This is a genomic window from Alteromonas sp. RKMC-009 (assembly GCF_003584565.2).
In the GTDB taxonomy this organism is placed as follows: domain Bacteria; phylum Pseudomonadota; class Gammaproteobacteria; order Enterobacterales; family Alteromonadaceae; genus Alteromonas.
Genome location: NZ_CP031010.1, coordinates 3,574,491 through 3,805,176 on the forward strand (window position 1 = coordinate 3,574,491; position 230,686 = coordinate 3,805,176).

The following is a 230,686-nucleotide window of genomic DNA, read 5'->3' on the forward strand; positions in this document are numbered from 1 at the left end:
TGCCGGGTAGCAAACCGACGAGCGCCATCACACCGGTCAGAACAACGAACATGATGCCGGGAATGATCCAGCGGTTCATTTTTGACAGTTCCGCGCTGCGTTCTTTACATCCGATTAAGCCCAGATTGTCCAGTAACATGGTAAGTGACCAGCCGAATGCAGGGTTCACCAGTGATGAGGCAAATACCACGATAGCTGCCGACTGGGTGGTTTTGCCTTCTCTGGTCATTTCCATACCCGCTTCGAGTAACGGCACAAATACGCCCACAATCAGTGCAACACACAGCACCGGCTCCCAGATAGCAAGATCCATGGGATAACCCAGCAGCCCTGCAGCAACACAGAACAGCGCCGTTAAGATAGCGCCGGCGGGAATAGGACGCTTGGCAATAGCAGCAGGAACAATATACGTCCCCCAGGAAGAAGTGAAGTTAGCGCCTCCCATGAGTGATCCGGCTACCTGACGGGTGGCAGCACTCACCATGGTGTCATCAATGTTCATCTGTACTTTTTCAGTCTTTGCCGGATAGCTGATTTTCTGAAACACCTGATGTCCCAGAAAGTCCGGTGACCACATTGCCACAGCCAGTACTGCGAAAGGCAGCACCACGATGAACTGCTCAATACCCGGCAAGCCCAGCATCCAGCCGGTGTTTTCTCCCCACCAGTATGCCGGATTCATATTAGGCAGCCCCGGAGAGGTATGAAACTCAAACGGTGCGCCCAGCATAAAGGCCAGCCCGCCGCCAAGCAGACAACTGAGCGGCACTGCCAGCCAGCGCTTCTTCCAGTGTTCAAGTAAAGCATAGAGTACAATTGTGCTGAGTATTACCACAAAGGCAATATGCGCCATATCTATGCCCTGCGCCCATGCAAATAACTTTTTCACCTGCGAGGTAGTGCCGATGAACCCCAGGTACAGCAGGAGTCCCCCGCACACCCCTTTGCTGGTCAGGTTAGCCAGCAAACTGCCGCCTTTACTGATAGCCAGCAGCATGCCGAAGATCCCGATGAGCAGTCCGAATGCCATAGGATGTCCGCCGGCTGCAACCACTATAGGGATGAGCGGGATAAGCGGACCATGAGTACCGGCAAGGTTTGCGGTGGGCAGTAAAAAGCCGGAAAACAGTAAAATGAAGAACGCCACAATCACCAGCTCGTAACGCACGTTCTCCAGGATAAATGCATCGCCAAGCCCCAACTGACCGGCAAACGTGGCAGCAATGGCACCGACCATCACCACCTTACCAATGGTGCCGGCGAGTGCCGGAATCGTGTCTTCCCACTCAAAGCGGTAATCTCTGAACGGCAAATTCGGCCGCCACCTTTTAGGAGACATGATTTGTAACTCACGCTCAAGGTACTCATCCCTGCTTGAAAATTCTGAAGAAGGCTTGTGTTGTTCTGCGTAATCGGAAGTTGAAGGCTGTTGATGATTTGAAGATGGGTTTGTAAACCCGCTACCTGATCCCATACTTTCTCCGCATGTCTGGCTTAAGAAAAAAGCCATCCTAGAGCAAACACCACCCGTCAATTGTTAACATAACTTGAAAAAATAAACACAAAGTAAACATTCAGGAACATAAATGGTCGTCGCCGGACAATAAGCAACGGGGAAACCTGCGTTAACAAAGCACAGAAAAGAAGTAACAACGAGAACCTTTAGTTAACATTTGGATAACACTACGATATAAGCTATTAGTCGTATAGATGCTGTTAAGCGTAATAACTGTACTGATCATCTATCTCTGACCTGCCCGCTGAACCAAAACACCACCGTGCCGTAACGAAAATTGTAACGGGCAACCGCAACATCTGAGTGCATGCCCGCTTCCCGTCGCGTCGTTCTGTGCGCGCACTGTTTCAGACCTCTGCATCAGAGGCCTTTTCTTACAATTTTTAAGAAGGATTTTACTGTGACGACTTCCAGTCAGACTTCTGCCAGCAAGTACACATTATTTGTGTCTGCCCTGCTGGTTTTATGCGGTCTGCCATTGCTTGTTGGCGGTGGCTGGCTCGCTGCCGCAGGTGGCAGCTGGTACTATCTTCTTGCGGGTATTGGCATGCTGATATCTGCATTTCTTCTGGCCAGACAATCACGTGCCGGTGTGTGGATGTATGGCCTGGTTGTGCTGGGCACTGGTTTATGGTCCGCATGGGAATCGGGGCTGGACTACTGGCGCTGGGTACCCAGGCTTGATGTGGTGATGGTGCTGGCGCTCCTGGTCGCCTTAACCATGCCCCGGTTAAAACAACCATTCAGTAAGACGTTGTCTTACACGTATGCCGGCGCATCTGTGGCAATTTTTGTTGTAGCCTTTGCCCTCGCTTTTGTTCCCTACGGCTTTAATCAATATGATGCCGTTCCCGCTACAGCAAAAACCTCATTTTCAACTTACACCGGTCAGCTTGATAAAGCGGATCAACCTGCCAGCGGAGACTGGCCGGCCTACGGACGCGATAATGCTGCTACCCGGTACTCTCCCCTCACACAAATTAATACAGGTAACGTGTCCGGACTCACCCGTGCCTGGGAGTTCAGAACCGGCGAGATGGACGTAAAAAGCTGGGGAGCGGAAACCACGCCTATCAAAGTGAACGACCGGCTTTATCTGTGCTCAGGCCTGAACAATATGTTTGCACTGGATAGTAAAACCGGTAAGCAAATCTGGAAGTACGATGCCGGACTGGATCAAAAAGATATTCCTTACACTGCCGCCTGCCGCGGAGTGGCTTACTACGACACACCGGCCAGTGCGATGACAGAAGGACAGACAACCTGTAAAGCCCGCATTGTCGAAGGCACCCTGGACGGCCGTATTATCGAAGTGGATGCAGATACCGGCAAACCTTGCGAAGATTTTGGCGACCACGGCCAGGTAAGCATCAAGGAGCATATGGGGGAAACTCCCGACGGTTATGTAGCCATTACCGGCGTACCTAACATTGTTCAGGGAGTGATTATTACCGGCCATCAGGTTATCGACGGACAAGCCCGCTACGAACCGTCCGGCGTCATTAAGGCCTATGATGCAGTGACCGGCGAACTGAAATGGGCATGGGATATGGTTCGCCCGGACATAGACACCATTCCTCCTGAGGGTGAAACCTATACCCGAGGTACACCGAACATGTGGACTACAGGTACGGGCGACAACGAACTTGGTCTGGTTTATTTGCCTATGGGTAACTCAACTGCTGATTACTACAGCTCCATGCGCCGCAAAGAAGAGCATGAATATTCAAGCTCACTGGTCGCTATTGATGTAAACACCGGTAAGCCCGTCTGGCATTTTCAGACCGTGCATGCCGATGTGTGGGATTATGATTTAGGTTCTCAGGTCACTCTGCTCGACTTCCCTGTTGAAAACGGTACGGTGCCTGCGTTGATGCTGCCATCCAAACAGGGCGATTTGTATGTGCTTGACCGCAGAACAGGCAAGCCTCTCACCGGGGTGACTGAAAAACCAGTGGCTCAGGGTGGTGTTGAGCCGGAAGAGCGCTCAGCCACGCAGCCGGTAAGTGAATATCACGCTCTGCGCAAACCACCGCTGACAGCGCAGGATATGTGGGGGATCACGCCATTTGATCAACTGGCATGCCGCATCCAGTTTCAGGAAGCCGCTTATGACGGTATGTATACGCCTCCCACTGTCAATCAACGCTGGATCCAGTATCCCAGCTACAACGGCGGCTCTGACTGGGGAAGCATAGCTATCGACCCTGAGCGCGGCGTTATGATTGCCAATTACAATGATATGCCCATGTATAACAAACTCGTTCCCCGCGACATAGTTGATAAAGAAGGCTGGCTGACCCGTGCAGAAGAGAATGAAAAGTTCGGTGGTCCGGCAGGCGGCGCTGAAGGTGCAGGCGATCCTCAGGTAGGCACGCCCTACGGTATTGATGTGAATGCTGGCTGGCGTCTGCCATTTACCGGCCTACTGTGTAAAGAACCGCCCTACGGCGGGATCCGTGCCATTGATATCGCCACCGGCAAAACCCTGTGGGACAGACCTCTTGGTACCGCCCGTAATAATGGTCCGTTCGGCATTGCCTCTCACCTGCCAATCAATATCGGCACACCAAACAACGGTGGCGCGGTGGTGACAGCCGGTGATTTGATTTTCATTGCAGCAGCCACTGACGGGCTTATCCGTGCTATCGACATAAATACCGGAAGCACGGTATGGCAGGATGAACTTCCCACCAGCGCTCAGGCCAATCCGATGGTGTATGAACAGGACGGCAAAGAGTATCTGGTGATCATGGCCGGCGGCCACCATTTTATGGAAACGCCGGTGGGTGACTATGTCATAGCTTATGCCTTGCCCGATAACATCGCCCGCAATGCTTCCGGTGCAGGTAGTACACCGGGGCAGCTGTGATAGCTGTTTAGTAAGGGGGTATTGCCCTAATCTCAAAAGCTTCCCTTCTCCGCCTGCCGGTGAGGGAAAGCTTTTGCCAGTTTATGTACCGGTCTCTGTTTTTACGGGATAAACCCGGCACACGGAGGAACTTAAACAGCCATCAGGCACAAGCCTTTAGTTTTGAAGAAATTCAGCTAACTTTTGCTTTTGTCGCCCTGCTGCATCGAAGTTATCAGACGCAAGCCAGGCTGCATATCCGGCCCGCATTTTTGCATACTCGTAATCCAGGATTGCATACCATGCGGTATCGCGGTTTCGCCCCTGTGTGACCAGCATCTGTCGGAAAATGCCTTCAAAGGTAAAGCCGAAACGCTCCGCTGCTGCTCTGGACGGGGCATTTAATGCATCGCATTTCCATTCCAGCCGGCGGTATCCGAGTGTAATAAACACATATTCAAGCAGCAACGACATCACTTCTGTAGAAATCGCCGTGCGCTGCATCAAAGGTGAATAAATCAGATGGCCGGTTTCGATTACGCCATTTGTCACATCGATTCTCATCAGAGAAACGGTACCGGCTGCATGACCTGATACTTTGTCGATAACGGCAAAGTGATAAGGATCTTTTTTAGCCTCTATGCCGAGCAGGAAGTCGCGGTATTCCCGCAATGACTCAAACGGCCCGTAAGGTAAATAGGTCCAGCTTCGTCCATCTTCATTTTGCTGAAAAGCATGATACAGGCTTTCAGCATGACGTTGTGCGTCGAGGCGTTCCAGACAGCAAAACTTGCCATCAATGCGCAATGCTGCAGGCGGCTCCACAGGTTGCCAGTCTGGCAAAGCATCGCCAACAGGCTGTCCGTATTCATTCAGTTTCATTTTGTACTTTTGCGGGGGTTAATTTGAACTGATAGAACGCTACCACCGGAACTGTAGTAAGTGCCACTATTCTTTCACATTAAAGCGCAGTCAGGTGGCGACTGAAATTTCAGTCGCCACTTACCGGTATAGAACAGGTAAAGAACAGCATGCAGAAATTTGCAGTTATAAAGCTCTATTGTTTCTGCATAAAAATAGTCACTTCCGCCATGGTGATGCCAAATTTCTTTATATAAGAACGATTCATCATGGTGTCTTCAGACATGCCAAAAAACCAGTCATCAAAGGCAACTTCGTAGGTGGTGTCGTCAACAGGCAAATCCATGCTGTAGGTAAAGTTGAAGGCATTGCCGTAACTGGTGCCCTTTGCGGTTCCCAGAATATCGCCCGCTTCACCGGCGTACCGGCCATTTCCCTGCGGAGTAATGCGCCAGGTGCGCTTTTTCACGCCGTCACCGAGCTGATAAGTGAAGGCCTCTTCAAGAATAAGTGTATCGCCTTCCTGACGGGCGTTTATGTCGACAATGAAGCGCTGCACCACTTCACCTGAACGGTCCTGCACAATGCCCCAGGCTTTAACGTCACCACTGAAAAACTGATACAAATCGAATGCGGGCGTTTGCTGACGGTAGGTATCGCCTTCAGGCGCGCCGGCGCAACCTGCCAGTCCTGTAGCAAAAGTAACAGCAAGTAAAATACGTAAGACTGATTTCATTTTCTCTCTCCGGTCAGAGCTTTGCGAACTGCAGGCTCTGAGGTGTTTTCCGCCAGCCAGATAGCAAAAAATGCGTCAGTAAACGCCTCTTCCTCAACTTTGCCCAGCGGTTCGTCGTTATAATAAAACTGTGTATTTCCCTGACTGTCAGCCACACCCGTCAGGCGGTCACCCTCTTCAACATCGGGAAGCAGCGCTTTCATTTCCTTTTCCCAACGTTCAAGAACGGCTTTATCAGAGATCCCCTGCCCCTTCATCTCTTTCACCGACCGCTCTGCAATGTCTTTGCCGTTAAAATCGCGCAGGTAGGTGAGTTCAAGGGCGAACGGGCGCTTGTCTTGCCAACTACCGTCAGCGGTAAACAACCTGATGTCGTATACATCCCAGAACAGATAGCTGAGCCGTGATTCTCCGGCCAGTTTTGCTTTGTCCGGCCAGAAGTCTCCCTCTGGCTCAGAAACTGGTTCTGCGGCGGCAGAATACACAAATACAGATAAAGCCAGCGCACCGGCCGTTTTCGTAAACATGGGAAACCTCCGTTATCCGGAACAGGTAACTAATAGTGATTACAAGCTTTGCACCCGGCCTGATCATTCATTAACATCTGTTAATGTAGCTGTTCAGAACAATTTGTATTAATGACCTCACCAATTTCTCTGCACGATACCGGAGAGCTATTGCTGCCTTCACCGTTGCAACCATTCCACCCTGACTGGCCGGGTGCGGATAAACTGAATCTGTTTATAAAACGGGATGACCTCATCCACCCGGTCATATCCGGTAATAAATGGCGGAAGCTGAAATATACCTTCAATGCTCTGCCCGCCGGTTGTGAACGCATCATCAGTTTTGGTGGCGGCTTTTCTAATCATCTTCATGCCTGCGGCTTTTTATGTGCATTGTCTGGTTTGCCATTCACGGCGATTGTGCGGGGAGATTACTCAACGAGCCTTACTCCCATGCTGGAAGATTTGTATCGCTGGCAGGCGGACATCCGCTTCGTTGATAAAAAAACCTACAAACTGCGGGATGATCCTGACTGGCTCTCGGCTTTATCTCAACGTTATCCCGGTTCAGTAATCATTCCGGAAGGTGGCAGTCAGCATCTCGCGCTGAAAGGGGTGGCAGAAATTGTTGAAGAATGTGATGTGGAATTTGACCATGTCATCGTCCCCGTGGGCAGCGGCGCAACCCTGGCAGGGTTAATTACCGCACTAAAAAAACCACAGAGCGCAACAGGCATTGCAGTGCTGAAAGGTGAAGCGTACCTTGAATCTCTGGTAGAAAACCTGCTTCCGCCGGACACCGTAATGCCAGCATGGCAGATTCATCATCAGTATCATTGCGGTGGTTACGGCAAAGCGCCGGAAGAACTGAAAGCGTTTTGTAATGATATGCAGCGCAGCTACAACATACCTGTTGAGCCGGTCTATTCAGGGAAAATGTTTGCTGCCGTTAAAGATATGATTGCCAACGGTCAATTTTCCTCTGGTTCTGCTGTGTTATTAGTGCATACTGGAGGTCTTCAGGGCGCACGGTGATGTGATCTGAACGGGCATTTTCCCCGTTTCAATGCACATATTCTGTCATTTAAAAGACTTTGTGCAGGGTTATCTTTTTCGTTGAATTTTTATACTTAAAAATCAACATGTTTTATCAGGAGAACCAGATTGATTAATAATCCGCAACAATTGCCCGAACCACTGCAATTGCTGGTTAACCGCTCACTTCATCTCTGTGAACTTATGCTTCCTCACTGCAGCGCGTTGTATCCTTTTGCTGCAATTTATGAAGATGGCCGCGTCGGCTGCCTGTTTGCAGACGACCGTTGCCACGGCGAAAATGAAAGTTACCTTATCGAACAGCTTCAATGGCGAATCATCGATACCACCACTGACACCGACAGCTACAGTGTGCTGGTATATGCCGCTACCGTTACCACAGACAGACACAAACAACTCAACGCCATTGCCATCAATGCCGGTCATCCAAACGGCGATGAAACTATGCTACTGTATCCCTACTTCCGGGTCGGGAAAAAGATTGTAGTATCCCCGCCAATTCCGGGCTGAAAAATTGCTGGTTACCGGCTAACTTTGCTTGCCAAAAAGTTGATGTCTGCTAGCATTCAGCGCAAATTTACCTAACGTCACGGGAAATAAAAATATGTCTCGCGTTTTAATTATTGGTGCTGGCGGTGTTGCCGCTGTAACAGTGAAAAAATGTGCCCGCCTGCCAGAATATTTTGATGAAATTTATCTGGCCAGCCGTACTGTATCCAAGTGCGAAGCCCTGCAAAAAGAAGTCGGAGCTGATCGCGTAAAAGCGGTTTATGCCGTTGATGCAGACAATGCTGCTGAAGTTGAAAAACTGATTAACGAAGTAAAGCCTGACTTGCTGATCAATCTGGCACTGCCGTATCAGGACCTGCCAATCATGGACGCGTGTCTGGCAACCAAGACAGATTACCTGGATACTGCGAACTACGAACCCAAAGACGAAGCTAAATTCGAATACAGCTGGCAATGGGCCTATCAGGATAAGTTCAAAGATGCCGGCATTATGGCGTTGTTAGGCTCAGGATTTGATCCGGGCGTAACGAACGTATACACCGCTTACGCTGCAAAACACTACTTTGACGAAATCCATTATCTGGATATTGTTGACTGTAACGGCGGCGACCACGGTCAGGCATTCGCGACTAACTTTAACCCTGAAATTAATATCCGTGAAATCACTCAGCGCGGCCGTTTCTGGGAAAATGGCGAATGGAAAGAAACCGATCCGTTGAGCGTACGTGAAGATCTGGATTACCAGAACATTGGTGTCCGTGCATCTTACCTCATGTTCCACGAAGAGCTGGAGTCAATTGTTAAGCACTTCCCTACCCTGAAACGTGCCCGTTTCTGGATGACGTTCGGTGATGCTTACCTGAACCACCTGCGCGTACTTGAAGGTATCGGCATGACCAGCATTGAGCCTGTTGATTTCCAGGGTCAGAAAATTGTCCCTCTGGAGTTCCTGAAAGCCGTATTACCTAACCCGGGTTCACTGGCTGAAGGCTATACAGGTCAAACGTGTATCGGTACCTACATTACCGGTGTGAAAGACGGCAAAGAGAAAACTATCTTCATCTACAACAACTGTGACCATGCAGTCTGTAACGAAGAAGTGGGCGCTCAGGCCGTGTCTTACACCACTGGTGTACCGGCAATGATTGGCGCAATGATGATGCTGCAAAACAAGTGGAAAGCACCAGGCGTATGGAACATGGAGCAATTTGATCCGGATCCGTTCATGGAGCAGCTGAACATTCACGGTTTACCGTGGCATGTTATTGAGTGTGACGAAAGTCCGTTCAAACGTTAATTGGAGACAACAGGTTGACTGATTTAACACAGCGAAATGATATTCCTTCTCCCTGTTATGTGCTGGAAGAGGAAAAGTTAATTCGTAATGTGACGTTGATGAAGCGTGTTCAGGATGAATCCGGCGTGCGTATTATTCTTGCGCTCAAAGGGTTCTCCATGTGGTCCAGCTTTGACATCATCAAACCTTACCTGCACGGTGCAACAGCAAGCTCAGTATGGGAAGCTAAACTGGCCGCGGAGATGGGCAAAGAAGTCCATGCATACTCTCCGGCTTACAAGCAGGCTGATATTGCTGAGCTGAAAAATCTGGTCAACCATATCTCGTTTAACAGCATCAATCAGTGGCATACCCACCGTGAAGCGCTGGGCGGCATATCCATGGGATTACGTATCAATCCTGAACATCAGGAAGCTGATACCCCGTTATATGACCCGGCTGCCCCCGGCTCCCGCCTGGGGATCCGTGCTTCTGAGCTTGAAGGTGTGGATTTAACAGGTATTGAAGGTTTTCATTGTCACAACCTGTGTGAGTGTGATTCCTTCGCCACTGAGCGCACATTGAAGGCCATTGAAGCACGGTTCGCTAAATGGCTGCCATCACTGAAATGGCTCAATCTGGGCGGTGGTCACCTGATGACCCGTGCCGGTTATGATGTTGAGCATTTAATTGCAACGCTGAAAGACTTCAAAGCACGTTATCCTCACCTCGATGTGATTATGGAACCGGGTTCTGCCGTTGCCTGGCAGACCGGACCATTGATCGCCGAAGTAGTCGATATTGTTGAGAATGAAGGCAAAATTGCCATTCTTGATATTTCCGCCACTGCACACATGCCGGACGTTCTTGAAATGCCTTACCGTCCTGCCATTTTGGGTGCCGGTGAGCCGGGCGAAAAAGCTCACGACTACCGTTTAGGCGGCAACTCCTGTCTGGCCGGTGATGTGATTGACACCTATTCCTTTGATAAACCGCTGGAAATTGGTGACCGTTTGCAGTTTGAAGACATGATCCACTATACCATGGTGAAAACCACTTTCTTCAACGGCGTTGAGCATCCGGGGATTGGTATTCTGCGGTCAGACGGAACCTTTGATCTGATCCGTCAGTTCAGCTACGAAGATTTTAAAGGCCGTTTGTCTTAAAACGCGCCGGTAATAAACGAAAAGACTGCCTTGAGAAATCAGCAGTCTTTTTTTATGCCTGCAAGCTGAACTCCGCCGGCGGGCTCACAGCAGGAAATCCGTGACGCCCTGGTGAAAAAGAACGAAGGTTAGATAACACAGCTACCGCGGCAGATACCGGTGTGGCTGACGCGGTCGTCCAACAGCAATTCTCCGTCCAGCAGAATCTTAAACTCCGTCCCTTCCGGAGCACTGATACTGTACTCCAGCCCGTACATGTGCTCTTCGTGCACATGGATCTTCGCTTCTTTATGCGGGTAAATCAGATCATAAACACCGTCATCATTACGCTCGGACACTACGTCGAGCATCCATGTTCCCTTGTTGATTTCGATAGACAACGTCTTTTCAATCATGGTCGCTCCTGTTTTCCTTTTTTACTGTGCAGATTTGTATTCGCAAGCATGAACTGAGGATCAATAATCATCATCCGTGATGACTGTATCTCCGGTTTCCGGTTATTCCCCATCCATCTCCAGACCAGCCTGATACAGCGCATTCTTTTTAAGGTTATAGTGTTCCGCAACAATGGCTGCCGCTTTTTTCAAAGGCAACAACGGCTTAAGTGACGCCAGTAGTGATAATGCTTCCGGCGGCAACGCTTTTTGTTGAGCAGCAGCCGGGCTGATCATCAGTACAAATTCCCCTTTCTGACGCACCGGGTCTTCCTGCAGCCACTCAGCCACGTCCTTTGCTGCACCATCAACGTAAGTCTCAAAGGTTTTGGTCAACTCCTTTGCCAGCACAACATGACGGTGTTCGCCAAGGGTCTCACAAACATCCTGTACAGTATCCAGTACCCGTCTTGGCGCCTCGTAATACACCGTTGTGAATGTCCGTTCGCTCAACCCTTCCAGTACTTGTTTACGCGGTCCGGTTTTGGGTGGCAAGAAGCCTTCGAACATGAATTTATCGGTGGGCAAACCGGATGCACTCAGCGCGGTGATCGCGGCACACGGGCCGGGTAATGCCACAACAGGGATCCCCTCTTCACGGCAACGGCGAACCAGTATAAACCCGGGGTCACTGATAAGAGGCGTACCGGCATCACTGACCAGAGCAACAGCTTCCCCGTCTTTTAAACGCTGGCATAACATGGCAGTGCGTTTATCTTCATTATGCTCATGCAAAGACAGTGTGCGTGTATTGACGGAAAAGTGCTGTAACAGTTTATGAGTATGCCGGGTATCTTCTGCTGCAATCCAGTCCACTTCCGACAAAACGGTTAATGCCCGGGGTGAAATATCATCCAGGTTGCCAATCGGAGTTGGAACAATATAGAGCGTTGCAGATTCAGACATAGTGTTATCTCATACAAAATAAAAAGCGCAGGTAACTGACATTAGCGGCGGCGCTGAAACCGGCGCAGCGGATGCGTAGCCCGCCGGACACCCTGGCAGGAGCTGTTGTATCCGGATTGTAGCATGACGAAGGGACAGTTTATCGCTGCAAACATAGATTTTCTGTGTGTTTTCGTTACACTGACGTGGTTTCTCATCAGAAGGAATTTTCGGTGAATTTGTCTGCAGGTTGCCTCCGCTTCTCACAACTCACTCTCATTGCCAGCGCGTTAGTACTCGCCGGTTGTGGCAGTACACCTAAAACCGTGCAATCCCGCGCGCCGGTTGAATCAAACACTCAGGTACCTGTAGTGAACATAGACGACTCTCCGGAGTCGCTGATTAAGAAAGCCCGGTCTGCATGGGAGGACAACCATGATGCCGTTCAGCGTAACCGCTATCTGCTTGATGCCGCAGACCTGTACCTGCAAGAAAATGAAAGCACTAAAGCACAGGCAATACTGCTGTCATTAAAAGAAGATGGCGTAGCAGAAGAAAACCGCCTTCGTTTGAATTTCCTGATTGCAACTTTGTATAACGGCGATGACGCTGCCAGCGACGACGAATTACTGTCACTGCTGTCTCCTCTTGCTACGATTGGTGATCTGAAGCGCCGCCAGCAGGCGCTGCGTGCAACGATACTTGAGCGCAAGCATGACTGGACAGGAGCGGCAGAAGCGTATGCAGAATCACTGGAACCTTCTGCAGAAAGTGTGGAAAAAATCTGGGCACTGGTTAACCGTGCCACACGGTCTCAGCGACAACAGGCTCAGGCATCCTCAGCCACACTCCGGCCTTACCTTGCTCTGTATGACCTGGCAGCAACGGAAGGTTTGTCTCCGGCAGGCTTAAGCCGCGCACTGGTTCAGTTCAATCAGGTTTATCGCGGACATCCGGTCAGTGAGTATATGCCCGCCAGTGTCGTTGCCGGTGCGGAATTACGTACAGAGCCCCCCCGTGAAGTAGCCGTATTATTGCCTTTAAGCGGTAAACTTGGCGCAACGGGCACAACAATTAAAGAAGGTTTGCTTTCTGCTTATTACGACCAGGCCAGTGCTCTGCGCGCAGGTGAACAGCCGGTATCTCTGAACTTTATTGATACACAGAACAAAACAGCGGATGAATTGCTTAGCGCAATACATGGCTACAAATGGGTGATTGGGCCGCTATTGAAGGAAAATGTCGAAGGTATTATGCACCGTATCCCTGCCGGCACCCACCGGCTTGCCCTTAACCGCGCCGACGCGGTAGCTGCCGGAGATAACCTGCAAGGTTTAACAGGCAATACGTTGACGTCAGATGTCCCTTCGCTGGCAGACATCACTGAACAGGCCGGGAATGCCCTTAATCTTCAGCCCGCAGCCACCTCTCAGCAAGCTTTCTTCGCCCTTGCGCCGGAAGATGAAGCAACCCAGCTGGCTGATTATATTTACCAGAACGGATTTAAAACGCCTATCGTCGTTTCTGCTCAGAACAGCATCAATCAACGTATGGAGACTGCGTTCACTACCCGCTGGCAGGAATTAAATGGCAATAAAGCACAGGGAAAACAGGTTAAATTAACCACCGTGCAATTTACCGACAGCAATAGCCTGCGTGAAGGCATTACTCAGTCGCTGGACGTGGCTCAAAGTCACGACAGAATTAAGCAGATTGAGTACATGGTTAACGAAAAACTGTACAACGTGCCCCGCAACCGCCGGGACGTAGATGCCATCATTGTTTTTGCATCGCCTGAGCAGACTGAATTGCTGAACCCCATGGTAGAAGCCAGCCTGAGCCCTTTCAACGGGCAGACAGTGCCGGTTTTCGCCACCTCCCGTTCTATTGAGTATGATGACACCAAAAACCAGTGGCGTGATTTGCAGAATGTACGCTTCCTGGACATGCCCTGGATGTTGCCACAGCATCAGTGGCAAACCTTGCAAAGCCGCTCAGAAACCCTCTGGCCACAGCGTTCAACGCAAATGTCCAGACTGTTCGCCTTTGGTGTAGACGCTTATAATCTGCTTCCTCACATGCCATCCATGATGGCCTTACCGCAAACAAAATTGTCCGGATTAACCGGTACACTCAGCATTAACAGTCAGGGCGATGTTGTACGTAGACTGCCCCAGGCAGTGATCAGCAACGAAGCGGTGCAAATGCTCTCCTCCGGAAAGGCTGCCGCACCGGGACGCTGATATTATGGCCACCGCCAGAGATACCGGTTTACGGGCTGAGCAAACAGCCCGCAGCTACCTCGAAGGACAGGGCCTGCTTTTTTTGTGCTCAAATTACACTGCGAAAACCGGCGAACTGGATCTGGTGATGCGGGAAAATGACACCCTGGTCTGTATTGAAGTAAAGTATCGTGATGACGACGGCTACGGCAGCGCTGCAGAGTTTGTTACGCCTTCAAAGCTCAGAAAAGTCAAACGCACCTTTGAACATTATTTACTGTCATGTGGTCTTAACCCGATACACACACTCGCGAGAGTGGATGTGGTAGCATTAGATGGTGATAAGTTACAATGGCTTAAGAATGTGTGAAAACCGTGAGTTGCTCGCAGAACGTGAACGCCCGCGGACGATCAGTGAAATACTATGATAGAAAAAATAAAAGAAAATTTTACCGAGAGTATTCAAACCAAGATTTCTGCTATCGAGGTATTACCGGAAGCTATTGGTAAAGCCGCGTATATGATGGTTGATGCGCTGATCAGAGGAAATAAAATTCTGAGTTGTGGCAACGGCGGCTCGGCCAGCGAAGCACAACGCTTTTCATCGGAAATGCTTAACCGGTTTGAAAGGGATCGTCCCAGCCTGCCGGCCATCGCACTGAATACCGATACCTCAACCATGACCTCCATCGCTAATGACGCCAGTTATGATGAAGTGTTTGCCCGTCAGGTACGTGCACTCGGTCAACCGGGTGATATCCTGCTGGCCATCAGCAGCAGTGGCAATTCAAGAAACATCATTGCAGCCGTGGAAGCCGCACTTTCCCGTGATATGACTATCGTCGCACTGACCGGAAAAGATGGCGGTGAAATGGCCGGATTCCTCAGTGAACATGATGTTGAAATCAGGGTGCCGTCTAACAGAACGGCGCGAATTCAGGAAGTTCATCTACTTGTGATTCACAATTTATGTGAATGTATAGATGATATATTATTCCCTGCAGATCACGGAGACGAACATTAATGTGGTGTAGTACAAGGAAGGCAGCATCCGCTCTGGTTATATTTTCTCTGCTCAGCAGCGTTCAGGGCTGCGCAGTGGTGGCCGTCGGCGCAGCCGGCGCGTTGACAGCTAAAGTCGCCAATGATCGGCGAACAGTCGGTACCCAGTTGGACGACCAGACCGCAGAAGGTCAGGTGTCCTATCAGTGGTCCAAAAGTGAAGCGCTGAAGAAAGGGGCAAATCTTCAGGTCGATATTTACAACGGTGTCGCCCTCATCACAGGACAGGCTCCCAGTCAGATCCTCATCGATGAAGCTATAGCCGGTGTGGAGAAAGTAGAGTACGTCAAAAAAGTACACAACCAAATCCGCCAGGCAATGCCCATTGACGCCTCGACACAGGCCAACGATATCTGGCTGGCATCAAAAGTAAAAACTAAGCTGGTGGCCGACGAGCGGGTTCCTTCTTTGCAGGTCAGAGTGATTGTTCAGAACAGCGAAGTGTTTTTAATGGGCAGAGTCACTAATCAGGAAGGCACCTATGCGGTCGACATTGCCCGTAACGTGAATGGTGTTACACGGGTCATCCGCGCCTTCGAGATCATGTAAGCGTCAGCTTATCCGGGTCGGATACAGACAAATAAAAAATGCTGGCACTGCCAGCATTTTTTATGAGTAGTCGTTTATTAAGTTACTTATTATCCGGTTTATTGATTTCCGGCTTTAGCTTCCGGGCCAGATAATTTTTAACTTATTTTGTCCGCTGCGCGGATTAACTGTTTACCACTTCCTTAACAAAGGCACTCAGCGCTTCGTCCTGACTGTTACTGAAGAAACATTCCTGGAACTGCGCACCGCCGGTTGCCGTTTTCAGTAAATCTTCAGGTAAGGCTGCCAGAGCTTCAAGGATTGGCTTGTTTGTCGCCGCCTTCACATCATTCAGAATAATGGCATTGGCATTCTGTGATTCACGACGCTCCGGTGGATAACCCAGCCCCGTTTCACCGGTAAACGCTTTTTCAAACATATAGCGCACATTCAGTTCTGCACCCCAGCCAAAACCTTTAGCAAAAGGCAATGCCAGCGCGTTACCGTTATTAATCTGGGCAAACAGATAGGCATCCGCAGGATCAATACAATAGCCACAAACAACACCCGGCCAGGCGTTCAGTGACATCAGCGCGCCCTGCCCTGTACCGCAGCCTGAAATAACAAAATCAACCGCTTTGCTGTTCAGCAATAAAGCGGAAATAATACCCAGATGGATATAAGTCAGACGGTGGTCGTTATCATCTTTCATTCCCACATTGAACACTTCGTGACCCTGCTCAGCAGCCACAGACTCAAGTTGTTCAAGTACAACGGCGTTTTTTGACGCCTGACTAAATTCATTCATTAATGCAATACGCATGGAAAATCTCCAAACAAAGTTATGGCGGAAATGGTGGCGATAATTCCCGCCAAAGTAAACGCCTGGCGGTGTGTTTCGCCGTTTCGTTTCATATATGGAAAAATCCTCTCAAAGGTCATCCTGTCAGCAATGTCGGCGTCTTATGAAATAACATGTACAATAGCGTTTCTGCGGATTCAGAGCGCCTCCCGGGCCATTCTTTTGAATGTCATTGCACCAGAGCGAAATTGACATGGCCGCAGACGCACAAAAGGTGAATAATGGATAAATACCTGATCCCCAGCGTAACTCACGCCTGCCAGATCTTTCGCATACTTGCAGCTTCTTCACAGGGCATGACCATGCACGACATTGAACAGCAGCTCGATTTACCGCGCACGACGCTGTTCCGGTTGCTGCGTACCCTTTGCCATGAGCAGATGCTGGAGAAAAAAGGAAAAATTTACCGCTGCGGAAATGAACTGACACGCCTTGGTTTACATATGATCAATGCAGACCATATGCATCAGCTTGCAATCCCGCACATTCAGCGTCTTGCACTGAAAAGTGGTCATACTGCACACCTTGCAGTACCCAATAACGGTAAAGTGCTTATCGTGGAAGTCGTCGACAGCCCGAACCCGCTGATGGTATCGAAACGTCCCGGCGGACAGGCTCAGATGCACTGTTCGTCCACCGGCAAGGTGTTTCTGGCCTTTTTGTACAGAGAAAACCTGGATTTATACATTGCAGAGCATCCGCTGGAACGACATACCGCTTACACGATAACAGACAAAGCCAGCCTGGAAGCGGAACTTCAGCGCATTACGGCTCTCGGCTACGCCGTCGACGAACGGGAGCTGAATGAAAATGTGCGTTGTCTGGCGGTGCCGGTGCGGGACAACCGCGGTATTGTCGTGGCAGCAGTGGGGATCACGGCTCCGGCAGTGACTTTCAGTCAGGCATCAGTCCCTGAAGTCGCAGAGTTTGCGAAAGAAGCTGCCCGTGGTATCTACAGAGATGCTTATCAATTGCGTCGTCAGAACGACGGCTGACCGAAAATTTAAACGGAAATAATGAGTAAATTTGACCGCAAAACAGCAACCGCATTACTGGTTGCCGCCACACTGTTTATGGAAATTCTTGACGCAACGGTGATCAGTACAGCACTGCCCATCATTGCTGCCGACTTCAATGTTGCTGCCGCCCATTTGTCCGTGGGCATATCAGCCTATCTGGTTGCCGTGACTGTTTTCATTCCCATCAGCGGCTGGGCAGCTGACCGGCTGGGTCCCAAAACGGTTTTTTGTGCTGCAATCTGTGTATTCGTGATTGCTTCGGTACTCTGTGCCATCAGTACAAACCTGTATACTTTCACCGGAGCACGAATTCTACAGGGACTCGGCGGAGCCATGATGGTGCCCGTAGGCCGGCTTGTTGTATTACGGGCGTTACCGAAAAATCAGATTGTAAGAGGCATGGCAATCCTTACCTGGCCTGCCCTCGCTGCTCCGCTCATCGGCCCGGTGCTCGGCGGATGGATAGCGCAGACATTCAGCTGGCACTGGATATTTTTAATGAATGTCCCCCTTGGCATCATCGCCCTGACCATAGGCATGGTATTGATTGAAAATCATAAATGTGAGCCGCAGCGCTTCGACGTCACGGGATTTCTTTTAAGCGGGATTGGTTTCGGCCTGTTTATGGCGGGACTGGAATCTTTCAGCGGCCGGCCTGAGTCTCTGCTGGTGCCCGGCCTTCTCACCTCATGCGGACTCGTTTTATTAATTCTCACCTTCAGACACATGGCTGTTTCACCCGGCCCGCTTTTTTCACTGAAGGCGATGTCTGTAGCCACCTTCAGAATAACCGTTATCGGCGGTTCAGCAATCCGGATAGGCTTATCCAGCGCACCGTTTCTTATTCCCCTGATGCTCCAACTGGCGCTGGGTTTCACACCGGTGGAAGCCGGTACGCTGCTGCTCTGGTTGTTTGCAGGTAACCTGGCCATCAAGCCGGCGACAACCTGGATCATGAACACATTCGGATTCCGCACTGTACTGTTGGCCAATACTGTATTTATTGCCGCCGGATTCGCCGCTATCGCCCAGTTTGATGCTTCCACTCCGTCATGGTTAATGGCGCTGGTACTGTTTATCAGCGGCATGAACCGCTCAATGCACCTCACCGTCCTGAATACCATCAGCTTCGCGGATATTCCGCAGAATGAAATGCGGGATGCCAATACCTTAGGTGCTGTACTCATGCAGATGACACGTGGTCTGGGTATCACCACCGGCGCCCTCGCCCTTGCGCTGGCCACCATGATCACCGGCTCCTCAACGGAAAATCCGTCAGTATTTGATTTCAGCCTGACCTTTTACATGATGGCCGCAGTCTCTTTACTTGCGCTCATAGACAGCGCAAAACTACCTGCTAACGCTGGTGATGCTATTTTAAATAAGCGGGCCGCAAAGGTGTCATAACATTTGAATGAACAATGAAGCGGTAATGCGGCTACTCAACATCAGAGGAAATACATGCTGCTCAATACAGAAAGCGATGAACTGACAGAAGATAATTGCGGTCTGCTAATTGTAGACATACAGGGTAAGCTTGCCCGACAGGTCCACGACAGTGAGCAGTGCATAACGACGACTGAAAAGTTGATCCGCTGCTGTACAGCGTTATCGCTACCCGCTATCGTGCTGGAACAGAACCCGCAGGGTCTCGGCGAAACAATCCCTCAGTTAAAGCAGTATCTTCATGCCTTTCCATTGATTGAGAAATACCACTTCAGCGGCTTTGCAGAACCGGCTCTGAAGTCTGAACTGGCAAAAAGCAAAGTGAAAAACTGGCTGGTTGCCGGTATCGAAGCCCATGTTTGTGTGTATCAAACGGTAATCGATATGACCGCTGCAGGCTATCAGGTTCACCTTGTTACCGATTGTGTGTCATCACGCAGGCAGGCAGATCGTGATTTGGCCATCAATAATATGCACAACGCCGGCGTCCGGCTCACCAGTTTTGAAATGATCGTGTTCAGGTTAATGAAAACCTGTCATCACCCCGCCTTCAAAACTGTGCTGAACATACTGAAATAGCTCCCCTTCTACTTCAGAAATATCGTTGACCGCATGATCTGCAGAGTTACGTCTGCTCAATAAGATTGTCGACAATCTACCGCCTTTTGGTTGACTATCTCTCCAAAACCGCCTACATTGTCGACACTTTAGACATATTTATTGTGACTGACAGGTTTATGGAACTCGCTTTTGAAAGCCCCGTTACACAGGCGGATCGCACGTTTATCAAGCTTCGCAACGACATTGTTGAAGGAGTCATTCCGTCGGGTTCCAAGTTAAGTGAAACGGAATTGTCGACAAAATATGATGTCAGCCGGGCCATTATCCGTGAAGCAATAAACCGTCTTACCGCCAGCCATCTGGTAGAACGCAAGGCCAATGTCGGCGCACGGGTCGTTACTCTCACTCCGCAAGGTTTAATAGAGCTGTATCAGGTGCGCGAAGCACTTGAAGGCATGGCGGCGCGGCTGGCAGCACAGAATATGTCAGATCAGGACATTAACGCGCTGCAAGGCCTGCTCAATGATCATTTTGACGAGGTAAAAGGCGGCGAGTCTTATTATCAGGAAGCCGGCGATGTGGACTTTCATTACCGCATTGTTCTGGGCAGCAAAAACACCCATCTTATTACCGTTTTAATTGACGGTATTTATCATCTGGTGCGCATGTACCGCGTGCAGTTTGGTATGGCCGGTCCCCGCGTTACCACCGCTTACGACGAACATCGTCACGTTGTTCAGGCCATTGCCAACCGTGACGGCGAGCTGGCTGAAATGCTCATGCGCAGACACATTTTGTATTCGAAAAATAATATCGAACGCAAGTTACTTATCACATCACAGAGTTAACCGGAGAACAGTTCATGCACAGTGCAGGCAAGAAATTCCGTCAGGCGTTAGCTGACAACAAGCCGTTGCAAATTGTCGGTACCATCAACGCGTACACCGCCATGATGGCAAAACAAATTGGTCATCAGGCAATTTATCTGTCCGGTGGCGGCGTAGCCAATGCTTCTTACGGCCTGCCGGATCTCGGTATGACGTCGTTAAACGATGTGCTCGTTGATGTGCAGCGCATTACCTCAGCCTGCGATTTACCCCTGATGGTCGATATCGACACCGGTTGGGGCGGCGCTTTTAATATTGCTAAAACCATTCGCGATATGGAAAAGGCCGGTGCAGCGGCGGTGCATATGGAAGACCAGGTGGCGCAGAAACGTTGTGGTCACCGCCCTAACAAAGAAATCGTGTCCACAGAGGAAATGGTCGACCGGATCAAATCGGCGGTTGATGCCCGCACCGATCCTGACTTTTTCATTATGGCCCGTACAGATGCCTTCGCACAGGAAGGACTGGAAAAAGCCATTGAACGGGCAAAAGCGTATGTTGCTGCAGGTGCTGACGGTATTTTCGCAGAAGCCATTCAAACCGAAGCCCACTACCGCGCGTTTGCTGAGGCGCTGGATGTGCCCATTCTTGCCAATATCACCGAATTTGGCAAAACCGAATTATGGAATAAAGCGCAGCTCGGAGAATGGGGTGCTGACATGGTGCTGTATCCTTTAAGTGCTTTTCGCGCAATGAATAAAGCCGCTGAACGGGTTTATCAAAGCATACTCACCGACGGCGACCAGAAGGCAGTTGTCGATACTATGCAAACCCGCATGGAGCTGTACGATTACCTGGGATATCACGATTACGAACAAAAACTCGACGCGCTGTTTTCAAAGTCAAAGGCGTAATACGGCGAAATTAATAACACACCACATTTGACCCTACACACGATGAAAATCGGGAGACAAGATCATGGCTAAAGAATTAAGCGGCGCCGGACTTCGCGGACAAGTTGCAGGCAAAACGGCACTTTCCACCGTTGGTCAGTCAGGCTCAGGACTGACGTATCGCGGATATGATGTGAAAGACCTGGCAAATCATTGTCAGTTTGAAGAAGTCGCCCATCTTATTCTGAAAGGAAAATTACCGGATTCAGGCGAACTGGCGGCCTACAAAGCAAAATTGAAAAGCCAGCGCGGGTTGCCACAAGCGCTGAAAGAAGTCCTTGAACGCATCCCCAAAGATGCCCATCCGATGGATGTGTTGCGCACCGGCTGCTCGGTACTGGGCAACCTTGAAATGGAACAGGATTTTTCTGAGCAGGCTGCAGTCACCGACCGCATGCTGGCTTGTTTCCCAAGTATCATTTGTTACTGGTACCGCTTCAGTCACGATGGCGTACGCATTGATACCGAACTTGATGATGACTCCATCGGCGCTCACTTCTTACACATGCTGCATGGTGAAAAGCCCCGTGAACTTCACGAACAGGTTATGCATGTTTCCCTGATCCTTTACGCCGAACATGAATTCAACGCTTCCACCTTTACCGCCAGAGTGTGTGCATCCACGTTATCAGACATGCATTCCTGCATTACCGGTGCAATCGGTTCATTGCGCGGCCCGTTGCACGGCGGTGCAAATGAAGCAGCCATGGAGATGATCGAAGGCTTCACCTCGGCGGACGATGCTGAAGAACAGATGATGGGTAAGCTTGCCCGCAAAGAGAAGATCATGGGCTTCGGTCATGCTATTTACCGTGAATCCGATCCGCGCAACGAAATCATCAAAGGCTGGTCAGAAAAACTGGCTGCAGACGTTGGTGATAAAGTGCTTTATCCGGTGTCTGTGCGCTGTGAAGAAGTGATGTGGCGTGAAAAGAAACTGTTCTGTAATGCCGATTTCTTCCATGCCTCTGCCTATAACTTTATGGGGATCCCGACGAAGTTATTCACACCAATCTTTGTTATGTCCAGACTCACCGGCTGGGCTGCCCACGTGATGGAGCAACGGGCGGATAACCGCATCATCCGTCCGTCTGCCGAATATACCGGCGAAGAATTACGTCCCGTTACCCCCATCGAACAACGCTGATGCGCTGCGGGCGGGCCGCCACAGCCCGCCATTGCCTGCCGGAGAAGACCGATTATGAATATGGACTATCGCAAACCCTTTTTAAACACCGGGTTAGATTTTTACGATACCCGTGAAGCTGTAAACAGCATAAAAGCGGGGGCTTATGACAAGCTGCCGTACACGTCCAGAGTGCTGGCGGAAAACCTGGTAAGAAAATGCCAACCCGAACACCTCACTGCTTCACTGGAGCAGTTAATTTATCGCAAGCGCGACCTCGACTTTCCCTGGTTCCCCTCCCGCGTGGTTTGCCACGACATTCTGGGCCAGACCGCATTGGTCGATTTAGCCGGACTGCGGGATGCTATCGCTGAGAAAGGCGGCGATCCGTCTAAAGTGAACCCCGTCGTACCGACTCAACTGATTGTCGACCATTCACTGGCTGTAGAACATGCAGGCTTTGAAGCGGATGCCTTTGAAAAAAATCGTGAAGTAGAAGACCGCCGTAACGACGATCGCTTTCACTTTATTAACTGGACCAAAACGGCGTTTAAAAACGTGGATGTGATTGGCCCGGGTAACGGCATCATGCACCAGATCAATCTGGAAAAAATGTCTCCTGTGATCCACGCCAGAGACGGCGTTGCCTTTCCTGATACCCTGGTCGGTACAGACAGTCACACCCCGCATGTTGACGCACTTGGGGTGATAGCCGTGGGTGTAGGCGGTCTGGAAGCAGAAAGTGTCATGCTGGGCCGCGCTTCCTATATGCGCCTGCCTGACATTGTCGGCGTAGAATTAACCGGCAAACCACAGCCCGGTATTACCGCCACCGATATCGTTCTGGCGCTTACTGAATTCCTGCGTAAAGAGCGTGTTGTATCTGCTTATCTTGAATTCTACGGCGAAGGCGCGTCGGCGCTGACCGTGGGCGACCGCGCAACGATTTCAAACATGACGCCGGAATACGGCGCCACAGCTGCCATGTTTTATATTGATGAGCAAACCATCGACTACCTGAAACTGACCGGTCGTGAAGACAAACAGGTTGAACTGGTTGAGTCTTACGCGAAAGCCACCGGCCTTTGGGCTGATGACCTGATGACAGCGGAATATGAGCGGGTACTGACCTTTGACTTGTCCGGAGTCGGCAGAAATATGGCCGGCCCGTCTAATCCTCATGCAAGACTAGCGACGGCAGACCTGGCAAGCAAAGGCATTGCCGCTCATGTTGAACAGGAAAATGGCAAAATGCCGGATGGCGCAGTCATTATCGCGGCTATCACTTCGTGTACTAATACCAGCAACCCCCGCAATGTTATTGCCGCCGGATTGCTGGCCCGCAATGCCAATGCCAGAGGACTGATCAGAAAGCCCTGGGTAAAAAGCTCGCTGGCGCCGGGCTCTAAAACAGTAAAGCTTTATCTGGAAGAAGCCGGCCTTTTATCTGAACTGGAACAGTTGGGCTTTGGTGTTGTCGCATTCGCCTGTACCACCTGTAACGGCATGAGCGGTGCCCTCGATCCGAAGATTCAGGAAGAAATTATTAAGCGTGATTTATATTCCACTGCTGTCTTGTCAGGAAACCGGAACTTTGACGGCCGCATTCACCCCTATGCCAAACAGGCCTTTTTAGCCTCTCCGCCGCTGGTTGTGGCCTATGCCATCGCCGGTACAGTGCGGTTCGATATCGAAAAAGATGTGCTGGGTACGGACAGTGACGGTAACCCTGTCACGCTGAAAGATATCTGGCCTTCAGATGAAGAAATTGATGCCATTGTCGCCAGTGCGGTTAAGCCAGAGCAGTTCAGACAAGTGTACGAGCCCATGTTCGATCTGAAAGTCGACTATGGCAAGGATTTGGATCCGCTTTACAAATGGCGTCCGAAGAGCACCTATATTCGCCGCCCCCCCTACTGGGAAGGTGCGCTGGCAGCAGAGCGTACAATGAAAGGCATGCGTCCCCTTGCCGTGCTGGGCGATAACATTACCACTGACCATTTATCACCTTCAAACGCCATACTGGCGTCAAGTGCCGCCGGTGAATATTTGTCGAAAATGGGCGTACCGGAAGAGGATTACAATTCCTACGCCACCCACCGGGGTGACCATTTAACCGCCCAGCGGGCTACGTTGGCGAACCCGAAGTTGTTTAATGAAATGGTAACGGAAAACGGTGACGTGGTTCAGGGCTCACTGGCGCGCATCGAACCGGAAGGTAAAGTGGTACGCATGTGGGAAGCCATTGAGACCTACATGAACCGCAAGCAGCCTTTGATCATTGTAGCGGGTGCTGATTACGGTCAGGGATCATCCCGTGACTGGGCAGCAAAAGGCGTCAGGCTTGCTGGTGTGGAAGTGATTGTGGCAGAAGGCTTTGAGCGCATACACCGCACCAATCTGATTGGTATGGGTGTATTACCGCTGGAATTCCAGCCGGGCACAACACGCAAAACCCTGCATATCGACGGTACTGAAACCTTCGATGTAGAGGGGGATATTTCACCCGGCGCCACTTTGACGCTAATCATCCATCGCGCCGGCGGCGAAACGGACAAAGCAGAAGTGAAATGCCGTTTAGACACCGCTGAGGAAGTGTCCATTTATTCCGCTGGCGGTGTGTTGCAGCGCTTTGCTCAGGATTTCCTAGAATCTGAAAACACCTGACCAGAGTGGTTCAGACTGGCCTGCGTGCCAGCCAGTCTGACAAACACCCCGCATCATCTAACAAGAGAAAAGAGCCATGACTTTCGCCCCACAAATTAAAATTCCGGCAACCTACATTCGCGGCGGTACCAGCAAAGGCGTGTTTTTCAAACTCACCGATTTGCCCGAAGCCGCACAGCAACCCGGCCCGGTAAGAGACGCGTTATTGCTGCGGGTCATTGGCAGCCCGGACCCGTACGGTAAACAAACGGACGGCATGGGCGGTGCAACGTCAAGTACCAGCAAGACCGTTATTCTGTCGAAAAGTGAACGGGAAGGATTTGATGTGGACTACCTGTTCGGACAAGTGGCTATTGATAAGCCTTTTGTAGACTGGTCAGGAAATTGCGGCAACCTCACCGCCGCGGTGGGCGCATTTGCCATCAGCAACGGGTTGGTTGATAAGGACTCAATACCACAAAATGGTATCGTCACCGTGAAAATCTGGCAGGTGAATATTGGTAAAGCCATCATTGCCAAAGTGCCCGTGACCAACGGTGAGGTACAGGAAACCGGTGACTTTGAACTGGATGGCGTTACCTTTCCGGCGGCAGAAGTAGAAATCGCTTTTGTGGACCCTGCGGATGATGATGGCGCGATGTTTCCCACCGGTAATGTGGTTGATGATCTCCACGTCCCGGGTGTTGGCACGCTCAGAGCAACGATGATCAATGCCGGTATTCCCACCATTTTCATTGATGCAGAAAGTTGCGGCTACAGCGGCACAGAGTTACAGGATGCCATTAACAGTGATGAAAAAGCGCTGGCAATGTTCGAAACTATCCGGGCTCACGGCGCAATGAAAATGGGCCTCATCGGTCATATTGATGAAGCGGCCACGCGCCAGCACACGCCGAAAGTCGCGTTTGTCAGCCCGCCTGCAGATTACACGGCATCCAGCGGGAAGCACATAGCGAAGCAGGATATTGACCTGAATGTCCGGGCCTTATCCATGGGTAAGTTACATCATGCCATGATGGGTACTGCTGCTGTGTCCATTGCTACTGCCGCCTGTATCCCCGGCACACTGGTGAATGAAGCTGCCGGTGGCGGGGAACGTAGTCAGGTGGTATTCGGCCATCCCTCCGGCACACTGAAAGTCGGCGCACAGGCTGAATATCATCACGCCCAGTGGCAGGTAAAAAAGGTAATAATGAGCCGCAGCGCAAGGGTACTGATGGAAGGATGGGTGCGGGTTCCCGCTGACGTTCTGACACCCTGAAGGCAGTTTAAAAACCTGAGTGCCAAAAAACCGGCGAAAAAACAGGCACACTATTTGTAATAGGGACTTCAAAGGACGCCGTTCAGAGCGTCCGTTGTCAATAACACATTGAAGGTAAGAGGTCCTTATGCAGGCATTACTCGTTGAAGATGATTACGTATCATCAGCTGCACTGTTTACCGCACGCAAGTATGCATTAGCCGGTCATTTACGCCGCCACAATGGCGCAACCTTTATCCACCACCCGCGGGAACTGGCGGTGCTGTTAAGTAAGCTGCCCCATAACCGGGAAATGCTGGCTGCGGCCTGGCTGACACGCTCCATGCAGGACGACTACGCAGACAGTGATGAAGTTGAGATGTGTTTTGGTCAGAAGGTTGCGGACATGGTATCTGCCATGCGCAGTTTCAATTTGCCGGACAGCGGCGCGCCCGAAACCCTGGCACAAACGAATTTCCCGGCGATTCAGGCCGCTCCTGCCCTTTTACAAACTATGGCACTCGCTGACATGTTTGTGCTGGCACAAACGGTTACCGAGTTTGAATCCGGCATGTTGCCCGGGTTTAGCCAGTGGCTTGCCCGGCATTTACCACTATTTCCGCAAGCCAGTAGCGCATTAATACAAATGGTAGAACGATGGCTGGTTAACCAGCCTGCCTCTCCGGTTGCATTGCATCAGGTGAGTTAGCCAGTCTGAACAGCACATCACCTGGCAACCTATTGATTTCCTGTATATAACTTGTATTACAGGACATTTGTCCTGTTCTGTTTGTACCTTTCGGGATATCTGTGAAGAATGGAAACCACACAGATATCCGGACAAGAACAATGAAAAAACATGCCCTTGCTATAGCAATGACAGCCGCTCTGCTGAGTGGTTGTGCTGCAACTTCCTCTTCTCAAAACAATACTGAATCAACACCTTACACGTTAAAAAGCGGCGGTGAGATCGCCCCGTATCAAAAGGGATTGTCGGTTAGCCACGCCAGACTCAATTTTTCCTTCGACTTTACGAACGAAGTGTTATTTGGTGATACCACACTCACGCTTAACTCAGACAACCCGCAAACACATCTTTCTGTGGATTTAGATACCCGCTTCACCATCACTTCGGTGTGGTTAAATGGAAAACCACTTACCACAGACGCATACCGTAACGAACAAGGTGAGCTGATCGTTGAAAATAGTACGGTTATCACCTATCCCGCGACGCTGCGGATTGTGTATCAGGGACATCCCCGTACACCGGTACGGGCCCCCTGGGACGGCGGCGTCATGTGGGAACAAACACCTGATGGCGAACCATGGTTAGCGACAGCGGTACAGGGTGAAGGCTGTGATCTGTTCTGGCCTTGTATTGATCAGCCATTTGGTGAACCGGCTACAGCAGATATTTTCATTACCGTGCCCGACAATCTCGTTGCTGCAGCCAATGGCGTGCTGACAGACACAACAGAGAACGGTGACAGTAAAACCTGGCACTGGCATACCAGGTCGATGCATAACACCTACGGTATCGCACTGAATATCGCTCCCTACGAAATACTCGAAGACAATTTCACCAGTATCTATGGCAATACTATTCCGCTGGTGTATTACCACTTAAAAGGCAACGACGATAAAGCGCGGGCATTATTTAATGAGCTTCCCGGCATGATCACGTTCTTCGAACGGATGATTGGTCCCTATCCGTTTGCAGATGAAAAGGCCGGCATTGTGCAAACCCCTCATCTTGGCATGGAGCACCAGACCATTAACGCTTATGGTAATGACTACAAAAAAGATGAAACCGGCTACGATTGGTTAATGCAGCACGAGTTTTCTCACGAATGGTTCGGCAACCAGCTCACCAATGACAACTGGGATCACATGTGGCTGCACGAAGGGTTAGGTTCATACATGCAACCTCTGTATGCCCAATACCTCAATGGTGACCTGTCTTATTTTGCGCTGCTGAACAACCAGCGTAAAGGCCTCATTAATGAGTACCCCATCGTAAACAACAAACTGATGTCGGAAGAAGACGTTTATGAAAGCGGGCCCGCCGGCGACATTTACGCGAAAGGCTCACTGATTATGCATACACTGCGTTATCTGATTGGTGACGAGGCTTTTTTCAGGGCAGTTACCACCACAGTATATGGCCGTCCTGATCCTGCTCCGGGGAACTTCAAGCCGGTATTTGCAGATACACAGACCTTCATCGACAATATCAATGCGGCAACTGACACCAATATGGACTGGTTCTTTGATGTTTATTTATATCACGCCCCGCTTCCTGAGCTGATCACTACCCGCGACGACAACGGCGTCACCTTTACGTGGAAGACTGAAAATGACTTACCGTTTCCTATGCCTCTCGACGTCAGCATCGACGGAAAAGTGATAACTATCGATATGGTAAAGACCCGTCGTGTACCGGCGCATCCGAAAGATACCGTTATTGCCGATCCACACAGTAAAGTGCTGCGTTACGAACAACGCTATGAAGATTTTAAAGCGTGGAAAGCAGAGCAGGCAGAAAAAGAGGAAACGAAATAGAGCTGGTGCTACATCCAGGAGCGGCGGCCTGATTCGGCATGCCACAGCGCTTTGTCAGCCAGCGCTGTGGCAACCGCATAAGGAATGTATGGTATGGTGATACTGCCGCTTGCCAGAATAAAGTGCACATTGGCCAGCCCTCTGCGCTGCATCAGCACACTCTGAGTCAGTGCCACCTGCTGAACCTTAAAAAGTGCAAAACTGTAGCGGTCAATCCCTGCCATACCTTTTCTGATATAACAGTAAGTATCATCGCAGGCGAATCCCCATCGCCGCCAGCGCAAATAAATACCTGCACAGGCGAGCATAAAAGCCGGAATGGTGATAAGGAAAATGTGCCAGCCTTCACGGGCATAGCCCATTGCCGACACCAGCGCACAGGCAGGCAGAGCCAGCGTCAGGATCCAGCGACTGATAAAGCGGGTGCTGATCCTGCTATAGCCTGTTTGATACACCTTGTTATCCGGCATTGCATCTGTAGCCAGAGCCTGTGCCTCAGCAAGGGTGACGGACGGCACCAGCATCTTATGAGTCGCATGTAATTCCTGCTCCTGTTTGTCACCGGTCTTATTCTGCTCAAAAAAGAAATTGGCACGCTTGAGCAGATAATCCAGCCAGTCCTGCCTGACAGAAATCATTTGTATACGGGACTCACGCATACTGACTTCCTGCAAACTGAACAGTCCTGAACGACGGATATACCGGTCCGATGTGCGGGTGAGCGTGTAGTTATAATACGTGATCACCGACCCCGCTACCGACACCATGGCCATCACACTGAGGATCAGCAGCATGGTGGAAATGACATATAAACCTACCTGCCACCAGAGTACTTGCTGATCAGCGAAGAGTGCATCCATGGATAACCCGAGATCATCCACAAAGTCGTAAACAAAACCGGATATCTCGTCATAAAAAGGCGTCAGTGCACCAAGCAGGATCCACACCCTGTTATTGGTCAGTCCGTGAATGATGAGATCGGAAAGGCTGCGGCGGTTGATCACCTTCTCATCATCCGCTAGTGATGACGTCGCGGTGTCAACTGCCTCTGGCGTCTTATCCTCTGTGGTCCCGGCCTGATGCTGTCTGCCGGAGATCAACACCGCCTGACGGAGCTGCTGCGCATAATCCCGTTCTACGGCAACAATTTTAGCTTCCTCTCCGGATGAACCTGCTGTATCCAGCACCACCACGGTGTAATGGGTAAGCCTGTAGTAAAAAGGTTGTTCAATTTTTACATTCTGAATGCGCCAGAACGGCAGATTAATATTGCGACGCCTGAATAGTCCGCTACGTATTTCAATGTGTTCGTTGCGGATGCGGTACTGATAAAACCAGTAACTCACAACGCCACTGACAATCGTTGCCAGAAAGATGGCCACCATGACGGGTATAAACCAGAACGACTGCTGATAGTCAAAGCTGCTGGCAGACCAGGCAAGTACAGAAAGCACCACAATAAACTGGCGGATAAAACTGAGAACATTGGAGACAATGAAATAGATCACCGCTACCGGTGCCAGTCTGCGCCAGTTAACGCCGGTGGAGACAGCGGCTTCCTGTTGTGACAGCATCAGCGCGCTCCCACATCCTTGTGATCAAGAATGAACTGGCGAATTTTCTGTGCCTGAGCCACGGGCAGGCCCGGGATTTCAAAGGTATGCCCTGCTCCACCGGCAGAAAAGACCTGCAAAGTTGCCAGTCCGGCCAGCCTTTCCAGCGGCCCGCGCTTGAGCTCTATGTGCTGTATACGAAGTACCGGCTGGCAGGTGATGCTGCGGAATATCAGTCCCTTGTGAACAGATAAATCCTGCTCTCTGAGTGAGAACTGCAACAACGGATCAGCAAGCCAGTGATAAACACTCAGCAGCCCCCACAAGGCTAAAAGACCTGTCGTTACGAAAGGCCAGGCAAACAGCAGACCTTCCGGTAATGTGACAAAAGGCTGAAAGCGGATGAAGTTTACGACCACCAGAAGGGTGATGAAGATAGCCGCCGCGATAGCAAGATTCAGTGTTCTGTAGCGCGGCGACAAAGGCTCATAAACCAGCGTGTCCAGAGACGGCAGCTGGTCTGCAGAGACAACCGTATTTGAAAAGGCTTCACCTTCCGTGGTCATGCTTTGTATCAGTCCTCAATCATTTGTGAGTTAAGCCACTCTTGCAGTGCTTTCATGTCGTGAGCAACAGCCATCTGAAGCTCTTCAACCCAGTCATGCACGTTTTGCCACCATGCAGGGTGATCTCCCTGCTGGATCTGATTGGCAATGCGCTGCACACGGGAAAGCCCTACAGAGCCGGCGGCACCTTTTATTTTATGGGCCTGGGAGCACACTTCAGACTTTTCGTCAGCACTCAGGCTCAACTGAAGAATTTCCATGTACTCCGGCATTTTATCCTGGAACACTTTTACGCTGGCACGGACCATATCTTCACCAATGGTATCCACCAGCATTTGCAACAATTCGATATCCAGAATATTAGACAGCGCTTTGCTGTTGTCAGTTTTCTTAGGCTTGTTTTCCACTTCAGTATGCAGCGGTGCGGCCGGTTCAGCAAATAAACTGTTGAACACCTCAATCACACGGCTCTTCTTGATGGGTTTGGCGATAACGTCATCCATACCGTTTTGCAGGTACTCTTCACGCTTTTTAATCACGTTAGCCGTTAATGCCACCATCGGCGTACCCATAACCAAATCTTCATCGCGCAGCGTGTTGGCCACGTCAAACCCTGTCATATCCGGCAACTGGATATCCAGCAGGATAAGGTCGTAGTGATTTTCACGGGCTTTATCAATTGCTTCCTGACCGGTCATGGCCACGTCGACTGTCTGACCTAATTTCTCAAGCAGCGCTTTTGCTACCATCACATTCAGCTCAATGTCTTCCACCAGCAGAATGTTGAGATCGGTCACCAGCAGTTTGGAAACCTGCATAGGACGGTTAGAAATCTGTAACGGCAGCTCAATTTCAAAGCGTGTGCCCTTGCCGACTTCTGACGTAACGCGGATATCGCCGTTCATCAAGTCGACCATTTGCTTACAGATAGCCAGACCAATACCGGTACCTGTTGCAGACTGATGATCCGGATGGTCTACCTGATAATACATGGCGAAAATTTTCTCAATTTCGCTGTCAGGGATCCCCACACCGGTATCTTCTACCACGTAGGTCACCACCGTCATATCATCTTTTGCCGGCGTTGCCGACACACTCAGTTTCACATTCCCTTTCTGCGTAAACTTCACGGCATTAAACAGAATGTTCCACAGGATCTGACGCAGACGGGTACCGTCAACCTCCACCAGTTGCGGTAAGGGTTCCTGAATATCGGTTATCAGTTCCAGCGATTTGTCTGCCGCTAACAGACGGATAATGCTGGACAACTCCTGGGTGAAATCACGCAGCGATACCGTTTTCAGGCTGAGCTCAAGTTTATCCCGGTCCAGCTTATCCAGATCGATGATGTCGTTGAATATATTGCCCAGCGTAATCGCGCTGGCATAAATAGTACTGACCCAGTTGAACTGCTCTTCGCTCAAATCCGTGTCGCGCAGCATGCGGCTTAAACCCACAATGCCGTTCAGTGGCGTTCGCAATTCGTGAGAAATCGTGGCAATGAAACGGGTCTTATCGGTACTGGCTTTCGCAGCAGCATTCTCGGCCTGTTTGCGCTCTGTCATATCCCGGCCAAAAGCCAGCAAACCTAAACGTGTGCCTTCGTTATCAAAAAACGGTACCCGCTTCATTTCGAAGTAACGGCGTTTTCCGTCAGCAAAGCGCAACCACAACTCTTCAGTCATGCTGGCATTGGTTTCCAGCACTTCATGATCAGAAGCAACAATCTGGCGGGCCAGTTCTTCTTCAAACACATCATGTAAGGTCAGACCTACCAGCTCTGCTTCGGACTTACCGGTGAGCATTTCCGCAATGCGGTTACAGCCGGCAAAACGCCCTTCTTCATTACGGTAGTAAATCAGATCCGGTGAAGCATCGATGATGGAACGCAGCAGTGTAGATAAGTGTCGTGCCTGCTGTTCTGAAAAAGATTTCTCTTCAATCTCTTTTTCAAGATCTTTAAACACCGCTTCACGGTCGTCCTGCGCTTTACGGCGCTGTTCCATCTCATGATTAAGCTGGCGGATATTGCTTTGCAGTTCGCGGTTAAGGAATACATCTTCCTCACGCAAACGTTCCAGCTGGCTGACCACTTCTTTTAAATTCGTGCGGGAAGTTTCCAGTTGTTTAACCAGTTCACTTAAGAAGTAAAGTACCCAGGGGGCTGACATCATGGTGAGCACAACAGCGATAATAAAATCGTCAGGTTGAACCTCATTGCCCATGGTCACCCGAATGACGTATGAACCGCCAAGGGTGAAAACCAGCGTAACAACAACAAACAGCAAACTTAGTTTCAGTGTGCCAAAGCGCTTTATAAACTGCGCAAACTTTATCGCCCACGAATCATTTGGAGAATCTTGATGCATAACGAACGTACTGCAATTTCTAAATAACTAAACTTACAGCACTTATAACACGGTCGCGTTGGAAAACCCACAAATCTGCCTGCACGTTATACTAATTTGTGACACTCCGGTGACTATCCTGACCTATTCACTGACGGGCAAAATTCGTCATAGCGATAATTCCCTTCATTTATATGGATACGCCCGGTGACTTTGCTAATGCACCGGCACAGAGGTATATTAGATTTTGTCTGGTCGGGCTTGGCGGGTTCTGACAGGTTGCCGTAAAAGTGATATTCATTCAGCCACACCCTGCATTTCCATATAAATAAACAATTTTTATGAATGATTATTCACAATTAACCTCTTATTCTTTTTTGAACTTTAGTATAAACATACTAATTTGATAAAAAAATGAGCGTTCAGCTCAAAATCCAATCAGCGGCGATTTCAAATTAAGATATTGATTTAAAATGATTTTATGTAACTTATTCAAAATACATAAGGTCTTCACATTTTTATCATTTGATTTTATATGCCAATGTATGTATTTTGTACGGCCCGCTAAGCAATAGTGCATAAAAATGCGGTTAACGACTGGCGTCCTACTAATAATAATTAACGACATAAAAAGGCGCTTAGAGTATGGTGAAAACTGGCTCGTAAATAGACGTCTACACTAATGTTGCGATGCGTGTCCTGCGCGGAACACGATCCAACACATGCCTTGTCCAGTCGAAGGTTGAAGGAGTTTTTAAGATGAGTTTATATAATCCCAATGATTCCCGGGATAACTGTGGCTTTGGTCTTATTGCCCACACTCACGGGGAAGCCAGCCATAAACTGGTAACGACTGCAATCCAGGGCCTGGACAGAATGCAGCACCGTGGCGGTATTGCTGCCGACGGTAAAACCGGTGACGGCTGCGGATTGCTACTGCAAAAACCGGATGCCTTTTTTCAGGCTATCGCCGAAGAGAACGGCTGGAAGCTGAGTAAGAAATATGCCGTAGGCATGATCTTTTTGAGTCAGGACGACGCGCTGGCACAAGCTGCCAGAGACATTCTTAACGAAGAGCTGGAAAAAGAAACACTGAATGTTGTGGGCTGGCGCAAAGTGCCGGTAAACCACGATGTATTAGGTGAACTGGCTCTGACCGGTGTACCGCAGATCGAGCAGGTTTTTGTGAATGCTCCTGCGGGCTGGCGTAAACGCGACGTAGAACGTCGTTTGTTTATGGTTCGCCGCCGTGCCGAGAAACGTCTGGAAAAAGACAAAGACTTCTATGTAGCCTGTTTATCCGGCTTAGTCACCATCTATAAAGGTCTGGTGATGCCGAAAGATCTGCCTGCCTTCTACGCAGATTTGGCTGACGAACGTCTGAAAAGTGCTATTTGTGTATTCCACCAGCGCTTCTCCACCAACACATTGCCTAAATGGCCTCTTGCGCAGCCTTTCCGTTTTCTTGCGCACAATGGTGAAATTAACACGATCAAAGGTAACCGTGACTGGGCAATGGCCCGTACCGGTAAGTTCTCAACGCCTTTGATTCCGGATCTGAAAGATGCTGCACCTTATGTAAATACAACAGGTTCTGACTCATCTTCTCTGGATAACATGCTGGAATTATTCCTGGCGGGCGGCATGGACTTATTCCGTGCAATGCGTCTGCTTGTGCCACCAGCGTATCAAAATAACAAAACCATGGACGAAAGCCTGCGTGCATTCTACGAGTTTAACTCAATGCACATGGAACCATGGGACGGTCCTGCCGGTATCGTACTGACAAACGGTCGCCACGTTGCCTGTAACCTTGACCGTAATGGTCTGCGCCCTGCCCGCTACGTGATCACCAAAAATGGTTTCATCACACTGGCTTCAGAAGTAGGTATCTGGGATTACAGCGAAGCTGACGTGGTAGAAAAAGGCCGCGTTGGTCCGGGCGAAATGCTCGCCGTTGATACCTACAACGGAAAGATCTGGCGTTCCAACGAAATCGACGCAGAGCTGAAAGACCGTCACCCGTACAAAGAGTGGCTGGAAAAACACATCCGTCACCTGACGCCAATTGAGCAGATGGATTCTTCTGAATTAGGTAAGCGTGTCCTCGATGACGACACTATTGAGGTTTACCATAAGCTGTTTAACTACAGCTACGAAGAAATTCAGCAAGTCGTGAAGGTTCTGGCCAAAGATGGTCAGGAAGCTGTAGGTTCAATGGGTGATGATACACCTATGGCCGTATTGTCTTCCAAAACCCGCACTGTTTACGATTACTTCCGTCAGCAGTTTGCCCAGGTTACAAACCCTCCAATCGACCCGTTACGTGAAAATCACGTAATGTCACTGGCTACCTGTATCGGCCGCGAGCAGAACGTATTCAGCGAAACGTCAGGTTATGCTGACCGCGTACTGTTTTCATCTCCGGTACTGGTTTACACCGACTTAAAACAGCTGCGTGAATTTAACCCTGATAACTACTATTCAGAGAAAGTTGACCTGCAATATAAGCAGGAAGAAGGCTTACGTAAGGCCATCGAACGTATCTGTAACGAAGTGGAATATCTGGTTAAACAGAAGCGTGCTGCATTCGTTATTCTGTCAGACCGCAACATTAAGAAAGACAGACTGACCATTCCTGCCGCTATGGCGACCGGTGCGGTGCATCGTCGTCTGGTTGAAAAAGCACTGCGTTGCGACGCAAACGTTGTGGTTGAAACGGCTTCAGCCCGTGACCCGCATCACTTTGCTGTACTCATTGGCCTGGGTGCAACGGCTGTTTATCCATTCCTGGCTTATGAAACCATCGAGCAACTGTGCGAAAAAGGCGAGCTGACCTGCTCTGTTACAGACGCAGTATTGAATTACCGTAAAGGTATCAATAAAGGCCTTTATAAAATCATGTCTAAGATGGGTATCAGCACCGTGGCCAGCTACCGCTGCTCCAAGCTGTTTGAAGCCATCGGTATCAACAAAGATGTGGTTAACCTTTGCTTTAACGGCGTACCTTCCCGTATTCAGGGTGCCGGCTTTGAAGATTTCGAACAGGATGCGATTAACCTTAACCGCATTGCCTGGCTGAAGCGTAAGCCTCTGTCTCACGGTGGTCTGCTGAAATATGTTCACGGCGGCGAGTATCACGCCTACAACCCGGATGTGGTGAAATCACTGCAAACTGCAGTGGTTTCCGGTGAATACAGCGATTACCAGGTTTATGCGAAACACGTCAATGAGCGCGCACCAGCGCACTTCCGTGACTTGCTGAAACTGAATTCGCCCAATGAAGCCATTGATATCAGCGAAGTCGAAGGGGCGGAAAAACTGTTCCCCCGTTTCGATACCGCGGCAATGTCTATCGGTGCATTGAGCCCTGAAGCCCACGAAGCGCTGGCCATTGCAATGAACCGTTTAGGTGGCCAGTCGAACTCAGGTGAAGGCGGCGAACACCCTTCCCGCTTCGGCACAGAAAAGAACTCAAAAATTAAGCAGGTGGCTTCCGGCCGCTTCGGTGTAACCCCGCACTATCTGGTTAACGCAAATGTTATCCAGATCAAAGTGGCGCAGGGCGCAAAACCGGGCGAAGGTGGTCAGTTGCCGGGTGACAAGGTTAACAAGTACATTGCGCAACTGCGTTTCTCTGTACCAGGTGTAACCCTGATTTCACCACCGCCTCATCACGATATTTACTCTATCGAAGATTTGGCTCAGCTTATTTTTGACCTTAAGCAGGTTAACCCTACCGCCCTGATTTCAGTGAAACTGGTATCAGAGCCGGGCGTAGGCACTATCGCTACCGGTGTAGCAAAAGCGTATGCTGACCTCATTACCATTTCCGGTTATGACGGTGGTACAGGTGCAAGCCCGCTGACGTCTGTTAAGTACGCCGGCAGCCCGTTTGAGCTGGGTCTGGCGGAAACACAACAGGCACTGATTGAAAACGGTTTGCGTCACAAAGTACGTGTACAAACCGACGGTGGTCTGAAAACCGGTCTGGACGTTATCAAGGCAGCCTGTATGGGTGCTGAAAGCTTCGGTTTCGGTACTGGCCCGATGGTGGCGTTAGGTTGTAAATACCTGCGAATTTGTCACCTGAACAACTGTGCGACAGGTGTTGCAACTCAGGATCAAAAGCTGCGTGAAGAACACTTCATCGGCTTGCCTGAGATGGTAATGAACTACTTTAAGTTCATTGCTCAGGAAGTGCGGGAAATTATGGCCGCGATGGGCGTACGTAAGTTCGATGAACTGGTAGGCCGCACTGATCTGTTGAAAGTTATCGACGGCATTTCAGCGAAACAAAACAAACTGGATCTGTCACCACTGCTGGCAACCCCGGTTGAAGGCGAGCATACCCGTCTGTTCTGTTCAGAAACCACCAACCAGCCGTTGGATAAAGGTGAGCTGAATGCGCAGATTCTGGACGATGCCCGTAACGCTGTGCGTGACGGCAAAGGTATCCGTCTAAGCTACCCAATCCGCAACACTGACCGTTCAGTGGGTGCCATGTTGTCTGGTGAAATCGCCAAACATCACGGAAACCATGATATGGAAGATGTGCCGGTTGAAATACAGTTTACCGGTACTGCGGGCCAGAGCTTCGGCGTATGGAACGCAGGTGGTCTGCACATGCGTATTGAAGGTGATGCCAACGATTACGTGGGTAAAGGTATGACTGGCGGTAAGCTGGTTATCTATCCGCCTAAGAACATCAGTTTCGATGCACATAACAGTGCCATCATGGGTAACACCTGTCTGTACGGTGCTACCGGCGGTAAACTGTTCGCTGCCGGCCGTGCCGGAGAACGTTTCGGTGTGCGTAACTCAGGCGTAACCGCCGTGGTTGAAGGTATCGGTGACAACGGTTGTGAATATATGACCGGTGGTATTGTTGCTGTACTGGGCCCGGTTGGCGTTAACTTTGGTGCCGGTATGACAGGTGGCTTCGCTTACCTGTACGACGAAAACGGTGACCTTGATAACCGCGTTAACCCTGAACTGGTTGAAATCATGGATATTGGCGACAAGGCCATTCTGTCAGAGCACTTACGTGGTCTGATTAACCAGCACTATGAAGAAACAGGTAGTGAACACTCATTGTCATTGCTGACGAACTTTGCTGAGTCGGTAAAACGCTTTAAGTTAATTAAGCCGAAAACCAGTGACGTTAAAAACCTGTTGGGCCACATCAGCCGTTCGAGTGACGAACTGCGGATCCAGGCGCAATAAGAGAGGTAGGTGAAGTAATGGCTAAAAATGTATACCAATTTGTTGACGTTGAACGGATTGACCCGCCGAAAAAACCTATCATGGTGCGCAAGGGTGAGTTCGCTGAAATTTATCAACCGTTAACGCAATCACAAACCGAAGGCCAGGCAGACCGCTGCCTGGACTGCGGTAACCCTTATTGCGAGTGGAAGTGTCCGGTTCACAACTACATTCCGCAGTGGCTGAGCCTTGCGAATGAAGGTCGTATTATTGAAGCGGCAGAACTTTCTCATAAAACGAACAGTTTGCCGGAAGTTTGCGGCCGCGTGTGTCCGCAGGACCGTTTATGTGAAGGTGCCTGTACGCTGAATGATGAATTCGGTGCCGTAACTATCGGTAGTATTGAAAAATACATCACCGACACCGCTTTCGAAATGGGCTGGCGTCCGGATATGTCTGACGTAGTCTGGACAGATAAAAAAGTCGCTATCGTGGGTGCCGGTCCTGCAGGTCTTGCCTGTGCAGACATTCTGGTACGTAACGGTGTGAAACCGGTTGTTTTCGACAAGTACGAAGAAATCGGCGGCCTGTTAACCTTCGGTATTCCTTCGTTCAAGCTGGAAAAAGACGTGATTAAACGTCGTCGTGAAATTTTCACCGAAATGGGTGTGGAGTTCAGACTCAATACTGAAATCGGTAAAGATATCGACTTCCAGGCGCTGCTTGATGAATACGATTCAGTGTTCCTCGGTATGGGTACGTACAAGTCCATGCAGGGTGGTTTTGACAATGAGCACGTTGAAGGCGTTTTTGATGCCTTGCCGTTCCTGATTGCGAATACTAATCGTGTAATGGGGCTGGAAAAAGATCCTGCTGACTTTGTCGACATGAAAGACAAAACCGTTGTTGTGCTGGGTGGTGGTGATACCACTATGGACTGCGTACGTACGTCTATCCGTCAGGGCGCAAAACGCGTAATTTGTGCTTATCGCCGTGATGAAGAAAGCATGCCCGGTTCACGCAAGGAAGTACAGAACGCGAAAGAAGAAGGTGTGGAATTCGTCTTCAATGTACAACCGCTGGATATCGCGCTGACCGGTGAAGGCACTGCAGCCGGTGTTAAACTGGTTAAAACTGAAATGGGTCCGCCGGACATCAACGGTCGTCGTCGTCCTGTTGAGGTGGAAGGTTCAGAGCACGTGCTTGAAGCGGATGCGGTTATCATCGCCTTCGGTTTCCAGCCAAGTCCTGCCAGCTGGTTTGCTGACTACGGTATTATCCTGGATGAAAAGGGTCGTGTTATCGCCCCTGCCGGTGGTAAGTACGCTTATCAGACTGCTAACCCGAAAATCTTCGCCGGTGGCGATATGGTTCGGGGCAGCGATCTGGTGGTAACCGCCATTGACGAAGGCCGTAAAGCGGCTGACGGCATCATGGATTACCTCGGCGTCTAATACGGCTCAAAGCAAAAAACAAAAGCCACGGGATGAGAATTCCGTGGCTTTTTTTTCACCAAATAAAGTAAATCAAATGTAAAAAACTTGTATTCACTGGAAATGTCTTAGTCAGTAACAATGCAATTCCTGAACATTCTTTGTACAGGTCTTAGCTGACACTACTGTAATAAATTTAAATACAACAAGGACAACACCAATGAAACGAACACCAATTTTCTGCCTGTTTATCATGCTGCTTTCACCTGGCGAGCTATTTGCCTCAGTCATATCTAACGGTGACTTTGCTACCTGTGACTACACCAACTGGTCAAAAGATACAGATGGCTTTGGCGATATATCTGTACTCGACGATTTCACGATGACAGGTTCACCGGATTGCGCAGCCGTTATAAATGTCGATTCCGGCACCACCGAAGCGTTTTTCGGGAACACGCTTTTTCAGAATATTAGTCTCCAAAGTAATATGGTTTACGAACTGAGTTTTGATATGAATATCGGCTCTGAACTGTCTTCTTTGAACCAGAATTTCGTTGCTGATTCAGTGATCGTCGGTTTTGGGAATGGCTCGGGAAGTTTGTTTGATGAAACAGGTCAGGAGGGCTTCTTATTCGAAACAGATATAGACGGTAGCAGCACCTACTCAATAACTCTGGTCTTATCAGACGCACTTACACTGTTAAACCCGCAGACATTGGAATTTCAGTTATTAATAGGTTTTGATGCGTTTGGCAGTGACTCCGGCGCATCTTTTATGCAGTTGGACAATATATCTCTTACGGGAACCAGTACAACGGTTGACGAACCACTCACCAGTGCTTTGTTTGGTGTTTCGTTAGCCTGCTTGCTGTTTTCTGCCCGCACCCGTGCTCAAAGGGGTGTATTGTGAATAAGACAGCCATTACTTTTGCACTTTTAAGTGCAAGTCTTTCGACTCTGGTGAGCGCTGGTTGGTACACCGGCGGACAAACTCCCGATGCAAACCAAAGCCGGCCGTTTCTGGATCGAGTGAACCGTACTTATGGAGCAGTCATTACTCTGACTAATAACAGCTCAGACAATATGGACGGACCGTTCAGAATTATCCTCAGGAATGCCACAATGCCGGTAGTAAATGCTGATGGATACACGTCTGACGGGGCACCATATTTAATGGTATACAGCCCGGGAATTGCGCCAGGTGAATCAATAACAAAAAGAGCCTCTTTCGAACTTCGCCGCAATCAATTAAATTTTACAACTGAAGTGCAAGCTGTAAACGAGCTAACAGGTATTTATGCTGAGGCCGAAGGAGGGGGTGAAGCAACGTTGGATTTCATCGGGGCCGATCTGCGCATAGAAACGGGTTCCCCAACTTTTGTCACTACAAATGTCGATGCCACGATTGAGCCATCAGATGACAGCCGTGTAGGTGAATTGTCCGTAAACTTTCCTTCCTCAGGAGAGTTCTCTCTGTATGCCCGCGTAAGAATTGGTGAAAACGGCTCTGATGATGACAGCTTTTACGCCCCTTCTTCACTGGGTTCACAAAATGATTGGGTAATGATTAACTCCATTTCAGGCCAGATAGTTCCCGGCGAACCGGGTTACAGCCCCGGCAGTATTGTTGGCAACTCGGACGTCAGTACCACCAGTGTTTTTATGTGGGTAAAAGTGCCGGAAATTGTTTACCGCGTTGAAACAGACGGCGTCTTTACTTTCCGCTACGCGTCGCGGGAAGATGGACTCGATATAGATAAATTTGCTTTCGCCCCTTCTGATCTTTCGTTTACGGTGGAACAACTCGAAAATATGCAACCCGGTACGTCCCCATCCAATGAAGAAGTTTATATACCTCAGGGGCCTCCTCTCGCTGCAGGAAAAGGTAAGTTTTTGGGTGGTGTATGTTGTGGTTCACAGGCCCCGAACTTTACTGCTTACTGGAATCAGGTCACACCCGAAAATGCGGGAAAATGGGGCTCAGTTGAAGCCGTACGTGGGGAGTTTAACTGGGCGCCGCTCGACGAAGCCTACAATTTGGCTAAAGATAATGGTTTTATTTACAAACACCACGTACTTGTTTGGGGCAGCCAACAGCCTTCATGGCTGAGCGAATTGCCACCTGCAGAACAACTTGTCGAAATTAATGAATGGTTCGAAGCTGTTAATTCGCGCTATCCGGCCACGGACTTTATTGAAGTCGTAAATGAGTTCGACAATGCTCCACCTGACGGAGAAAATGGCCGTCCTGATTACGTAGATGCACTGCGTTTGTTCGATCCCAGCACTACCAGCGAAATAGCTGACTTTTTTATCGCGCAAGGTAGTGATGAAATAACTGCTGCGGAGAAGGCAGATAGCTACGATTGGATAGTCAATGCGTTCCAGATGGCCAGAAATATCTTCCCTGCAACATCAAAATTAATGTTTAACGAATACAGCGTGGTGAATTCGGCCGCAAGAACCGACAAAGTAATAGAGCTCGCTAATCTGTTGCAATCACGTGGTTTAATTGATGCCGTAGGTTTTCAGGGCCATGCTTTTTCAACGACCGGCCCTGCAACCACACTTGAAAATAATATCAACCGGATTGAATCACAAACTGGTCTGGATATTTACCTTACTGAGTTGGACATAGATGGCACCGATGAATTATCACAACTTCTTGAATACCAAAGACTTTTCCCTATGTTTTGGGAACACCCCGGGATTAAAGGTATTACCATGTGGGGTTACTTGCCTGGTCATTGGCGTGAGGAACAAGGAGCGATCCTCGCTTATAACAACGGAGTGGAAAAAGCGGCTTTAGTATGGTTAAAAGGATACATGAGGGGACTGGCTCCTCATTTCGAACAGCCTCCGGTAATACAAACAGATGAAGATGTGACAACAGGCACATCCCTGGCAAACTTTAGTTCAACTGATTATGCCGGAAATCCACATTTGCCCGGGGACAATGTAGTTTGGACAGTGCTTGGGGGCAACGACAATAATTTGTTTAACCTGAACCCGCAAACCGGCAACTTGACCGTTGCAGCTCCATTAACAGCCGGCCTGCATACACTTTATATTCAGGTCCGGGAAGATGAGTACACCAGTTACGTGCGAGGAGTTCAGATAGCGGTAGATGGTGAGAACTTGCCTCCTATTGTTACTGAGTACGATTTCAGTTCGGACGCCGAAGGATGGAGGGGCGATTACGGCACTTCGGCTTCGGTAATTTACGACAGTAGCATTCCTGCTGCAATGTTGGTACCTGACTGGAGTTCGTCAAATTCGCAGGAATATATTCAAAGTATTCCCCTTACAGATCTGAATGGTGCGACGATCACATACAAGCTCAACGTAACACAGGAACAAGTGGACGGAGGGATGACACTGCAACCTTATGTGCAACTGGGTGATCCTCCCTACACACGGCTGTACGGCAGTTCGATTCAGCCTCAGGTAGGAGAAAACACTGTTATATTTGAGCCTGAAGACAATGCAGCCGGCGACCTCGCTAATATTTCCCGCCTTGCATTTCAGCTCAACGGCCCGTTAAGTCAGGGGACAAGTGACAATGTTGCGCTCACTTACGTTAGTGTTTCTATCCCTTCTACTCTACCTGTCACCGCATCCGTAGTTTATGATTTTAGCGAAGATGCCGGGGGTATGCGTGGTGATTATGGAAGTGAAGCATCAGTAGTCTATCGCAGCGACAAAGAGGCGATTAGTCTGCAACCAAACGGCACAAACAATACACATAATTATATCATGAGTATACCTTCCCGTGACTTCAGCGATACAGCGTTGACTTTCTCATTATATGCAGAGGGAGATGCAGCTGACGGCAGTCTTTCTGTTCAGGCGTATGTGCAGACGGGGGCTCCCGCTTATTCCAGGATTTATGGTGCTATTGAGCCTCTTTCTCCTGGCAGCAACCACTTCACCTTTTATCCACAGGAAGATGATAGTGGTTCCATTTCCAACATTGAAAGGATTGCAATTCAGGTAAACGGAACTTTTACCGGTGAAGATGGAAATGAGATATTGCTGGAGCGCATAGAAGTAGATTTTCCTTAGATAACCTTAAATCATTGGTATAAAGTACATCGCCCCGTCTTCCGGGGCGATTTTTATTTACTTTCTGAATAACCTGAAAACCGCTAACAATACGCCTGTGCATTTCCGTATACCTATGCTTTATTGCCGGTTCAGGGGTTCTTGCCTATAGTTTTACTCATCTGTTAAGCATCCATTCCGCTTAATAAAGGGAGAGTAAAAATGAACAAAAAGACGTGCAGTATGATTGCAGCGACTCTGCTGTGTACGGCTTCTTTATCTGTGGCAGCAGCCCCTGACACATCAGCCTGTCCGGCAGACTTTCACACGCTGACCATGCCGGATGACGCAAAGCAATGTCAGGTTTTCGACAGCGGACTGCCTGCCACACTGGTGTTTTATTCCGCGACACCACAGCAAACACTCATCGACTACTACACTGCGCAGTATCCCGGTATGCAGGTCGCAGCAACAGTACAGGGCAGAACGTTACTCACTGCCGCGAACGACAGTGTGCGGGTCATCATTTCCCCTGATCACGAAGGCTCTCAGGTAGACATGATGATTGTTAAGGCCAACTGAGACCTGTCAGCCTCCTCCCAGCTATCCGGTGCCGGACGCTCTCCCGACCTTGCAAATTTTTAGCGGTCTGGCACTCCCTTTGCAAAATCCAGCTCGTTGACTAATTCACGACACAAAACGTCACTTTTTTGACGTATGTGATTTTGCTTTCGCGGGGATCAATATGGAACTGGCTATAATTTTAATGATGTTACTGATTGTGGTGGCTCTGGGCGCCATGAAATTGTCGGACAGCGGTGTAAGCTTTCCTTTTCGCAGTAAACCTCAGCTGTTCACACCGGTAGAACATAATTTTCTGAAACTGATTGAGCAAGCGGTGGGCCGTGAATTCCGCATCGTCTGCAGGGTACGCCTGAGCGATGTACTGGCAGTAAGAGCTAAAGCCAGTAAAAAACAAGGCTCCAGCGCCATGTCACGGGCGTCGTCAAAGCAACTGGATTACGTATTATGTGACCGCGACGACATGACGCCTGTTATGGCTATCGACCTTGTTTATAACGATGGCAAGAACAAATACAAATCCCAGCGCGACTTTTTTGTCAGTGGCGCGCTGGATGCAGCAGGGTTGCCTCATGTGCGCATTAAGGTGAAAACCGGCTATACCACTGAAGAGATCCGTGAATGTATCGAAAGCAAGCTGGTGCCTTACCGCCGCAAACAGCAACGCATTGCACAGGCGCCGACGCTTAACCCGGCACCGAATAAACGCCCGACCCGTCCGGTCCGTTCAAGCCGGGCAGCGGCTGCTTAACTTACCTTTTACTCTCCGGGTCGGTATTCTCCCCAAGGTACCGACCCATTTTCCCCTAATTTCTGTCAGTTTCTTCACTTTCATATTACCATTAACAATCATGACTTAACGGGCCCGCGCACACCCAGTTCGCCGGGCAGCACAGCGACGGAACATATTTATGAAAATCGGTATTCTTGGCGCAATGGATCAGGAAATTGCACTGTTACAGGCATCTCTGACAGATTGTGAAACCCGTCAGTGGAAACATCTGACCTTTTACACCGGTACCCTGCATGGCGCAGAAGTCGTGCTGGTAAAATGCGGTATTGGTAAAGTTGCTTCAGCTCTGGCCACAACAGCACTTATCGAGCAGTACACGCCTGATTATGTTGTTAATACCGGTTCAGCCGGCGGGTTCGATCCGGCGCTGAATATCGGTGATGTGGTCGTCGGCAGTGCAGTGAAATATCACGATGTAGACATTACTCATTTTGGTTATGAACTCGGGCAATGTGCCGGTATGCCGCCACAATACGACTGCGATCCCCGGCTTGTTGAAGCTGCTACCGCCGCGGCACAGGACATCACCCATATCCAGAACACCACTGGCATGATTTGTACCGGCGATTCCTTTGTCGGTTCAGATGAAGCGGCACAGAAAATTAAAGACACCTTTCCGGCCATGAAGGCCTGTGAAATGGAAGGCGCAGCCATCGGACAAACCTGTTTTATGCTGGAAACACCGTTTCTGGTGATCCGTTCTTTATCTGATATCGCCGGCAAGACATCATCAGTGTCCTTCGAGGCATATCTGGAAACCGCAGCGAAGCACTCTGCTGAACTAGTTATGGGAATGATTGCCCGTTTAGCCTGAGCATAGTGTTAAGCATGGACGCCCTGCTCCACAGCCCTTTATTACAAAATCTCGCCCTGCTGTTGGTGGTTATCGCCATCGACAGCCTGTGGCGCTGGCCTCCCAAATACCACCCGTTAACCGTATTCCGCCTGCTGGCGGCCGGGATGGCGACAAAAGTAAAACCCAAATCCACTGACAGCCCTTCCCAACACCGGATATCCGGCGCACTGGGTGCGATTGTGCTTATCGTGCCTTTCACTGTGCTTACCGGTTTGCTGGTTACCATGGCTGAATATCCGCTGTTTTTCGAAGCAGTCATTTTACTTTGCGTCATGGACTTCGCTCAGGTGAGATGGCACTACAATGCTGTGGTCACCGCCCTTGGCAGAGAAAAGAAAGTCCTTGCCAGAGAAATGGTGTCCCACTTCGTCGCCCGCGACTGTGATCGTCTGTCGGATATCGGTATTGCTAAAGCAGCCATGGAAAGTTTACTGCTCAGGTTCTGCTACCAGTTTTGCGGTGTAGTTTTGTGGTTTCTGATTGCCGGTCCGGTGGCGGCACTGCTTTATCGTCTGCTGCTCTTATTCAGCTGGCAGTGGCACTGGCGAAAACCCGGCTTCTACTGGTTTGCCCTGCCCGTCCGCAGAGTCACCCGCCTGCTCTCGCTGGTCCCTGCATTTACCGGAGCAATTTTACTGGCACTGTCAACACATCCTGTTGCCGGCTTTAAAGCGCTCTCACAGGCAAAATCCAGAGACAGCACCTCGCTGCTACTAGCGTTATGTGGCGGGAGCTTAGGGATCCGGCTGGGTGGCCCGGCCATTTACTCAGGGAATATGATCCGGTACAGCCGGGTCGGCGGCCACCGCGAGGTACGCTTTTCAGACATGACACATTGTCGTCAGGCTGTTACCAGAGCGGTGTTACTGCTGCTGGGGATCACTGTTGTGATCTTTTCTGCCCTGCACGCACTATATGCTTTTTAATACTGTGCAAACTGCCCGGGGTGTAAAAGGGTTCTGCACGCCTTGTTCAGATAGTGTACACTGCACCGGAAACACAGGTTAAAACAGATATACGGAACATAGTGACGGATAACCTCATGCGCAAAATCATTGTTGTTTCTGCTCTTATTATCGTTGCCGTTGTTGCAACAACCTTTTACTGGCCAAAAGAAGCCGAAGCCGACGGATTCCGCTCAGTTCAGGCAACGCCTTTCATGCTGGAAAAAGTGAAAGCCGACGAGTGGTTACTCATCGACGTGCGTACTCCGCAGGAATACGCTGACGGCCATATTCCCGGCGCCATCAACATGCCTCACGAAGCCATCGGCGACTATGTGGAACAGCTGAATGATGCCAAAGACAAACCTATCATTATTTACTGCCGCTCCGGGCGTCGGGCGCAAATAGCAATGCAGATGCTGGAACAGAAGCAGTTCACCGGTATCAGTCACCTTGAAGGCGATATGCTGGGCTGGACAGAAGCCGGTTTGCCCGTAGAGAGAATGTGATTGCTTGCCTGTATGGCAGAAACCGGATTAAGCTGGTAGTATTCCGCGCTTTCATTTTAAGCAGATACGTTAATGCAGATAGATATTGCTACGCCGGCCATGTTGTTTCCGGCGATTTCACTGTTGCTCCTGGCTTACACGAACCGCTTTCTGACACTGGCAACGATAATCCGTAACTTTGCCCGTGAAAACCGCGACGAAAACACACAGGCGCAAATCCGTAACCTGCGCCAGCGCATTTTATTCATAAAACGCATGCAGATAGCCGGCGTTGTCAGCTTTTTCCTGTGTGTCTTATCCATGCTTGCCATTTACCTGACATATCAGCTGGCCGGAAACTGGATTTTCGCCTCCAGTCTGGTGTGTCTGATGTATTCATTGTGGATGTCTGTGCGGGAAATCCTGATCTCTGTTGAAGCACTGGATTTCCATCTGGATGGCATAAAAGATAATAAAAAATGAAAAACAATAAGCCATCAGCCAGCGATATTACTTACGTTCCCCTTGCGCCGGAGCACTTTGAAGGCGTGTTGTTATTAGGCAACCGTATTCAGGGTGACGGTTATCTGTCTCATTTCTCTCTGGAAGAAATGTATCATAAGGGCTGGCACGACAATATTAATGCCAGCTACGTTGCTCTGTATAACGGTGAGATCGCCGGATTCAGACTGACCTTTGCTCACTCCCAATGGCAGCCTGACGAATGGTGTTCTGTGGCAGAGTGGCCGGTGGATCCGTCACGTGTGTGTTATTTCAAATGTAATACAGTAGACGATCGCCTGCAGGGATGTGGCATTGGCAGCCGCTTGCTGGAAATCGCCACACAAAAAGCGAAGGAACAGGGTGCCCTGGCGGGCCTGGCGCATATCTGGCTGGGTAGTCCGGGTAACAGTGCCTTTCGTTACTTCAGTAAAAACGGTGGTAAACTGATTGCCAGACACTCCGGTAAATGGCGTTATGCTTCCATTCATGAAGGCTATGATTGCCCTGTTTGTCCCGGTTATTGTGAGTGCGAAGGGGCAGAAATGATGATTGTATTTCCGTAAAGAGCCATTGCCCGCTACGTTAAATACACATTAACAGCCAATAAAAAACCCGCAATCATGCGGGTTTTCTTATTTCTGCGGCGGATACCGGAAAATTATGCTGTCAGTGTAACTCTGGCAAACTTACGTTTACCCACCTGATACACGGCCTCACCGGCTTCTGTGATCACCAGACGGGTATCTTCGACTTTTTCACCGTCAATCTTCACAGCGCCCTGCTTAATCATACGCATGGCATCAGAGGTAGAACCCACCAGCCCCGCTTCTTTCAGCAGGTTACCGATGGCAATACCGTCAGCTTCCATGGCAACAGACACTTCCGGCATGTCATCAGGGATGGCGTTTTTCTGGAAACGCTGAATAAAGTCCTGATGCGCGCCTTCTGCTGCAGCTTCGTCGTGGAAACGGGCGATGATCTCTTTTGCCAGTTCGATTTTGATATCACGGGGGTTCGCACCGGCTTCAACCTTCGCTTTCAGTTCTGCCACTTCTTCAAGAGGACGGAAGCTCAGCAGGTCGTAGTAACGCCACATCAGATCATCAGAAATCGACATAACTTTACCAAACATATCGTTCGGCGCATCAGTAATACCGATGTAGTTATTCAGCGATTTAGACATTTTCTGCACGCCGTCTAAACCTTCCAGCAGTGGTACCATCACTACCGCCTGCTGGCTCAGACCGTTCTCTTTTTGCAGCTCACGGCCCATTAACAGATTAAAGCGCTGATCAGTACCGCCCAGCTCAACATCTGATTTCAGTGCAACAGAATCATAACCCTGAACCAGCGGGTACAGGAATTCGTGAATAGCGATTGGCTGACCACCGTTGTAACGCTTTTTGAAGTCATCACGCTCAAGCATACGGGCTACCGTCTGGCTGGCCGCCAGTTTGATCATACCAGCCGCACCCAGTGCATCCATCCACTCAGAGTTAAAACGAATCTGCGTTTTCTCTTTATCGAGGATTTTGAATACCTGTTCCTGATACGTTTTAGCGTTTTCCAATACCTGTTCTTTGCTTAAAGGCTTGCGTGTCACATTTTTACCGGTAGGATCACCGATAAGACCGGTGAAATCACCGATCAGGAACACAACGTTATGGCCTAACTGCTGAAAGGTGCGAAGTTTATTAATCAGGACGGTGTGACCCAAATGTAAGTCTGGTGCCGTAGGATCGAAACCAGCCTTGATGGTCAGCGTCTTGCCTGACTTGAGTTTTTCAATTAACTCTTCTTCAGGCAGGATCTCATCCGTACCCCGTTTAATTTCAGCTAAAGCGGTTTGCCAATCGGTCATGCTCGTTCCACACTTATTACATTTACTGGGAAAATTTAATCGGGGCATTTTACGCATCCCAGTGAACCTTTGAAAGACTTGACCGTCAAAAATCGGCTTCCTGTGCGATCTAATCATGAAATTACAGGTGCTTTGGTGGAAAGTCGTGCTGTAACACGATATTCTCAGGCTGGGCAGTAATATGAGATTGAAATTTACCGTGGTTCTGAAAACATTCAAAAATCTTCCCAAACCACACCGGACCGGATTGGTGATCGCCAGTTTTTTACTGGGTGGTCTTATTCTTCTTCCTTCTGAACCGGTCGAAGCAAGTCGTCATCAGGAATCCCTGATTTTAGACGCAGGTGTGCGTTACCCTGTTGCGCTTTCAGTCATTGAAACGCCGGAAATCTATGTCGAAGAAGACGAGGGTAGCTGGGAAACATTCAAAGTGGGTCGTGGCGACACACTGGCTAAAATATTCAAGCGTGCAGGTTTTTCTGCCCGCGATACTTATGACGTGACTCAGGCAGGCGAACTGGCAAAAACCCTGGTCACCCTGATTCCGGGTGACGAATTGCAGTTGCGCGCCGGTGAAGATGGCAGTTTTGACGGACTGCGTTACGCCATTTCTTATAAAGAAGCGTTGCTTATCAAGCGCAATGCTGAAGACGATGGCCTCACCGCCCAGCTGGAAGCGAAAGAAATCGAAACCCGCTACAGCTTTGCACAGGGTGAAATCGACTCCAGCTTCTGGAATGCCGGTGTTGATGCCGGTCTCACCGACAATCAGATCATGCACCTTGCGGGTATTTTCGGCTGGGATATCGACTTCGCTATGGGTATCCGTCAGGGCGATTTGTTCAATATCGTGTATGAAGAAAACTATATCGACGGTGAATTCGTGGGTTATGGCGATATTGTTGCCGCTGAATTTGTGAATCAGGGTGAGCGCTTTGTTGCTATCCAGCACGATGACGGCAATTACTACACGCCGGAAGGCCGCAGCATGCGTAAGAGCTTTTTACGTGCGCCGATTAACTTCAAATACGTGAGTTCCAATTTTACTAAAGCCCGTTTCCACCCGGTGCAGAAACGCTGGAAGTCTCACAACGGTACAGACTATGTGGCAGCCGTCGGTACGCCAATCATGGCCGCCGGTGACGGCAAGGTTATTGAAGCGTCGTATAACCGCTTTAACGGTAACTACGTGTTCATTCAGCATGGTGAGAAATACGTCACCAAGTACCTGCACCTTAAAAAGCGTGGTGTGAAGCGTGGTGACACGGTGAAACAGGGCCAGACAGTAGGCTATCTTGGTTCAACAGGTATGGTAACCGGCGCTCACCTTCACTATGAATTCCTGGTAGACGGTGTACACCGTAACCCCAGAACCGTAGAGTTGCCGAAAGCGCGCCCTATCGACTCATCAGAAAAAGACGCCTTTATGAAAATTGCTGAGGTACGCTTAGGTCAGTTGGACAACACCAAGCGTCTGATGCTGGCGATGAAATAAGCCTGTCGCGCAGACAATGAACATACTGAAAATGCCCGCTATGCGGGCATTTTTGTTCCCGCACAATGACATATAAACAACAACCGGTATGCCCTATGAACACCCATAAGCTGGCAGTGCTCAGCAATGAAGCGCAGGAATATGCGCCGTTGATCCCCGCATTACTTCCTGACAACGTGGTACTTGATTGCATTACAACGGAGCCCGGGGATGTGGACAAAGACAGTGTCACCATTCTGCTGGCGGATCCGGACCTCGCTGCCATGGTGATCCCTCAAATGCCGGCACTGAAATGGTGTCAGTCGGTTTGGGCCGGCAACAGGCCCTTACTGGCGCTGGACAGACAAGACTATCTGCTGACAGCAGCAAAGGGGATTTTCGGGGTACAGATGAGGGAATATGTGTTTACCTGGCTGTTGCACTATTCCCGCTCTGTTGATGATTATGCACAAGCACAACGCAATGCTGTCTGGTCACCTCCCCGCTATGCCCGTTTGCAGGGTAAAACGCTCGGGATCACCGGCGCGGGTTCCATTGCGGATGCATTATTGCCGGTGGCAGAAGTATTCGGGTTGAATGTCATCGGGTTAAGCCGCAGTGGTAAACCAAAAGCAGGTTACACGGCGATGTACACGCAGGCGTCAGTGCATGAGTTTGCCGGCCGGTGCGATTTTGTACTGAATCTGATGCCGGATACGCCGGACACAAGAGGTTTACTGAATGCTGATTTCGTTTCTGCATTGCCCGGTGAATGTGTACTGATTAATGCCGGGCGGGGCTCTGCCATCGTAGAAGAGGATGTGCTCTCTGCACTGGATAACGGGCAACTGAAAGCCGCAGTACTGGATGTCTTTAATGAAGAACCATTGCCAGCCTCACACCCATTCTGGCAACACCCTAAAATCAAAATAACGCAGCACACCGCGGCGGAATCCCGCCCTGCCGATGTAGCTGCGCTATTTGCAGATAACTTACAGCGTTATTTATCCCGTCAGCCCCTGATGCATCAGTTCGATTTTACACGGGGCTATTAGTGCTTAACCGCGGGGGTCAGTAGCGGTGACCTCTATCCGGTCAATGTGCTGTTCGCGGAAGGCTTTCAGCGCATCAAAACCGGTAAGGGGATGCAGTTCACGGAACTCAACCCAGTCAATAAGTGTAAACAGCGCCACCGACGGATAACCCCAGCCATCAAACTCGCCGGCACTGACCATTTCATTCAGCAAGCCAAGCGTAGAAGCAATACGTTCTTTCTGCAGGCGGACAAACAACTGATCGTTGGTAGCCTCAATGCCTGAACGCTTAAGCATGAAAAGCTGAACAAACGAGTCGTTAGCACCGTCAATCATCGTCAACTGGTTTTCCTGGTCCCAGCTCAGAGGTGGCAGATCCAGCTTTGCCAGCAAATAACTGTGGATCACACGGGAGTCGAAGACTAACTGTCCATCATCTTCAAGACACGGCACTTTCAGGATAGGGTTTTTAGATGCAAGTATGTCCCGGCCCTCACCCTCAAAGATGTTCAGATTAATAAATTCGTGCTCTGTAGCAGACAGCACGATGCGGATGCGGCGAACATAAGGCGATGTAACGGAGCCGTACAGTTTCATCATAAAATTCCTCAGCAACATTGAGAACAAAGTAATGACGACACAGTAACGGGTATAACCGGAAAATGGTACAGGGTGCACAGATTAAATCAGACCGGTGCACCTGAGAGAATGATGAGTTACAGGATGCTCAGATACTGAAGCTTGAACCACACCCGCAGGTGGTTGTGGCGTTGGGGTTATCCACCAGGAAGCGGGAACCTTCCAGACCGTCTACATAATCAACGGTACCGCCCACCAGATATTGCAGGCTCATAGGATCGACCACCAGCGTAACGCTGTCTTTTTCGATGGTCATGTCACCTTCATTTACCTTCTCGTCGAAAGTGAAGCCATACTGAAAGCCCGAGCAGCCACCGCCAGTGACATACACACGCAACTTCAGATTCGGATTTTCTTCCTCTGTGACCAGCTCTTTCACTTTCTTCGCAGCAGAATCAGAAAAATCGATTGGCAGCGCCATTTCTACAGACATAGTTACCTCGCAAAATACCACGGGCTTTCGCCCTGAAAACATCCCTGAACGTCTCACAAACCTGAACAGGCGGAACCACACATCAGCTCAATAGCAGAGCCGGTGAACGGGATGTGGCTAATTATCTAATACCTGACCAAATCAATCAAGTAATCCGCACAATCCTGTGCTCCGGGACTCTGACCGGAAACTGATAAAAACAACATTCGTTTGCACCACACGAAGACGAGCGCACCAAAACAATGCAACCAGCACGGGCAACGTGTCCGGCTGAATCTCTAACTCATTGAAATTATGTATTAAAAAAACAGGCATAGTTTTCGCTAAGTCTATGTCGGGTTAACATCCCATGCTTTCCAGCATAATGAGTTTTTACCACAGAGCCGGCCGAAGACCGGATGTGACACAATCTGTTATCAGGCAATGATGCCCGGCGTTGAACTATCAGCGCCGGGCTTTTTTATTTAAGGGCACAATCAATGAGTGTTGAAAAATTTAATCTTTTCTCCTTCACCGGAAAAATGAAAATTCTCCACCTGTCATGGATGGTCTTCTTCGTGACCTTCGTGGTGTGGTTCAACATGGCACCGCTTAAACAGGTGATCATGAATGATATGGGGCTGAGCATTGAAGAATGGAAGACCTTACTGATCCTCAACGTGGCGCTGACCATTCCGGCCCGTGTGATCATTGGTGCACTCACTGATAAATACGGCCCCCGCATCGTTTACTCCGCATTGCTTGCCGTCTGTTCTGTGCCCTGTTTTGTATTTGCCTTCGCCGACAATTTCACTCAGTTAGCCATCGCCCGTTTTGCTCTGGGCTTTATCGGCGCAGGTTTTGTAATTGGTATCCGTATGGTCAGTGAGTGGTTCCCTCCTAAAGAACTGGGCACTGCCGAAGGTGTGTATGGTGGCTGGGGCAACTTTGGTTCTGCGGCGGCAGCATTTACGTTACCGGCGCTGGCGCTGCTGTTTGGTGGCGATGATGGCTGGCGCTATGCCGTTGCCCTTACCGGTGTACTTTGCCTTATTTTCAGTGTGATTTACTTCACCAACGTAACGGATACACCCAAAGGTTCGACATACTTCCGTCCGAAAAATCTGGGTGGGATGGAAGTCACCAGTAAAGGCGATTTCTTCTTCCTTCTGGTGATGAAAACACCTATGTATGCCGCGCTGGCATTGCTGAACTGGAAATTATCCCCGCAAGGCGTAGCCATGCTCAGCGAAAGTGTAGCGGTAACCCTCTATGTGGTACTGGCTGCGCTGTATCTTTTTGATGCCTGGTCTACCTTCAAAGTGAACCGCGAAATATTTAAAACGCCGGTTGCTCCTGAACACCGTTATGAGTTTAAACAGGTTGCGGTTCTGAACATCCTGTATTTTGCGACCTTTGGTTCAGAGCTGGCCGTCGTTTCAATGTTACCGGCTTTTTTTGCTGAAACCTTTGAACTGTCAATGGCAACAGCCGGCCTGCTTGCGGGTATGTATGCATTTATGAATCTGATGTCCCGTCCCGGCGGTGGCCTAATTTCTGACAAGTTCGGCCGTAAGAAAACCCTGCTTATCCTCACCGCCGGTCTGGCACTGGGCTACTTCACGTTAAGCCATATTACCGGTCAATGGCCCGTCTGGCTGGCAGTCCTTGCCGTTATGGCCTGTTCTTTCTTCGTACAATCCGGTGAAGGTGCTGTATTTGCCGTAGTTCCCCTCATCAAGCGTCGCCTGACCGGCCAGATAGCAGGTATGACAGGTGCTTACGGTAACGTGGGTGCGGTGACTTACTTAACGGTTTACTCTTTTGTCGATGCCTCCGTCTTCTTCCTGGTGATCAGTGCCACTGCTGCCCTGGGTTTTGTAGCATTGCTATTCATGCGTGAACCGGGAGGCACTATTACCGAAGTCAATGAAGATGGTACAGTTGAACTTATTCAGGTAGGTTCACACTAGGACCCTTCCGTTTGTCACAATTAGATCTCAGTTTTGGCGGTTACAGCACGCAGGGCATCAAAGATGAAAATCAGGATGCCTTTGCGGCCTGGCAGGCCAGAGACTACGCAGTAAAAGACAAAGGTATCGCCGTCGCCATTGCCGACGGCGTGTCTGCCTGTACACGGGCGAAGGAAGCGGCTAACACAGCCGTCACCAACTTTATTCACGACTACATGCAAACCCCGGCAAGCTGGACCGTTCAGCGCGCCGCCGGTCAGGTACTTAACAGCCTCAACCGCTGGTGTCACGGGCAATATGACTATTCTCACGGTGGCTACAGCCAGATGCTGACCACGCTCAGCAGCGTGATATTCAAATCCCGCTGCGGATTTATGCTCCACGTGGGAGACAGCCGGATCTACCGCTATTCGCAGGGCAACCTGGAACAACTCAGTCGTGATCACTCAGCCAGACAAGGCAGCAATATTGTTCTTACACGGGCCATCGGGCTGGAGGCAAAGCTGGATGTGGATTTTTCCCGCTTTGCGCTTAACAAAGATGAAATTTACGTACTGACAACCGACGGCGTTACTAACTTTTTGTCTACAAGACAAATCCGTCAGCATCTCGACAGCCACACCAATGATCTCGAACAAACGGCATTTAATATCGTCAGTGCAGCCCTGAAAGCCGGCAGTGACGACAACACAACCTGCCTGCTGGTAAAAGTGAATGAATTACCCGCCGGTGATGCCGCGGATGCGGATGCAATGCTGGATTCCTTGCGCCTGTTACCGCCGCTGGAACCCGGCCACAAAGTTGACGGTTACCGGGTGATTGAACAGTTTTTTAATGGTACCCGCTCCAGTTTGTATAAGGTCGCCGATGAAAAAACCGGTAAAGTGTACGGCTTAAAAACGCCTACGGAGTATTTTGAAGACGATCAGACCCATCTGAAGGGTTTTCTGCGGGAAGAGTGGATAGGCAAACACCTGGATAACCCCGCCGTGATGAAGGTCTTTCCCCGGCCTGACAATGCCAGATTTATTTATCACATCTGCGAATACGTTGAAGGGATCACCCTGCGACAGTGGATGATTGATAATCCGAAGCCCGCCCCGGAAAAGGTACGCCGCATCGTAAAACAAATTATTGCCGGACTCAGAGTATTTCAGCGTAATGATATGGTGTACCGCGACATCAAACCGGAAAACATCATGCTTACCGATACCGGTGAAGTCAAAATCATTGATTTCGGTACTGTACAAGTAAAGGCTCTGCTGGAAACCGGTGAACAGGAACAGGAAGACTACCCGGTGGGATCGGTAAACTATATTGCGCCGGAATTTTTGATCGATAACCAGAGCGATTTTCAATCCGACCTGTTTTCTCTCGGGGTTGTGGTGTACGAAATGTTCACCGGCGAACTCCCCTACCAGCCCTTTAAATTTAAGGATTACATTCCGGCCAACGTTTTTGAATACAAGTACCGCAGCCTGAAATCATTTCGTCCCGATCTGCCGGCGTGGCTGGATATCTGCCTGAAAAAAGCCACGCAACCGGAACGGGAGAAGCGGTTTAATGCTTATTCTGAGTTCGAAACCGCGTTAAGTAATCCGAAAGAACTCATTGTCAGTGAACAAACATTCTCTCCTTTGCTGGAACGCAATCCCGTCCTGTTCTGGCAAATGATTTGCGCCGTACTTTGCGGGGTCATTGTGTGGCTGACCTGGCTGCTCAACCACTAAACGACTAACTATCCTGGCTCCCCTCCTCTGGCGGGGAGTCGTATACATCAATCCAGTTTACGCTGTTGACATACTCTCCCCGTTTGCTTTTCCATTGAAATACCTCTGTGGAAAACACGATTTGTTCAGGAATAAATCCCGCCGGTAGTGTGAACTCCTCATCGACGGTCTGAAAAAACTTAAATCCCCATTTGATATTCCCATTGGGTAGAAATCCCCCCTCACCGGCTTTAATTTCGTGAGGTTTTCCACCCAGACTTCCTTTAATGAGTACCGCAAGCTCACCTTTCAGCATGGCTTTATTTTCATTTTGCTGGAGTAACACCGCCTTGATCCGGTAACGGTTATCGCTGGCCAGGGGAGATACCTGGATACCGTCGATGAAAAAGCCGTCCTGAGTCACTTCAGGAGCAACCACCCGCTGATAAAAGCTGAGCTGTTCTTCCAAAGAACGCCCCTGCTGTTCTCTGGCTTCGAGCATCTTCTTGTACGATGATACCGAGCTGGCTGCCATCACGCTTTCCACCTGCAATGCAGCAACCTGCTTTCGTAACGCTGCGTTCTCATCTTCCAGATATTGCCGGGTCTGCTTTTCACTCAGCGCGACTTTTTCTTCATTTTTCTGCTGAAGCTGCGCCAGCTGATAACCCGTGACCAGCATAAACAACAATCCGGCCACACAGGCCAGGGTAAACCTGTACAGCCCCCATTTTTGGATTAATTCAGCGCGTTGTAACGGTAACTTCATTGTTCTTCTTTATTCATTTTTAAACCAACAAACAGGCACACTACTTGATAGGAAAAGCAGTGACTTATGATAGAATAACGCCACAGCAAAAGGATAAGCCACTTTAATGCGACTTTCAGCACTTCGCCAGGAACTAGCCCATCCCAGAACCTCCGTTCAGGTGTGTATGCTGGGCATTGTGGGAGGCCTCATTGCTGCCGGCCTGATAATCCTGTTCCGGTTATGTGTGGAATGGGTGCAAGGTAGTGCGCTTACGTTGTTAAAGCAAGTGGTTTCCGATGAATGGATGGTGTGGTTTCTGATGCCGCTGTGCGCAGTCGCCTGCATCCTGATCATTGCCTGGATCACGGGGTTCAAACATTACCGCCTCGGCATTCCTTTCGTTATCCACCGTGTTAAACATCATTACGGACTGATCCCGTTCCGAACCACAATTAATCAATTCTTTGGCGGTATGCTGGCGCTGGCCGGCGGGTTTGTTGTTGGCCGTGAAGGGCCTTCGGTACACCTTGGTGCATTTGGCAGCAGCTTCCTTGGCCAGTGGTTGCGTCTTCCTTATAACAGTATTCGAATACTGGCGGGTTGCGGCATTGCTGCCGGCATATCGGCTTCATTCAACACACCTTTTGCCGCAGTCATCTTTGTAATGGAAGTGGTGCTCAGAGAATATAAAATTCACATCTTTGTACCGGTGATGCTGGCGGCAGCCATAGGTTCGGTGCTCACCCGCATGGTGTTCGGGGAAGTGAACGAGTTATCCTTTCTCGCCATCGCCGCCTTTGATGAATGGATGTATTTCTATTTCATTTTCCTTGGTATTGCTCTTGGTGCGCTGGCAACCTTATTTAACTCTCAACTGATGCGGGTAATGCAATTTTTCCGGCCGATTAATATGATCTGGCGACTCATTCTTGCTGCGCTCATCACCGGTACCATCGGCATTTTCCTGCCGGAAAGTTTAGGCGCCAGCTTTGATGATGTGGACCATCTTTTCCACACCCATCCGGGCACCTTACTACTCCTGTCGATTCTTTCGGCCAAACTGATCCTGGCGATTTTTGCCATCGGACTGGGCATCCCGGGTGGTATCATCGGGCCTGTCATGGTGATTGGTATGCTGGCGGGCTCTGTACTGCTAATGCCCCTGCAATCGCTGGTAGACGTTGATGATTACACCAGCAGCTTTGCCCTGCTCGGCGTTGCCGGCATGCTTACAGCAGTACTGCATGCTCCCCTCGCTGCCTTGTCGGCAGTGATGGAGTTGTCGTACAGTCCGGAAATCATTCTGCCGGCCATGCTGGTGATTGTGCCGGCATACGTTACGGCCACCCAGTTTCTGGGCAACCGGTCTATCTTTATCCGTCAGCTCGATTATCAGAATCTGCCGTATGCCGTGACCTCTATCCGCGAAGCACTGGAAAAAACCGGTGTTCTGGCAGCCATGACCACGGAATACAAACTGTTCCTGGATGCGCCGGAACAGGCTATCGAAAATTATCTGTCTGAGAATCCCACTTACGTGGTGGTACAGAAATCCCGCACAGAGCTGGATGTGCATTACAAACTGGTTCAATACGATGTCAGTCTGGACCATAATGCGCACCCATTGAGTTATTTCAGTATGGAAGGTGTCAGCAGTCAGGCCACGTTGCACGAAGTGTACGAAAAGCTGAAGAACGGCCGGAGCGGAGCGGTGTATGTTTACGACCAGTCTGTGCAGGAAGTCAAAGGGGTAATTACCTGGAACATTCTGCAAACCTTCCTGCAAAGAGCACAGTATTAACGGAAACCGGTTATGATTTTGTGGTTAAAAGCGTTACACATCTTTTTTATGGTCGCCTGGCTGGCGGGAATTTTTTATCTTCCGCGGCTGTTTGTTTATCATGCAGAAGCAAAAGAACAAAATATTCGCGATCAATTTAAAATAATGGAAAGAAGGCTATGGTTTTTTGTCACGCCTTTTGCCATATTAACACTTATATTCGGTGTGTCCCTGATTTACGTTTACGGCATGGCCTGGTTCCGGGCTTCAGCGTGGCTACATGTTAAACTAACGCTTTTACTTGCCATTTATGCATATCACTTCTATTTATTTAAACTGGTTAATCAATTTGCCCGCGACGAAAATACCCGGTCGCCTAAGTTTTACCGTTTTTTAAATGAAGCACCCGTATTACTTTTACTGGCAATTGTGATCTTAGCTGTCGTTAAACCGTTCTAAAAACCATTAGCAGGCCAGTTTAACCCGCTTTATCCTAAGCGATATCGTTGTCATAAAATTAAAGGAAGCAATTTTGTGGCGAATTTTCTCCGGAAACGTGACAAGGCAAACCAAGACATGGATGTGAGTAACGAACATTTGAAGTCCTTACTGGAAAAGACCGATGAGGCTTTTCAGGCACTTCTGAAAGAACCGGATTCAGACGAACTCAACGACGCCTATGAAGCGGCGCGGGTGGAACTGAACAGTTACATCAGCTCAATGCGTCACAATCTCGCCCAGCGACTTAAGTAAAGCTTTTCAAGCCGGCGGACGCCCTACTCTTTCATCTGCACAAAAGTTTCAAACTGATCAGGCAAAACGCCGGCCAGTTCACCGGCCAGGTCAACATACTCTTTCAGCATCGCCGGTAACTGTGCAGCCAGTTGCGGAAGATGCTGCTGCAAAGCCGCTGCCTGTTCATCTGTACGCCTTTCCATTGCGAGACCGGGATTCGCCAGTGTTGAAAACAACTTAAGACAGCGGGACAGCCGCTTTGCAGGATCTTCGCTTCCCTTCACGCCTTTATCTTTCTCAGGGTTTGCCACTGCCAGTTGCCATGCTCTTTGCCATACCGGTTCAAGCCTGCCATGGGCGCTGAGCAAGCCGGAAAGCCATGCCGTTAACTCCTTGCGCTCTGCGGCATTGTCATGCCACTGACAAACTCCGGGCAGCAACGACGTATTATTTCTCATCGCCTGCAAGTTCTGCCTTAAACCGTCCATCAGGCCCTCTGCCATGTGTTCAAACGACACATCAGAAGCCGCCACCGGCGCATTCGCCACCAGCCAGGGCATCCATTGTTCAGGCATAGGAATTTCAGGACTGGTTGCCACAGCGAAGATGAATCCACGACAATGGCATTGCGACGGGAGCAAAGCCGCCAGAGCCGGCTCTGCAAATAATGATGAAAACGGCGTGCTGTTATTTTCCATTTATTCTGAACACTTTGATTAACCACGAAGAATCGTTATGCTGCATGCACTATAACAATAACACTTAAATGGAGTACGCAGTATGGCGAGTGACAAATCAGGCTATATTGTTGCGGCGGCTTTTATTGGTCCGGGAACAGTGACAACGGCCAGTATGGCCGGCGCAGGTTTTGGTTTTCACCTTGTTTGGGCACTCCTGTTTTCTGTAATAGCTACTATGGTACTGCAGGATATGGCTGCGCGGCTGGGCACAGGAACCGGAAAAGGTTTGTCGGATGCCTTAATGACACTGACAGAAAATAAAGTCTTACGCATTACCATTGCAGCTTTGATTGTGTCCGCTATCGGTATTGGCAATGCAGCCTATGAATCCGGCAACCTTACCGGAGCAGCCATAGGCCTGGATGCCATTACTCCGTTAGGAACGTCTCAATGGGCTGTTATCCTGGGCGCACTTGCAGCGCTGTTGTTGTATACCGGAAAGTACAAATTAATTGAGTCTGTGCTGGTGTCACTGGTTGCTATCATGGCGCTGGTGTTTGTCATCACCCTGTTTTTTGCCGGTCCGGACTGGTCTGCCATGCTCAGTCAACTTCTTCATCCGCAACTTGATGCCGGCACGATTACCATGGTGCTGGCTCTTGTAGGCACCACTATCGTCCCGTACAACCTGTTCTTACATGCCAGCCTTGTGGCACAGCAGTACGGGAAAACAAACGACGATGCCGCTCTGAAGACCTGCAGGAAGCAATCTGTGACTGCTATCGGGTTCGGGGGCATTATTACGATGATTATCGTTGCCACCGCGATGACCGCGTTTTACGGACAGAGTGAATCTCTTGATGCAGGTAATATGAGCCGCCAGCTTGCGCCGGTACTCGGGGAATACGCACAGTGGTTTTTTGCCGCCGGTTTGTTCGCAGCCGGTCTCACCAGCGCTATAACCGCCCCTCTGGCGGCATCCTACGCGGTGTGCGGCGCTTTAGGTAAACCAGCTGATATGACAGGCCGGTTATTTAAAGGGGTGTGGCTGGTGGTTATTCTGAGCGGTGTGATTATCGCCAGCATCGGCATTAAACCATTACTCGCCATCTTGTTCGCTCAGGCCACTAACGGACTGCTTCTGCCCTTTATTGCGGTATTTTTATTAGCCGTTATGAACAGGAAATCACTGCCTGCCACATACAGAAACAGCACGTTCAGCAACCTTACCGGTGCTGCAATCGTGCTGTTTGTGGTATGTCTCGGGCTGTATAAAGTCGCCTCACTGTTTTTGTGAGGCGCAATACCGGCCGGCTGACTGATCAGGCTTTACCTGCCAGTCTGCCAAGCACATTGTTCAGCATGTTACGGCTGCAACCAAAGTTAATGCGGAAATGATCCGGCGCAAGGAAGTCAGCACCGGGTGATGGCCCCACGCCCCGGCTTTCTGCCCATTTCTGCACATTCGCCACATCCAGCCCGCTGGCATCTATCCATGCCAGAAATGTTGCCTGCGACTGATGCACTTTCAGACCGTCAATGGCATTCACCTGCTCAATCAGTGTTGCCTGGTTACCTCTCAGGTAAGTCAGTAATTCAGAATGCCACTGATCACATTGGGTAAAGGCCGCTTCTGTGGCCACCAGCCCTAAGAGGTTTACCCACGGCATGTGACCGGCTGCGGACTGCACGAACTGCTGACGCAACTGACGGTCAGGGATAATCGCAAATGAAGCACCCAGACCTGCCACGTTGAAGGTCTTGCTGGCAGCCATGAGGGTAACGCTGACATCTTTCAGCGCTTCCACTCTGCCTGCCGGAATGTGCTTTACTGTTTCATCAAGGATCAAATCGCAGTGAATTTCATCACTGCACAATTTCACGTCGTTTTGCAGGCAAATCTCAGCGACACGATCAATCTCCTGCTGGCTCAGCACACTCCCGACAGGATTCATCGGGTTGCACAGAATCAGTAACTTACACTTCGGATCCGCGGCCTGAGTTTCCAGCTCAGCAAAATCCAGTGTGGGCCGGCCGTCTACGTCAACGGTACCGATATCGACACGCTCCATACCGTTAATTTTCGGCGCTGCCAGCAACGGCGGATAATTGGGCGTTTGCACCATCACTTTATCACCGGGCTTACAATACGCTTTAATGGCAATGTTAAATGCCGGCACGACGCCCGGCGTCCATACCAGCCAGTCAGGATCAATTACCCAGTCGTGTTTGTCTTCAAGCCAGCGCTGAACAGCCTCAATTGCCGGCTTGTATTGCGCCGGCAATACATAACCCATAATGCCGTGATCAACACTGGAAGAGAGTGCATCCAGAATGGCGGGGGCGCAACGGAATTCCATATCGGCAACCCATGCCGGAATGATGTCCTGACCGGCGTATTTCTGCCATTTAAAAGAATAGGTATCCTGACGGGAAGGCGTATCGTCGAAATTGAAAGGCACGTGAGATTTTCCTGTGTTGCAGTGCTAAAAGAGAGTGAGAGAAGGCCCCTGCGGGCCATATCTTTGTGCCTGTAACACTACAACGATTAACGGTCAGCTTCAATCCACCAGTTGCTTAACTTTCTGCACCAGGTTTTCTGTTGTAAACGGTTTGGCAAGAAACTGGGTGGCTCCGCCTTTTTTCGCTGCGATTACCGTGTCACGTGTGGCATCAGCCGTCAGTAAGATGAAGGGGGTTTTCAGCCCTGCTTCACGGCACGCTTTCAGCAACGTCAAACCGTCGTATTGGGGCATGTTCTGATCACTAATAATCAACGACAAATTATCCTGCGGCTGGTTGACTAAAAAGTCATGCGCCATTTCACTCCGGCTGAAAGCAAACACATTGGCACCCAGCTCTTCTTCCAGTGCATAGGTCACAATGTCTAACGTTATCGTATCATCATCTATCACCGCGATGGTGTATTCAGCCACACTTTACTCCTTAACAGCATTGCTACAGCAGCTCTGAACTATTTCTCTTTCCGGACATTCCGGCGTTCAATGTACACATATACATTGCCGGCTCCGGCGTAACATGAAGAATAAGTCTTATTCACCGGGATTGAAACAATACTTCAGGCGAAAAAAAAGCGTCCATCAGGACGCTTTTTCAAAATACTCAGTACTTATTTCGCACGACCGGCACGTTTACGGTCGTTTTCAGTCAGCAGCTTCTTACGAATACGGATGCTTACCGGCGTAACCTCTACCAGTTCATCGTCATCGATAAATTCCAGCGCCTGTTCAAGAGACATCTTCACAGGTGGAACCAGAGTTTGCGCTTCATCAGTACCTGATGCACGCACGTTTGTCAGTTGCTTACCTTTCAGGGCGTTTACTGTCAGGTCATTGTCACGGCTGTGAATACCGATGATCATACCTTCGTAAACTTCAACACCGTGTCCGATGAACAGACGACCACGTTCCTGCAGGTTAAACAGGGCGTTAGTCAGTGCTTTACCCATTGCATTGGCAATCAGTACACCATTCTTACGCTTACCGATAGTACCGCCTTTGTGCGGACCGTAATGGTCGAACGTGTGGTACAACAAACCTGAACCGGAAGTCAGCGTCATGAACTCAGTCTGGAAACCAATCAGACCACGGCTTGGAATGATGAAGTCCATACGGATACGGCCTTTGCCATCCGGGTTCATGTCACGCATTTCTGCTTTACGCAGACCAAGCTGTTCCATGATTGAACCCTGGTGCTCGTCTTCACAGTCGATAGTCAGTGTTTCAAACGGTTCCTGCAGCTCGCCGTCAACTTCTTTCAGGATTACTTCCGGACGTGATACCGCCAGCTCGTAACCTTCACGACGCATGTTTTCAATCAGGATACCTAAGTGCAGTTCACCACGGCCTGATACGCGGAATTTATCCGGGTCAGCGGTTTCTTCAACGCGCAGTGCCACGTTATGTACCAGCTCGTCCTGCAGACGCTCAAGGATGTTACGTGAAGTCACGTACTTACCTTCTTTACCGGCAAACGGAGATGTGTTTACCTGGAACGTCATGGTTACTGTTGGTTCGTCAACCGTCAGCGGAGGCAAGGCTTCTACTGTATTAACGTCACACACAGTGTCAGAAATTTTCAGTTCGCCCAGACCGGTAATCGCGATGATGTCACCTGCGCTTGCAGAGTCGACTTCATGACGCTCAAGACCTAAGTAACCCAGTACCTGACCCACTTTACCGTTGCGCTTCTTACCATCAGCACCAACAACAGTAACCTGCTGGTTCATCTTCACGCTACCGCGCTTAACACGACCAACACCGATTACGCCAACATACGAGTTGTAGTCCAGTTGAGAGATCTGCATCTGGAATGCACCGGCAGGGTCTGCATTTGGCGCTTCAACCTGATCCACGATTAACTGGAACAGTGGCGTCATGTCTTCGCCTTTAGTGTCTGCATCCATTGATGCCCAGCCATTCAGTGCTGATGCATAGATAACCTGGAAGTCTAACTGCTCATCAGTCGCACCTAAGTTATCGAACAGGTCAAAAACCTGATCCATTACCCAGTCAGGACGTGCGCCCGGCTTGTCAATTTTATTGATTACTACGATTGGCTTCAGACCCTGAGCAAACGCTTTTTGCGTTACGAAACGGGTTTGCGGCATAGGACCTTCCTGCGCATCAACCAGCAGCAGTACACAGTCAGCCATCGACATTACACGCTCTACCTCACCACCGAAGTCGGCGTGTCCCGGGGTATCTACGATGTTGATGCGGTAGTCATTCCAGTTAATGGCGGTGTTTTTCGCCAGAATGGTAATACCACGCTCTTTCTCGATGTCGTTAGAGTCCATTACCCGTTCCTGGGCTTCGCCACGGCTTTCCAGCGTACCGGATTGCTGTAACAGTTTGTCAACCAGAGTCGTTTTACCATGGTCAACGTGCGCGATAATCGCGATATTGCGTAATTTATTAATATCAGTGGTCATTGGGTCAAAGCCTTGGAAATCAGCGTTGCAGATGTAAGAAAAACATCAGGCAGATTTGATTGCTAAAACGGAATAGTAAAATGTGCGCGGATTGTACAGAAATTCCTTTCGCTTTGCGCATCTTTTTTTATTTTTCTTTGTGACACTTTTCTGGATTGTGTGCGGATCTAATTTATTCCAATGTTTTATCAATGATCCTACTAGTATCCGGGTTTGCTTTGTTCTAGTCTAAGCATCAGTTCTTATCTTCATATACTGCATTTCTGCATTGTCACAGCCTTCATTCTTCTGCGCCGGTCTGAATCACATCGGTACGGATAAAACACGGCTTAATAATGTTCAGCAGTCCGATAGAACCCGATGAATCATAAAACATCCTTACGCACCAAAACAGAGCTTGACTGCACCACTTTAGTGCATTTGCGTTTAGGGATTTTTGTGCTACTGCCTGCTAAGCCGCGTTTTACCGTCTTCATGTAAGTGGCATGAAAATAGCTTTAATGATTCTCAATTATTTTGGAGTGAAATTGTTCATTCCACGTTTATTCTAATAAATCCGGAGGACACGATGTCAATAGAAAAGGCATTAGAGCTGATCAAAGAAAGCGAAGCTAAATTTGTAGACTTACGCTTTACCGACACAAAAGGTAAGGAGCAACACGTATCGATCCCTGCAGGTCTGGTCGATGACGAGTTCTTCGAAGAAGGTAAGATGTTTGATGGTTCTTCAATTTCTGGTTGGAAACACATCAACGAATCAGACATGATCCTGATGCCAGACTCAGAGTCTGTTGTTGTTGACCCGTTTGCAGAAGAAACTCAGGTGAACATCCGTTGTGACATCGTTGAGCCGTCTACCCTGGAAGGCTACGACCGTGACCCTCGCTCTGTTGCACGTCGTGCGGAAGAGTTCCTGAAGTCTACTGGTATAGGTGACACTGCTTTCTTCGGCCCTGAGCCAGAATTCTTCCTGTTTGACGATGTGAAATTCCACACTGACATGGCAGGTTCTTTCTTCAAGATCGATTCTTCTGAAGCAAAATGGAACTCCGGTGCAGAATTCGAAGGCGGTAACCTTGCTCACCGTCCTGGTGTAAAAGGCGGTTACTTCCCGGTTCCTCCAGTAGACTCAGCACACGACATCCGTGGCGCAATGTGTCTGGTTATGGAAGAAATGGGTCTGGTAGTTGAAGCTCACCACCACGAAGTAGCAACTGCTGGTCAGAACGAAATCGCTTGTGCTTTCAACACGCTGGTTAAGAAAGCTGACGAAGTTCAAATCTATAAGTATGTTGTACACAACGTTGCAAACGCATACGGTCAGTCTGCGACATTCATGCCTAAGCCTCTGGTTGGTGACAACGGTTCTGGTATGCACGTTCACCAGTCTATCGCTAAAGATGGCAAAAACATCTTCGCAGGCGACAAGTACGCAGGTATGTCTGAAGAAGCGCTGTACTACATCGGCGGTATCATCAAGCACGCCCGTGCAATCAACGCATTCACTAACGCTTCTACTAACTCGTACAAGCGTCTGGTACCAGGCTTTGAAGCACCGGTTATGCTGGCTTACTCTGCACGTAACCGTTCTGCGTCAATCCGTATTCCTTACGTAACAAGCGATAAAGCGCGTCGTATCGAAGTACGTTTCCCTGACCCGACTGGTAACCCTTACCTGGGCTTCACTGCTATGTTAATGGCAGGTATCGACGGTATCATCAACAAGATTCACCCTGGTGACTCTATGGATAAAGATCTGTACGACTTACCTCCAGAAGAAGCAGCAGAAATCCCAACTGTTGCCAGCTCACTGGAAATGGCTCTGGAAGCGCTGGACAACGACCGTGACTTCCTGAAAGCTGGTGGCGTTATGACTGACGACATGATCGATGCATACATCGGTCTGAAGTCTGAAGAAGTGACTAAGCTGAACATGTCTACTCACCCTGTTGAGTTCGACATGTACTACAGCGTATAAGCCATTCGCTGATTTGATTTGAAAAAGCCCGCATCTGCGGGCTTTTTTTCGTCCCGGCTTTTGCTAGACTGAGAATTCTTTCTTTGTGAAAATGGTGTCCGATGATACTTCGCATTTTGCTTGTCACCGCTTTATTTGTGCCTTCAGTACATTCTCAAACAATTTATAAAGTCGTGAAAGAAGACGGTACCGTTCTGTATACAGACGTGCCACAGGACGGCGCAGAGACCCTTGAGTTCGAAGCCAATACCAGTAACGTTGCAGACAGCCCAGACATCAAAGCGACGCAACAAACACAATCCCGCGATACTCAACCCGACTATAAAGTATCCATTACCTCTCCGGAACCGGAAGCCACAATCCGTAATAACAACGGTCAGTTTTCTATAACGGCCGCTACCACCCCGGCCTTCCGTGGCCGCTACCGTCTTACTTTCGACGGCCAGCCAACCCGCATCAACAGTAGCGGTAAGTTCAACCTCACCGGCATTAACCGCGGCGCCCATACTTATCATATAGACATAATTGATAATAAGGGCAAGACTCTTGCATCATCTCCTCAGCAAACACTTTATTTGCATCAGGCATCAGTGTTTATCAATAACAATTAGCGTTCTATGGTGGCGCAGCCAGCGCACCATGCGGGTTCATCAGAAAATTTTATTTTGGTGCAATCAACACCGTTTGAACGCGTTAAACTATAATGCACCATAAAAGTGCAAATGAGGAATGCTCGGCATGCAAGCCACCGAGTTTGAAACAAACCATTTATTGAACAACCTGAACACAGCGTTGGTAATGGTCAACGAGCGGTTGCAAATCGTTTATGCCAATCACGCAGGGGAAGCGTTGTTCGAGACTGGGGTGAAGCAGCTCTCCGGACACAAGCTATCGGACTTTTTTGCGCCGAACGCCATCAATGATGCCCGTTTGCGGGCGGCCATTCGTCGTGGCGAAGACTTTACTGAAAACGATTTACGTCTGTGCTTCAAAGACGGGCGTTGTGTATTGTCTGATCTCACGGTCACTAACCTGAATACCGATGACGGCCCTAAACTGATGTTTGAGGTGCGCCGTATCGATCAGCAACGCCGCATCTCCAGAGAAAATCAACAAAATGCTCAGCACGATGCCGCCAGAGAACTGATCCGCGGCCTCGCCCATGAAATTAAAAATCCCTTAGGGGGAATTCGCGGTGCCGCCCAGTTGCTGGAAAAAGAGCTGACAAATCCCGACCATAATGAATTCACGCAGATGATCATCGAGCAATCAGACCGGCTGCGAAACCTGGTTGACCGTTTGCTCGGGCCCAACGCGCTGCCAAGGCTTGAGTGGAGTAATCTCCATCAGGCGCTTGAGAAAGTGCGCAGCCTGATGAGGGTCGACTCAGATAACCCAATCACTATCATCCGCGATTACGACCCGAGTATTCCGGATCTGAAAGTAGACCAGGACATGATTCAGCAATCGGTGCTGAACATTTTAAGAAACAGTGTTCAAGCGCTCACAGAAGCGAAAACACCGTCACCGCAAATACGGCTTGTTACCCGTATAGACAGACAAATGACCATTTTGGGTAAGCGGCACTCTCTGGTGGCCAAAATCCAGATCATTGATAACGGACCGGGTATTCCCGCCGCAATCAGAGACACCCTTTTCTATCCCATGGTCAGCAGCAAGCAAAACGGAAGCGGGCTGGGCCTGTCTATTGCACAAACATTAATAAATCACCACGGCGGAAAAATTGAGGTAGACAGCCATCCGGGCCACACCGAATTTACGCTATATCTCCCTGTCCCCAGAAAGGAGTCGGATAATGAATAATGAATCCGTATGGATTGTAGATGACGACAGCTCAATCCGCTGGGTTCTGCAAAAGGCATTACAGGCAGCCAATATCGGATGTTTGAGTTTTGAGAATCCTGAAGATCTTTTACTGCAATTACAAAGTGGCCAGCGCCCTGAGGTTATCGTGTCAGATATCCGTATGCCTCAGATGGACGGCATGACACTGCTGGGGGAAGTACATAATACTGACCCGCTCATTCCGGTCATCATCATGACCGCGCATTCTGATTTAGACAGCGCAGTAAATGCCTACCAGAGTGGTGCGTTTGAATACCTGCCAAAACCCTTTGATATCGACGAAGCCGTTACGCTGGTGCAGCGGGCGCTGGCCCATGCACGGGAACAGAGCCGGCAAAATCAGGTGCCTCAGGATGAAGCGGTTACTGAAATTATCGGTGAAGCGCCGGCTATGCAGGAAGTTTTCCGCGCCATCGGCCGGTTGTCCCGCTCCTCCATCAGCGTGCTGATTAATGGTCAGTCCGGTACAGGTAAAGAGCTGGTTGCTCATGCCCTGCACCGTCACAGCCCACGGGCGGCCAATCCGTTCATTGCACTGAATATGGCAGCCATTCCGGCAGACCTGGTGGAATCGGAACTCTTCGGTCACGAAAAAGGGGCGTTTACCGGCGCACAAACTGCCCGTCAGGGCCGTTTTGAGCAGGCAAACGGCGGTACCCTTTTCCTTGATGAAATTGGTGATATGCCGCTGGACGTTCAGACCCGTTTGTTACGGGTACTGGCTGACGGACAATTTTATCGCGTCGGCGGACATCAGTCGGTGACTGTTGATGTACGGATCATCGCTGCAACCCACCAGAATCTGGAAAAACGGGTGGCAGAAGGTAAGTTCCGTGAGGATTTATTTCACCGCCTGAACGTTATCCGTATCCACATTCCGTCGCTGGCAGAGCGCCGTGAAGATATTCCTCTGCTGGCAAGACACTTCCTGCGCCGTGCTGCGAAGGAACTGGATGTGGAAACCAAGTCGCTGAGTAAAGATGCAGAGAAGCTGATGACCCGCCTGCCCTGGCCTGGTAACGTACGTCAGCTGGAGAACGTGTGCCGCTGGCTTACCGTTATGGCGAGCGGACAGGAAGTTTTACCCGGCGATCTGCCGCCGGAAATCCACTCAGAGGGCACTATCGAGAAAAGCGGCGGTACCGCTACCGGCGACTGGCCTGAATTACTGGCAAGATGGACCGACAGTCAGCTTCGTGAAGGACACTACAATATCCTGAATGACGCCATGCTCACGTTTGAGAAAATCATGCTGGAACGTGCACTCAGTTACACTCATGGCCACAAACAGGATGCCGCCAAGCGTCTTGGCTGGGGTCGGAACACGCTGACCCGCAAGCTTAAAGAGCTGGATGTGAACGGCTGAATAACGCCAGACGCAAGTCTCCGCGGTTTTCTCAAATAAAAAAGCCCGGTGCAGAAGTTCTGCACCGGGCTTTTTACATGAATAAATTCACTGTTCAGGCGACTACGCCGTGAAGGAAATTACGGATTCTTCGTCAGCAGGCTCGTCATGGCCTGATTAAAATGCCGCACCCATTTCATGCTGAACTGCCCTTTGGCAGCCCGGTTCAGTTCAATGACCGCCTGCTTTTTAGACATCCGCGAGTCCTGATTATGTGCCCGTGAGTGGGTCATGGCATCGTAGGTATCGAGAATGGCCAGCAGTTTAGCACCGTCACAAATATCATCTTCTTTCAGGCCCAGCGGATAGCCACTGCCATCTACCCTTTCATGGTGCTGCATCACAATTTTTCGGGCGTGATCCCACTGATCGAGATGCTCCAGTAATCGGGAGCTTTTGTACACGTGAGAACGCATGAGATTAAACTCGGCGTCAGTGTACGGGTCTGTTTTGTTAAGCAGGTGCAACGGCATGAACGCCATACCAAAATCGTGCACGTAACAGGCAACAGACAACTGATCGTCATCGATGGGACTGCCTGCTTCATGATTGATGTATAACGCCAGCTTTGCAATCCGGTCGCCACGCCCGGCCCAGTAATTAGAACGGTGTTCGATGGTTTGCATAAGGTCACGGAAAAACAGCATATCGGCCCGTTTTTCGGCACTCAAACCTTTCAGTATTCCGGTATTCGCTACCGTCTGCGGGGGTTTTGCAGGTGGCTTTTCGCCTTCCGCTACAGCCTTATCCTCTGTACCGGCATATTCACCGGTATCAATGTCCAGATCCGGATTTAGCAGCAATACCGCATCAGCCAGCAGTTTGTCATGATCAGCATGGTTGTCCGGCGTGATCCGCGTGATCGCCAGCACCAGCTGTTCATGAAGATTGCCGTCGTATTCAGCACAACCGGCATTCATCACATCCTGAACAAAGCTTTTCACCCTGTCCATGGTCAGCAACACCAGGTCACTCATGGTACTGGTGTAGTTAATCTGCCCTTTACGCAGAAAATCCAGCAAATCTTCAACGTGCTGAAGCAAAGGGATCATCGGACTGAAATTAACCAGCCCCAGGTCACCTTTGATGGTGTGGATAGAACGGAACAGGCTGCGTTGCAGTTCATTATCTTCCGGACGCAATTCCAGCTCTATGAGGGTTTGTTCGCTGGATTCATAAAGTTCGTTGATTTCCTCCATCAGGTCACTGAGGATATCTTCTTCAAGTTCTTCCGGTGTAAACGTCTGCATTTTATCTGGTTACCGCATTAAGCATGTATTTAAGTTATATCATCTGATCGGCAGTTTCGCTAATCGGCAATAGTGTTCTTTTGGCTAAATTTTCAGACTGATCGGATAACTGAACTGCTCTCAATCCCGTATACTTCGCGGCAAAACATAAAACAGGAACAGTAGTGTTAGCAATTCTTCGCGTAATCGCGCTCTTTTTCGCATTCATTCTGATAAACATCGTTGTTTTAGTGGTTTGCGTGCTTCGCCCTTTTCACAAGAATAATGTTCATTTCGCCGGCAACGCTTATGCGCAGATGTCCCGGATTATGGGGCTTAAAATCATTGTCCGGAAAAGTGATGCGGTGAAGGAAGACACCCCGTACGTGTTAATCGCCAATCACCAGAGCAGTTACGACATCATCACCATTTGTAAGGCGGCTCTGCCCGGCGTGGTGACTATCGGTAAGAAGAGCCTGAAGTGGATCCCCGTATTCGGACAGATTTACTGGTTATCGGGCAACATTATGATTGACCGGAAGAACAGCGGTAAAGCGCGGGATACGTTAAAAATCGCTGGTAAGAAAATCCGCGAAAAAGGGACATCCGTGTGGGTATTTCCGGAAGGCACACGAAGCTACGGCAGAGGTTTACTGCCCTTTAAATCCGGCGCATTCTGGCTGGCTCAGGCTGTTAAAGTACCGGTTGTCATGGTTACTGCCAGCGATTTACACGAAAAAGTAAAGTGGAACCGCTGGAACAACGGTGTGGTGCTTATCGATATTGATGCGCCGGTAGAGCTTACCCGCGAGCATTCCCCGAAAGGCTGGACGGAACATTTCCATAAAGCCATGGAAGAGAAGTTCGCCCGTCTTAACGAAGAAGTGGCACAAATTGAATCTGCAAAGAGATAGCATCCTGCCGTTCAGTTAATTACACTAGGGCAAGTTGACGTTTTTGAGAGATAACATGAATCAGTTTGATGAACGGGAAGAATGGTACGCGTTTAACCAGGAAACCATAGAGGCACTGCTGGAAGACGGCAGTCAGGCGGATGCGGTGTACACCATTGAGCATCACCTTGCTTCCAATGATTTCGATAAACTGGAAAAAGCAGCCGTAGATGCGTTCAAAGCCGGTTTCGAAGTGTCTGATGCAGAGGAGTTGGTATTAGACGACGGCGGTACTATTTTCTGTTTTGACGCGATTGTTGAGCGTGAGCTGGAACAGGAAGCGCTGGACAAAGACACAGATGCGCTGCTGAAAATTGCTGATAAGTGCGATGTGCACTACGACGGCTGGGGCACTTATTTTATGCCCCGCGACGAAGAAGCAGACGAAGACGATGAGGATTACGACGACTGATACGTTGTCTGACTCATCAACAGAAGCCGGTGTATACTGCATGAAGTATCACCGGCTTTTTTGTTCAGCAACGATGTCGCGCTGATCAGTTACCACCTTCTGTCAATGAGATAGTATGGTGCAGCAACGCCCGGGTTCCCGGCAGTCCGTGGCCCGGCAACACGATTTTCGCCTCAGGGTATCTGGCTAATACCTTCTGCACTGACGGCCCCCACTCTTCCGGACTGGCATCACCGGTATAACCTAAACTATCCGTTTCTGCGCTGCGGATAAGACATCCGCCCACCAGAATGTTTGCTCCGGCCAGCCAGACCACACTGTTATCCGGCGCATGTCCAGGGCCCGGGTAGAACACTTCAACACCTTCTGCCAGAGCATAGGTTGTACCGGTAATTTCCTGTTTTGCCAGTGGCTTGCCCTGCTCCTCAAGAATAGCATTAGTCATTTTCGACGCATGTGTATCTATGCCTTTGCTGTTCAGCAAACCAATGCCCGCGGTACGGTCTTCATGGGAGTGACTGGAAAACGACGTTGTTACAGGCATACCACGTGCTGCGGCCCAGTTCAGTAGCTCCGCGGTATCCTGCTCCGTCCACGGCGTATCGATAATAATGCTGCCCTGTTCAGACAGAATAATCACGCCGTTGGACTCCACCAGCCCGAATCCGTCTACCTCCTTGTATGACAGATGCAGCCACACATCATCCGACAAAGGTAACAACTGCATTGCCTTTTGCTCCGGTATTTCTTCCCCGTGCAGGGCGAAAGCAGACAATCCCCACACCAGCAACGCCGTCAGTTTAACGAACCGCACCATGAATAATTCCGTAATCAATGAGTCTGATCATGTTTATATCCCGGCCAGTACATCCCGTCTACGGATAACCCGTTGCGATGCACAGATAAAGGGGCAAACTGTCAGCGGTTAAGACTGCTTTCAGCAACCGTTCAGTTTACGCAGGCGACACTAAGCCCGTAGTCAGCCAAAGACAAGAGGAATGATGATGCTGAAACAAACATTGAAACCGTTATTTGTTCTGATGGGCATTACCGCTCTGCAAGCGCCGGCACTGGCAGAAACAACGGAACGGACCACTGAAGCCAGAGAGTTTCAGTTCGGTGAAGCGTACACCCCGAAAGACGGCGACTTTATCAGAAACGACACACTGGCCAGCGTTACCAAAGCCACAAAAAGCAGTAAAAAGCGGGCAGCTGTGAATGCCGTTGTGAATACCGACTTCTGGATTTACGATGCATGGACTGAGCGCTTCAACGACGCCGATTATGACGGTTATGCCACGACGGTGTCTGTAAGCTTTGATGCTGATACTGTCTATGCCGAAGTACCGGTTTATGCCGTCCTTTACCTGGGTGATGCTGACAATTTCTACCCGGCACACGAATCATCCGTGTTTTACATTTACGGAGAAAGTACCAGCGATGAATTTGTGATAGAAACTGACCTTATCACCGGCTACCGTCCATTCGACTATGACATCATGATTGAGCTGTACGACGCGCAGACAAACGAACTGTTGGCTGTTGCCGATCATACCAGCGATGCAGACTTGTCTTATGTGCCCCTTGAAAGTCAGGATTACGACCGGGTCATTGTTGAACAGGAAACCGTGGTGGAAGTAAGAGAACACGGCGGAGCCCTGCACTGGCCTTTCCTTGCCGGCCTTCTGGGCATGGGGATATGGAGAACAGTATCACGCCGCCCACGCAGATAGCATTCTACTATCGGGGCTGTTTAAAGAGAACAGCCTTTGTTTTAACGCTTTTTTTGGCATACCTGTCCATTCAGTGCCACAATAAAGTATGACTCAGGACAAAGCGCCACCGGAATGGACAAACAAAAAAAACTGCTGACAAGAAGACGAGTGCTGAAAGGCTCTCTGGCAGGCTGGCTGACCGCCGGCATGGTCCCCTTTGCCATTGGCAAAGAGAAACCTCTGGTAAGAGTGCTTGGCACCCATGTAACCTTGCAGGAAGCCTTGAGACAGCAGGCGATGGAAGACTTAGGGATCCGGCTGCAGTTCGCTCCCGGCGGCAGTGCAACGGTACTTCAGAAAGCCACCATGAATCCGCAGGGCTTTGATTTATATGAGCAATGGTCAAACAGCATCAATGTGCTCTGGCGGGCCAATGCCATTCAACCCATCGATAAACGCCGTATTGGTAACTGGGACGAAATTAACGATCTGACAAAGACCGGCAAGGTCTCTCCCGAAGCGAAAATCGGTGCCGGTGATGCTCCCCACAAAATAATAAACGTTCAGGCCGACGGCTCGCTGGGAGAAAAGCACACGGATGAAATCAGCTTCCTCCCGTACGTGCACAATGTTGATTCCTTTGGCTATCTGGAAAACGCGTTACCGGCCGATATGAACAGTGCAGATGAGAGTTGGGGCTGGCTGCTGGATTCCAGACTCAGCGGAAAAGTGGGTATCGTGAATGACCCGACTATCGGGTTATTTGATTTAGCCCTGGCGGCAAAAGCGAAAGGCTTCATGGAATTTGAAGACATCGGCGCCATGACGCGGGCAGAATTAGACAGCCTGTTCCTGTTACTGATTGAGCTTAAACAGCTGCAGCATTTCAATGGCTTCTGGACCTCCGTACCGGAATCGGTGCAATACATGCGTACGAAGCGGGTCACCATTGAAAGTATGTTCTCCCCTGCTGTGTCTGATTTGAATGGTCAGGATATTCCCGTTCGCTTTGCGGCTCCCCGTGAAGGTTACCGCGGCTGGCACGGCGTGATGTGTCTTTCTGCTGCCACGCAGGGCCGGGTGAAAGATGCTGCCTATGAATACATGAACTGGTGGTTGTCCGGCTGGCCCGGTGCTTTCATTGCCCGTCAGGGGTATTACATTTCAAACCCGCAACGTTCAAAGCCTTATTTAAGTGAAGCTGAATGGAACTACTGGTACAGAGGTTTACCAGCTTCAGAACCGCTCAGAGGGCCGGATGGAAAAATGTCTGTCAATCGCGGACAGCAACGCTCCGGCGGCAGTTACGAAGATCGTTTCGGCCATGTTGCCGTTTGGAATACCGTTATGCCGACTTATGAATATAGTCTGCAGAAATGGTATGAATTCATTACTTCTTAGTGGTACGCATTCTTTATGTTTCATTCTATCCGTATTCAACTGCTCACTGTTCTGATCATCATGATCGGACTGATCCTTGTGCAGGGTTTTCTCGGCCGTGCCAACGAGCAGGTTTTAACCGAAGGCATGAATAATACCCGCCAGGCGGTGATTGATGTGGGCATCGTAGGTGAACTGGAAAGAGATGTGGTGGATCTTCAGCGCAACGTACTGATTTTCCGTGAAACCGCCAGCCCGTCTGCGGTAACCCGTTTTGAGCGCCTGATGATTTCCATCACTGACAAGCTGGAAGCCCTTGAGACCTCTTCCATCTCTTCAACCTATGAATATACAGAAGATGACATTCTGGAACGCATGCGTACTCATCTGGTGTCTTATAAAGAGAACTTTCATGCGGTAGTGGATGACCGCCACCGCCGGGACCAGCTCATTGACTCAGGTTCACTGGTCGTCGTCAGACAAATTGAGAGCTTGTTGCAGGAAGTCGCGGAAAAACGTGAGATGCCGGCGGCAAAAATTGACCAGCTAAAAATGCATGTAACAGAAGCCGAGAATGCCGCATTGCGTTATCTGGTATCACCGGCACAGCAAAATATCTCCGAGTTTAATGCGTCACTGGCACCAGTTTATTCCCTGCTGGAAAGTGAGTCATCCGCTAACGAAGTAGCAATCCGCGAGCATATTCAACGTCTGGAAGAACGCTTTTTACGGCTGACCCAGATAACCCAAAGCAATATGTTTCTGGTTAATGTGGTCATGGCCGGCTCGGCTAACGAGTTTCTGTATCTCAGCCGCGAGCTTGCCGACCGGGTAAATGCCCGCACCAATCTGATTAACCGCAATGCGCAGAATGCCGCTATCGGGGCGCGGCTTAACGGTGAAATATACTCTGTTATCGCCATCATTCTCGCCTTCGCCTTCGCTATTTTTACTGTGCGCCGGGTCCTCAGCCCTATCCGCTCCATTACTTCTGTGTTTAATCAGCTGGCAGACGGTAAGCAGGTAGATGTATTGCCCGATCTCGACCGTAAAGACGAAATCGGCAAACTGGCCAAAGCAGCCAGCGTATTTAAAGACAAAAATGAGCAGACCCGCTCTCTGCTGAAAAATGCCCAGCAACTGAACGTCCAGCAGGAAGCATTAAACAAAGAACTCGCCGAATCCAAGAAGAAAGCAGAACAGGCCACCGCCTCTAAGAGTATTTTCCTGGCTAACATGAGCCATGAGATCCGCACGCCGCTTAACGGCATCATCGGCCTGCTGGAACTGGCTCATCAACAACCCATGTCAGCCATGCTGAAGGACTATCTGGACAAAGCCTCTTACTCCAGCCAAATCCTTGTCAGTGTGATTAACGACATTCTTGATTTCTCGAAAATTGAAGCCGGCAAGCTGGAACTGGAAAACGTCAGCTTCTCACTGCACTCCATTCTGGATAATCTGCTGGCGGTGGTGAGTTTGCGGGCGCAGGAGAAGAATCTCAGCGTTCATCTGGAGGTCGATCCCAAACTGCCACCACGTATAGTGGGCGACCCTCTGCGGTTATCTCAAATTCTCATGAACATCTGTACCAACGCCGTGAAGTTCACCCAGCAGGGAGCGATTAATGTCACCATTAAAGGCATGGTGAACCAGCAGGGTGATAAAGTGGTTCTGCGCATAGAAGTCGAAGATACCGGTATTGGCATGACCCAGTCGCAGGTTGACCGCATCTTCCAGCCGTTTACGCAGGCTGACGGTTCGACCAACCGTAAATTCGGCGGCTCCGGACTGGGACTGACGATTGTGAAACAGCTTACCGAACTGATGGCCGGTAAACTGAAAGTCACATCAATGCCCAATCACGGTTCTACTTTCGTGATCACCTTACCCATGAAAATACAGTCCGGTCAGAAAGGTATTCTTGCTGATTTGCCCCAGTTGCCGCTGGGCAGCTGTTATTATTCCGACAAGCCGTTGCTGCCGGCAGCCTATATTGAATTGTTGAATCTTCGCTCTGCCCGTCAGCCCCTTGCCATGGTGAAAAATGACGTGGGCGTGCCGCCTGCCGTGCTGGTTGAAATTGCTACCTATGCAGAATTCAAATCCCTGCTACCGCAGTTATCGCTGATAGAGCGGCAAAGTATTCCTGTGGGCATTGTCATGGAAACCCAGACCGGGCAATTGCAGGAGAAAATTCTTAGTCAATGGAAAGGTCCGGTTCTGCTTCATCCGTTTACACCGGCACAGTACCGCCGGTTTGTGTTCCGCCTTGCCGGCATAGAAGATTTTGAACAGTCAACTGAGGTGCCGGATGAATCCACCATGCTGGAAGGTCACATTCTGCTGGTAGAAGACAACAATATAAACCAGGTGGTCACCGGAGAGATGTTGTCTTCACTTGGTCTCACCTTCGATATTGCCGAAGACGGTTTGCAGGCTGTAACTAAAATCAATAATGCGCCGGTATACGACCTGGTGCTTATGGACGTTCAGATGCCGGTAATGGACGGTTACGAAGCCACCCGCAAAATTCGCCAGAAAGGCTTAAGTGAACTGCCCATCATTGGCTTGTCGGCCAACGCCATGAAAGAAGATGCCCAGCAGGCGATGCGTCACGGCATGACGGATTATCTCACCAAGCCGCTAAAACGTGCAGCGCTGGCCTCCATGCTGAAACGTTTTTTACAGGCCGAGTCCGGCGGACAATCTGCACGCAATAACAGTCAGCATAAATAGCAATCAGCATTTTAGCAGGATCAAAAAAGGAGCGTTTCCGCTCCTTTTTTACTACTTTGGAAATGCGCTTATAACGCGCTGATTGTGGCGTGCTGTTCTTTCAGTTTTGCCAACGCCGTTTCAGCTTCTTCCAGCTTACTACGTTCTTTGGCAATTACCGCTTCCGGTGCACTGTTTACAAACTTCTCGTTTGCCAGCTTACCCTGAGCACGGGCAACGTCCTGCTCTGCTTTACCCATCGCCTTGGCGATACGGGCAAGCTCAGCGTCTTTGTCAATCAGACCTGCCATTGGGATAAGAATTTCCATCTCTCCCACCAGCGCGGTGGCACTGGCCGGCGCCTGTTCACCCGCTTTTAACGTGGTAACAGATTCCAGCTTCGCCAGCTTATCGATGAACGGAGCGGCCAAATCAAGACGGGCCTGATCCTGCTCACTCACATTACGCAGAATAGCGTTTAGCGGCTTGTTAGGAGAAATGTCCATTTCACCACGGATATTACGGATACCGATGATGAAACGCTTCAGCCACTCGATATCGGCCAGTACCTTGTCGTTCTCACGTTCCGCTTTCACTTCAGGGAAAGACTGGATCATGATGCTGGTCTCGCCTTCTTTCACACCGGCGTCACTTAGCGGCGCGACACGCTGCCAGATGGTGTCGGTGATGAACGGCATGAGTGGGTGAAGCAGACGCAATAACTGCTCAAGTACGTTAATCAGCGTATGTCGGGTACCACGCTTCTCAGCATCGGTAGACGCCTCACTGTTCAGTACCGGCTTGGTCAGCTCCAGATACCAGTCACAGAACTGGTTCCAGGTAAACTCGTACACGGTTTGAGCAGCGATATCGAAGCGGTAATCAGCCAGCGCCGATTCAAACTCTTTCAGGGTTTTCTGGAATTGTGCCCAGATCCACTGATCCGCCAGACTCAGTACCAGTTCACCACCGTCACGACCGGTATCTTCGGTCTCGGTGTTCATCAGTACAAAGCGTGACGCGTTCCAGATCTTGTTACAGAAGTTACGGTAACCCTCAACGCGGCCCATATCGAAGTTGATATCACGGCTGGTTGACGCCATTGCGGCGAAGGTGAAGCGCAGCGCATCCGTACCGTAGGCATTGATGCCGTCAGGGAACTGTTTGCGGGTGTTCTTCTCAATCTTCTTCGCCAATTGCGGCTGCATCATGCCTGATGTGCGCTTGGTCACCAGTGATTCCAGATCGATACCGTCAATCAAATCGATAGGGTCCAGCACGTTACCTTTCGACTTCGACATTTTGTCGCCGTTCTCATCACGGATAAGACCGGTAATGTAGATATCTTTGAACGGGATCTTGCCAGTGAATTTCTTCGTCATCATGATCATTCTGGCCACCCAGAAGAAAATGATGTCAAAACCGGTGACCAGCACTGACGATGGTACAAACGTATCCAGTTCCGGCGTTTCTTCCGGCCAGCCCATGGTCGCAAACGGCCACAGCGCAGAAGAGAACCAGGTATCCAGTACATCATTGTCCTGTTTCAGTTCAACGGCGTCTTCCAGCTTGTAGCGACTCCGCACTTCCGCTTCGTCACGGCCAACGAATACATTACCTTCATTGTCGTACCATGCCGGGATGCGGTGTCCCCACCACAGCTGACGGGAAATACACCAGTCCTGAATGTTGTTCATCCACTGGTAGTAAGTTTTATTCCAGTTCTCAGGGATAAAGCGGATTTCACCGCTTTCCACCGCTTCAACCGCAGGCTTTGCCAGCGATTCAACGGCAACGTACCACTGGTCAGTCAGATAGGGTTCAATAACTGCACCGGTACGGTCGCCGCGGGGCACTTTAAGTTTGTGATCAACCACTTTCACCAGCAGACCTTCGGCGTCCAGATCAGCAACAATTTGCTTACGGGCGTCAAAACGGTCAAGACCGCGATAAGCTTCAGGGGCCTCATCGTTAATCTTTGCGTCGTCGGTGAACAGGTTGATCATCGGCAGGCTATGACGCTTACCCATGTCGTAATCGTTGAAATCGTGTGCCGGGGTGATTTTCACGCAGCCGGTGCCGAATTCCGGATCCACATAATCATCGGCGATAATAGGGATCAAGCGACCGGTAATTGGCAGGCGTATTTCCTTGCCTATCATGGACTGATAACGCTCGTCATCAGGATGAACCGCAACAGCCGTATCGCCCAGCATGGTTTCAGGACGGGTAGTTGCCACGACCAGTTCACCGGAACCGTCAGCTAGCGGATAGCGCATGTGCCACATGTGGCCGGCTTCTTCTTCGTTCAGTACTTCAAGGTCAGAAACCGCTGTGTGCAGTACCGGATCCCAGTTAACCAGACGCTTACCGCGGTAAATCAAACCTTCTTCATGCAAGCGAACAAAAACTTCTGTTACCGCTTTGGACAAATTGTCGTCCATGGTGAACACTTCACGGTCCCAGTCGGTAGACGTGCCCAGACGGCGCATCTGCCTGGTGATAGTGCCACCGGACTCTTCTTTCCATTCCCAGATCTTGTCGATAAAGGCTTCACGGCCTAAATCGTGACGGGTCTTGCCTTCAGCATTCAGACGGCGCTCTACCACCATCTGGGTAGCGATACCCGCGTGGTCCGTACCCACCTGCCATAAAGTGTTGTCGCCCTTCATGCGGTGATAACGGGTTAACGCGTCCATGATAGTTTGCTGGAAGCCGTGGCCCATGTGCAAACTGCCTGTTACGTTTGGTGGCGGCAGTAAAATACAATACGGGTCACCGTGTCCGGATGGCTTGAAATAGCCTGCTGCTTCCCATTTTTCGTAGCATTGCTGCTCAATGGATTGCGGTTCGAAGGTTTTATCCATTACTTACTCTCAACTGTCAGCAGATTTAAACTGCAACTGGCAGCCAGCCTGCTGATATTGTTTATAGCGAACCCGTGCCGCCTGTTTGGCGTCATCCGCCACCGGCACGAAGTCATAAATCGTTTGATAAGAATGCGGGGAGCTTAACATTTCCCCGCTTAAATTGACGATGAGATTGCGGCGGGAAAGTTGATTTTCCTGCCAGCAGATTTCCACCGGCGTACCGGCGCCCGGCCCTTCCCCGCACAAATTGTGCGGCACAAAGCGGCCAGCCGGCAATTGCCAGAGCAGCTCATCCACTGCTTCAGCGGAAGATTTGTCTGCACACAATACAACGCACTTCTGTCGCTGAGAATATGCAGTGGCAATCAGATCGCAGGCGCGGGATTCACCCGCGTCCTTACCATCACTGAGTTGCCAGAAGGTTACCTGAGGCATTGCGCTCAGTCCTCTTGTTTAATGCCTGAGCGGTTCATCAGGAACTGCGACAACATCGGTACCGGACGACCGGTGGCACCTTTGTTCTTGCCGCTTCGCCACGCTGTACCGGCGATGTCCATGTGCGCCCAGTTGTATTTCTTGGTGAAGCGGGACAGGAAACACGCTGCAGTAATAGAACCGGCTGCGCGGCCACCTAAGTTGGTGAAATCGGCAAACGGGCTTTCCAGCTGATCCTGATACTCATCCCACACAGGTAAACGCCATGCACGGTCAGAACTCTGATCGCCGGCATTCATCAGTTCATGGGCCAGCGGATTATGTGTGCTCATCAGTCCGGTTGCATGGTTACCCAGTGCAACAATCACCGCGCCGGTTAAAGTTGCCACGTCGATAACCAGTTCAGGCTCAAAACGCTCAACGTAAGTTAATGCATCACATAACACCAGACGGCCTTCTGCATCGGTATTTAACACTTCAACAGTCTGGCCGGACATGGTGGTGAGAATATCACCCGGGCGATAGGATTTGCCGTCCGGCATGTTTTCACAGCCAGCCAGCACGCCGATAACATTAACCGGCAGGTTCAGTTCAGCAACGGTTTGCATGGTCCCCAGCACACCGGCGGCTCCGCCCATGTCGTACTTCATCTCATCCATGCCTTCGCCTGGCTTGATGGAAATGCCGCCTGAGTCGAAGGTAAGGCCTTTACCCACCAGCACGATAGGCGCCTGATCATCCGGACCGCCTTTGTGAGTAATGATACTCATCATGGATTCATTTTCAGAACCGCGACCTACAGCCAGGTAAGAATTCATGCCCAGCTCAGCCATCATGGCTTCATTTACCACTTCTGCACTGATGCTGTCGTAGTTTTCAGCCAGCGACTGTGCCTGTTCCCACAGGTAGGCAGGGTTACAAATGTTTGGCGGCATGTTCGCCACGTCTTTGGTAAGGCTGGCACCTTTAGAAATCGCCAGTCCATGCTCAATAGCACGCTCGCCCACGGTAAGTTCACGGCGTGTAGGTACGTTCAGAACAATTTTACGTAACGGACGACGGGGTTCGCCCTTTTTGGTTTTCAGTTGCAGGAAGGTGTACAGGGAATCCTGCGTCGCTTCTACCGCCTGGCGCACTTTCCAGTAGGTATCACGGCCTTTCACGTGCAGTTCAGTAAGGAAGCACACCGCCTCCATCGAGCCGGTTTCATTCAGGGTTTTAATGGTTTTCGCGATGATTTGCTTATACTGACGCTCGTCCAGTTCACGCTCTTTACCGCAACCGACCAGTAACACCCGCTCGCTTAATACATTGGGTACATGATGCAGAAGTAACATCTGACCGGCTTTCCCTTCCAGGTCGCCGCGACGTAGCAGATTACTGATGTAACCTTCACTGATTTCATCCAGCTGTTCAGCCACCGCAGTTAAGCGACGAGGCTCGAAGACACCAACCACGATACAGGCGCTGCGTTGTTTCTCCGGACTGCCACTTTTTACACTAAATTCCACGATAACACCTCGCTCTTTTTATCTTGTGAATTGCATGACGATAATTTCGCATAACGTTTTGCGCTGCTTTATGTTTTAATACGCAGCCATATAAGCGATAAGACTGTGTTTGACGCTTTCTGTCGTGTTTGCCGTACTGCTACAATAGTCTGTGACTTGTGTAACGAAAACGGAAAAATTTGCGTCGTTTTCATGCAATCGGGTTATTGATATACAGGCAAAACTTGTAAAAACAGTTAGTTTACTCAACATCGTGCGCTTTTTCACTATAAATCCAAATTTTCCAGAGGTGCCGGAATGCTGATATTCCGTTATCTGATAAAGGAAACGCTTAAGTCACAGATGGCCATCTTTTTTATCCTGATGGCCATTTTTGTCACTTTGCGTTTCGTGCGTGTACTCGGCGACGCATCAGACGGCGATATTCCCGCCGGGCTTGTGCTGGGTTTCCTTGGCCTGTACGCGCCCATACTCTCTTCTCTCGTTCTGCCCATCAGTGCTTATCTTGGCATTATGCTCGCTCATGGCCGGCTTTACGTCGACTCTGAAATGACCGTTATGCGGGCCTGCGGGATAAGCGAGTGGTACATCACCAGAGTGATGCTGTTGCTGTCTGTGTTCATAATGATTATTTGTGGTGTGATTACTCTTTATCTAGCCCCCAGTGCGGCAGAAAGTGAGTACCAGCTTCGCGAAAAAGCCAGAAGTGAAGCGGGCTTTTCAGCTATTATGCCAGGCCGGTTCCAGCAAACCGGTAACGAGAAAGCGGTTATTTTCGTGCACGACATCGACAGTCAGGACGATACCTTGAAACGGGTTTTCCTGTCTCAAACCCAGCAGGACGGTAACACCGACCGCGTGCGGGTGGTACAGGCGAAAACCGGACAAATTCAAAATAACCCGGACGGCACCCGTAACCTGGTATTGCGGGAAGGCGTGCAGTACGAAGGTACGCAAACGGAGAAGAAATACCGTAAGGTTGCCTTCGATGAATATCAAATTCAGATTGCCGATGAAAAGCAGGACGAGCCCCGCCGTAAAGTGAGTGTATTACCGACCATGGAACTGCTGAGCGACGACTCGATTGAAGCGCGGGCAGAGTTGCAATGGCGTATCGCCATTCCCCTTTCCATTCCTTTTTTGGTGTTGATTGCTGTGCCGTTAAGTTCGGTGGATCCCCGTCAGGGCCGGTTTGGCAAAATGTTTCCTGCGATCCTGCTGTATCTCGGTTACTTCCTGTTGCTGCTGGCCAGCCGCCGGGTGCTGGAAGATGGCAAAATCCCTATCCAGTTAGGTTTGTGGTGGGTGCACGGCATCATGCTGATAATCGGTATCACACTGATAGTCAGGGACCGGCGGACCGGCACTGAACTGCGCGCACGTATACTGGGGAGAAAATAGATGTTTCGTATTCTCGACCTGTATATTGCCCGCACCCTGCTTGGCACCATTACCGTAACCTTATCCGTGCTGATTGGTTTGTCTGCCCTCATTAAGTTTGTTGAGCAGTTAAGAAAACTGGGTGAAGGCAATTACGATATCGTGGTTGCCGGGCTGTATGTATTGCTCAGCCTGCCCCGGGATCTCGAACAGTTCTTTCCCATGGCGACCCTCCTTGGCGGTCTCATCGGCATGGGATTACTGGCCAGTAACAGTGAACTGGTGGTTATGCAGGCCTCCGGCCTGAGCCGCTGGAACATCATTAATTCAGCTATGAAATCGGCGCTGGTCATGATCCTGTTGGTCATGGCGGTCGGTGAATGGGTAACGCCATACAGCGAATCGAAAGCGAAGGAAATCCGCACCGAGGCCATTTCCGGGGGCAGCCTGTTCTCCTCAGATGCCCTGACATGGGCTAAAGACGGTGAGCATTTTGTCAGTATCGGCCAGGTGGTTACCCGCGAGTCGTTGCGGGATATCAGCATTTTCGATTTCAACAGCGACCTGACGCTGAACACCCTGACCTGGGCCAAAGAAGGCAATTACGATGGTGAAGTATGGTGGCTCGATGATGTGTCGGTTACCCGCTTTACCGACAAGCACATTGATATTACTGACCATGCCCGTCAGCAATGGAACTCTACACTGACGCCGGATAAGTTAGGCATCGTAGCAATTAAGCCCGAAGCACTGTCTATTCAGGGGCTGTATGATTATGTGCAGTACAGAAAAGGCAACGGACAGGACAGCACCCGCTACGAGCTGGCATTCTGGCGTAAAGTCTTCCAGCCTGTGTCCATTGCAGTCATGCTGTTAATGGCCCTGTCGTTTATTTTTGGTCCGCTTCGCAGCGTCACCATGGGTGCCAGAGTGATCATGGGTGTGCTTACCGGTTTTGGCTTCTTCATCACCAATGAAGTGTTCGGCCCGTTAAGTCTGGTGTATTCATTACCCCCCGTTGTCGCCGCCCTGCTGCCCAGCCTGCTGTTTGCCGGCGTGGCCACCTTATTGCTGCGACGCTGATAAAAAAGCTTTCAGACTGCCGTCACGACCACATTACTACCAGCTTTTGTGGTCGTTGGCTTCTTTAGACAAGTGAACCACTTCAGTTTTAGCGACCCGGTCCTGTAGTGACTGCTTGTTTTTAAAATCCACCAGCACCAGCAAGGTACCCAGTCCGCCCAGTGACGTGATCAGGCGTAAAATCAACCTGCCCCAGGTAACCGGCTCATCAACCGTACTGAAAATACGTAAGCGCCATGCCCGCATACCAATAGTCTGACCGCCCTTCTTCCAGAACCACAGAAAGAAGCCCGTGATCCAAAGCCCTACCCATACCTGGATGAGTGTTTTATAAAGCAGAGATTGCTGAATCAAATCAGCGGGCTCTGCAAAGCCCTGCAAACTCAGCACATCGTTTTTCAGTAGCACAACCAGCGTGACTATCATCACCATGGCTGCACACATGCCTACCGCAACAGCTACCAGTGTGTCGTACACCATCGCCAGCAAACGGCGGAAGAATCCGGCACGGTTGGGTACCGTGCTTTCTTGCAATGTACCAGCCGGCTCAGTAACCGGCGCTTTCTTTTTTTGTTTTCCCACAAGCTCTTCACTTCGTTACGCAACGCACAGCTTTAATAGTAAAGCTCCGGCACAGCACTACAGGTTAAATTTGTTTAAAACAGCCACGCCAGAATAACCCGGAGTAAACAGGAGACAAACACTTCGGGTATGGAAATCGACAGATGTACGACCTGAATCAAGTACCTCGACAACGATTGCACATTCTTTAGCCAGACTGCCACACAAACCCTGATTTTCAGGAAAAAGTGCTTGTCTCTGCAACGCGTATCGCTATAATGCATCCCTCATCGACACCATGTCGAATGCCAGTGTGATGGAATTGGTAGACATAGGGGATTCAAAATCCCCCGCCTTCGGGTGTGGCGGTTCGAGTCCGCCCACTGGTACCATTCTCTTCCTTAGCGGAAGAAACAATAAACCGACTTTTTAGTCGGTTTTTTTATGCTTACTCACCATACACAGGGGACAGCACTCACCTAGTCATACTTTCGGGACAGAGTATTTTTCCATTGCATCTTTGAAAAGTATGTTACTTTCATCTTCAAACCTAGTCCTGTTACTATTTAGCTCCTGAAACTTCCCATATAGGTTTCGATAAATTATTTCATGAGCTTTATTTTTTACTTCCTTCTCATCTATATCGTCCATATCAAATCCTTCTTTCAACCCAGTATTAAGAAGTTGCAATAGCTCTTCTTTCGTAATCTTATCAATTTCTTTCCAGGCATTGCCGTCTATGGAGTAATGTCCACGACCGTTTTCAATTTTTAAGCATTTCATATCCTTCCCCCCTATCCTTATAAGGAATTTCGCCGGCTTCCAAACAGCTTAGTAAAACATCATGGTTTTTAATCTTTTCACCATCCAGACTTACCAACTCTTTATCACTCGGATAACCTGCAAAAATCATATAACGCACTTCCCCATCTTTGATAATCTTCTTTGTATAAAGTAGATAGTCTGGTCGAATAGAAGCACCAACCGTAGCGTTATGTGTTACCACAACAACAGGCATATTTTGAGAAATTTCTTTTATTAGATTATTTACTTTTGTAAGCAGAAATGTATTGTCAAAGGAAGATTCTGGCTCATCGATAAGTAACATATCATACTGCTGTGAATCACTTATTTCTTCTAATAGCCTAAATTCTGAACGCTCTCCACCTGAAACTGGATAACCGTGCGAATTCAGTATTTTATAGTCAATTTTAATAAAGTACTTATAGTATTCCGACTCTTCTAGGCCTGCTATGTTTCTGAGCTCTTTCAAATATTCGTAGCCAGATTCTGAATATTTGTTGTAAGCATCACTAAAGCGAAGCATCCTACCTGACAAACTTTTCAAGTCACTAGCGCCACTGAAGACTCTGCGCTCAGCGACCTTACTGAACCCTTTAATACTTTTCTTAAAAAATTGAGATGGAACCTTAACCTTCTCGACCAGTTCGTTGAATTTATGGACTTTCATGGAACACTGCATAACATGATACATATCTATGTCATGTATTGAGACAGCAGCAGTCTGCAATTTTAATTCACTTTGTATATTACTAACTAGATCATTTACGAAAGTCTTCTTAAGCTGCTCTTCTTTTTTGCTTGTAAACTCTCGTACTAAGTCCAGAATGAGAAATTTCAAAGACTTCCTAGTTATATGCCGACTAATTATTGGCTCATACTCAGTGTTTTCAATAAGCTTCTCTACTGATCTAATTAACTCGCGTAACGTTTTGAGATCGTCAACTGTAAATTTAGTCTCACGGAATAGTGATGCCTTTGCGAAAGAATCTAATTTATCAGATTCAGCCGCATGACTTAACAAGGAGTCTATATACTTTCCAACACTTGATTCAATTTCATCCAAATTAATACTCGCTAAGCTGTCAACAGCAGCCTTAAACTCTTCAAGATGCTCTTGTGTAATCAAGCTATGCTTCGTCTTTAACTGAGTAGAAAAAACCTTTTCATCATCTTCACTATCACTTTCTAAAAGTGAAAATTGTTTTATGTATTTAATTTTTTCTTCTTCATTTTGAGAGTATCGCGAATTCAACTCCGAAGTGCACCACTCGCTAAATTAGGCAGCCTTGCGTAATTCATTGAATACCGCAACAGGTTGCCTGAAGCCGAGGCTCTTTCTCGGTCTGGCATTTAATGCCCGCTCTATTTCACTAATTTGCCTATCCGATACCGTCCGTAAATCGGTGCCTTTCCTGATGTACTGGCGCAGTAAACCGTTGAAGTTCTCATTCAGTCCGCGTTCCCAGGATGAGTACGGATTCGCGAAGTAGATATTGGTTTTGAGCTTCTCAGCGACCAGCTCGTGGTCACAGAATTCGCTGCCGTTGTCCGCTGTGATTGTTCGGACATGACCTCGATATTTCCACAGCATGCCAACTATGGCTCGGGCCACGTCTGCTGCGCTTTTCGCTGGCACTTTGCGTATCAGGTATAGCTTACTTTTGCGCTCGACTAGACTAACAATCGCGCCCGTTCCTTGCTTGCCCAGAACCGTGTCAGCTTCCCAGTCACCGAACCGTTTTTTCTTGTTCACAATAGCGGGACGATGCTCAATGCCAACGCGATTCGGAATAATTATCCGCTTCGCACGGTCACCTTTACGATACCTTCTGTGACTCTGGCGCAGCTGTTTGTACAACCTACCGCCACTCAATTTATCACGCTGGACGTAGCGATAAATCCATTCGTGACTGACATGATGACCGATGATTTTACCTACACCAGCAATTTGCTCAGGGCTCCATTTTTCGTTCAGCCCGAACTCAACAAAGGTAATCGTCAGTTCAGACATCCTGAACTTTGCGGCTTGGCTACGTCGCTTCAATGCCTTCGCCTGAGCCACTTCCGGCAAATAGTGGTTATCCCGAATTCTATTGCGATTTACTTCCCGACTGATTGTGCTGTGACTCACGCTCAGACGTTTTCCGATCTCCCTGTAACTGAAACCCTCGCGTAAGTAGGCCTCAATCTGGTATCGTTGTCCCTCGATCAACTGCTTGTAACTCATGGTAATACTCTAATTGTTTGGCGACTTTAGAATACCACCAACAGGCAGTTGATCATCTATCACCCGTTAACCATGAGTGGTGCACTTATTATCTGAATTCGGGCCAAGTCTGTAGAAGCTCGAAATCTACTATTCCTTTTTGCTGTTTATTTATCACAACTTCTGCCAGCTTTAAGTGTGTGTTGAGAAGTTTTTTCTCAGTATGTGATAGATTATTGAAAACGCGTGGCTTGGAAAAATATTTATCCACAATTCTCAAGTCATCAAATGTGAACTCTACAGAGTTTTTTAACTTGGGTTTTATGTATAGAGTTTTATACTCTCGGAGGTATTTAAATATAAACTTAGGGTGTCGTTTGGAATATTCTTTTTCGAGTGCTTTGAATTGATGAAACGGATTTTTTAATTTATTGTCCTCAAATGCATAATACTCGAGTTTTGGTGGGGATAGTGATTTTTCATGCTGTTTGCTAATTGATAGATTACTTTCCCTACTTAGCTTCCTTTTGTCTACTCTTTTTTTTATCTTGTACTTTTCATTTTTCAAGAAACGTTTGCGTAGTTTTGAATTGTTTTTCTCATAGAGGATTTCTAGATATTCACTCCACGCATAGACCCACTCCGAAACTTCTTCAAAATCTAGCTGCACAGATTTGTTTATTTTGTTTTTGTAAATACGAAAATAGTCCTCAGCTGCTGAATAAAGTTTTTCGTATCTCTCTAACTCTTCGAGTTCACTCTCATTGCCAATTTCAAATAGGGGCAATTTATTTAGCTGTCCAGATAAATAATCGCGAAGAGACAATAACTGATGTATTGAAATGATCCTGCGATGACCTCCTCGAGGGTCTTTATTACATCTGGCTATGTCGTTTGCTCTGCTCTTCGTTTTTCTGACCAAGCGATATTCGATGCGCTCATGACGTCCCAGTATCTGGCGACTTTCGACAATATATTCTTCAAGGTCAAAATCGTTTTCAATACTCCATGTCATAAAGAACTCATTTTTATCCAGAATTTTTATTTAATCAATTGATTTTTAAGGTTTTATTTTTTGATTCGTAACCTTTTATATTCATTTTTTATCAATATAGCACACTTTCTGTGTTTTATAAGTTCGAGGTGACAGGTGAATTAGCTCGCAGAGGAAAGTTGGCTTTGTCACATGCGTGAAAATGTAAATCGCAAGACGATGTACTACATCGGCGCTTGCTGGGCAACTTACATTAATTCACATATTGGAGAGTCTGCGATGACGCAAAAGAAAAAGTCGACGAAAAGAAAATTAAAAAATAATAAAAAGAGAAGGTTAGTCAAAAAGTCGGGAACTTCCTCACCTAAAGTAAAACTTAGTTTAAAGGAGATTTCAGAGAGTTTGCGAAGTGCTAAACAAGATTTCACGAAAGGGCTTTTGCAGTTAGCCAAAATTAATGATTGGAATAAGCTGGGCTATAGTAGCTTAAAGAACTTTATAGAAAAAGAGCACCCTGAGCTGGAATACGCAGCCGTGCTAGCAACTTTAAATGCAGCGATAACTGAGCAAAGGTTATTCGGAACCAAATCCATAGGCATGTACTCGATGAATGCGATGCGCAGTCTAAAACATCTAGATGACTCGCAAATCAAAGAGTTTAAGAAGCTGGCGCAGGATAAATGGAAAGATGAAGGAAATTCTGAAATTCGTATATCACCCAAATGGCTTACTCGCACTAAGGTCGAAGAGCTTAAAGCCTCGCTACTCTTACAGCATGATAAAGCTACGTCAGCTAAATCTGGTATCAACAAGGACGCTTCGTCAAATAAAAAATCTGTGAAGAAGAAAGATCTTGATAGGCCGGCTAAAAAATTAACGCGGGCGCTAAAGGATTATAATGAGGATACTGATTTCCTTAAATTTTTAATGGATTTTTTAGCAAAAGAGCTTCGTTCCTCTCATGGTGAAGATTTACTTGAAAAAGTAAAGAAAGAGTTGAAGATTTCAATTGAAAGAGTTCGCTCCAATCGTAAGATTAAGAAAAAAGGAGGCCGAAAATGAGTACTCCAAATATCCCTGGCCTGGAATTGGATGCGCTATCGTTAACACTTAATACACAGAGAAAATACCTTACTACTCTTAAAAAAAATATCGAAGCTTTTAGCAATGACGATTTTTTTTCAGCTGAAAAGGGTGAATTTAGTGCGTCCAGATATCGTAAAACAGTAAGAGTCGATTTGGGGGAGGGCATCAGAACAATGTGGGTACAGGTAAACCCATTCAATGGTGATGATTCACCTTTAAGAATTGAGTTTAAAGGACACCCCTATGAAGAAGTGCATTACGAACGGGCTGTTCAAATTATTAAAGTTTTACTCCTGAATATTCCGACTGAGAAGGTCTACACCTGTGTAACACGTATTGATGTTGCTATGAATGTTGAAGGTTCACTTGATTATTTGTACTGCCACAAACTTCGTTCAAAAGTCTACAGTGCGACTTTTGCTCAGAAAGGTGAGCTTGTTTGTATCAGGCTAGGAAAATCCACTTCGAAATTTTATCTGTGTATTTACGCCAAGCAATGGAAAGAGTCTCGGTACTCTTACGTTACCAGTCCGGGTTGCCTAAGAGTAGAAATGCGATTTAAGCCCAGAGCACCTCTGGAATCTATTTTTACCGAATTGGATATTCAAAAACGTTTAGACAGTATTTTATTTATTAATAGGAGGCGACTATTTAACAAAAATATTCTTACGGCGAGTCAGAGGTCAATAGTCCGTAGATTCGGCATCACTCCATTAATTATGTCATATAGTCCTAACGAGAAACGCCAGTTGATAAATAAATTGAAAGAGTTTAATGAACCTCTGCTATCTCCAGACTTCGTCTTGAAAAGGTGTAAAGAAATTCAGGATCAGTTATGTGGATTATTAGGCAATCCCGAATTCAGATAATAAGTGCACCACTCATGGTTAACGGGTGATAGATGATCAACTGCCTGTTGGTGGTATTCTAAAGTCGCCAAACAATTAGAGTATTACCATGAGTTACAAGCAGTTGATCGAGGGACAACGATACCAGATTGAGGCCTACTTACGCGAGGGTTTCAGTTACAGGGAGATCGGAAAACGTCTGAGCGTGAGTCACAGCACAATCAGTCGGGAAGTAAATCGCAATAGAATTCGGGATAACCACTATTTGCCGGAAGTGGCTCAGGCGAAGGCATTGAAGCGACGTAGCCAAGCCGCAAAGTTCAGGATGTCTGAACTGACGATTACCTTTGTTGAGTTCGGGCTGAACGAAAAATGGAGCCCTGAGCAAATTGCTGGTGTAGGTAAAATCATCGGTCATCATGTCAGTCACGAATGGATTTATCGCTACGTCCAGCGTGATAAATTGAGTGGCGGTAGGTTGTACAAACAGCTGCGCCAGAGTCACAGAAGGTATCGTAAAGGTGACCGTGCGAAGCGGATAATTATTCCGAATCGCGTTGGCATTGAGCATCGTCCCGCTATTGTGAACAAGAAAAAACGGTTCGGTGACTGGGAAGCTGACACGGTTCTGGGCAAGCAAGGAACGGGCGCGATTGTTAGTCTAGTCGAGCGCAAAAGTAAGCTATACCTGATACGCAAAGTGCCAGCGAAAAGCGCAGCAGACGTGGCCCGAGCCATAGTTGGCATGCTGTGGAAATATCGAGGTCATGTCCGAACAATCACAGCGGACAACGGCAGCGAATTCTGTGACCACGAGCTGGTCGCTGAGAAGCTCAAAACCAATATCTACTTCGCGAATCCGTACTCATCCTGGGAACGCGGACTGAATGAGAACTTCAACGGTTTACTGCGCCAGTACATCAGGAAAGGCACCGATTTACGGACGGTATCGGATAGGCAAATTAGTGAAATAGAGCGGGCATTAAATGCCAGACCGAGAAAGAGCCTCGGCTTCAGGCAACCTGTTGCGGTATTCAATGAATTACGCAAGGCTGCCTAATTTAGCGAGTGGTGCACTTCGGAGTTGAATTCGCGGGTTAAAAATTTATGAAATTTGGGAAAATAACAAAAAAAGATATTGGAAGCTGTGTGATGACTACAGAAATAACATGCAAAATTACTTATCACCCTGACAGTTAACAGCTGTTAATAGAACTAGATTCACACTGTTATAACAATCACATATATTAAATATGCATTAAAGTATGCTTGTAAGTAATCAAAACTGAGACAACCTATTTGAATAAAATAGCTTAGCTTAAAAACTTATACGTATGGGATCGTAGAGGTAGCATTTACCTCTACAGATAAAGTTAATTTATATTACCATTACCTTAATCAGTACCAACTTCGCTTCACTAAGCCATACCATTGGCCAGATTTTTGATTTAGTGCGATAGCTCATAAACACCCAGAAAGTATGAAGATAAGGGAAATGTCCGCTAAGAGCGAAGCGGACATTCATGTATCGAAAAGCTATAAAAAGGGACATTCAGCAAATGTCCCTATATGACCGGTTAATCGCTTTATTTATTTGAGAAATGCCTGACCAGTTAAAAAATCCACCTCCAGCGGAAACTTTATTGTTTCTTTGATATCAGGAAATTCTGCAGGACTACACAACCTCAAATTCATCTTTTGACGGCGCTTGTTTAATTTCTCTTTTATATCCATACCGCGTTGCTGTGCCGCTTCGCAAAGTAAAATAGCCATACGGCAGATCACAGTATTGGAAGACCCAATACTAATAGAGGACCGTAAATTACCTGCCCGTTTGGCATGAATGGCTAACAATTCATCTACACTATTGATAAGCGCGGGTTCATCATTAGATAAAATAGCCTTGACTGCGTCGGTACTGCCAAAAGGCACTATGTCAGACTTGTGCTTTTCTTCATTTGCTAGTTGCGGTAAAAAATTTTCTACTGACTGATTTACTGAAAGTAATGCCCCTACAAGCGTCAATACACTATGCAGTTCATCTTGCGTTTTATCATAAGCCATGATGGATATGTGCTTAGCCAAGTCAAGTCGGGTATCATCGCCACGTAAAACAGCATTAATGTATAGTTGTGTTAAATTGTAAAGTTGTCCCGGCGGATGTACATCATAGGCTTTTTGGTAATATTCATCGGCGCGCTGCGAATACAGCAGCGCGTTATCATCATTAAGCGATTTGGCGTAGACAAATGCTGAGAACCAAGAATTAGCTGCTATTTGGTGACAGGTTGCCGTATGCTTTGTACTTATATCAGCTATTTCACTGTCTATTTGCGCTAATGAAAGTTCTCGCTTCAATCGGCATCGCAACTCGTTTACTGCTTTCATTGTCATTTCCTTTGGTCTACCAGATTCTCTAATCTCTGAACCAGCAGTATACTAGCAGTCATATTGGTAGAGGTGTTTATGAATACAAAAATTGAAATATACGGCGTGAAAGCTGTTAAACGCCCTAGAATCGTTGCCAGCAAGAAACTTGACTTGTCCGGTGAGTCTGGCCAGCAAATTGTGAAATCAGAGACTAAGCTGGTATTAAGAAGACATAAGCTGAATTAGTTCCAACCAGATCTGACACATCGACTTGAAAAGATGAGAGTTACCCAGTTTGATAAAGGTGTCGAATCTTTATTAAACAAACCAAAAGGTAACTCTCATGTTGCATACTAGCAATCCAATCATTAAACACAAAGCAGGATTACTCAATCTGGCCGAAGAACTCGGCAACGTCTCTAAGGCCTGTAAAGTGATGGGCGTATCCCGAGACACATTTTATCGCTATCAAGAGTTAGTTGAAGATGGCGGTGTTGATTCGCTAATCAGCAAATCCAGAAGAACACCTAACTTAAAGAATCGCGTTGATGAGCAGACCGAGCAAGCTGTACTCGTTCACGCCGTCGATTATCCTGCCCACGGTCAAGCAAGAACCAGTAATGAACTTCGCAAGCAAGGCGTATTCGTATCCGGCAGCGGCGTGCGTTCTATCTGGCTCCGCCATAACCTTGAGAACTTTAAAAAGCGTCTGGCTGCGCTTGAAGAGAAGGTCGAGAAGGAAGGAATTATTCTAACCGACGAGCAAGTTGCAGCACTGGAAAGGAAGAAACAGGATGATGAAGCCTGCGGTGAAATTGAAACACATCACCCAGGCTATCTCGGCTCTCAGGACACGTTTTACGTTGGAAATTTAAAAGGTGTTGGTCGGATTTACCAGCAGACGTTTGTTGATACCTACAGCAAGATTGCGTTTGCTAAGCTCTACACAACGAAGACGCCTATCACCTCCGCAGATGTACTGAATGATCGGGTATTGCCGTTCTTCGAGGCTCAGGAGCTGCCGATGTTAAGAATTCTTACCGACAGAGGGACGGAATACTGTGGAAAGGTCGAACAGCATGATTACCAGCTTTATCTCGCGATAAATGATATCGACCACACAAAAACAAAAGCCCGTCATCCGCAGACAAACGGTATCTGTGAACGCTTCCACAAAACCATTCTCAACGAGTTTTATCAGGTTACGTTCCGTAAGAAACTCTATGATTCACTGGAGATGTTGCAGAAAGATCTGGACGAGTGGCTGGATTATTACAACAATGAACGAACTCATCAGGGCAAAATGTGCTGCGGCAGAACGCCAATAGAAACATTAATTGATGGGAAACAGGTTTGGGCTGAGAAGAATTTAGCTCAAATCTAATCTGACGCTGGCACCAGAAAACTGGGTAACTGTCAGATCAGGTCTGAGCTAGTACACATAAGCGTACGTTTGAAAAACTTGCTGATATGTAATGGATCTCTTTTTCTCTTTAAAAAGTCGCAGTCGACTATTCTTTCGGTCGTAAGGACGCAAACTCGGGGCCGTTTTGTGTATACAGCCCCGTACTTTCACTTACAAGACTAGCGTTAATTGGTTATTGCTGATATCCGCTACTGACCAAAAGCGGCGAGTGCTCTAATTTAGAGTGTTGCCCGGCGCTTTTCCTCTTCAATTGTACGTTGTTGAGCTTGCTTAATTAATTGTTCAATGGAAGCTTGTAGTGCCAATAGTTTGTCCCGTTTTTCCATGCTGCTCAAAGTACTATCACTACGTACAGCTTCCATTTTTTCTTCGAGTTCTTTTATTTTATCACGCTCAATGCCGAGCCGGGTATCCAGTAACAATTGATTAATTTGCTGTTGTCGTGATAAGGGGGACTTCAGGGTAGAGACTTCCGGGGTAGTAGTTTCGGCGTTACTCGCCTGTGCGCTAATTGCATTGCCCTGTGTAGTCGCCACGCGAGTTGGTGTTAATCCCGCAGCAGGGAGAGTCGTAATAGCACTAAAAAAACGCTCATAAACCTGATTAAGCATTTTGTTGTAAGACGTCCAACCTTCCATGTTTACCCTAAACTGCAGGTTTGACCGGGCATAATCATACAGCGCCTTTATATTGGTCTGATTCCATTGTTGTTCGGGAGGCAATGCAGCTTTAGGGCTGACGCCCGGTAAATCAATATGTACCCCGTATACCATGTGATGCATAGTTAAGGCCAACGTCATTTTATCGAATTCAGATAGTTCCGCCGTGGCTTTCTGCCAGGCTACCTTTACGCTTGCCGGAGCATTAACTGGCGGGAAATGAATCGTTTTGCCTTCGCCCACTTCGACCAAGCCATCATTATTTAAATCAACCAAGTCGGAGCCATCAGGTTGGCTTAATAAGTTTTGCGCTCCCTCCTGAGAGAGTGCTGAAAGCTGAATCGGTCTGGCCAGACTGTGGGCCTTTTGTACCAACTTTAATTCATCTTGCGATAAGGACTGCAAAAACTGAGTGGCGGATTCCTGTTGCCCGGCTGCGCGCGATAATATAGCTGCAAAACCGGTAATCTCCTGCTGATTCAGTTGGCGGGTTTGCAAGCGTTCGACAGACTCTGCCGATAATATTGTAACGCCATAGTTCATATGGTCTCCCTAGCCAATCCAGCCTGTTTACTTGTGAAAGAGATATACCCAGCCTTCAACAGCAATACAAAGAGCAGGCGTTCAATGATGTGATATCCGCTTCTTACCTTTTGTTATAAATTGATATCGAAATTTATTGGTAGTCTTTGATTTTATGAAGATAATCTGGACCAGTCTATTTTGTCCTTATAGCTTTGTGGTTGCTGGTCAATCGATTGCATTACTTTTTCGAGTATCTTAGCTGCTGGGGTGCCTTTTTCTCGTTCCTGAGCAATTAAAATTTCATTTCGTTTAAGCAATGACTCGTTCTGGCTGGCAAAGAGAGCTTCACTGGCATCAGTTACTGGCTGACCCGTTGCCGAGTAAGTTGCTCCTTCTCCTGTAGCCATATTCAGATTTGAGATATCGATTAAAGGGTTATTAAGTCCGTATGTAAAAGCCGCAAGCATGTCTTCTGCTTTTTGGTCGTTTTGACTGGCCATTTGCATCACAACACTATTCGAAAACTCTATGTCTTTTTCCTGCGCAGCCAGGTCTAGCGCAGCCTTTGAAAGTGTGACTTTATCTCCCTGGCTTGCAGGCGCTTCGCCAACGACATATTGTGGCTTTGTTTCAGACGGCTTATATGCCTGTATAGGAGATGTTGCGTAACTGGATGATATGAGCATAAGTTTGCCGAACTATTAATTGATGATAGTGAACAGCAATTCTTAGACCAAAACTGAGCACTGATTAAGGAGAGTTGTAATCAGGCTATTTTGTGCAAAAGTAGCCTCGCACGAATGACCGCTTGTTTTAATAGGAGAGACACTTTCAGATATCTGAAGTTATCTAACTGATTAACGTTTAGGCAAAACTATTCCGTTTAACGGCAGGTATTGTCCTTTTAAAGTGTCTACAACTCCCACTTCCCTGTCGTTTGATATTTTCGCGCCTGAAAAATCGCTTTACGTTTATAGCAGCATAGCATGAACATGTCCGCTTCTGACCAAGAGGCGCTAGATCCGTGACAACTGTGAGCTCTTCAGTGCACCGTTATATAAAACATGGTGTAATAAGTTGAATTAGTTTGGTCATATGCAGCCGCGACGCTTAGTCTCTGCTTCCCACTCTTTAAACCGTTCAGATAATTTTGACTGGATTCGTTTTTTACGTTCACGTGATTTAGCTGAGGGCTTTTTCTCGATTTTTTCGAACGTGACTCCAGACAATTCTTGCTCAAACATACTTGGCACCACATGACTATAATGCTGTTCAATCATTGCTATGCTAGTACCACACTGCCTTGCCAATACGTCGATTCTGAGTGTCCTCGTAAGAAGCTGCCAAGTGATATAGGTATGACGTAAAGAATAAAGTGACCTCGGTCCGTCTGGGCTCGTCTTTAAGTCCGCTTCTTCTAAAGCAGAAACGAATGTTCTTCCAAGTTCATTTGTGCTGGAACCATCTGCGAGTAAAAAGATCTTGTCGCTGGGTTTCCGTTTCGGGAATCTTTCCATAAGATTCATCAAGGGATATACAAACTCGTCTTTGCAAACTACTGTTCTGGTACCGGTATGTTTAGTCGTTTTCCCCTTCCTAACCTTGACTTTGAAGATGACTTGATGCGCTTGCCTCGTCATCAAAATATCACCCCAAGTAAGCTCTTCCATCTCGGTACCGGGACGAATACCTGTATTGACAACAACATCAGCGTAATCGAGTAGAAGCTCGCGAATTTGTCGAGTTTTCTCTTTACGACTGTTATCCCTCATGCCTTCGATTGTCTCTTTGACCTTCTCATATTCCTCTTCACTAAAAGCTGCTCGTCTTGCGCCTTGCTCACCTTTATTACTTAATACAGGAACTTGAACAGGTAACATCCACTGGCGCTCAACAGCTTCTTTAAAAACCATCTGCAATGCAGCATTGTGCGTAAGTAGAGTAGATTTATTGAGAACTTTACCTGCTTTCTGAATTCGCCAGATATCAAATTCCTTAAGCTTGTCCTGATCAAGCGAAGTGATGTATGTTCGGTCAAAAAAAGGAATGTGATAACGACGCAGTGCCCCTATATAGTCTTTGTAACTAACCTTGCCACTGGTAAGCCCCCAGTTTTCTAGACATCTTCAAGCTGCTGATAATACTGCTTTTCATATCTGACTGGAGACAGTCCACCATTTGTACCATGATTGCGTCTTGGATTGTAGAATCCTTCGATGTAATCAAATATATCGGCCCTTGCCTGAGCGCGTGTCGGGTATATTTTTCGTTTCACTCGATCTTTTTTAAGCAGAGAGAAGAAGCTTTCTGCAACTGCATTATCGTGACAGTTACCTTTTCTGCTCATACTTGCTTCCAGATTGTGTTCATTCAGGAAGGAACGCCAGTCTGAGGAGGTATACTGAATTCCCTGATCTGAGTGAACCAATACCTTCTGCTTGGGCCTGCGGCGCCAAACCGCCATGAGCAATGCATCAATGACCAAGTCCGCTTTTGGACTGCTCTTCATCGTCCAGCCTACTACTCGTCGCGAGAACAGGTCGATAACTACGGTAAGATATAACCAGCCTTCGTAGGTACGGATATATGTAAAATCTGTTACCCAGTAACTATCTGGCTTATCGACGATAAATTCGCGGTTCAGAGTATTTGGGGCAGCTATGTTAACTTTGCCGCCTTTGAACCCTGGATGGCGTTTGTAACCGCGCACTGCGCGGATACTGGCTTCTCGCATTATGCGGTGGACACGATTCTTACCGCATGTCTCACCGTCGCTTTTCAAATCGATAGTGATATTCCGGTAACCATAGGTACAACCGCTTTCAAGCCAGAACTGCTTGATTTTACCTAGTAATCGCTGATCTTCCTTGGCCCGGGCACTTAACGGCTCCTGGAGCCAAGCATAGAAGCCGCTGCGCTCGATATTGAGGATCTGGCACATAACTTTAACTGGATAGCGCGGGAGCCGCTCCCTTACGAACGTGTACTTTTCTTTGACTCCCCGGCAAAGTACACGGCGGCTTCCTTTAATATGTCTCGTTCCATCGTAACGCGTTTTAACTCAGCACGAAGACGACGGAGTTCTGCAGCCTGATCATCATCCTGCTTTCGTTGGCTAGCAGGTTTGTCGTAACGCTTCACCCAATCTGACAGGGACTTGTAACTGATACCTAGACGTTCAGCCACAGAGGACAAAGAATGACCTTGCTTCGTGACTTGCTCAACAGCCTGGATTTTAAATTCTTCGGGGTAGCGTTTTCCGCTCATTAGTAACACCTCATAGTTTATGTAATTATAAAGCTATAAAGTGTCTAGGGAGCTAGGGGCTTACCACACCACTATGTGCAAGTTCATGCTCCATAGCGAGAATGCATCTTTCTGCAACATCGCGAAATCGCTTACTCTTGGTCAGAGTTCCAGTTTCTGCTTTTATCTTCCATTCCATGCGCAGCAATCTCGCTGCAGCCATAGCCTCTTCTTTTTCAGTCTGCTTCGTAGATTTGCAGTGCCATTTGCCGAACAACTGAAAGCGTGCGTACCACTTCTTACTGTTGTTTTGAAGAAAGATATAAAGTGAATCGTCGATGTCGTGTCTTGCTAGCTGCTTAGCCATAAATACTCGTTTGCAAAGAAAAAATATTGCGCTTACTTCGAGTATATATGGCTGACAAATAATATCTACCTGTTTTATATGGATATTTTTAGTTCATGTTAACATTCATTAACGTTACCAATATATCTAGATACGTTAGTCAGATCTTGCACAGCAGGTACTGTTAACACGTATTAACGTGACCTTTTCATCAAGAGCTCTCTTTTTACGGTTCCGATTACACTGAATAAATTTGAAAAGACATGTCGCTAGTTTAGGGTAGGTTTATAACTTAGGTTACTACATAATAGCCCTGATCTCAGGGCGTTACTCTAATTATGAGATGATTATATTTGGTAGATATGAGAAATTAAAACCCATGTACCAACGGTAATCAGGACAATTCCCCCCACTGTTTCTGCTCGTTTTCCCACAATTAGTCCAAGCGCGCTACCAACCATTATGCCGATGGTTACCATCAAACATGTAGCTAATCCGATCATCATTGAAGCTAAGGCGATATTTACATCGACAAATGCTAAACTAATTCCTACTGCCATTGCATCAATACTAGTACCAATTGCTGTTAGAATGGTTATTAATATTGACTGGTTATTTATTCTTCCATCATCTTTTTCAGTAGGACTGAAAGACTTAAATATTGTGAAAGTACCTAATAACGATAATATGCCGAATGCTAACCAATGGTCCCAAGACACAATGAATGAAGAAGATAATTTACCCAATCCCCATCCCAACATTGGTGTTATTGCTTCTATGATACCGAATATTATTCCTGTTTTTAATGCAATTGATATTTTCGGTTTTCTTAAGTTAACGCCTTTTGCAATAGCGGCTGCGAAGGCGTCTGTAGACATTGCAAAGGAAAGGAAAATAAGTGCGAGTAGATTCATTCCTATAACTCTCTGGTTGGGCAATTGAGTCCACGATAAAACTACACGCCCAACCAGAGGTGTAATTCTATCGATGGTCTCGCCAACCAAAAAGGCGTTCATACCATGGTCTTTGACCAATTATGTTGATATGGACTTTTCCCAAATTGTAGGAAACAGGCTACTCCCCAACGAAGTGGAAGCAACCTTACCTCAAAATTTTAGATATCACAACTGCTTGATTGTCGCGATCTTGATTGTTCTACTCTGAGCTTTCTCAGACACTACCGAGCCGAAATAAATATTTTCCTCATACTTTTCAGCGAAAAGAGCATTAATTGGATAATTCAGAACTTTAGTTCCAAGCAATGCGTACTCAGAGTCAAACTTTTGACATCCCAATTCAAATAATCCTCTACCTATACGGTTAATTTTACCTAATGCTGGTATTGATTTAATATCGTATGGTCTGGCAAATAAAAAATTATCGTAAAAAACGAACCAAAGATTAAATTTTAGCTTAGTCCTTGAATTTGAATTACTTTCAACTGTCATTGTTAATGAAGGATAAGACTTCATATTACCCTTCCATGTTTTTACAAAAATCGTCAGTAAACTCTATTTCAATTGTGCTGTAGCTGAAGTCAAATTTCGCCAAGCTATCATAAACTTCAAGCTTCAATAGCTTATATTCTTCAATTCTCTTTAAGGTACTTGTAATGTGTAAAGTAATAACATTATGTTCTCCATCAAGTGACCAGATTCTTAATTCGTGGATGCTTTTTATTTTATCAATTTTTAGAATTTCATCCGTCACTCTATTGTATAGGTTTTTCTCTGGAACACCTTGCAAAAATAATTTTAAAGTTGCTAATAAGTTTCGAATTACATTAAACAATATAAAAAGCGTAAAGCCAATCGAAAGTAGGGGGTCTAAAATTGGCCAGTCGACAAATTGCATTACTATGGCAATAATTAATACAGCAACCCAGCCTAAAACGTCCTCCAATAAATGCCAGTTCAACACTCTCTCGTTTAGGGTATTTCCTCCCTGGAGTTTGTACACAGCAAAGCCGTTTACAGCGACACCTAGAATCGCAAGTAATATCATGCCTTCTGTATTTGGAACGACCGGGTCTAATACTCGAGGAATGGCTTCTGATAATACCCAGATTGAGCCAAGGATAAGTACGGCTCCGTTAATAAATGCCCCTAACAGGCTGAGTCGCTTGTACCCATATGTGAAATTTTCATCGGCCTCTCTCTCTCCTAACTTATTGAGACACCAGGCGCTTCCAATAGAAATTGAATCGCCGAGATCATGAACAGCATCTGCCATTATAGCAGTGCTGTTCGTTAGCCAGCCGCCAATAAATTCAATAATTGTGAAGCTGAAATTTAATAGAAAAGCCCACCCAATTTTGTTTGAGCTATTCGAATGATTATGAGTCATAGAGGCTCCGGTGCGCCCGGAACATACCGGGCGTAAAATTTGATTAAGAATTGCGTTTGTTATGTGCGAGCTGATAAAGCGCAGGTAATATAAACAGTGTCAGTAAAGTTGACGATATAATTCCCCCAATGACTACAGTGGCGAGCGGTCTTTGTACTTCAGCACCTGTTCCTGTATTAAGTGCCATGGGAACAAAGCCTAAGCTGGCCACTAACGCAGTCATCAAAACAGGTCGAAGCCGGATTATGGCCCCTCGAATTACTGAAGTATAAATATCACCATTTTCCTGCCAGAGTTGTCTTATGAATGCGACCATCACTAGTCCATTCAAAACCGCGACCCCGGACAAAGCGATAAAGCCTACTCCCGCAGAAATTGAAAGAGGCATACCTCTAATCCAGAGTGCCAGTACTCCTCCGGTTAAGGCGAGTGGTACACCAGTGAAAATTATCAGTGCATCTTTCACTGATCCAAACGCCATAATGAGTATGCCAACTATTAACGCAAGCGTAACCGGAACGACTAATGTCAACCGTTTGCTGGCGGATTCCAGTTGTTCGAAGGTACCACCAAGCTCGAACCAATACCCTTCCTTTATTTTCAAATCGGATTTAAGTCTTTTTTGTAAATCAACGACAAATCCTCCTAGGTCAGTTCCTCGTACGTTAGTCGTTACGACAACTCTGCGCTTTCCATTCTCTCGGCTGATCTGTGCAGGTGCTGGCTTTAACTCGAGGCTGGCCACCTCTTCAAGCGGTACAAAACTATTACCAACAGGAACAGGTAGGCTCTCTAATTTGTCAATATTCGTACGCAATTCTTCAGATAATCTGATTACAAGCTTAAACCGGCGATCGCCTTCATAGATTATGCCTGTTTCCTTGCCTCCTATGCTTGTTGAAACGAGTGCTTGAATGTCTGCTACGTTTAGGCCATACCTTGCGAGGGCTTCTCGCTTTGGTAATATAGACAGCATAGGAAGACCAGCAACTTGCTCAACTCGAGTGTCTGCGGCACCTTGAATCGACTTAGCAATCTCAGCTACCTCATTTGCAGTCTCCAACAATTGATCTAAATCATCACCGAAAACTTTGACTGCAACATCAGCCCTTACGCCGGAAATCAATTCATTGAATCTCATTTGAATTGGTTGGGTAAATTCATAATTATTACCAGGCATTTTTGAGGCGACTGATTCAATTTCAGCCACTAAATCCGTTTTAGATTTAGCTGGATCAGGCCACTCTGATCGAGGTTTAAGTATTATAAAACTATCGGCTACATTAGGAGGCATCGGGTCTGTAGCGACTTCCGGTGTACCTATTTTCGCAAAGACTACCCCTACCTCTGGAATTTCCAACAGCGCATCTTCAAGTTGTTCTTGCATTTGAATTGATTGGTTTAGACCGGTACCCGTTATTCGTAAAGCCTGTAAAGCAACATCACCTTCATCCAGTTGAGGAATAAATTCAGAACCAAGCGTTGTTGCCAGCCATCCACAGAAGATCACAAGCGTTAATGCAGCCCCGAGAGCAGCTGCTTTAAATTTAAGAATTGCTCTAAGTGCTGGTTCGTAAACTTGTTTCACCCAACTTATTAAAAAACTTTCCTTTTCACTGATTTTTCCACCCATGAAAACGGCGATTGCTGCAGGTACCACCGTTAGCGACAACATCATTGCCGCAACAAGAGCGATAACTACAGTTATTGCCATTGGATGAAACATCTTTCCTTCGACGCCTGTTAAAGTAAATATGGGCAGATAAACGGCGGTTATGATTCCGACACCAAATAAGCTGGGCCTGATTACTTCAATAGTTGCTATTTTAACCTCTTCAAGACGCTCCTTAAGTTGAAGAAGCCTGCCGTGATGCTGTTGCGCTTCAGATAAGCGCCTAATACAGTTTTCAACAATGATGACAGCGCCATCAACAATGAGTCCAAAATCTAATGCTCCCAGACTCATTAGATTTGCGGAAACACCTTTCTGGACCATTCCTGTAATTGTCATCATCATAGCGATTGGTATGACCGCTGCCGTAATAAGAGCCGCTCGGATATTGCCTAGTAGTAAAAATAATATGACAATTACGAGTAATGCTCCTTCCAGCAAGTTCTTCTGCACAGTGTTTATTGCTTTGTCGACCAGTGAAGTCCTATCGTAGGCAGGTTCAGCAACCACCCAGTCTGGTAAGGAGTTTTGAATTTCAGTTAGTTTACTGGCAGTTAAAGCAGCAACTTCTCTTGAGTTTTCTCCCAGTAACATCATGACTGTTCCCATCACAGTCTCTTTTCCATTTCTTGTAGCAGCTCCGGTTCTCAGCTGCTTACCCAGGCCTACAGTTGCAATATCTTTTACCAGAACAGGAACAGATCCTTTGTTACTTACTACAACATTTTCAATATCCCTTATCCCTGTCAATTGACCTGGAGATCGTACAAGAAGTTGCTCGCCATTTTTCTCAATATAGCCAGCTCCTGTATTATCATTGTTCAAATATAGTGCTTCAGAGATATCTTCAACCGTGACTCCCATCTCCAGCATTTTTACAGGATCGGGATTGACATGATACTGCTTGTCATAGCCCCCAATAGTGTTTACTTCTACTACTCCTGGCACTTGGGCTAACTGTGGTCGAATAATCCAATCTTGTACCTCTCTTAAAGCCATTGGCGTAACTGGGGAGCCATCGGGCAACGTGGCTCCATCTTTCCCTTCCAGCGTATATACGAAAATCTCGCCTAGCCCTGTAGCGATTGGCCCCATTTCTGGTTCAAGGCCATCAGGTAAAACACTTTTAAGGTTCGCAAGTCTTTCGTCGATTAAATTTCGGGCAAAAAAGATATCCGTTCCTTCTTCGAAAATAACAGTAATCTGTGAAAGACCATACCTCGATATAGAACGTGTATAGGATAAGTTAGGCAAGCCATATAGTGCTGTTTCGACAGGAAATGTTATTCGTTGTTCAGCTTCTAATGGTGAGTACCCCGGAGCTTTGGTGTTAATCTGAACCTGTACATTTGTAATATCTGGTACAGCATCAATAGGTAATCGCTGGTAGCTCCAAACGCCGATCCCAATTAAGATTAGTGCAAGAACAAGAAACAAAAAGCGTCTTTCTACTGAAAGACGAATAATATTATCAATCATTTATCGTCTCCAGGATTAGTGAGCGTGAGAGGCACCGGATTTTTCAAGATCCGCTTTTATCAGAAAGCTATTTTTTGAAACGTAAATTTGACCAGCGATTAAGCCACGCTTTACTTCAGTGAAGTTGTCATCTTTTATACCCAGCTCGACAGGGACAGCTTGAAACGTGTTACCATCGTTTAAAAATACAACTGAGTTACCATCCATTGATTGTATAGCTTCATTCTCAACGCGAAGCGAAACATCGATTTTCTGAGCATCAACTACACCTGTAACCATATCGCCGGGGGAGAATTCTCCTTCGGTATTAGTGATTTCAACAATTGCGATCTGATAAGGTTCAAGTGAGCCTGACGGAATGAGAAATTTGACCTTTGCATCTTGCTGTCGGGAACCTTTTTTTATGTGGATATAAGAGCCCGGCTTTATTGTATCCCGCTTGGATGGAAATACTTTCAATTCTGCCCAAAGCGTTTCAGCGTCGACTATTTTATAAAGCGTTTCACTGGTAACCAACTGCCCGACATTAACATTTCGACTTACTACCGTACCCGAAATTGGCGCTTTCACGATGTAGGTTTGTAAGCTGTCATTTGATTGAATTTTTGCAATTACATCGCCAGCCTTCACGCTGTCACCAACATCCGAAGCGAGAGTTTCTACAACTCCCGAGAACCGCGCATTAACTTCAGCCTTATTCTTGGCTGGAATTACAAGAGTACCCAACAATTCGATATGTCTTTCAATGGTCCCACTCTGAACTTCGGAGGTTGCTAATTGAAACTTTTCAGTTAACGCTCTTGAGATCTGTGTTCTTCCCTCGAAGTTTTCCCACTCCCAGGAATACTTTCGTCTTTTGTCAGTCAGATAAATAGTGGCCTTAAAAGAATGAGGTTCAGACAGAGCTTTTATTGACCGCAAAACCCCCTCTGAAGTTTGAAACTCAAATTTTTCTGAGCTTGAACCTAACTTCTGTAGCTCTATAGAAAAGGAATCAGGGATAAATGGCTTCCCATCTTCAGAAGTCGAGGCAATAATTACAGAGCCCTCGGGGCTTTCATCGATACTTACTTCTATTTTGATGTTACCTTTCTGGAATATATTTTGGTTGTCGTTTGAATTGGTGACATCTTCACTTGCAGTCGCGATAGATGTCACAGTGCCGATAAGAAATAAAAATAAAATTTGCTTTAGCATAATTAATCCTGGAGATTGAAAGTGAATGATTTCAGAGATTGCCCTGTCCATTGTTCGATAAGTGCTTCATTGAGCAGAGTGGCTTCGCGATAGTTGATGAGACTCCGTTGAGATTGGAGAAGTGCATCACGTGAAGCAAACCATTCTTGATAAGTGTAAATTCCCTTTTGATAGCCCTCCTTGGTCAGCTCCAATGCTCTTTCCAAATCAGGCATTACTTCTTTTTCCAGGTGCAATGCTGCCTGTGAACTAAAATTTATGCTTTTCGTTGCTTTAAATAGAATCGCTTTTACATCGAGATACTTGGTGTCTCGCTCTAATAACTCCGCCTCCTTACTAGCAATTGCAGATTTGACTGCACCCGAATTCCTCTTCTCAGCAAATAGTGGAATTGAGGCACCAAAAACTAACGATGTATCTTGAGCTCCCTGATTCCTTCTAACACCTACAGACCAAGATAGGTCTGCGGTATTATCAGACTTAGCCAACTGAATCTCAGCGTCCTTCAGGTCAAGTGACTTAATTAGTAAATCCGCATTCGATGATGATAAGAATTGGTTAAAAAGTGTTTCGTAGGAATAATTTGTAGCGGGTGAATTTAAAGAACCAGTAAGCGTGATATCTTCATAATTGCCCTGCCAGAATAGTGTGAGAGATTGCAGGGCTATCTCTTCATTCACCTTTGCTGTCGCAAGTTCTAATTTCGCTTGATTTAAAGCCGATTTAGCTCTGAACAATTCAGCATCATTCGTTGCACCACTTTTTATTCTATTAGTGATTACAGTAAGAGCATCTTCAGCTAAGCTCACACTTCGCTCAGCTATTTGCAGACGCTCCTGTTGTGCCAGAACGCGAATATACTGCTGAGTGAGCCCACCAAGTAGTGAGAGAGACATTGAATACTGCTCTGAATCTAAAAGGGCAGCTCTGGCATCCACAACCTGTGTTCTTGCACTCTTCTTACCACCAAGTTCATACACTGAAGATAGAGAGATGGTTGCTTCTGCTGCTTGAACTCCCGAAGTCGAACTCGTGCCCATCACATTTTCTAGACTAGCACCTACGGTGTAAGCTGGAGAAAGCAAAGCTTGTTGGCGATCTCCCTCAAGAGCTCTAGTAAGAGGTCTGAATTTCAATAATGTTGGATGACGGCTGAGAGTTAGTTGAACAGCATCGTCTAAAGTTACTTGTTCTGCTAACGCTTTGGCTTGAGATAGCACCAATGCACTAGTCAGTATTCCGGCGCGCATAAATACACGCACAGGGAACTGTGAATTTTTCATGAAATATAATCCTAGTCAGTTAAAAAAACGAAAGATGACAGGGATTAAATTCTTGGAGGACGCTCTATTTGGTTAATGAAACGGCTAGGTGAAGCTTCGAGATAAACTGAAGCTAGGGTAGGGGATTTTTTCAGAAACGTGCTGTCATTATCAAGATAGAAAGCAATATGGGTGAAATGGCCATGACACGAACAGCAATGATCACAATCATTTCCTGTGCCTAAATCATAAGCATTAGGCAGTTCGATTAACGTACTTTCGGTACATACTTCGTTGCTAATAAAATGTTCTTGTTCAAAAGAAAATGCGTCAGAAACTATCAACAAAAATTGCGCGCACAACAGCAAAGCGGCCAGAACCACTTTAAAATTTTTGCTAATGCGGAAATTCTTTTTCGACACAACATTCCTCTTCATGAAGGCTGATTATCTCTTAAAATATAGCTAGGGTCAATGAATGAGCGATCTGTTCAATACAGATATGAGACCAACACAGTGTAAGGAAGCCATTTGAACCTATTAAATGCTTAATTTAACTATGAAAGTAGAAAACTACCACCTTGCCAGCTCATGTATAATCCGACAACGCAAATCAGTACGCCGGATAAATAGGTCATGTTAATAAACATTAACGTGACCTATCGCTTCTTTAGCTATTTGGTGTCACGACAATCTTCTAGACCATTCTCAACCTCTATGGTTGTATGTGACAATTCAAATTCATCCAAAGCATTCGCTATGCTTTCTTTCAACATTAGGTATTCAGCTTTCGACTCAAATTGACTAACGATGTGAACTGTCGCGACATGATGCTCACCATCTAGTGACCAGATATGCAGGTGATGCAGATTGCTAACAGCATCAAGTTCAAGCAATTTATCAGTCACGTTTTGTAAAAGGTCGTTGTCTGGTGACGCCTGAAAAAACAGTTTTACGGTGCTGATAAGATTTCGGATAACGTTGAACAGAATGAAAAGCGTAAATCCGATAGAAAGAACCGGATCCAGAACAGGCCAGTCTTTGAACTGCATAACAATAGCGACAATGAGTACCGCTACCCAACCTAAAACGTCTTCGAGTAAATGCCAGTTCAGAACTTTTTCATTCAGCGATTTACCACCTTGTAATTTATACGCGGCGAAGCCGTTGACCAGTACGCCAAGAATAGCCAGTGCAATCATGCCTTCTGTTTCTGGCATCTCTGGATTACTCAGCCGTGGCACTGCCTCATAAAGGACCCAGGCAGAACCAACGATTAAAACAATGCCGTTTATCAGCGCCCCGAGTAAGCTCAGCCGCCTCTTGCCATTGCGTTAAAAACTCACTCATTGTTCTCTCCTTTAAGACAATGTTAATCAATCGCCGATTCAATTAATGGCTTTATGGATTGCTGCGTATTTGTATCTCAACCATCGGTGCATGGAACATTACATTCTGTGCTGTATCATGATGCCTGAGCCTGAAGCACTTGGTTGATACGTGACGAAACAAGTCAGTGCTAAGAGAATGAATTATTTAAGGTGATGCGGGTATTACTTCTCATCAATACTGATGTCTCTTGCTTTAGTGTAAGCTTCCCAACCTTCTTTTGCTGCATAAGGTACAATGAGCAATGCCGCCACAGGATCAGCCCACCACCAACCAAACCAATTTACCAATAGCAAACCGGCAAGGACAACGATCGTTTGGTATAAGCAGATAAAGGTATCTTTAGCATCGGCGAGTAACGCCGGGCTATCCAGCTTGCGGCCATATTTTCTTTTGAAATGAATTAAAATCGGGTTGATAAGCAAGGAAGTAACTAAAATGATTAACCCCATAGTGCTCCAGCTTGACGTTTGCTGACTAAGAAGTTTTGTAACAGAATCATAAGATATAAATATGCAGACCAAAGTAAATGATACGGCAATCACGTAGAGAGTGATTTTCTTCCGTCTATTTACTTGTTTTTTATCAATTCCCTTAAGTTCGCCGTGTAGACGCCAGCCTAGCGTGGTAGCGCTTAACACCTCTATTGTACTGTCCAATGCCCACCCTATGAGCGCTGAACTATTAGCAATTATTCCTGCGATTAAAGCTACTATGACTTCAATTGCATCATAGATGACATTTAATATTTGAAGCGTTCTGGCCTTTTTTAAATCACTTTTTCTTGTTGGTTCCATATTTTAACTTTTATATATTCCATCCAATAAAATCTTCATATTTTTTCGCACTCGTTCTATACTTATTTCTTTAGAAGTCAAGAAGCTAATTACGCCATTTCCAAAACTTGCCTGAGTACAGATAAGCACTGCGTACATGGGGTCCATTGTGACCAGGTTTTATAAAAGGGGCCTACCACATTTTCCAGACAACATTTACTAAAAAGGAAAAGAAATGACATTTGCTTGCGGGCTTGCAGACAAATGTTTAATTCTATTCATCACGCGCTTTATCTGAACGTAAGTATTTCTACAACGCAGCCACTGCCCCGATTAGGACCATCACTACCAGTAGCCAGATCAAACCCATACCTATCATCATTTCAACCCCCATCGTCTCTCCCATACAATTCATCATGATTTATGTACTCCCTAATTGAACCACCCGCATTTATGTAAACCGGCAAAGCCATAATGACGTCAAATTGAACCATCATAGACCTTAGAGTGCAGTACCCTTAGACTAGAGGTAGGCGGGCTCTCTTGGCTCCAATTTTTCCATAGGTTTTTGCGTTCGCTTTTTGTTGACAAAGACTTGGCTCATTGAGCTTATTAGGTAGCCAAGCACGAAAACCTAAAAAGCCATATAAACAGTGCCAAGGTAGTATGAGCAGTCTCTTGCCATTGCGTTAAAAACTCACTCATTGTTCCCTCGTTTTTGGCGATGTTAATCCATCCCTGATTCAATTAATGGCTTTATGGATTGTTGCGTATTTGTACTTTAACTATTGGTGCGGGGATCATTTGGCAAGGCCTGACTTTCCTAGACACTTTCTATGTCCTTAAAATACTGCCTGTCATATTCTGTTGGTGACGTGCTTCCGTTGGCAGGATGAGGTGTTCCGGAAGACTATTACATTTGATGATTTTTACTATTACAACCTGATAAGTAAGCGGAAGAGATTTCTTGACATTGTTCGTAGGAATGAGGCCTGACTTTGCAAAGCTTCTCAATGTAAACATATACCCATGATTTCAATAAAGTAATATATGCGCATTAATTTCAAAATCCCCCGCCTTCGGGTGTGGCGGTTCGAGTCCGCCCACTGGTACCATTCTCTTCCTTAGCGGAAGAAACAATAAACCGACTTTTTAGTCGGTTTTTTGTTTCTGATATTAAGCAGTTGTCCCCACACCCTTTTGATAAAAGTTCTTTTATTAAAAAACACTATCCGAATGTGGAGTAACTAAATGCAAAGTTTGATGCGAATCAGAGTTTTTCTATCTCTGCAAGCATCTGGCTGAACTCTGCCAGTTCAACTTCAAGATACTCACCACCATCACGCCATTCAACGCCGACCAGGACATTGTCTTCGGCCAGGTCTTCCAGCCAGAACTCCAGCCAGTCAGAAACGGAAATGGATTTAGGAATGTAATCTTCCCACTCATCGGTGCAATGTTCACGAGCCATTTCTGCGTCAGACCAGACAGGCATCACATCAGTGTTTTCGAAGTTAACCGAGTCGACAATCACCCACCCCTCTGTGGTTTTATCCTGTAGCGCCCATAACTCTTGGGTACTTTTAACTTTTGTCATGAAGTCGGCTGAATTTGAAGAAGTATTTGTCATAGAAAACGTTGGTTAGAGGATTAGACTCAATATGATAATTGGTGAACACGTGACTAGCCAGTGAATAACTCATGTTGTTCCGGCAATACGGGCCCCTTTATGTTCTTTTGGGTTGTGTGATAGCGGTTTAGATTTCTGTCTGAATGACGGGGTAAGTACTTTTAATTTCTGCGACGATCTTCCGCTCCTTAAGCTGCGTAGAAATGTCAGGGAAATTCAGGAGTACAGGGGAATGTTTACGATCTACGCTTATTCCTTAGCAGGGTTGCTGGTAATTGCAGCGACTGTTTTCGTGCAAAACATCGTGGCAGCCGTCGCCCACAGGAAGCAATCAAGTTATATTCCGGGCAAAGTGAGCGATGAGTTAAGTCACGATAGCTTTGTGTTCCGAAGCCATCGCACGTTTCACAACTCATTAGAGAATATTCATCAGTTTACTTTGCCGGCACTGATTTGTATTTTTCTCGGCGCGCCCACCACAATACTCGCCGTACTGATTTGGTTGTATGCTGCGGTGCGCATTATTCACATGTCGCTCTACTACGCAATAGCCACTGAGAAAAATCCCAGCCCCAGAAGCTACTTTTATATGACAGGCGTGCTACTCACTGTTGGCGTGTATGGTCTTGGCCTTTATGCGCTGTTCACGCCCTGAGTTTGGCTTACCGGCTTTTCCGAATGATGCAATCAGGCCGGTTTCCCCACCGGCCCGGGAATTGATGCACTTCAGGCCATGAAGTGCATCATTTTTCTCACCTGCTCAGGCTGCTACTGAGAAGGCAGAACATTGAAAGTCACTGAACTCGGGTGCGCCGCGTCGTGGTAGATGGTGTGCTGAGCACGGACGAAATCTTCTTCAGTCGCATGAAAGATATTATCCACGTAAGTTTGCGGATTCATATCAAGGAACGGGAAGATAGAGCTTTGGATCTGGATTTGTAATCTGTGGCCCCGTTTAAAGTCGTGCAACAAATCGTACAGCTCAAAAGAGACCTGAGTCGGTTTGCCCGGTTCAAAGGGTTTGGGCTCAGAGAAGCTGTCACGGAAACGTCCGCGGATAATGCCCCAGCGCACCAGTTCATGGCGGTCACCGGTTTCTTTGTCCACTTCATTGGTGTTTTCATCCACGCCCGGGAACACATCAATAATTTTCACCACAAAATCCGCTGCGGTTTTATCCGTGGACACCCACAGGTTCACGTTCACTTCACCGGCAACGGTCATATCACTTGTCATGGGCTCGGTTTCAAATTTCAGCACATCCGGACGGCGGGCGGTGAAACGCTGATCTTCAGCCATATAAGGGCGATCCCATCCACGGCTGATTGCTGCAGAATGAGGTACAGGATTACGGGGGTCGGATACATAGTCTGAAGCACCGCCATCTTTATCCGGTTTGTTCTCAGACAAACTGTCATCATTTGTCAGATACAGTGTTTTTTCACTGGTATCAGCAGGTGGCCACTGCCCGAAGAAACGCCAGCGGTTCGCACCGGTTTCAAACATGGTTGCAGTCTGCTCGTACTTATCTTCCGACTCTTCCTTCAGGTGCTGGTTAAAGAACGGCAACAGAACATTGTCACGGAACCACACACTGGTTTCGAAGCCGAACTGCGCTTCGCCCATATTAGAGCCTTTATCACCAATCCACTGACCGTGATACCAGGGGCCCATGACAATTTGCACATTGTCACGTTTGTTCTCGTGCGACATAGTCTGATAAGTCGCCAGCGGACCATACAAGTCTTCGGTATCGTACCAGCCACCCACAACCAGCACGGCAGGCTTTACCTTATCGAGATGCTGCAGAACATTGCGAGCCTGCCAGTAGTCGTCATAGTTCGGGTGTTCAGTCAGTTCATTCCAGAACGGTCGCTCGCCATGGAAATAGTTTTTGTTAACGTTGGCCAGCGGCCCGAGGTCGCGGAAGAACTCATAACCGTCAGGCGTAGTGGCTTTGCGTCCTTCAAGACGGTAAGGATACGGCTCTGTACGGGGCGCATCGAAAGTATCAAAAAACAGGAATGCCATAGGTGTAGAAAACGCACCGTTGCGGTGAAAGTCATCGAAGAACCAGTCGGCAATAGGCGCCTGCGGAGAAATAGCTTTAAGGGCTTTGTGACTGTTGATACCGGAAACCGATGTATAGTACCCGGGATAGGAAATGCCCCACTGCCCTACCCGGCCATTGTTGTTGGGTACATTTTTTACCAGCCATTCGATAGTGTCGTAAGCGTCTGTGGCATCATCAACAGCGTCTTTTCCGCGTTTGTATGCGTCCTGCGGGCGCATGTTTACAAACTCCCCCTCAGACATTTGTTTGCCGCGAACATCCTGGAAAACAAAAATGTAGCCTTCCTGTTCGAACTTCTCACTGGGTCCTAAACGGGTTTTAAAATCTGACGAGCCATAGGGCGCAACGCGATAGGGTGTACGCTGCATTAGCATAGGCCAGCTTTTACTCTGATCGTAAGGTATATAGACCGAAGTAAACAGTTTTGTGCCATCCCGCATGGGGATGTTGTATTCATATTTAGCGTAGTGTGAACGGATATATTCCGCACGGGTATCTTTGTCAGGTGCTGCAGAAACAGCGGGAGTCATCACGCAACTGGCAATAACCAGCATGGCGTAGCGAAGGTATCGCATAAGCATCCTCTTTTTATATGTGCCGGTAACCGGCTCTGGGAGACAGACAACGGCATCTGTCGTGATATCACCTTATCACAGCGGGCAGGAGAAATTATTCCGCAGCGCTCTCGTTTAGCCCGGAGGTTCAGGCACTTATCGATTTGATGGAAGATGTGAGTCTTAGCGTACATCAGGCGCACATTTTATCAGCAACGTTGTTGTATCCCCCGGCGAGCTCCGGGAAATTAAGAAGGGTAAATTTCAAACAGAATGGTTGACGAAGTATGTCGTGAACGATAATAATTCTCAATACTATTTAACTAAGTGAGTCTGAGTGATGCTCAAACAACTTGTTGCCAGACGATGCCCTTGTTGTTCGCATGAAGTGCTGTTCTCCCACCGGCTGCTCTTTCTGATCAGGGAGCCTGTAACCTGCCGTTATTGCACGAAAACACTCAGACCGGATATCCGGACCATGAGTTTTAATATGTTCTGGCTGAGCATGACAGTAGCGTGGATGGTCCTGAGGTACACTTCACTCACGGACATTTTCGCTTTCATGGTCGCGGTATGCAGTGCGAATCTTTTATTACCCGCATTCGATTTATTATTTCCTCTTGAGGAAAGCATCAACAGTCCGGAGTAGCGATCAGCTCATCCGGACGGTATTGATTCACTAAGCGTTAGCCCGATCCCTCAGGACATTCCCCACAGAATGTATAAGCCGAATAGCAGAAAGCCTGCTGTGACTACGGTATAAAATGTGTGGAAGGCCGCAGAAAAACCGGCCACAGGTACTTTCTGGGTGTAATCAGTGCCGATTTGCCAACCTGCCAGCAGAGAGTTCAGCATCACAACAACAAGAGTGATTGTTGAGTAGAGTTTAAATCCAGTTGACTGATGAAATGCAGTCCAGCTTTCGTAGTCAACATTCTCCATTGTGAAAACGCTCACCAGATAAAATATCGCATAAGCAAAAATCATCACGTTACTGATCCGCTGGAATATCCACTCTTTTACGCCATTTCGCTTCATGTCAGTTAATCCCAAACCCAAAATCCGAACAACACACTCAACAATATGCCTGATGCAATAGCCACCTGCGATATCAGCTTGCCACCTTCAAGTGTTTCAAAATAACCAAACTCCTGAATGAGATGTTTTATTCCACCCATCATGTAGTAGCCCAGCGCGGTGAGAAAACCCCAGGTAAAAAATTGCGCGATGAAGTTGCCGCTGATAAGTAACTGCACATTTTCAAAGCCTTCAGCACCTTGCAGAGAAAGAAACAATAACGGCAGAAACCAGGCCAGAGAGAACCAGATAATCACAGCACATATCCGGTGTAAAATGGAGGCCAGCCCCATTACCGGCAACTTGATGGTAGTTAAGTCCATATTACGTGGACGGGTGTCTTTCATTCAGAAACTCCTGTAATCATACTTCTGGTAAACACGACAATACCTGAACCTTCGTTCAGTAAACACACTCATTCTGCATTTTCATATCAGGGAATCAAATAGTGTGCGGAAATTACTTAGCCCTTCGGAAATAAAAAGTTTCCATGATTTAAGCGCTGGTAATTTACTGCCTCGCACGTGATAATAATAATTCTTATTTGCAATAAGATACTTCATTTTATAAACGCCGACAATGAACACCGGAGCTTTTCTTATGCCAGACGCCGTACTCAGATCTTCTTTCTGCCGCACACTATTCGGGGCGTTTATCACGTTAATCAGCCTGAATAGCTATGGAAACGGTGAACCGGCTGAAGCTGCAAAAGCAGGCAAGTGTGCAGCAATACCCCAATACGTGTTTGGCTGGCAATTCGTAGACGAGCCTTGCAACTTCAAGCCACGTGGCGGCACATCAACAGGTAACAGCACAACAAAAGATCTTACCCCTTCCCCGCACTGGCTGAAACTGCAAACGGAAGACATGGATAAATTTGAGCGGGACCGGCAGGCCATACTGGCGATGTCGGGGTATTTTCGTGTGGGATTCGACTTTATCGAAACCATGGGGTTCACTAAAAATTACACGCCTGCGGCCCCCTATCGCTCCTGGGGCACGGAAATGGTGATTGTTGTCGACAATGAACCTGAATTTATCAGCCTTCAGCACATTATGGTGATGTATTTTGTTGGTGAAGACGGAAAGATCAGTGAGCCAATGGTGATGAAACACTGGCGGCAAGACTGGGAATACGAGAAGCCATCAGAGTTTGTATATACCGGCAATAGTGTATGGCGAAAGCATGAGTTCACCGGTCAGGATATTGAAGGCACCTGGTCTCAGTCGGTTTATCAGGTAGACGACTCGCCACGATATGAGTCTCACGGTAAATGGCAGCACAAAGGAAACCGCTCAGAGTGGATAAGCGAGTTAACCTGGCGGCCACTTCCCCGGCGGGAAAGCAGTGTGAGACAGGATTACCAGATCCTTGAAGGGATAAATAAACACATTATTTTACCCGATGGCTGGGTACAGGAAGAAGAAAACTACAAGCTGGTAATAAATAATACCGGCAAACCGGCCTCACCGGCTCCGTACCTTGCAAAAGAACTGGGGATTGCCCGTTACGAGCGCATCAAAGACCACGACTTTACGCCCGGCGAAGCATACTGGGAAGCAACATCATCATTCTGGAGAAACGTTCGTGAGGTGTGGTCCTCACTGATTGCTGAGAACACGTCCATTGAAATCAACAAGCAGGCAGACGGCAAGTTCATGTTCATGCCATTCTTCGACTACGCCCAAAACGTCAGTGGCAGCGGCCCTGTTGACCCTTCGACGGAGCAGCAAAAAATAAGAAACATGCTGGCGCCGTTTACAGAGCCAGCACGTTAACGGGGTTATCAGCGAAGGCGACTACAGTTCCGCCTTCGCTTCCTTCACCAGTCTGCGAACATCTTCCAGCAACTGCTGAGCATCGTATACGATGCCGTCCTTGATGGTGTAACGCACCGCTTTTTTGCGTACAGGCTCGTTGTTCTCATCCAGTTGGAAATGGCCGGTGCCGTAAAGTAACTTGAAGTTTTCCAGCGGATTACCATCTACAACAACCATGTCGGCATTTTTACCTACGGCAAGACTGCCAATTTTATCGTCGAGACCTAAGGCTTCTGCGCCATTTAATGTGGCTGCCTGAATGACTTCCAGCGGATGGAAACCGGCTTCCTGTAGTAATTCCAGTTCACGGATGTAAGCAAAACCGTAGATTTTATAGATGTAACCGGCGTCGGAACCGGTAGTCACCCTGCCACCATGGTTTTTATAGTCATTAAGAAATGTCATCCAGCGGCGGTAGTTGTTGCGCCAGTTGATTTCATCCTGCGTGGTCCAGTTGAACCAGTAGCTGCCGTGTGCATACCGGCTGGGTTCAAAGAACTCCCACAGCACGGGTAAGGTGTAATCGTCATGCCATACGGCCTGACGCTCACGCATAAGATCCCGGCTGGCTTCATAAATTGTCAGTGTAGGGTCGATGGTGAAGTCCAGGTCGATAAGCTCGTCTCTTACCTGCTGCCACTTCTCACTGCCGGGAGCTGCCGCCTGAAGCCAGAGTTTTCCGGATTCAGAAAACCGGTGCTGCTCGTCGTTGTAATTATAATGTGAGGGGTAGTCCTGAATAACTTTATCTTCAAACAGCGCTTCCGGCAGTCCGTACCAGTGTTCCATAGAGGTTAAACCTAACCGGGCAGAATCCAGTGCATTGGTTCCCATCACGTTCAGCTGGGCATGATGCATCATGGTGCCTAAACCCTGCTTCTTAGCTTCGTCTAAGGCTGCCGCCATAATTTTGGGGCTGGCACCGAAAAACTTGATGCCCTTCGCACCTTTACGGGCGATGTCTTTCACCCAGATTCTTGCCTGCTTCTCTGTGGAAACCGGCTGATCGCCGCCCATACCAAAACCCACATAAGGCACAATTCGCGGAGCAACAATTTCATTTTTATCACTGCGCGCCTGATGCTCCAGCACCCAGTCTGCGCCGTTGAAGCTGCCGGGTTCGCGGATGGTGGTAATACCGTGAGCCAGCCACAACTTAAACACATACTCAGCGGGAATATTGTCGGCAGAACCGCCAATGTGGCCATGCATATCAATAAAACCCGGCAATACGTACTGGCCCTGAATGTCGATTTCCTTATCACCGCTTTTCAGCTCAGGACGGCTGTATTTAATCGGTACGCCCGGGTGGCCCACCGATACAATTTGTGTAATTTTGCCATTCTCAATCACAATATCCACAGGACCCTGAGGGGGTGCACCTTCGCCTGAGATAATGTTGCCGCCTCTCAGAATAAGACGGGATGCTTCCATACCTTCACCGGCCTTTCTGTCAGGCGCTTTACTGCCCGGTGTGGCGGCAGCCTGAAATGACAATGTGATACAAAGCGCCAGAATAAATTTTTTCATTGCCTTACCTTGAAGCTATTATAATCAAAGGCCTATCATCACTCATTGTCAAATACATGCGCAAGCGCATCTTGCCGGGATTCGAACACTCGCTCTCACCCGTGGGTATTAGAAAAAGCACAATGCTTATTAATATATTGCTGATGAGAGGGTAACGATGCTGCGGTTCTTTTAACGGCTTCCCTCAACCCATGCATATTTTTAATAAGTATGTCACCGGGAATGCGGTCTACCCGGCTGTCGTAGTGCATCGGAACAATTCCCTGTCCCAGCATGACCGCCAACCAACTGTGTGACGTAAAAAGTGCATCAGGGCGGGTAGCTATATTGCCGTTTCTGGCAAATTGCTCCATTTTTTCTGATAGTGAGTCCGGTACAGACATGTCCCGGACAAATCGCCAAAACGCAGTATCGTCCCTTAGAGTTGCTTTGTAATGCAATATGATGAAATCCCGGATATCCTCATATTCGTCAGTCATCATCTTATTGTATCGGGACCGCAATTCATCGTTGCTTCCACTTGCTGACCATAAACTAATAAGCAGTTGAATACCGGTCTGCACCAGATGAATACTGGTTGACTCCAGCGGCTCTATGAAGCCCCCCGCTAACCCTATCGCTATACAATTATTTTTCCAAAATGTCCTGCGGTGACCAGTACGGAAACGTAAAAAATTGGGCCCTGTAACCGGCTCCCCATGCAAATCACTTAACAGGGAAGTCAAAGCTTCCTGCTGCTCCTGAAACTGGCCAGAATACACGTAACCGTTCCCAAAACGGCTTTGCAACGGAATTTGCCAACGCCAACCTGCCTCTTTGGCATAAGCGCGTGTGTATGGCGGAGCATGTATATTCTCATAAGTTTGAATTGCAATAGCGCGGTCGCACGGGAGGTAGTGTGTCCAGTCATTGAATTCACTCTGCAAATGTTCATTGATGAGTAAACCGCGAAACCCGCTGCAATCGATAAACAAGTCGCCGGCTACGACCAGACCGTTTTCAAGTCTTACAGACGTTATATCACCACTTTTCGGCTCAACAGAAACATCAACAATCTTGCCTTCAATTCGCTGAACATCCCTTTGCTCTGCATACCGGCGCAACAATTTCCCATAGGCGCCGGAGTCGAAGTGCCAGGCATTCCGCATGGTAGACAAAATAGTATTCGCCCCCCCTTGAGCCTGTGAAAATCGTCCTAATTTTGCTGCCACTGTGCACAAATTGTATTCGCAGATATTGCCGCAGAGCTCTTCCGGTAGTTCACCATTACGTACTAAGCTATTGAGCTTTAGCCATAACTGATGAAAAGGGAATTCGGGAGTATCTTTACCGAAAAAGCCGAAGGGATGGAAATAGGCGTGTCCTTTCCGGTACCAGTCAATAAACTCAATACCCAATTTAAATGTACCTGCACACTCCTTTAGCATGTCATGCTCGTCTATACCGAGAAACGCATTGAACTCTGCCAGCAAAGGAATGGTAGCTTCGCCTACGCCGATGGTGCCTATTTGGTCTGATTCCAGCAAAGTGACTTGCGTTTCAGGTTGTGCTGTTCGCGCTAACGCCGCAGCGCACATCCATCCTGATGTTCCGCCACCGACAATAACAACCCTTTTCACCGTCGTCCTCCGGCCCGGGGGCGAAACCCACCAGAAGCAACCTCGTTGATTAGTTGCCGGTGAGCAGGCACTGCCGTCATTGCATTTCTGCTTTGCTGTTGGATACTATGGAATTCACGTCGGGCATCATCGTAAAACCGGAGCGCATCTGCGCGGGCTGATATATCTGTCTTAAACCCCATACCATACAAAATGTATTGCCAACTGTTTTCGTCGAAAATATCGTGACTTGCGTCAATATCCAGAAATGATGGCGGCCTGTGTCGCCATTGTGCTAACTTACCTTTCAAGTATTCTGAAGCAGAATCCGGTGCCCTGTTGTCCCGCCAGAAAGCTGTATCGTCCCGCTCGCTTAAGTAATAATGTACCTTGATAAAATCTTTAACATGCTCAAATCGCTTGCACATGGCTTCGTTAAACTGCCTCGCCGACGCCTCGTAATCGCCGGACCAGGGAAATAAGTTGCACAGCATTAGCGCTGCAACTTCAGCAAAACTGATCCCGGTTGCTTCAAGTGGCTCTATAAAACCCACCGACAATCCAACACCAATACAGTTTTTATGCCACTGAGTTTGCCGGTAACCGGGCTCAAACTTCAACAGCCGGTGCGACAAATCTTCCGCTGCCGGGCCTATATGGGCTTTGAGCGTTTTAACAGCGGTCTCTTCGTCACAGTACTCAGACGCATATACATAACCAACACCACGACGATGATGTAAACCGATATCCCAAATCCAACCAGCCTCTTTGGCTGTGGTGTAGGTACATGAGGGGATGCCGGCTTGCGGGTTGTCATAAGGCACCTGCAACGCTACTGCGCGGTCGCAAAACAGTTCTTTTTTAAACGAAGTAAATGGCATGCCCAGGGTCTCACCAATCAGACGTGCCCGAAACCCTGTGCAATCAATATATAAATCGGCAGTAAGTTCTCCATGCTCTCTTGCTGTTACAGAAGCAATGCTGCCATCTTCGGCTAAAGTAACGTTGTCAATAGTATCGACCAGCCTCCTTACGCCGGTGTCCGTAGCTTTGTTTCTCACCAAAGCTGCAAGTTTAGTTGCGTCGAAGTGATAGGCATAGTTTAACGGCGCATCAAACTGAGGATGGGTAATTAATTTTGGGGCCAGCTTCTCATCAATCACCGTACTTTGCACTGAACAAGCTTTGGCCCAGGGGACATCCCCGGCAACCCCAAGCAACCAGTACGGAAGTAAATCCATATCTGTGTGCTGTGAGGCTACCTGGAAAGGATGAAGGTAATTGTCATCAGATTTATCTGCAGGGTTGTACTTCCAATTATTAAATCGGATCCCTTGTTTAAACGTGGCATCAGCATGTTTAATCAAGTCGCTCTCGTCAATACCAATACGTTTCATGGTTTTGCGAATAATAGGAAACGTTCCCTCGCCAACGCCGAGGGTGCCAATTTCATCCGACTCGACAAGCGTGATTGACACACCTCCAGGTGTATCTGCTGCCAACATACGTGCCATATAGGCCGCAGTAATCCAACCAGCAGTCCCCCCGCCGACGATCAACACACGCTTACTCATAGTGTTACCTCTGATATCAATTACCTTTGTGCTGTCACTTGTGAAACCGGGTTAAAAATTAAAACCTAAATGCAAACTGATGCGGCGGTCAGCAATGAAAACTGCACGGTCTACAAACACACCGTCCATAATTTCCATCTCGGTTCGCTGCTCCTCATCTGTCAGGTTTTGTACATTCAGTTTCACATTCATCGCATCACTAATCCGGTACGATATGCTTGCATCTAACCGGCCTATAGCCGATGCATATACAGGAAGACCAATCTGAGTATCACTACCGGTAGCAGGATCCGCATAGACAAGAGTGGTACCTGAGTCATTAGTAGTGGTCAGGTATCGATCACGCCAGTTGTAAGCGAGTCTTGCACTGATATCATTTTTATCATACAGCAGGGTCGCTGAATATGACCACTCAGACAGCCCGATAACGGGAACACTAAGCGCGTCACCGTTGATATCAAGAGCAAACGCATCAGGTGCATCATTATCGATAAATGTCAGGTTACCATCGACACCAAATCCACTCATCCATCCCGGCAGATTATCAAAATAAGTCCGTCCGCCCAATTCGAAACCTTTGATAATCGTGTCTTCATCAGCGTTAAAGTTCGTACGACTCGAAACATCCCCATTGAGGAATTCGCCTTGACCATCACTGACAAGCACTGATTGGGGATAATTTGCTTCTGAGAAAAAGTCACTGGCCGGAGCCGCAAAATTATTAAAAGTGATATAATTTTCAATAGTTTTGTAGAACAAAGCCAGATGCATCGAAGTCCCTTTCTCGGGATACCACTCAAGTGAAATATCATGGTTGTATGCTATTTCAGGCTCTAAGAAAGGGTTACCTGACGTATTCGTATAACCTGAAAAAATACCCGGCACGGAGACGTCCTGATCAGGATATAATGCATTAAGCTCTTCATTGACCGGATTTTCAGTGACTTGCACAGTAGCGGTTCCCTGCGCACGGATGTCCGGGTAACGTGGAGGCGTGAGTGTTTTTGTCCATGCGTAACGTGCTACTAACTCTTCAGACAAATCAAATTTAATGTTGAAGGACGGTAGCCAGTAGCTTTTTGAGAAATCTCCCATACGGTCTGTTTCATACCCTGCACTTTCGCGGGTTAATGGCGGCTGACTACCTTCGTTTGCTTCCTGCCAGGCCGCTACATTATCAAGCCCTCCCATTGCTTCGATGGAAGCTTCAGCATCTGCAAGACTTGCGTAGTAGCGGGCGCCGCCACTAAATACAAAATTGCCTTTGCTTTCGATATCATAGTTGACCCAGCGGAGACCAACGTTACCGCTAAAGTTCGACCATATACTATCACCAATATTTTCGAAGCCGACCATAGCGTACAGTGATTGGGTTTTGTGCTTTGTCTCATAGAAAGACGGCATCTGGTCAAAATTCGGGTTTGGCGTTTCGCCATACACATATGCACTTTGAGCAGGATCAGTACATTGATAATACAAGTCCGGACCACAAGCAGTATAGGTGTTGTACATCCTTTCAAAAGCGCTGGCATCGTTTAATTCAGGAGTACCAACCCACACAGCGCCCGGTGCAGCTGTATCACCTTTGAAAAAGTCTGAAAATTCTTCCAGATAAAAATCACCTTCGGGAGCAGTATCAACAAAAGGTCTTGGCACACCATTCCATCCCCGACCGGTTGCGGACCACCAGGTGCCTACAAAGTTATCGCTTTCACTTCTGTCTGCAACACGGCCACCAACAGCGAGTTTCCTGAAAAAGTCATGTTCGAGGAAAAGACTCCCGTCAAGTTGAAATGCATGAGCCTCACCATCATTTGCACTGTTCAACCAGTTGACCCTTGATAAACCGGCATCGGCAGGATTAGTTGATAAGGCCTCACCAAATGTAGCCACAGGTATTGACCCTTTCAAATCCAGATAGGTTTCAGCGATTACCGGAAGCACTGTACTTCCAAGGCTATACTTTCCGGATCTTGATTCCGCATTAACATATTGGTAGCTACCGCTCAAATCCCAGTAGTCCGCCAGATATTTGAATCCCACTGTGTGGTCAGCGGTTTTACTGTTAGACGGGCTGAAGCTTGAATTTGGAGAGACGTTGAGGCCGGATGTCAGATTTGTACTGGATATTGTCCCTTGTTGGAAAACCCCGTTGCCGTCAAATTCTGCTCCCTCAAATACCCCTACTGAGGTCCCCGGCTCAAGTGAAAGTATTTGGCTATGGCGGTCACTGTCCCGTTCTGAGATAAAGCTGGTATGGTAGAACTCGAGCGCATCCGAAGGCTTCCATTGTAAAGCTACATAATATCCGTTTCTCACCCTTTCAAACTGGTCTTGCGTATAACGAATACCTGCAGGTACGTAAACCCGCTGATCATTATATGAGGTCGCCAGATAGGGAGGTAAAATGACGTTACTGTCGTGGGATGCTATTTTAGAATACGCAAGGTTAACCAGAGCGCCGAATTCCCCCAGGTCGGTATCAATTCTGTTCGATACCATACCTGAAACCGCGGGCGTTACTTTTTCAGAGAAATCTCCGTAATCTGCTGTTATCGAAGCATCAGCCTTAAATCCTTCGAAATCAAATGGCATACGTGTTTGCAGATCTACTGTACCGGATACGCCACCTTCAATAAGATCTGCACGGCTGGCTTTATAAACCGTGACAGCTTTAAGGAGTTCAGGGCCCACATCAGCCCAATTTAGTCCGGAGCCACCGTTAGCAGAAAACACTTCACGGCCATTTATTAACGTTTTAGTTTTATTCAGCCCCCGTACCTGCACACCGGAACCTTCGAAAGCGTAACCATCCGGTGAGCCTTCGGCCCCGGCACGAATCCGGTTCATAGTTACACCCGGCGTACGTTCGAGAATTTCAAGCAAGGAGGTGCTGGGCACCTTGCCTGCCTCGTCTAACACTATCGAATCACCGATAGTATCGCCGGCGCGCTTCAGGTCAATCGCATCCTGTAAAGACTGACGCTGACCGGTAACAGAAATATATTCGACATCGTCATCTGACGTATTACCGTCACTCTGTTTATTAGCCGGTAAAGATTGCTGGACGGTTCTTTCAACCGGTTTGGCATCTTCGTCATCATTACTTTGGGCCATTACGCTTGTTGTGCATGACATAACGGCTAACGATAGTAGCGACAATTTAAAAGAAGGTAATTTACGTTTCTTGTTTTCCTGTGCAATCACGGGGTGAAATTTTGTTTTTTTAAAGCTAGGCATTTGCAGCCCTCCGATTTGTTTGATGGCAGGCCCCAACCTGTCAACGTGTTCCATACTGAGTTTCAGACAAACATACTTGTATACAACTTAACTGGACACGAGCATTATCAACCCAAAAAGTTAACAAATAATTTATTTTTATTAACAATGAGGTTACTTTTGTTTGAAAATTTATCGGATTTGAAGCTTTTAAATTTGATGCAGCCGGAGTTTAACCTTTTGAAATTAAACTAGTCCGGAGGCAGGCGGTGAAAAAATGAAAAGTTAACGTAGGTAAAGTCCCTTCCCTGAAGGAGTGGACTAGACAAAATATTCAGGATGGTCGACAGGCAATCGATCCAGCACATTGTATACCTCACGCAAATGCAAAGTCATAGCAGAGACTGCTTCTTGCCTGTTGCCAGAACGCAGTGCAGTTACAATTGCACGATGCTGTTGGATGACTCTCGCATATTGCCCGCTCATATGCAGACTAAGGTTTCGCAAACGGTCCATATGTGCCTTTTCCTGCTCTATCATATTGCTAACACGGTCAAATCCGGTGTTGCCCGATAGCAACTGATGAAAGTCATCATCAAGTGACTGGAACAGGAGGGCATCATCAATAGCTGCGGCATCCTCCTGCCGGGCGATAATTGATTCAGCCTCATTGAATAAACGGGATTCAGTATGTTCTGCAAGATAGCTCACCACAGATACCTCAAGCGCTTCACGGATAAAACGCGCCTCTAATATAGCTTCGCGGCTGAGGCGGGATACATACGTTCCTCTTTGCGGCCGGACCTCTACAAAGCCTAAATTAGCCAATTTGATCAAGGCTTCTCTGACAGGTGTGCGGCTGACGCCGAACTGATTAGCAAGCGCAGTTTCAGAGATAAGTTGACCCGGTTCCAGTTGCATACTGACTATTGCGTCACGTATGAAACCGTAAACCTGACTTCCGGCAGGGCGACTATAATCAATTTGTTTAGCATATTCAGCCGCTTGCTCCAAAAAAAGAACAGATTTATTACTCAAAACCGTGTACCTCATACTTTACTGGTTTACCAGTATCAGTGTATCGGATGTAAACCAACCTTCACATTATTATATGTGTAAATGTAACCTGCATTTATCATTTACCTGATTTACAGCAACAGCAGGTTCAACTGATTCCACTCCGGTACCCGTCTCGCATGCTTGATTTCTCATACAGCTACTTAAGAAAAACTACTATTCAGATTTTGATTGTTTGGAAAAACTCACATGGATATTCTCCAATACAACATTATCATCGATTCGATAGATTGTGACTGTATGGCTACCCTTCTTAAGGTTTTCGACATTCCATTTCAAAGTATATTCGTTAGTAACCACAGCTGCGGCCCAGGCTTTTTCTTCTTCTGTGAGATATGCACCACCGCTAGGGTGTAAATCAAAACTCAGGGTTTCAGGCGGACGTTCATCTACGGCCACACCGATTCGAATACCTCCCCGACCATAGGTATCAAGCGTCGGACTCAGTTTAATCTTAATAATTGCATTGCCATCGTATGGCTGGCTCAAGTCATATGACAGGGTGACTTTGTCTTCGAATGTGGTAGCAGCATGCCCCTGAGGAAGTGCTAACACACCAGCTTCTGATTGTCCGAGATGGTCCACAGCCTGCCAACTGAGACTTTTATTACCTGTTGCTCTGACGAAATCTTTAGCTTCAATGATTTGCCCGTCCTTCGGGTGGACCCTCTCCCGGAAGCTGACTTTGATGTCATTTTTCCCCTTATCTACTGCAATGACATCAGGCATAGTTTGCTGTGTGGGATCGCTCCAGGTTATATAATTCATATGTACCTGATTTATCATACCGTCCCATTTACCATTGTTTATTGAATGATATTTTTCAGTTAACACTTTATCTTTGGCAAAGTTCTTTTCTACTATATCTTTGAAATAGTTTGCCCGCGAATCATCTGCATCTGCCAGCTTCTTATTCCAGGCCGCTGCAAAATACATTTCATAAAGGTTGCTCAGTGAAGCAACTGGCCATTCAACTAACTGAAAGAATGCCGGATAATGCTCCTCATCAATTTTCTCTTTCACTTCGTCCATATCAGTTTCAAGCTGTTTCCACTTGATGTAGTGCTGATAGAACTCTCCGGGTTGCAAATCAGGTAATGTGGGCTCGCCTACTTCAAAAGTATCCTCGTTGAGCAATTCAGGCTTTCGCATAGCAGCGAGGGTACCGTAGCGTTCCAGCAGACTTGCAATATCTTTTGCCAGATCTGCACTAAAAGACTGTTCAGCAAATTGAATGGCATATTCCCGAAGATCTTGCGGCCCCACTTTTTCCGGGTCCCAGGCCATTGTCAGAAAGAAGTCTGTCGGAAATTCAATCGGCTTAAGGTCACCTACATTTACCACCCATAAATTTTTTGCTCCACGCTCGTAAGACAAATTCATTTGTTGCCATACTTTGCCAATTTGCACTGTATTCGTCCATTTGTAACTGCGCGGTCCACCAACGTAATCAAAATGGTAATAAACGCCGAAACCACCTTCACGATCAACATCTTTCACTGGCAACCGCCGAACCTGGCCCCAATTGTCATCCGCAAATAATAAAGTAACGTCATCAGGTACGGTCATACCTTTATCGTAATAGTCCTGCACCTCTTTATAGAGCGCCCAGACCTGTGGTGTGTCCTCAGCGGGTTTACCCGTTACATTTTCAATGATAGCTCTCTGATCATCCACAATGTTTTCAAGTAGCTTAATTGCTGTACCTTCTGACATTGGCTCATCCCCGTCGCCACGCATGCCAACAGTGACAAGAGATTCATAAGGTTTTCCATCTCCTTTTGACATCATCCGCTCTATACCGCCTCGCCAGAATTGTTGTATGGCCTCGCGGTTAGCCTCATAATTCCACGCACCACCACCTAACGGGTTTTCAGACTTGCGATGCCACTCTGCATGTGCCCGTGTCATTGGCTCATGATGCGAGGTGCCCATAACTATTCCCATATCATCTGCCAGCGAGGTATTTTTGGGGTCATCAAGATGGAAAGCTTTTCCCCACATGGCAGGCCAGATGTAATTCCCTTTGAGCCGTAAAATCAAATCAAAAACATGTTCGTACATGCCGGAATTCACACCACCAAACGTTTTTTGTGCCCAACCTTTTAATGCCGGATCTTCATCATTAATAAAAATGCCACGATAACGTACTTTTGGATAATCGCTCCTGGTCCCCGGCGTGATAAAAACGTTTGCATGTTGTTTAACCGGTACATCAGCAAACCAGTGCCAGGGAGAAACGCCCATTCGTTCAGAAATATCAAAGGTACCAAAGATAGCTCCCCGCCTGTCTGATCCGACAACAACTAACGCCCGCCCGACCCCTGGGGCAGGATCGTCAACCACCGTTATCTGATATGCTTCCCATTTATTTCGGATGCCAGAGATATCAAGTTTTCCCTCTTTCACAAGAGAGTCGATTAAAGCATCTTCCCCCGGGACTCCGATGATAATCGCTGCTTTATTTATCGTTTGCGTTTCAGTGAGCTCAGACTTGCCCCCTCCAACCCTTGTTAAATCTTCCGAAAAAGCTTTCGCGACTCTCTTTATGGCAGGATTTGCCGCCGGGGAAATTAAAACTGGGAGGGGTTGATTATTTTTAATGAGCGGGATGCCCCCGTTATCCTTAAAACAAACGGAAGCAGGTTCATCACATGCAAAAATACCTGTTGAAAACAGTGCACACAAAAGTGATACAGATTTAATTGTCGATCTCATATAAAACATACTCACGCCTGATTTTTGTATACGAAATGTAAACAAACCAAAACTAACTGACAATTACTAGTATACAAGTATGCATTACGTTTTTTTATTTTCTGATTTTCCCTCTCCTCGTCTTGAATAAAGGGCTTGAGAAATTTCGTAAACTGTTTACTTATTTTTTCTTTGGCTTTTAAACACCCAACTTCTCTGTATATCTTATTGAAGAATTCAGTTAGTCACATTTTATTAACAGAGAAGAATATGTTATCGCCTAAGTATTTGAAGTGCCTGGCGTTGTTGACAACAATGTTGTTGGCTTCTGCCACATCAGCTAATCAGCGCGAGAGAATAGACCTTACCAGCGACTGGCGCTTTTATCGCTATGCTGACAGTGAGATTCCTGATTCTCTAATATATGATAATCGTCCATCCACAGGGCAGTACAATGACAGTCAGGCCGCGGACACCAAACCTACTGATGCCGTAGTTACTGAAAGTGGCAACAATGTATTGAAGCCCTGGATTCTTCCTTCTGGAAACAACTTTTTGGGGGCTTCTGAAAAGCGTTATGAAAGGCCAGAGGGAAAACCGGGGAGTGATTTTCCGTTCGTTCAGAAAGGCTTTGACGACAGTAGCTGGCAAAAAGTTGATTTACCTCATGACTGGGCGATCGCTGGTCCGTTTTATAGCGGCGAGAATCCCAAGGTCGGGGGAGGCATGGGCCGCCTCCCTTCTCACGGCGTAGCATGGTACAGAAAGCAATTTTCTACCGGTGCAAATGACGCAGACAATAGAATTTACCTTCACATCGACGGTGCCATGTCTTATTCGATGGTATGGCTAAATGGTAATCTTGTGGGAGGCTGGCCGTATGGCTACAGTTCTTACCGTCTTGACCTGACACCTTACCTTGCGAAAAATGGCAAGAATCAATTAGCTATCAGAGTCGATAACCCACCTAAATCTTCCCGCTGGTATCCGGGTGGAGGAATTTATCGCAATGTCTGGTTAGAAAAAACTGCGCAAATACATGTCAGTCACTGGGGCACACAAATCATTACCCCGTCAGTTTCCGCAGATAGAGCCACCATATCCATTGCAACCACGCTGGTGAATCACTTCTCCGAAAGCAGTGAAGTCACGCTGAAACAAAGTATTCACGAACTTACCGGGCAAGATCTTCCGGGTGACAGCCCGGTAAAGGAGCTTCCTGAACAGAAAGTTAAACTATCTGCAGGACAACAGCATAAAACAACAGCTTCAACAATTCTTGACAAGCCAAAGCTCTGGGGCCCGGCTCCTCAGCAGACACCGAACCGGTACGCACTTGTCACATCCGTGATATACAAGGGAAAAGAAATAGACCAGTACATTACTCCATTCGGGATAAGAAAATTGACGTTTGATCCCGATGTCGGAGTGCTGGTAAACGACCAGCACATACCTCTGAAAGGCGTTAATCAGCATCATGATTTAGGCGCACTGGGAGCAGCATTTAATCTTCGCGCAGCTCGCAGGCAGTTGGAATTACTTCAGGAGATGGGAGTAAATGCAATTCGCATGGCACACAACCCGCCAGCTCCGGAACTGCTTACGCTAACGGATAAAATGGGGATACTGGTATTAAATGAGTCTTTTGACAGTTGGTATAAAAAGAAGACGCCGTTAGATTTTCATCTGATTTTTGCTGACTGGCATGAACAGGATCTCAGGGCCCTTGTACGAAGAGACAAAAACCATCCATCGGTGATTATGTGGTACATAGGAAACGAGGTGGGTGAACAATACACCGGTCAATCAGGTGCCGATATTGCACTGACTCTGAAAGCTATCGTTAAAGATGAAGACCCTACCCGCCCGGTAACCTCTTCCATGAATTGGGCAAAAGCAGACTTCCCTTTCAGCGCAGCCATGGATTTGATTAGTCTGAATTACCAGGGGGAAGGCATTCGTCAGGCAGCGGAGTTTGAAGGTACAGAACGCATTCGCACCCCGCCATCTTATCCAGCCTTTCACGAGGCTCATCCTGATAAGGTTATTTTGTCCAGTGAAACTGCTTCGGCGTTCAGTTCCAGAGGAATCTATTTCTTTCCTGTGACAAAAAAGGAAAGTGCTCCTGTTCGGGACGGTCTTGGAGGTAATTCGAAAATTCATCAGGTCAGCAGTTATGAGTTGCACGCCGTCGACTTTGGCTCATCTGCAGATAAAGTATTCAGATATATGGAGACCTATCCCTTTGTCGCCGGACAGTTTGTATGGAATGGTTTTGATTATCTCGGTGAGCCAACACCGTATTACGCTGCCCGCAGTTCTTATTCGGGCATGATAGACCTGGCAGGATTTAAAAAAGATCGTTTCTATCTTTATCAAAGCGAGTGGAGACCGGATTATCCGATGGCTCATATTCTGCCTCACTGGAATTGGCCGGGACGTGAAGGGGAAATAACACCGGTACATATTTTCACTTCCGGTGATGAAGCTGAACTTTTTATAAATGGAAAATCACAGGGAAGAAAAATGAAAGGCGAACTTGAATACCGCCTGCGTTTTGATGACGTCCGCTATACACCCGGCACGGTAGAGGTCATTGCCTACAAGGATGGAAAACCCTGGGCAACAGACAAGGTAACCACTTCAGGTGCTCCTCATGGAATGAAGTTGCAAGCAGACAGGAAAACAATTGATGCAGATGGCAAAGATCTCTCTTTTATCACCGTCGATATTGTGGATGAAAATGGCGTATTCGTACCAGATGCTGTGAACGAAATATCTTTTACCTTAGACGGACCGGGCCGCATCATCGCCACGGATAATGGAGACTCCACTGATTTTACTTCATTCGCTTCACAAAAGAGACACGCTTTCAGCGGAAAACTACTTGTAATAGTGCAGAGTAACAGAGGTGAAGCAGGCGATATCACGCTGTCCGCAACTAGTCCGGAACTTGGCACCTCGACAATATTACTTAAGTCAATTTAATCATATGACAGATGTGCAGGCACCGGGCCTGCATGTCCGTATCGAAACATTTCAGGAGTGTTCATGACCCGTTTAATTATCAGTATGTTTGTTCTTCTGTGCTGTCCGGTCCAGGCATTGACTGTGCACCGCCTTATTTCCGATAGTGCGGTACTACAACGTAATCACACTATTCCGGTAAAGGGAACTTCAGAAAGTGAAACGGTTTCAATCTGGCTAAACGACACACTCACCGGAAAAGCCAAGGTGACCAGCGGCCAGTGGGAAATAAACTTACCAGCCAGAGAAGCCGGAGGACCTTTCACACTGAAGATTAGAGGTGACAGCGAACTGACATTCTCCGATATATATTTCGGAGATGTATTTCTGGCTTCAGGGCAATCAAACATGGAGCTTACCATGGCCAGGGTTGAAGAAGCCTACCCTGAAGATGTCAGTCAGGCTGACTTCCCTCTCATCCGTGAATTTACAGTTCCGGATAAATATCGTTTTGATGCTGAAAACAAAAATTATGAAGCTGGCAAATGGCTCACTGCTACCCCGCAAAATATCAGGCAACTTTCGGCTGTAGGTTATTACTTTGCCAACAAAATCCATAACTCTGAAAATGTGCCGGTAGGCATAATAAACGCTGCCTTAGGAGGCTCTCCCATCGAAGCCTGGATGGCCAGAGAAACGTTGGCACCTTATCCTGATGCAATAGCGGCAGGTGACTTTTTCGCAAAACAAGAAAATATTATCAGGACACAGGAACAAGAACGGGAAGCAGTTGATAACTGGTATAAGACGCTGAATGATAAAGACAAAGGCATGCAGGAAACGCCCTGGTATACACCTGAATTGGATGATAGTCAGTGGCAGTCAATTGCGATGCCGGAAGATTTAAAAGGTTATGATGAGGGATTTGCCGGGGTTTGGTGGTTAAGAAAACATGTTCATCTTGACAGCGTGCCCGACCAATCTTTTATTCTGCGATTAGGTCGCATTGTTGATGCTGATGAAGCATGGGTAAACGGAGTAAAAGTTGGTAACACCACCTATCAGTATCCACCCCGACGCTACACTGTACCAGCATCGGCATTAAAAAAAGGGGACAATGTGATCACCGTCAGAGTAACCTCCAATGGTGGCACAACAGGTTTTGTAACAGACAAACCATACTTTTTAGGCGCCTCTGAAGGTAGCAGCATTCCTCTGGACGGTGACTGGAAGTATAAATTGTCATACCGCACAACTGAGACCCCGGCCACCACGTTTATTCGCTGGAAACCCATGGGTTTATTCAATGCGATGATAGCGCCGGCTGCAGGCTATCCGTTATCGGGAGTATTATGGTATCAAGGGGAGTCCAACGCTTCCCGTCCTTCCGGATACAGCGATAAATTAATAGCCATGATGGCTAACTGGCGTAGCCGCTGGGAGGCACCCGATTTGCCTTTCTTCATTATACAGTTGACAAATTTTATGGAACGAAAACCTGAGCCGGGCGAAAGTAGCTGGGCAGAACTTCGCGGTGAACAAGCCAAAGCAGCAGCCGACCCCGCGACCGCCCTTATTGTTACAATCGACATAGGTGAATGGAATGATATTCACCCTGTTAATAAGCATGAAGTTGGACACAGAGTGGCACTTGCCGCAGAAAACATGGTTTACCGGAAAAACGTGAACTTTAACGGACCAATAGTTAAATCAGTAAAACCTTCAGGTAAGCAAGTTGAGCTTACTTTCGACTCACCACTGGACCATGAACGTTTTAACGATACCCCGGCCAGCTTTGCCATAGCCGGCGCAGATGGTAATTACAAATGGGCAAAGTCGACCCTTCAGGGTAATAAGGTAATTCTGTCCCATCCTGCAATCAGTAAACCTGAAAAAGTGCGTTATGCATGGGCCGATAATCCTGCTGTATCTGTTTATGATCTAAGCGGTTTGCCCGCAGCGCCTTTCGAAATGAACGTGTCACCATAATACCTCTCAGAGACATTTCTGCGCGGGTAAACCGCGCAAAAAAAACACATTGAAGTAAAAAAAAATAATACCTGTTGCATGTTGTAAAGTGAAAAGATTTACACTCCGTTAACATCGTGGTCACGTAATTGGCGCTTTTACTACAGCGTGAAATCTCTATATAAACCAGATGCTGACGGGAAAAGGTTGGGCTATGTATTCATAGCCCGGGCACATCTCAACAGGACTAATGTAATGAACAAACAGCACACGTTCAGACAATCAATAGTAAATAAAGCTGTATCAGTAATACTTGGGACGGTAGTCATTTTACCGGCGACAGCACAAACGGAAGATCCGGTCGAAGTTATAGAAGTTACCGGTTTACGCTCCAGCCTGGCTGAAGCGGCTTCGATAAAAAGAAATTCTGTAGGGGTTGTAGACGCAATTTCAGCTGAAGACATCGGGAAATTTCCGGATACAAACCTTGCAGAATCCTTACAACGGATAACCGGTGTTTCCATCAGCCGTACAAACGGCGAAGGTAACGAAATCACCGTGAGGGGCTTTGGCGGCGGCAACAACATGATTACCCTGAATGGTCGCATGATGCCTGCAGCACAAACCTATGGCGGTGGTAGCGGAGCAGACGGTACGACCCGTGGAGGCAGTACCCGCGCTTTTGATTTTGCTAACCTGGCTTCTGAAGGCATACGGGGCGTTGAGGTATATAAAACCAGCAAAGCAAATATCGCAACTGGTGGTATTGGCGCAACTGTGAATATCAAAACGGCACGCCCTCTTGATGCCCCCGGCTTTCGCTCCACCATAGGTGCAAAAGCAGTGCATGATACCACTAACCGTGCAGGTGATGATGTTACACCAGAGCTCTCCGGTTTAATCAGCTGGACTGATGATGACGCAAAATTTGGCGTGTCTTTAACGGGAAGTGTACAGGAACGTCATTCAGGATATGTTGGCGCAACAGTTAACGACTGGAATATCGGAACCTGGGGCGACCCTAATGATCCGGACACCCTGTTTAACAACAGCGGGGATATATATGAAAACGCACCTGAAGTGGGTCAGCTTTATGCCCGTCCCAACGATTTGCGCTATGCATTTTCGGATACAGAAAGAACGCGTACCAACGCACAGTTAACTCTGCAATATGCTGCCTCAGATAACCTTGTTGCGACCCTGGATTATCTTTATGCAGAGAATGATATACAGGAGCATCGTGGTGAAATAGGCAACTGGGTGCAAAACGGCTCCAACGTAACTGCTGTGGTATTTGATGACGGTCCCATTGCAACACCTATCTACATTGCAGAGTCTTATCCCGGCACCGTGGACGAAGGTTATGAACAACAATGGCGCGAACAAACTAATACACTCAATTCTGTAGGTATTAATCTTGAATATTTCGCCTCTGACAATCTTCTGCTGTCGCTTGATGCTCATAATTCCAAAATGGAAAGTTTGCCTACTGGTCCCAGTGACAATGCTGCCTCAGGTGAGATTGCTGTTGGTATAGGTTCCCCTACTGTTACTTCCCGCGAGTGGTGGTTCGATACGGAACTGCCGACATACCGGAATGTTTACGATGATAGTGCAAGAGGAAACGGGAACGGTGTAGTTGACGCCGGAGATGTTGGTTCATCAATTTTACGCTTCAGACACGCTTCTCAGGAAACAGAAATAAGTCAATTAAAACTTGACGGTAAATGGATGTTTGACAGCGGGGAATTTGATTTTGGTGTTGAAACCAGAGCTATGGAAATGATTGCGCGGCAGACGGCCGGCGACAATATGACACTAGGCAACTGGGGCATAGCGAATCCGGGAGAATTTTCCGAAGGACTGCTTCAACCTCTCGATGTAGCCGGTCTGTTTGATGACTTTGACACCGGGCAAAGTCAGGGAATGGGTTTTGTCGCTGATCCTGTAGCCTTAGCCCGTGAGGGGTTAGAACTCTACCCTTCAGATGCTAATTATTTCGGTGTCAGCAATATTTTCTCAACCAACGATGTGGTTAAAGAAGACACTATGGCCGCATATTTTCAGGTTGCACTGAGCGGCGAACTTGGCAATATGCCAGTTAACTTTTTGGCCGGAGTCCGTTACGAAAAAACCGACGTCACTTCAACATCTCTTGTCACGCCACCCAGTTATCTGATTTGGGAAAACAACAACGACTTCAGTCTCTATACCGATCCTGATACAGATACAATTCCGCTGTCTGTGGACGCTGATTATGATCACGTGCTCCCCAGCTTTGACTTCGATGTTATGCTAACAGATGAGGTGAAAGCCAGATTCTCTTATAGCAAAACTATCGCCAGAGCAGGTTATGGTGATTTGCGGGTATCGCCCAGCGGTTTCGGTACATCAGGCTCGACACTTAACGGCACCAGACCCACGGCCAGTTCATCTAACCCTGCACTACTCCCTCTTGAGTCAGATAACTTTGATGTTTCAGCGGAGTGGTATTTTGAGGAAAACAGTTACGCTTCAATAGGCTTCTTCGAAAAACGTGTGGCTAACTTTATCGGGACAGGCCAGGAAGATCGCACATTTTTTGATATCCTCGACCAGACTAACGGACCGCGGGCACTGGCGGCTGCGGAAGCGCTCAGAGACCGCGGTTATGCAGTGGATGATACCTCACTTTTCGCCATGATGGTTCTGCTCGAACATCCCGAAGCATTCCCCAACGGCGCAGATGACTACACCGGTTCATCAGAACAGTTATTACAACTGGGGGAAACACCGGGATGGGATATCGTGCCTGAAGAAGGCGATCCTGAAATGGTGTTCAGAACCAGCCTGCCTCAAAATAACCGTGAAGCCAAACTTTACGGAGCAGAACTCGCTGTTCAACACTTCTTCGGAGAGTCCGGCTTCGGTTTCCAGGCGAACTATACCCTCGTTCGGGGCGACATCGGATTTGATAACAACGGAAGCCCGGATGTGTCACAGTTTGCTCTTGCCGGCCTGAGTGACACTGCCAACTTTGTTTTCATTTACGACAAAGACGGTCTGACAGCGCGGGTGGCTTATAACTGGCGTGATGAATATCTGAACCGCATAAACTATCGCGGCTCAAATAATCCCACTTACGTTGAAAGTTATGCGCAGATAGATGCTAACGTGAGTTACGCCATTAATGAACAACTCACAGTGTTTGTTGAAGGTATTAATATTACCGGAGAGAACCGTCGCGAGCATGGGCGTACTGAAAACCAGTTGTGGTATCTGGAAGATCTGGGAGCCCGCTACCAGCTAGGCGCCCGTTATAACTTCTGACAATAATAGCTAGCCGCGGCCGGAAGAGACGCCGGTTGCGGCTGTATATCTGAATAAATGGAAGTCCTGTGGCAAAACTACAATTACTCAATAACCTTAGCCATAAAGATTTACGGGTTTTTACCCGTTACGGGGCGCAATATGGCGATAACGTTGGCTCCGTACTTACTTTTCCTGTCGAGTATGACGATCTGCACAAAGAATACCCTGTTTTACTGCGCAGACATCCCACACACGGTCTGCAATCAGTAGCATTACTCGGTTTTTCTGCACAGGAAAATCTTTTTCTGAATGAACTCTACCCTTCACCACCGTCAGCAGGCAGTTGGATGGCCCGCTATGTGCCGGCAATGATTGCAAAAGGCCCGTTTATGATTGGATATCAGCAACAGGATGGTCAATCTGAACCGGTTATACATGTTGATATGGACCATCCCAGAATCTCACATGATGCTGGCGAAGGCACTGCTGTATTCTTACCCAAGGGTGGCCAGAGTGGTTATTTGCAAAAAATAGCTTCAACACTTCAGCGGCTGGATACTGGTCAAAAAGAAGCGGATTTATTCTACCGGGAAATGGAACACCTGAATCTACTTGTGCCCGTTAACTTTACTCTTACATTGAATTCAGGAGAGAAAATCTCCGTTGAGGGACATGAGACTATTTGCAGTGAAACCTTCGCCTCTTTACCTTCACATACACTGTCAGAACTGCACCGGAAAGGCTGGTTGAATTATATAATTTTTCTTCAGTCCTCGCTGGCAAATATGAATTGGCTCATTGAAATGAAAAATGCAATGGAGATTGTCAGGACGTGAACGAGCGACAGTGGCTTCCTGTCGAGGAGACAGCGCATTTAACCCCGACGTCAATCCCATCAGACCTGATTTTAAGACATAAACCACTGGTTATGCGTGGTTTAGTTCAGTCATGGCCCGCAGTGAAGGATTCCGGCAATGTGCCCCGTCTGATAAACAGAATCAAGCAGGCATATAATGGCAGGCCGGCAATGATATACCAGGCTCCGCCCGGCGTTTCCGGCCGGTTCGCCTACGGCCCTGATTTGACGCACTTAAACTACGAAAGTGTATACGGCAGCGTATCAACTATGCTTGATGAAATTACAGAAACGTTGAACGAGGCTAATCCACCTTCCCGCTATGTTGCTTCGAACCAGCTTCAAACCCACTTTCCCGGACTGTTATGTGAACATTCACTAAGGTTACCACCGGCAATTACCCACCCGGAAGCTGCTCCGCCCTTAGCAAGTATCTGGATGGGGAATCATTCCATCGCCTGCGCCCATTTCGACGCGCTGGAAAATATTGCCTGTTGTGTAGCCGGAGAAAGGCGCTTTAATCTTTTCCCCCCTGAGCAGATTAAGCATCTTTATCCCGGTCCGCTTCACATTACCCCCGGGGGACAGCCTGTGACGCTGGTAGATATACACAATCCCGATTTACAAAAATTTCCTGAGTTTGCCCGCGCGCGGGAACATGGCTATGAAGTTACTCTAAAGCCCGGCGATGCTATCTATATCCCGTCCATGTGGTGGCATCAGGTAGAAGGTCTGCATGCTTTCAACATCATGATCAACTACTGGTGGAGTGTGGCACCGGACTACCTTGCTGGAGGCATGGGCGCTCTGCTGCACAGTATACTGGCCATCAGAGATAAACCGGTTCACGAAAAAAAGGCCTGGAAAGCCATATTCGATTATTACATTTTCTCTGCCAGTGAGAGTAATACGGACCATATTCCCGAAGAGGCAAAAGGTCCGCTCGCTACACTGGATGAGAATACAGCAAGGCAACTCAGAGCCATATTAATACGACAGTTAAATCAATAGGTTTCGCCAATGGATTCAAACACCCAATCAGAGAAAACCCGCGTTGTCATTGCCGGTGGTGGTACTGCAGGCTGGTTGACTGCCGCTGCACTTGCAAAAAAACTGGGGCCGTTAGTGGACATAACACTGGTTGAATCTTCTGATATTTCGACTATTGGGGTTGGTGAGGCGACTATCCCCCCTCTTCGCGTTTTTCACCAGTTGCTGGGAATTAATGAAGCTGAATTTATGCGGGCGACCTCCGCGACCTTTAAACTGGGCATTCAGTTCACTGATTTCGGCGATAAACAAACTGAGTATATTCACTCTTTCGGGCAAACCGGGCAATCAGGCTGGCTGGCTGAATTTTTCCATTTCTGGAGAGAGGCTCACGAACGAGGCATACCCGGAGAATACGGAGAATACTGTCTGGAGCTGGAAGCGGCCAAAGCTAATAAATTCTTCACCTCAACGCAAAATTCTCCTCTCAACTACGCCTATCATCTTGATGCCGGAGCTTACGCTGCCTATTTAAAAAAATTAGCCGTTAACTCTGGCATCACTCATATTGTTGATAACATTGACGCAGTCAACTGTGCCCCATCTGGTGATATTTATGCGCTTTTACTCCGGCAGCATGGATTGTTAACGGGTGATCTCTTTATTGACTGTACAGGGTTTAAAGCGCTGCTGATTGGTGAAGCCCTTAACACCGGATATGAAGACTGGTCTCACTGGCTTTTCTGTAACCGGGCTCTGGCCGTACAAACTGAATTGGCCCCGCCATTAAAGCCCTATACAGTAGCTTCTGCTCATGAAGCAGGGTGGCGCTGGGAAATACCTTTACAACACAGAATGGGCAACGGATTCGTTTACAGCAGTCAATTCCTCACAGATGAACAGGCCGAATTGCAATTTCAGAAGACGCTGAATTCTGCCCCACTGCAAACAATTCGTCGCATAGAATTTAAAACTGGCAGACGTGACCATGCCTGGCAAAACAATTGTGTTGCTATCGGGCTTTCTGCGGGTTTCGTTGAGCCCATGGAGTCTACCAGTATTCATTTAATAGTAACGGGTATAACGCGGCTTATGCAGCTGTTTCCATACAGGGGAGATGCCACCCGCCTGCGTAATGAATATAACAACCAAACGCGGGCCGAAATAGAGAAGATACGTGATTTCATTATATTGCATTATCATGTAACTGAACGGGACGATTCTGAATTCTGGAAAATGTGTAAAAAAATGAACATTCCGGACAGTCTGGCTGAACGTATTGAATTATTTAAAGAACATGGTCATGCTTTTCAGAAAAACGGTGAGTTGTTTCGCGTTGATTCCTGGACTCAGGTAATGCTCGGACAAGGAATTTTGCCGGGCTCCTGGCATCCCGCAGCAAAAATGATGAGTAGCGGGCAACTTAGCGCAGCTATGGAAAAAGGCAAACAGGAAATTAAACAACGGGTAGCTCAGTTACCCGGGCACGAGGCATTTGTCAGTCAGTATTGTGCTTCAGTGAAGCATTAGAGCGCTTACATTCACAGTGACATTCGCAAATACAAAAAAAGCACCTAAGGTGCTTTTTTTACTATTACTTTGTAAGCCAGCTTTGGTTGGCCATTCCGGTCAAATAGTAACGGATAATCGACCCGTCCACGGACAGGCCAGTTATTTCGCCAGGATTCATCATCAGACGTTCCCCAAAGCGTTACCCTGTCAATATGCGCAGCATATTTCACAAACAATGAGAAAAGACCTTCATAGACATCAGCTAATCTCTTCTGCTCTGACTCTGGCAATCCGTTTCTGTAAGGGTCGTACAATGGATCAGCCACATACCGTTGATTTACGTCTGCACCATCAAAAGATTCCTCCGGGACGGGTAACACTGACACGTCCAGTTCTGTCAGAGAAACCTTAGTTCCCGCACTGATAAGAGTCTTGATGCTCTCTTCAACAGCGCTCAGCTCCGGATAAAATAATGAGTAGTGGCCCTGCATCCCCACTGCGGAAATATCGATTCCGGCGTCGGTGAGCTGGTGTACCAGCCTGACTGCACCAGCCACTTTTTCGGGCTTGTATAAATTAAAATCGTTATAGTACAACTGAGCATCAGGATCTGCTTCCCTGGCAAAACGAAAAGCCTGAATCAGGTAGTCATCGCCAATAATTCTTCTCCAGGGAGTATCACGTAAACTTCCATCGTCGTTTAAAGCCTCATTCACCACATCCCATCCCAGTACTCTCCCTTTATAGCGACCTGCAACGGTATAAATGTGTTCTTTCATGCGCTCCAGTAAGTGCTTTCTGCTGATCTCAGCGCCTTTTTCATCTTTAAAAACCCACTCTGGTGTTTGCTGATGCCAGATCAACGTATGGCCAATGACTGAAGCTCCGCATCTGTCTGCCAGCTCGAACAGCTTATCTGCCAGGCTGAAATCGAATTCCCCGTCACGGGGCTGCAAGGACTGCCACTTCATAGCATTTTCTGCAGTGAAGGCATTGAATTCCTTACAAACCGGTGTATCTGTAGCGGGTAACGCTTTACTCAAAGTATCGTTACTGATGGCTGTGCCTGTGAGAAATTGATCATGGTAGGCTTCAGCCAGTTCTTGTGCACAAACTGACGGACTCGCGGTAATCACTCCGCATAACATTACCAATATGACTTTCGCTTTTTCCAAAATGTTGTCCGCCTTAATTGATGTTGATACTTGCCTGCGCGATGCGTGTTCCATCGACATAGCCCGGCTGACCATCACCGGCGAATATATTTAATTTTCCCTTATAAGCGACCCTGCTACCTTTATCGTTTATGTATGTCAGCTCTGAGGCTGGTACGGTTAATGATACGGATGCTTTGGTCTGATTTTCCAAAAATGTGCGGGTGAATCCTTTTAAGCTTATACGTGGCGTACCTGCAGGCGCATCCGGCATCTGCACATACAACTGTGTCACCTGCTCTGCATCGTACGGCCCCATATTTTGCAGACTAACTGTAATTTCCAGATCACTTCCGGAATTCAAATTCGCAGGGGTTTTCAAGTCACTGTATTGGATTTCACTATAGCCCAGTCCATGCCCGAACGGGTATAAGACCTCGCCTTCGAAGTAGCGATAGGTACGGTTAGCCATTGAATAATCATCAAACTCTGCAAAACCATCTAGATTTTTATAGAAGGTCACCGGTAATCTGCCTGACGGATTTACTTCACCCCACAAAATTTTGGCAAGCGCTGTACCAGCAGCTTCACCCGGATAAAATGCCTGGATAATCGCATCAGCGTGTTCATCTTCCCAGTTTAAGGCCATCGCACTGCCACTAAAATTAACGACCACTACCGGCTTTCCGATTTTATGTAGAGCTTTAATTAACGCCTGCTGCTCCGCCGGCAAATCAATGCGTGAGCGATCGCCATAGTTGAAGCCGTCCAGCTTAACCGGCATCTCTTCGCCTTCAATACGGGGAGATATACCTACCGCCATCACAATTACATCTGCCTGTTGAGCAACGCTTTCAGACTCAGCCAACAAATCGGTGGAAACGTTCACCCAGCGCATTTGCCAGTCGCGTAAATGACTATAAGCCGTATTCGCTATAGTGTTCACAGAAAATATATGCCGGATTTCCAGGTCGTAAGACACGCCCGCCTCCAGTTCAACACTTCCGTTTATACGGCGTCCTTCGATGGATATCTCACCGGCGCCGTCAAAGCGATATTCTCCGGATTTCTCCGGGATCAGAACTGCTTTCAACACCATGCCATAGTCTTCAGCTATTTTGTTGGTCACAGGAGAATGGGTTTTGCGAAACGAGAGAGAGTCTAATACTTCACTACTAACGGGCCCGCCGGACATTTCGACAGGGAAATGCGGACGGGAAAAGTCAGACATTTTACCCTGAGTAACTTCGAAATATTCAGCTTGAGCACCGGGTACTAATCGTCCATCTTTGTCGTTATGATATAAAACAGTGTTATCCAGAACCTGCCAGTGCCCGTATACGTCAGCAATTAATGCGCTGCCCGCTGAAAAGGCCACATTGTCCACGCCGGCATAATTTCTGATCCCCTCCAGAGCAGTCACCGGGTTTACCGGTAATCCGTTATAGTTCCCCACCAATACATCAGGATTGTCTGCATTAGGGCCAATAACTGCGACTTTAAGTCCCTTTTTCAGAGGCAGAATCCCGTTGTTTTTGAGCATTACCAGAGATTTCTCAGCAGCTTGTAAGGCTTTTGAAAGATGAGACTCGGAACCAACAGATTCAGAAGGTATTGATGCAAAGGGCACATCTTCATCGGGATCAAACATGCCGAGTTTAAAGCGGGTTTTAAATAGCCTGCTTACCGCCTGGTCTATTAACGACTCATCAATAAAACCTTTCTGTACCGCAAAGATGAGGTTAGCAAAACTGCTTAACCGGCCAGTGCCGCAATTCAAATCGGTTCCGCTGGTTACTGCCCAGGCAGCTGCAGCTGCAGGAGATGCAGTGACGTTGTGTGCCTTAGGATCGTAAAAATCAGCTATAGCACCGCAGTCTGACATTACATGACCATCGAATCCGTATTTACCTCTCAGAATTTCTTTCAGAAGCATATCGGAACCACAAGCAGGCGCATCATTTACACGATTGTAAGCGCACATAACTGCTTCTACATTTGCTTCTGTAACAGCCTTTTCAAAAGCTGGCAGGTAAGTCTCGTAAAGGTCTTTATCTGAAACAACATAATTGTCAGAATGGCGGGAAATCTCAGGGCCGTTGTGAACAGCAAAGTGTTTAGCTGTTGCTGCAGTTTTTAAATACTTATCATCATTGCCTTGCAGACCGGTGATAAAAGAAACCCCAAGTTCTCCTGTAAGATAGGGATCTTCGCCGTAGGTCTCCTGACCTCTACCCCACCGCGGATCGCGAAAAATATTTATATTCGGGGACCAGTAAGTCAGACCGGTGTAACGGTAACTAAGTCCGTCCTGTTTAAATTCGTGGTGCTTCGCTCTACCTTCGTCGGAAATCACCGTAGCGACCTGATTCAAAAACGCCCTGTCCCACATCGCCGCCAACCCGATTGCCTGTGGAAACACTGTCGCTTCTCCGGCTCTGGCAACACCATGTAACGCTTCATTCCAATAGTCATACGCCGGTACTCCCAGCCGCGTGATGGCGGGGGCATCGTTGTACATCTGTGCAACTTTTTCCTCCAGCGTCATACTTTCTACCAGTGCATTAACCCGGCTATCAAGTGGAAGTGCCGTATTCAGATAATCCGGCTGATTGTGACCCGTTGACTCAGCACGCACAACTTGCTGAGAGTGAACTTTAGTGCAGGATGCCAATGTTAAGGCAAGGGGAATTATTGCCAGTGCAAATCGCTTTTTAAAAGAACTGACAGCAGGTTTGACGTCTTCCATGTAACTCATGATTATCTCACATTTGTAAACAATGAGAACACGATACCCCAACACTATTCGTGAACAAGCGGGCCACTTCAAAACGTAAATAAGATGTAAAAAAACGCCATCAGAACACAAATAAAATTGAGATGAAGTCCCGCTGAAGGATTTCTACCAGTTCCACAACGTGCCATCCTCCAAACGATTCACAGGCAGCATTGCCCGCTTATAGGGATATTTTTTCGCAAGCGATTCATCAATATCCACACCATGACCCGCTGACTCTCCGGGAGTGAAAAAACCCCTTTCAAATTTATAATCGAAAGAGAATACTGACTCCATCTCTCGCGTATATGGCATATGCTCCTGAATACCAAAATTTGGTACCCAGTAATCAAAATGCATTGCCGCGCCCATACACACAGGCGACAAATCCGTTGCCCCATGAAACCCTGTTTTAACGTGATACAGACTCGCAAAGTCGGCTAATCTTCGCATTTGAGTAATGCCACCCGCATGCACCAGCGTCGAACGGATATAATCGATATATTGCTCTTGTATTAAAGAGCGGCAATCGTGAATAGAATTAAATACCTCTCCTACTGCCAGAGGTGTAGTCGTATGTTCACGAATTAAGCGAAAGCTCTCCTGATTTTCTGCAACAACGGCATCTTCCATCCAGAACAGATGGTACGGTTCCAGTTCCTTACCAAGCCGCGCCGCTTCAATAGGCGTTAAGCGGTGATGTACATCATGTAACAAGTGAATGTCGTCACCATACTGGCTGCGGACGGCGTCGAAAAGTTTAGGCATAAAGTTCAGATACTTATGCGTACTCCATACACTTTCTGATGGAAGGTCAGCGTCTGCCGGTTCATATTTTCTGCCATCTTTGGCAACACCGTAAGTACTTGCCAGACCCGGGATCCCTGACTGCACCCGTACTGCCTGATACCCTGCGTCAATGGCTTTACCAACGGCATCCAGGGTCGACTCGATACATACGCCGTCAGCATGGGTATAAGTCATGATCCTGTCGCGACTACGCCCGCCCAATAATTGATAGAGAGGCAGGTTGGCTATTTTTGCCTTAATGTCCCATAACGCAATGTCGACGGCAGCAAGGGCAGTCATTCCCACGGGGCCACGCCGCCAGTAAGCGCCGCGATACAAAAACTGCCAGATATCTTCTATACGTTGCGGATCTTTTCCGATAAGAACAGGAATAATATGATCTTCAAGATAGCTGACTACGGACAATTCTCTACCGTTAAGTGTTGCGTCTCCGACGCCATACACCCCCTCATCAGTCATCACTTTCAACGTTACAAAATTGCGGCCGGGCGAACACACAATGACCTTAGCGTCGATAATTTTCATCGACTGACTCCTTAAAAAAATAATATACAGTGAACATTATTGAGACCATGTCAGCCCTGACCCGGAGCATGGGGAAAAGATCTTGCTTTCAGTTCGGCAAGTGAGTGTTTTGGTGTAAACCACTTTGCCGGTATGGGACGCTCAGAAAATTGTTGAAAATACAGCACACACGCATCACGCCACCAAATTGCTTCTTTCTCCTGAATATCCAGCGCCATCTGTACCTGACGGAATTGCAGAGGGTCAATCTGTCCTTCTAAATCATCCCATTTAGCGGCCATTTCACTAACTTGTTCTGCGCCCTGAAAATAGCGGTAAACCAACTCATCCCACAATGGACGGCCGCTGGATTCAACCTCAAAATCCCAGGGCAAGTGGTGAAACCAGAGCAGGTATTTTTCGGGTGTACTTTGGGGATTTGACCACAGCTCCTTTAAAGGAGAAAAATATTGTTCTGTGGCATTCACGCCTTCGGGTGTACGGTCAAACCCGATACCGTCTTTCGCCGCACGATGATAGTAAGTCGAATTCCAGTCATCCCGTCCGAGACTATCAACCCAGGGACCTGGTCCGTAATGGTGGCCAGCTCCCATGATGTGATGTAAGCCTAACGGTGTCATGACATCTACCACGGTTTGATGGCTGGTCATCATCATATTCGTGATAGCTGCCACTGCGCTCTTTTCATTGCTGAGTGTCATACGCACCCAATCTTCTGCGACCTCTGACGCTTTGCTTTCAGGATCCCAGGCCATGCGACCAAACACATACCAGTTCGACTGCAGTATGATATGCCCTGTCCAGTTGCGGTCAGTGCCGATATTCGACACGCCCGCCATGCCGCTAATCCGATGGTCAAACAGTTCACCATCGATAACTTTAGCAACCGTACTCCCTTCACCCTTTGCATATGTATCAGACTGCAGAACCTCCTCATACATTGGGCCCAGATAAACAAAATGTGTACTGAATCCCAAATATTCCATAGTAATTTGGAACTCCATCATCAGTGGTGTTTCTGGCATAGCACCGAATAAAGGACTAAAAGGTTCCCTCGGTTGAAAATCAATCGGGCCGTTTTTTACCTGAACCAGTACGTTTTCATCAAACTTTCCGTCAAGAGGTGTAAACTCTGAATACGCTTGTTTGGAACGCTCTTCGCCTTTCTCATTGGCGTAAACAAAAGCTCGCCACATAACATTTCCACCAAACGGAGCAAGTGCCTTCGCAAGCATATTCGCACCTTGTGCATGAGTACGGCCAAAATCCCCCGGCCCGGGTTGTCCCTCAGAATTCGCCTTTACCAGGAATCCGCCGAAATCGGGTATATCTGCATAAATCTCTGCCACTTTATCCTTCCACCACTGCTGAACTTCGGGATCTATTGGATCTGATGTGGACAAATTACCAATGAGTTGCGGCGAACTGAATTTCACAGATAGATAAACCCTAATTCCATAAGGTCTGAACAGATCAGCCAGTACTTTCACCTTCTCAAGATAATGGGGAGTCAATATGAGAGGGTCCGCATTGACATTATTAAGTACTGTGCCGTTGATACCAACTGACGCGTTGGCTCTGGCATAATCAACATACCGCTGATACCGGTATTCAGGTAATTTGTGCCAATCCCAAATAGACTGCCCCGCATATCCACGCTCTACATGGCGATCAAGATCATCCCAATGATTGAGCACTCTTAAGGAAATTTTTGGGGCCGATATGATATTAAGTGCATGCAAAGGCTTGTGTAACTGTACCTCTTTCAGAAGTCTGAATACCCCGTAAAGCGCCCCGGCATCAGTGTTAGCCAGCACCACTATTTTTGTTTCATTGTTATTCGTAACTTGTTTAACAATGTAACCTTCCCCTTCTGCCCGGCCAATATTGACGGAATACCGCTCAGCGAGTTGAGTTGCATTTTCACCACTGGCCACGAGTAAAGTGGCCTCGTCCGCACCCACATGGCGGGAACGATTTATCATATTACCAAGAGCGAATTGTAGTTCTTCTCTGGCGACCTGCATGGTGTCTGAATCACCGTAGACATGGTAATTTCCTAGCAATTCAGTATAACTTTTTAACAGCTCAGATTGCTGTATAGCATCGTATTTGAGCCAGAGACGGTATCCATCTTCTCCGTGGAACAAATTTGAAGCAAATCCGCATTGTGACACTAGCAGGAAAAAAACGATCAGATACTTCATAACGTCCTTAAAATATTTTACGCGTATATTAATCCGGCAAAAATAAGGCATCCTGAGCAGCAGTATAACTAACCTTATTTCATGAAAACCAAGAGTTAACCTCATATAAATTCATTGTTAATAATAAGGTAACTACCTCATACTTTTTTTATGAAAAATGTTTATTGCCTTTGTGTTTTTTTGAGTTATCTCACTCACATTGCTTCAGAAGTCTGAATCTTTATCAAAAAAAAGCCAGCGACATGCGCTGGCAAAATGGGAACTTGCATTCAATGGTTTATCCGAAGAAACAGATTACCCCTCCATATTTTCGAGCTCTCTGCCCTTCGTCTCGTGTATGAAACGAATAACAAATATGACTGAAAGCAATGCGAAAAATGTATACAGCCCGTATGCGCCTGCCAGGCCGGTCCCTGCCAACAATACTGGAAAGGAAATAGTAATCATAAAGTTACACGTCCATTGCACAAGACCGCTGACAGCCAGGCCGGAACCTCGTATCTGATTCGGAAACATTTCACCCAGCATAACCCACATAACCGGTCCCCAGGACATATTAAAGAAGAAGACATACAGGTTCGCAGAAACCAGGGCTAATGTACCCCACTCTCCCAGTATGAGTTTGCCGCCGGCCCCCTGAGAGGCATTCATAAAAGCGACTACCAGCACACCGAGAGTCAGAGTCATGCCTATCGATCCCCACTTCAGCAAGGGTTTACGTCCAATTTTATCAATGACGAGGAGGGTCAACACACAAGCTGAAATACTGATAGCTCCGCTTAGAACGTTGATAAGTAACGCGTCAGACTCAGAAAAGCCAACGGCCTGCCATAGCACTGCTCCGTAGTAAAAAACTACGTTAATACCCACAAGTTGCTGGAATGCAGCCAGACCCAGACCCACCCACACAACCGGGCGCACTCTGCCGGCTGTTTTATCAAACAGATCCTTTAGTCGTGGACGATGGTCGTGAGAAAGTGATTTTTTTATTTCAATGAACTTTTCTTGTGCAGCATCTTCGCCAAGCAGCTTCCTGAGCACTTTTCGGGCGCGTTCTGGCTGATTACCCGAAACGAGAAACCTTGGACTCTCAGGAATAAACCATAGCATCACGAAAAACAAAGTAGCCGGAATCAGCTCTATCCAGAACATCCAACGCCATGCTTCAAAATTTAACCACAATTTATTTGTCGAGCCTGCCGCTTCGCCGGCAAGAATGTAGTTACTTAAAAATGCTGAGAACAAACCACTCAGAATAGCAATTTGCTGAATACTCGTCAGCATTCCCCGGTACCGGGCAGGAGAGACCTCCGAGATATAAGCTGGTGCCATTACAGAAGCAGCCCCGACAGCAAGGCCGCCTGCTACACGATAAATTACAAACTCAAAAGAGGATGTAGCAACACCTGAGCCCCAGGCACTCACAATGAACAATACCGAAGAGACAATCAGTAAAGTTCTGCGGCCATATTTGTCAGCAAAACGACCAGCAAAGAAAGCGCCGGCTGCGCATCCTAGTAACATGCTGGATACATTAAACCCGGTTCCGGCGCTTTGTGAGTTAAATGCCTTTTGCAGCCCGTCAACTGTGCCATTAATGACACCACTGTCAAATCCGAAGAGAAAACCACCGATGGTTGCAACAATACTAATAAACACAACAAAACTAATATTGTCTTCCGTGGCTTTATCCATACTTGCCGTCTGAGCAGTTGATTCCAACATCACTTCTGCCCTAAGTAAGGATCAATGGTTACGATAGAGCCGTCCGGATTATAGGTAAGCTCTGTCATTTTCACACTTCGCAGGTGAGTTTGACCATCTGATAATGAGCTATCGTGATAGAACAGGTACCACTTTCCTTTGAACTCAGCGATTGAATGATGATTGGTCCATCCTATAACTGGCTGCAGAATCACCCCCTGATAAGTAAACGGGCCATACGGATTGTCACCCGTCGCATAAACAATTTTATGTGTATCACCTGTAGAGTAAGAGAGATAATATTTACCCTTATATTTGTGCATCCAGGCTGCTTCAAAGAAACGGCGATCGTTATCTCCTTGCAAAATTGGGTTACCTTCTTTATCCAGCAACTCAATTTCTTTAGGTGTTTCTGCGTAGGACAGCATATCAGCGGCCATTTTCGCAATACGAGGTTTTACCGCTGGTGCATTATCTGCGGGATAGACATCTTCAGCATTATAGGAACCACCTTCATAGCGTTGTAGTTGTCCTCCCCATATGCCTCCGAAGTACATGTAATAAGCCCCGTCATCGTCTTTAAATACGGCAGGGTCCATGCTGTAGCTTCCCTCAATGGGTTCAGCCTCTGGCACGAAGGGGCCTTCAGGTTTGTCACTTGTGGCAGCACCGATATGAAAAACATCGTTTTTGTCTTTCAGGGGAAAGTAGAGGTAATAAGTCCCGTCCTTATAAGCTGCATCCGGAGCCCACAACTGTCGGCCGGCCCAGGGAATATCCTTCACAGATAAAGCCACACCGTGATCTGTCACTTCACCGCCGACCTCATCCATACTGAGTATATGATAATCACGCATGTCAAAATGATCGCCATTGTCATTTTGGGGAATCCCTGATTCCACATCGTGTGACGGGTAAATGTACAGGCGTCCGTTGAAAACATGTGCAGAAGGATCTGCGGTATAAATATGTTCAACAAGAGGATCGCTTAATCCACTTTTTACTGAGTTTTTATCTCCGGAATGTTTTTGAACCGGAATATCTTTGTCTTCAACATCTTGTTGTTGTGGCTGACACGCTGTCAGAACGAGTGCAGACAGGATCGCTGAAAAGGTTAAAGAGAGTTTAGGTTGAAACGTCATATTACGCTCCCTGTTATTGATGAAAAATGCATAGCCCGATAATGCAGGGAGAGTAAATTAACGGCAATATCAACGGCTGCGAAAACGATAAAAAGACAACGAGGTAATGAATAACATAAACTTCACAACACTATTTTTCCTATCACAGCCATCACCACTATAAATTATCTATTTGAACCAAATGGTTGCAAGAACAGAATTTTGTAAGAACGCGTTATCCAGAAGGTGATGTTACCTTAATGTTAAACTCACTTAATTTACCTTAGCGGGATTTCAAAATCTGGCGCTACAATGACATAAGCCCCTCAATGCAGATTCTGAAATAATTGCTTTTTCTTTTATTTGTATTTAAAGGGATAATGACGTTCGCGATGTTCGTCTGAAGTTTGGACGTGTTACCCGCCATCACTAAAGGAAAGGAAGAGGTGCAATAATGTCTGATACTGAGTCCCTGTTAGATTCCCTCAATACGCTTGTCTGTAAAGCGAACAAGGACGGGTATTACACCTATGTGAATAACTATTGGGTCGTCAGTTTAGGCTGGAGCCTCGATGCACTGAAGAGTCAGCCCTTTTTATCTTACGTTCACCCTGAAGATCGGGATGTCACCAGCGCCACGTTGGCTGCACTTTTCAATAGTAAATGCACGGTTGAGGGATTTCGGAACCGTTACAAAACTATCTCAGGGGAGTATGTCTGGCTTGAGTGGTTTGCAAAAACCGCCTCAGATTCCGAAATAGTTGCATCAGCGACTATTATCACCGCGAAGGTGGCATTAGAAGAAGCAGACAGAAAACAAAAAGCATTGTTGCAACAAGCAGAATTGATTGCTTCCTTAGGACACTGGAGTGTTGACGTTGTAAATGAAAAGGTATTTTGGTCCGATGAGATATACCGCATTCACGGCGTGAGCAAAAGTGATTATGAACCAACGCTGCAATCTGCCATCGATTTTTACCATCCGGACGATATTTCTATTGTTCAGAATTACATTAATGAGGCAATCAAAAAAGGAGAAGGTTGGGAAGTAAAGTTAAGAATTGTCCGTCCGTCCGGTGAAGTACGACATGTGCATAGTAAGGGAATGGTAGAACATGACGCGACAGGAAGTATTAGTACTATTTTCGGTACATTTCAGGATGTAACTGAACGGGTTAAAAAATCTCTGGAGCTGGAAGCAGCAAAAAGTAAGGCCGAAGTTGCGAATATTGCCAAAAGTCGCTTTCTAGCCACAATGAGCCATGAAATTCGTACGCCTATGAATGGTATTTTGGGCACCCTTCAGTTACTTGATGACGAATTGACTAAGTCTTCTGACAGAAAACTCTTAAGCAATGCGCTTACTTCGTCTTACTACCTGCTTAAGATAGTTAATGACATCCTGGATTTCTCAAAAATTGAGGCAGAGATGTTATCCCTTGAAAAAATAGCATTTTCTATCAGACAACTGTTAAACGAGGTCGCCTCCAATTTTGTTCCCCGTGCAAAGGCAAAGAACATTGTATTCCGAAGCTCTCTGCAAAAGAATCTACACGATGTTTGGTTGGGAGACCCGGTAAGAGTAAAGCAAATTATCACGAACCTCATTTCTAACGCAGTAAAGTTCACAGATACCGGTAGCGTCACAGTTGCAATGTACTCTGAGCAAACCACGGCCTCGTCGGCGTTGACGATTCAGGTTATCGACACAGGTATTGGTATGGAACAAAAAGTAATAGACGGATTATTTGAGAGGTTTACACAAGCAGATACATCAACCACCCGCAAATATGGCGGTACCGGCTTGGGAATGGCCATAACAAAAAGCCTGGTAGAACTGATGAATGGCACACTGACGGTGACCAGTCAGAAGGATAAAGGGACTACCTTTTCCGTTACTTTACCTCTGGGAAAAGGCGAAAAGGCAGAGCCAATAAAAATATCAAACGCCAGAGCCCCTGATCTCACCGGTAAAAAAATTCTCGTTGCCGAAGATAATGATATTAATCAGGTTATCATTACATCAATGCTGGAGAAAACCAATGCCGAAGTCAGGGTAGCGGAGAATGGACATGAGGCCGTTGAATTAACTCAAATATTTAAACCTGATTTAATTTTGATGGACATTCAGATGCCTCAATTAGACGGCCTTGAAGCCTGTAAACAGATTCGCCGCGATAACAGCACAATTCCCATACTCGCACTTACTGCTAACGTGATGCCAGAGGACATCAAAACATACCTTGACGGAGGTTTTAATGAACATCTCGCTAAACCCGTTGAGGCCGGTAAGCTATACAGTAGACTGGACTTATATTTGCGGAAGAAAACCGCTGATTACCGGCTACGCTAAATTATTCACCACTCCCATCAACCGGCAAATCGTCAGCTCTGCAGGTCAACCTGGTTAGTAAATGCCAAAGCCAGCGCCTCTGCCACGCGGATGCCGTCAATGCCCGCAGACCAGATCCCGCCGGCATAGCCTGCGCCCTCTCCTGCCGGGTACAAACCTTTCACGTTCACGCTCTGGTAATCTTTGCCGCGCTTAATACAAACCGGTGACGAGGTACGGGTTTCCACACCAGTCAGCGTCCCGTCAGCTTTGGCAAAGCCTTTGATTTGGCGGTCAAACGCAGGAATGGCTTCGCGGATAGCGTCAGTGACATAGTCCGGTACCACTTTGCTTAAATCTGTCAATGTAACGCCCGGCGTATAGGACGGTGTGACGTCTCCCAATTCTGCGCTTGGCTTACCGGCAAGAAAGTCACCGATAAGCTGGCCCGGTGCATGGTAGTTTTCGCCACCGGCTTTAAAGGCCATTTCTTCCAGCCTGCGCTGCAATTCAATACCCGCCAGCGGGTGACCGGGATAATCTTCTTCCGGCGTGATGCCTACCACAATGGCACTGTTCGCATTGCGTTCATGGCGCGAGTACTGGCTCATGCCGTTGGTGACCACACGACCCGGCTCAGAGGCCGCCGCGACCACGGTACCGCCCGGACACATACAGAAACTGTACACCGTACGGCCATTTTTACAATGATGCACCAGTTTGTAATCGGCGGCACCCAGGATGGGGTTTCCGGCGTTATCACCGAAACGGCATTTATCAATCATGCTCTGTTCGTGTTCAATGCGAAAACCGATAGAGAAAGGTTTTGCTTCAATATATACGCCCTGGTCGTACAGGTTCTGGAAGGTGTCGCGGGCACTGTGACCTAATGCCAGGATCACCTGCTTACAGGCCAGATAGCCGCCGTCAGACAAATGCAGGCCTTTCACCGCATATTCGCCGCCTTTTTCATCCATATCGAGCTTTTCTACCCGTGTGGAGAAACGGATTTCACCGCCAAGGTCGATAATTTGCTGACGCATTTTCTCAACCATGCTCACCAGCTTGAACGTACCGATGTGGGGCTTACTCACATAAAGAATTTCTTCCGGCGCACCGGCTTCCACAAACTCATGAAGCACTTTACGTCCGTAGTGTTTGCGGTCTTTTACCTGACTGTACAGCTTGCCGTCTGAGAATGTGCCGGCACCGCCTTCCCCGAACTGCACATTGGATTCGGGATTTAAGGGCTGTTTGCGCCAGAAACCGAAAGTGTCTTTGGTACGTTCCCGCACCGCCTTACCGCGCTCAAGCACAATGGGTTTAAAGCCCATCTGGGCGAGGATTAACGCGGCGAAAATACCGCATGGGCCGAGACCCACCACCACCGGGCGGTTATTCAGATTTTCCGGTGCCTGCGCAACAAACTTATACGACATATCCGGCGTAACTCTGACCTGCTGATCAGAGGCAAATTTTTCCAGTAATTTTTCCTCGTTGTTTACCGATACATCCACCGTGTAAATCAGCTGAATGTCTTTATTGTTGCGGGCGTCATAACCGCGCTTAAACACACTGGTTTCAAGCAAATCACTGGCAGCAATACCAAGCTTACTTATGATGGCCTGCGGCAATGCATCGTCGTTATGATCAAGGGGAAGTTTTATATCGGTTAAACGCAACATGAGGGATTTCCTGGTTCGCCGGACAGCCTGTCTGTCAGAGCCAGCATAGTGTAATGCAGATATTGACGATCCGGTAGACATTCACCGGCATTTGTCTTTTGATCCCTCTGCTTTACACTTATAATCCGCCCACATTTTCAGACATGCGGATAAACCATGACATTTGTAGTAACCGACAACTGCGTGAAGTGCAAATACACCGACTGCGTCGCCGTGTGTCCGGTGGATGCATTTTTTGAAGGTCCGAACTTTCTGGCTATCGATCCGGCTATTTGTATTGATTGTGCTTTATGTGTGCCGGAATGCCCTGCCGAAGCGATTATTCAGGATACCCATTTGACGGAAGAGCAAAAGCCCTGGCAGGAAATCAATGCGGAACTGAGTCAGCAATGGCCGAATATTACAGAGGTAATTGCGCCGCCGGAGGATGCCGACAGCTGGAACGGTGTGCCGGACAAACTGCCGCTGCTGGAACGCTGAGCAGCGACAAACAGCCTTAGCATGCAGTATGCGCCGCCGCTGGCGCTGGCGCTGGCGCATACAAGCCGGTTCAGCCCTTGAATCCGGTAGCAACCAGATACACTTCCCGGGAACGCGGACGGGACGCCGCAGGTTTTCTTACCACCACTTTTGAAAATGACGTTCGTACATCTTTCACGTACTCATCGTAGCCTACGCCCTGAAACACTTTAGCACAGAAGCTGCCACCCGGTTGTAATACGTTTCTGGCCATGTCCAGTGCCAGCTCAACCAGATACATAGACGCATACTGATCGGTGGTATTCACACCACTCATGTTCGGCGCCATATCAGACACCACCACATCCACGCTGTCATCCCCGAGGGTATTCAGGATCTGGTTATAAACTGCTTCATCAGTGAAATCGCCCTGAATAAAATCCACGCCGATAATACTGTCCATGGGCAGAATATCTGACGCAATCACCCGCCCGTTGTCACCAACGATGGGCGCCACAATTTGCGACCAGCCACCGGGTGCAGAACCCAGATCCATGACCACGCTGCCGGGACGGAACAATTTGTCTTTTTCATTGATTTCGAGAAGCTTGTAACTTGCCCGTGAACGGTAACCGTCAGCCTGCGCTTTTTTAACGTAGGGATCGTTAACGTGTTCTTCCATCCATTTTTTGCTGGTTTTTGAGCGGGCCATAGTCAGTTCTGCAGTAGCTAAAGGGAAAACGGCGTTCATTGTAATCACGCACAGCAGTTTTGCAAATGCAGCGAACCAACAAACTTCACAGCCTGCCTGACTTCCCTGCGGTTACAGGCTACAATGCGCAGCTTATTACCGCTTTTTGCAACACTGTTTCCGGAACTTACCTGCACATGAAATTAGACGACGTAAAAAAACTGCACCAGAAGAAATACCGTTCGCAGTTTGGCTTTTATCTTGTTGAAGGTGAGCATTTAATTCAGGAACTGCAACGCTCGCCATTGATGGCGCAAACTGTCACGTTGTACGCAACAGAAAGCTGGCTTTCCCGTGGCATTGAGCTGGACACACGTTTTGATGTGGTTACCCTCACCGACCGGCAAATGGCTTCACTCAGCGATACCAAAACTCCGCAGGGCGTGATTGCCAGAGTGCCGCTGGCAGCCCATGCTGTGGCACCTGAGAATAAGACCGCCGGTGAGCGGAGTATTTATTTATATGAAATTCAGGATCCCGGAAACCTGGGCACCATTTTACGTTCTCTGGCCTGGTTCGGAGGCTTCCGGTTATTACTGAGCCCCAACAGCGTTGACCCGTTTAATTCTAAAGCAGTACGTGCGAGTATGGGTGCGATTTTTCATCTGCCGGTGGAAACCGACGTTACACTGGATAATTGTCAGCAACGCTTTACCCGCTTTGCCTGCCTCGATCTTAAAGGTAAAGCCATCAGCGACCCGCAGTTCAACGATTTTACCTGCTATCTGTTTGGCAACGAAGCCCGCGGTATACCGGAAGACGCACTGGCCCGGGCCGGCGCTGAGGCCTTCACCATTCCCGGCAACGGCCAGATTGAATCACTGAATCTGGCCAGTGCGGTAGGCATGTGCGTGTATCAGCTGTCGCTGAGCAACAGCTTATAACCACAGGGCATGCCTGAGTACTGATTTCTACTTCAGCGCGCCCAGATGCGTGGCCCAGTTCACCTTGTCATTATGTGAATGGGTAAAGCCGATTTGGCGTTCAAATTCCACACAGGCTTTGCTTCTGAAAGCCGTAATGTAGGTGCGCCGCCAGCTGGTTTCCGAGCGGTTCCCACCAGAGCCGTGCAGGATGAGCTCATTGTGCACAGTAATGTCGCCCTTGTTGAGCGGCAATTCCACCAGCGTTTCCCCGTCCAGCAGTGCTACACCCAGAATGTGCGAACTTTCCCTGTCTTTACCGTGCACCGGTTTATGCACCCGCAATCCCTGCTGATGTGAACCCGGGATCACATACAAGCAGCCGTTTTCAGAATTTGCATCATCAACGGCCAGTGAGCAGGTCGCTGTAATGGTGTCCGGTGTACCGGTGGGCCAGTAACCGAGATCCTGATGCAGAGTAAATTTGGCATCGGGACGGGCGGGTCGTTTTGCCAGAAACTGATCGTAATCCAGCGTGGCATCGTCGCCAATTAACTGCTTTGCGATGGAAGCGCTGAGCTTCTCGTAAATATTCCCCTGCAATGCAGGTTCATATTTTGTTGGCAGCATGGCATTCACCAGCGCGAAATCTTCAAATTTACGATCGTAAGGACCGCTCATATCGCAGAAGTCACGTCCCATATCCGGCACGCTTCCACTAATAAAGTGGTCAAATTCCTGTTCGATGTCATTCAGTTCTTCGCCGGTAAGTACATTGCGCAGAGTGATGTAACCGTGCTCCTGATAAAGCGCCTTTTGTTCCGGTGACACAATATAGTCGTCGCCCTGACGGCCATAGTCCGTTTGATTCATGGTGATTGTCCTGATGATTAACAGAAACACCAATTTACAAACATGCTACAAAACTAAATACAAGGATTTTACCTTTTGCATAGCAGTTTTTTGCACTCAATTTTATTGCAAATGGGCCCGGTAGGCGGCGGGCGTCATGCCCTTGATGTCTTTAAACTGACTGATGAAATGAGATGTGTGCTGATAACCGCAATTCAGGGCGATGGTGGTAACGGGCAGCGATGATCCCGCCAGCATTTTGCAGGCTTCGTTAATTCTGATGAGTTTCACCATGGCAGAGAACGTGCGGCCGGTGGCGGACTTATAAAAACGACTGAACGCGGTGGGTGTCATACCCGACAAGGCAGCCACTTCGCTTTGTGACAGCGACGAAGCAAAATGGGTTTTGATATACTGATGAACTTTGTTCAGTGTATTTACCGACGCCTGACTCACTGTGTTGTACTGGAAAAAATCGGCTGTCACCAGGGTGCGGGCTTTCAGGCCACTCAGTGACGACAGTAACGTTAGCAACCGGGTGTATCTGGCCAATCCGGTTTCAGTTGCCAATCCGTTGAGTTGCGAAAATATCTCAGCCGGCACGCCGGTAAACTGCAAGCCGAATGCAGACTGACGAAGCATGCCGGCGATATCCTGAAACTCTGCCATATCTTCCATGCCTGCAGGCAGCAAACTGATGTCAAACTGAATGGTGAACCATTCGGCGGCGTCTGTTTGCGCGTTTTCCTGACTCTCACCGTGTTGAGCATGGCTGACTGTATTATTCTGCCAGCAATGGGGTAAATCAGGCCCGCACAACACTAAATCGTTCGGCTGATAATATTCCACGCTGTCACCCACGTAACGCAGACCGGCACTGTTGATGATCCAGGTTAATTCGTACTGGGGATGAAAATGCAGCTGGTGATCGTCCCGGAAATTGGTTGCTCGCCGCCTCATCAGCTGAAATGAGCTGCCAGTGTTGTAACTGACCAGTTCGAGTTGTGGCTGTTGCATAACGCTGCAGTTACTCCGGATAAATCTCAATAATGCCGTTTTTACCAACGCCAATGCAGCCTTTTCCGGTCTGGCAGGCAAGGCTCCAGATGTTACTGAGACTGATGATCTCCCAGTTACCTGCCCCGGAGTTCAGCATAGCCACACCTTCAGGGTTGCTGATCCAGTAACTGTGATCTTCACCAGCGGGTAATAATGCCGAGCCATACACAGCGCCATGTAAGGGTAACCCGGGCAATGCTGTCCATCGTTCCGCGTTGAGGTCGTAAATCATGGCCGTGGCAGATGACGCGGCGTCCATAAGGCTGCCACCGGCGGCGTACACGTGTTGTCCGGTCAGTTGCAAAGAAAATATGCCGGATGCATCCCCGCCTTTGAACGGACTCCCGATACTCTGCCAGTTGCCATCTCTTAGCAGCAAAATGCGGGGCGCTGCACTGTTTCCGGTGCCAGCAACGATAGTACTACCTTGCCCGTTTATACATGTGCCGCTTGAGGCAAAGCCGCCCTCCCCTTTCTCTGCAGTAAACGGCATTGGTGTTCGCTGCCACGTCGTGCCACCGTCTGTGGTGTTTAGTATAAACAACCCTTTTTCATCAGAATCGCCGTACAACCAGCCGTGTTGACTGCCGGCCATATAAAAACAGTCAAAAAATGCTTCCGGGGTATCGCCCTCAGCGACCTGCTGCCAGCCAGGTTCAGAAGAACCAGCGGTAGAAATGGTGTCAGAGAGAAAAACGCCGGAGTCTGCACCTTCACCGGCACTCATCACCAGTAACCGGCCATCCGGTAATGACTGGTTGTCACGGAATTGCCGGTTATCCGTCCCGGCCGGCGGAGTAATTTTCTGCCAGTGAGCGCCGTTATCCTCTGACACGTAAATACCGCCCTGTGTACCCGTTGCCACAACGCGGCTGCCATGCCAGCTTACGGCCTGAAAAGACACATTTTCGTCAAACTGATGCCTGACGACCCCGGCATCCACCCGCAATGAGCTTAAGCAAAGGAGTAAAGCGGTCAGCAGGGAGGGTTTCATTGTCAGACATTCCTTTTTAAGACGTTTTCTAAGAGTGTCATCTTCACACAAAACCTGTGAAACCAACAACTGCCTGATAATTTATGGCAGTGACTCCGGACTATGAATTAAATACATTGACCTGCGACTACCGGCGGGACGGTTTCACACGTACAATCAATCACTACCAGACAGATTAACCACACCGGTCAGATCAAACACATCAGATAGTCACCGGCATTAAACAGGAGCCCTATGAACCTGTCGCAGATTGAAGCTTTCTGTGCCATCGCCGAAACAGGCTCGGTATCGGAAGCTGCCCGTCAGCTGGAATGTAACCGCAGCAAACTGAGCATGGCCATTAAAGTGCTGGAAAGTGAGCTGGGTGTGGATTTATTTGTACGTACAGGCAATAAAATTGAGCTGTCGGAAGTGGGTAAAGCCATTTATAAAGACTGCGAAAGTATGCTCATCACCGCCACCCGTATTCGCGGCACTTGCGCGCAGGTAACCGGTGAATTTGCCGCTGAAGTATGGATTGCACCGGACGATTCATTACCAGACCCTGTCTGGCAGGGCTTTATCCACTCGCTGAATAAACTGTTTCCGAATACGTCCTTCAACCTCGTGCTGGCGTCCAGCGGTGACCTTGCCAATCTGGTTGCTACCCAGCAGGTGGATTATGCTTTTGGCGTAGATTACGAGCGTTTCGATGATGCCAGAATAAGCTATAAGCCGCTGGGCAAAATTCGTATGATGTCGGTGTGCAGTGCTTCCCACCCTCTGACCCGCCTGAAACGGGTAACCGATGAAGATCTCCGCAATGCTATGCAGGCGGCGATGGTGTATCTGAACGAGCAGAATAACTCCAGTCTTGAACCCTTCTCCCGCCACTACATCGGGTTCTCCAGTTTTGAATTTATGCTGAATACCATTCTGACTGAAAGTGCCTGGGGTGTGCTGCCTGAACCACTCATCCGCCATCATTTGCGTGAGCAGCGCCTGTCGGTTATCCGCCATACCTATGGCCTTACTCAGGAAGATTATTGCATGGTCAGCCTCAACGGCAGTGCTGAAAACCCGGCCATGGCCTGGCTTGCCGATAAGCTGAGTGACTACCTTTTTGACTTCTGATGTAAAAGTACGCGGCTGCTGTCAAAATTATTGACAGCAAGTTTAATCTTTATCTCATTGTTTTAAATAGACATTGTCAAAAACACCTCTGTCACCCCACCATCACACGACCAAATCGTCATTGTAAATTACCGCCACCGGGCGAAAATTAGCGCAGATTTTTCAGAGGTTATCTTTCCCATGTGTGCCCTTACCCGTAATAACGAAAAGCAAACACTGACACTTTCAGCCCTTTTTGCCGGCCTTTTTGCCGTTGCTGGCCTGATGGTCGGACTGTTTGTTGACTCAATGGTTATTGTTTTCGACGGCGTGTATTCACTGGTAAGCCTGCTGTTAACTTTATTGTCGCTGGCAGCTTCCCGGTTCATTATGCGCCCGTCCTGTGACCGCTTCACCTTTGGCCGTGCCATTTTTGAACCGGCCGTCATAGCTGTAAAAGGTGCGGTGATCCTGCTGGTTGTCGGTTATTCCCTATACTCCGCCATTGTTTCACTGCTGACAGGGGGCCATGAAGTCGATGCGTCAGTCGCTACCGTATTCGGTGTGGTTAACGTGATTGGTTGTGCTTTTGTGTGGTGGTACGTGGCTGCGAAGAACAAACGTGTGTCATCCGGCCTGATTGAAGCTGAAGCCAGTCAGTGGCAGATGGACACATTATTGAGTGTAGCGGTGACAGCAGGATTTGTGATTGCCTGGTTGTTATCACTCAGTCCCCTTGCCTCTTTCGCGGTGTATGCGGACCCGGTGATGATGTTAGCGATATCAGCGTTCTTCATCAAAGTGCCTTTTACGATGCTGATGTCAGCAATGCGTGAGCTGTTCTTAATGGCGCCTGCAGAAGAGCTTCGTCAAACCATTGATGAAAGCGTGGCCGCTGCGGTTGAAGAATCAGATCAGGAAATTGAATTATCCGGTGTAGCAAAAGTCGGTCGCGAGTTGTGGGTAGATGTCGATTTTTATCCTGATAACAGTGATGTTATCCGCGTAAAAGATATCGAGCAAACCCGCGAAACCATCCGCGAAAAGCTGTCTGACTTGCCCCTTAAACTGCAAATCACAGTGAATATCGCCGGCTAAGTTGCCGGCGGTTGTCTGACTGACTGAGCCATGCCGGAGATGGCTCAATCCCGCCAGCTTGTTTACCTGCCAGCATTTTAACAAGCTGGCAGCGTTACATTTACAACTCCCGTTAATCTTTTCCTCCTGCGATAAAGTAACCCTCAAAATCCTCAGGTTATCTCACATCTGCTTGTCAGCCAGTACAGCAATGCGTAGGATTTGCGGCGCTTTTTTTAGTGGTAACCTACTCAACATGTTAAATTTTCAGCAATTTCGCGAACAATTTATCCGGCAAAAGCTTCCCGCTTTACTGCTGCTGGTGTTCTGCGCATTTCTGATTGAAAACAAACAGGTTTACCTCACCACCGTCACGACATCCCATGTGGATGCCTCTATGTGTACGCTGGGTTTTGAAGTCGATAATACAGATGAAGAGCAACCGGACCCGTCTCCGCCGGTCACAGAAGTTCTCACTGTTTCTGCCTGCGCTCCGGCGCTTGTCTCCGTCAGGCCCTCTCACTTCACCACCCCGTCCACCTACCGCTACAAGTTACCTCCGCCCCGGGCGCCGCCCTACGCGTAATCATTCCGGAATTGTGCCTGCGCACTGCTCCGGGGACACTTCAACAATATTTTTCTCACAGGCAAGTCCGGACAGATCCCATTTCTGACCGGATGGATTTCTGCGGCCTTTTCTTCGCCACACACTCTGAGTGTGTGACGGGGCCGCGTCGTGCCTGCGCATGTCCCTGCGCAGGCGCAATAACCATAAAAATAGTGATCTATGAAAACGAGAACAATCCTGACTTTAAGTGTAGTGACGGCGCTGCTTGGCGGTTGCGGTCACGATGAAACCGCTGGCCATGAACAAACTGTAGAGTTTGATGTCACCCATCCTCTGCGTCAGAACAACACAACAGTGAAAGAGTATGTCAGTCAAATCCGGGCCATTCAGCACATCGAAGTCCGTGCCATGGAAAAAGGCTATCTGCAAAACACCTTTGTGGATGAAGGGCAAACGGTAAAAGCCGGTCAGCCTATGTTCAAAATTATGCCGGCAGTCTATGAAGCCGAGCTACACAAGGCACAGGCAGAGGCGGAAGCCGCCAGAGTGGAATACGAAAATACCCGTTCGCTGCAATCGCAGGATATTGTGTCTGATACTGAACTGGCAGTCGTCAAAGCCGGGTATGACAAAGCCCTTGCAGAGGTAGCGCTGGCACAAACCCACCTGGATTTTACCGATATCCGCGCGCCGTTCACCGGCAAAATGGACCACCTTGAAGCCCGTACCGGCAGCCTGCTGGATGAAGGTGAATTGCTCACCACCTTATCTGATCTCAGCACCATGTGGGTGTATTTCAATATGCCGGAATCTCAGTATCTGGATTATGTTCAGCGCGGTCAGGATATCACTGAAACCACTGTGCGGCTGAAACTGGCTAACGGCTCGGTGTACGAACAACCCGGCCATATCGATACCATTGAAGCAGACTTTGACAACACCACAGGTACCATAGAAATGCGGGCTTCGTTCCCGAATCCCGATGGCCTGCTGCGTCACGGACAAACAGGTAACGTACTGATGGACGTTGACTATCCTGACAGCGTGCTGATCCCGCAAAAAGCCACTTTCGACATACTCGATCAGACCTATGTTTACGTCGTTGACGACAATAATACTCTGCACACCAGACACATTCAGATTGCCGCAGAACTTCCCCATGTATTCATTGTGGCAAGCGGACTGGAAGAGAGTGACACCGTGCTTATCGACGGATTACGCCGCGTAAGGGACGGTCAGCAAATCGAAGCAGACATGGTGTCTCCTGAAGAAGTCTTCGACAGCCTTGAGCTGGCAGCAGAGTAAAGGTCGCGATTATGTTTGGAGTTTTTATAAAGCGGCCTGTCATGGCCATTATGCTGTCGCTCATGATTGTGTTTCTGGGCGTATTGTCGATTTTTTCTTTACCTACATCCCAGTATCCGGATATTGCCCCGCCACGGGTGCTGATCTCTCTGGCATACCCGGGTTCCAATGCTGATGTGCTGGTAAAGTCCTCTCTGGTTACTATTGAGCGATCCATTAACGGTGTGCCGGGCATGAAGTACATTGTGTCTGACGCCACCAGCGCCGGTGAAGCCACAATTCAGGTTATTTTCGAGCTGGGTGTAGATCCTAATCAGGCACTGATGAACGTGAAGAACCGGCTTGATCAGATCAAAAACCGTCTGCCGCAACTCGTTCAGCTTGAAGGGGTGGTGGTAAACCGCGTGCAACCCAGCATGCTGATGTATATCAACGTGTTCAGCACGGATAAAGATGCGGATGAAAAGTTTCTCTATAACTATTCCAACATCAATATCATTCCTGAAATTCAGCGTGTGAACGGTATCGCCAGCGCTAAAATTCTGGGTAGCCGTCAGTACGCCATGCGTGTGTGGCTGAAACCTGACCGCATGCGGGCCTACAATATTTCCACCGAGGAAATTATGGAGGCCATGGACGAGCAGAGCCTGATAGGACGGCCGGGCCGTCTGGGACGGAGCTCAGGGTTAAGTGCCCAGTCCAAGGAATATGTACTGGTGTATGAAGGCCGGTACAACAAACCGGAAGAATACAAGAATATCATTATCCGCGCAGACTCCGACGGTAAATTGCTGAAACTGGGTGATGTAGCCGACGTGGAACTGGGCAGTGAATTCTTTGATATTTACTCCAACAAAGACGGCTATCCCTCAGCAGCCATTGTGCTTAAACAAAGTTACGGCAGCAGCGCCAGTGATGTGATTGAGCAGGTGAAAGCCAAAATGGAAGAGCTGCAGGATACCTTCCCGCCGGGCATGGAATACGAAATCAACTACGATGTATCCAAATTCCTTGATGCGTCTGTTGAGCAGGTACTGCATACGCTGGCCGAAGCATTTGTGCTGGTATCTCTGGTGGTGTTTATTTTCCTCGGAGACTGGCGCTCTACCCTCATTCCCATCATCGCCGTACCGGTATCGCTGATTGGTACCTTTTTCTGTATGCAGGCCTTCGACGTCAACATCAACCTTATCACCCTGTTTGCGATGGTTCTGGCTATCGGGATTGTGGTGGATAACGCCATTGTGGTGGTGGAAGCCGTGCATGCCAAGATGGAAGATGATGCAGCCATCACGCCCTACAACGCCACCCGGCAGGTACTGGGCGAAATGGGCGGTGCAATTATTGCTATTACCCTGGTGATGGTGGCGGTGTTTATTCCGCTTATCTTTATGACCGGTCCGGTGGGCGTATTCTACCGTCAGTTCTCCATTACCATGGCATCTGCCATTATCATTTCCTGTATTGTGGCGCTGTCACTGACCCCGGTATTGTGCGCCATGTTGCTGAAGAATCATCATGGTCAGCCACAGAAACGCACGCCGGTAAGTATGTTCATTAACAGCTTTAACCGCGTGTTTGATAAAGTTACCGGTCGCTACACGAGTCTGGTACGGGCTGTGGTTACCCGCCGCACGGTAACCGCCGTTTTACTGGTAGCCTTTGTTGCCGGTACCGTGGGAGTAAACGCTAACTTACCGGCAGGTTTTATTCCCGGTGAAGATCAGGGACAAATCTACGCCATTATCCAGACGCCCCCCGGCAGTACACTGGAAGCAACCAATAAAGTTGCCAGAGAATTGCAGGAAATGGCGCTGGAAATTGAAGGCGTGTCTTCGGTATCTTCGCTGGCAGGCTATGAAATCCTGACAGAAGGACGGGGTTCCAACGCCGGTACCTGTCTGATTAACCTTAAGGACTGGGCAGACCGTGAGCAGACTATTCCGGAAATCATTGAGGAACTGGAAGAGAAGGCCCACCACCTCGGTGCGGTCATTGAGTATTTCGAACCTCCTGTTGTGCCGGGTTACGGTGCCTCATCCGGCCTGTCGTTCCGTCTGCTGGATAAGACCAACACCACGGATTACCATGAATTCGATGACATCAACAAAGACTTCATGGCTGAACTGGGTAAGCGCAAAGAGCTCAAAGGGCTGTTTACCTTCTATGCCGCTGATTATCCCCAGTACAAAATAGAAATCGACAACCAGGCCGCCATGCAAAAAGGTGTTTCAATTAAAGCGGCAATGGAAAACCTCGATATCCTGATCGGCAGTACTTATGAGCAGGGTTTCACCCGCTTCAATAACTTCTTCAAAGTGTACACTCAGGCAGCTCCTGAATACCGCCGTTATCCCAGCGATCTGCTGGATTACTATGTGCGAAATGAAGAAGGGGAAATGGTGCCCTACTCTGCGTTTATGAAATTAATCAAAACCGAAGGTCCTAACGAGATCACCCGCTACAACCTGTATACCTCATCGGCCATCCGTGCTGAACCGGCTGCCGGTTACACCTCTGCAGATGCCATTAAGGCTGTGGAAGAAGTGGCAGCGGAAACGCTACCACGGGGCTACGACATTGGCTGGGAAGGTTTGTCATTTGATGAAGCCAGACGGGGCAATGAAGCGGTGGTGATTTTCGTGGTGGTACTGCTGTTTGTGTACATTGTACTGGCAGCGCAATACGAGAGTCTGCTGTTACCCTTTGCCGTTATTCTTGCCTTGCCAACCGGTATTTTCGGCTCGCTGGCCATGCTTAAAATGATGGGACTGGCAAACGATGTTTATGCCCAGCTCGGTCTTGTTATGCTGGTAGGTCTGCTGGGTAAAAACGCCGTACTGATTGTGGAATACGCCGTGCAGAAAAAAGAACAGGGCTTGTCTATTAAAGAGGCGGCAGTGGAAGCGGCAACCGCCCGGTTCCGGCCAATTCTGATGACCTCCTTCGCCTTTGTTGCCGGCCTGATCCCGCTGGTTATCGCTACCGGTGCCGGTGCAGTGGGCAACCGTACAATCGGTTCATCTGCTCTGGGCGGCATGGTAACAGGTACGGTCTTCGGCGTGCTGGTGATCCCCGGCCTTTACTATTTATTCGCCAAACTGGGCGACGGCAAATCCCTCATCAAAAATGAAGACCAGCTGCCCTTCACCGAAACTTACCACTACAACGATAAGGAAAGTGACAATGACTAAATCACGCTGTTTTACCCTTAGTCTGAAACCGCTTGTTGTCGCGGTAAGTGCGGCTTTACTGCTGCAGGGTTGTGCCATACCTGACATCGAAACCCGTGACGCCAGTGTGGCGATGCCGGAACAATTCACTCCTGAAACGACAGAGACGCCGGTGAATATAAACTGGGAAGACTGGTTTAATGACCCGGATCTCATTGCGCTGGTAGACACTGCGCTGGCAAATAATCAGGAAGTCGCCATGATGCTGCAGCGTATTAATATGGCGGCCAATGAGGTCTATGCCAGAGAAGGGGAATACCTGCCTCAGGTGTCTGCCGGTGCTGAAGCCGGCGTGGAAAAAGCCGGTGAATATACCCGTGACGGCGCAGTGGAAAAACAGCTGGCTATACGCGAAGAGAGGGAATTTCCTGATCCGCTGGCGAATCTGCGCCTTGGCCTCAATGCTTCCTGGGAGCTGGATGTCTGGCATAAACTCCGTGACGCCTCTAAGGTGGCGTCACTGGAATATCTCGCCAGTATTGAAAGCCGCAAGTTCTTTGTCACTGAAATGGTGGCGGAAGTGGCCCGCACTTACTACGAGTTGCTGGCGCTGGATAACCATCTTGCGAATCTGGATGCCAATATCGATATTCAGCAACATGTGCTCAATACCCTTGAGCAACTTAAGCACTATGGCCGCTCTTCGTCTTTACCACTCACCCGCTTTGCGGCAGAAGTGAATAAGAATAAGAGCGAGCGGTATCAGGTCAGGCAGGAAATTGCTGCCACTGAGAACAAGCTTAATTTGCTGCTGGGTCGGCCTCCCCAGCCCATTGCGCGTAACGCTGAACGTCTGATGACAGCATCACTGACAAAGCCCTCTGCCGGCGTGCCGTCAGAACTGCTTGCCAACCGCAGCGATATTCGTGAGGCTGAGCTGACACTGCAGGCGGCGAAGCTGAATATCGACGTTGCCCGCGCCAACTTCTATCCGTCTTTCGCGCTGAAAGCCGGTGTGGGGCTGGAGTCCTTTGATACCCGGTATCTTCTGGACACACCGGAGTCTGTTGCCTGGTCACTGTCCGGCGATATTTTTGCGCCGCTGATCAACCGCCGTGCAATTGAAGCTGAGTATAAGAATGCCAGTGCTGAGCAAATTCAGGCTGCCTACGAATACGAGTACACCGTTGTCAGGGCAGTCTCTGAGGTTTCCACCCGCTTGTCTGCTCTGGATAACCTGAGCAACAGCTATGCAGCAAAACAAGCCCAGATCGAACAGTTGGAAGCGTCGGTGAATATTGCCAACAAACTGTTCGCCTCTGCCCGTGGTGAATACCTGGAAGTGTTGCTGGCACGCCGGGAGTCACTGGAAGCGAAAAGTGAACTGATTGATACCCGCAAAGAGCAGTTCACTGCACTGGTGGAGCTGTATCAGTCGCTGGGCGGCGGCTGGCGCAGCTAAGGCTTAGCCAAACCTTACCGGAAACAAAAAAGCGGACAATTTGTTGTCCGCTTTTTTCAGGCTGTATTTCCTCAGAATGCATAGTCCGGCAGAGGAATATCAATCATGCCTTTGCGGTACTGTTCTGTTGTTTCTTCACTGAGTTCATCACGGTTCGACTCTGCATAGCGGCGCAGCTTTCTGATTTCGCTGTGCTCTTCCACTTCCCGCAATGCATCGCGGTAGCGCGCCATTCCGCTGCGGCCGATAGCATTGGTCAGCCAGGCAAAAGTATCCGCCTGATTTTTCTGAGCTGTGGCATAGTTTCTCAGTAATATCTCCGCGGCTAAATCACACAGGGCCTCGCTGCGAAGTTCCTTTGATGACATTTCCTGTGCCGCCCGTTTCAGACTGGCAAGGTCGCCGGCCAGCATCATCTCTTTAAGACGACTGACTACATCTGCGTCGGCTTCTTTGCTGTAAAGATCTTCCGGTAACGTGTACATGCCAGCCACAAACTGCTCTCCCTCTGCACCCGGCAACTCGTCGAGAGCGGTGTCAGCATGGCGTTCCAGCTTATCTATCTGTGTGTTTTCCACCACTTCAGACAACACGCCGTAGTAGCGGCCATTTTCAGATGCACCAATGGCACGTGCCAGCCACGCCAGGGAGTCCACATCACTGCGCACCGCATGGGGATATTTCTTCAGCAGAATAGCCGCAGCAATATCCAGTAATTCAGGATCAGCCATTTTAGTACTGAATATACGTTTTGACGCCGTTTTTAACTGAACCATATCGCCGGAAAGCATCATGTCCGCCAGCTTCTGTTCCTCAGGGCCTAATTCCGCCATTGCACTGAAAGACAAGGCGCTCACCGATAATCCGATTGCCATCACGGCTGTTGTTATATATCTCATCATTACTCCATTTCGTTGAGATGACTTCACTTCAAAATCAGTACATACCGCCATTGACGCTGATCACCTGGCGGGAAATATAGCGGGCTTCATCTGACATCAGAAAGCCGATGGTATTGGCCACATCATCCACATGACCGAAGGTGCCCAGGGGAATCATTTTCTTCGCTTCGTCTGCCACCGCCCCTTCAATCATACCGGTTTCAATGACGCCCGGTGCAACACAGTTTACTGTGATCTTTCTTTTACCCAGCTCAATAGCCAGCGCTTTAGTGGCACCGATAATGCCGGCTTTAGACGCGCTGTAATTCGTTTGCCCGCGGTTGCCCATCAGGCCGGAAACCGAGGACAGTGTGACAATACGTCCGCCCTGACGCAACCTGATCATAGGCATGATTACCGGATGCAGCACATTGTAGAAACCATCCAGATTGGTGTGTACCACGCCATCCCACTCTTCGCCGGTCATGGCAGGAAAGGCAGTATCGCGGGTAACACCGGCATTGCAGACCACACCGTAATAAGCGCCGTTTTGTTCAATATCGGCTTCAATAGCGGTACGTGTGCCGTCTCTGTCGGCAATATCAAATTGCAGGGCCACGGCACTGCCGCCGCCGGCAATAATATCCTCAACCACTTTGGCAGCAGCGTCTTTACCGCTGCGGTAATGTACCGCTACGGCAAACCCCTGCGCAGCCATTTTGTAGGCAGTGGCTTTTCCGATACCGCTGCTTGCTCCTGTGACGAGGATTCTTTTTTGTTCAGACATGAGATCCTTTTTCCTTCTTGTCAGGCTCACCGTTAAACAGGCTTATTGCCGCAATAAAATTAATCGTATTTCCAATCAGAATAATGCTGCCGAAAGCCTGAACCACAGGCATATCGCTGAATGCCAGCAAGCCGAAAGACAGCAGGCTGGTTACTGCAGACAGCAAAATTGCTTGTTGGGTAGTGTCCGGTTTGTCCGCCATTTCACGGGCAAAGATGATGTAATCCATGCCAAGTCCCAGCACCAGAAACAGTGCCATGACATGAAACACATTGAGAGCCTGACCGCACAGAAGCACCAGCGCCACGGCAATCAGGCTGGCTGATGCAGGAATGAGCAGAAGACGGATGACCCCGGCGCTGCGGTACCAGAGCGCCAGCAGCAGTCCGACCAGACCGTAGGCAATGACCAGCAGAATGGCACCGGTTTCCCGCTGGGACTTCAGTGCCAGAGTGGCATTGCCCAGGGTATTCACATAGTCAATTTCAGGAATGGCAGCCGCCGCTTTTTCTATGGCAGCTAAATCGCTGTTTTTACGGATAAGCGCAAAACTGATTATTTCATTGTTGTCAGCGGCCCCGCTTCCTGCCGACCAGAGCGGCGGTAGGCCATCAACTCGTTCAGACAAACCGGTAAAATCCAGTACCTTGCCGGCACCGTCAACGTAAGCCGCTTTTACCGGTGCAACAGACTCTGCCGGTAGACCCAGCGCGCGGGCAAATACATCAAGCACACCGCCATCACTGTAAAGTTTTGCCTGCAATGCATAATCCGCCTTTTGCGCTTCAGGTGAAGGCAACCAGTCAGCGATGCTGCTCACTGAATCGCGGGGCACACTTTCTGAGCTCAGCAAACGGTCCAGTGCATCAAAAATCTGTTGTGGCTGTTGCCCGCGGATAAGCAGATAACGACCGGGCTCGTATACCTGGGTCAGCGCCGATACAGCCTGCTCCTGCTCAAGTAAGGCAGGAGAAACATGGAAAAAGCGTCTGGGATCGTCATTCACCTGTAATCCGCCGGCGTACAGGTACAAGGCACTCATCACCGCCATAGCGAGTCCGGCAATAGCCAGAGCGCGGGGACGTCGGGCGGTCACATGTTGACAGGAACGGATCACAGCTTTCAGCAACGGCTGTCTGGCTTCGATGGGACGGCGAACTACTAACGGCCCCAGCAGCATGACGCTCAGCCAGGCCATGGCCAGCCCGGCACAGGAAAACAGAGCAATTTTTTTCAGAATGGTAAGTTCAGCCAGGCTCAGGGCACCATAACCCACCAGCGATGTAATCACACTCAGCACCATGGCGCGGTACAACACGGTATCATGACCGCCGGCACGGGCTTTCTCATTTGCTGGCTGCGCCGGAGACTGTGCTGCTGATAAGAAGTGATAGAAATAGTGCAGTGAATAATCCACCACAATACCAATCAGACTGGCACCGAAAACAATGGTCAGCACATGCACAGAACCGTATACCCATACGCTGGCGAGAATACCGGCCCCAACACCGGCGGCAATGGAACCAAGGGCCAGGCTTAAGGGTAATAACGAACGGAAAACCAGCAACATCAGCACCAGTACGCCGGCTATTGAGCCTGCAGCAATAAGCTGAATATCCGCTTTGGCTGACTGCGCTGAATCCACAGCAAAAAAGAACATCCCGGAATGCAGCACGGACACATCAAACTCTTCACTGACGGCCTGCTCTGCGGCTTTGATTTGTTCGTAAACAGCATACTGCTGTGCCATACCGGCGGGAAAATCAGTGAAACTCACGCTGAATGACGTAACGGCTGCGGTGCGCTTTTCAACCACCACGGACGGATCGAGACGTGCCGACATCCCGATAAGGTAATCTGAAAACCAGCCGAGGGGATCCTGTTCAAAGGGAACCAGTCTGACGCCCTCTCCCAACTGATAAAGCTTTCGCTGCGCCGCTGCGGCCAGTTGTTCAGGAGTTTTGTCGGTGAGGGCTTCCCGTTGAGAAGCACTGAGGAAATTAAACCTGAAGGGCGTAATAGCAGGCAAATATGCGGTCTGCATTTCATTATCAAGGGCAACGTGCAGGCCAGGCACGACATTCAGGGCCGTTTGCAATGAACGGGCAGCTTGTTCAGTGCGCTTATCGTCGTCGCTCTGCACAACCACCATAAAACGCTGGCTGATGTCATCAGTTAACGCGTCCAGCGCATGTTGCAGGGCGGGGTCGCGTACTTTATCCGGATTTAAGTCGTTGAGATTCGTATCAATCTGCACTGCCTGCGGATTGATAACAACAAACAGCACGCCGGCCAGTAGGATAGCGATGAAGCACAGCCGGAGAAAAAACGACATCATCGTTGATCAGAATGCGTCGAAGCGGGCGGGTGAAAGCAGAACGCGACACCAGTTTGTTTTACCGGAATACAGTGTTTCGCATTGTTCCCAGGCTTTCCGCTTGCCCTCGAAACTGTATTCCTCAATCTGATCAATAAGCACCTGCGTATTCTGCCCGGTTGCGTCTGTGACTTTAATCGTTACGGCAGGTTGCGGGGCATCTCCGTCTCCGGTCGCGGATTTGGCGATACGGATAGCTTCCAGTCCTTTTCTCATCATTTCGATTTCAGGGATGAGTAACAATGTGTCGTCCGGTTCCTGAGTGACCGCGAATTCGTCAGTAAAATAGCTGGTGTCGCCTTTCAGCAAACGAACGAAAATGTTGGACATAATATAACGGGCAACGCCGCTGAGAGGCGTTAATGTGCCATCGTCTTCAGCCCGAAAATTGTTGGTGCTGTTCACATACAATATGGCTTCACTGAAGGGCTCGCTGGTATGCCATACCAGTCCTAAATCGCAGGAATAATAAAAATCACCGGCAGATTTAAGCGGTACAGGCAGGCCCTGCATTGATTTTTGCTGGCTGAAGTGACCGGAAAAGTGACAGCCGGAAGGAAACATGGAAGAGAGTAACTGCTCTTCGGTGGCCTTGTCTTCAACTTCCCGGGAAGGATCTGCATCTGCCATAGCCGGCCACACTGCCAACAGTCCTGTCAGCAAACTAATGAGCGCGGGGCGGCGGCTCATGATTTATTTATCCATGTAGTGACGGCGTCAGTAAGAAATGCCGGAGACTCGTACTGGGTGATCTGCTCAGGCATGGCCACCGCAAACTGGGTTGTCTTGCCTTTAGTGAACACCTCTCCGGTATCACGATCTTTAATGGCATAGCTGATTTTCAGGCGGTTTTCCCATTCAGTCAGCCAGGATTCCACCACGACTTTTTGCTCAAACAGCAGAGGCTTGATGTACTTCACCTGAATATCAACGATGGGGAAAAAGAACCCCTGCTCTTCCATCACACTGTACGGGCAGCCTATTTCAGACAACAACGCACAGCGGGCCATTTCCATGTATTTAGGATAGTTACCATGCCAAACTACGCGGTACGCATCCACATCGAAAAAAGGAATGTCGATATTCAGGCGATTTTTTTTCATCGGTTTACGCTTTCGCCGGCAACTCAGCCAGTACGTCAACGACGTCCTGTATGGTTCTCACCTGCTTGAACTGAGACGGAGAGATTTCTACGTTAATGGTCTTTTTCAGGTCAACCAGTAAATCTACGGCATCAATGCTGTCGATATCCAGGTCTTCATAAAGACGGGCTTCAGGCACGATTTCCGCCGGTTCCAGCTCGAAAAGGTCTACTAAGGTGTCTCTGACCTGTGCCAGGATATTTTCTTTTTCCGCATTCATAACGCATTCCCTCTTTGATTTTCCAGCTGTTCCGGCGTGGCCGTTGTCTCTGTAGACAGCTGTTTGTTGTAATAGTTTTCCAGAAACTGAGTCAGATGTCTGTACTGCTTAGGTCGCGGTAACGAAGTGTCTATGCAGTCATCCAGTGCCAGTAATTCACCTGAACGCAGTGTAAATGCCGGGCCGCCTTCCGGGATATCATACCATTTATCGCCCTTTTTCAGCGCCCGGGGGTAGCACTCTATCATCACAGGCATGATGGAGGCATTAACGGCCACCGCCATATTGGCAGCTCCCCTTTTAAAGCGCAAAACGTTATCTTCTTTGGTCCGCGTGCCTTCAGGAAAAATCAGAATATTCTCCCCGGCTTCCAGTTTGGCCGCCGCCATAGGTAATACCTGCTCAGCATTGTTTGGTATAAACCCGGCCTGGCGCACCACCGCACCGGTAAAAAAGTTATCCCAAATGGCGCTTTTCACGAAACAACACATCTGCTTATTCACGGCAAGCAGCAGCACCACATCAATCAGTGACGGATGATTCGCTATAACAATGTGCCCCGGGCGGGCTTTGTGCATAGAGTCCACATCGAACGAATACCGGATAAGGCCGAAAAATCGCATGATACGAATAAATGTCAGACACCCTTTATGAATACACCAACGGATCATGCGTTGCTTTTTAGCCGGCGAAATAATGGTGACAGGACTCATCAGCCGGAAGAAAACACCGACCAGCAACGCCCCTGCACCAAACAGCGAATAACTCACACCGGCGCTGAGGATTTGCCAGCTTTTGCGCAGTTTAGCTAACAGCATACCGGCGCTCCGGTGCGGCAACCGCCAGGCTGTTTCAGAGGCAGGTACCGGCTCAGGCACAGAAACATTCGATTTCAACCAGCAAGTCTTTACGACAGATATCGGCCAGGGTGTACACCGCTTCAACGTCAGGGTAATGGCTGCTCAGCCAGTCTCGGATATAGGCGACATCCTTTTCGTGACGGACATAGACTTTAAAGGCTGACAACGGGCACTGCTCCGGATTCGCTGTATCAAGCAAATGGCGGATATTTCCCATGGTCACAGTGAGCTGCTTTTCAATATCTCCCTCTCCCAGGGTCTGATGGCCTGTAATGCTGGCCGTTCCTGAGATAAACAAAAAGTGAGAGTCATTCAGTGTCAATGCTGTAGCACGGGCAAATGAGGGACTGGAAATACCATACTGGCGGGGGTATTCGTAGGCGTTTACCTGATGGTGATTATTGTAGTGCCGCGGCTTAATCCGGCTGGCGAAAACATAAAATACAGCTCCATCGTTATGATGTCCCAACGCTGATGCAGCGGGGAAAGCCTGAGGGGAAATACCGGCTTCTTCAAATGCTTTCAGACGACCGGTACAAAACTTTTTATACACCTCATGGTCGCCGTCACCGGCATTTATCGCCGGCAGATAATTCCAGAAGCGGAACGGATGCGCGAATCCTTTCTCATCCAGCACCCCCAGAATTGCCCCGTAGGCGGTTTTCGTGTGTTGCTCAATATCGCCGCATTCATCTTTTGTCAGCCAGTGTGCAACGCAAATTACATCGTCCGTTTCAGACCAGTAACAACGTCCGGTCTGGCCACGGGTCACTTTGCCCTTTACCGTCCACACTTCATTGACTGCTTCAGAGCCCGCTTCTTCAAGCCCTGTTGCAATCAGGCCATTCCCGAAAGGTTCACACTGGTTGATAAGAGGCATTACCGCAAGAACATCCTCACGGGATTGCAGAGCTTTGGCGGGGGTGGAACAAAAATGCTGTTTTAACATGAGACAACTGGATGTGGTGTAATTTCAAACAGGAATGAGGCAGCCATTCACATGGCAAAAATATCAGCAAACCGGCGGTAATACACAAGGCCATGCCTGTCTGCGCGCCCTGCCGCTAATCGCCGCTTCAGGTAATCATTCCGTGACACAAAATTAGTTTTTAATCTGGCGGTAGTTTAAACTAGCGAAAATTGAAAATAAAGCGAATGGACTCACCCTTTACCATGGCTGTTAACATTCGTGAACACCAGTAAATAACTCTTTCATGCCTGATATTTTTCCCCTTTTTACCCGTGAAGCAGAAGACACAATTGCTTATCTGACCCGGCCTGTCGATGCTGCGGCTCTCAATACCGGGCCGGTTACTGCCTCCCGCTTTCTTTCTCATGTGAAGCAGGTCGCAGAAGCTCTGACCTGTCAGGGTCATGCGATTAACCTGTGTGAGAACCGTTACCTGTTTCTGGTGGGACTGTGTGCCGCTGTTCTACGGGGCACGACAACCTTGTTACCGCCGGATAAAAATATCGCCACCCAGGAGCAGATGAACGGGGACTACGGGGATTGTTTTATCATTCACGACGGGAGTGAAATCAGTGCCGCTATCCCTGCATTTAATATTCTGTCGGTGAAATGCCCGCAGACTGACAGCAACGACTTTTCTGTACCCGTCATTGCGGATGATTTTCTGGCCTGCATCAGTTTCACTTCCGGCTCTACCGGAAAATCAAAGCCTAATCTCAAATACTGGCGCACCTTGCACCGCAGCAGCCTGATCAACTACACTTTCATGATCCCGGATTGTGAAGAGACCTTGTATCAATTGGCCACCATGCCGGCGCAACACATGTGGGGTTTTGAAACTTCCGCGTTGCTGCCGTTATTCAGCAAAGTGTGCATGAGTGATGCAAAACCCCTGTTCCCGCAGGACATTCTGGACACCTTTGCAGCTCTGCCGGAACCCAAACAACTGGTTTCCACCCCTGTACATCTGCGGGCGCTGTGTGCCGGCATGACCTCTGAAGTCCGCGCCCATTCCGTACTGTGCGCCACCTCCCCGCTGACCACTGAACTGGCCACCGAAGTGGAGCAGAAATTCAACGCGCCGTTAAGAGAAGTCTACGGTTGCAGTGAAGTGGGTTCGATGGCGGTACGACGTTCTGCCAAAGAACAAGCCTGGTTCAAATTTGAAGGCATTGATTTTGCGCAGGACGACGGTACCACCACGGTGCGCGCTGAACATTTGCCCTCAGATACCGTACTGCAAGATTTCATTGAATTTAAAGATGACAATCACTTTGTGTTGTCTGGCCGTGCAAGCGACTTGATAAAGATTGCCGGTAAACGGGGTTCACTGTTTACCATTAATCAAACGCTGCTGACGTTTAAGGGCCTGGAAGATGGTATTGTGATTCATCCTGAATCAGCCGGACCGGTTACCCGCCTTGTCGCCATTGTGTCGCTGAAGCCCGGCGTGGAGAAAGCGGAGTTAGTGCGCTTTTTACAAGCCCGTGTAGACAGTGCTTTTGTGCCGCGACCTGTGTACGTGGTAGATGCGTTGCCCCGTGAACCCAACGGTAAGCTGCTCCGCAAAAACATTGATGCGCTTCATGCTTCACTGAAAAAGAAAAGATAATCAAAGTACCGGCAGCTAAATAAAAAAAGGGCGTCCCGAAAAATTCGTGACGCCCTTTTTGTTTGTTTTTCACGGCTCTGCCGGCAATGTTTTGCGTTTAAACCCGCTTTATAATCAACGAGGTATTGATACCGCCAAAGGCAAGGTTATTACTCATAAAGCAATCGGTTTTGATTTCGCGGCATTCCTGGCGGATGTAATCCAACGGCGCACACTCTGGATCAACGTTATCCAGATTCAATGTGGGTGCAAACCAGTTTTCTTTCATCATATTAACGGTCGCCCACACTTCAAATGAGCCGCAAGCACCCAACGTATGGCCGGTATAGCTTTTCAGTGAACTGACTGGCTTAGCACCCACAACCTGATAGGTGGCGTGGCTTTCCACAATATCACCATGCTGCGTTGCCGTACCGTGTGCCGATACATAACCAATGTCATCAGCGGTTACACCGGCATCTTTCATGGCTGAGGCCATGACACGTTGCACCGTTTCCGGATTAGGTTTAACCAGATAAGCGCCGTCGGTATTGGTGGCGTAACCCGAGACTTCTGCGAGGATGTTCGCACCACGGGCTTTGGCATGTTCGTAAGATTCAAGAATAAGGGTACACGCCCCCTCACCCAGTACCAGACCATCACGATCGCGATCGTAAGGCCGGGGCGTGGCTTCCGGAGTATCATTTTTGGTGCTGGCCGCGAACAAGGTGTCAAATACCGCTGCCTGGGAGGGACACAATTCCTCTGCGCCACCGGCAATCATTACATCCTGCTGACCAAACTTAATGGCTTCATACGCATAGCCAATCGCCTGGCTACCCGCCGTACAGGCACTCGAAGTGGTGTACATGCGACCCTGAGTACCAAAATACACACTGATGTTAACAGCAGCGGTGTGGTTCATCATGCGCAGATAGGTGCTGCTGTTGATGCGGGAAGTCGAAAAGTTCTCCAGCATAGGGGCAAATTCCAGTGCTGCTTCACTGCTGCCTGTGGCGGAACCGTAAGCCACCCCCGTCGCAGAAGAGCGGATCACCGGCTCATCTGTCAGGCCGGCATCAGTCAGCGCCCGCTCAGTCGCCAGCACACCCATTTGGGCAACACGGCCCATACTGCGTTTTTTCTTTTTGGTGTAGTGGTCAGGCAAGGCAAAGTCATGGACGGGGGCCGCCAGATAGGTGCCAAGACCGTCATACTTTTTCCAGTCTTCCATATAGCATACTGCTGACTTCATCGACTGAAGCGCAGATTTTACCTGCGACCAGTCATCACCCAGTGCAGACACTACACCGGCTCCGGTAATCACAACCCGTCTGTCATTATTGTTATTCAAACTACATCCTTTTCTTTAAACAGGCCGGCGGAATACCGACAAACTCGCCGTAGCCAGACACTGCACTTCGCTACCGTCTTGCGGCTCATTTTCAATGAAGCAATCGAACGTTGCAAGCCCGTCACCCACCAGCGCTTTTTCTTCACAGCGCACCGTGTACTTACCCGGCGCGAAGTAATCGCAATGGGTTTTAAATGAGCGCGTTCCGAGCAGAAACCCCAGGTGCGGCGTAACTTTCCCCAGCGCGAGCTGATGACCGGCAATGAGTGCGGCAGTCTGGCCCATGTATTCCAGACCAATCCAGGCAGGTACGCCCTTACCGGCTTCAAAAAACGGACTTTCGTCATCTACGTACGTGCGCGATGCCGATGAGGTTTCGGTGACATCCAGTACTTCGTTAATCAGTAACATGGGCGGACGGTGAGGAATTAACTCAAACAACCGGCTGTCGAAACGGGTTTCCTGCGACATTACTTCCCTTCCTCTGTGGTAACCGCTGTTAATAACGTGGTGTCGCCGGGCTGCCAGAAATCATAAAAATTAAACCATTGATACGGTGCGTTCAGGCAATGCTCTTCCAGTTTAGACGCAAACTGTTGCGCATAATGCTGTAAGTCCTGCTGGCGGGTCTTGCGGTTGATTTGCAATTTGTCACACAAAGGTGCCACATCAAACAACACCTTATTGTCTGACGCTTCACAGCGATAAGCAAACATCAGCTTAACCGGACACGCCAGCGCTTTTGCAAGCATGTAGGGACCGATGGGCAGTGGCGCATGTTCACCCAGAAACTGAACATCAACGGTGCGTTCCAGGCCACTCAGGGGAACACGGTCGCCGGCAATGAACACCCACTCGCCGGCATCAATTTTTTCCTTCAGCATCATGATGGTGGTGACATCAAACTCATCAACCTGAAAGACATTAAGACGGGATTCGTTATTTTCGTCCTGCATCATTTTAACGAAGTTGCCGGCGTGCTTGTCGTAAACCAATATGTTGATGACCTTGCTGCGGTAACGGTGCATAAAGCCCCGGCAAAACTCCAGGTTACCGAAATGAGAACCGATTATAAGCTGCCCTCTGTCATCGTTGTGCAGGGCTTCGATATTCTCCGGCGAGCTGAGTACAAAGTCTTTTTCTGAGATTTCATCCAGCCAGCCCAGCATCTTATCCAGAATCACTTCAGCAAAGGTTTTGAAATGCAGCAGCACATGACGGTAACCCGGCTTACTTTGCCAGATCTCAGGCTTAAACCGGTAATGAGCGGTCAGGTATTGCAGCGATGCCTCACGCTGCTCCTTACGACACAGCACAAAATACAGCGCCACCGGATACATGATGATTGAAAACACTTTGCGGCCGCACAGCCGGTAAATAAAAAACACCAGTCGCATGGCTGCCATGGTGCCGGCTTCACGGGTTTGCGACCAGTGCGCCTGCTGTTCTGAAGTTTTATCTGACGTAGTCATCGCTTCCTCTTTACTTACCCAACAAGGCACGAACGCGGGTGACTACCAGTTTTGGCAAGCGAATAAGCATGCCAAACATCAACCGTACATGCAGCCGGATCAGCATGAGGTTATCTTTCAGATAATGAAAATGGGATACGGTGTTTTCGTGATAAATCACCTTAGTAGGAATGAAGTGCAAATCGATGCCTGCCCATACCGCTTTCACCAGCAATTCCGGGTCGAAATCCATGCGTGGGCCAAGGTAGTAATTATCGAAAACCCGCTCAATTTGTTTGATGGGATACACCCTGAAGCCGCACAGGCCGTCTTTAATTTGCAAAGACAGTGTTTCCAGCGCTACCCAGAAATCGGTAATTTTACGGCCGTATTTTCTGGCGAATGGCGCGGTTTTATCAAAATAAGGCTGACCGGAAATAAAGGAATCAGGGTGTGAGCGACTGTAATCCAGCAGTTTTTGCGCGTCATCGATGTTGTGCTGGCCATCGGCATCCAGTTGCAACACGTGGCTAAAGCCCAGGGCACTGGCGTGATAGCAGCCGGTGATCACCGAAGCCCCTTTACCACGGTTCGTCTGGTGTCTGACAAGATGAAAATCCGGGTAAGGTTTAAGTAGTGCTTCCACCTTCGCCACGCTTTCTTCACCACTGCCATCATCTACCACAATGCAGGGTAAATTCAGTGATGCCAGCGCCGGCAGAAACTTTTCAAACAGCACTTCGTGTTTGTAATGAGGAACAATAATGCAATATTTCATGATGCGGAAAACTTAAAACTGCCCGTGGAGAATGAGTCCGTTTCGTTGGAGAAGTGAAACGACACACTGCCTTTAGCTGCATTGTGATTGAGCGTGAGCTGCATCTTTGCACCCGGCATGACCATGGTTTTGAATTTGATGTTGGTGAGTTGATGAAAACGGCTATCGCTGACAAACAACGCTTTTGCCAGCTTTCCCGCCCAGTCTATCTGCACCACACCGGGCAGCACTTTATGATCAGGAAAGTGACCGTCGAACCAGGCAAGATCTTCGCTTACCTTAAGCGTAATCTCAGCAGACGCTTCACCCATATTTACGGCCGTAATATCCGGCCCTTCCTGCGCGTTAAACAGTGCTTTCAACGCATGTATATCAGTCATCAACAATCTTATGCTTCTTTTTGTAGTGGCGCCGGAAAAGTAATTCAGCAACCACAAATACGGCAAAAATCAGGTAGGACAGTAAACCGTTGTAGAGTGTCCATACTGCTAAACTGCTAAACCAGGCTGTCCAGGCGGCCACCGCTGCATTGAGCAACAACAACAGCCCCCACGCCAGGCTCAGCGCCCTGAGATATCCTTTCGCCTGTGCCGGCGGATTGTGCCCACCAGCCCGGGCGAAGCGCTCTATCAGGGTGTGCTCATCAAGCAACGAAATCAGGAACAGCAGTCCCATTCCGGCGCTCATGATCACAGGGTAACATTTCAGCAGTATTTCACTGTTCAGAAATATAACCCCGGCGCAATATAACGCAATCACGGCAGTCATCAACCAGTCACTGGTTTTACGACTCCTTCCTGCAACCACCAGCCTGAAGATGGACACTAACAGTAACACCGCACCGAACCAGCGGGGGTCTATCGTGTCGATGTTAAGCCACACCACAAAGGGGTAAGCCACAGACACGAGTACAAAGAGCAGCGGAATTAAGTCCTTCGGGCCTCGCTGCCGCGGTGATGCACTCACGCCAGCACGCTTTGCCTGTAATTGCCCAGCACCGCCCGTTCTTCATCATCAATCTGCGTGGTCGCTTCGTCGCTCAGCATATCTTCAAAGTACGGGACAATTTTCTGCATAATGGCAATGTTCTTCTCCAGTGCCATTTCCACATCAATATCCGGGTTTTTCAATACGTCGTTGAGCTCGCCCAGACAAGGCACCAGGAATTGATCCATAAAGCTGCCTTTGGCGGGTAAAACCAAACGCTTCTGTGCTCTTTCAGCCAGCAACATCTGCATTTTCTTATTCAGCTTCTGGGTTTTCAGCAGGTTCGGGGTAATTTTACGCATGGTGTCTAAGTCGCCGATAGCGTCGGTGAAAAACAGCAAGGCAAACACACCCCAGTAATAGGTGTAATCCCAGACCAGCTTTATCGACATCATCTTACGATCGCCAAAACCGCCATACTGATCTTTGTAAATTGATAGAGTGTTCTCAAAGAACGAGTCGTAAAACTTGTGGAACAAGGCCGCTTCAAAACGAATGTCCTGCCCTTTCCTGTCACGCTCGATAAGATGGGTAACAAAGGTGTTATTCAGTGCGATGAAATCGCTGCCCGGTGAATAGAAAGGGTCAGCAAAGGCGCCGGCTTCACCTGTCATGGCCCAGCCAGAGTCTGAGAACATTTGCTTGCAGCCGTAGGAATAGCCTTGCATGACTTTAAAGTCGAGCAGTTCCGCCCCTTCAATGGCCTCTGCGCACAGTGGATGTTCTTGTTGTAACCATGCCATGGTGTCTTCAAAGGTGCTGATTTTGCTGTCGGCCAGCGCTTTATCGTCCATGACGATACCAAAGCTGGTGGCGCCGGATGCAAGGGGAATAATCCACACCCAGTAACCCGGGCCCATCAGATGATTGGTGCTTAACCAGCGTTTGCCCGGTTCGAGGACACGATTTTGCCAGGCTTCATTATCAGACCATTCATCGATAATGACTCGCTTATTGATGCGGAAGAAAACCGCGTTGCCCTGATGGCCGGTTTCAGTCTGCAAGTTCAGCTTATTTCGTAGTAACGCCTGACGGCCCGCTGCGTCGACTAACCAACGCCCCTGAACGGTAATCGTGTCGTCACCGCGACGGCAAACCACAGTGTGATTTTTATCGCCCAGTTCAATGTCTTCTGGCACTGCGCCATCAAGAAATACCACGCCTTTTTCTTTCAGCATGGTGTAGAGGTAGTTTTCCAGCGTGCCACGTTCAATTTGATAAGCCGGAATACCGAAAAGCTCGCTTACGCCCAGTTCATCATAATCGCTGTAGTCGTTTTGCACTTTTCCGAAGAACAGCCTGAGGCCGTACTTACGCAGATGCTTTTCCTTGAAATGGTCTTTCAAGCCAAGTACATCGGTAAAGTAGTGCGCACCAATTTCAACCGTAGACTCCCCCACTTTTGCCGTGGTGTCGTGTACCGGAAAGGTGTTCTTCTCAATAATAGTTATGGCGTAAGTGTCGTCGCGGTTAAGCAGTTGCAGCGCCAGGCTCATGCCTGCCAGCCCGCCACCGGCGATGATAATGTCCGTATTCGTCTGATCCATCATTTACCTTTCACAAGCTAAAGTGAGACTGGTTCCACTGCTTAGCGGAATGGTGATCTGCCCGTCAGGTTGATTCAACAGCTCAGCAACACACAATACCTTTGCCGCCGGGTTCTGAGCGTACATCTCTGTGAGATACGTACTGCCGGCATTGAGTGCCGGCCAGCTTGCATCTTCCTGCTGATTTACCATTGCTGTAAGCACTTTGCCTTCCACGTCGGCATCGTGTGGATAAATCACCAGTGAAAACGCAAAGGTTTCCTGATTAGGCAACACAGGCGTCAGAATATCTGCCACCGGCGCGTCATAAAACGTGAGCAGCATGGGCACGTTTTCAGTTTCGCACTGAATCATGGCCTCAAGAATGGTTAGCGACACCGACTTTTCATATCCGGCAACAGAATTGGCCGCGCTCATGGTGCCCGTACTGATAGTCCAGTAGCCGGCCGGCGCGTTGTGTACCGAGTTATGGAACTTGGTCGGAGACAGTTCTTTATGTTCAGACGCCAATGTTTTGCACATATAGTCGGTCAGGTCGGTATCGCCCAGGCCAGAGACAAACACGCAGGTAAGCGTATTGGGCTCAACACCGGCATCTTGCGTCGCCTGCCATGAACTCTCAACCGCCAACTTAACCGGCAACGGGGCACGGCGTCTTTCATTGGCGGGAATAATACCGGGTTTCGGGCTTTTCAGCTTTGCTTCGGGCAAGTCTGCGCCACCGAGCAGCGCTTGAAGTGCAGACCAGTTTTCAAAGTAGCTGCCCCAGGCACCGGTGCCTGCAATTTTACATTTCAGTGCTTTTGTCTGCATATTACTCTGCCCTGCTAAACAAAAGTGTACAGTTATTACCACCGAAGCCGAATGAATTGGTCATCACGTGCTGACACACTTTCTCTTCGTCTGTGGCTTTAATGGATAAATCCAGTGCCTCATCCAGCGTTTCCAGGTTCTTCGAACCCGGGATCACGTTGGTGTGCAAGGTGTCCATGGCAATAATGGCTTCGGTAATACCGGCTGCGCCCAGGGTATGTCCCATCCAGGCTTTGGTCGATGAACAACGTACAGACGCAGGGAACAATTCGGAAATCAGCTTTCCTTCAATTAAATCGTTAGCCCGGCTGGATGTGCCGTGAAGGTTAATGTAGTCCACCGACTCAGGAGACAATGCCGCCCGTTTCAGCGCCTGTGTCATCGACAATCTGGCGCCTAATCCATCAGGATGCGGGTGCGACATATGGTGTGCATCTGAGCTTTCGCCATAACCGGCCAGCGTAATGCCCCGGCCGTTGTCATTTTCACCCGCGCGCTGGAGTACGGCAAAACCGGATGCTTCACCCAGGTTAATCCCATCGCGGTGCTGATCGAAAGGCTTGCACGGGTTCGGCGACAGTAGCTGCAGCGAATTAAAACCGTGCAGCACACTCAGACACAGCGTATCCACGCCGCCTACCAGCACCGCATCAACAATACCGGTTTCCAGCCAGCGGGCGCCGGTGGCAAACACTTTGGCGGAAGAAGAGCACGCGGTGTTAATCGTGAGTGAAGGGCCTTTGATGCCGGAAAGGTGAGCAGCAAACAAGGCAGGTGCATGAGGATTATGCACAAACGGCTGCCTGAAAGCTTCGGTTAACTCATTGTCGCTGTTGAGTTTGGTATAGGCTTCTTCAGTACGGTCGATACTGGATGTACTCGATCCCATAACTAAACCAATGCGGGCAGCGCCGTATTTGCTGATTAACGCTGAAACCGTATGGCGAATCGTGCCCTGTTCATAACCTAATGCAGCCAGGGCATTGTTCCGGCTTTGCCATTGACCCAGGTCGTCCACCCCGTTGATTTGCTCAACAATGCCAATCCAGGTGTCCAGATCTGAACCTGGCAGGTTGTTCTTAATCAGGCCGCTTTTGTGCTGTTTGAGCGAAGTCCGTAAGGCGCTGAGATTAACCCCGGCCGCCGAACAGGATTCGTAATCGATGATATCTATTTTCATGTCGTCAAAGATAACCCTCAAATAGCTTTATTTACCGCCGATCCGAGGGTAACCGCCCGATTTTATTTATTCTTTTCAACAAATGCGGTTAAGCTGCGTAAGGTCTCGAACGCTTCGCGTGTACCTTCGTCTTCAGCTTTAATTTGCACGCCGTATTCTTTTGATATCGCTAATGAAATTTCCAGCGCATCAATAGAATCGAGTCCCAGACCGTCACCGAATAATTGATCTTCCGGATCAATTTCTTCCGCTTCCATGTCTTCAAGGTTGAGTGCTTCAACCAAAAGCTGAGCCATTTTTAATTCGGATTCTGTTTGTGTAGCCATAGTTGATACTGTCCTTACTATGTACGCTTCTCTCTGAAAGGGCGCTAGTTTAAACTAATGTTACAATAAAAACTATTTCTGCAAACCGGCATGTTTTCCGATTTTACCCCTTCAAAACCGGCAAAATTCATCAGTGATCAGGAGGTACACCTCTGGCTCGTTGATGTTGCTGATACACATGAAAAAAATGTCATGTCTCAATTGCAGTCGTATTTGTCTGAAGATGAAAAGCTGCGCATGGCAGGTTTTCGCAAGCAGGAAAGCCAGCACCGCTTTCTGGCAGCACGCGGTGCGCTCAGGCTCATTCTGGCCGGATTACAGAAAGCCGGCGATCCGGCTGACATGCGGTTCAGTGTCAACGGCCACGGCAAACCATTTCTCACAACAAACCCGGAAGATCTGCACTTTAATCTTTCCCATTCCGGTGACTTGATCTTAATTGCTATTACCCGTGGACGTGAGTGCGGTGTCGACATTGAACGGAGGAACAGCGCCCGCAATTTTAATGAACTGGCGGATTTTTACTTTCACCCGTGTGAACGTGATGTAATCTCAGCGGCAAAGGGCGATGCAGACATCATGTATCGCTTCTATACACTCTGGTCTTTAAAGGAAGCTTTCATCAAAGCGGAGGGTAAAGGTATGGCCATTGCCGGAGACAGCTTTTACTTTTCCGGTATTGATTCTTTGCAGCCTGAGGTAGTGACAACTGCGGGTTCTCAGACCAGCGGCCGGCACTGGCTATTCAGTTGTGAGTTTTACAGGCAGGATTACAGCATGGCCCTTGCCGTTGAAAAAATAAATGAAAGGGATATCACGGTTAAACGGCAACGCCTGGTCTTCGATTGATTTGGCAGCCAGTGATTATCCCGTGCCACGGCGGTAAAATTGCGTTAACGTAGCGCCGGCGTAAAGAAAACACTGTTGATAAAGGAGTTCGCAGTGCAGCATGTTAAACAGGCTCTGAAAGCGGCCTTCAAAAAAGCCGACAAGCCTCTGTTGGACCGGTGTATCACGGAGCAGCGTTCACCCGGGTTGCCAGACATCCGTCGAATTCAGCATTTTCCTGCCCGGCGGGTCATCCGTGCATCCCGGGCCTTTAACCGCCTTCATCACTGGCAATACGATACCCTGCATCCCTGCTTTCCTCTCTTTTTGGGGTTGTCACTGCACATCGACGTACTTACCGCTAACGCGTCGCCTTTTCCGCTGATGGGGCTGGTGCATACAGAAAATACCATAAATCAACTTTTGCCGCTGAATGCAGAAGACATGGAGATTACTTGTCATTTCAGTGATGTACGTCTTCATCCGCGGGGCATTGCCATTGACGTGATGCTGACAGTGACCCAGCAGGATATTGTGCGTCAGCAAATTACCAGTACGTATCTATACAGGGGCGCTTCCGGCGTGCTGAAACAGACCCCGGAAAGTGACGGTGCATATGTCTCAGGGCCTGAAAAAACCTTTACAGCCACCTCTGTAATGAACTTTGACGCCGCTGCAGGACGCCGGTACGCCCGTATCAGCGGCGACTATAACCCTATTCATCTTTACCGCTGGTGTGCCAGGCTGTTTGGCTTTAAACACGCCATTGCCCATGGCACTCATGTGCTTGCACGATGCATCTCAACGCTGAGCGATGCAACAGCGACGGGGCAGCATGCTTTTTCTGTTACCAATGCGTTCAGGTATCCCGTGCTGTTGCCGTCTGAAATGCGGCTTAACAGCAACGGGGAAGAAAGTATCGAAGGCAGTGAAGTGTCTGAAGTGTCTTTCGAACTGCGGGACAAGCAGGCAGTTCGCAGGAAGCAGGTAGTGCTGTGCGGACGCATCGGCGCACCGTTACAACACATACCGGCTAACCCGCGAAATTAACTGGCCTGCGCCAGTTTTTTAAGTAGTAAGGTTTTGAGTTCGTCTGCCGGCAGGGCTTTGCTGTAATAATAGCCCTGATATTCCTGCCCGTTCAGTGAACGGATAAATTCCAGCTGTTCTTCGGTTTCAATACCTTCGGTAGTCACTTTCAGGTTCAGTATTTTTGCCAGCGCAATGACCGATTTCACGATAGCTGCATCCTGATCATTAAATACCGCTTCCGACATAAAGCTCTTATCAATCTTCAGGCGGTCGATAGGGAACCGGCGTAGCTGGGCCAGATTGGAATAACCTGTTCCGAAATCGTCGATGGATAACGACACCCCGGCATCCCGTAAGGCCGACATAACGCCCTGCGCGTATTTGGGATCCTTCACCAGGGTGCTCTCCGTCAGCTCAAGTTCAAGACGGTTCGCTGCCAGACCGGTTTCCTCTAAAATTAATTTTACTGATTCCACAAAACCTCTGTGACTCAGTTGCAGCGCTGAAATATTCACTGCAATAGGCAGCGCCACACCAAACTCCTTTTCCCAGTTTGCTGAAAACTGACACGCTTTTCTGAGTACCCACTCACCCAACGGCAAGATAAGATTCGAATCTTCAGCAAACGGGATCAGTTCATCCGGCGTAACCGTTCCCAGTACGTCATCCTGCCAGCGGACCAGTGCTTCCACACCGGTGACTTTGCCTGTGCTTACCTCCACTTTAGGCTGGTACGCCAGACTCAGGCCGTCGTTTAATAAAGCCAGTCTTAGACGTTCATCCATTTTGCTCCGGCGCTCTGTACCGCTGGTCATATTTTCCTGATAAAACACATAATTGTTTCTGCCAGACTTTTTCGCCGCATACATGGCAGCATCGGCGTAAATCATCAGTTCATGTTTCTGTGCAGCGTGATCAGGATACATGCTCACGCCCACGCTGCTGGATACGTGAACCAGCATGTCTTCAATCTGAAATGGTTGCTGCAGAGACTCAACAATGCGAAACGCCAGACTTTCCGCCACTTTACGGGACGGATTGCCCTGAATGAGCACCATAAACTCATCGCCGCCAACCCTGGCAACCAGATCCGTTTCCCTGACCGCTGCACGTAACCGGTCTGCCGATTGCCTGATCAATAAGTCACCCACATGATGGCCCAGCGAGTCATTCACATTCTTGAAATGGTCCAGGTCGACGAAAAACACGCTGAAGGAGTCACTGCCCTGTTGCAGTAATTCCTCGATTTTTTCTTCAAAGTGCAACCGGTTAGGGAGCGTAGTCAGCGAATCACGGTAGACCATGCTTTTCAGTTCACGGTTTGCATCACTCAGCGACGCCGCCAGTTGGGCGTTTTTCGATGTCAGGTGAGTATCGTAGATAGACAGCACCAGAGCACTCAGCATAATGCTCACCGATACCGAGGCCACTGACACAGCCAGCCTGCCGGGAGACAAGCCATCCACCGGCATCATATGCATGCCTTCAGGATAAATGGTTGCCGCCATACCGGTGTAGTGCATACCGGCAATCCCCACAGCCATCACCATACCGGCAGCTACCCGAAACCAGAAGGAAGGACGTTGATTAGCGACCGGGTTCAGGCTGAACACTAACCAGAGTGCAGCAGCAGACGCGCCTACAGCGATGAGCACCGAGCAGGCAAAAATTAGCGGGTCATAACTCAGTTCACCATGCATTTGCATGGCTTCCATTCCCACATAATGCATGATGCACACGCCGGCTCCCATCAGCAGAGCACCAGCCGCCAGCCGTCCGGCTGTCGGGCTACCGTTACGAACCACCGCCAGCGCCAGGCCTGAAGTGAGAATGGCTGCCAGAAAAGATACCAGGGTAAGGGGAATGTCGTACATCACATGCGTGGACATATCCATTGCCAGCATGCCGATAAAATGCATCGACCAGATCCCGACGCCCATGGAAAACGCGCCACCGGTCAGCCATAAATGTGAGGCGATGCCTTTAGTCGCACGCAGGCGTCCCGCCATATCCAGCGCCGTCAGGGAAGCAATGAATGCGACACCAAGTGAGAGCGCAACAAGTCCGGGGTGATATTGTGCATCCATGTTCTTTCCTTTTTTTAACCGGCGGGTCAGTTGTCCGGTGGACACAACACCGGAAATTAGACTTAAGTCTAATAAGCTATGCGGGAAGGAAAAATGCCCGGTGATCAACATGGATATGTGGTTTCATACGTTTCCATCATACAAGCCTGCCCGGCCGGCCTGTGACGAGCGTCAGGCAAGGATCGCTGCAACCTTCTCTCTGAGTAAAGGCAGCACCCTGTTTTCAAACCAGGGATGCCTCGCCAGCCACCGGTTATTCCGGCCTGACGGATGGGGCAGCACCACAGCATCCGAACCTGATGAAGCTGTTTGTTCTACTGCATCAGTTAAGGTTTTGTACTCAGGAAAATAATATTGCTGTGAGTAGCGCCCGATATGGATCATGAGTTCAGGTGACAACTGATCGAGAACCGGTTTGTGCCAGGTGGCAGAACAGATTTTAGGCGGTGGTGCATCTGCACCATTCTTGTAGCCCGGAAAGCAAAATGCCATGGGCAGGTGAGTAAATAAAGACGAATAAAATGCTGACCGGTTCACCCCGAGCCAGAGGCGAAGTTTATCGCCACTGGCGTCATTCCAGGGTTGGTGGCTTTCGTGAGCTTTGATGCCGGGTGCCTGTCCGACAATCACAATTTTCGCTTCAGCATGCAGTTGCACTACCGGTCGGGGAGCATGGGGTAATAACCCTGAACACAGCGTGCAACGGTGTATGTCACTGAATAATTTGGCCGGTTCCGTTTCAGTCATAGATCCACACTGATTGCATAAACTTCAAACTCTGGCACTATGAACCTGCCTGAAAAACCATCAAATAATAAGGACATATCCATGACTTCGCTACTCAAGAAATACTTGTCAGCCGCCATCATAACATTCTCGTTGTTTCCTCTGGCAGCCAATGCAAAAGATTCACATCAGTATGCTGACATTCCGGCTCCGGAGTTTGAGTTTCTTTTTGAAGCCGTTGTAACACTTGATCCGCCCCTTGAAGTCGGTGAGACACGATACGGTAAACGCCGGATTATCGGCATTAATGGCGGTGAATTTCGCGGCCCCGAACTCAACGGAAAGGTGTTGGGAGGCGGCGCCGACTGGCAGACAGTGAGAAAGGACGGAACCGCAGATCTGGTGGCGGATTACAGCCTGCAAACCGACTCCGGCGAGATCATCTATGTGCATAATGAAGGGATCCGCACCGCTTCACCGGAAGTGCTGGCCAGACTGGCTAAAGGAGAAGACATGCCAGCAGCGTCTTACTATATGCGTACTGCCGCAAAGCTGGAAGTCGCTTCGGACAGTCCCTACGCCTGGCTGAATAAGTCAGTTATCGTGTCCACCGGTATGCGAAAAGCCAACAGCGTCGTCCTGCATTTCTACCGCGTTAAGTAACCACCATCCTCAAGCTGAGCGCAGAGAATCCCTCTGCGCCTCCTAATCAACCTTATTATTTTGCTGTGACTTTCCGTTTGCTGATTTTAAGCAGGTGGTCTGCGGTCCGGTCAATGGCCGCCTTCAACGGCTTTTTCTTCAGCTCAGTGAACGATGCCAGCACCCGGCAGGCGACCAATGCGAAGACGACAGCAAGAATGTAGCTGGTCCAGCTGGCTGCATCATGGAAAAACGGCACCAGAGATAACAGTAGAAATAGCGGAGTGTGGTACAGATAAATACTGAAGGAGAAACAAGCCAGCGCTTTCACAGCTTTGGTTGCCAGCTCACCAATCCTGATACGCAGATGGTATGCACTGTAAAAATTCACGACTGCCAGCAGAGCCAGAAAATAATCCCCCAGAAACTGCTTGGCAGGAATAAATTTAGGCGGCGAGCCGAGTACATAATGATTAAATTCATCCAGCACAGAATCAAAAGCAGTTACCTTTGTTGCAATAAATCCGAGTAAAGTTGCAGCAAACAGGAATAACGCCGTGCCCCGGCCCGGCGTGTATTTATCTTTGCACACATACAGCAATGCGCCCATTCCCCACAACGGCAGAAACAGCGCAATATACGGTCCCATGATCAAAACTACTGCGAAAATGAGTAACCAGCGGTAGCGGTTTGCATAAAGCACCACGGCAATAAATACGTAATACCAGACTTCATAACTTAGCGACCAGTACGGGAAGTTTCCGGCGGGGAACAGGAATCCCAGCCACGACTGGGAATAAAAAGTCAGAAAAATAGGATAGTACAACCAGGCTTTGTTGATGGTGTAGTCTACCGGTTCGCCCTGAACAGATGTATGAATAAGGCTGGCAATGATTCCCAGCAGCAGACCGGGCACAGCCACAGAGTAAATCCGCGCCATCCGGTTGGTGGCGAAGGAATACAGGTTTTTATCTTTCTCTTTCCCGCACCAGGTTATAACAAACCCGCTGAGCACGAAAAACAATACCACGCCATCTCTGCCCAGGCGGGCTTCTCCGAGAATATCCTGAAGCCATAATGGCCCGAAGTGACCGGCGTGAGACAGCAGTACCAGAAAGGTGGCAACTACCCTGACCATCTCAAGGTATACAGACAATCCTTTGTTCATTAGTTGTTCCTGAACATTGTTACTATTCTGAACGCAGAGTAAACCGTGACTTTACCATATACAACCTCTTGTCACTCCACCGTGCGCTTGAGCGGATCCCACCAGAATATTTTTAGCCACGCTGTGCACAGGGCTATCACTGACAGGCTGACAACAAAGGGTTCCCAGGCTTTAATGACCATAAAGATTGGTGCTGCGGTTAATGCTGTATGCCAGACAACACCCACCACCACATTAGCGGCATCTTTTTTAAACTGGTTGTTCGCAGTTATTGCGACGCCATCTTCCTGCAGTGCCCGCACGACCGGCTGCCACCAGCCCCAGGGACGGGTTTTCTGATAGAACGCCTTCAGCACTCCTATATCATCCGGTCGGGTGAGCAGGCTGACGCCAATGCACACCAGCAAGCAGAAACCGAATAAAAACGGGAACGCATACAACGGCTGGATATCGGTGAACATAAGAAAGACCGACAGAATAATTCCCGCCGTCATGCCGCAAAAGAAAGCCATGCCATTGAAACGCCACCAGTACCACTTCAGTACATTCGCTGCCGTATAACCACCGTATAACGCAGACACCAGCCACATCACCATGCTGTTCAGTGACGGTACAAACAACCCGAGTAACGAACCGCAGACGATGAAAAGAACAGACACCAGATAGCTGAGTTTCAACGCCTTTCTTTCCGGTATATCAGGATTGATGTAGCGTTTATAAATATCGTTGACCACGTAGGCCGGTGCGGCGTTTGATGTGGCAGCAAAGGTAGACATGAAAGTTGCCAGCAGCCCTGCAATAATGAGCCCCAGCAGACCGGACGGAATAAAATTGGCCAGGGTCAGCGGTAATATTTGCTCGAAATCTGCAGCGCTGTCCATTTGATTTAAAGCCGGCGTGAGATAAACCAGCGCCAGTACGGTGAGCCCGGTGACCATCATGTAGCGGGGAAATAACAGTACAATACTGACAAAACCGCTCATCTTAGCCGCCTCTGACGGTGTGCGCGCAGCAAGAATACGCTGCATATCAAAGTTAGGCGCCGGCCCGGCCAGACTTTGCAAAATGCCTTTGAAAAGCCCCAGCATAATGAAAAGCGAAAACAGTGAATAACCGTCACCGGCAATCCGTTCATTAGCCTCAGGCAACAACGTTTGCCAGTCCAAATCCAGTTGCCAGCCAAACGACAGTGATGTCCATCCCTCAGGCACCACCGCAGCCAGCATATCCGGAGAAACCTGCATCATTGCAATCACACCGATGGCAATGCAGGCCGCTGTCATGACTAAAAACTGTAACACCTCGGTGTAGACCACACTCACCATGCCACCGCGCACAACATAAAGCGCGGTAAACCCGGTGATCAAAGCGCCGTAAAGCACTTCGTTAAGCCTGACATCTGCACTTAACTGCCAGGGCAGGAAGGCCGCAGCGAATTTGCCGATACCGGTGAATCCGTAAGCGAGAAGCCCCAGCACACTGATCAACGCAAATACAACAACAATGATATGGCTCAGCGTGGCACCCCGCCCTTCGCCAAACCGGAACCGTATCCATTCTGCGCCCGTCATCACACCCGATCTGCGCAGCCAGATGGAAAGGAAAATCATAAGAAAAATTTGGTTAAAACTGGGCCAGAGCCATGGAATGAATACGCTTTTCAAACCATAGATAAAAAGCAGGTACACCATCCACATGGTGCCACTGATATCGAACATGCCTGAGGCATTGGACAGCCCGAGGAACGGCCAGGGGATTTTATTCTGGCCGAGAAAATAATCTGTTGTGTTTTTTTTGTTAAATCTGGCTATTCCCATTCCAAGCAGAATGACAACACAGAGATAGCCAGCAATGACGAGAACGTCAAAAGACGACAACTTCATAGCATGTTCCATTAAGGCCGGTGAGGCTCAGTCACCATTTTACCTTTTTGAAACCGGTTGTCGTCAATAAACAATGTATTAACGAATGTAACCCGTCAAACGGTGTGACGCTACTGCCCTGCCGTTACAGATGTAGCGGGCCAGTTGTCCGTTCTGAAAGGTACTGCGGGTAAGCCTTCCCCGTTCACCAGATTCACGACCGGATAATCAGCCCAGGCATAACGCACGGCAACAGGTTTCTTCACATTCGCATTAGTTAATATAATCGTCTCACCGTCCAGTTCCGCGTCAGCAAGAAAGAACCGCTTATCTTCACCGGCGATAATAAAGCCTGCAGGTGCGTTACCTTCTGTTGTTGTCAGGCCCTCAGCATTGCTGAAACGTAACGTCACTTTATCGCCTTCAATATCCATACCTGAAAAGTCCGGCCCTGACGTTACGATATCCTGATGGCCGTAAGCCTGCCGGGCCGCCTGACGCCATAACCTCTCGCCCACAGGCCGCTTGTTTTTAGGATGAATGTCGTCCGGATTACCCACATCAATAGACACAGCCATGCCGGTATCCGGCAGAGATAAGGTTTCCTTTTGTGCATCCCGCAGGTAAGCCCATGCACTGTCAGGCTGTAAAGCCTGTGGTTTCAAAAATGCTGAAAGCTGCACAAACAGGAATGGAAATGTGTCGTCATCCGCCTTTTTACGCCATGTCCTGATCAGTGTTTTAAATAAGTCTGCGTAGTATTCCTGACGATCGACATTGCTTTCGCCCTGATACCAGATAACGCCTTTTACCCGGTAAGGTAGCAAGGGGTTTATCATCGCGTTATACAAAAACCCGGGAGTGAAGGTGTAGTTTTCTACCTCAGGAACAGGGGGTTCAATGGTATTAGTGCCCCGCCATTGTCCGGATATATCAACTTTCTCAGTGCCGACTTCGCGCCAGATTTGTGCCGGCCGGCCCACATAGGCTTTGTTATCCCAGTCGTTCGTCACCCGGATAGCGAATACGTTTTTTCCCCGCCGCAGCCACTTTTCAGGCAGGTGATGCAGTGAATCACCATTGCGCCAGTCTTCTTTCGCAATCACGTGACCGTTAATAAACACAAAAGCGTTCTGAACAATGTCACCCACATTAATCGTGACAGGTTTTGACAAATCATCGTCTGTCAGCGTGAAGGTATGCCGCAACCAGGTAAATTCAGTAAACGGTGTACTGTTCGGCAGAGTGACTTCAGGCCATTGACTGTCATCGAAATCAACCTCAGCCGCACCGGTAGCCAGTGCTACGGCTTCGCTGTCGATACGACGCCACTTTTCGGTATTTCGCGTGTCGTTATCACGCAGCGTTTTTGCCCAGTCAGGGTTACCTTTTACTGCTTCAGCCTGTTCCCGGTAGCCGGGCACAGTTTCAACCGTCGCCAAATCAATCCAGGCTTCTGCCGGTGTGCCGCCCCAGTTGCTTTCAATAATGCCCACCATTACATCTTCTTCTGATGAGACTTTTTCAGCAAAAAACCAGGCCACGGCAGAGGATGCACCGGCAGTGCTGGCATTGGCGACCAGCCACTTGCTGTCAGGCAATGTGGTCTGCACTTCCGGCGACAGGGTATTTGGCACGTCATAAAGGCGAATGCGTGCATTACCGGCTTCAGCCAGTGCTTTTTCATTACCCGTGACGTGGTCTTTTAAGTCCCATTCCATGTTGGATTGCCCGGCGGCGATCCACACATCGCCGTACCACACATCATCAAATGACAAGGTATTATCGCCCTGCACAGAAAGAGTATAAGGGCCGCCTTTTGCTTGTGCCGGTAACGAAAGGGTCCAGTTCCCGGAAGCTGTTACCGTTGTGGTTTGTTCCACGTTATTTATCACAACACGGACAGTTTCGCCGGGCGCACCTGTGCCCCACACATTGACCGGTTTGTCACGCTGTAACACCATGTGATCAGTAAATAACGTCGCTATTTCTGCTGCAGATGCGTGCACTGACATGACAAGGGATAGTGTCATGCACAAAAGGCTTTTTTTCATTTTAATTTCCTGAGGTTAACCGGCGTGCACGCAGCAAGAAGAGTGCTATTTAACAGCCCGCGTGCTTTCCCGGATAATGATTTCAAACGGTAAAATGTATTCGGTAAGTTTCGGCTGTTCACCTTCAATTATGCGGAACAGCAATTCGGCAGCTTCTTCCCCCATTCTCACAGCAGGTTGCCTGATGGTGGTCAATGGAGGATCGCAGTAATTGGCCATATCCAGATCGTCAAATCCGGTGACAGAAATGTCATCCGGCACTTTCAGACCTTTCTCTTTCAAGCCCTTAAGTGCACCGATTGCCATTTCATCGTTAGCACAGAAAAGCGCCGTAGGCCGCTCGTCCATATTGACGAAATGCTTCACTGCATTAAATCCGGACCAGAAGGAAAAGTCGCCTTCAACCACCAGCTCTTCATCAAAGGCAATGCCGGCATTCTCCAGCGCCTGTTTGTAACCATCCTGCCTGGCCATGGAGTGAAGGTTGTCTTTCAGGCCGGAAATCATACCGATGCGGCGGTGGCCCTGACTGACCAGATACGTCACCATTTTGGCAGCGGCTTCTTCATTGTCGATGCGAACAGAATAGTAAGGGGTACCGGCACAGCCGGCCGCATTCACGGCTTTTACATCTTTAATAGGCAAAACAGCTTTGTCATTGTGGGGAGTCAGCTGAATTAATCCGTCCGCCTGACGGGTTTCCACCAGTTGAATAAATTCCTGCTCCCGGCTGGCACTGTCACGGGTATCACCGAGCAACACATTAAAACCATGTTTTGCAGCCGTATCTTCAACGCCACTGATTAACTGGGCGAAGAACAGGTTTGCAATGTTAGGTACCAGCACCACAATGGTGTTAGTGCGCTGTAAGCGAAATTTTTGAGAGGTGAGATTTGGCCGGTACTGCAATTTCTCTATCGCCTGATTCACACGGCGGAGACTTTGCTTTGAGACCATTTCAGGGTTACTGATAGCTCTTGAAACGGTGGCTATTGATAAGCCTGACTCTCTGGAAACATCACGGATAGTGGCCATAGTCGATACTTTCTACGCTGGAAGGGTAAGGGAATTCAACAAACTCCCTTCACGCTTTTTTAATAATTCATGCAGTGTAAAACATCGGGGGTACTAATCGTACCCCCGCTTCACGACTTTCTGCTTACGCTCAGAACTTCGCTCTTACGCCCACGATGTAGCGGGTTTCATAGTAGTTCTGGAAGGCGTACTGATCTTCCCATTGCAGGTAATAATCTTCGTACTCGCCAGTGATGTTCGAGCCCTGCGCATACACAGAAAAGTTCTCGTCAATGTCGTAGCTGGCAGAAATGTCCACATAAGATGTCGGCGCCTGATAAAGGTTCAGTGCTCCCCAACCCCCCTGACCGGCTAAGCGTTCGCTACGGTAGTTGTAAGCAATACGAGCTTCAAAACGGTCGCCCTGATACCAGCCGATAACGTTAAACTGGCGCTCAGAGTTGTCGTTAAACATATTCTCTTCGCCGTAAATGTCAGTACCGGAACCTTCACTGGGTGAATAAGTGAAGTTAGTATCCATACCGAAGCTGGCTAACAGAGAGTCACCTTCAATGAAATCACTGAACGCGATTTTCGCACCGATTTCGAAACCTTCCAGTGTACCACCGTCACCCTGAACCAGCGTAGTGATTGGTACGCTGCGACGCACGATACCGTCCGCATCAGGCATTTCCATGTCTACCGTCTGGTTCACAGTGAAGCTGTCAATTTCAACACGGAATAGTGCAGCAGATACCATACTGGCCTGACCGGGATACCATTCTAACGACACGTCGTAGTTAGTCGAGCGCCATGGATCAAGCTGCGGGTTACCCGCCAGGCTACCACCGGTCACAATGAACTGACCTTGTGTCGGGCTGCCTTCTACTGAATCTAACGCATTACTTAACGTTAAACCTTCACCGTACTGATTCAGGTTAAGCGGTGTCATGTTTTCTGAATAGGCAAAACGTGCAATTACGTTGTCCGTTATGCTGTAAGACAGGTTCAGTGTTGGTAACACATCAGTATAGTCACGGCTTGAAACCACATCGCCTGTATCAATAGCGGTACCACTGTAAGGCAGGTTGTCACCGGCAATGTTCTGCTTCACTGTAAGGTCAGTTTCAATAACACGAATACCCACGTTACCAGTCAGTAAACCGTCCATACCTTCGAAGTTTGCCTGCAGGAAGTAGCTTAACTCAGCTACATCAGCGCTGAAGCTGGAACCGGGAACGATTTGTTTTACCGACTCACCGAATACGCGGTTATGGAAGGCTTCAGGATCATCGTAATCTGCAGGATCAACCGCCCAGATTGCAGGAATACCGGAGACAGGGCCGAAGTCTGTGACCTGTACCACGTTGTTGTACTGATCAAGAGGAATGCTTTCCAGAGCGGCATAAGGCATGAATTCGCCGTTTACCATCTCGCCGTCTGAACACGCTGGTGCATCAGCATTCAGCAGTACGTCTGTCGCTTTCCACTGTGCCATACAGCCGGCGGTTTGTACCGGTGAAAACAGGTGATAACGCCCGTAGTCTGCGCTGCGTTTACCATAGCGGATACCGCCTTCGATGCTGGTCACGTAACCGCTGTCGAACAAATATTTGCCTTTCATGCTAAAGGCGTTGATGTCGCCTTCTGAGTTTTCATTGTTCTCAGAGCTGAACGCGCCGATGTTGTAGCTGGACAAATTGCCCATGTAATCGGCAATAGTCGCGCCGTCGCCAAGGCCGCCGGCCAGTGAACGGTCAAAGCCACTCCACACAGGGTGCTCACCGGTAGTGTCATAAGTCAGATGCGGATTTTCGCTGTAGCCCATTGCATTGATAGCTTGCAGACAGCCGCCGTCATCGCCCACAACCACATCATCGGGTCCGCACTTGTCAGAAGGAACGAGGTTAGTTGTACGACCCAGCGTGGTTGACCCGTTGGTCATATCGCCTTCGTTATAACCGTGACGGTGTTCCTGCGAGGCACGCCCGATAATTGCACGGAACTGACCACTGAATGCGCCGCCGTTATCGTAATCTAATTGCAGGTTAATGTTGGTAGAACTGTTGTTGTACACATCATTCTGAGTGAATGACTTCAGACGTGACGGGTACAGTTCAGCCGTTTGCCAGGAATACATTTCGCCGCCGTCAATCATTGCACCGGTGGCACGTTCCTGCGTTGGCGTAAACCAGCCGCGGGGGCCCCACTTGTTGGTTGCACTTAAACCGACTTTACGGTTGTATTCTTCCTGCTCGGTGTAGAATACATCTGCGGTGAAAACAAAACCTTCACCCAAATCAACCTGCATGGATGTGTTCAGGCCCAGACGCTCACGTTCAGTGCCCTGATTCCAGGCAGAAAAACCTTGTGAACCTAAGATAACGCGGCCATCACGGCCGTCCACGCCAACTTCCGCAGCACTGGTGCGGTCGGTCCAGCCGGCATCGCCCGGGCTGCCGGTATTGATACCATTATACGAGTTAGCCAGATTCACATTGGCGTAGGTACCGGAGATCATGAAACCCACATCGCCGTTCTGCCAGTTATACAATGCAGATAAATTAGGATCGTTCTTTTTAGTTTCATCGCCACGTTGCATTTCTGCTGCACCGCTGAAGGTAGAGCCTTCTTCAAAATCAAACGGACGATAAGTTTTTAAGTTAACAGTACCGGTGATACCGGCATTGCCCAGATTGGCTGTGGCATTTTTAAATACATCAGCACCACGGAACAGAGGTGACGGGATATCGCTGAAGTTAGGTTGAGTGGATACAACAGAGTTTGCACCAAGATACTGTTCACCGTTCAGCTGAGTGACTACCTGAGGTAATCCCCGGATATTGAGTGAACCACCCTCACCCGCAGTACGGCGAATTTGCACACCGGAAATACGCTGCAAAGAGTCTGAAATTGTTACATCCGGCAATTTACCGATATCGGTTGCAGCAATAGAGTCTACAACAGTGGCTGCCGTTCGTTTGTTGAAAATGGAAGCTTCCTGAGAGCCGCGGATACCGCTGACGTTAATCACTTCGATATCACTTTCGTCAGGTACTTCTGTCTCTTGTGCGAAGGCTGTTACAGGTTGGATGGCCGCTAGTACGCACAATGCCAACACCGAACGTTTCACGCCATGTTTTCCGGCAAATGTCTCTTTCATCTCTGGTCCCTAATTGCGAAAAAATTTTCTTAAAAAGGGTGCAATTTCGTGTCCTCCCGATACCACACCCGTAATGTAACCGTTTTCAGTCAGAGGCAATCTATTACATTAAAACTTACTTTTCAATAACAGCAATTTTACAGCACAACCTAAATTTCAGACAGTATACTCACGTAATTAACATAATTTAAAAAACCATATAATTCTTAAACTTAACCTAAAAAACCCTTACTAAAAAGGCGGATTACCATACCCTCAAAAGCCAGGTTAAGTCTGAAAAGCCTCACGATGAATGGTTTTATTTTTCAGACGAAATAACGGAACACTATTCAATTTAAGAAACCGTTATCAGTAACAAAAACCACACCAAACACTAATAAAAAATTTATTATTCAATAAGTTAAAAGTAAATCTAACAACAATACACAGAAATTATTGAAACCGGTTACATAAATGCGCTAAGGTACACCGCAAATTGTTAAATCAATTTACACAGCATCACAAAAATAAAACGTTCCGGACACCAGTTGGATTTTCAAGACCCATGATGAATCGAAGACAACTTCTTAAAACACTTACCGCTGTAGGGGGCATTGGCGCAACATCCCTGTTAAGCGGCAATGCCATCGCTGCCGCTCAGCACTTCAGAGGCGATGCCACTGCGGCATCACCGGCATTATTGAGCGTCAATGCATTAGAAACCCTGCGCCGGATTTGCGCGCTGACAATTCCTCAAACCAGCACACCTGGTGCTGCTGAGGTCATGTGTCACCACTTTATCGATCATCAGTTAAGTGTGGTGTACGGCGAAGAGGAACAGCAGTCAGCTATCGCACTGCTTGCCAGCATTAATAAGAACGCCACATCCTTTGGCGCTAAACAGTTTTCCCTCTTGAACGAAGCGTCCCAATTGCGCTTGTTAACTGCCCTGGAGAAAGCAGAAGCCCCCTTTTCTGCCGATCAAAAGGGCACGTTCAAGTTCCTTAAAAGCCTGATCGTGTTTGGTTATTACACATCTCAGCCGGGCGCGACAAAAGAACTGACCTACCTGCCTGTACCCGGCGGATTTAAAGGCTCAGTGCCTCTCGCCTCTGTGGGCAGCGCTTACAGCTCTAAAGCTTATTACTAGCCGGAAGTACCGAAATGAACAAAGAAATGTATATAGATGAATCTTCAGAAGTTTATGATGCCATCGTAATTGGTTCAGGCGTTACCGGAGGCTGGGCGGCGAAAGAGCTGACCGAAAAAGGCATGAAAACGCTTATGATAGAGCGTGGCCGTGTTGTTGAACACCGCAAAGACTATATCTCAGAAGCCGTACCGCCCTGGGAATATGCCAACCGTACAAAGGTGGCAAAAGAACTTACTGATGAGCAATACAAAATTCAAAAGCAGTGTTACGCCTTCCATGACGGGACAAAACACTTCTTTGGTAACGATAAAGATTATCCTTACAGTACAGAGGAAGGGACGGATTTCAGCTGGATCAGAGCTAATCAGCTGGGGGGTAAATCGTTACTCTGGCACCGTCAGTCATACCGTATGAGTGCCTTCGACTTTGAAGCAAATAAGAAAGACGGCCACGGCAATGACTGGCCCATCCGCTACAAAGATTTAGCGCCCTGGTATGAGTATGTAGAAAAGTTCGTGGGGATCAGCGGGGCTGCGGCCAACCTGCCGCAATTGCCTGACAGCGTATTTTTACCGCCGTTTGAAATGACAAAGCCAGAGCTGGATTTCACCGCAAAAATGGCGGAAGCCGAGCCGGATAAACCGGTCATCATCAGCCGCTGCGCCCATTTAACAAAGCCGCAGAAAATCCATCTGGAAATGGGCCGTGCACAGTGCATGGCCAGAAACGAATGTCAGAAGGGCTGCTCGCTGGGTGCTTACTTCTCAACACAAAGCGCTACCCTGCCCGCTGCAGCCAAAACAGGTAATCTGTACATTGCGCCAAACAGCGTGGTGGAAAGCCTCATCTATGATGAGAAAACCAATCGCGTGAAGGGTGTACGTGTTATCGACAACGATACCCTGAAACAGCGGGAATATTACGCCAAAGTAGTGTTCTTATGTGCTTCCACTCTGGGGACCACTCAGATCATGCTGAACAGCACATCGAAACAATTCCCCAACGGTATTGCTAACAGCTCCGGCGTACTTGGCCATTATCTGATGGACCACAATTACAATGCACTGGTGACCGCCAGCATTGACGGCTATGAGGAAGAATATTATTCCGGCCGCAGACCGGCATCGCTGTATATTCCTAACTTCCATTATGAACCCGGCCGCTACCATAAAGACTTCAAACGGGGTTATGCATTAGCCGGCAGTGCATCCCGTGCCGACTGGCAGTCGATGGGCAGTATGGATGGCTTTGGGAAGTCGTTTAAATCACTGTTACACAATCCCGGCGGCTGGGGAATTGGCCTGCAGGCGCAAGGAGAAATGCTTCCCCGTCACGATAATCAGGTGGCGCTGCACAGTACCAAAAAAGACAAATGGGGCATTCCTCAGTTAAATATCAACTGCAAGTGGTCAGATAACGAAAACGCCATGATGCAAAGTGCACTGGAAGTGGCCTCTTCGATGATGGAAAAAGCATGCTTCAATAATATTGAACAGCGTATTCTGGGTCAGCCGCCGGGTCTGGCTATTCACGAAGTGGGAACAGCCAGAATGGGCCGGGATCCGAAAGATTCCATTTTAAACGGCTATAACCAGGCTCATGACGTACCGAATTTATTTGTGACAGACGGTGCCAGTTTCTGTTCTACTGGCGTGGGAAATCCCTCGTTAACCTTTATGGCAATTACTGCCAGAGCAGTTGATTACGCAGTAAAAGAATTCAAATCAGGACGACTATGATGACTAAAACAATGAAGCGACTCTCTCCAGTAGCACTGGCTATTGGCCTTGGCGCAACAGCATTGCTGGGTGGTTGCAGTGAACAACCCGCTCAGAACACGCAAACTGCATCTGAACCGGCTGCACAGGTAGCAGCCCCGGAGACAGAACAAGCTTTTGTTGCTCCGCAAATCAGCGTGCAACTGTGGTCGGTGAAAGACGCATTGAAAGACGACTTTAAAGGAACGCTGGAAAAGCTTGCAGCTCTTGGCTTTGACGGCGTTGAATTCGCCGGCGATTTCGGCCCCTACGCAGAAGACCCTGCCGGTTTGAAAGCGTATCTGTCTTCCATTGGTTTAACGGCCAGCGGCGCACACGTACAAACTCCGCAGTTAACGGATAACCTGGAAGACACCGTTGAGTTTTATCAGGCGCTGGGTATTGATGCTCTGATCATTCCCTGGGATGACCGCGCATTTAACGGTGATGACGTTAAAGCATTCGCTGCGGAACTTACTGCTTTATCTGAAGCGCTGGCACCTTATGGCATGCAGGTTGGTTTTCATAACCATGCTCAGGAATGGGCAGATTACGGCGATACCAGCTATTTCGACTATATTGCCAGTCATACGCCTGAGTCAGTCATTTTGCAGCAGGATGTGGGCTGGACCGTACACGCTGACAAAGACCCAATTGCTTTCGTTCGTCGCTATCCCGGCAGAACATTAACCACTCACTTTAAATCTGATGTGCCGGAAGACAGTGACTTACTACCCATTATCGGCAAAGACGATATAAGCTGGTCTGCGATTTACCGTGCGACAGTTTTAGATGGTGGTGCTGAATGGATTGTCATTGAGCAGGAAGTCTATCCTGACGGACTTTCTCCTATGGACGCTGTAGCCGCCTCTAAAGCCGGCTTCGACGCTATCATTGCAGAATAATTAAGCGCTGATGCTGTATTCCCTGCACCTGTGCATTGCTGCGCAGGTGCAGAGAGCCAGCATGATTTTTTACTTAGTATCCATAATCAGGCCGGAACCGACGCGATGGCTTCCCTGACGGGGGTTTCGCCTTCAGTCAGCTCGATAATTTTACGGCTGATCCCCTCATTTTCGATAATAGCCAGCAGCGTTTCAGCCACATCATCCCTTGAAATATCACCATATTTAATGGCGAGCCCGGCATTTACCTTTCCCGTTCCCTCTTCCAGCGTAAGCGTGCCCGGCCGGAGGATGACCCAGTCCAGCTTGCTCTGTGCCAGATACACATCTGCCAGACGCTTCACCCGCATGTAGTTTTCAAAGGTTTCTGATATATGTTTGCCCCGGCCGGCATCCGGGAATGCCGAAACAAGAATGAAACGTTTCACACCGGCAGCCTGCGCGGCGTCTACCGATTTTTCCAGTCCCTCACCGTCAACGGCATTCGTTAACTCCACACTGGCACCACCGGCACCGGCGGAGAACACCACGGTATCAGCGCCTTTCATTGCTGTGGCTAAGCTGTCGACGCTGGCATCTGTGATACTGAGAAGACAGGGTTTCCCTCCCAGCCCGGTCAGGCTGTCGCTTTGTTCCGGCTTCCGGTGCATGGCCGTGACCTGATGGTCGTTGTCACTTAACCGCTTCACTAAACGCGAACCCACTTTACCTGCGGCACCGACAATAAATACGTTTGCCATGTTTTTACTCCTCTTTCAGATTGTCGCCCGGCGTAATGTCGCTCAGGCTTGCCCGTTTGGAAGAAGGGCAAAAAAATCATAAGTACAAGATTGGTACTCAGCGGAGTGAGGCAAGATCAACCGGTGCGGTGCAACGTAGATTTTCCGCGGCCCGTCGATATTCTGAATCAGGTTGGCGGGAATAAAGTACAAACTGGTACATACGTCATTTTGATCCCTTACACGGAGCGGTTTATGCGTCGCACGCTGTTAATATGCTTGCTTTTGTGCATCCATTCATTGTCATATGCGGCTGAATTGCCGTCTTATGACAAACGTCTTTCAACACTCTCCTACCCTTTTCCCGTGAACATTTTTTCTTTTGAGTCACAGGGGCAGAAATTAGAAATGGCTTACATGTATTTGCCACCTGATAAAGAAATGCCAGTGATTACATTGCTTCACGGGAAGAATTTCAACGGCACATACTGGCAGCAAACCGCTGAATTCCTCCATCAGCAAGGCTACGGTGTGTTGATCCCCGACCAGGTCGGGTTTGGCAAATCGTCCAAACCCGTTAACTATCAATACAGCTTTGCGGCACTGGCTGCCAACACCCGGGCGCTGATGAGCGCATTGAAAATAGACCACAGTATTATCACCGGCCACTCCATGGGCGGTATGCTTGCCTCCCGTTTTGCGTTGCTCTATCCGGATGAGACCAGACAACTGGTGCTGATTAACCCCATCGGACTGGAAAACTATCTGCTGTATGAGCGTTACACAGATCCCGGCAAGGTGATGGAAAACGAACTGAATAAAACACCGGATATGATAGTCAGCTATCAGAAGAAACATTATTACGACGGAAAATGGAATGATGAATTCGCCAGTCACGCTGCATTCCTGCAAGGCTGGATCAACGGCCCGGACTGGCCGCAACTGGCGCAGGTAAGTACACTCACTTACGATATGATTTTTACCCAGCCGGTGATTGAAGAGTTTGACCATTTCAGTATGCCGGTTTCCATGATACTGGGTACACGGGACAGAACCGCGCCCGGCGCAGCCAATATTCGCCCCGGCGTTGAGCGGCAACTGGGCCGGTATGACAAACTTGGTGACGAGGTAAAAGCCCGCAATGGCAACATTAATGTCATCGGGTTGTCCGGGCTGGGTCATCTTCCGCACATTGAAGATTTTGACCGCTTCACCACCGCTTTTTCGGCCGCTCTGCATCAGAAGACGTCACCTTAAAGAGGGGGTGAAATCGCCTTACAGCTTAGCTTCACAAACCCTTGCCAGCAAAGGCCTGAAACCGGTTTTTGTTGGTAAAATTGCACCGTATACAACTGACGTCTTATTCCGTTCCCGTTAATTCGATGTAAAGTCATTGCTGTATTTTTTAGCAGCGGGCTTTCTTGTTCAATTGCTGCTTCCCATCTTCTTTTTACCATCGCATTGGAATCTTTTTTGAAAAGCGATTTATCGGAGTGATCATGTTTTCTGAATCCAGAATTTTGTGTCCGCAATTAAAAAATAAAGTGATGAGTGCTGAACAGGCTGCTGCATTCATCAATGACGGTGACACAGTAGGTATGAGCGGTTTTACCGGCGCCGGTTACCCCAAAGCCCTGCCGGGTGCCCTGGCTAAACGTGCAGAAGCACAACGTCAGGCGGGCAATCATTTCCAAATCAATTTGTGGACCGGTGCCTCAACGGCGCCTGAGCTTGATGGTGCGCTGGCAGCCGTGGACGGAATTAACATGCGCCTGCCTTTCCAGTCCGACCCTGTTTGCCGCAAGCAAATCAATAATGGTCAGATGCATTACATCGATATTCACTTATCTGAAGTTTCCCAGTACGCCTGGTCAGGCTTTCTGGGCAAACTGGACATTGCGGTTATTGAAGTGACGGCTATTCATGAGGATGGCCGGTTAGTGCCTTCATCTTCAATTGGCAACAACAAAACCTGGATTGAACAGGCTGACAAGATCATTCTGGAAGTGAACAGCGGACAAAGCCTTAAACTGGAAGGCATGCATGATATTTATTACGGCACCGCCCTACCGCCAAACCGTAAGCCTATCATGTTGACTAAAGCCGATGACCGTATCGGTGATGCGTATTTCACTATTCCTCCGGAGAAGCTCCTTGCCATCGTAGAAACCTCTGCCCCTGACAGGAACAGTCCGTTTACGCCGCCGGACGCCTGCTCAAGACAGATTGCTGACCATATTCTCGATTTTTTCCGCTTTGAAATTCAGAAAGGCCGCTTACCCAAAGAACTGCTGCCATTGCAATCAGGCGTGGGCAACATTCCCAATGCCGTGCTGGAAGGCCTGGATACCGGCGGCTATAAAAACCTGACAGCGTACACGGAAGTGATTCAGGACGGCATGCTAAAAATGCTCAAGTCCGGTACGTTATCAGTAGCCTCGGCCACAGCATTTTCACTCAGCCCCACAGCGCTGGACGAGCTGAATAAAAACATGGATTTTTACCGCGAGAAAATCATTCTCCGTCAGCAGGATATCAGTAATCACCCTGAGATCGCCCGCCGTCTGGGCGTCATTGCCATGAACGGCTTACTGGAAGCAGATATCTACGGGAATGTGAATTCCACCCATGTGATGGGCACCAGAATGATGAATGGAATTGGTGGCTCAGGCGATTTCGCCCGCAACGGTTACCTGTCTATTTTTGTCACCCCGTCCACCGCTAAAAACGGCGCAATATCCTCTATCGTGCCTATGGTGTCTCATGTGGATCACACCGAACACGATGTTAAAGTCATCGTTACCGAGCAGGGTCTGGCTGATTTACGGGGACTGTCACCCCGTCAGCGGGCAAAAGTCATCATCGATAAATGTGCCCATCCGGACTATCGCGACAGACTGCACGACTATTTCGAAAGAGCCTGTGCCAGCGCCCGCGGTATGCATACCCCTCATATTCTCGGCGAAGCCCTTAGCTGGCATGAGAACTACGAACAGTTTGGTAAAATGTAGATATACCTGAGAAAGCCGGTGATTGACCTGATCACCGGCGGATGTTGAGCCGGACACCCCGGCATTTTATTTCTTCTGTGAAAACAACCATGGCAGTAGTCCGGGTTCTGCCAGAGCCGGATCCCAGCTGTTATGATTCACGTCCGGGTAGGTGGTGAATTTAACCGGATTACCCTGAGCCTTCAGCCCTTCCACCATGCGAATGTTATATTCGGGGATCACCACCTGATCCACATCGCCATGGAATGCCCAGACGGGAAGATCAGAACGGATATTGCCGGCAAGTTCAGCGTTTGCACCGCCACAAATAATCACTGCGGCAGCGAAGGTGTCGGGCTTTCTGGCTAACAGCTCATAGCTGCCCATGCCCCCCATAGACAATCCCATCAAATACATGCGGGATGTACCCACGAAAGGCTGCTCTGACAACCAGTCCGTTATTGCCATGACGCCTTTCAGCGCGTCTGTGGCCGGCACGTCATTTTCGCCGGTATACGGATAGTCAAAACTGAAGGGTAACTGACTGCGGTCAGCGATGGCGGCGGCCCAGTAATCTTCTGCAGGCGCCTGAGGGAAAATAACGATGGCGGGAAAGTCGCTGCGGTGCTCTGCAAACAATTTACCACCGTTGTTCAACTGTGCCTGATTGTCGCTGCCACGCTCACCGGCACCATGCAGAAAAAGCACTACCGGATAGGTTTTCTGCGGATCAAATTGTTCCGGCAACATCATCTGATAAGGTGTTTTTGTGCTTCCGCTGTCAAACACATTGGCTTCATAATACTGTCGCCAGACTTCCACGGCGGCGGATTCCTGTGTACTCACATTCTCTGCCGCAGGTTTTTTTGGCGCCTGAACAACAGGCGTATTGTGAGTGGTACACCCTACCAGCAGAACACTCAATGCTACAGCATTGATTGAAAACTTAGCCAATCTTCCCATCATCTTTTTCCCTGTTAGTGTCCAATGGACTGAATGTTCGACTGTACTTTATGGTCGATAGTGAATCCCAGCTTTTTCAGTCCCCGCTGAACATCTTTATCCTTCATAAAGGTGTTCCACAACAAAGCTGTCCGGTAGTTTTCTATCATGCCGACAATGGGTCCCTGGTCGATAGCCAGATAAGTGTTTCTTACCTGGGTTTCCGGATTGTCAGACACACTCAAATTAATGCCGTCGAAAAAACCCATCCGGCCAAACATGTGGCGGCCATGGTTACGGTAAAGGTTTTTCAATACTTTCATCGATTCAGCCGGTGTATACGGCATAGAGGATAAGGCGGCCGTTGGCGCAATAGTGCCGTGATCCCGTTCGGCGCCCGGTGCGTGTGCCGTATAACCCACCGGCACCATATCACCGGCTGTCAGCCCCCAGAGATCTTCACCATAGCCCTGCCAGCCAAAGGGATTATCAATACAGTACGCGCGGTTTATCAGCGTATGGCGTTTGTTTTGCTCCCAGTAATTCGTGTAGCGATCCCGCAAGCCTCTTGGATCCAGCCCCATGAAGCTGTAATGAGCAAAGAACAAAGGACCGCCCATGTTCACTTTATTACCCAGCGGTAAGGTCATGCCATAATAGGTTGAATAGTTTCTGAATTCTTTGACTTCCCAGCCCCCCCAGCCTTCGTGGTAAGGTTCAGCGGAAATAGCATTAGTCGGGGATGACGCAGCAAGAATGTAGACAATCAGCGCCTCATTGTAGCCTTTGATAGGGTGATTCATTTTCCAGCCGTAATTTTTCGACCAGTGCCAGTACAGAATATCTTTGCCCTGTGTATACCATTCCCAGTCCATGTCTTCCCACAATGCAGTAATGCGGTTGCGTAAACGCTGCTCTTCTTTATCTTCGCCGTTGAAATACTGACGGGCAGTCAGCAGACCCTGCATCATAAATGCGGATTCAACAATATCGCCGCCATCATCGTATTTACTGAAGTTAAAAGCATTCAAATCATCTGCGGTATACCAGTGTGCCCACATGCCCTTGAAGCGCTCGAACTGTTCCAGATGGTCTGTCATTTTGTTCAGTCTCGCCACAGCTGCCTTGCGGTTTACCCAACCCCGTTCCGCAGCAGTGATGATTGCGGCAATACCAAACCCTGTACCGCCGGTTGTCACGATGTCACCGTCCTGGTCCATGAAGGGAATACGTTCCCGCGCCATGCCACTGGAAGGTTCAGCATGGTCCCAGAAATAGCGGAAAGTATAGCGCTGCACCATATCCAGCAGCTCATCATCGGTAAAATCGCGGGTTTTGGCTTCTCCTGTTGCCAGTTCTGTTTCTGTATCGCCGTTTACTTCCATAAGCCGGTATTGCAAGGTCAGATTAGTGCCCAGATCACGGACAAAATCCATGGCAAATGCACTGTTCGTTTCCAGTCGCGTGTGCCAGTTCTTGCCGTCCTGCGTTACCTGAACACGATAGCGGGTACCTTCTTCATGCAATGATTCCCAGTTCAGTTCTACGTGACTGTCGTAACCGGTTATCTGCCATCCGGCAGCGAATACGGGCAGATTAAATAAAGTGATAATGGCGAAGATTGCGCCGGAAAAGCGTTTACTGTTCATGCTGTCTGGCCTCTGATTAAGGTCATGTTTTTATTGATAAAGCCGGGGCAGTCATGCTGCCCCGTTTTGGATTAAAATATATGATGTCCGGGTTGGAACGTCAGAAGCGCCAGCCTGCTGACAGCTTCAACTGACGTTTTCCGCCGTTAGTTGCCGCAGTCATATTTGGCTGCTGGAAGTTACTTTCATCAGGATTCAGATAGAACGTGTTGTAGTTATTTTCGTTAAACAGGTTCTGTACATCAAAACGAATCCAGGCGACGGAGTTTTCACTGATGTAATCTGTCGGGAAGTCTTTACTCAATGCCAGATCAAAGCGTGAATAGTCACTGGCCGGTGGCTCTGCCCGGCGGAAAGCACACTGGTCATTTTCATCACACAGGGTGTATTGATAAATAGTTTCAGAAGACCAGGTGTATTTGGCAGTGAGCGCCACATTCCAGGGTAAGTCGTAAGAGCCGGTAAGCACAACCCGGTGATCAGGTACGCCAACAGACTTGTTCCAGCCGTAATCGCTAACTGATTCATAGTCAAAAGCATAGACTTCACTGTAAACACGGTTTTCTTCCGCATCAGTAAAGGTGTAAGCGATGTTCACGCCCCAGCCGTCTTTATGAGAACGGTTCAGTTTAAAGTAGAGGTTATTCGCGCGGGTTTCGCCGTCGTTAGTTCCGATGATCAAACTGCCCCAGCCCGGAATACCGTATCCCCAGGGCGAGCCCCAGTTAGTGCCTGGTTGAAAAAATTCGCCGTCTGGCAAGCGGTTGCCCAGCAGCCAGTTAAAGCCATTTTTACTCACCGTTCTGGCAATACTGATTTCTGAGTTCCAGTCACCGAACACACTGCGTACACCCAGACTCATTTGATCGGAGTATGGCATCTTTAAATCGTTGGGCAAGAGATGACGGCTGCCCCTCACCTCAGTGCTGCTGATTAAAGAATCCAGCCCAGCCTGCGTGAGATAAACAGGGTCCCATGCCACACAATTTGACGATGAAGCATCACACTGATTAGCTCTGTCTCCCTGAAAGAAGTATTCCGCCGTAGCAAACGAACCGGAGCTTTGTTCCAGTTGCATAAAATCGAACTGATTACGATCATAGGAACGGCCATAGCCACCGAACAGCATATGGTTACGGTCTTCGTCCATCACATAACTGAAACCGAGACGGGGCTGCCATGCACCGGTGAAGTATTCTCTCTCGCTGCCGGTACTGATGTAATTTTCAATATCAAAATTGGCGTTCTGAATGTTCTCCCAACCCCGTAAGGCATCGACTAATTCATCCGGCGTCTGATAGTCTTTGTAGCTCGGGGTTTCTTCGTAATCCCAGCGGATCCCGATATTCAGCGTTAACCTGTCAGTGACTTCCCAGTCATCCTGAATATAAATACCGAACTGACGGTTTTTCGCTTCTACAGCACCGCCCACGGAATCGTCTGCCGGGATCCCCCACTGCACGCGATAGGGCTGCACGATGTCGAAATTGCCCTGACCATTGAATTCAACGTTGTAGTAATACTGCGGATTAATTGGCTGTTGCTGTATGGTGCGTAATTCGATGTCTTTGTATTTAAAGCCGGCTTTAATCACGTGATAACCGTGCCAGTCCAGATCAAGCCAGGTGAAATCGTTTTGGATCCCCCACCCTTTCTGACCTTTTTCCTGATAGTCCTGCCCGCCGCCTACATTGATGATCGACTGCTGCGCTGCGGTTACTAAACGCATGCCGGGCTCATCAGTGAAAGCACGGGGATTCCAGGCAGCATCTTCATAAGTCAGCCGGAATTCGGCCTGCCAGGCATCGGCTGTGTAGGTATATTTCATGTGATAACGGTGATCTTTTACCTCGCGGTCCACACCGTATTCATAGGCATTGGCGCCGCCAAATCCGGATACATCACTTTCATCCCGTAATTTCACGGACAATTCCAGCGCCTGGTCAGCATTGATCATCCAGTCAATTTTGCCGAAAAAAAGATCTTCCTCAAAATCAGAAGCAAAACGGCCTATCTGAGATGCGTATTCATCAGGCAAAGTGACAAAGTTAACCCCTTCTCCACCGATCACATCCTGAGGCTGGGCAATGGTTTTCTTCTCGTAAGATGCTAAAAAGTGCAGCTGATCTCTGATAATGGGGCCGGCAAAGGTTGCACCGGCGTGACGGATGAGTGAGCGGGTTTTCCCCTGCGTTTCGTTTGGTTCAGCCTCACGGAGTCCTTCATCGGTGTAGTCGACAAAGAAATCACCTTCAAATTCGTTGGTACCCGAACGGGTGACGGCAGTAATGGCTGTACTGCCTACCTGGTCATACTCGGCTTTGTAGTTTTGCGTAATCACCTTGTATTCGCCAATGGCACTTTGCGGGAACGGATTTCCACGGCTGGAGTCCTGACCCGTGACACCGCCTTTAAGGACATAATCTTTCTGGCTCACACCATCAAGAAACACGTTAACACTGCGCTGATGCTGAGCCCCGCCCCGCAAACTCACGCTGCCGTCGGAGGAGGTATTTACCTGCACGCCCGGCGCCAGATCGGCAAAGGCCAGAAAGTTACGGTTATTCTGTGGCAGGCGCATCATCATTTCAGGGGTGATATTGGTGCCGATTTCTCCTCCGGAGAATGCCTCAATGCGGGTACCGGACACCGTAATGACTTCCATATTGTCATCTCCGCTGGCTGCCACATCAAAATTCAGTCGCGCTGTCTGCCCTACGCGAAGAGTGATTTCTTCAACATCACCGTCCACGATAACCTGATAAGTACCGGGTTTCAGACCAACAAACACGTAGGAACCATCTTCACGGGTGGTGGTTTCACTGACATATCCCCGTTTGGTATCACGGGCCATGACCTTCTTGCCGGCCAATGATTTTGTGGTGCTCTCTACTTTCCCCCGCAGGGTGGCTCCTTCAATCTGTGCCAGTGCCGGAAAACTGCTGATCCCCGCTGAAGCGATGGCAATAGTCAGGGCGCTGCGCTTCAGCCAGTGTGGTGTCTTATTCATTGTGTCTCTCCATAAAATAGTGGCCGGCTTCATATCCACGCTCCATCTGTTGTGACCTGTTGCCGGTAACGCTCACTGAGCGGAGGATCTCTGTCCTTTTTTTGCTCAGCCTGGTCATGTCACTGTCGATACGCTTTCCCTGATTGCACAACTACCACCCTATGGAAACCGATTTCATCAACAAACCAATAAAACGCCGGATAGATCCAATAAATACCAGGTAAAAAGAATACGATCCGGCGTCTGGGATCCAAATCTACATTAGCCTTCATTCTAAAGTCAAATACAAAAAATTAACAAATAAGGTTCACTAAAATATCCTGAAAACCTGACTTAAACATTAAAATACATAAACTTAGAGAAGTATTACTTTTATAAAAATGTTAATACGGATGATGTATTAGAGAGGTTCAAAAAACCGGCAGGTTGGAAGGAGAAGACAGGCGGGCACTAAACATTGCCGGAGAGTGCGGGAATCTTATTATGGTGGGATAAATCTGAGAATTTAAAACAAACTATTGATTTTTATTAACTTAAAAAATAAAGAGACAAACAATGAAACCGATTTCCATCACTTTTATTGCCTTTACTGTCCGGAACTGCCAAACTCACTGAAAATTATTACGTGCTGAAATACACAAAAGCTCAGTATCAACCGGTTTTTCCTTATCCCGACAACTCGCAGAACAAAGAGGATCAGGCTCATGAATAAACGTTTGCCGGCCCTGTCGAAAAGTGGCCATAAAGAACTTGCAATGAGTGATATCGCCAGCAAGGCCGGCGTCTGTAAAGCGACCGTGTCACGGGCGTTAAACACACCTGAGCGTGTAAGTGAAGCCACCCGTAATAAGGTGCTCGCCGTCGTCTCGGAAATGGGTTACACGCCGAACAAACTGGCTGCCGGATTGCGTCAGGGAAAGTCGCGCAATATCGCTATTATGCTGCCGGATATTACCAATCCCTATTTTTCTCCGGTTATCCGCAGTATCGAGAACGTTGCTCACCGGCGGGGTTATTCAGTGATCCTGAACGATACGCAGGACAACCCGGTACTGGAAAAAACCTTTGCAGGTATGGTGAAGACCCGTCAGGTGGACGGCATCATCACGAATTCCAGCCGTATCCCCTTCGACATAGACCCGTCATTGCCCGTTGAAGAACAACTTCCTCCGTTGGTTAACGCATCTGAATTTACTGAAATTGACGGGATCCCTAAGGTAGGCGTAGACAATTACCGTATCGGCGTAGAAGCCACGGAACACTTACTCCGGCTGGGTCACCGTCAGATCGGGATCATAGCCGGCCCTGATTCTATTAACAGTTCCCGTTTGAGAGAAACCGGCTTTCGTGATGCGATGAAGCAGGCCGGCATTCCGGTTGACGGGCGCCTGCTGTACCACGGTGATTTTTCCAGCCAGTCAGGAGTCGAAGGCGTACACCGTCTGATGCAGCAGCGCAACCGGCCTACCGCCATTTTCTGCTTCGGAGATCTCGCCGCCATCGGCGCAATGCATGCTCTGCGGGAACTGGAATATTGCATACCCGACGATGTTTCGATTATCAGTGTGGACGGTATTGCTTTAGGTGAATACTGCGCGCCGCCGCTTACGACTATTGCCCAGCCAATGGAAGAAATTGGCGAAAAGATTGCTCATATTCTGCTGGATTTAATTGACGGGAACAGGCCGGCAGAACTGATGAATATTCTGCCCCATAAGCTGATAGTGAGAAAAAGTACCGGTCCTGTACCGCAACCCTGAATTCATTGCTGTCTGCGCCTGGCCGGTTGTGCAAAGCAACTTACACCTGCTGGTCTTTACCTGCCAGTCCAAGGCGGTTTGCCGTGAGAAACAGTATTGCAATTACCGCGGCACCGGCCGCGACAGCGGCACTGAAATAGAAACTGGCTACCGGAGATATGGCCCAGATTTGTCCGCCGGCAGCAACGCCCGCAGCCTGTCCGCCACCGATACATACCGCACAATACAATGCCTGCGCTTTACCTTCATGGGCAGGGTGCACGCATTGTTTGAACAGCAGCACCGCCACCGTATGAACCGCACTGAAAGAGACGCCGTGGAGTAACTGCAATAAAGTGAGCTCTGCAACATTGCCTGCCTGCATCCCTGTTCCCAACCAGCGAAAGGCTGTCAGAAACAGGCTCACCAGCAAAATGAACCGCAAACTGAAGCGGCGCATAAACCAGGGCATAGCGGCAAACATCAGTAATTCAGACGCGACGGCGACAGTCCACAGATTGCCGGTAACGGCCGCACTGATACCTTCCTGCTTGAGGAACAGACTGTAATAGCCGTAATAGCTGCCATGACTGAAGTTCACCATAAAGAACACTACCAGCAACAACCACAGCACCGGGTTTTGCCAGATCCCTCCAGGCCGTGCCTGATTGCCGTCCTTTTGTTCCTTTACCGGCTGGTCGCGGTTGACCAGCGTCATCAACCACAATGTGAACAGCAAGCCGGCGACAATGTAAGGCAACAATGCCACAGAATAAAGATTGATGATCTGTCCGGTCAGCCAGACAGCGCTTAAGAAACCGAAAGACCCCCACAGCCTGATTCTGCCGTAACGGTGAGGATCTTTTCCCAGGTGATTCAGCGTGATAATTTCGAACTGGGCATTCAGCCCCTGCCAGCAGAACGCACTGGCACATACTGCCAGAACCAGCGCCCAGTAATGTTCAAAAAAGGCAAACACACACAAAAAAATCAGCGCTGCTGCTAAATTTCCGGCACGGATAACACGCAGACGTGAGGATGCGCGGTCACACACCTCGCCCCACACGTAGGGAGCAATGAGGGTTGTTACCATCTGCAGTGCGGTGAGCTGTCCGGTCTGCCAGGCGCTGTAGCCCAGCGACTCCATAAACAGCATCCAGTAAGGCAGCATGGTACCGAGTACCGCACAGACAAAAAAATAAACCCCGGACAGCCGCCAGTAAGGCACGGCCGGTTCGGGGTTTCTGCTGGTAAACATCCTTGTTCAGACTCAGTGCTACGGGGTAGTGTTACTGAGTTTAATAGCGTCTTCGTTGATAACCCGCACTTCACGCTGCGGGAACGGGATCTCAATATCGTGTTCGCGGAGGGTTTCAAATACCATCAGCAGCAAGTCGCCGCCCACACGGTTCTGACCGTCATCCACACCTTCCATCCAGAACTCAACGAACATGTTTACGCCGGAGTCACCAAAGCTGTCGATTTCACAATCCGGCCGGTATTCAATTTCCACGTCATCGCCGCTGATCACCTGAGGATGTTCACTCACGGCATCTTTAATGATTTCAACCATGGAGCGGATATCCGTTCTGTAAGCAACAGAGAAATCAATCCGGTAACGTTGTTTGGAATCTTTGTGTGTCCAGTTTACCAGTAAGGAGTTGATGAACTTCTCGTTAGGCACCAGGATATCTTTACCGTCGTAAGTCTCCAGTACCGCATAACGCATTTTAAATTCACGGACAAATCCTTTGCTGCCGTCGTCCAGTTCAACGTAGTCACCGACAGTTAAAGAACGGTCGAGCAGGATAATAATACCGGAGATAAAGTTGGACGCGATGGACTGCAAACCGAGACCAAGACCCACACCCACAGCACCACCGAATACGGCCAGCGCAGTCAGGTTAATTCCCATGATATTAAGCAGCAACAGGAAGATAACGCAGAACAGCGCCACTTCGAACAGCTTGGCAAACACTTCCTTAGTGGTGACATCCAGCTTCTTATGGTTGCGGATAATATCCTTGCCCATGGAGTTTGAAGCACGGCCAAGCCAGAACAGTAAAATACCGAAAATAAGCACACGGGCGATACCGTAGGCAGAAACATCAACGTTACCCACGCTGAAAGAAACCGTTTGCAGGGCGCCGATAACTTTAGGCAGCACGTCAATCAGATGAAGGAAAACGATGGGGATCCCCACCCAGCGCAGGAACGCCGCTATCCCTTTATTGGAGACAAATTCACGGATGCAGGAATGAATGAAGATCAGCACAGCGATAACCACTGCGATTTCCAGCAGCCATGCATCCAGCTGATATTGTTTGCCCAGTACCGAAGTCAGTTTCAGTAAGGTGATAGTAATAATAGGGAATAATGTACCGCCGAGACGATACACAAACATTTGCAGTGAATGTGCGCCTTCTTTCGGCTCCTGCCGTGTCAGCACAAACAAACTGCGGATCTTCCTTGATACCAGCCATCCCACCAAATAAATCGCCAGCAACGCAGCAACCTGATACAGGAAACCGGGGCTTACCACCGCTTCCTGTACGTGCTGAAACTGACTTTGTAACTCTGCAACAAAATTTTCCATCAAGTAACCTGTTTGAGGATTTTTAACGGGCTTGTTGTATCGTCATTTACCGGTGGGGTAAAGCTTTTCCATATATTATTTCAATGTTCTGCGACCAGTGCACTGAGTTCTGATTTAAGGATGTTCTTTCTGACCTTTCCGGCACCGGTACGGGGTAATGCGTCCAGCAACCGGACATGTTTGGGCAATTTATAGCGGGCCAGCCCTTTTTCCATTTCCCGTAATAAGCCTTCCTTATCGAAAGACTCATGACTCACCGAGGGAACCACAAACAAACATCCGGATTCTCCCCACTTTTCATCCGGTACGCCAATCAGCGCACATTCCAGTATTTGCGGGAACCGCAGTGCCACAGCCTCAACTTCAGCGGGATACACATTCTCGCCGCCGGAGATGAACATATCTTTGATGCGATCCACAATGCGGATATAGCCGTCCTCGTCGCTTACGCCAATATCACCGGTCTGAAACCAGCCGTCAGGTGTGAAACTGCGTTCATAAGCACGGTGGTTCTTCCAGACATCCACAAACAGGTTCGCCCCTTTGATCTGTATTTCACCGGCTTCACCAAATGCTACCGGCTGATTACCCGGTCCGGTCAGCCGCACATCGATACGGTGTGTAGGTAAGCCCACGTACCCGGCTTTCTGATCGATAATACGCATATCAAAACTCATCCCGAGCACAGTGCCGGCTTCACTCATACCATACCCGTCCACGATGGGGATGCCGTCATTTAACCATGCTTTGATCTGTACTTCCGGATGCGGTGCACCACCTGTCAGCAACGCTTTTAGTCCCGTCATTTTTGACGCATCAAAATGTGCCAGTTGACGAAGGGCATTGGCCATTTGAGGTACACAGAAATAATGACTGACCGTCAAATCCGGATCACACAAGCGGTCAAAGGTACGTACCGGCTCGAATCCGTCAGAAATGATTAGCCGCCCACCGAAGTAAAGCGCAGGACGCACACAGGAAATCAGGCCGATGACATGGAACATGGGAGTCTCGCACAAAAAGGTACTGTGTTCGTCCACATGTCCCAGCAGCGCCATATTCTGCGTGGTTTCCATGATGGTTTCTTCGGTGTGAACAATACCTTTAGGTAATCCTGTTGTGCCTGACGTGTACAGGATAAGCGAAGGCGCGGCTGCGTTCTCATTACTGGTAGCAGAAGGCGTAAGTTCGCTGACCAGATCAGGCAGTGCGGAAAGCGCCACATAGGGTAAACCGGCACGATCAGCCTCTTTATCGCCACATACCAGCGAAGGCTCGCAATCATCCAGTAATTGCATCAGTTCTTCCTGAGACAAACGCCAGTTCAGAGGCACAAATAATACCCCTGCCCGTCCGCAAGCCAGATGCAGCGCCACGGTTTCAGCAGAATTTCTCGCCAGACAAACCAGCCTGTCACCCTTATGCACACCTTGTTGTGATAACCAGGTCACCAGGCGGGAAACGAAACCGTCCCACGCCTCATATGTCCAGCGACGCTGCGAGGTAATGTCGTACACCGCTTCGTCACCGGGACGCAGACGGGCCTGAAAAGAGAGAAAATCCATGCTGCTCACTCCGCTTACTTCTGCTGACTCTTATCGTATGCACCCAGACCTGGTTTATAGGTCTTGTCATCAATAAACTGCTTGATGCCTTCTTTGCGGCCATCGTTATCGAAGCTGTTTGCTGCTTCCTGAGCACGTACCAGATAGTCTTCCGCATTGTCGTAAGTCATTTCTTTCACGCGGCGGATGGCATCTTTTGTGGCTTTCAGGGCGACCGGATTTTTGCCTTTCAGCACATCACAAACCGCCTGAACACGGGATTTCAGCTCACTCAGCGGTACCGCTTCGTTAACCAGTCCCCACTCTGCCGCAGTTTTACCGTCGATGTTTTCCCCCATCATGGCGTGGTACATGGCTTTACGCAGTGGCAGCAAATCAGCCACGACCTTACTGGCACCGCCGCCCGGCAAAATACCCCAGTTAATTTCACTTAAACCGAATGTGGCTTCTTCGGCCGCAAAAGCGAGATCACATCCGAATAACGGACCGTACGCGCCGCCAAAACACCAGCCATTGATCATGGCAACCGTTGGCTTGTGGTACCAGCGCAGACGGCGCCACCAGCCGTAAGCTTCTGACTGCGCTCTGCGAGTTGCGCCCAGGCCTTTCGCTTCGTTTTCACGGAAATATTCTTTTAAGTCCATGCCTGCACTCCAGGAAGTGCCTTCCCCGGTCAGTACCAGCACGGCTACATCGTCGCTGTACTCCAGCTCATCCAGTACCCGCATCATTTGGCGGTTCAGCGCCGGATTCATGCAATTGCGTTTTTCCGGACGGTTCAGGGCAACCCACGCCACCCCGTTTTCGATTGTCACCGCTACGGTGTTTGCTTCCTGATTATCTGTACTCACAATCATTCCTTACTCAAAACGATAAAATTCAATGCTTTTAAAAAAATTTAAATGGGATAGTGGCCGGGTTCAGTTTCCACAGTGATCCAGCGCAGTTCTGTAAACTGATCGATACCGGCTTTGCCGCCAAAGCGTCCGTAACCGGAGGCACCCACACCGCCGAAGGGCATTTGCGCTTCGTCATGCACGGTAGGGCCATTCACGTGGCAAATACCGGATTGAATTTTTCTGGCGACTTTCATGCCCCGTGCTGAATCGCGGGTGAATACCGCCGCACTCAGTCCGTACTCAGAATCGTTGGCAATTCGCACTGCATCCGCTTCGTCTTTTGCACGGATCATCGCCACCACCGGGCCGAAGCTTTCTTCACTGTAAATCGCCATGTCAGCGGTGACTTTATCCAGCACCGTGGCCGGCATCAGTACCGATGTCGCTTTACCGCCGGTAAGGATCACAGCACCTTTGCTGACCGCGTCGTCAATCAGCCCGTTAACCTTTTCAACAGTTTTCTGATCAATTACCGCACCCAACGGAGTGTTGCCTTCACGGGGATCGCCGGTTTTCATGGTTGAGACCTTCGCTGCCAGCTTGTCGGCAAAGGCATCAGCCACCGCATCCACTACAACCAGGCGCTCGGTAGACATACAGATCTGACCCTGATTCATGAACGCACCGAAGGAGGCCGCTTTTACCGCTTCGTCAAGATCAGCATCGTCCAGTACCAGCATAGGGGCTTTACCACCCAGCTCCAGCAAGCAGGGCTTCAGATGTTCTGCTGCCCGTTTTGCGATAATGCGGCCCACGGCGGTTGAACCGGTGAAGTTAATGCGTTTTACCGGTTTGGCATCAATCAGCGCGCCCACAACATCAGCGGCATCTTCCGGCGCATTGGTGACGATATTCACTGTATTTTCAGGGAATCCGGCTTCCGCCAGCGCTTCGATAATCAGCGAGTGAGTGCGCGGGCACACTTCCGATGCTTTTAAGATCACCGCATTGCCGCAGGCAAGTGCAGTTGAAATGGCGCGTACGCCCAGAATAATTGGCGCATTCCAGGGAGCAATTCCCAAAATGACACCTACCGGAACACGCTGAGCCATGGCAACACAGCCCGGTTTGTCAGAAGGGATAACTTCACCGCTGATTTGTGTAGTCAGTGAGGCGGCTTCACGCAGCATGGAAGTTGCCAGCATCAGGTTGAACATGGCCCAGCCTGCAGTGGCGCCGGTTTCTTCCATCATGGCTTTAACGAAGTCGTCTTTCTTACCTTCAAGGGCAATAGCTGCCTGAGACAGGATGGCACGGCGCTGGTTAGGGCCAAAACCAGACCAGATTTCAAAGCCTTGCTGTGCTTGTTCTGCAACAGCCTGCATTTGTGCACCTTTCATTGCCGGTGCCTCACTGGCAACTTCGCCGGTGAGCGGGTTTAAGCGGGTAAAGTTCATCATCACTCCGTTTTCCGGTGGATTGGTTATTTTGTGACGGCAGACAAAGAAGAATGCGTTGCTGTTCCCCGTCCGCCCTGTTTGTTGTTTAAGAAATATATCGCCAGTGTGGCTACCAGCGCGCCGGTGCCCATGGCAATGGCCACACCCTGCAGGCTGACACCATTAGTGAAAAGTAGTCCGGCAACCACCGGGCTCAATGCTGCGCCACCACGACCGATGCCAATGACCACGCCCGTGCCGCTTGCCCGCACGTTCGCCGGGAAGGCCTGTGCCATCAGTCCATAAAGCCCGACAACACCGGCATTAGTGAAAAATCCTGTGGCTGCGGAGACCAGCGCCAGCGTACCTAAGTCGCTGTAGCCAATGCCGAATACCGACACCATCACGAAAGCCAGAATAAGTACCGGAATCATGGTGAGGCGCAAATTCAGTTTGCTGGTAAGCAGTCCCAGTAAAATGGCCCCCACGGCACCGCCCAGGTTTGCCCACACCAGCACCTGACCGGCCTGTGCAGCACCAAAGCCCATGTCCACCACAATTTTCGGGATCCACTTGAGAATGAAATAGAACGTCATGATTTGTGCAAAGTACGCTACCATTAACAGCAGCGTGAGCTTGCGCATTTCAGGCGAAAACAGTGTGCTGTAACTGGACTTTTTGGCTGATACTGCTGGCGCTGGCAGCGCATCCAGCAGAGGCTTTTTCATACGCGCGAGCATGTGATTGACCTTGTCCAGCGTGTTTTCTTTCGGATGGTTAACCATGTACAGCAAAGATTCAGGCAGCCAGAACGCCACCACCAGCATAAACAAACCGGTAATGCTGCCGCCGAAAATAAATACGGCACGCCAGGTGTGGGTTTCCAGCAACATTGACGCAATACTGCCGCCAAGCACTGCGCCGATGGGATAGCCGGTGGCCATGATAATGACGCAAAGGTTGCGGCTTTTCTTATTCGCAAATTCCGATACCATGGCGTTCGTAGAAGCCAGCATACCGCCAATTCCCAAACCGGTGATGAAGCGGATGATCAACAGTGTCATTACGCTATCGACGAACGCCGCACCGAACATGCCAGCGGTCATCAGTACGAGACAAAACTGAATTGTGGGTTTGCGGCCAAATTTATCGGCAACGCCGCCAAGGAAAATAGAACCGAAGGCCATCCCCACCAGCTCCATGGCCAGCACCACACCCAGTTCGGCACGGTTAATCCCCCACTCAGCGGCAATTCCTGGCGAAGCAAAGCTGATAGCCAAAACATCAAAGCCATCCAGCGCATTAAGGGAGATACAAATGACAATTGCCACCCACTGCACAGGGCTTAGTTTGGAATCATCAAGAATTGCGGTTAAAGACATAGTGACCATCCTCTAAGTCACTTACGCAACAAGAAAATAAGGCGTCAGGCGTAAATGACTTGTGTAATCGTTAAACATGATATTAACAATTAAACACATTCTGAGAATGGCATAAAGTGACTAATTACTTTGCAAAAAGTGACACTCTATATTTTATGCAAAGAATATTAAGCTTCGCTGTCAGTCAGAAGCTGTTGTCTGAAATCCCGGGGCGACTGCCCGGTCCAGTTCCGGAAGGCTCTGGTGAAAACGGCAGGGTCTGAATAACCGACTTTTTCTGCCACTTCATTGATGCGTAATCCCTGCTGGCCGAGGAAAAATATGGCCTTATCCCGTCTCACCACATCTTTCAGTTGCTGAAATGAGGTGCCTTCATCTTTTAGTTTGCGCATCAGAGTTCGGGTTGTCATGTGCAACTTGTCTGCACAATGTTCTATTGTGCCAGTGCCATTCGACATGGCTTTACTCAAAATAAGCTTGAGTTCTGTCGCAAGGCTGTAATCAGCTTTATATTGACGAAATAACTCGAGAGGACAGCGGGACATGAACGCCTTTAACGACGCTGCGTTTTGCTTTACCGGCCGCTCCAGATAATGGACAGGAAAAACTAAAGCAAGTTCAGTATGGTTAAACCGGTGAACGCCGGGAAATAAATAATGATACTCGCCAATATGATTAGGCGGCGGATAGGGAAAGCGGGTTTCATTAAGAGGAAGAATGTCTGAAATCAGCCAGGACGCATAGCGGTGCCAGGCCAGCAAACAAATTTCAGCAAAAAGGTGGTCCGGATCAAGGTGCATTTCCGTGGGCCTGATGACCAGGCGGACAACGTCTTTATCTTTGTGAAGGGTGATAAAATCATCATCTGTGAGCAGATTATAAAAGCGTGCACCTAAGGCCAGCGCCTGCCCCAGCGACGACTTCTGAACGGTCAGCTGCCCCATCATGTAATAAGAGCCTGATTTTAGCCGGTAGCCGGACATCCCCATACTTTCATCGCCGAGCTCGTCCCAGATAAGCTTCTGAAAAAGCGCCAGCTTTTCAGCCGGCACCCGCTGATCCGGTTTATCAACCACAGATTCCGTTAAGCCGGCTGATTCGAGCAGGCGTGCACTGTCTACGCCGCGCTCTGCCGCAGCATGATAGAGCGCTGTGATGTAGTGATTCGATGCACTGCCATACTCAAAATGTCTTCTCACTGGCAAAACCTTTTCTAGTGGCCATCAGGTGTTTTACACATGTAACTGCTTGCGTCACTCTCGTCGCCTTCCCCTTTATAAGTGGTCACCGACGGATACGGGCAAAGAGGACGGGTTTCCTCTGGCATGCTTTCCCCATAGGCAACAACGGAGACAGGCTTGTCACCCTTTTCAACCCAGTCTACCAGTGAAGAGAGCATATCGAACTGATCCAGCGCCTGTTCACCGCCACGACAATGACCCATTCCCGGCACAAAGTAAAACTGTGACCACTGGCTGACCTGTTCATAGCCACCGTTTTGCGCCACCATGTCATTGAAGTAGCCTAAGGTATCTTTAGCCGAAAACCAGGGGTCGCTGACACCATGGAAGAACATCAGTTTGTTCTCTTCAACAACAAAGGTCGACAAGTTGGTCAGTGTGGCGTTGCCTGGCTCCAGAGGAAACCCGTCCGCGATGGCCAGTTCCCGGTTAATGTCAAAGGGCTCATCAATGCGGGCCCGTCCCAACGGACCAGGCTGAGCAGACAGTAAGCCCGGTGCAGAACGGGCCGGTTTATCGTCGATGCCGGTATCAAAGAAAAATCCCGGATACACGTTATTTCCGTTGCTGTCAGCCGGACCGTTAAATGCGGTTACCAGCCCTTCGGCTTCTTCCGTCGTTAAACATGAATCACCGTGCTGTTGCCCGTCACAAATCATTTTACCGGGATCAAATTCACACTGCTCCACCGCAAAAATCAATCCGTCTTCACGACCGTCCAGGGCATCACATTGTGCCAGCAGTGCCTGCTCAATGGCTTTTTGTTTCTTGTCACTGAAAGGAGGCTGATTGTTTCCGCTCAGCGCCCGCAATGTTTTCGCCACATACAAATCTGCAATTTCTGAGTAATTCGTTTGTCTGGCCGGTGCACCTGCAATAATGCCATCAAATAAGTCAGGGAAACGTTGGGACATGGTCATGGCCTCACGCCCACCTGTTGAACACCCGACAAAGTAATTGTTCTGCGCCGGCTGCGAATACACACCAGAAATCAACTGTGTGACCAGCTTTGCGGTTTTCGACACAGCACCTGAATAAAAGTTAAGTAGCGCCTGCTGATCTTCAAAAAATGAAGGATCGAACACCGTATCAGACTGGTGTCCGCTGTCTGTACTGGCAACGGCAAAGCCACGGAACAGCGCGGGCGTATCACCGGCAGCCAGCGCACCTAATGGTTCGCGGATCAGGCCGTTTAAGCCGCCACCGCCCTGAAACAGAAACCGGCCATTCCAGTCAAACGGCAAGTTCAGACCAAAGCCGATGGCGTAGTCTTTCCCTTTTACACCCTTGCGTTTTTCAAACTCACCGGTGATCTGACAGTAAGGCTTAAAAGCTTTCGCCTGCGCCGGTTTTAATTGTGACTCAAGGGCCGAAACCGACGTTACGGCCTTAACTGACGTTAATGAAACGCCTTCAGGCATCATCAGCGACTCTTTCAAAGCAGCACATGATCTGGCATTTAACTCGCCGGCAATACCATTGTCCGCCATCGCTGCAGGCACGCTGCAAAGTAAGGCGGCACCAACCGCCAGGCTACCCATAAATTTCATGCGATCCCTCCGCAAAAAGCAGCGGCAGCACTGCATGGCTGCCGCACACAGTTAAAATGTATAATTGACGTCTATTCCAAAGGTACGGGGCGCGCCATAAAATTCAGTATTGTTGCTGAGCTGCTGCCCGGACACATACTCTTCGTCGGTTAAGTTACGTCCCCATGCATTTACTCGCCAGTTTCCTGTTTCGTAGGTAACCATGGCGGAAAGCAGTCCCCGGTCGGCCAGTAAATCAGTTTCCGGGTCGTAAATCAGATTCGTCCATTGTTCATCTATCCACGCGTAATTTAATCTGGGTGTCAGCAATGCACCATCAGATAATTCAATGGCATATTCAATACCCACAGTGAAGCTTTTTTCCGGCGCATACAGGTTTGGACCTGAGCCTGCAGCCACAAGAAACGGCGTGTAATCGAAGCATGTTCCACTGCTGGCATCCTGGCCTGCGCTGCACTGAGGCAACGACGGTGAACCGGATTCACGGGTATTAACAATGGGCTGTGTGGGCTCCATTTCTGAATCAATAAACGAGCCTGCGAAATCAATGGTGAGGTTATCAAGATAGATATCCAGCGCAAACTCCAGCCCGGCGATGCTGGCATCGGCAATGTTGTACACGTCTGAACGGCCGGTGGTCACATCAATATTCGTGTTCTGGAAGTTCTTGTAATCATTATTGAATACTGCCACCGAAGCACTCACCGTATCGTCAAACAGGCGTCCTTTCCAGCCACCTTCAATGGATATCACGGTTTCTTTGTCGAACACCGAGGTTTCTGAATTAATACCGCCGGGCTTGTACCCTCTGGCGATATAGCCATAGAAACTGTGGCTTCTTGAAGGCGTATAGTTCACCGATACTTTGCCCAGAATATCATCATCTTCGTAGTTTCCGGAGATGGTGGCAACCTTCACCCCATCCGGAGCGATGATACCTCTGCCTACGACCACGCCACTTTGCGGATCGGCTGAGCCTTCAAACCAGGCTTTACGTAATCCGAATTCGGTTTGCCAGCGATCTGAGAAGCGGTAACTCACCTGCCCGAATACACCTTTTATGACTTTCTGATTCTGAATGTCGATTTCTACCGGGAACGGGCCGTTATCAATATCCACCAGCACTTCATTCTTCTGATAATAAGCACCGGCAACCCAGGTAAAATCCTTGCCGTCAGGTGAAATCAGGTTCAGCTCATGACTCACCTGATCTTCTTTGACAAACTGGCTGCGCGTACTCACATCCAGCTCTGTGGCATCGTAGTCATAAATATTATCAATCTCTTTTTCCTGCGTACCGCTTAACCATTTCACAGACAGTCCGTTATCAAACCGGTGGGAAATATCCAGTAACAGGCTGTCGGCCGACTCCTCGTTTTGCGACGGTGTGTTGTAGGCTAAATCCCTGATTGAGCCGGTACGGCCCTCAGAATACGCCGTGCCTTCGATGGGACGGTATGCAAAACCGCCGGCAGATTTATCTGAGGTTTCGTATTTTACGTAAATGTCAGTGCTGTCGAGGGGTGACCAGGCCAAACCGAGTCGCGCACTGGTTTCATCCAGACTGCCCGCGTCGGTGTCAACGCTGCCTGTGCTGTTGTAAAAACTGTCGCGGTTTTTGTAGTTCACCGCAACCCGCGCGGCGAAAGTGTCAGAAACTGGCAGGTTTACCGCTGCACGGGCATTGCGTGACGCATAATTGCCGATCCCCAGCATCACGTTACCGTCGAAGTCACCGCCGATTTCCGGTCTGCGGGAAGTCACCATAATCGCACCGCCGGTTGAATTTGAACCCGCAAACGTACCTTGCGGACCACGAAGCACCTGAATATTCGCCACATCGTAGAAATTCAGCGTGCTAACAATAGGCGGTTGAAACAACCCGTCAATGTAGGTGCCCACACCGTTAGTCACGTCAGGATCACCACTTGCCAGGCCAATACCGCGAATATTCACCGACTGGGTTAAACCGGCATCAGTGATGGTTAACCCCGGTGATGCAAAGGGCAGATCATCCAGACGCGACACCGCTTTTTTCTCCAGTTGTTTTGCTGACAGCACGGTCATTGAGGTAGGAATATCCTGTACCCGTTTAATTCTGCGTTCGGATTTTACCGTGATGACTTCCACGTCATCGGCATCTGAAGCGGTATCTGTTTCCTGAGCGAATGAAATACTGGTAAAACCTGCCAGCCCCGCCACAACGGCAAGGTTGAGCAGATTACGGGTCGATTTTATTTTTGTAGTGTTCAGAAGGTACATGCTTTTAGTCCTTTTGCCTTATTTAAGATGGGATCTGTCAACAGGAAACAGACAACCGTCAAAAACCAAATAACAAGCAAATGTTATTTTTTTGTTTCACTCGCGTGAATGGCATATTACGACTAAAAACTTTGCCGATTACGACAAAGGGGGATTTTTGGCATGTTTTTGGAGGGAGATTCTTAGTTCTAAAAGGTGCTGAAATTTGAGCTTAACGAACTCATGCACGAAATTGTGTGCAACAAGCCAAGGTAAGTCAGGACTAAGATTCGACTTCCCCGCACAACAGCTGCTGACGAAAGTCTCTGGGTGAAAGGCCGGTCCATTGCCTGAATGCCCGTGTGAAAACGGCGGGATCGGAGTACCCCACCCGTTCTGCCACTTCATTAATTTTTAAGCCTTGCTGTCC

Annotated in this window: 182 protein-coding genes, 1 tRNA gene, 1 pseudogene and 1 riboswitch (2 of these 185 only partly in view); of the genes and pseudogenes, 81 read left to right on the plus strand and 103 right to left on the minus strand. The window is 48.6% G+C overall.

The window, feature by feature from the left end; translation table 11 throughout:
- A protein-coding gene (locus tag DS731_RS15865) for a DUF3360 family protein (RefSeq protein ID WP_119502254.1) crosses the window boundary here: on the minus strand, positions 1 to 1,474 show its 5' portion. Its footprint begins 26 nt before the window's first position; the window shows 1,474 of its 1,500 coding nt (coding positions 1–1,474); its start codon is at positions 1,472 to 1,474; its stop codon lies beyond the left edge, outside the window.
- A 442-nt stretch (positions 1,475 to 1,916) separates the two neighbouring features.
- Here DS731_RS15865 and DS731_RS15870 point away from each other — a divergent pair, with 442 nt between their 5' ends.
- Positions 1,917 to 4,388, plus strand: coding sequence for a membrane-bound PQQ-dependent dehydrogenase, glucose/quinate/shikimate family (locus DS731_RS15870; RefSeq protein WP_232373384.1), 2,472 nt, complete (start codon positions 1,917 to 1,919; stop codon positions 4,386 to 4,388).
- Positions 4,389 to 4,544: 156 nt separating this feature from the next.
- On the opposite strand, the gene DS731_RS15875 is transcribed toward DS731_RS15870, so the two are convergent.
- The 3 genes from DS731_RS15875 to DS731_RS15885 all read right to left on the minus strand — a co-directional run bounded on the left by DS731_RS15875 (position 4,545) and on the right by DS731_RS15885 (position 6,491).
- Entirely contained in the window at positions 4,545 to 5,249 is a 705-nt protein-coding gene (locus tag DS731_RS15875) for a GNAT family N-acetyltransferase (protein ID WP_119502256.1), read from the minus strand.
- 175 nt (positions 5,250 to 5,424) lie between these two features.
- The gene (locus tag DS731_RS15880; protein ID WP_119502257.1) at positions 5,425 to 5,964 is read right to left on the minus strand and encodes a DUF3833 domain-containing protein; all 540 of its coding nucleotides are present in this window, start codon (positions 5,962 to 5,964) and stop codon (positions 5,425 to 5,427) included.
- Positions 5,961 to 6,491 (minus strand): chalcone isomerase family protein, encoded by a 531-nt coding sequence (locus DS731_RS15885; RefSeq protein WP_119502258.1) that lies wholly within the window; start codon positions 6,489 to 6,491, stop codon positions 5,961 to 5,963. The genes DS731_RS15880 and DS731_RS15885 overlap by 4 nt, the downstream gene beginning before the upstream one ends.
- Before the next feature lie 111 nt (positions 6,492 to 6,602).
- Here DS731_RS15885 and DS731_RS15890 point away from each other — a divergent pair, with 111 nt between their 5' ends.
- From DS731_RS15890 to nspC, 4 genes are all read left to right on the plus strand, one after another.
- A complete protein-coding gene (locus DS731_RS15890) occupies positions 6,603 to 7,505 on the plus strand; it encodes a 1-aminocyclopropane-1-carboxylate deaminase/D-cysteine desulfhydrase (RefSeq protein WP_119502259.1) in 903 nt (300 codons plus the stop codon).
- A 129-nt stretch (positions 7,506 to 7,634) separates the two neighbouring features.
- Positions 7,635 to 8,036 (plus strand): hypothetical protein, encoded by a 402-nt coding sequence (locus tag DS731_RS15895; RefSeq protein ID WP_119502260.1) that lies wholly within the window; start codon positions 7,635 to 7,637, stop codon positions 8,034 to 8,036.
- A 94-nt stretch (positions 8,037 to 8,130) separates the two neighbouring features.
- Positions 8,131 to 9,333 carry a saccharopine dehydrogenase family protein gene (locus DS731_RS15900; RefSeq protein WP_119502261.1) on the plus strand — a complete coding sequence of 401 codons (1,203 nt, stop codon included), beginning with the start codon at positions 8,131 to 8,133 and terminating at the stop codon, positions 9,331 to 9,333.
- Positions 9,334 to 9,347: 14 nt separating this feature from the next.
- Positions 9,348 to 10,478, plus strand: coding sequence for a carboxynorspermidine decarboxylase (nspC, locus tag DS731_RS15905; RefSeq protein ID WP_119502262.1), 1,131 nt, complete (start codon positions 9,348 to 9,350; stop codon positions 10,476 to 10,478).
- Positions 10,479 to 10,606: 128 nt separating this feature from the next.
- On the opposite strand, the gene DS731_RS15910 is transcribed toward nspC, so the two are convergent.
- Both DS731_RS15910 and rsmI read right to left on the minus strand, forming a co-directional pair.
- Positions 10,607 to 10,873, minus strand: a complete 267-nt coding sequence (locus DS731_RS15910; protein WP_119502263.1) for a hypothetical protein — start codon at positions 10,871 to 10,873, stop codon at positions 10,607 to 10,609.
- A gap of 102 nt (positions 10,874 to 10,975) precedes the next feature.
- Positions 10,976 to 11,818 (minus strand): 16S rRNA (cytidine(1402)-2'-O)-methyltransferase, encoded by an 843-nt coding sequence (gene rsmI / locus DS731_RS15915; protein WP_119502264.1) that lies wholly within the window; start codon positions 11,816 to 11,818, stop codon positions 10,976 to 10,978.
- Positions 11,819 to 12,030: 212 nt separating this feature from the next.
- On the opposite strand from rsmI, the gene DS731_RS15920 reads away from it, so the two are divergent.
- The 4 genes from DS731_RS15920 to DS731_RS15935 are packed head-to-tail and all read left to right on the plus strand — an operon-like array spanning position 12,031 to position 15,630.
- Complete coding sequence (locus tag DS731_RS15920) at positions 12,031 to 14,040, plus strand: penicillin-binding protein activator (protein ID WP_161599168.1); 2,010 nt, start codon at positions 12,031 to 12,033, stop codon at positions 14,038 to 14,040.
- Positions 14,041 to 14,044: 4 nt separating this feature from the next.
- On the plus strand, positions 14,045 to 14,389 hold the full coding sequence (locus DS731_RS15925; protein WP_119502266.1) for a YraN family protein: 345 nt from the start codon (positions 14,045 to 14,047) through the stop codon (positions 14,387 to 14,389).
- A 54-nt stretch (positions 14,390 to 14,443) separates the two neighbouring features.
- Complete coding sequence (locus DS731_RS15930; protein ID WP_119502267.1) at positions 14,444 to 15,043, plus strand: phosphoheptose isomerase; 600 nt, start codon at positions 14,444 to 14,446, stop codon at positions 15,041 to 15,043.
- The gene (locus tag DS731_RS15935; RefSeq protein ID WP_119502268.1) at positions 15,043 to 15,630 is read left to right on the plus strand and encodes a BON domain-containing protein; all 588 of its coding nucleotides are present in this window, start codon (positions 15,043 to 15,045) and stop codon (positions 15,628 to 15,630) included. Before DS731_RS15930 ends, DS731_RS15935 begins: the two co-directional genes overlap by 1 nt.
- A gap of 163 nt (positions 15,631 to 15,793) precedes the next feature.
- On the opposite strand, the gene DS731_RS15940 is transcribed toward DS731_RS15935, so the two are convergent.
- Positions 15,794 to 16,432: an RpiB/LacA/LacB family sugar-phosphate isomerase gene (locus tag DS731_RS15940; protein ID WP_119502269.1), complete on the minus strand. Its 639-nt coding sequence runs from the start codon at positions 16,430 to 16,432 to the stop codon at positions 15,794 to 15,796.
- A 260-nt stretch (positions 16,433 to 16,692) separates the two neighbouring features.
- On the opposite strand from DS731_RS15940, the gene DS731_RS15945 reads away from it, so the two are divergent.
- The 10 genes from DS731_RS15945 to DS731_RS15990 all read left to right on the plus strand — a co-directional run bounded on the left by DS731_RS15945 (position 16,693) and on the right by DS731_RS15990 (position 28,872).
- Positions 16,693 to 17,466 carry an IclR family transcriptional regulator gene (locus DS731_RS15945; protein ID WP_119502270.1) on the plus strand — a complete coding sequence of 258 codons (774 nt, stop codon included), beginning with the start codon at positions 16,693 to 16,695 and terminating at the stop codon, positions 17,464 to 17,466.
- 21 nt (positions 17,467 to 17,487) lie between these two features.
- The gene (locus tag DS731_RS15950) at positions 17,488 to 18,897 is read left to right on the plus strand and encodes an MFS transporter (RefSeq protein ID WP_232373385.1); all 1,410 of its coding nucleotides are present in this window, start codon (positions 17,488 to 17,490) and stop codon (positions 18,895 to 18,897) included.
- 54 nt (positions 18,898 to 18,951) lie between these two features.
- A complete protein-coding gene (locus DS731_RS15955; protein WP_119502271.1) occupies positions 18,952 to 19,515 on the plus strand; it encodes a hydrolase in 564 nt (187 codons plus the stop codon).
- Between the two features lie 158 nt (positions 19,516 to 19,673).
- Positions 19,674 to 20,345 carry a GntR family transcriptional regulator gene (locus tag DS731_RS15960; RefSeq protein ID WP_119502272.1) on the plus strand — a complete coding sequence of 224 codons (672 nt, stop codon included), beginning with the start codon at positions 19,674 to 19,676 and terminating at the stop codon, positions 20,343 to 20,345.
- A 14-nt stretch (positions 20,346 to 20,359) separates the two neighbouring features.
- The gene (gene prpB, locus DS731_RS15965; RefSeq protein WP_119502273.1) at positions 20,360 to 21,238 is read left to right on the plus strand and encodes a methylisocitrate lyase; all 879 of its coding nucleotides are present in this window, start codon (positions 20,360 to 20,362) and stop codon (positions 21,236 to 21,238) included.
- 64 nt (positions 21,239 to 21,302) lie between these two features.
- Positions 21,303 to 22,424, plus strand: a complete 1,122-nt coding sequence (gene prpC, locus DS731_RS15970; protein ID WP_119502274.1) for a bifunctional 2-methylcitrate synthase/citrate synthase — start codon at positions 21,303 to 21,305, stop codon at positions 22,422 to 22,424.
- Positions 22,425 to 22,478: 54 nt separating this feature from the next.
- The gene (gene acnD, locus DS731_RS15975; RefSeq protein ID WP_119502275.1) at positions 22,479 to 25,070 is read left to right on the plus strand and encodes a Fe/S-dependent 2-methylisocitrate dehydratase AcnD; all 2,592 of its coding nucleotides are present in this window, start codon (positions 22,479 to 22,481) and stop codon (positions 25,068 to 25,070) included.
- 76 nt (positions 25,071 to 25,146) lie between these two features.
- Positions 25,147 to 26,331 (plus strand): 2-methylaconitate cis-trans isomerase PrpF, encoded by a 1,185-nt coding sequence (prpF, locus tag DS731_RS15980; RefSeq protein ID WP_119502276.1) that lies wholly within the window; start codon positions 25,147 to 25,149, stop codon positions 26,329 to 26,331.
- Between the two features lie 127 nt (positions 26,332 to 26,458).
- Positions 26,459 to 27,019, plus strand: coding sequence for an HD domain-containing protein (locus DS731_RS15985; protein WP_119502277.1), 561 nt, complete (start codon positions 26,459 to 26,461; stop codon positions 27,017 to 27,019).
- Between the two features lie 140 nt (positions 27,020 to 27,159).
- Positions 27,160 to 28,872: a M1 family metallopeptidase gene (locus tag DS731_RS15990; RefSeq protein ID WP_119502278.1), complete on the plus strand. Its 1,713-nt coding sequence runs from the start codon at positions 27,160 to 27,162 to the stop codon at positions 28,870 to 28,872.
- Between the two features lie 8 nt (positions 28,873 to 28,880).
- On the opposite strand, the gene DS731_RS15995 is transcribed toward DS731_RS15990, so the two are convergent.
- The 3 genes from DS731_RS15995 to arcB are packed head-to-tail and all read right to left on the minus strand — an operon-like array spanning position 28,881 to position 33,360.
- Entirely contained in the window at positions 28,881 to 30,446 is a 1,566-nt protein-coding gene (locus DS731_RS15995; RefSeq protein ID WP_119502279.1) for a PH domain-containing protein, read from the minus strand.
- Positions 30,446 to 30,991, minus strand: coding sequence for a PH domain-containing protein (locus DS731_RS16000; RefSeq protein ID WP_119502280.1), 546 nt, complete (start codon positions 30,989 to 30,991; stop codon positions 30,446 to 30,448). The genes DS731_RS15995 and DS731_RS16000 overlap by 1 nt, the downstream gene beginning before the upstream one ends.
- An 8-nt stretch (positions 30,992 to 30,999) precedes the next feature.
- The gene (gene arcB, locus DS731_RS16005) at positions 31,000 to 33,360 is read right to left on the minus strand and encodes an aerobic respiration two-component sensor histidine kinase ArcB (RefSeq protein WP_119502281.1); all 2,361 of its coding nucleotides are present in this window, start codon (positions 33,358 to 33,360) and stop codon (positions 31,000 to 31,002) included.
- 738 nt (positions 33,361 to 34,098) lie between these two features.
- On the opposite strand from arcB, the gene gltB reads away from it, so the two are divergent.
- From gltB to DS731_RS16060, 11 genes are all read left to right on the plus strand, one after another.
- On the plus strand, positions 34,099 to 38,565 hold the full coding sequence (gene gltB / locus DS731_RS16010; RefSeq protein WP_119502282.1) for a glutamate synthase large subunit: 4,467 nt from the start codon (positions 34,099 to 34,101) through the stop codon (positions 38,563 to 38,565).
- Positions 38,566 to 38,582: 17 nt separating this feature from the next.
- The gene (locus tag DS731_RS16015; protein ID WP_119502283.1) at positions 38,583 to 39,998 is read left to right on the plus strand and encodes an FAD-dependent oxidoreductase; all 1,416 of its coding nucleotides are present in this window, start codon (positions 38,583 to 38,585) and stop codon (positions 39,996 to 39,998) included.
- Between the two features lie 199 nt (positions 39,999 to 40,197).
- Positions 40,198 to 40,887, plus strand: a complete 690-nt coding sequence (locus DS731_RS16020) for a hypothetical protein (RefSeq protein ID WP_119502284.1) — start codon at positions 40,198 to 40,200, stop codon at positions 40,885 to 40,887.
- Positions 40,884 to 44,042 (plus strand): endo-1,4-beta-xylanase, encoded by a 3,159-nt coding sequence (locus tag DS731_RS16025; protein ID WP_232373386.1) that lies wholly within the window; start codon positions 40,884 to 40,886, stop codon positions 44,040 to 44,042. The genes DS731_RS16020 and DS731_RS16025 overlap by 4 nt, the downstream gene beginning before the upstream one ends.
- Positions 44,043 to 44,243: 201 nt before the next feature.
- The gene (locus DS731_RS16030; protein WP_119502285.1) at positions 44,244 to 44,603 is read left to right on the plus strand and encodes a hypothetical protein; all 360 of its coding nucleotides are present in this window, start codon (positions 44,244 to 44,246) and stop codon (positions 44,601 to 44,603) included.
- Positions 44,604 to 44,766: 163 nt separating this feature from the next.
- Positions 44,767 to 45,354 carry a DUF2726 domain-containing protein gene (locus DS731_RS16035; protein WP_119502286.1) on the plus strand — a complete coding sequence of 196 codons (588 nt, stop codon included), beginning with the start codon at positions 44,767 to 44,769 and terminating at the stop codon, positions 45,352 to 45,354.
- 160 nt (positions 45,355 to 45,514) lie between these two features.
- Positions 45,515 to 46,210, plus strand: a complete 696-nt coding sequence (locus tag DS731_RS16040) for a 5'-methylthioadenosine/adenosylhomocysteine nucleosidase (RefSeq protein WP_119502287.1) — start codon at positions 45,515 to 45,517, stop codon at positions 46,208 to 46,210.
- A gap of 14 nt (positions 46,211 to 46,224) precedes the next feature.
- Positions 46,225 to 47,178 carry a cobalamin biosynthesis protein CobD/CbiB gene (locus DS731_RS16045; RefSeq protein ID WP_119502288.1) on the plus strand — a complete coding sequence of 318 codons (954 nt, stop codon included), beginning with the start codon at positions 46,225 to 46,227 and terminating at the stop codon, positions 47,176 to 47,178.
- 116 nt (positions 47,179 to 47,294) lie between these two features.
- Positions 47,295 to 47,705: a rhodanese-like domain-containing protein gene (locus DS731_RS16050; RefSeq protein WP_119502289.1), complete on the plus strand. Its 411-nt coding sequence runs from the start codon at positions 47,295 to 47,297 to the stop codon at positions 47,703 to 47,705.
- A 72-nt stretch (positions 47,706 to 47,777) separates the two neighbouring features.
- Complete coding sequence (locus DS731_RS16055; protein WP_119502290.1) at positions 47,778 to 48,167, plus strand: DUF2721 domain-containing protein; 390 nt, start codon at positions 47,778 to 47,780, stop codon at positions 48,165 to 48,167.
- Complete coding sequence (locus DS731_RS16060; RefSeq protein WP_119502291.1) at positions 48,164 to 48,751, plus strand: GNAT family N-acetyltransferase; 588 nt, start codon at positions 48,164 to 48,166, stop codon at positions 48,749 to 48,751. Before DS731_RS16055 ends, DS731_RS16060 begins: the two co-directional genes overlap by 4 nt.
- 95 nt (positions 48,752 to 48,846) lie before the next feature.
- Here DS731_RS16060 and tyrS read toward each other — a convergent pair whose 3' ends face one another.
- Positions 48,847 to 50,049, minus strand: coding sequence for a tyrosine--tRNA ligase (tyrS, locus tag DS731_RS16065; RefSeq protein WP_119502292.1), 1,203 nt, complete (start codon positions 50,047 to 50,049; stop codon positions 48,847 to 48,849).
- A gap of 181 nt (positions 50,050 to 50,230) precedes the next feature.
- Here tyrS and DS731_RS16070 point away from each other — a divergent pair, with 181 nt between their 5' ends.
- Both DS731_RS16070 and DS731_RS16075 read left to right on the plus strand, forming a co-directional pair.
- Positions 50,231 to 51,544 carry an OapA family protein gene (locus tag DS731_RS16070; RefSeq protein ID WP_181013633.1) on the plus strand — a complete coding sequence of 438 codons (1,314 nt, stop codon included), beginning with the start codon at positions 50,231 to 50,233 and terminating at the stop codon, positions 51,542 to 51,544.
- Between the two features lie 95 nt (positions 51,545 to 51,639).
- On the plus strand, positions 51,640 to 52,578 hold the full coding sequence (locus DS731_RS16075; RefSeq protein ID WP_119502293.1) for a D-2-hydroxyacid dehydrogenase: 939 nt from the start codon (positions 51,640 to 51,642) through the stop codon (positions 52,576 to 52,578).
- Between the two features lie 3 nt (positions 52,579 to 52,581).
- On the opposite strand, the gene DS731_RS16080 is transcribed toward DS731_RS16075, so the two are convergent.
- Together DS731_RS16080 and erpA are read right to left on the minus strand one after the other, a co-directional pair.
- On the minus strand, positions 52,582 to 53,154 hold the full coding sequence (locus DS731_RS16080) for a glutathione S-transferase family protein (protein ID WP_181013675.1): 573 nt from the start codon (positions 53,152 to 53,154) through the stop codon (positions 52,582 to 52,584).
- A 130-nt stretch (positions 53,155 to 53,284) separates the two neighbouring features.
- Entirely contained in the window at positions 53,285 to 53,629 is a 345-nt protein-coding gene (erpA, locus tag DS731_RS16085) for an iron-sulfur cluster insertion protein ErpA (protein ID WP_119502295.1), read from the minus strand.
- Between the two features lie 479 nt (positions 53,630 to 54,108).
- On the opposite strand from erpA, the gene DS731_RS16090 reads away from it, so the two are divergent.
- Both DS731_RS16090 and DS731_RS16095 read left to right on the plus strand, forming a co-directional pair.
- Positions 54,109 to 55,581: a NarK family nitrate/nitrite MFS transporter gene (locus DS731_RS16090; protein WP_119502296.1), complete on the plus strand. Its 1,473-nt coding sequence runs from the start codon at positions 54,109 to 54,111 to the stop codon at positions 55,579 to 55,581.
- A gap of 11 nt (positions 55,582 to 55,592) precedes the next feature.
- Complete coding sequence (locus DS731_RS16095; RefSeq protein WP_119502297.1) at positions 55,593 to 57,311, plus strand: bifunctional protein-serine/threonine kinase/phosphatase; 1,719 nt, start codon at positions 55,593 to 55,595, stop codon at positions 57,309 to 57,311.
- A gap of 4 nt (positions 57,312 to 57,315) precedes the next feature.
- Here DS731_RS16095 and DS731_RS16100 read toward each other — a convergent pair whose 3' ends face one another.
- Positions 57,316 to 58,059 carry a DUF6776 family protein gene (locus tag DS731_RS16100; RefSeq protein WP_119502298.1) on the minus strand — a complete coding sequence of 248 codons (744 nt, stop codon included), beginning with the start codon at positions 58,057 to 58,059 and terminating at the stop codon, positions 57,316 to 57,318.
- Between the two features lie 106 nt (positions 58,060 to 58,165).
- Here DS731_RS16100 and DS731_RS16105 point away from each other — a divergent pair, with 106 nt between their 5' ends.
- The 3 genes from DS731_RS16105 to DS731_RS16115 all read left to right on the plus strand — a co-directional run bounded on the left by DS731_RS16105 (position 58,166) and on the right by DS731_RS16115 (position 60,574).
- Complete coding sequence (locus tag DS731_RS16105; protein ID WP_119502299.1) at positions 58,166 to 59,842, plus strand: chloride channel protein; 1,677 nt, start codon at positions 58,166 to 58,168, stop codon at positions 59,840 to 59,842.
- A gap of 12 nt (positions 59,843 to 59,854) precedes the next feature.
- Positions 59,855 to 60,280 carry a protoporphyrinogen oxidase HemJ gene (gene hemJ / locus DS731_RS16110; protein WP_119502300.1) on the plus strand — a complete coding sequence of 142 codons (426 nt, stop codon included), beginning with the start codon at positions 59,855 to 59,857 and terminating at the stop codon, positions 60,278 to 60,280.
- A 75-nt stretch (positions 60,281 to 60,355) separates the two neighbouring features.
- Complete coding sequence (locus DS731_RS16115; protein WP_119502301.1) at positions 60,356 to 60,574, plus strand: hypothetical protein; 219 nt, start codon at positions 60,356 to 60,358, stop codon at positions 60,572 to 60,574.
- A 23-nt stretch (positions 60,575 to 60,597) separates the two neighbouring features.
- On the opposite strand, the gene DS731_RS16120 is transcribed toward DS731_RS16115, so the two are convergent.
- Complete coding sequence (locus tag DS731_RS16120) at positions 60,598 to 61,254, minus strand: UPF0149 family protein (RefSeq protein ID WP_119502302.1); 657 nt, start codon at positions 61,252 to 61,254, stop codon at positions 60,598 to 60,600.
- Between the two features lie 82 nt (positions 61,255 to 61,336).
- Between DS731_RS16120 and DS731_RS16125 the strand changes: the two genes are divergently transcribed.
- Entirely contained in the window at positions 61,337 to 62,533 is a 1,197-nt protein-coding gene (locus DS731_RS16125) for an Nramp family divalent metal transporter (RefSeq protein WP_119502303.1), read from the plus strand.
- A 25-nt stretch (positions 62,534 to 62,558) separates the two neighbouring features.
- Here the strand turns inward: DS731_RS16125 and DS731_RS16130 are convergent, their stop codons facing one another.
- From DS731_RS16130 to typA, 3 genes are all read right to left on the minus strand, one after another.
- Positions 62,559 to 63,698 carry a MalY/PatB family protein gene (locus tag DS731_RS16130; RefSeq protein WP_119502304.1) on the minus strand — a complete coding sequence of 380 codons (1,140 nt, stop codon included), beginning with the start codon at positions 63,696 to 63,698 and terminating at the stop codon, positions 62,559 to 62,561.
- Between the two features lie 99 nt (positions 63,699 to 63,797).
- On the minus strand, positions 63,798 to 64,172 hold the full coding sequence (locus DS731_RS16135; protein WP_119502305.1) for a response regulator: 375 nt from the start codon (positions 64,170 to 64,172) through the stop codon (positions 63,798 to 63,800).
- A 194-nt stretch (positions 64,173 to 64,366) separates the two neighbouring features.
- On the minus strand, positions 64,367 to 66,190 hold the full coding sequence (typA, locus tag DS731_RS16140; protein WP_119502306.1) for a translational GTPase TypA: 1,824 nt from the start codon (positions 66,188 to 66,190) through the stop codon (positions 64,367 to 64,369).
- A gap of 568 nt (positions 66,191 to 66,758) precedes the next feature.
- Between typA and glnA the strand changes: the two genes are divergently transcribed.
- The 4 genes from glnA to glnG all read left to right on the plus strand — a co-directional run bounded on the left by glnA (position 66,759) and on the right by glnG (position 71,400).
- Positions 66,759 to 68,168: a glutamate--ammonia ligase gene (glnA, locus tag DS731_RS16145; RefSeq protein ID WP_119502307.1), complete on the plus strand. Its 1,410-nt coding sequence runs from the start codon at positions 66,759 to 66,761 to the stop codon at positions 68,166 to 68,168.
- 101 nt (positions 68,169 to 68,269) lie between these two features.
- Complete coding sequence (locus tag DS731_RS16150) at positions 68,270 to 68,779, plus strand: DUF4124 domain-containing protein (RefSeq protein WP_119502308.1); 510 nt, start codon at positions 68,270 to 68,272, stop codon at positions 68,777 to 68,779.
- A 127-nt stretch (positions 68,780 to 68,906) separates the two neighbouring features.
- Positions 68,907 to 69,992 (plus strand): nitrogen regulation protein NR(II), encoded by a 1,086-nt coding sequence (glnL, locus tag DS731_RS16155; protein ID WP_119502309.1) that lies wholly within the window; start codon positions 68,907 to 68,909, stop codon positions 69,990 to 69,992.
- Positions 69,985 to 71,400: a nitrogen regulation protein NR(I) gene (glnG, locus tag DS731_RS16160; RefSeq protein WP_119502310.1), complete on the plus strand. Its 1,416-nt coding sequence runs from the start codon at positions 69,985 to 69,987 to the stop codon at positions 71,398 to 71,400. Before glnL ends, glnG begins: the two co-directional genes overlap by 8 nt.
- A 119-nt stretch (positions 71,401 to 71,519) precedes the next feature.
- Here glnG and DS731_RS16165 read toward each other — a convergent pair whose 3' ends face one another.
- Positions 71,520 to 72,689, minus strand: a complete 1,170-nt coding sequence (locus tag DS731_RS16165; RefSeq protein WP_119502311.1) for an HD domain-containing phosphohydrolase — start codon at positions 72,687 to 72,689, stop codon at positions 71,520 to 71,522.
- Between the two features lie 164 nt (positions 72,690 to 72,853).
- On the opposite strand from DS731_RS16165, the gene DS731_RS16170 reads away from it, so the two are divergent.
- Together DS731_RS16170 and rraB are read left to right on the plus strand one after the other, a co-directional pair.
- Positions 72,854 to 73,582, plus strand: coding sequence for a 1-acylglycerol-3-phosphate O-acyltransferase (locus DS731_RS16170; RefSeq protein WP_119502312.1), 729 nt, complete (start codon positions 72,854 to 72,856; stop codon positions 73,580 to 73,582).
- Positions 73,583 to 73,637: 55 nt separating this feature from the next.
- Positions 73,638 to 74,033, plus strand: a complete 396-nt coding sequence (rraB, locus tag DS731_RS16175) for a ribonuclease E inhibitor RraB (protein WP_119502313.1) — start codon at positions 73,638 to 73,640, stop codon at positions 74,031 to 74,033.
- An 85-nt stretch (positions 74,034 to 74,118) separates the two neighbouring features.
- Here the strand turns inward: rraB and bla are convergent, their stop codons facing one another.
- Positions 74,119 to 74,850 carry a subclass B1 metallo-beta-lactamase gene (gene bla / locus DS731_RS16180; protein ID WP_119502314.1) on the minus strand — a complete coding sequence of 244 codons (732 nt, stop codon included), beginning with the start codon at positions 74,848 to 74,850 and terminating at the stop codon, positions 74,119 to 74,121.
- Between the two features lie 181 nt (positions 74,851 to 75,031).
- On the opposite strand from bla, the gene DS731_RS16185 reads away from it, so the two are divergent.
- From DS731_RS16185 to DS731_RS16195, 3 genes are all read left to right on the plus strand, one after another.
- On the plus strand, positions 75,032 to 75,766 hold the full coding sequence (locus DS731_RS16185; protein ID WP_150154305.1) for a choice-of-anchor H family protein: 735 nt from the start codon (positions 75,032 to 75,034) through the stop codon (positions 75,764 to 75,766).
- 114 nt (positions 75,767 to 75,880) lie between these two features.
- Complete coding sequence (locus DS731_RS16190; protein ID WP_119502316.1) at positions 75,881 to 77,149, plus strand: ABC transporter substrate-binding protein; 1,269 nt, start codon at positions 75,881 to 75,883, stop codon at positions 77,147 to 77,149.
- 15 nt (positions 77,150 to 77,164) lie between these two features.
- Positions 77,165 to 79,867 (plus strand): ATP-binding protein, encoded by a 2,703-nt coding sequence (locus tag DS731_RS16195; RefSeq protein WP_119502317.1) that lies wholly within the window; start codon positions 77,165 to 77,167, stop codon positions 79,865 to 79,867.
- 68 nt (positions 79,868 to 79,935) lie between these two features.
- Here the strand turns inward: DS731_RS16195 and DS731_RS16200 are convergent, their stop codons facing one another.
- From DS731_RS16200 to pepA, 3 genes are read right to left on the minus strand one after another with little or no spacing between them, the layout of a single operon-like run.
- Positions 79,936 to 82,713, minus strand: a complete 2,778-nt coding sequence (locus DS731_RS16200) for a valine--tRNA ligase (protein WP_119502318.1) — start codon at positions 82,711 to 82,713, stop codon at positions 79,936 to 79,938.
- A gap of 9 nt (positions 82,714 to 82,722) precedes the next feature.
- Entirely contained in the window at positions 82,723 to 83,151 is a 429-nt protein-coding gene (locus DS731_RS16205; RefSeq protein ID WP_119502319.1) for a DNA polymerase III subunit chi, read from the minus strand.
- Positions 83,152 to 83,156: 5 nt separating this feature from the next.
- The gene (gene pepA, locus DS731_RS16210) at positions 83,157 to 84,662 is read right to left on the minus strand and encodes a leucyl aminopeptidase (protein ID WP_119502320.1); all 1,506 of its coding nucleotides are present in this window, start codon (positions 84,660 to 84,662) and stop codon (positions 83,157 to 83,159) included.
- A gap of 297 nt (positions 84,663 to 84,959) precedes the next feature.
- Here pepA and lptF point away from each other — a divergent pair, with 297 nt between their 5' ends.
- The gene (gene lptF / locus DS731_RS16215) at positions 84,960 to 86,063 is read left to right on the plus strand and encodes an LPS export ABC transporter permease LptF (RefSeq protein ID WP_119502321.1); all 1,104 of its coding nucleotides are present in this window, start codon (positions 84,960 to 84,962) and stop codon (positions 86,061 to 86,063) included.
- The gene (gene lptG / locus DS731_RS16220) at positions 86,064 to 87,125 is read left to right on the plus strand and encodes an LPS export ABC transporter permease LptG (protein ID WP_119502322.1); all 1,062 of its coding nucleotides are present in this window, start codon (positions 86,064 to 86,066) and stop codon (positions 87,123 to 87,125) included. It abuts the gene before it with no gap.
- Between the two features lie 36 nt (positions 87,126 to 87,161).
- Here the strand turns inward: lptG and DS731_RS16225 are convergent, their stop codons facing one another.
- The gene (locus DS731_RS16225) at positions 87,162 to 87,605 is read right to left on the minus strand and encodes an RDD family protein (protein WP_232373567.1); all 444 of its coding nucleotides are present in this window, start codon (positions 87,603 to 87,605) and stop codon (positions 87,162 to 87,164) included.
- Between the two features lie 388 nt (positions 87,606 to 87,993).
- Between DS731_RS16225 and DS731_RS16230 the strand changes: the two genes are divergently transcribed.
- Positions 87,994 to 88,078 (plus strand) — tRNA-Leu (locus DS731_RS16230).
- A gap of 91 nt (positions 88,079 to 88,169) precedes the next feature.
- Here DS731_RS16230 and DS731_RS16235 read toward each other — a convergent pair.
- The 4 genes from DS731_RS16235 to DS731_RS16250 all read right to left on the minus strand — a co-directional run bounded on the left by DS731_RS16235 (position 88,170) and on the right by DS731_RS16250 (position 91,711).
- Positions 88,170 to 88,469, minus strand: a complete 300-nt coding sequence (locus DS731_RS16235; RefSeq protein WP_119502324.1) for a hypothetical protein — start codon at positions 88,467 to 88,469, stop codon at positions 88,170 to 88,172.
- Positions 88,450 to 89,742 carry a hypothetical protein gene (locus DS731_RS16240; RefSeq protein ID WP_119502325.1) on the minus strand — a complete coding sequence of 431 codons (1,293 nt, stop codon included), beginning with the start codon at positions 89,740 to 89,742 and terminating at the stop codon, positions 88,450 to 88,452. The genes DS731_RS16235 and DS731_RS16240 overlap by 20 nt, the downstream gene beginning before the upstream one ends.
- Before the next feature lie 24 nt (positions 89,743 to 89,766).
- Positions 89,767 to 90,717 carry an IS30 family transposase gene (locus tag DS731_RS16245; protein ID WP_119501804.1) on the minus strand — a complete coding sequence of 317 codons (951 nt, stop codon included), beginning with the start codon at positions 90,715 to 90,717 and terminating at the stop codon, positions 89,767 to 89,769.
- A gap of 88 nt (positions 90,718 to 90,805) precedes the next feature.
- Positions 90,806 to 91,711: a hypothetical protein gene (locus DS731_RS16250; RefSeq protein ID WP_119502326.1), complete on the minus strand. Its 906-nt coding sequence runs from the start codon at positions 91,709 to 91,711 to the stop codon at positions 90,806 to 90,808.
- Positions 91,712 to 91,882: 171 nt separating this feature from the next.
- Between DS731_RS16250 and DS731_RS16255 the strand changes: the two genes are divergently transcribed.
- The 3 genes from DS731_RS16255 to DS731_RS16265 all read left to right on the plus strand — a co-directional run bounded on the left by DS731_RS16255 (position 91,883) and on the right by DS731_RS16265 (position 94,684).
- Complete coding sequence (locus DS731_RS16255; protein WP_119502327.1) at positions 91,883 to 92,752, plus strand: hypothetical protein; 870 nt, start codon at positions 91,883 to 91,885, stop codon at positions 92,750 to 92,752.
- Complete coding sequence (locus DS731_RS16260; protein WP_119502328.1) at positions 92,749 to 93,645, plus strand: hypothetical protein; 897 nt, start codon at positions 92,749 to 92,751, stop codon at positions 93,643 to 93,645. The genes DS731_RS16255 and DS731_RS16260 overlap by 4 nt, the downstream gene beginning before the upstream one ends.
- An 88-nt stretch (positions 93,646 to 93,733) precedes the next feature.
- On the plus strand, positions 93,734 to 94,684 hold the full coding sequence (locus DS731_RS16265) for an IS30 family transposase (protein ID WP_119501804.1): 951 nt from the start codon (positions 93,734 to 93,736) through the stop codon (positions 94,682 to 94,684).
- A gap of 530 nt (positions 94,685 to 95,214) precedes the next feature.
- Here the strand turns inward: DS731_RS16265 and DS731_RS16270 are convergent.
- Positions 95,215 to 96,012, minus strand: a complete 798-nt coding sequence (locus DS731_RS16270) for a hypothetical protein (protein ID WP_119502329.1) — start codon at positions 96,010 to 96,012, stop codon at positions 95,215 to 95,217.
- 325 nt (positions 96,013 to 96,337) lie between these two features.
- Here DS731_RS16270 and DS731_RS16280 point away from each other — a divergent pair, with 325 nt between their 5' ends.
- Complete coding sequence (locus DS731_RS16280) at positions 96,338 to 97,378, plus strand: IS481 family transposase (RefSeq protein ID WP_119502331.1); 1,041 nt, start codon at positions 96,338 to 96,340, stop codon at positions 97,376 to 97,378.
- 260 nt (positions 97,379 to 97,638) lie between these two features.
- On the opposite strand, the gene DS731_RS16285 is transcribed toward DS731_RS16280, so the two are convergent.
- The 15 genes and pseudogenes from DS731_RS16285 to DS731_RS16355 form a co-directional block, all read right to left on the minus strand.
- On the minus strand, positions 97,639 to 98,622 hold the full coding sequence (locus DS731_RS16285; protein ID WP_119502332.1) for a hypothetical protein: 984 nt from the start codon (positions 98,620 to 98,622) through the stop codon (positions 97,639 to 97,641).
- A 152-nt stretch (positions 98,623 to 98,774) separates the two neighbouring features.
- Positions 98,775 to 99,290: a hypothetical protein gene (locus DS731_RS16290; protein WP_119502333.1), complete on the minus strand. Its 516-nt coding sequence runs from the start codon at positions 99,288 to 99,290 to the stop codon at positions 98,775 to 98,777.
- A 405-nt stretch (positions 99,291 to 99,695) separates the two neighbouring features.
- Positions 99,696 to 100,517 carry a site-specific integrase gene (locus tag DS731_RS16295; protein WP_232373387.1) on the minus strand — a complete coding sequence of 274 codons (822 nt, stop codon included), beginning with the start codon at positions 100,515 to 100,517 and terminating at the stop codon, positions 99,696 to 99,698.
- A gap of 203 nt (positions 100,518 to 100,720) precedes the next feature.
- A protein-coding gene (locus tag DS731_RS16300) for an IS3 family transposase (protein ID WP_119500375.1) occupies positions 100,721 to 101,871 on the minus strand; the annotation gives its coding sequence in 2 pieces (ribosomal slippage) (positions 100,721 to 101,634 and positions 101,634 to 101,871; 1,152 coding nt in all).
- Between the two features lie 52 nt (positions 101,872 to 101,923).
- Positions 101,924 to 102,217, minus strand: a complete 294-nt coding sequence (locus DS731_RS16305; protein WP_232373388.1) for a hypothetical protein — start codon at positions 102,215 to 102,217, stop codon at positions 101,924 to 101,926.
- A 326-nt stretch (positions 102,218 to 102,543) separates the two neighbouring features.
- Positions 102,544 to 103,110 carry a manganese efflux pump MntP gene (locus DS731_RS16310; RefSeq protein WP_119503456.1) on the minus strand — a complete coding sequence of 189 codons (567 nt, stop codon included), beginning with the start codon at positions 103,108 to 103,110 and terminating at the stop codon, positions 102,544 to 102,546.
- Positions 103,111 to 103,116: 6 nt separating this feature from the next.
- A riboswitch (yybP-ykoY riboswitch) is annotated at positions 103,117 to 103,291 on the minus strand.
- Positions 103,292 to 103,317: 26 nt separating this feature from the next.
- Positions 103,318 to 103,668, minus strand: a complete 351-nt coding sequence (locus DS731_RS16315; RefSeq protein ID WP_119502334.1) for a hypothetical protein — start codon at positions 103,666 to 103,668, stop codon at positions 103,318 to 103,320.
- A 1-nt stretch (position 103,669) separates the two neighbouring features.
- Entirely contained in the window at positions 103,670 to 104,542 is an 873-nt protein-coding gene (locus DS731_RS16320) for a cation diffusion facilitator family transporter (protein WP_119502335.1), read from the minus strand.
- 43 nt (positions 104,543 to 104,585) lie between these two features.
- Positions 104,586 to 107,693 (minus strand): efflux RND transporter permease subunit, encoded by a 3,108-nt coding sequence (locus DS731_RS16325; protein ID WP_119502336.1) that lies wholly within the window; start codon positions 107,691 to 107,693, stop codon positions 104,586 to 104,588.
- A gap of 15 nt (positions 107,694 to 107,708) precedes the next feature.
- A complete protein-coding gene (locus DS731_RS16330) occupies positions 107,709 to 108,890 on the minus strand; it encodes an efflux RND transporter periplasmic adaptor subunit (protein ID WP_119502337.1) in 1,182 nt (393 codons plus the stop codon).
- A 2-nt stretch (positions 108,891 to 108,892) separates the two neighbouring features.
- On the minus strand, positions 108,893 to 110,173 hold the full coding sequence (locus tag DS731_RS16335; protein WP_105934849.1) for a TolC family protein: 1,281 nt from the start codon (positions 110,171 to 110,173) through the stop codon (positions 108,893 to 108,895).
- Positions 110,174 to 110,217: 44 nt separating this feature from the next.
- Positions 110,218 to 110,574, minus strand: a complete 357-nt coding sequence (locus DS731_RS16340) for a hypothetical protein (protein ID WP_232373389.1) — start codon at positions 110,572 to 110,574, stop codon at positions 110,218 to 110,220.
- 251 nt (positions 110,575 to 110,825) lie between these two features.
- Positions 110,826 to 111,479 (minus strand): annotated as a pseudogene (locus DS731_RS16345) (cation diffusion facilitator family transporter); the annotation flags it as partial.
- 225 nt (positions 111,480 to 111,704) lie between these two features.
- Complete coding sequence (locus DS731_RS16350) at positions 111,705 to 112,337, minus strand: cation diffusion facilitator family transporter (RefSeq protein WP_015067954.1); 633 nt, start codon at positions 112,335 to 112,337, stop codon at positions 111,705 to 111,707.
- 1,249 nt (positions 112,338 to 113,586) lie between these two features.
- A complete protein-coding gene (locus tag DS731_RS16355; RefSeq protein WP_119502339.1) occupies positions 113,587 to 113,946 on the minus strand; it encodes a DUF2750 domain-containing protein in 360 nt (119 codons plus the stop codon).
- 232 nt (positions 113,947 to 114,178) lie between these two features.
- Between DS731_RS16355 and DS731_RS16360 the strand changes: the two genes are divergently transcribed.
- Entirely contained in the window at positions 114,179 to 114,601 is a 423-nt protein-coding gene (locus DS731_RS16360) for an MAPEG family protein (RefSeq protein WP_119502340.1), read from the plus strand.
- A 113-nt stretch (positions 114,602 to 114,714) separates the two neighbouring features.
- Here DS731_RS16360 and DS731_RS16365 read toward each other — a convergent pair whose 3' ends face one another.
- The 3 genes from DS731_RS16365 to sdhC form a co-directional block, all read right to left on the minus strand.
- Complete coding sequence (locus DS731_RS16365; protein WP_119502341.1) at positions 114,715 to 116,595, minus strand: CocE/NonD family hydrolase; 1,881 nt, start codon at positions 116,593 to 116,595, stop codon at positions 114,715 to 114,717.
- Between the two features lie 678 nt (positions 116,596 to 117,273).
- Positions 117,274 to 117,627, minus strand: coding sequence for a succinate dehydrogenase, hydrophobic membrane anchor protein (gene sdhD / locus DS731_RS16370; protein ID WP_119502343.1), 354 nt, complete (start codon positions 117,625 to 117,627; stop codon positions 117,274 to 117,276).
- Positions 117,618 to 117,998: a succinate dehydrogenase, cytochrome b556 subunit gene (gene sdhC / locus DS731_RS16375; RefSeq protein WP_119502344.1), complete on the minus strand. Its 381-nt coding sequence runs from the start codon at positions 117,996 to 117,998 to the stop codon at positions 117,618 to 117,620. Before sdhC ends, sdhD begins: the two co-directional genes overlap by 10 nt.
- 253 nt (positions 117,999 to 118,251) lie before the next feature.
- Here sdhC and DS731_RS16380 point away from each other — a divergent pair, with 253 nt between their 5' ends.
- Positions 118,252 to 119,430 carry a DUF6607 family protein gene (locus DS731_RS16380; protein WP_119502345.1) on the plus strand — a complete coding sequence of 393 codons (1,179 nt, stop codon included), beginning with the start codon at positions 118,252 to 118,254 and terminating at the stop codon, positions 119,428 to 119,430.
- A gap of 21 nt (positions 119,431 to 119,451) precedes the next feature.
- Here DS731_RS16380 and DS731_RS16385 read toward each other — a convergent pair whose 3' ends face one another.
- The 6 genes from DS731_RS16385 to DS731_RS16410 form a co-directional block, all read right to left on the minus strand.
- Entirely contained in the window at positions 119,452 to 121,002 is a 1,551-nt protein-coding gene (locus tag DS731_RS16385) for an amidohydrolase family protein (RefSeq protein WP_119502346.1), read from the minus strand.
- Positions 121,003 to 121,097: 95 nt separating this feature from the next.
- The gene (locus tag DS731_RS16390) at positions 121,098 to 122,621 is read right to left on the minus strand and encodes a tryptophan halogenase family protein (RefSeq protein WP_202980665.1); all 1,524 of its coding nucleotides are present in this window, start codon (positions 122,619 to 122,621) and stop codon (positions 121,098 to 121,100) included.
- Positions 122,618 to 124,174, minus strand: coding sequence for a tryptophan halogenase family protein (locus DS731_RS16395; RefSeq protein WP_119502347.1), 1,557 nt, complete (start codon positions 124,172 to 124,174; stop codon positions 122,618 to 122,620). Before DS731_RS16395 ends, DS731_RS16390 begins: the two co-directional genes overlap by 4 nt.
- Positions 124,175 to 124,225: 51 nt before the next feature.
- Positions 124,226 to 127,291, minus strand: a complete 3,066-nt coding sequence (locus DS731_RS16400) for a TonB-dependent receptor (RefSeq protein WP_202980666.1) — start codon at positions 127,289 to 127,291, stop codon at positions 124,226 to 124,228.
- A gap of 423 nt (positions 127,292 to 127,714) precedes the next feature.
- Positions 127,715 to 128,431, minus strand: a complete 717-nt coding sequence (locus DS731_RS16405; RefSeq protein WP_119502348.1) for a GntR family transcriptional regulator — start codon at positions 128,429 to 128,431, stop codon at positions 127,715 to 127,717.
- Between the two features lie 195 nt (positions 128,432 to 128,626).
- On the minus strand, positions 128,627 to 131,197 hold the full coding sequence (locus DS731_RS16410) for a glycosyl hydrolase 115 family protein (protein WP_232373390.1): 2,571 nt from the start codon (positions 131,195 to 131,197) through the stop codon (positions 128,627 to 128,629).
- A 240-nt stretch (positions 131,198 to 131,437) separates the two neighbouring features.
- On the opposite strand from DS731_RS16410, the gene galB reads away from it, so the two are divergent.
- From galB to DS731_RS16440, 6 genes are all read left to right on the plus strand, one after another.
- Positions 131,438 to 134,155 (plus strand): beta-galactosidase GalB, encoded by a 2,718-nt coding sequence (gene galB / locus DS731_RS16415; RefSeq protein WP_119502349.1) that lies wholly within the window; start codon positions 131,438 to 131,440, stop codon positions 134,153 to 134,155.
- 63 nt (positions 134,156 to 134,218) lie between these two features.
- Positions 134,219 to 136,123 carry a sialate O-acetylesterase gene (locus DS731_RS16420; RefSeq protein WP_119502350.1) on the plus strand — a complete coding sequence of 635 codons (1,905 nt, stop codon included), beginning with the start codon at positions 134,219 to 134,221 and terminating at the stop codon, positions 136,121 to 136,123.
- A 234-nt stretch (positions 136,124 to 136,357) separates the two neighbouring features.
- Positions 136,358 to 139,411, plus strand: coding sequence for a TonB-dependent receptor (locus DS731_RS16425; protein ID WP_119502351.1), 3,054 nt, complete (start codon positions 136,358 to 136,360; stop codon positions 139,409 to 139,411).
- A gap of 68 nt (positions 139,412 to 139,479) precedes the next feature.
- Positions 139,480 to 140,229: a SapC family protein gene (locus DS731_RS16430; RefSeq protein ID WP_161599169.1), complete on the plus strand. Its 750-nt coding sequence runs from the start codon at positions 139,480 to 139,482 to the stop codon at positions 140,227 to 140,229.
- Entirely contained in the window at positions 140,226 to 141,260 is a 1,035-nt protein-coding gene (locus tag DS731_RS16435; protein WP_150154307.1) for a cupin-like domain-containing protein, read from the plus strand. The genes DS731_RS16430 and DS731_RS16435 overlap by 4 nt, the downstream gene beginning before the upstream one ends.
- 9 nt (positions 141,261 to 141,269) lie before the next feature.
- Positions 141,270 to 142,769, plus strand: coding sequence for a tryptophan halogenase family protein (locus DS731_RS16440; RefSeq protein WP_119502354.1), 1,500 nt, complete (start codon positions 141,270 to 141,272; stop codon positions 142,767 to 142,769).
- Positions 142,770 to 142,813: 44 nt separating this feature from the next.
- On the opposite strand, the gene DS731_RS16445 is transcribed toward DS731_RS16440, so the two are convergent.
- The 6 genes from DS731_RS16445 to DS731_RS16470 all read right to left on the minus strand — a co-directional run bounded on the left by DS731_RS16445 (position 142,814) and on the right by DS731_RS16470 (position 152,967).
- Positions 142,814 to 143,926 (minus strand): endo-1,4-beta-xylanase, encoded by a 1,113-nt coding sequence (locus DS731_RS16445; protein ID WP_232373391.1) that lies wholly within the window; start codon positions 143,924 to 143,926, stop codon positions 142,814 to 142,816.
- Positions 143,927 to 143,939: 13 nt separating this feature from the next.
- Entirely contained in the window at positions 143,940 to 146,663 is a 2,724-nt protein-coding gene (locus tag DS731_RS16450) for a glycoside hydrolase family 3 C-terminal domain-containing protein (RefSeq protein WP_232373392.1), read from the minus strand.
- 144 nt (positions 146,664 to 146,807) lie between these two features.
- The gene (gene manD, locus DS731_RS16455; protein WP_119502355.1) at positions 146,808 to 148,016 is read right to left on the minus strand and encodes a D-mannonate dehydratase ManD; all 1,209 of its coding nucleotides are present in this window, start codon (positions 148,014 to 148,016) and stop codon (positions 146,808 to 146,810) included.
- Between the two features lie 50 nt (positions 148,017 to 148,066).
- Entirely contained in the window at positions 148,067 to 150,328 is a 2,262-nt protein-coding gene (locus tag DS731_RS16460) for an alpha-glucuronidase family glycosyl hydrolase (protein ID WP_232373393.1), read from the minus strand.
- A 189-nt stretch (positions 150,329 to 150,517) separates the two neighbouring features.
- Entirely contained in the window at positions 150,518 to 151,948 is a 1,431-nt protein-coding gene (locus tag DS731_RS16465; protein ID WP_119502357.1) for a sugar porter family MFS transporter, read from the minus strand.
- A complete protein-coding gene (locus DS731_RS16470) occupies positions 151,948 to 152,967 on the minus strand; it encodes a glycoside hydrolase family 43 protein (RefSeq protein WP_232373569.1) in 1,020 nt (339 codons plus the stop codon). Before DS731_RS16470 ends, DS731_RS16465 begins: the two co-directional genes overlap by 1 nt.
- Positions 152,968 to 153,502: 535 nt before the next feature.
- Here DS731_RS16470 and DS731_RS16475 point away from each other — a divergent pair.
- A complete protein-coding gene (locus tag DS731_RS16475; protein WP_119502359.1) occupies positions 153,503 to 155,401 on the plus strand; it encodes a PAS domain-containing hybrid sensor histidine kinase/response regulator in 1,899 nt (632 codons plus the stop codon).
- A 32-nt stretch (positions 155,402 to 155,433) separates the two neighbouring features.
- Here DS731_RS16475 and DS731_RS16480 read toward each other — a convergent pair whose 3' ends face one another.
- Positions 155,434 to 157,065: an NAD(P)/FAD-dependent oxidoreductase gene (locus DS731_RS16480; protein WP_119502360.1), complete on the minus strand. Its 1,632-nt coding sequence runs from the start codon at positions 157,063 to 157,065 to the stop codon at positions 155,434 to 155,436.
- 156 nt (positions 157,066 to 157,221) lie between these two features.
- On the opposite strand from DS731_RS16480, the gene fdxA reads away from it, so the two are divergent.
- Positions 157,222 to 157,545 carry a ferredoxin FdxA gene (fdxA, locus tag DS731_RS16485; RefSeq protein ID WP_119502361.1) on the plus strand — a complete coding sequence of 108 codons (324 nt, stop codon included), beginning with the start codon at positions 157,222 to 157,224 and terminating at the stop codon, positions 157,543 to 157,545.
- A gap of 70 nt (positions 157,546 to 157,615) precedes the next feature.
- On the opposite strand, the gene rlmE is transcribed toward fdxA, so the two are convergent.
- On the minus strand, positions 157,616 to 158,236 hold the full coding sequence (gene rlmE / locus DS731_RS16490; protein WP_119503462.1) for a 23S rRNA (uridine(2552)-2'-O)-methyltransferase RlmE: 621 nt from the start codon (positions 158,234 to 158,236) through the stop codon (positions 157,616 to 157,618).
- A 176-nt stretch (positions 158,237 to 158,412) separates the two neighbouring features.
- Here rlmE and DS731_RS16495 point away from each other — a divergent pair, with 176 nt between their 5' ends.
- A complete protein-coding gene (locus DS731_RS16495) occupies positions 158,413 to 159,159 on the plus strand; it encodes a TrmH family RNA methyltransferase (protein ID WP_119503463.1) in 747 nt (248 codons plus the stop codon).
- Between the two features lie 27 nt (positions 159,160 to 159,186).
- Here the strand turns inward: DS731_RS16495 and DS731_RS16500 are convergent, their stop codons facing one another.
- The 3 genes from DS731_RS16500 to DS731_RS16510 all read right to left on the minus strand — a co-directional run bounded on the left by DS731_RS16500 (position 159,187) and on the right by DS731_RS16510 (position 162,043).
- Positions 159,187 to 160,011, minus strand: coding sequence for a phytanoyl-CoA dioxygenase family protein (locus DS731_RS16500; protein WP_119502362.1), 825 nt, complete (start codon positions 160,009 to 160,011; stop codon positions 159,187 to 159,189).
- Positions 160,012 to 160,113: 102 nt separating this feature from the next.
- Entirely contained in the window at positions 160,114 to 161,007 is an 894-nt protein-coding gene (locus tag DS731_RS16505) for an AraC family transcriptional regulator (protein WP_119502363.1), read from the minus strand.
- A 10-nt stretch (positions 161,008 to 161,017) separates the two neighbouring features.
- A complete protein-coding gene (locus tag DS731_RS16510) occupies positions 161,018 to 162,043 on the minus strand; it encodes a hypothetical protein (RefSeq protein WP_119502364.1) in 1,026 nt (341 codons plus the stop codon).
- 234 nt (positions 162,044 to 162,277) lie between these two features.
- Between DS731_RS16510 and DS731_RS16515 the strand changes: the two genes are divergently transcribed.
- From DS731_RS16515 to DS731_RS16540, 6 genes are all read left to right on the plus strand, one after another.
- Positions 162,278 to 163,156, plus strand: coding sequence for a LysR family transcriptional regulator (locus DS731_RS16515; protein ID WP_119502365.1), 879 nt, complete (start codon positions 162,278 to 162,280; stop codon positions 163,154 to 163,156).
- A 180-nt stretch (positions 163,157 to 163,336) separates the two neighbouring features.
- On the plus strand, positions 163,337 to 164,233 hold the full coding sequence (locus DS731_RS16520) for a cation diffusion facilitator family transporter (protein ID WP_119502366.1): 897 nt from the start codon (positions 163,337 to 163,339) through the stop codon (positions 164,231 to 164,233).
- Between the two features lie 235 nt (positions 164,234 to 164,468).
- The gene (locus DS731_RS16525) at positions 164,469 to 164,798 is read left to right on the plus strand and encodes a hypothetical protein (RefSeq protein WP_119502367.1); all 330 of its coding nucleotides are present in this window, start codon (positions 164,469 to 164,471) and stop codon (positions 164,796 to 164,798) included.
- A 201-nt stretch (positions 164,799 to 164,999) separates the two neighbouring features.
- Positions 165,000 to 166,085, plus strand: coding sequence for an efflux RND transporter periplasmic adaptor subunit (locus DS731_RS16530; RefSeq protein ID WP_119502368.1), 1,086 nt, complete (start codon positions 165,000 to 165,002; stop codon positions 166,083 to 166,085).
- An 11-nt stretch (positions 166,086 to 166,096) separates the two neighbouring features.
- The gene (locus DS731_RS16535) at positions 166,097 to 169,279 is read left to right on the plus strand and encodes an efflux RND transporter permease subunit (protein ID WP_119502369.1); all 3,183 of its coding nucleotides are present in this window, start codon (positions 166,097 to 166,099) and stop codon (positions 169,277 to 169,279) included.
- Positions 169,272 to 170,720: a TolC family protein gene (locus DS731_RS16540; RefSeq protein WP_119502370.1), complete on the plus strand. Its 1,449-nt coding sequence runs from the start codon at positions 169,272 to 169,274 to the stop codon at positions 170,718 to 170,720. Before DS731_RS16535 ends, DS731_RS16540 begins: the two co-directional genes overlap by 8 nt.
- 71 nt (positions 170,721 to 170,791) lie before the next feature.
- On the opposite strand, the gene DS731_RS16545 is transcribed toward DS731_RS16540, so the two are convergent.
- Genes DS731_RS16545 through DS731_RS16580 form a run of 8 tightly spaced genes read right to left on the minus strand, consistent with a single transcriptional unit; the run spans position 170,792 to position 177,936 of the window.
- Positions 170,792 to 171,622 (minus strand): hypothetical protein, encoded by an 831-nt coding sequence (locus tag DS731_RS16545; RefSeq protein ID WP_150154309.1) that lies wholly within the window; start codon positions 171,620 to 171,622, stop codon positions 170,792 to 170,794.
- Between the two features lie 34 nt (positions 171,623 to 171,656).
- Positions 171,657 to 172,388: a 3-oxoacyl-ACP reductase FabG gene (gene fabG / locus DS731_RS16550; protein ID WP_119502372.1), complete on the minus strand. Its 732-nt coding sequence runs from the start codon at positions 172,386 to 172,388 to the stop codon at positions 171,657 to 171,659.
- Positions 172,381 to 174,726 carry an MMPL family transporter gene (locus DS731_RS16555; protein ID WP_119502373.1) on the minus strand — a complete coding sequence of 782 codons (2,346 nt, stop codon included), beginning with the start codon at positions 174,724 to 174,726 and terminating at the stop codon, positions 172,381 to 172,383. The genes fabG and DS731_RS16555 overlap by 8 nt, the downstream gene beginning before the upstream one ends.
- Positions 174,727 to 174,732: 6 nt before the next feature.
- Entirely contained in the window at positions 174,733 to 175,455 is a 723-nt protein-coding gene (locus DS731_RS16560; protein ID WP_119502374.1) for an outer membrane lipoprotein carrier protein LolA, read from the minus strand.
- The gene (locus DS731_RS16565) at positions 175,452 to 175,868 is read right to left on the minus strand and encodes an acyl-CoA thioesterase (RefSeq protein WP_119502375.1); all 417 of its coding nucleotides are present in this window, start codon (positions 175,866 to 175,868) and stop codon (positions 175,452 to 175,454) included. The genes DS731_RS16560 and DS731_RS16565 overlap by 4 nt, the downstream gene beginning before the upstream one ends.
- 4 nt (positions 175,869 to 175,872) lie before the next feature.
- On the minus strand, positions 175,873 to 176,127 hold the full coding sequence (locus DS731_RS16570; protein ID WP_119502376.1) for an acyl carrier protein: 255 nt from the start codon (positions 176,125 to 176,127) through the stop codon (positions 175,873 to 175,875).
- Positions 176,124 to 176,945 (minus strand): lysophospholipid acyltransferase family protein, encoded by an 822-nt coding sequence (locus DS731_RS16575; protein WP_119502377.1) that lies wholly within the window; start codon positions 176,943 to 176,945, stop codon positions 176,124 to 176,126. Before DS731_RS16575 ends, DS731_RS16570 begins: the two co-directional genes overlap by 4 nt.
- Positions 176,946 to 176,997: 52 nt before the next feature.
- Positions 176,998 to 177,936 carry a chorismate transformation enzyme, FkbO/Hyg5 family gene (locus tag DS731_RS16580; protein ID WP_119502378.1) on the minus strand — a complete coding sequence of 313 codons (939 nt, stop codon included), beginning with the start codon at positions 177,934 to 177,936 and terminating at the stop codon, positions 176,998 to 177,000.
- Positions 177,937 to 178,201: 265 nt separating this feature from the next.
- Between DS731_RS16580 and DS731_RS16585 the strand changes: the two genes are divergently transcribed.
- Entirely contained in the window at positions 178,202 to 179,569 is a 1,368-nt protein-coding gene (locus DS731_RS16585; protein ID WP_119502379.1) for an AMP-binding protein, read from the plus strand.
- Between the two features lie 97 nt (positions 179,570 to 179,666).
- Here the strand turns inward: DS731_RS16585 and DS731_RS16590 are convergent, their stop codons facing one another.
- The 10 genes from DS731_RS16590 to DS731_RS16635 all read right to left on the minus strand — a co-directional run bounded on the left by DS731_RS16590 (position 179,667) and on the right by DS731_RS16635 (position 187,984).
- Entirely contained in the window at positions 179,667 to 180,902 is a 1,236-nt protein-coding gene (locus DS731_RS16590) for a beta-ketoacyl-ACP synthase (RefSeq protein ID WP_119502380.1), read from the minus strand.
- A gap of 15 nt (positions 180,903 to 180,917) precedes the next feature.
- Positions 180,918 to 181,373, minus strand: coding sequence for an ApeP family dehydratase (locus DS731_RS16595; RefSeq protein ID WP_119502381.1), 456 nt, complete (start codon positions 181,371 to 181,373; stop codon positions 180,918 to 180,920).
- Positions 181,373 to 182,374, minus strand: a complete 1,002-nt coding sequence (locus DS731_RS16600) for an LpxL/LpxP family acyltransferase (RefSeq protein ID WP_119502382.1) — start codon at positions 182,372 to 182,374, stop codon at positions 181,373 to 181,375. Before DS731_RS16600 ends, DS731_RS16595 begins: the two co-directional genes overlap by 1 nt.
- A 10-nt stretch (positions 182,375 to 182,384) precedes the next feature.
- Positions 182,385 to 183,131, minus strand: coding sequence for a glycosyltransferase family 2 protein (locus DS731_RS16605; RefSeq protein WP_119502383.1), 747 nt, complete (start codon positions 183,129 to 183,131; stop codon positions 182,385 to 182,387).
- Positions 183,128 to 183,511 carry an ApeI family dehydratase gene (locus DS731_RS16610; protein ID WP_119502384.1) on the minus strand — a complete coding sequence of 128 codons (384 nt, stop codon included), beginning with the start codon at positions 183,509 to 183,511 and terminating at the stop codon, positions 183,128 to 183,130. The genes DS731_RS16605 and DS731_RS16610 overlap by 4 nt, the downstream gene beginning before the upstream one ends.
- Positions 183,504 to 184,097, minus strand: coding sequence for a hypothetical protein (locus tag DS731_RS16615; RefSeq protein ID WP_119502385.1), 594 nt, complete (start codon positions 184,095 to 184,097; stop codon positions 183,504 to 183,506). Before DS731_RS16615 ends, DS731_RS16610 begins: the two co-directional genes overlap by 8 nt.
- Positions 184,094 to 185,668 (minus strand): NAD(P)/FAD-dependent oxidoreductase, encoded by a 1,575-nt coding sequence (locus DS731_RS16620; protein ID WP_119502386.1) that lies wholly within the window; start codon positions 185,666 to 185,668, stop codon positions 184,094 to 184,096. Before DS731_RS16620 ends, DS731_RS16615 begins: the two co-directional genes overlap by 4 nt.
- Positions 185,669 to 186,478, minus strand: a complete 810-nt coding sequence (locus DS731_RS16625; protein ID WP_119502387.1) for a beta-ketoacyl synthase chain length factor — start codon at positions 186,476 to 186,478, stop codon at positions 185,669 to 185,671.
- 1 nt (position 186,479) lies between these two features.
- The gene (locus tag DS731_RS16630) at positions 186,480 to 187,658 is read right to left on the minus strand and encodes a beta-ketoacyl-ACP synthase (RefSeq protein ID WP_119502388.1); all 1,179 of its coding nucleotides are present in this window, start codon (positions 187,656 to 187,658) and stop codon (positions 186,480 to 186,482) included.
- A gap of 62 nt (positions 187,659 to 187,720) precedes the next feature.
- On the minus strand, positions 187,721 to 187,984 hold the full coding sequence (locus DS731_RS16635) for a phosphopantetheine-binding protein (protein ID WP_119502389.1): 264 nt from the start codon (positions 187,982 to 187,984) through the stop codon (positions 187,721 to 187,723).
- A 192-nt stretch (positions 187,985 to 188,176) separates the two neighbouring features.
- On the opposite strand from DS731_RS16635, the gene DS731_RS16640 reads away from it, so the two are divergent.
- Positions 188,177 to 188,833, plus strand: coding sequence for a 4'-phosphopantetheinyl transferase family protein (locus tag DS731_RS16640; protein WP_232373394.1), 657 nt, complete (start codon positions 188,177 to 188,179; stop codon positions 188,831 to 188,833).
- 93 nt (positions 188,834 to 188,926) lie between these two features.
- On the plus strand, positions 188,927 to 189,862 hold the full coding sequence (locus DS731_RS16645) for a MaoC family dehydratase (RefSeq protein ID WP_119502391.1): 936 nt from the start codon (positions 188,927 to 188,929) through the stop codon (positions 189,860 to 189,862).
- Here the strand turns inward: DS731_RS16645 and DS731_RS16650 are convergent.
- On the minus strand, positions 189,859 to 191,931 hold the full coding sequence (locus DS731_RS16650) for a putative bifunctional diguanylate cyclase/phosphodiesterase (protein WP_119502392.1): 2,073 nt from the start codon (positions 191,929 to 191,931) through the stop codon (positions 189,859 to 189,861). The genes DS731_RS16645 and DS731_RS16650 overlap by 4 nt on opposite strands.
- Positions 191,932 to 192,102: 171 nt before the next feature.
- A complete protein-coding gene (locus tag DS731_RS16655) occupies positions 192,103 to 192,678 on the minus strand; it encodes a uracil-DNA glycosylase family protein (RefSeq protein ID WP_119502393.1) in 576 nt (191 codons plus the stop codon).
- Positions 192,679 to 192,759: 81 nt separating this feature from the next.
- Here DS731_RS16655 and DS731_RS16660 point away from each other — a divergent pair, with 81 nt between their 5' ends.
- A complete protein-coding gene (locus tag DS731_RS16660; RefSeq protein WP_119502394.1) occupies positions 192,760 to 193,320 on the plus strand; it encodes a DUF3237 domain-containing protein in 561 nt (186 codons plus the stop codon).
- 55 nt (positions 193,321 to 193,375) lie between these two features.
- Here DS731_RS16660 and DS731_RS16665 read toward each other — a convergent pair whose 3' ends face one another.
- From DS731_RS16665 to DS731_RS16685, 5 genes are all read right to left on the minus strand, one after another.
- Positions 193,376 to 194,467 (minus strand): acyltransferase family protein, encoded by a 1,092-nt coding sequence (locus tag DS731_RS16665; RefSeq protein ID WP_119502395.1) that lies wholly within the window; start codon positions 194,465 to 194,467, stop codon positions 193,376 to 193,378.
- 71 nt (positions 194,468 to 194,538) lie between these two features.
- Positions 194,539 to 196,350, minus strand: coding sequence for a sodium:solute symporter family protein (locus DS731_RS16670; protein WP_119503464.1), 1,812 nt, complete (start codon positions 196,348 to 196,350; stop codon positions 194,539 to 194,541).
- A gap of 110 nt (positions 196,351 to 196,460) precedes the next feature.
- A complete protein-coding gene (locus tag DS731_RS16675) occupies positions 196,461 to 198,383 on the minus strand; it encodes a sialate O-acetylesterase (protein WP_232373395.1) in 1,923 nt (640 codons plus the stop codon).
- A 45-nt stretch (positions 198,384 to 198,428) separates the two neighbouring features.
- Positions 198,429 to 199,418 (minus strand): LacI family DNA-binding transcriptional regulator, encoded by a 990-nt coding sequence (locus DS731_RS16680; protein ID WP_119502396.1) that lies wholly within the window; start codon positions 199,416 to 199,418, stop codon positions 198,429 to 198,431.
- A gap of 130 nt (positions 199,419 to 199,548) precedes the next feature.
- Positions 199,549 to 202,560: a TonB-dependent receptor gene (locus DS731_RS16685; protein WP_119502397.1), complete on the minus strand. Its 3,012-nt coding sequence runs from the start codon at positions 202,558 to 202,560 to the stop codon at positions 199,549 to 199,551.
- Between the two features lie 544 nt (positions 202,561 to 203,104).
- On the opposite strand from DS731_RS16685, the gene DS731_RS16690 reads away from it, so the two are divergent.
- From DS731_RS16690 to DS731_RS16700, 3 genes are read left to right on the plus strand one after another with little or no spacing between them, the layout of a single operon-like run.
- Positions 203,105 to 203,689, plus strand: a complete 585-nt coding sequence (locus DS731_RS16690; RefSeq protein ID WP_119503466.1) for a gluconate 2-dehydrogenase subunit 3 family protein — start codon at positions 203,105 to 203,107, stop codon at positions 203,687 to 203,689.
- Positions 203,690 to 203,703: 14 nt separating this feature from the next.
- Entirely contained in the window at positions 203,704 to 205,431 is a 1,728-nt protein-coding gene (locus DS731_RS16695) for a GMC oxidoreductase (protein ID WP_119502398.1), read from the plus strand.
- Complete coding sequence (locus DS731_RS16700) at positions 205,428 to 206,354, plus strand: sugar phosphate isomerase/epimerase family protein (protein WP_232373396.1); 927 nt, start codon at positions 205,428 to 205,430, stop codon at positions 206,352 to 206,354. The genes DS731_RS16695 and DS731_RS16700 overlap by 4 nt, the downstream gene beginning before the upstream one ends.
- 86 nt (positions 206,355 to 206,440) lie before the next feature.
- Here DS731_RS16700 and DS731_RS16705 read toward each other — a convergent pair whose 3' ends face one another.
- On the minus strand, positions 206,441 to 207,094 hold the full coding sequence (locus DS731_RS16705; RefSeq protein WP_119502399.1) for an SDR family oxidoreductase: 654 nt from the start codon (positions 207,092 to 207,094) through the stop codon (positions 206,441 to 206,443).
- Positions 207,095 to 207,481: 387 nt separating this feature from the next.
- Between DS731_RS16705 and DS731_RS16710 the strand changes: the two genes are divergently transcribed.
- Together DS731_RS16710 and DS731_RS16715 are read left to right on the plus strand one after the other, a co-directional pair.
- Positions 207,482 to 208,330 (plus strand): alpha/beta fold hydrolase, encoded by an 849-nt coding sequence (locus DS731_RS16710; protein WP_232373397.1) that lies wholly within the window; start codon positions 207,482 to 207,484, stop codon positions 208,328 to 208,330.
- 242 nt (positions 208,331 to 208,572) lie between these two features.
- Positions 208,573 to 210,084 (plus strand): acetyl-CoA hydrolase/transferase family protein, encoded by a 1,512-nt coding sequence (locus DS731_RS16715; RefSeq protein ID WP_119502401.1) that lies wholly within the window; start codon positions 208,573 to 208,575, stop codon positions 210,082 to 210,084.
- A 66-nt stretch (positions 210,085 to 210,150) separates the two neighbouring features.
- Here the strand turns inward: DS731_RS16715 and DS731_RS16720 are convergent, their stop codons facing one another.
- The 3 genes from DS731_RS16720 to DS731_RS16730 form a co-directional block, all read right to left on the minus strand.
- On the minus strand, positions 210,151 to 211,029 hold the full coding sequence (locus tag DS731_RS16720; RefSeq protein WP_119502402.1) for a prolyl oligopeptidase family serine peptidase: 879 nt from the start codon (positions 211,027 to 211,029) through the stop codon (positions 210,151 to 210,153).
- An 11-nt stretch (positions 211,030 to 211,040) separates the two neighbouring features.
- Positions 211,041 to 212,654, minus strand: coding sequence for a glucoamylase family protein (locus tag DS731_RS16725; RefSeq protein WP_119502403.1), 1,614 nt, complete (start codon positions 212,652 to 212,654; stop codon positions 211,041 to 211,043).
- Positions 212,655 to 212,754: 100 nt separating this feature from the next.
- Positions 212,755 to 215,664 (minus strand): TonB-dependent receptor, encoded by a 2,910-nt coding sequence (locus DS731_RS16730; RefSeq protein WP_161599170.1) that lies wholly within the window; start codon positions 215,662 to 215,664, stop codon positions 212,755 to 212,757.
- A gap of 704 nt (positions 215,665 to 216,368) precedes the next feature.
- Between DS731_RS16730 and DS731_RS16735 the strand changes: the two genes are divergently transcribed.
- The gene (locus tag DS731_RS16735) at positions 216,369 to 217,424 is read left to right on the plus strand and encodes a LacI family DNA-binding transcriptional regulator (RefSeq protein WP_119502405.1); all 1,056 of its coding nucleotides are present in this window, start codon (positions 216,369 to 216,371) and stop codon (positions 217,422 to 217,424) included.
- Positions 217,425 to 217,464: 40 nt separating this feature from the next.
- Here the strand turns inward: DS731_RS16735 and DS731_RS16740 are convergent, their stop codons facing one another.
- The 10 genes from DS731_RS16740 to DS731_RS16785 form a co-directional block, all read right to left on the minus strand.
- Positions 217,465 to 218,661, minus strand: coding sequence for an MFS transporter (locus DS731_RS16740; RefSeq protein WP_119502406.1), 1,197 nt, complete (start codon positions 218,659 to 218,661; stop codon positions 217,465 to 217,467).
- Positions 218,662 to 218,679: 18 nt separating this feature from the next.
- Positions 218,680 to 219,999 (minus strand): mechanosensitive ion channel family protein, encoded by a 1,320-nt coding sequence (locus DS731_RS16745; protein ID WP_119502407.1) that lies wholly within the window; start codon positions 219,997 to 219,999, stop codon positions 218,680 to 218,682.
- Positions 220,000 to 220,079: 80 nt separating this feature from the next.
- The gene (locus DS731_RS16750) at positions 220,080 to 221,564 is read right to left on the minus strand and encodes an AMP-binding protein (RefSeq protein ID WP_119502408.1); all 1,485 of its coding nucleotides are present in this window, start codon (positions 221,562 to 221,564) and stop codon (positions 220,080 to 220,082) included.
- A 14-nt stretch (positions 221,565 to 221,578) separates the two neighbouring features.
- A complete protein-coding gene (locus DS731_RS16755) occupies positions 221,579 to 222,415 on the minus strand; it encodes a p-hydroxycinnamoyl CoA hydratase/lyase (RefSeq protein ID WP_232373398.1) in 837 nt (278 codons plus the stop codon).
- Positions 222,416 to 222,462: 47 nt separating this feature from the next.
- Entirely contained in the window at positions 222,463 to 223,863 is a 1,401-nt protein-coding gene (locus DS731_RS16760; RefSeq protein WP_202980667.1) for an aldehyde dehydrogenase, read from the minus strand.
- Positions 223,864 to 223,886: 23 nt separating this feature from the next.
- Positions 223,887 to 225,224: an MFS transporter gene (locus DS731_RS16765; protein WP_181013634.1), complete on the minus strand. Its 1,338-nt coding sequence runs from the start codon at positions 225,222 to 225,224 to the stop codon at positions 223,887 to 223,889.
- Between the two features lie 167 nt (positions 225,225 to 225,391).
- Positions 225,392 to 226,423 (minus strand): AraC family transcriptional regulator, encoded by a 1,032-nt coding sequence (locus DS731_RS16770; RefSeq protein WP_161599171.1) that lies wholly within the window; start codon positions 226,421 to 226,423, stop codon positions 225,392 to 225,394.
- A 14-nt stretch (positions 226,424 to 226,437) separates the two neighbouring features.
- Positions 226,438 to 228,015, minus strand: a complete 1,578-nt coding sequence (locus tag DS731_RS16775) for a tannase/feruloyl esterase family alpha/beta hydrolase (RefSeq protein ID WP_161599172.1) — start codon at positions 228,013 to 228,015, stop codon at positions 226,438 to 226,440.
- 51 nt (positions 228,016 to 228,066) lie between these two features.
- Positions 228,067 to 230,277: a TonB-dependent receptor gene (locus DS731_RS16780; protein ID WP_119502413.1), complete on the minus strand. Its 2,211-nt coding sequence runs from the start codon at positions 230,275 to 230,277 to the stop codon at positions 228,067 to 228,069.
- A 262-nt stretch (positions 230,278 to 230,539) separates the two neighbouring features.
- Positions 230,540 to 230,686: the end of an AraC family transcriptional regulator gene (locus DS731_RS16785; protein ID WP_119502414.1), read on the minus strand. It continues 900 nt past the right edge of the window; only the last 147 of its 1,047 coding nucleotides appear in the window; its start codon lies beyond the right edge, outside the window; it ends in the stop codon at positions 230,540 to 230,542.

Bases quoted from the DNA above. Each gene is read 5' to 3' on its own strand.
- DS731_RS16090 (WP_119502296.1), top strand. From the start codon at position 54,109: ATGAGTGTTGAAAAATTTAATCTTTTCTCCTTCACCGGAAAAATGAAA.
- DS731_RS15945 (WP_119502270.1), top strand. From the start codon at position 16,693: ATGGATAAATACCTGATCCCCAGCGTAACTCACGCCTGCCAGATCTTT.
- DS731_RS16600 (WP_119502382.1), bottom strand. From the start codon at position 182,374: ATGACTACGTCAGATAAAACTTCAGAACAGCAGGCGCACTGGTCGCAA.
- DS731_RS16355 (WP_119502339.1), bottom strand. From the start codon at position 113,946: ATGACAAATACTTCTTCAAATTCAGCCGACTTCATGACAAAAGTTAAA.
- DS731_RS16040 (WP_119502287.1), top strand. From the start codon at position 45,515: ATGAAAATCGGTATTCTTGGCGCAATGGATCAGGAAATTGCACTGTTA.
- DS731_RS16720 (WP_119502402.1), bottom strand. From the start codon at position 211,029: ATGATGGGAAGATTGGCTAAGTTTTCAATCAATGCTGTAGCATTGAGT.
- DS731_RS16305 (WP_232373388.1), bottom strand. From the start codon at position 102,217: ATGGCTAAGCAGCTAGCAAGACACGACATCGACGATTCACTTTATATC.
- DS731_RS16460 (WP_232373393.1), bottom strand. From the start codon at position 150,328: ATGAGGTTAACTCTTGGTTTTCATGAAATAAGGTTAGTTATACTGCTG.
- DS731_RS15880 (WP_119502257.1), bottom strand. From the start codon at position 5,964: ATGAAATCAGTCTTACGTATTTTACTTGCTGTTACTTTTGCTACAGGA.
- DS731_RS16665 (WP_119502395.1), bottom strand. From the start codon at position 194,467: ATGAACAAAGGATTGTCTGTATACCTTGAGATGGTCAGGGTAGTTGCC.
- DS731_RS16625 (WP_119502387.1), bottom strand. From the start codon at position 186,478: ATGCAGACAAAAGCACTGAAATGTAAAATTGCAGGCACCGGTGCCTGG.
- arcB (WP_119502281.1), bottom strand. From the start codon at position 33,360: ATGCATCAAGATTCTCCAAATGATTCGTGGGCGATAAAGTTTGCGCAG.
- DS731_RS16290 (WP_119502333.1), bottom strand. From the start codon at position 99,290: ATGCTCATATCATCCAGTTACGCAACATCTCCTATACAGGCATATAAG.
- DS731_RS15935 (WP_119502268.1), top strand. From the start codon at position 15,043: ATGTGGTGTAGTACAAGGAAGGCAGCATCCGCTCTGGTTATATTTTCT.
- DS731_RS16440 (WP_119502354.1), top strand. From the start codon at position 141,270: ATGGATTCAAACACCCAATCAGAGAAAACCCGCGTTGTCATTGCCGGT.
- DS731_RS16045 (WP_119502288.1), top strand. From the start codon at position 46,225: ATGGACGCCCTGCTCCACAGCCCTTTATTACAAAATCTCGCCCTGCTG.
- DS731_RS16100 (WP_119502298.1), bottom strand. From the start codon at position 58,059: ATGAAGTTACCGTTACAACGCGCTGAATTAATCCAAAAATGGGGGCTG.
- rraB (WP_119502313.1), top strand. From the start codon at position 73,638: ATGAATCAGTTTGATGAACGGGAAGAATGGTACGCGTTTAACCAGGAA.
- DS731_RS16620 (WP_119502386.1), bottom strand. From the start codon at position 185,668: ATGATGGATCAGACGAATACGGACATTATCATCGCCGGTGGCGGGCTG.
- DS731_RS16195 (WP_119502317.1), top strand. From the start codon at position 77,165: ATGTTTCATTCTATCCGTATTCAACTGCTCACTGTTCTGATCATCATG.
- DS731_RS16185 (WP_150154305.1), top strand. From the start codon at position 75,032: ATGATGATGCTGAAACAAACATTGAAACCGTTATTTGTTCTGATGGGC.
- DS731_RS16270 (WP_119502329.1), bottom strand. From the start codon at position 96,012: ATGAAAGCAGTAAACGAGTTGCGATGCCGATTGAAGCGAGAACTTTCA.
- DS731_RS16655 (WP_119502393.1), bottom strand. From the start codon at position 192,678: ATGACTGAAACGGAACCGGCCAAATTATTCAGTGACATACACCGTTGC.
- DS731_RS16685 (WP_119502397.1), bottom strand. From the start codon at position 202,560: ATGAAAGAGACATTTGCCGGAAAACATGGCGTGAAACGTTCGGTGTTG.
- DS731_RS16520 (WP_119502366.1), top strand. From the start codon at position 163,337: ATGTGTGCCCTTACCCGTAATAACGAAAAGCAAACACTGACACTTTCA.
- DS731_RS16050 (WP_119502289.1), top strand. From the start codon at position 47,295: ATGCGCAAAATCATTGTTGTTTCTGCTCTTATTATCGTTGCCGTTGTT.
- DS731_RS16780 (WP_119502413.1), bottom strand. From the start codon at position 230,277: ATGTACCTTCTGAACACTACAAAAATAAAATCGACCCGTAATCTGCTC.
- DS731_RS16295 (WP_232373387.1), bottom strand. From the start codon at position 100,517: ATGGTTTTTAAAGAAGCTGTTGAGCGCCAGTGGATGTTACCTGTTCAA.
- DS731_RS16410 (WP_232373390.1), bottom strand. From the start codon at position 131,197: ATGTTTTATATGAGATCGACAATTAAATCTGTATCACTTTTGTGTGCA.
- DS731_RS16675 (WP_232373395.1), bottom strand. From the start codon at position 198,383: ATGAAAAAAAGCCTTTTGTGCATGACACTATCCCTTGTCATGTCAGTG.
- DS731_RS16165 (WP_119502311.1), bottom strand. From the start codon at position 72,689: ATGCAGACGTTTACACCGGAAGAACTTGAAGAAGATATCCTCAGTGAC.
- DS731_RS16525 (WP_119502367.1), top strand. From the start codon at position 164,469: ATGTTAAATTTTCAGCAATTTCGCGAACAATTTATCCGGCAAAAGCTT.
- DS731_RS16775 (WP_161599172.1), bottom strand. From the start codon at position 228,015: ATGAAATTTATGGGTAGCCTGGCGGTTGGTGCCGCCTTACTTTGCAGC.
- acnD (WP_119502275.1), top strand. From the start codon at position 22,479: ATGAATATGGACTATCGCAAACCCTTTTTAAACACCGGGTTAGATTTT.
- DS731_RS16075 (WP_119502293.1), top strand. From the start codon at position 51,640: ATGAACACCCATAAGCTGGCAGTGCTCAGCAATGAAGCGCAGGAATAT.
- DS731_RS16480 (WP_119502360.1), bottom strand. From the start codon at position 157,065: ATGTTGCGTTTAACCGATATAAAACTTCCCCTTGATCATAACGACGAT.
- DS731_RS15960 (WP_119502272.1), top strand. From the start codon at position 19,674: ATGGAACTCGCTTTTGAAAGCCCCGTTACACAGGCGGATCGCACGTTT.
- DS731_RS16680 (WP_119502396.1), bottom strand. From the start codon at position 199,418: ATGGCCACTATCCGTGATGTTTCCAGAGAGTCAGGCTTATCAATAGCC.
- DS731_RS16495 (WP_119503463.1), top strand. From the start codon at position 158,413: ATGAAATTAGACGACGTAAAAAAACTGCACCAGAAGAAATACCGTTCG.
- DS731_RS16125 (WP_119502303.1), top strand. From the start codon at position 61,337: ATGGCGAGTGACAAATCAGGCTATATTGTTGCGGCGGCTTTTATTGGT.
- DS731_RS16380 (WP_119502345.1), top strand. From the start codon at position 118,252: ATGCCAGACGCCGTACTCAGATCTTCTTTCTGCCGCACACTATTCGGG.
- DS731_RS16190 (WP_119502316.1), top strand. From the start codon at position 75,881: ATGGACAAACAAAAAAAACTGCTGACAAGAAGACGAGTGCTGAAAGGC.
- DS731_RS16320 (WP_119502335.1), bottom strand. From the start codon at position 104,542: ATGACTCATAATCATTCGAATAGCTCAAACAAAATTGGGTGGGCTTTT.
- DS731_RS15985 (WP_119502277.1), top strand. From the start codon at position 26,459: ATGCAGGCATTACTCGTTGAAGATGATTACGTATCATCAGCTGCACTG.
- DS731_RS16055 (WP_119502290.1), top strand. From the start codon at position 47,778: ATGCAGATAGATATTGCTACGCCGGCCATGTTGTTTCCGGCGATTTCA.
- DS731_RS16400 (WP_202980666.1), bottom strand. From the start codon at position 127,291: ATGGCCCAAAGTAATGATGACGAAGATGCCAAACCGGTTGAAAGAACC.
- DS731_RS16630 (WP_119502388.1), bottom strand. From the start codon at position 187,658: ATGAAAATAGATATCATCGATTACGAATCCTGTTCGGCGGCCGGGGTT.
- DS731_RS16500 (WP_119502362.1), bottom strand. From the start codon at position 160,011: ATGAATCAAACGGACTATGGCCGTCAGGGCGACGACTATATTGTGTCA.
- DS731_RS16280 (WP_119502331.1), top strand. From the start codon at position 96,338: ATGTTGCATACTAGCAATCCAATCATTAAACACAAAGCAGGATTACTC.
- DS731_RS16035 (WP_119502286.1), top strand. From the start codon at position 44,767: ATGGAACTGGCTATAATTTTAATGATGTTACTGATTGTGGTGGCTCTG.
- DS731_RS16765 (WP_181013634.1), bottom strand. From the start codon at position 225,224: ATGTCTTTAACCGCAATTCTTGATGATTCCAAACTAAGCCCTGTGCAG.
- prpC (WP_119502274.1), top strand. From the start codon at position 21,303: ATGGCTAAAGAATTAAGCGGCGCCGGACTTCGCGGACAAGTTGCAGGC.
- DS731_RS16730 (WP_161599170.1), bottom strand. From the start codon at position 215,664: ATGAATAAGACACCACACTGGCTGAAGCGCAGCGCCCTGACTATTGCC.
- DS731_RS16315 (WP_119502334.1), bottom strand. From the start codon at position 103,668: ATGAAGTCTTATCCTTCATTAACAATGACAGTTGAAAGTAATTCAAAT.
- prpF (WP_119502276.1), top strand. From the start codon at position 25,147: ATGACTTTCGCCCCACAAATTAAAATTCCGGCAACCTACATTCGCGGC.
- DS731_RS16080 (WP_181013675.1), bottom strand. From the start codon at position 53,154: ATGAAACTGTACGGCTCCGTTACATCGCCTTATGTTCGCCGCATCCGC.
- DS731_RS15990 (WP_119502278.1), top strand. From the start codon at position 27,160: ATGAAAAAACATGCCCTTGCTATAGCAATGACAGCCGCTCTGCTGAGT.
- DS731_RS16330 (WP_119502337.1), bottom strand. From the start codon at position 108,890: ATGCTAAAGCAAATTTTATTTTTATTTCTTATCGGCACTGTGACATCT.
- DS731_RS16640 (WP_232373394.1), top strand. From the start codon at position 188,177: ATGTCTCAATTGCAGTCGTATTTGTCTGAAGATGAAAAGCTGCGCATG.
- galB (WP_119502349.1), top strand. From the start codon at position 131,438: ATGTTATCGCCTAAGTATTTGAAGTGCCTGGCGTTGTTGACAACAATG.
- DS731_RS16530 (WP_119502368.1), top strand. From the start codon at position 165,000: ATGAAAACGAGAACAATCCTGACTTTAAGTGTAGTGACGGCGCTGCTT.
- DS731_RS16595 (WP_119502381.1), bottom strand. From the start codon at position 181,373: ATGTCGCAGGAAACCCGTTTCGACAGCCGGTTGTTTGAGTTAATTCCT.
- DS731_RS16020 (WP_119502284.1), top strand. From the start codon at position 40,198: ATGAAACGAACACCAATTTTCTGCCTGTTTATCATGCTGCTTTCACCT.
- DS731_RS15910 (WP_119502263.1), bottom strand. From the start codon at position 10,873: ATGATTGAAAAGACGTTGTCTATCGAAATCAACAAGGGAACATGGATG.
- DS731_RS16395 (WP_119502347.1), bottom strand. From the start codon at position 124,174: ATGAGTAAGCGTGTGTTGATCGTCGGCGGGGGGACTGCTGGTTGGATT.
- DS731_RS16605 (WP_119502383.1), bottom strand. From the start codon at position 183,131: ATGAAATATTGCATTATTGTTCCTCATTACAAACACGAAGTGCTGTTT.
- DS731_RS16015 (WP_119502283.1), top strand. From the start codon at position 38,583: ATGGCTAAAAATGTATACCAATTTGTTGACGTTGAACGGATTGACCCG.
- gltB (WP_119502282.1), top strand. From the start codon at position 34,099: ATGAGTTTATATAATCCCAATGATTCCCGGGATAACTGTGGCTTTGGT.
- DS731_RS15930 (WP_119502267.1), top strand. From the start codon at position 14,444: ATGATAGAAAAAATAAAAGAAAATTTTACCGAGAGTATTCAAACCAAG.
- DS731_RS16260 (WP_119502328.1), top strand. From the start codon at position 92,749: ATGAGTACTCCAAATATCCCTGGCCTGGAATTGGATGCGCTATCGTTA.
- DS731_RS16255 (WP_119502327.1), top strand. From the start codon at position 91,883: ATGCGTGAAAATGTAAATCGCAAGACGATGTACTACATCGGCGCTTGC.
- DS731_RS16535 (WP_119502369.1), top strand. From the start codon at position 166,097: ATGTTTGGAGTTTTTATAAAGCGGCCTGTCATGGCCATTATGCTGTCG.
- DS731_RS16360 (WP_119502340.1), top strand. From the start codon at position 114,179: ATGTTTACGATCTACGCTTATTCCTTAGCAGGGTTGCTGGTAATTGCA.
- DS731_RS16200 (WP_119502318.1), bottom strand. From the start codon at position 82,713: ATGGATAAAACCTTCGAACCGCAATCCATTGAGCAGCAATGCTACGAA.
- DS731_RS16505 (WP_119502363.1), bottom strand. From the start codon at position 161,007: ATGCAACAGCCACAACTCGAACTGGTCAGTTACAACACTGGCAGCTCA.
- DS731_RS16450 (WP_232373392.1), bottom strand. From the start codon at position 146,663: ATGAGTTACATGGAAGACGTCAAACCTGCTGTCAGTTCTTTTAAAAAG.
- DS731_RS15995 (WP_119502279.1), bottom strand. From the start codon at position 30,446: ATGCTGTCACAACAGGAAGCCGCTGTCTCCACCGGCGTTAACTGGCGC.
- DS731_RS16670 (WP_119503464.1), bottom strand. From the start codon at position 196,350: ATGAAGTTGTCGTCTTTTGACGTTCTCGTCATTGCTGGCTATCTCTGT.
- DS731_RS16105 (WP_119502299.1), top strand. From the start codon at position 58,166: ATGCGACTTTCAGCACTTCGCCAGGAACTAGCCCATCCCAGAACCTCC.
- DS731_RS16575 (WP_119502377.1), bottom strand. From the start codon at position 176,945: ATGCTGTTAGCTAAACTGCGCAAAAGCTGGCAAATCCTCAGCGCCGGT.
- DS731_RS16545 (WP_150154309.1), bottom strand. From the start codon at position 171,622: ATGATGAGATATATAACAACAGCCGTGATGGCAATCGGATTATCGGTG.
- DS731_RS16365 (WP_119502341.1), bottom strand. From the start codon at position 116,595: ATGCGATACCTTCGCTACGCCATGCTGGTTATTGCCAGTTGCGTGATG.
- glnL (WP_119502309.1), top strand. From the start codon at position 68,907: ATGCAAGCCACCGAGTTTGAAACAAACCATTTATTGAACAACCTGAAC.
- DS731_RS16570 (WP_119502376.1), bottom strand. From the start codon at position 176,127: ATGAATGCGGAAAAAGAAAATATCCTGGCACAGGTCAGAGACACCTTA.
- DS731_RS16070 (WP_181013633.1), top strand. From the start codon at position 50,231: ATGAGATTGAAATTTACCGTGGTTCTGAAAACATTCAAAAATCTTCCC.
- DS731_RS15955 (WP_119502271.1), top strand. From the start codon at position 18,952: ATGCTGCTCAATACAGAAAGCGATGAACTGACAGAAGATAATTGCGGT.
- DS731_RS16610 (WP_119502384.1), bottom strand. From the start codon at position 183,511: ATGACTGATATACATGCGTTGAAAGCACTGTTTAACGCGCAGGAAGGG.
- DS731_RS16235 (WP_119502324.1), bottom strand. From the start codon at position 88,469: ATGAAATGCTTAAAAATTGAAAACGGTCGTGGACATTACTCCATAGAC.
- DS731_RS15900 (WP_119502261.1), top strand. From the start codon at position 8,131: ATGTCTCGCGTTTTAATTATTGGTGCTGGCGGTGTTGCCGCTGTAACA.
- DS731_RS16585 (WP_119502379.1), top strand. From the start codon at position 178,202: ATGCCTGATATTTTTCCCCTTTTTACCCGTGAAGCAGAAGACACAATT.
- DS731_RS15875 (WP_119502256.1), bottom strand. From the start codon at position 5,249: ATGAAACTGAATGAATACGGACAGCCTGTTGGCGATGCTTTGCCAGAC.
- DS731_RS16635 (WP_119502389.1), bottom strand. From the start codon at position 187,984: ATGGCTACACAAACAGAATCCGAATTAAAAATGGCTCAGCTTTTGGTT.
- DS731_RS16420 (WP_119502350.1), top strand. From the start codon at position 134,219: ATGACCCGTTTAATTATCAGTATGTTTGTTCTTCTGTGCTGTCCGGTC.
- DS731_RS15940 (WP_119502269.1), bottom strand. From the start codon at position 16,432: ATGCGTATTGCATTAATGAATGAATTTAGTCAGGCGTCAAAAAACGCC.
- glnA (WP_119502307.1), top strand. From the start codon at position 66,759: ATGTCAATAGAAAAGGCATTAGAGCTGATCAAAGAAAGCGAAGCTAAA.
- DS731_RS15950 (WP_232373385.1), top strand. From the start codon at position 17,488: ATGAGTAAATTTGACCGCAAAACAGCAACCGCATTACTGGTTGCCGCC.
- DS731_RS16350 (WP_015067954.1), bottom strand. From the start codon at position 112,337: ATGGAACCAACAAGAAAAAGTGATTTAAAAAAGGCCAGAACGCTTCAA.
- rlmE (WP_119503462.1), bottom strand. From the start codon at position 158,236: ATGGCCCGCTCAAAAACCAGCAAAAAATGGATGGAAGAACACGTTAAC.
- DS731_RS16715 (WP_119502401.1), top strand. From the start codon at position 208,573: ATGTTTTCTGAATCCAGAATTTTGTGTCCGCAATTAAAAAATAAAGTG.
- DS731_RS16465 (WP_119502357.1), bottom strand. From the start codon at position 151,948: ATGTTGGAATCAACTGCTCAGACGGCAAGTATGGATAAAGCCACGGAA.
- DS731_RS16225 (WP_232373567.1), bottom strand. From the start codon at position 87,605: ATGGTGTACGACACACTGGTAGCTGTTGCGGTAGGCATGTGTGCAGCC.
- DS731_RS16740 (WP_119502406.1), bottom strand. From the start codon at position 218,661: ATGTTTACCAGCAGAAACCCCGAACCGGCCGTGCCTTACTGGCGGCTG.
- hemJ (WP_119502300.1), top strand. From the start codon at position 59,855: ATGATTTTGTGGTTAAAAGCGTTACACATCTTTTTTATGGTCGCCTGG.
- DS731_RS16265 (WP_119501804.1), top strand. From the start codon at position 93,734: ATGAGTTACAAGCAGTTGATCGAGGGACAACGATACCAGATTGAGGCC.
- DS731_RS16335 (WP_105934849.1), bottom strand. From the start codon at position 110,173: ATGAAAAATTCACAGTTCCCTGTGCGTGTATTTATGCGCGCCGGAATA.
- DS731_RS16745 (WP_119502407.1), bottom strand. From the start codon at position 219,999: ATGGAAAATTTTGTTGCAGAGTTACAAAGTCAGTTTCAGCACGTACAG.
- DS731_RS16250 (WP_119502326.1), bottom strand. From the start codon at position 91,711: ATGACATGGAGTATTGAAAACGATTTTGACCTTGAAGAATATATTGTC.
- DS731_RS16700 (WP_232373396.1), top strand. From the start codon at position 205,428: ATGATGACTAAAACAATGAAGCGACTCTCTCCAGTAGCACTGGCTATT.
- DS731_RS16540 (WP_119502370.1), top strand. From the start codon at position 169,272: ATGACTAAATCACGCTGTTTTACCCTTAGTCTGAAACCGCTTGTTGTC.
- lptG (WP_119502322.1), top strand. From the start codon at position 86,064: ATGTTTCGTATTCTCGACCTGTATATTGCCCGCACCCTGCTTGGCACC.
- fdxA (WP_119502361.1), top strand. From the start codon at position 157,222: ATGACATTTGTAGTAACCGACAACTGCGTGAAGTGCAAATACACCGAC.
- DS731_RS16120 (WP_119502302.1), bottom strand. From the start codon at position 61,254: ATGGAAAATAACAGCACGCCGTTTTCATCATTATTTGCAGAGCCGGCT.
- DS731_RS15890 (WP_119502259.1), top strand. From the start codon at position 6,603: ATGACCTCACCAATTTCTCTGCACGATACCGGAGAGCTATTGCTGCCT.
- DS731_RS16565 (WP_119502375.1), bottom strand. From the start codon at position 175,868: ATGAAAAAAAATCGCCTGAATATCGACATTCCTTTTTTCGATGTGGAT.
- DS731_RS16690 (WP_119503466.1), top strand. From the start codon at position 203,105: ATGATGAATCGAAGACAACTTCTTAAAACACTTACCGCTGTAGGGGGC.
- tyrS (WP_119502292.1), bottom strand. From the start codon at position 50,049: ATGACCGATTGGCAAACCGCTTTAGCTGAAATTAAACGGGGTACGGAT.
- DS731_RS16510 (WP_119502364.1), bottom strand. From the start codon at position 162,043: ATGAAACCCTCCCTGCTGACCGCTTTACTCCTTTGCTTAAGCTCATTG.
- DS731_RS16650 (WP_119502392.1), bottom strand. From the start codon at position 191,931: ATGGATGCACAATATCACCCCGGACTTGTTGCGCTCTCACTTGGTGTC.
- fabG (WP_119502372.1), bottom strand. From the start codon at position 172,388: ATGTCTGAACAAAAAAGAATCCTCGTCACAGGAGCAAGCAGCGGTATC.
- DS731_RS16310 (WP_119503456.1), bottom strand. From the start codon at position 103,110: ATGAATCTACTCGCACTTATTTTCCTTTCCTTTGCAATGTCTACAGAC.
- DS731_RS16560 (WP_119502374.1), bottom strand. From the start codon at position 175,455: ATGAGCCGCCGCCCCGCGCTCATTAGTTTGCTGACAGGACTGTTGGCA.
- DS731_RS16325 (WP_119502336.1), bottom strand. From the start codon at position 107,693: ATGATTGATAATATTATTCGTCTTTCAGTAGAAAGACGCTTTTTGTTT.
- sdhC (WP_119502344.1), bottom strand. From the start codon at position 117,998: ATGAAAGACACCCGTCCACGTAATATGGACTTAACTACCATCAAGTTG.
- typA (WP_119502306.1), bottom strand. From the start codon at position 66,190: ATGACCACTGATATTAATAAATTACGCAATATCGCGATTATCGCGCAC.
- rsmI (WP_119502264.1), bottom strand. From the start codon at position 11,818: ATGTCTGAATCTGCAACGCTCTATATTGTTCCAACTCCGATTGGCAAC.
- DS731_RS16030 (WP_119502285.1), top strand. From the start codon at position 44,244: ATGAACAAAAAGACGTGCAGTATGATTGCAGCGACTCTGCTGTGTACG.
- erpA (WP_119502295.1), bottom strand. From the start codon at position 53,629: ATGTCTGTAGAAATGGCGCTGCCAATCGATTTTTCTGATTCTGCTGCG.
- DS731_RS16735 (WP_119502405.1), top strand. From the start codon at position 216,369: ATGAATAAACGTTTGCCGGCCCTGTCGAAAAGTGGCCATAAAGAACTT.
- DS731_RS16385 (WP_119502346.1), bottom strand. From the start codon at position 121,002: ATGAAAAAATTTATTCTGGCGCTTTGTATCACATTGTCATTTCAGGCT.
- DS731_RS15885 (WP_119502258.1), bottom strand. From the start codon at position 6,491: ATGTTTACGAAAACGGCCGGTGCGCTGGCTTTATCTGTATTTGTGTAT.
- DS731_RS16000 (WP_119502280.1), bottom strand. From the start codon at position 30,991: ATGACCACGGAAGGTGAAGCCTTTTCAAATACGGTTGTCTCTGCAGAC.
- prpB (WP_119502273.1), top strand. From the start codon at position 20,360: ATGCACAGTGCAGGCAAGAAATTCCGTCAGGCGTTAGCTGACAACAAG.
- DS731_RS16150 (WP_119502308.1), top strand. From the start codon at position 68,270: ATGATACTTCGCATTTTGCTTGTCACCGCTTTATTTGTGCCTTCAGTA.
- DS731_RS16750 (WP_119502408.1), bottom strand. From the start codon at position 221,564: ATGGATTTTCTCTCTTTTCAGGCCCGTCTGCGTCCCGGTGACGAAGCG.
- DS731_RS16425 (WP_119502351.1), top strand. From the start codon at position 136,358: ATGAACAAACAGCACACGTTCAGACAATCAATAGTAAATAAAGCTGTA.
- DS731_RS15925 (WP_119502266.1), top strand. From the start codon at position 14,045: ATGGCCACCGCCAGAGATACCGGTTTACGGGCTGAGCAAACAGCCCGC.
- DS731_RS16515 (WP_119502365.1), top strand. From the start codon at position 162,278: ATGAACCTGTCGCAGATTGAAGCTTTCTGTGCCATCGCCGAAACAGGC.
- DS731_RS16725 (WP_119502403.1), bottom strand. From the start codon at position 212,654: ATGAACAGTAAACGCTTTTCCGGCGCAATCTTCGCCATTATCACTTTA.
- DS731_RS16710 (WP_232373397.1), top strand. From the start codon at position 207,482: ATGGCTTACATGTATTTGCCACCTGATAAAGAAATGCCAGTGATTACA.
- DS731_RS16695 (WP_119502398.1), top strand. From the start codon at position 203,704: ATGAACAAAGAAATGTATATAGATGAATCTTCAGAAGTTTATGATGCC.
- DS731_RS16205 (WP_119502319.1), bottom strand. From the start codon at position 83,151: ATGCCTCAGGTAACCTTCTGGCAACTCAGTGATGGTAAGGACGCGGGT.
- glnG (WP_119502310.1), top strand. From the start codon at position 69,985: ATGAATAATGAATCCGTATGGATTGTAGATGACGACAGCTCAATCCGC.
- DS731_RS16555 (WP_119502373.1), bottom strand. From the start codon at position 174,726: ATGATGTCGTTTTTTCTCCGGCTGTGCTTCATCGCTATCCTACTGGCC.
- DS731_RS16060 (WP_119502291.1), top strand. From the start codon at position 48,164: ATGAAAAACAATAAGCCATCAGCCAGCGATATTACTTACGTTCCCCTT.
- DS731_RS16705 (WP_119502399.1), bottom strand. From the start codon at position 207,094: ATGGCAAACGTATTTATTGTCGGTGCCGCAGGTAAAGTGGGTTCGCGT.
- lptF (WP_119502321.1), top strand. From the start codon at position 84,960: ATGCTGATATTCCGTTATCTGATAAAGGAAACGCTTAAGTCACAGATG.
- manD (WP_119502355.1), bottom strand. From the start codon at position 148,016: ATGAAAATTATCGACGCTAAGGTCATTGTGTGTTCGCCCGGCCGCAAT.
- DS731_RS16760 (WP_202980667.1), bottom strand. From the start codon at position 223,863: ATGATGAACTTTACCCGCTTAAACCCGCTCACCGGCGAAGTTGCCAGT.
- DS731_RS16475 (WP_119502359.1), top strand. From the start codon at position 153,503: ATGTCTGATACTGAGTCCCTGTTAGATTCCCTCAATACGCTTGTCTGT.
- DS731_RS16660 (WP_119502394.1), top strand. From the start codon at position 192,760: ATGACTTCGCTACTCAAGAAATACTTGTCAGCCGCCATCATAACATTC.
- DS731_RS16580 (WP_119502378.1), bottom strand. From the start codon at position 177,936: ATGTTAAAACAGCATTTTTGTTCCACCCCCGCCAAAGCTCTGCAATCC.
- bla (WP_119502314.1), bottom strand. From the start codon at position 74,850: ATGGTGCGGTTCGTTAAACTGACGGCGTTGCTGGTGTGGGGATTGTCT.
- DS731_RS16245 (WP_119501804.1), bottom strand. From the start codon at position 90,717: ATGAGTTACAAGCAGTTGATCGAGGGACAACGATACCAGATTGAGGCC.
- DS731_RS16285 (WP_119502332.1), bottom strand. From the start codon at position 98,622: ATGAACTATGGCGTTACAATATTATCGGCAGAGTCTGTCGAACGCTTG.